Annotated in this window: 229 protein-coding genes, 3 tRNA genes, 2 pseudogenes and 1 riboswitch (1 of these 235 cut by a window edge); of the genes and pseudogenes, 139 read left to right on the top strand and 95 right to left on the bottom strand. The window is 68.5% G+C overall.

Features of this window, described 5'->3' with window-relative positions; all coding sequences use genetic code 11:
• The 6 genes from A37U_RS0104110 to A37U_RS54755 all read left to right on the top strand — a co-directional run.
• On the top strand, positions 1-37 hold the end of the coding sequence (locus A37U_RS0104110) for a transporter suffix domain-containing protein (RefSeq protein WP_020495343.1). The gene continues 254 nt to the left of window position 1, outside the view; 37 of the gene's 291 nt are visible here — the last part of the coding sequence; its start codon lies off the left edge, out of view; it ends in the stop codon at positions 35-37.
• 8 nt (positions 38-45) lie between these two features.
• Positions 46-492, top strand: coding sequence for a MarR family winged helix-turn-helix transcriptional regulator (locus tag A37U_RS0104105; protein WP_020495342.1), 447 nt, complete (start codon positions 46-48; stop codon positions 490-492).
• Positions 493-631: 139 nt separating this feature from the next.
• Positions 632-1,105, top strand: a complete 474-nt coding sequence (locus tag A37U_RS0104100) for a hypothetical protein (protein WP_020495341.1) — start codon at positions 632-634, stop codon at positions 1,103-1,105.
• Between the two features lie 299 nt (positions 1,106-1,404).
• Positions 1,405-1,743 carry a hypothetical protein gene (locus A37U_RS51270; RefSeq protein WP_157182602.1) on the top strand — a complete coding sequence of 113 codons (339 nt, stop codon included), beginning with the start codon at positions 1,405-1,407 and terminating at the stop codon, positions 1,741-1,743.
• Between the two features lie 73 nt (positions 1,744-1,816).
• Entirely contained in the window at positions 1,817-2,386 is a 570-nt protein-coding gene (locus A37U_RS49290; protein ID WP_157182601.1) for a DUF3558 family protein, read from the top strand.
• Between the two features lie 65 nt (positions 2,387-2,451).
• A complete protein-coding gene (locus A37U_RS54755; protein WP_086010767.1) occupies positions 2,452-3,306 on the top strand; it encodes a tyrosine-type recombinase/integrase in 855 nt (284 codons plus the stop codon).
• 14 nt (positions 3,307-3,320) lie between these two features.
• On the opposite strand, the gene A37U_RS0104080 is transcribed toward A37U_RS54755, so the two are convergent.
• Positions 3,321-3,397: transfer RNA gene (locus A37U_RS0104080), tRNA-Ile, on the bottom strand.
• A 149-nt stretch (positions 3,398-3,546) separates the two neighbouring features.
• On the opposite strand from A37U_RS0104080, the gene A37U_RS0104075 reads away from it, so the two are divergent.
• Entirely contained in the window at positions 3,547-4,206 is a 660-nt protein-coding gene (locus tag A37U_RS0104075; protein WP_020495338.1) for a cysteine hydrolase family protein, read from the top strand.
• Here the strand turns inward: A37U_RS0104075 and A37U_RS0104070 are convergent.
• Complete coding sequence (locus A37U_RS0104070; RefSeq protein WP_020495337.1) at positions 4,162-5,352, bottom strand: FAD-dependent monooxygenase; 1,191 nt, start codon at positions 5,350-5,352, stop codon at positions 4,162-4,164. The genes A37U_RS0104075 and A37U_RS0104070 overlap by 45 nt on opposite strands.
• 94 nt (positions 5,353-5,446) lie before the next feature.
• Between A37U_RS0104070 and A37U_RS0104065 the strand changes: the two genes are divergently transcribed.
• Complete coding sequence (locus A37U_RS0104065) at positions 5,447-6,142, top strand: TetR/AcrR family transcriptional regulator (RefSeq protein WP_020495336.1); 696 nt, start codon at positions 5,447-5,449, stop codon at positions 6,140-6,142.
• Here the strand turns inward: A37U_RS0104065 and A37U_RS0104060 are convergent, their stop codons facing one another.
• Positions 6,143-6,505, bottom strand: a complete 363-nt coding sequence (locus tag A37U_RS0104060; RefSeq protein ID WP_020495335.1) for a DUF4186 domain-containing protein — start codon at positions 6,503-6,505, stop codon at positions 6,143-6,145.
• A gap of 29 nt (positions 6,506-6,534) precedes the next feature.
• A tRNA-Asn gene (locus A37U_RS0104055) sits at positions 6,535-6,607 on the bottom strand.
• Positions 6,608-6,771: 164 nt separating this feature from the next.
• Here A37U_RS0104055 and A37U_RS0104050 point away from each other — a divergent pair.
• The 6 genes from A37U_RS0104050 (at position 6,772) to A37U_RS0104025 (ending at position 13,875) form a co-directional block, all read left to right on the top strand.
• On the top strand, positions 6,772-6,960 hold the full coding sequence (locus A37U_RS0104050; protein ID WP_026196858.1) for a hypothetical protein: 189 nt from the start codon (positions 6,772-6,774) through the stop codon (positions 6,958-6,960).
• A 39-nt stretch (positions 6,961-6,999) separates the two neighbouring features.
• On the top strand, positions 7,000-7,893 hold the full coding sequence (locus A37U_RS42200) for an alpha/beta hydrolase (protein WP_157182600.1): 894 nt from the start codon (positions 7,000-7,002) through the stop codon (positions 7,891-7,893).
• Positions 7,894-8,196: 303 nt separating this feature from the next.
• Entirely contained in the window at positions 8,197-9,216 is a 1,020-nt protein-coding gene (locus tag A37U_RS42195) for an alpha/beta hydrolase (protein WP_157182599.1), read from the top strand.
• Positions 9,217-9,252: 36 nt separating this feature from the next.
• The gene (lysX, locus tag A37U_RS0104035) at positions 9,253-12,552 is read left to right on the top strand and encodes a bifunctional lysylphosphatidylglycerol synthetase/lysine--tRNA ligase LysX (protein ID WP_020495331.1); all 3,300 of its coding nucleotides are present in this window, start codon (positions 9,253-9,255) and stop codon (positions 12,550-12,552) included.
• 68 nt (positions 12,553-12,620) lie between these two features.
• Positions 12,621-13,016, top strand: coding sequence for a nuclear transport factor 2 family protein (locus A37U_RS0104030; RefSeq protein WP_026196856.1), 396 nt, complete (start codon positions 12,621-12,623; stop codon positions 13,014-13,016).
• Positions 13,009-13,875 carry a proline iminopeptidase-family hydrolase gene (locus A37U_RS0104025; RefSeq protein ID WP_020495329.1) on the top strand — a complete coding sequence of 289 codons (867 nt, stop codon included), beginning with the start codon at positions 13,009-13,011 and terminating at the stop codon, positions 13,873-13,875. The genes A37U_RS0104030 and A37U_RS0104025 overlap by 8 nt, the downstream gene beginning before the upstream one ends.
• Here the strand turns inward: A37U_RS0104025 and A37U_RS42190 are convergent.
• On the bottom strand, positions 13,845-15,005 hold the full coding sequence (locus A37U_RS42190) for an FAD-dependent monooxygenase (protein WP_020495328.1): 1,161 nt from the start codon (positions 15,003-15,005) through the stop codon (positions 13,845-13,847). The genes A37U_RS0104025 and A37U_RS42190 overlap by 31 nt on opposite strands.
• Positions 15,002-16,627 (bottom strand): FAD-binding dehydrogenase, encoded by a 1,626-nt coding sequence (locus A37U_RS0104015; protein ID WP_020495327.1) that lies wholly within the window; start codon positions 16,625-16,627, stop codon positions 15,002-15,004. The genes A37U_RS42190 and A37U_RS0104015 overlap by 4 nt, the downstream gene beginning before the upstream one ends.
• Positions 16,628-16,646: 19 nt before the next feature.
• On the opposite strand from A37U_RS0104015, the gene A37U_RS0104010 reads away from it, so the two are divergent.
• A complete protein-coding gene (locus tag A37U_RS0104010; RefSeq protein WP_020495326.1) occupies positions 16,647-18,194 on the top strand; it encodes an acetolactate synthase large subunit in 1,548 nt (515 codons plus the stop codon).
• On the opposite strand, the gene A37U_RS0104005 is transcribed toward A37U_RS0104010, so the two are convergent.
• A complete protein-coding gene (locus A37U_RS0104005) occupies positions 18,181-18,672 on the bottom strand; it encodes a monooxygenase family protein (protein ID WP_020495325.1) in 492 nt (163 codons plus the stop codon). The genes A37U_RS0104010 and A37U_RS0104005 overlap by 14 nt on opposite strands.
• 57 nt (positions 18,673-18,729) lie before the next feature.
• Between A37U_RS0104005 and A37U_RS0104000 the strand changes: the two genes are divergently transcribed.
• Together A37U_RS0104000 and A37U_RS0103995 are read left to right on the top strand one after the other, a co-directional pair.
• A complete protein-coding gene (locus A37U_RS0104000) occupies positions 18,730-19,320 on the top strand; it encodes a TetR/AcrR family transcriptional regulator (RefSeq protein WP_020495324.1) in 591 nt (196 codons plus the stop codon).
• A gap of 39 nt (positions 19,321-19,359) precedes the next feature.
• Positions 19,360-20,223 (top strand): oxygenase MpaB family protein, encoded by an 864-nt coding sequence (locus tag A37U_RS0103995; protein WP_020495323.1) that lies wholly within the window; start codon positions 19,360-19,362, stop codon positions 20,221-20,223.
• 45 nt (positions 20,224-20,268) lie between these two features.
• Here the strand turns inward: A37U_RS0103995 and A37U_RS42185 are convergent, their stop codons facing one another.
• Positions 20,269-21,534 carry a hypothetical protein gene (locus A37U_RS42185; RefSeq protein WP_020495322.1) on the bottom strand — a complete coding sequence of 422 codons (1,266 nt, stop codon included), beginning with the start codon at positions 21,532-21,534 and terminating at the stop codon, positions 20,269-20,271.
• Positions 21,535-21,725: 191 nt separating this feature from the next.
• Here A37U_RS42185 and A37U_RS0103985 point away from each other — a divergent pair, with 191 nt between their 5' ends.
• Together A37U_RS0103985 and A37U_RS0103980 are read left to right on the top strand one after the other, a co-directional pair.
• Positions 21,726-22,229 carry a DUF3145 domain-containing protein gene (locus tag A37U_RS0103985; protein ID WP_026196854.1) on the top strand — a complete coding sequence of 168 codons (504 nt, stop codon included), beginning with the start codon at positions 21,726-21,728 and terminating at the stop codon, positions 22,227-22,229.
• Positions 22,230-22,251: 22 nt separating this feature from the next.
• Positions 22,252-22,851 carry a hypothetical protein gene (locus A37U_RS0103980; RefSeq protein ID WP_157182598.1) on the top strand — a complete coding sequence of 200 codons (600 nt, stop codon included), beginning with the start codon at positions 22,252-22,254 and terminating at the stop codon, positions 22,849-22,851.
• An 88-nt stretch (positions 22,852-22,939) separates the two neighbouring features.
• On the opposite strand, the gene A37U_RS0103975 is transcribed toward A37U_RS0103980, so the two are convergent.
• From A37U_RS0103975 to A37U_RS0103945, 7 genes are all read right to left on the bottom strand, one after another.
• A complete protein-coding gene (locus tag A37U_RS0103975; protein ID WP_020495318.1) occupies positions 22,940-24,184 on the bottom strand; it encodes a beta-ketoacyl-[acyl-carrier-protein] synthase family protein in 1,245 nt (414 codons plus the stop codon).
• The gene (locus A37U_RS0103970; RefSeq protein WP_020495317.1) at positions 24,181-24,423 is read right to left on the bottom strand and encodes an acyl carrier protein; all 243 of its coding nucleotides are present in this window, start codon (positions 24,421-24,423) and stop codon (positions 24,181-24,183) included. Before A37U_RS0103970 ends, A37U_RS0103975 begins: the two co-directional genes overlap by 4 nt.
• A gap of 94 nt (positions 24,424-24,517) precedes the next feature.
• The gene (locus A37U_RS0103965; RefSeq protein ID WP_020495316.1) at positions 24,518-25,489 is read right to left on the bottom strand and encodes a beta-ketoacyl-ACP synthase III; all 972 of its coding nucleotides are present in this window, start codon (positions 25,487-25,489) and stop codon (positions 24,518-24,520) included.
• Positions 25,486-26,394: an ACP S-malonyltransferase gene (locus tag A37U_RS0103960; RefSeq protein ID WP_083933211.1), complete on the bottom strand. Its 909-nt coding sequence runs from the start codon at positions 26,392-26,394 to the stop codon at positions 25,486-25,488. Before A37U_RS0103960 ends, A37U_RS0103965 begins: the two co-directional genes overlap by 4 nt.
• Before the next feature lie 263 nt (positions 26,395-26,657).
• Complete coding sequence (locus tag A37U_RS0103955; protein WP_020495314.1) at positions 26,658-27,584, bottom strand: SRPBCC family protein; 927 nt, start codon at positions 27,582-27,584, stop codon at positions 26,658-26,660.
• Complete coding sequence (locus tag A37U_RS0103950; RefSeq protein ID WP_026196851.1) at positions 27,581-27,892, bottom strand: ArsR/SmtB family transcription factor; 312 nt, start codon at positions 27,890-27,892, stop codon at positions 27,581-27,583. The genes A37U_RS0103955 and A37U_RS0103950 overlap by 4 nt, the downstream gene beginning before the upstream one ends.
• 35 nt (positions 27,893-27,927) lie before the next feature.
• A complete protein-coding gene (locus A37U_RS0103945) occupies positions 27,928-29,127 on the bottom strand; it encodes a PucR family transcriptional regulator (RefSeq protein ID WP_020495312.1) in 1,200 nt (399 codons plus the stop codon).
• 120 nt (positions 29,128-29,247) lie between these two features.
• Positions 29,248-29,397: riboswitch (FMN riboswitch) on the top strand.
• A 71-nt stretch (positions 29,398-29,468) separates the two neighbouring features.
• Here A37U_RS0103945 and pnuC point away from each other — a divergent pair.
• The 3 genes from pnuC to A37U_RS0103925 all read left to right on the top strand — a co-directional run bounded on the left by pnuC (position 29,469) and on the right by A37U_RS0103925 (position 32,167).
• Positions 29,469-30,101, top strand: coding sequence for a nicotinamide riboside transporter PnuC (gene pnuC, locus A37U_RS0103935; protein ID WP_020495310.1), 633 nt, complete (start codon positions 29,469-29,471; stop codon positions 30,099-30,101).
• A 159-nt stretch (positions 30,102-30,260) separates the two neighbouring features.
• Positions 30,261-31,142 carry an SRPBCC family protein gene (locus A37U_RS0103930; RefSeq protein WP_020495309.1) on the top strand — a complete coding sequence of 294 codons (882 nt, stop codon included), beginning with the start codon at positions 30,261-30,263 and terminating at the stop codon, positions 31,140-31,142.
• Positions 31,143-31,222: 80 nt separating this feature from the next.
• A complete protein-coding gene (locus A37U_RS0103925; RefSeq protein WP_157182596.1) occupies positions 31,223-32,167 on the top strand; it encodes an SRPBCC family protein in 945 nt (314 codons plus the stop codon).
• Here A37U_RS0103925 and A37U_RS0103920 read toward each other — a convergent pair.
• Together A37U_RS0103920 and A37U_RS0103915 are read right to left on the bottom strand one after the other, a co-directional pair.
• Complete coding sequence (locus tag A37U_RS0103920) at positions 32,140-32,778, bottom strand: TetR/AcrR family transcriptional regulator (RefSeq protein WP_020495307.1); 639 nt, start codon at positions 32,776-32,778, stop codon at positions 32,140-32,142. The two genes, A37U_RS0103925 and A37U_RS0103920, sit on opposite strands and share 28 nt — an antisense overlap.
• 10 nt (positions 32,779-32,788) lie before the next feature.
• On the bottom strand, positions 32,789-33,379 hold the full coding sequence (locus A37U_RS0103915) for an NADPH-dependent FMN reductase (RefSeq protein WP_020495306.1): 591 nt from the start codon (positions 33,377-33,379) through the stop codon (positions 32,789-32,791).
• 93 nt (positions 33,380-33,472) lie between these two features.
• Between A37U_RS0103915 and A37U_RS0103910 the strand changes: the two genes are divergently transcribed.
• Positions 33,473-34,672 (top strand): MFS transporter, encoded by a 1,200-nt coding sequence (locus A37U_RS0103910; RefSeq protein ID WP_026196850.1) that lies wholly within the window; start codon positions 33,473-33,475, stop codon positions 34,670-34,672.
• Here A37U_RS0103910 and aceE read toward each other — a convergent pair.
• Complete coding sequence (gene aceE, locus A37U_RS0103905) at positions 34,669-37,467, bottom strand: pyruvate dehydrogenase (acetyl-transferring), homodimeric type (protein ID WP_083933161.1); 2,799 nt, start codon at positions 37,465-37,467, stop codon at positions 34,669-34,671. The two genes, A37U_RS0103910 and aceE, sit on opposite strands and share 4 nt — an antisense overlap.
• A 256-nt stretch (positions 37,468-37,723) precedes the next feature.
• Between aceE and A37U_RS0103900 the strand changes: the two genes are divergently transcribed.
• From A37U_RS0103900 to A37U_RS0103885, 4 genes are all read left to right on the top strand, one after another.
• The gene (locus A37U_RS0103900) at positions 37,724-38,155 is read left to right on the top strand and encodes a DUF3052 domain-containing protein (RefSeq protein WP_026196849.1); all 432 of its coding nucleotides are present in this window, start codon (positions 37,724-37,726) and stop codon (positions 38,153-38,155) included.
• Between the two features lie 61 nt (positions 38,156-38,216).
• The gene (locus A37U_RS0103895) at positions 38,217-38,675 is read left to right on the top strand and encodes a peroxiredoxin (RefSeq protein WP_020495302.1); all 459 of its coding nucleotides are present in this window, start codon (positions 38,217-38,219) and stop codon (positions 38,673-38,675) included.
• Between the two features lie 46 nt (positions 38,676-38,721).
• Positions 38,722-38,793, top strand: a tRNA-Val gene (locus A37U_RS0103890).
• Between the two features lie 253 nt (positions 38,794-39,046).
• Positions 39,047-40,231 (top strand): glycoside hydrolase family 3 N-terminal domain-containing protein, encoded by a 1,185-nt coding sequence (locus tag A37U_RS0103885; protein ID WP_083933159.1) that lies wholly within the window; start codon positions 39,047-39,049, stop codon positions 40,229-40,231.
• Between the two features lie 18 nt (positions 40,232-40,249).
• Here the strand turns inward: A37U_RS0103885 and A37U_RS0103880 are convergent, their stop codons facing one another.
• Positions 40,250-40,804, bottom strand: coding sequence for a GNAT family N-acetyltransferase (locus A37U_RS0103880; protein WP_020495300.1), 555 nt, complete (start codon positions 40,802-40,804; stop codon positions 40,250-40,252).
• 40 nt (positions 40,805-40,844) lie between these two features.
• The gene (locus tag A37U_RS0103875; protein WP_020495299.1) at positions 40,845-42,008 is read right to left on the bottom strand and encodes a citrate synthase; all 1,164 of its coding nucleotides are present in this window, start codon (positions 42,006-42,008) and stop codon (positions 40,845-40,847) included.
• A gap of 82 nt (positions 42,009-42,090) precedes the next feature.
• Here A37U_RS0103875 and A37U_RS0103870 point away from each other — a divergent pair, with 82 nt between their 5' ends.
• Both A37U_RS0103870 and A37U_RS42180 read left to right on the top strand, forming a co-directional pair.
• A complete protein-coding gene (locus tag A37U_RS0103870) occupies positions 42,091-43,257 on the top strand; it encodes a citrate synthase (RefSeq protein ID WP_020495298.1) in 1,167 nt (388 codons plus the stop codon).
• 260 nt (positions 43,258-43,517) lie between these two features.
• The gene (locus A37U_RS42180; protein ID WP_157182594.1) at positions 43,518-43,847 is read left to right on the top strand and encodes a DUF4190 domain-containing protein; all 330 of its coding nucleotides are present in this window, start codon (positions 43,518-43,520) and stop codon (positions 43,845-43,847) included.
• Positions 43,848-43,896: 49 nt separating this feature from the next.
• Here the strand turns inward: A37U_RS42180 and A37U_RS0103860 are convergent, their stop codons facing one another.
• Positions 43,897-44,103, bottom strand: coding sequence for a DUF397 domain-containing protein (locus A37U_RS0103860; protein ID WP_020495296.1), 207 nt, complete (start codon positions 44,101-44,103; stop codon positions 43,897-43,899).
• Positions 44,104-44,109: 6 nt separating this feature from the next.
• Positions 44,110-44,955, bottom strand: a complete 846-nt coding sequence (locus A37U_RS0103855) for a helix-turn-helix domain-containing protein (protein WP_026196848.1) — start codon at positions 44,953-44,955, stop codon at positions 44,110-44,112.
• Between the two features lie 330 nt (positions 44,956-45,285).
• Here A37U_RS0103855 and A37U_RS51265 point away from each other — a divergent pair, with 330 nt between their 5' ends.
• The 6 genes from A37U_RS51265 to A37U_RS49280 all read left to right on the top strand — a co-directional run bounded on the left by A37U_RS51265 (position 45,286) and on the right by A37U_RS49280 (position 49,035).
• The gene (locus A37U_RS51265; RefSeq protein ID WP_157182593.1) at positions 45,286-45,546 is read left to right on the top strand and encodes a hypothetical protein; all 261 of its coding nucleotides are present in this window, start codon (positions 45,286-45,288) and stop codon (positions 45,544-45,546) included.
• 407 nt (positions 45,547-45,953) lie between these two features.
• On the top strand, positions 45,954-46,238 hold the full coding sequence (locus A37U_RS42175; protein ID WP_020495294.1) for an SAV_915 family protein: 285 nt from the start codon (positions 45,954-45,956) through the stop codon (positions 46,236-46,238).
• A gap of 121 nt (positions 46,239-46,359) precedes the next feature.
• Positions 46,360-46,515 carry a hypothetical protein gene (locus A37U_RS51260; protein ID WP_020495293.1) on the top strand — a complete coding sequence of 52 codons (156 nt, stop codon included), beginning with the start codon at positions 46,360-46,362 and terminating at the stop codon, positions 46,513-46,515.
• 12 nt (positions 46,516-46,527) lie between these two features.
• Complete coding sequence (locus A37U_RS0103840; protein WP_020495292.1) at positions 46,528-47,709, top strand: WXG100-like domain-containing protein; 1,182 nt, start codon at positions 46,528-46,530, stop codon at positions 47,707-47,709.
• A 236-nt stretch (positions 47,710-47,945) separates the two neighbouring features.
• Positions 47,946-48,341, top strand: coding sequence for a hypothetical protein (locus tag A37U_RS42170; protein ID WP_020495291.1), 396 nt, complete (start codon positions 47,946-47,948; stop codon positions 48,339-48,341).
• Positions 48,342-48,543: 202 nt separating this feature from the next.
• Complete coding sequence (locus A37U_RS49280) at positions 48,544-49,035, top strand: MmpS family transport accessory protein (protein ID WP_020495290.1); 492 nt, start codon at positions 48,544-48,546, stop codon at positions 49,033-49,035.
• A gap of 59 nt (positions 49,036-49,094) precedes the next feature.
• Here A37U_RS49280 and A37U_RS0103825 read toward each other — a convergent pair whose 3' ends face one another.
• The 8 genes and pseudogenes from A37U_RS0103825 to A37U_RS0103790 form a co-directional block, all read right to left on the bottom strand.
• Positions 49,095-49,403 (bottom strand): hypothetical protein, encoded by a 309-nt coding sequence (locus tag A37U_RS0103825; protein WP_020495289.1) that lies wholly within the window; start codon positions 49,401-49,403, stop codon positions 49,095-49,097.
• 4 nt (positions 49,404-49,407) lie between these two features.
• A complete protein-coding gene (locus A37U_RS0103820) occupies positions 49,408-50,250 on the bottom strand; it encodes a glycoside hydrolase family 25 protein (RefSeq protein ID WP_020495288.1) in 843 nt (280 codons plus the stop codon).
• Positions 50,251-50,252: 2 nt separating this feature from the next.
• Positions 50,253-50,393 (bottom strand): hypothetical protein, encoded by a 141-nt coding sequence (locus A37U_RS51255; protein WP_157182591.1) that lies wholly within the window; start codon positions 50,391-50,393, stop codon positions 50,253-50,255.
• A gap of 115 nt (positions 50,394-50,508) precedes the next feature.
• Entirely contained in the window at positions 50,509-50,766 is a 258-nt protein-coding gene (locus tag A37U_RS0103810) for a hypothetical protein (protein ID WP_020495286.1), read from the bottom strand.
• Positions 50,767-50,774: 8 nt separating this feature from the next.
• The gene (locus A37U_RS0103805) at positions 50,775-51,371 is read right to left on the bottom strand and encodes a hypothetical protein (RefSeq protein ID WP_157182590.1); all 597 of its coding nucleotides are present in this window, start codon (positions 51,369-51,371) and stop codon (positions 50,775-50,777) included.
• Between the two features lie 30 nt (positions 51,372-51,401).
• Complete coding sequence (locus tag A37U_RS0103800; protein ID WP_020495284.1) at positions 51,402-53,867, bottom strand: hypothetical protein; 2,466 nt, start codon at positions 53,865-53,867, stop codon at positions 51,402-51,404.
• Complete coding sequence (locus A37U_RS0103795; protein ID WP_157182589.1) at positions 53,868-54,683, bottom strand: hypothetical protein; 816 nt, start codon at positions 54,681-54,683, stop codon at positions 53,868-53,870.
• A 7-nt stretch (positions 54,684-54,690) separates the two neighbouring features.
• A pseudogene (locus A37U_RS0103790) lies at positions 54,691-56,472 on the bottom strand (phage tail protein); the annotation flags it as partial.
• A 29-nt stretch (positions 56,473-56,501) separates the two neighbouring features.
• Between A37U_RS0103790 and A37U_RS42165 the strand changes: the two are divergent.
• From A37U_RS42165 to A37U_RS0103760, 8 genes are all read left to right on the top strand, one after another.
• Complete coding sequence (locus tag A37U_RS42165) at positions 56,502-58,118, top strand: DNA polymerase (RefSeq protein WP_020495281.1); 1,617 nt, start codon at positions 56,502-56,504, stop codon at positions 58,116-58,118.
• A gap of 344 nt (positions 58,119-58,462) precedes the next feature.
• Positions 58,463-58,633 carry a hypothetical protein gene (locus A37U_RS51250; RefSeq protein ID WP_020495280.1) on the top strand — a complete coding sequence of 57 codons (171 nt, stop codon included), beginning with the start codon at positions 58,463-58,465 and terminating at the stop codon, positions 58,631-58,633.
• On the top strand, positions 58,630-58,851 hold the full coding sequence (locus A37U_RS51245; protein WP_157182588.1) for a hypothetical protein: 222 nt from the start codon (positions 58,630-58,632) through the stop codon (positions 58,849-58,851). The genes A37U_RS51250 and A37U_RS51245 overlap by 4 nt, the downstream gene beginning before the upstream one ends.
• Entirely contained in the window at positions 58,838-59,896 is a 1,059-nt protein-coding gene (locus A37U_RS0103775) for an RNA ligase (protein ID WP_020495279.1), read from the top strand. Before A37U_RS51245 ends, A37U_RS0103775 begins: the two co-directional genes overlap by 14 nt.
• Complete coding sequence (locus A37U_RS0103770) at positions 59,893-60,783, top strand: phosphatase domain-containing protein (protein ID WP_026196846.1); 891 nt, start codon at positions 59,893-59,895, stop codon at positions 60,781-60,783. The genes A37U_RS0103775 and A37U_RS0103770 overlap by 4 nt, the downstream gene beginning before the upstream one ends.
• An 87-nt stretch (positions 60,784-60,870) precedes the next feature.
• Positions 60,871-61,047, top strand: a complete 177-nt coding sequence (locus tag A37U_RS54750) for a helix-turn-helix domain-containing protein (RefSeq protein ID WP_420806214.1) — start codon at positions 60,871-60,873, stop codon at positions 61,045-61,047.
• Positions 61,048-61,581: 534 nt separating this feature from the next.
• Positions 61,582-62,214 carry a tyrosine-type recombinase/integrase gene (locus A37U_RS51240; protein ID WP_020495277.1) on the top strand — a complete coding sequence of 211 codons (633 nt, stop codon included), beginning with the start codon at positions 61,582-61,584 and terminating at the stop codon, positions 62,212-62,214.
• A gap of 72 nt (positions 62,215-62,286) precedes the next feature.
• The gene (locus tag A37U_RS0103760; protein WP_020495276.1) at positions 62,287-63,324 is read left to right on the top strand and encodes a saccharopine dehydrogenase family protein; all 1,038 of its coding nucleotides are present in this window, start codon (positions 62,287-62,289) and stop codon (positions 63,322-63,324) included.
• 56 nt (positions 63,325-63,380) lie between these two features.
• On the opposite strand, the gene lipA is transcribed toward A37U_RS0103760, so the two are convergent.
• The 3 genes from lipA to A37U_RS42160 all read right to left on the bottom strand — a co-directional run bounded on the left by lipA (position 63,381) and on the right by A37U_RS42160 (position 66,144).
• A complete protein-coding gene (gene lipA, locus A37U_RS0103755; RefSeq protein WP_020495275.1) occupies positions 63,381-64,382 on the bottom strand; it encodes a lipoyl synthase in 1,002 nt (333 codons plus the stop codon).
• A gap of 240 nt (positions 64,383-64,622) precedes the next feature.
• A complete protein-coding gene (locus tag A37U_RS0103750; RefSeq protein ID WP_026196844.1) occupies positions 64,623-65,546 on the bottom strand; it encodes an oxidoreductase in 924 nt (307 codons plus the stop codon).
• 76 nt (positions 65,547-65,622) lie between these two features.
• A complete protein-coding gene (locus A37U_RS42160) occupies positions 65,623-66,144 on the bottom strand; it encodes a hypothetical protein (RefSeq protein ID WP_040586669.1) in 522 nt (173 codons plus the stop codon).
• A gap of 133 nt (positions 66,145-66,277) precedes the next feature.
• Here A37U_RS42160 and A37U_RS0103740 point away from each other — a divergent pair, with 133 nt between their 5' ends.
• The gene (locus A37U_RS0103740; RefSeq protein WP_020495272.1) at positions 66,278-66,913 is read left to right on the top strand and encodes a TetR/AcrR family transcriptional regulator; all 636 of its coding nucleotides are present in this window, start codon (positions 66,278-66,280) and stop codon (positions 66,911-66,913) included.
• Between the two features lie 9 nt (positions 66,914-66,922).
• The gene (locus A37U_RS0103735; RefSeq protein ID WP_020495271.1) at positions 66,923-67,846 is read left to right on the top strand and encodes an LLM class F420-dependent oxidoreductase; all 924 of its coding nucleotides are present in this window, start codon (positions 66,923-66,925) and stop codon (positions 67,844-67,846) included.
• Here A37U_RS0103735 and A37U_RS42155 read toward each other — a convergent pair.
• From A37U_RS42155 to lpdA, 4 genes are all read right to left on the bottom strand, one after another.
• A complete protein-coding gene (locus tag A37U_RS42155) occupies positions 67,843-68,400 on the bottom strand; it encodes an RNA polymerase sigma factor (RefSeq protein ID WP_020495270.1) in 558 nt (185 codons plus the stop codon). The two genes, A37U_RS0103735 and A37U_RS42155, sit on opposite strands and share 4 nt — an antisense overlap.
• A gap of 98 nt (positions 68,401-68,498) precedes the next feature.
• Positions 68,499-69,230, bottom strand: coding sequence for a lipoyl(octanoyl) transferase LipB (lipB, locus tag A37U_RS0103725; RefSeq protein ID WP_020495269.1), 732 nt, complete (start codon positions 69,228-69,230; stop codon positions 68,499-68,501).
• Positions 69,231-69,257: 27 nt separating this feature from the next.
• Positions 69,258-71,000 carry a 2-oxoglutarate dehydrogenase, E2 component, dihydrolipoamide succinyltransferase gene (gene sucB, locus A37U_RS0103720; protein WP_020495268.1) on the bottom strand — a complete coding sequence of 581 codons (1,743 nt, stop codon included), beginning with the start codon at positions 70,998-71,000 and terminating at the stop codon, positions 69,258-69,260.
• Between the two features lie 57 nt (positions 71,001-71,057).
• Complete coding sequence (gene lpdA / locus A37U_RS0103715; protein WP_020495267.1) at positions 71,058-72,425, bottom strand: dihydrolipoyl dehydrogenase; 1,368 nt, start codon at positions 72,423-72,425, stop codon at positions 71,058-71,060.
• 142 nt (positions 72,426-72,567) lie between these two features.
• Here lpdA and A37U_RS0103710 point away from each other — a divergent pair, with 142 nt between their 5' ends.
• Positions 72,568-72,909 carry a hypothetical protein gene (locus A37U_RS0103710; RefSeq protein ID WP_020495266.1) on the top strand — a complete coding sequence of 114 codons (342 nt, stop codon included), beginning with the start codon at positions 72,568-72,570 and terminating at the stop codon, positions 72,907-72,909.
• On the opposite strand, the gene A37U_RS0103705 is transcribed toward A37U_RS0103710, so the two are convergent.
• Entirely contained in the window at positions 72,885-74,822 is a 1,938-nt protein-coding gene (locus A37U_RS0103705) for an ABC1 kinase family protein (protein WP_020495265.1), read from the bottom strand. The genes A37U_RS0103710 and A37U_RS0103705 overlap by 25 nt on opposite strands.
• A gap of 39 nt (positions 74,823-74,861) precedes the next feature.
• On the bottom strand, positions 74,862-76,337 hold the full coding sequence (locus tag A37U_RS0103700) for a leucyl aminopeptidase (protein ID WP_020495264.1): 1,476 nt from the start codon (positions 76,335-76,337) through the stop codon (positions 74,862-74,864).
• Positions 76,338-76,437: 100 nt separating this feature from the next.
• On the opposite strand from A37U_RS0103700, the gene A37U_RS0103695 reads away from it, so the two are divergent.
• On the top strand, positions 76,438-77,295 hold the full coding sequence (locus A37U_RS0103695) for a hypothetical protein (protein WP_020495263.1): 858 nt from the start codon (positions 76,438-76,440) through the stop codon (positions 77,293-77,295).
• A 5-nt stretch (positions 77,296-77,300) separates the two neighbouring features.
• Complete coding sequence (locus A37U_RS0103690) at positions 77,301-78,398, top strand: branched-chain amino acid aminotransferase (RefSeq protein ID WP_020495262.1); 1,098 nt, start codon at positions 77,301-77,303, stop codon at positions 78,396-78,398.
• Here A37U_RS0103690 and A37U_RS0103685 read toward each other — a convergent pair.
• Positions 78,382-78,651 carry a hypothetical protein gene (locus tag A37U_RS0103685; RefSeq protein WP_020495261.1) on the bottom strand — a complete coding sequence of 90 codons (270 nt, stop codon included), beginning with the start codon at positions 78,649-78,651 and terminating at the stop codon, positions 78,382-78,384. The two genes, A37U_RS0103690 and A37U_RS0103685, sit on opposite strands and share 17 nt — an antisense overlap.
• A complete protein-coding gene (locus A37U_RS42150) occupies positions 78,614-80,038 on the bottom strand; it encodes an MFS transporter (protein WP_020495260.1) in 1,425 nt (474 codons plus the stop codon). Before A37U_RS42150 ends, A37U_RS0103685 begins: the two co-directional genes overlap by 38 nt.
• A gap of 43 nt (positions 80,039-80,081) precedes the next feature.
• Here A37U_RS42150 and A37U_RS53355 point away from each other — a divergent pair.
• Positions 80,082-80,303 (top strand): annotated as a pseudogene (locus A37U_RS53355) (TetR family transcriptional regulator); the annotation flags it as partial.
• A gap of 396 nt (positions 80,304-80,699) precedes the next feature.
• On the opposite strand, the gene A37U_RS0103675 reads toward A37U_RS53355, so the two are convergent.
• Genes A37U_RS0103675 through A37U_RS0103665 form a run of 3 tightly spaced genes read right to left on the bottom strand, consistent with a single transcriptional unit; the run spans position 80,700 to position 83,052 of the window.
• Positions 80,700-81,440 (bottom strand): adenosylcobinamide-GDP ribazoletransferase, encoded by a 741-nt coding sequence (locus tag A37U_RS0103675; RefSeq protein WP_020495259.1) that lies wholly within the window; start codon positions 81,438-81,440, stop codon positions 80,700-80,702.
• Positions 81,437-82,486, bottom strand: a complete 1,050-nt coding sequence (gene cobT / locus A37U_RS0103670; protein WP_020495258.1) for a nicotinate-nucleotide--dimethylbenzimidazole phosphoribosyltransferase — start codon at positions 82,484-82,486, stop codon at positions 81,437-81,439. The genes A37U_RS0103675 and cobT overlap by 4 nt, the downstream gene beginning before the upstream one ends.
• Before the next feature lie 35 nt (positions 82,487-82,521).
• A complete protein-coding gene (locus tag A37U_RS0103665) occupies positions 82,522-83,052 on the bottom strand; it encodes a bifunctional adenosylcobinamide kinase/adenosylcobinamide-phosphate guanylyltransferase (protein ID WP_026196842.1) in 531 nt (176 codons plus the stop codon).
• Positions 83,053-83,077: 25 nt separating this feature from the next.
• Here A37U_RS0103665 and A37U_RS0103660 point away from each other — a divergent pair, with 25 nt between their 5' ends.
• Positions 83,078-83,278, top strand: coding sequence for a hypothetical protein (locus A37U_RS0103660; RefSeq protein ID WP_020495256.1), 201 nt, complete (start codon positions 83,078-83,080; stop codon positions 83,276-83,278).
• A 164-nt stretch (positions 83,279-83,442) separates the two neighbouring features.
• Here A37U_RS0103660 and A37U_RS0103655 read toward each other — a convergent pair whose 3' ends face one another.
• Positions 83,443-84,432: an aldo/keto reductase family protein gene (locus tag A37U_RS0103655; protein WP_020495255.1), complete on the bottom strand. Its 990-nt coding sequence runs from the start codon at positions 84,430-84,432 to the stop codon at positions 83,443-83,445.
• Between the two features lie 116 nt (positions 84,433-84,548).
• The gene (locus tag A37U_RS0103650) at positions 84,549-85,199 is read right to left on the bottom strand and encodes a DUF3043 domain-containing protein (RefSeq protein ID WP_020495254.1); all 651 of its coding nucleotides are present in this window, start codon (positions 85,197-85,199) and stop codon (positions 84,549-84,551) included.
• 186 nt (positions 85,200-85,385) lie between these two features.
• Here A37U_RS0103650 and A37U_RS0103645 point away from each other — a divergent pair, with 186 nt between their 5' ends.
• Together A37U_RS0103645 and A37U_RS0103640 are read left to right on the top strand one after the other, a co-directional pair.
• Positions 85,386-85,748: a HesB/IscA family protein gene (locus tag A37U_RS0103645; RefSeq protein ID WP_020495253.1), complete on the top strand. Its 363-nt coding sequence runs from the start codon at positions 85,386-85,388 to the stop codon at positions 85,746-85,748.
• Positions 85,749-86,062: 314 nt separating this feature from the next.
• Complete coding sequence (locus tag A37U_RS0103640) at positions 86,063-86,998, top strand: carbohydrate kinase family protein (RefSeq protein ID WP_051111572.1); 936 nt, start codon at positions 86,063-86,065, stop codon at positions 86,996-86,998.
• Positions 86,999-87,064: 66 nt separating this feature from the next.
• Here the strand turns inward: A37U_RS0103640 and asnB are convergent, their stop codons facing one another.
• Positions 87,065-88,993 (bottom strand): asparagine synthase (glutamine-hydrolyzing), encoded by a 1,929-nt coding sequence (asnB, locus tag A37U_RS0103635; RefSeq protein WP_026196841.1) that lies wholly within the window; start codon positions 88,991-88,993, stop codon positions 87,065-87,067.
• 171 nt (positions 88,994-89,164) lie between these two features.
• On the opposite strand from asnB, the gene ctaC reads away from it, so the two are divergent.
• Both ctaC and A37U_RS0103625 read left to right on the top strand, forming a co-directional pair.
• A complete protein-coding gene (gene ctaC, locus A37U_RS0103630) occupies positions 89,165-90,082 on the top strand; it encodes an aa3-type cytochrome oxidase subunit II (RefSeq protein WP_420806213.1) in 918 nt (305 codons plus the stop codon).
• A 71-nt stretch (positions 90,083-90,153) separates the two neighbouring features.
• Entirely contained in the window at positions 90,154-90,573 is a 420-nt protein-coding gene (locus tag A37U_RS0103625; protein ID WP_026196840.1) for a cytochrome c oxidase subunit 4, read from the top strand.
• Positions 90,574-90,658: 85 nt separating this feature from the next.
• On the opposite strand, the gene trpD is transcribed toward A37U_RS0103625, so the two are convergent.
• Positions 90,659-91,696 (bottom strand): anthranilate phosphoribosyltransferase, encoded by a 1,038-nt coding sequence (trpD, locus tag A37U_RS0103620; protein ID WP_020495248.1) that lies wholly within the window; start codon positions 91,694-91,696, stop codon positions 90,659-90,661.
• A gap of 26 nt (positions 91,697-91,722) precedes the next feature.
• A complete protein-coding gene (locus tag A37U_RS0103615) occupies positions 91,723-92,130 on the bottom strand; it encodes a response regulator transcription factor (protein WP_020495247.1) in 408 nt (135 codons plus the stop codon).
• Between the two features lie 171 nt (positions 92,131-92,301).
• On the opposite strand from A37U_RS0103615, the gene ctaE reads away from it, so the two are divergent.
• Genes ctaE through qcrB form a run of 4 tightly spaced genes read left to right on the top strand, consistent with a single transcriptional unit; the run spans position 92,302 to position 96,715 of the window.
• The gene (gene ctaE, locus A37U_RS0103610) at positions 92,302-92,904 is read left to right on the top strand and encodes an aa3-type cytochrome oxidase subunit III (RefSeq protein ID WP_476707418.1); all 603 of its coding nucleotides are present in this window, start codon (positions 92,302-92,304) and stop codon (positions 92,902-92,904) included.
• A 60-nt stretch (positions 92,905-92,964) separates the two neighbouring features.
• Entirely contained in the window at positions 92,965-93,807 is an 843-nt protein-coding gene (gene qcrC / locus A37U_RS0103605) for a cytochrome bc1 complex diheme cytochrome c subunit (protein ID WP_020495245.1), read from the top strand.
• Positions 93,804-95,045 carry a cytochrome bc1 complex Rieske iron-sulfur subunit gene (qcrA, locus tag A37U_RS0103600; RefSeq protein WP_020495244.1) on the top strand — a complete coding sequence of 414 codons (1,242 nt, stop codon included), beginning with the start codon at positions 93,804-93,806 and terminating at the stop codon, positions 95,043-95,045. The genes qcrC and qcrA overlap by 4 nt, the downstream gene beginning before the upstream one ends.
• Positions 95,042-96,715, top strand: coding sequence for a cytochrome bc1 complex cytochrome b subunit (gene qcrB, locus A37U_RS0103595; protein ID WP_020495243.1), 1,674 nt, complete (start codon positions 95,042-95,044; stop codon positions 96,713-96,715). Before qcrA ends, qcrB begins: the two co-directional genes overlap by 4 nt.
• 48 nt (positions 96,716-96,763) lie before the next feature.
• On the opposite strand, the gene A37U_RS0103590 is transcribed toward qcrB, so the two are convergent.
• Positions 96,764-97,051 carry an Lrp/AsnC family transcriptional regulator gene (locus tag A37U_RS0103590; RefSeq protein ID WP_020495242.1) on the bottom strand — a complete coding sequence of 96 codons (288 nt, stop codon included), beginning with the start codon at positions 97,049-97,051 and terminating at the stop codon, positions 96,764-96,766.
• A complete protein-coding gene (locus A37U_RS42145; RefSeq protein WP_157182586.1) occupies positions 97,048-97,665 on the bottom strand; it encodes a TetR/AcrR family transcriptional regulator in 618 nt (205 codons plus the stop codon). Before A37U_RS42145 ends, A37U_RS0103590 begins: the two co-directional genes overlap by 4 nt.
• 99 nt (positions 97,666-97,764) lie before the next feature.
• Here A37U_RS42145 and A37U_RS0103580 point away from each other — a divergent pair, with 99 nt between their 5' ends.
• Positions 97,765-99,105, top strand: coding sequence for an MFS transporter (locus tag A37U_RS0103580; RefSeq protein ID WP_020495240.1), 1,341 nt, complete (start codon positions 97,765-97,767; stop codon positions 99,103-99,105).
• Here the strand turns inward: A37U_RS0103580 and A37U_RS0103575 are convergent.
• On the bottom strand, positions 99,080-100,756 hold the full coding sequence (locus A37U_RS0103575) for a DEDD exonuclease domain-containing protein (RefSeq protein ID WP_026196838.1): 1,677 nt from the start codon (positions 100,754-100,756) through the stop codon (positions 99,080-99,082). The two genes, A37U_RS0103580 and A37U_RS0103575, sit on opposite strands and share 26 nt — an antisense overlap.
• A 76-nt stretch (positions 100,757-100,832) precedes the next feature.
• Between A37U_RS0103575 and A37U_RS0103570 the strand changes: the two genes are divergently transcribed.
• The 6 genes from A37U_RS0103570 to A37U_RS42135 all read left to right on the top strand — a co-directional run bounded on the left by A37U_RS0103570 (position 100,833) and on the right by A37U_RS42135 (position 107,419).
• Positions 100,833-102,119, top strand: a complete 1,287-nt coding sequence (locus A37U_RS0103570; protein ID WP_020495238.1) for an NYN domain-containing protein — start codon at positions 100,833-100,835, stop codon at positions 102,117-102,119.
• Between the two features lie 95 nt (positions 102,120-102,214).
• A complete protein-coding gene (locus tag A37U_RS0103565) occupies positions 102,215-102,493 on the top strand; it encodes a hypothetical protein (RefSeq protein WP_020495237.1) in 279 nt (92 codons plus the stop codon).
• Between the two features lie 295 nt (positions 102,494-102,788).
• Positions 102,789-103,832: an NlpC/P60 family protein gene (locus A37U_RS0103560; protein WP_020495236.1), complete on the top strand. Its 1,044-nt coding sequence runs from the start codon at positions 102,789-102,791 to the stop codon at positions 103,830-103,832.
• A 62-nt stretch (positions 103,833-103,894) separates the two neighbouring features.
• On the top strand, positions 103,895-105,265 hold the full coding sequence (locus A37U_RS42140; RefSeq protein WP_157182585.1) for a gluzincin family metallopeptidase: 1,371 nt from the start codon (positions 103,895-103,897) through the stop codon (positions 105,263-105,265).
• A gap of 8 nt (positions 105,266-105,273) precedes the next feature.
• The gene (locus A37U_RS0103550; protein ID WP_040586660.1) at positions 105,274-106,386 is read left to right on the top strand and encodes a glycosyltransferase family 4 protein; all 1,113 of its coding nucleotides are present in this window, start codon (positions 105,274-105,276) and stop codon (positions 106,384-106,386) included.
• Between the two features lie 100 nt (positions 106,387-106,486).
• On the top strand, positions 106,487-107,419 hold the full coding sequence (locus tag A37U_RS42135; RefSeq protein ID WP_020495233.1) for a cation diffusion facilitator family transporter: 933 nt from the start codon (positions 106,487-106,489) through the stop codon (positions 107,417-107,419).
• Between the two features lie 33 nt (positions 107,420-107,452).
• Here the strand turns inward: A37U_RS42135 and A37U_RS0103540 are convergent, their stop codons facing one another.
• Together A37U_RS0103540 and A37U_RS42130 are read right to left on the bottom strand one after the other, a co-directional pair.
• The gene (locus A37U_RS0103540) at positions 107,453-108,277 is read right to left on the bottom strand and encodes an ABC transporter permease (protein ID WP_020495232.1); all 825 of its coding nucleotides are present in this window, start codon (positions 108,275-108,277) and stop codon (positions 107,453-107,455) included.
• Entirely contained in the window at positions 108,274-109,278 is a 1,005-nt protein-coding gene (locus A37U_RS42130) for an ATP-binding cassette domain-containing protein (protein ID WP_240437476.1), read from the bottom strand. The genes A37U_RS0103540 and A37U_RS42130 overlap by 4 nt, the downstream gene beginning before the upstream one ends.
• Before the next feature lie 133 nt (positions 109,279-109,411).
• Here A37U_RS42130 and A37U_RS0103530 point away from each other — a divergent pair, with 133 nt between their 5' ends.
• Positions 109,412-110,143 carry a TetR/AcrR family transcriptional regulator gene (locus A37U_RS0103530; RefSeq protein ID WP_020495230.1) on the top strand — a complete coding sequence of 244 codons (732 nt, stop codon included), beginning with the start codon at positions 109,412-109,414 and terminating at the stop codon, positions 110,141-110,143.
• Here A37U_RS0103530 and A37U_RS0103525 read toward each other — a convergent pair.
• The gene (locus tag A37U_RS0103525) at positions 110,140-111,933 is read right to left on the bottom strand and encodes an AMP-dependent synthetase/ligase (RefSeq protein ID WP_020495229.1); all 1,794 of its coding nucleotides are present in this window, start codon (positions 111,931-111,933) and stop codon (positions 110,140-110,142) included. The two genes, A37U_RS0103530 and A37U_RS0103525, sit on opposite strands and share 4 nt — an antisense overlap.
• 115 nt (positions 111,934-112,048) lie before the next feature.
• Here A37U_RS0103525 and A37U_RS0103520 point away from each other — a divergent pair, with 115 nt between their 5' ends.
• From A37U_RS0103520 to A37U_RS0103495, 6 genes are read left to right on the top strand one after another with little or no spacing between them, the layout of a single operon-like run.
• Complete coding sequence (locus A37U_RS0103520; protein ID WP_026196835.1) at positions 112,049-112,432, top strand: hypothetical protein; 384 nt, start codon at positions 112,049-112,051, stop codon at positions 112,430-112,432.
• Positions 112,433-112,454: 22 nt separating this feature from the next.
• Complete coding sequence (locus tag A37U_RS0103515) at positions 112,455-113,243, top strand: metallophosphoesterase family protein (protein ID WP_020495227.1); 789 nt, start codon at positions 112,455-112,457, stop codon at positions 113,241-113,243.
• A gap of 27 nt (positions 113,244-113,270) precedes the next feature.
• Entirely contained in the window at positions 113,271-113,717 is a 447-nt protein-coding gene (locus tag A37U_RS0103510) for an SRPBCC family protein (RefSeq protein WP_020495226.1), read from the top strand.
• A gap of 32 nt (positions 113,718-113,749) precedes the next feature.
• On the top strand, positions 113,750-114,931 hold the full coding sequence (locus A37U_RS0103505; RefSeq protein WP_020495225.1) for an ArsA family ATPase: 1,182 nt from the start codon (positions 113,750-113,752) through the stop codon (positions 114,929-114,931).
• A complete protein-coding gene (locus A37U_RS48055) occupies positions 114,928-115,518 on the top strand; it encodes a hypothetical protein (RefSeq protein ID WP_020495224.1) in 591 nt (196 codons plus the stop codon). The genes A37U_RS0103505 and A37U_RS48055 overlap by 4 nt, the downstream gene beginning before the upstream one ends.
• A complete protein-coding gene (locus A37U_RS0103495) occupies positions 115,518-116,477 on the top strand; it encodes an ROK family protein (RefSeq protein WP_020495223.1) in 960 nt (319 codons plus the stop codon). The genes A37U_RS48055 and A37U_RS0103495 overlap by 1 nt, the downstream gene beginning before the upstream one ends.
• Before the next feature lie 76 nt (positions 116,478-116,553).
• Here the strand turns inward: A37U_RS0103495 and A37U_RS0103490 are convergent, their stop codons facing one another.
• Positions 116,554-117,066 (bottom strand): hypothetical protein, encoded by a 513-nt coding sequence (locus tag A37U_RS0103490; protein WP_026196834.1) that lies wholly within the window; start codon positions 117,064-117,066, stop codon positions 116,554-116,556.
• Positions 117,063-117,842, bottom strand: coding sequence for an alpha/beta hydrolase (locus A37U_RS0103485; RefSeq protein WP_026196833.1), 780 nt, complete (start codon positions 117,840-117,842; stop codon positions 117,063-117,065). The genes A37U_RS0103490 and A37U_RS0103485 overlap by 4 nt, the downstream gene beginning before the upstream one ends.
• A gap of 181 nt (positions 117,843-118,023) precedes the next feature.
• Between A37U_RS0103485 and A37U_RS0103480 the strand changes: the two genes are divergently transcribed.
• From A37U_RS0103480 to A37U_RS0103470, 3 genes are read left to right on the top strand one after another with little or no spacing between them, the layout of a single operon-like run.
• Entirely contained in the window at positions 118,024-118,782 is a 759-nt protein-coding gene (locus tag A37U_RS0103480) for a lysophospholipid acyltransferase family protein (RefSeq protein ID WP_020495220.1), read from the top strand.
• 40 nt (positions 118,783-118,822) lie between these two features.
• Positions 118,823-119,020, top strand: coding sequence for a hypothetical protein (locus A37U_RS0103475; protein ID WP_020495219.1), 198 nt, complete (start codon positions 118,823-118,825; stop codon positions 119,018-119,020).
• Positions 119,021-119,407 carry a type II toxin-antitoxin system death-on-curing family toxin gene (locus A37U_RS0103470; RefSeq protein WP_020495218.1) on the top strand — a complete coding sequence of 129 codons (387 nt, stop codon included), beginning with the start codon at positions 119,021-119,023 and terminating at the stop codon, positions 119,405-119,407. It begins immediately after the preceding gene.
• Between the two features lie 2 nt (positions 119,408-119,409).
• Here A37U_RS0103470 and A37U_RS0103465 read toward each other — a convergent pair whose 3' ends face one another.
• Together A37U_RS0103465 and A37U_RS0103460 are read right to left on the bottom strand one after the other, a co-directional pair.
• Positions 119,410-119,886, bottom strand: coding sequence for a (2Fe-2S)-binding protein (locus A37U_RS0103465; protein ID WP_020495217.1), 477 nt, complete (start codon positions 119,884-119,886; stop codon positions 119,410-119,412).
• 9 nt (positions 119,887-119,895) lie between these two features.
• The gene (locus A37U_RS0103460; protein WP_020495216.1) at positions 119,896-122,178 is read right to left on the bottom strand and encodes a molybdopterin cofactor-binding domain-containing protein; all 2,283 of its coding nucleotides are present in this window, start codon (positions 122,176-122,178) and stop codon (positions 119,896-119,898) included.
• A gap of 115 nt (positions 122,179-122,293) precedes the next feature.
• Between A37U_RS0103460 and A37U_RS0103455 the strand changes: the two genes are divergently transcribed.
• Together A37U_RS0103455 and A37U_RS0103450 are read left to right on the top strand one after the other, a co-directional pair.
• The gene (locus tag A37U_RS0103455; protein WP_020495215.1) at positions 122,294-122,797 is read left to right on the top strand and encodes a polyadenylate-specific 3'-exoribonuclease AS; all 504 of its coding nucleotides are present in this window, start codon (positions 122,294-122,296) and stop codon (positions 122,795-122,797) included.
• Between the two features lie 88 nt (positions 122,798-122,885).
• Positions 122,886-123,911: a 6-phosphofructokinase gene (locus A37U_RS0103450; RefSeq protein WP_020495214.1), complete on the top strand. Its 1,026-nt coding sequence runs from the start codon at positions 122,886-122,888 to the stop codon at positions 123,909-123,911.
• 109 nt (positions 123,912-124,020) lie between these two features.
• On the opposite strand, the gene A37U_RS0103445 is transcribed toward A37U_RS0103450, so the two are convergent.
• Together A37U_RS0103445 and A37U_RS0103440 are read right to left on the bottom strand one after the other, a co-directional pair.
• Positions 124,021-124,890, bottom strand: a complete 870-nt coding sequence (locus A37U_RS0103445) for an alpha/beta fold hydrolase (protein WP_020495213.1) — start codon at positions 124,888-124,890, stop codon at positions 124,021-124,023.
• Between the two features lie 164 nt (positions 124,891-125,054).
• Positions 125,055-125,945, bottom strand: a complete 891-nt coding sequence (locus tag A37U_RS0103440; RefSeq protein WP_026196832.1) for a helix-turn-helix transcriptional regulator — start codon at positions 125,943-125,945, stop codon at positions 125,055-125,057.
• Between the two features lie 454 nt (positions 125,946-126,399).
• On the opposite strand from A37U_RS0103440, the gene A37U_RS0103435 reads away from it, so the two are divergent.
• Complete coding sequence (locus tag A37U_RS0103435) at positions 126,400-127,203, top strand: SDR family oxidoreductase (RefSeq protein WP_020495211.1); 804 nt, start codon at positions 126,400-126,402, stop codon at positions 127,201-127,203.
• A 233-nt stretch (positions 127,204-127,436) separates the two neighbouring features.
• Here the strand turns inward: A37U_RS0103435 and A37U_RS0103425 are convergent, their stop codons facing one another.
• On the bottom strand, positions 127,437-127,664 hold the full coding sequence (locus tag A37U_RS0103425) for a hypothetical protein (protein WP_020495210.1): 228 nt from the start codon (positions 127,662-127,664) through the stop codon (positions 127,437-127,439).
• 166 nt (positions 127,665-127,830) lie between these two features.
• Here A37U_RS0103425 and coaE point away from each other — a divergent pair, with 166 nt between their 5' ends.
• Positions 127,831-129,030: a dephospho-CoA kinase gene (gene coaE, locus A37U_RS0103420; RefSeq protein ID WP_020495209.1), complete on the top strand. Its 1,200-nt coding sequence runs from the start codon at positions 127,831-127,833 to the stop codon at positions 129,028-129,030.
• On the opposite strand, the gene A37U_RS48050 is transcribed toward coaE, so the two are convergent.
• Both A37U_RS48050 and A37U_RS0103410 read right to left on the bottom strand, forming a co-directional pair.
• Positions 129,027-130,058, bottom strand: a complete 1,032-nt coding sequence (locus A37U_RS48050) for a CE1 family esterase (protein ID WP_020495208.1) — start codon at positions 130,056-130,058, stop codon at positions 129,027-129,029. The two genes, coaE and A37U_RS48050, sit on opposite strands and share 4 nt — an antisense overlap.
• Before the next feature lie 10 nt (positions 130,059-130,068).
• The gene (locus A37U_RS0103410; RefSeq protein WP_051111569.1) at positions 130,069-130,548 is read right to left on the bottom strand and encodes a ribonuclease FAU-1 family protein; all 480 of its coding nucleotides are present in this window, start codon (positions 130,546-130,548) and stop codon (positions 130,069-130,071) included.
• A gap of 102 nt (positions 130,549-130,650) precedes the next feature.
• Here A37U_RS0103410 and uvrB point away from each other — a divergent pair, with 102 nt between their 5' ends.
• Positions 130,651-132,819: an excinuclease ABC subunit UvrB gene (uvrB, locus tag A37U_RS0103405; RefSeq protein WP_020495206.1), complete on the top strand. Its 2,169-nt coding sequence runs from the start codon at positions 130,651-130,653 to the stop codon at positions 132,817-132,819.
• An 82-nt stretch (positions 132,820-132,901) separates the two neighbouring features.
• Here the strand turns inward: uvrB and A37U_RS0103400 are convergent, their stop codons facing one another.
• On the bottom strand, positions 132,902-134,323 hold the full coding sequence (locus A37U_RS0103400; RefSeq protein WP_026196830.1) for a S28 family serine protease: 1,422 nt from the start codon (positions 134,321-134,323) through the stop codon (positions 132,902-132,904).
• Between the two features lie 304 nt (positions 134,324-134,627).
• Here A37U_RS0103400 and A37U_RS0103395 point away from each other — a divergent pair, with 304 nt between their 5' ends.
• The gene (locus A37U_RS0103395; protein ID WP_020495204.1) at positions 134,628-135,617 is read left to right on the top strand and encodes a TerC family protein; all 990 of its coding nucleotides are present in this window, start codon (positions 134,628-134,630) and stop codon (positions 135,615-135,617) included.
• Here A37U_RS0103395 and A37U_RS0103390 read toward each other — a convergent pair.
• The 3 genes from A37U_RS0103390 to A37U_RS0103380 all read right to left on the bottom strand — a co-directional run bounded on the left by A37U_RS0103390 (position 135,599) and on the right by A37U_RS0103380 (position 138,201).
• Positions 135,599-136,252 (bottom strand): RES family NAD+ phosphorylase, encoded by a 654-nt coding sequence (locus A37U_RS0103390; RefSeq protein WP_020495203.1) that lies wholly within the window; start codon positions 136,250-136,252, stop codon positions 135,599-135,601. The genes A37U_RS0103395 and A37U_RS0103390 overlap by 19 nt on opposite strands.
• Positions 136,253-136,308: 56 nt before the next feature.
• Positions 136,309-136,893: a hypothetical protein gene (locus tag A37U_RS0103385; protein ID WP_020495202.1), complete on the bottom strand. Its 585-nt coding sequence runs from the start codon at positions 136,891-136,893 to the stop codon at positions 136,309-136,311.
• A 285-nt stretch (positions 136,894-137,178) separates the two neighbouring features.
• Positions 137,179-138,201: a bile acid:sodium symporter family protein gene (locus A37U_RS0103380; RefSeq protein WP_420806220.1), complete on the bottom strand. Its 1,023-nt coding sequence runs from the start codon at positions 138,199-138,201 to the stop codon at positions 137,179-137,181.
• A gap of 93 nt (positions 138,202-138,294) precedes the next feature.
• Here A37U_RS0103380 and A37U_RS0103375 point away from each other — a divergent pair, with 93 nt between their 5' ends.
• The gene (locus A37U_RS0103375; protein ID WP_020495200.1) at positions 138,295-139,140 is read left to right on the top strand and encodes a LysR family transcriptional regulator; all 846 of its coding nucleotides are present in this window, start codon (positions 138,295-138,297) and stop codon (positions 139,138-139,140) included.
• Positions 139,141-139,303: 163 nt separating this feature from the next.
• Here A37U_RS0103375 and ftsY read toward each other — a convergent pair whose 3' ends face one another.
• Positions 139,304-140,737, bottom strand: a complete 1,434-nt coding sequence (ftsY, locus tag A37U_RS0103370) for a signal recognition particle-docking protein FtsY (protein WP_020495199.1) — start codon at positions 140,735-140,737, stop codon at positions 139,304-139,306.
• Between the two features lie 52 nt (positions 140,738-140,789).
• On the opposite strand from ftsY, the gene A37U_RS0103365 reads away from it, so the two are divergent.
• Both A37U_RS0103365 and A37U_RS0103360 read left to right on the top strand, forming a co-directional pair.
• Positions 140,790-141,965: an anhydro-N-acetylmuramic acid kinase gene (locus A37U_RS0103365; protein ID WP_026196828.1), complete on the top strand. Its 1,176-nt coding sequence runs from the start codon at positions 140,790-140,792 to the stop codon at positions 141,963-141,965.
• A 2-nt stretch (positions 141,966-141,967) separates the two neighbouring features.
• The gene (locus A37U_RS0103360) at positions 141,968-143,518 is read left to right on the top strand and encodes a sodium:solute symporter (protein ID WP_020495197.1); all 1,551 of its coding nucleotides are present in this window, start codon (positions 141,968-141,970) and stop codon (positions 143,516-143,518) included.
• Here A37U_RS0103360 and A37U_RS0103355 read toward each other — a convergent pair.
• The 3 genes from A37U_RS0103355 to A37U_RS0103345 are packed head-to-tail and all read right to left on the bottom strand — an operon-like array spanning position 143,502 to position 145,842.
• Complete coding sequence (locus A37U_RS0103355; RefSeq protein WP_020495196.1) at positions 143,502-144,089, bottom strand: isochorismatase family protein; 588 nt, start codon at positions 144,087-144,089, stop codon at positions 143,502-143,504. The two genes, A37U_RS0103360 and A37U_RS0103355, sit on opposite strands and share 17 nt — an antisense overlap.
• A complete protein-coding gene (locus A37U_RS0103350; RefSeq protein ID WP_020495195.1) occupies positions 144,086-144,559 on the bottom strand; it encodes a CoA-binding protein in 474 nt (157 codons plus the stop codon). Before A37U_RS0103350 ends, A37U_RS0103355 begins: the two co-directional genes overlap by 4 nt.
• On the bottom strand, positions 144,556-145,842 hold the full coding sequence (locus tag A37U_RS0103345; protein WP_026196826.1) for an O-acetylhomoserine aminocarboxypropyltransferase/cysteine synthase family protein: 1,287 nt from the start codon (positions 145,840-145,842) through the stop codon (positions 144,556-144,558). Before A37U_RS0103345 ends, A37U_RS0103350 begins: the two co-directional genes overlap by 4 nt.
• A 94-nt stretch (positions 145,843-145,936) precedes the next feature.
• On the opposite strand from A37U_RS0103345, the gene ssuE reads away from it, so the two are divergent.
• Positions 145,937-146,488, top strand: a complete 552-nt coding sequence (ssuE, locus tag A37U_RS0103340) for an NADPH-dependent FMN reductase (protein WP_040586453.1) — start codon at positions 145,937-145,939, stop codon at positions 146,486-146,488.
• Between the two features lie 70 nt (positions 146,489-146,558).
• Positions 146,559-147,590, top strand: a complete 1,032-nt coding sequence (locus tag A37U_RS0103335) for a trypsin-like serine peptidase (protein WP_020495192.1) — start codon at positions 146,559-146,561, stop codon at positions 147,588-147,590.
• Here the strand turns inward: A37U_RS0103335 and A37U_RS0103330 are convergent, their stop codons facing one another.
• The gene (locus tag A37U_RS0103330) at positions 147,591-148,358 is read right to left on the bottom strand and encodes a crotonase/enoyl-CoA hydratase family protein (protein WP_020495191.1); all 768 of its coding nucleotides are present in this window, start codon (positions 148,356-148,358) and stop codon (positions 147,591-147,593) included. It abuts the gene before it with no gap.
• 22 nt (positions 148,359-148,380) lie between these two features.
• On the bottom strand, positions 148,381-148,734 hold the full coding sequence (locus A37U_RS0103325) for a DoxX family protein (protein ID WP_020495190.1): 354 nt from the start codon (positions 148,732-148,734) through the stop codon (positions 148,381-148,383).
• 134 nt (positions 148,735-148,868) lie between these two features.
• Between A37U_RS0103325 and A37U_RS0103320 the strand changes: the two genes are divergently transcribed.
• The 20 genes from A37U_RS0103320 to A37U_RS0103225 all read left to right on the top strand — a co-directional run bounded on the left by A37U_RS0103320 (position 148,869) and on the right by A37U_RS0103225 (position 167,717).
• The gene (locus A37U_RS0103320; RefSeq protein WP_020495189.1) at positions 148,869-150,215 is read left to right on the top strand and encodes an ammonium transporter; all 1,347 of its coding nucleotides are present in this window, start codon (positions 148,869-148,871) and stop codon (positions 150,213-150,215) included.
• On the top strand, positions 150,212-150,550 hold the full coding sequence (locus A37U_RS0103315; RefSeq protein WP_020495188.1) for a P-II family nitrogen regulator: 339 nt from the start codon (positions 150,212-150,214) through the stop codon (positions 150,548-150,550). Before A37U_RS0103320 ends, A37U_RS0103315 begins: the two co-directional genes overlap by 4 nt.
• 214 nt (positions 150,551-150,764) lie before the next feature.
• Positions 150,765-153,095, top strand: a complete 2,331-nt coding sequence (locus A37U_RS0103310) for a [protein-PII] uridylyltransferase (RefSeq protein ID WP_051111537.1) — start codon at positions 150,765-150,767, stop codon at positions 153,093-153,095.
• A 291-nt stretch (positions 153,096-153,386) separates the two neighbouring features.
• Complete coding sequence (ffh, locus tag A37U_RS0103305; RefSeq protein WP_020495186.1) at positions 153,387-154,955, top strand: signal recognition particle protein; 1,569 nt, start codon at positions 153,387-153,389, stop codon at positions 154,953-154,955.
• Positions 154,956-154,967: 12 nt separating this feature from the next.
• Positions 154,968-156,032 (top strand): amidohydrolase family protein, encoded by a 1,065-nt coding sequence (locus A37U_RS0103300; protein ID WP_020495185.1) that lies wholly within the window; start codon positions 154,968-154,970, stop codon positions 156,030-156,032.
• A 60-nt stretch (positions 156,033-156,092) separates the two neighbouring features.
• Entirely contained in the window at positions 156,093-156,857 is a 765-nt protein-coding gene (locus A37U_RS0103295) for a CPBP family intramembrane glutamic endopeptidase (RefSeq protein ID WP_020495184.1), read from the top strand.
• 82 nt (positions 156,858-156,939) lie between these two features.
• Complete coding sequence (locus A37U_RS0103290; protein WP_020495183.1) at positions 156,940-157,722, top strand: LamB/YcsF family protein; 783 nt, start codon at positions 156,940-156,942, stop codon at positions 157,720-157,722.
• A 147-nt stretch (positions 157,723-157,869) separates the two neighbouring features.
• On the top strand, positions 157,870-158,337 hold the full coding sequence (gene rpsP, locus A37U_RS0103285) for a 30S ribosomal protein S16 (protein ID WP_020495182.1): 468 nt from the start codon (positions 157,870-157,872) through the stop codon (positions 158,335-158,337).
• A complete protein-coding gene (locus A37U_RS0103280; protein ID WP_020495181.1) occupies positions 158,334-158,573 on the top strand; it encodes an RNA-binding protein in 240 nt (79 codons plus the stop codon). Before rpsP ends, A37U_RS0103280 begins: the two co-directional genes overlap by 4 nt.
• 6 nt (positions 158,574-158,579) lie before the next feature.
• Positions 158,580-159,095 carry a ribosome maturation factor RimM gene (rimM, locus tag A37U_RS0103275; RefSeq protein WP_026196824.1) on the top strand — a complete coding sequence of 172 codons (516 nt, stop codon included), beginning with the start codon at positions 158,580-158,582 and terminating at the stop codon, positions 159,093-159,095.
• 3 nt (positions 159,096-159,098) lie between these two features.
• Positions 159,099-159,833: a tRNA (guanosine(37)-N1)-methyltransferase TrmD gene (gene trmD, locus A37U_RS0103270; RefSeq protein ID WP_020495179.1), complete on the top strand. Its 735-nt coding sequence runs from the start codon at positions 159,099-159,101 to the stop codon at positions 159,831-159,833.
• 152 nt (positions 159,834-159,985) lie between these two features.
• Positions 159,986-160,342, top strand: a complete 357-nt coding sequence (rplS, locus tag A37U_RS0103265) for a 50S ribosomal protein L19 (RefSeq protein ID WP_020495178.1) — start codon at positions 159,986-159,988, stop codon at positions 160,340-160,342.
• A 44-nt stretch (positions 160,343-160,386) separates the two neighbouring features.
• A complete protein-coding gene (gene lepB, locus A37U_RS42110) occupies positions 160,387-161,394 on the top strand; it encodes a signal peptidase I (RefSeq protein ID WP_020495177.1) in 1,008 nt (335 codons plus the stop codon).
• On the top strand, positions 161,391-162,152 hold the full coding sequence (locus A37U_RS0103255) for a ribonuclease HII (protein WP_020495176.1): 762 nt from the start codon (positions 161,391-161,393) through the stop codon (positions 162,150-162,152). The genes lepB and A37U_RS0103255 overlap by 4 nt, the downstream gene beginning before the upstream one ends.
• A gap of 92 nt (positions 162,153-162,244) precedes the next feature.
• On the top strand, positions 162,245-162,565 hold the full coding sequence (locus tag A37U_RS0103250) for a DUF2469 domain-containing protein (RefSeq protein ID WP_020495175.1): 321 nt from the start codon (positions 162,245-162,247) through the stop codon (positions 162,563-162,565).
• A 192-nt stretch (positions 162,566-162,757) separates the two neighbouring features.
• The gene (locus tag A37U_RS0103245) at positions 162,758-163,138 is read left to right on the top strand and encodes a YraN family protein (protein ID WP_020495174.1); all 381 of its coding nucleotides are present in this window, start codon (positions 162,758-162,760) and stop codon (positions 163,136-163,138) included.
• The gene (locus A37U_RS0103240) at positions 163,138-164,643 is read left to right on the top strand and encodes a YifB family Mg chelatase-like AAA ATPase (RefSeq protein ID WP_020495173.1); all 1,506 of its coding nucleotides are present in this window, start codon (positions 163,138-163,140) and stop codon (positions 164,641-164,643) included. Before A37U_RS0103245 ends, A37U_RS0103240 begins: the two co-directional genes overlap by 1 nt.
• Entirely contained in the window at positions 164,640-165,815 is a 1,176-nt protein-coding gene (gene dprA / locus A37U_RS0103235) for a DNA-processing protein DprA (protein WP_020495172.1), read from the top strand. The genes A37U_RS0103240 and dprA overlap by 4 nt, the downstream gene beginning before the upstream one ends.
• Positions 165,816-165,847: 32 nt before the next feature.
• Entirely contained in the window at positions 165,848-166,840 is a 993-nt protein-coding gene (locus tag A37U_RS0103230; protein ID WP_020495171.1) for a tyrosine recombinase XerC, read from the top strand.
• Positions 166,812-167,717: a FliA/WhiG family RNA polymerase sigma factor gene (locus A37U_RS0103225; protein WP_020495170.1), complete on the top strand. Its 906-nt coding sequence runs from the start codon at positions 166,812-166,814 to the stop codon at positions 167,715-167,717. The genes A37U_RS0103230 and A37U_RS0103225 overlap by 29 nt, the downstream gene beginning before the upstream one ends.
• A gap of 32 nt (positions 167,718-167,749) precedes the next feature.
• On the opposite strand, the gene A37U_RS0103220 is transcribed toward A37U_RS0103225, so the two are convergent.
• On the bottom strand, positions 167,750-168,322 hold the full coding sequence (locus A37U_RS0103220; RefSeq protein ID WP_020495169.1) for a murein hydrolase activator EnvC family protein: 573 nt from the start codon (positions 168,320-168,322) through the stop codon (positions 167,750-167,752).
• 375 nt (positions 168,323-168,697) lie between these two features.
• Here A37U_RS0103220 and rpsB point away from each other — a divergent pair, with 375 nt between their 5' ends.
• From rpsB to frr, 4 genes are all read left to right on the top strand, one after another.
• Complete coding sequence (gene rpsB, locus A37U_RS0103215; protein ID WP_020495168.1) at positions 168,698-169,534, top strand: 30S ribosomal protein S2; 837 nt, start codon at positions 168,698-168,700, stop codon at positions 169,532-169,534.
• 89 nt (positions 169,535-169,623) lie between these two features.
• Complete coding sequence (gene tsf, locus A37U_RS0103210) at positions 169,624-170,439, top strand: translation elongation factor Ts (RefSeq protein WP_020495167.1); 816 nt, start codon at positions 169,624-169,626, stop codon at positions 170,437-170,439.
• A gap of 107 nt (positions 170,440-170,546) precedes the next feature.
• The gene (gene pyrH, locus A37U_RS0103205; RefSeq protein WP_020495166.1) at positions 170,547-171,257 is read left to right on the top strand and encodes a UMP kinase; all 711 of its coding nucleotides are present in this window, start codon (positions 170,547-170,549) and stop codon (positions 171,255-171,257) included.
• A 34-nt stretch (positions 171,258-171,291) separates the two neighbouring features.
• A complete protein-coding gene (gene frr / locus A37U_RS42105; protein ID WP_020495165.1) occupies positions 171,292-171,849 on the top strand; it encodes a ribosome recycling factor in 558 nt (185 codons plus the stop codon).
• Here frr and A37U_RS0103195 read toward each other — a convergent pair.
• Positions 171,846-172,262: a PaaI family thioesterase gene (locus A37U_RS0103195; protein ID WP_020495164.1), complete on the bottom strand. Its 417-nt coding sequence runs from the start codon at positions 172,260-172,262 to the stop codon at positions 171,846-171,848. The genes frr and A37U_RS0103195 overlap by 4 nt on opposite strands.
• A 47-nt stretch (positions 172,263-172,309) precedes the next feature.
• On the opposite strand from A37U_RS0103195, the gene polA reads away from it, so the two are divergent.
• The 3 genes from polA to A37U_RS0103180 are packed head-to-tail and all read left to right on the top strand — an operon-like array spanning position 172,310 to position 175,939.
• Positions 172,310-175,006, top strand: a complete 2,697-nt coding sequence (polA, locus tag A37U_RS0103190) for a DNA polymerase I (protein WP_040586447.1) — start codon at positions 172,310-172,312, stop codon at positions 175,004-175,006.
• A gap of 11 nt (positions 175,007-175,017) precedes the next feature.
• Positions 175,018-175,446: a helix-turn-helix domain-containing protein gene (locus A37U_RS0103185; protein ID WP_020495162.1), complete on the top strand. Its 429-nt coding sequence runs from the start codon at positions 175,018-175,020 to the stop codon at positions 175,444-175,446.
• 10 nt (positions 175,447-175,456) lie between these two features.
• Positions 175,457-175,939: a VOC family protein gene (locus tag A37U_RS0103180; protein ID WP_020495161.1), complete on the top strand. Its 483-nt coding sequence runs from the start codon at positions 175,457-175,459 to the stop codon at positions 175,937-175,939.
• Here the strand turns inward: A37U_RS0103180 and A37U_RS0103175 are convergent.
• Positions 175,936-176,334 (bottom strand): TIGR03668 family PPOX class F420-dependent oxidoreductase, encoded by a 399-nt coding sequence (locus A37U_RS0103175; RefSeq protein WP_020495160.1) that lies wholly within the window; start codon positions 176,332-176,334, stop codon positions 175,936-175,938. The genes A37U_RS0103180 and A37U_RS0103175 overlap by 4 nt on opposite strands.
• A gap of 52 nt (positions 176,335-176,386) precedes the next feature.
• On the opposite strand from A37U_RS0103175, the gene A37U_RS42100 reads away from it, so the two are divergent.
• Complete coding sequence (locus A37U_RS42100; RefSeq protein WP_063712739.1) at positions 176,387-176,959, top strand: Rossmann-fold NAD(P)-binding domain-containing protein; 573 nt, start codon at positions 176,387-176,389, stop codon at positions 176,957-176,959.
• Between the two features lie 9 nt (positions 176,960-176,968).
• Here A37U_RS42100 and A37U_RS0103165 read toward each other — a convergent pair whose 3' ends face one another.
• From A37U_RS0103165 to A37U_RS0103150, 4 genes are all read right to left on the bottom strand, one after another.
• Positions 176,969-178,912 carry a YhgE/Pip family protein gene (locus tag A37U_RS0103165; RefSeq protein ID WP_020495158.1) on the bottom strand — a complete coding sequence of 648 codons (1,944 nt, stop codon included), beginning with the start codon at positions 178,910-178,912 and terminating at the stop codon, positions 176,969-176,971.
• Complete coding sequence (locus A37U_RS48045) at positions 178,909-180,033, bottom strand: sugar ABC transporter ATP-binding protein (protein WP_020495157.1); 1,125 nt, start codon at positions 180,031-180,033, stop codon at positions 178,909-178,911. Before A37U_RS48045 ends, A37U_RS0103165 begins: the two co-directional genes overlap by 4 nt.
• 184 nt (positions 180,034-180,217) lie before the next feature.
• Positions 180,218-181,135 carry a GNAT family N-acetyltransferase gene (locus A37U_RS0103155; RefSeq protein WP_020495156.1) on the bottom strand — a complete coding sequence of 306 codons (918 nt, stop codon included), beginning with the start codon at positions 181,133-181,135 and terminating at the stop codon, positions 180,218-180,220.
• Positions 181,132-181,953 (bottom strand): class I SAM-dependent methyltransferase, encoded by an 822-nt coding sequence (locus tag A37U_RS0103150; RefSeq protein ID WP_051111565.1) that lies wholly within the window; start codon positions 181,951-181,953, stop codon positions 181,132-181,134. The genes A37U_RS0103155 and A37U_RS0103150 overlap by 4 nt, the downstream gene beginning before the upstream one ends.
• 263 nt (positions 181,954-182,216) lie before the next feature.
• Between A37U_RS0103150 and rpsA the strand changes: the two genes are divergently transcribed.
• The gene (rpsA, locus tag A37U_RS0103145; RefSeq protein ID WP_020495154.1) at positions 182,217-183,704 is read left to right on the top strand and encodes a 30S ribosomal protein S1; all 1,488 of its coding nucleotides are present in this window, start codon (positions 182,217-182,219) and stop codon (positions 183,702-183,704) included.
• A 143-nt stretch (positions 183,705-183,847) separates the two neighbouring features.
• Positions 183,848-185,242 carry a class II 3-deoxy-7-phosphoheptulonate synthase gene (locus A37U_RS0103140; protein WP_020495153.1) on the top strand — a complete coding sequence of 465 codons (1,395 nt, stop codon included), beginning with the start codon at positions 183,848-183,850 and terminating at the stop codon, positions 185,240-185,242.
• Positions 185,243-185,297: 55 nt separating this feature from the next.
• Here A37U_RS0103140 and pknB read toward each other — a convergent pair whose 3' ends face one another.
• Positions 185,298-187,250 carry a Stk1 family PASTA domain-containing Ser/Thr kinase gene (gene pknB / locus A37U_RS0103135; protein WP_026196821.1) on the bottom strand — a complete coding sequence of 651 codons (1,953 nt, stop codon included), beginning with the start codon at positions 187,248-187,250 and terminating at the stop codon, positions 185,298-185,300.
• 71 nt (positions 187,251-187,321) lie between these two features.
• Here pknB and A37U_RS0103130 point away from each other — a divergent pair, with 71 nt between their 5' ends.
• Positions 187,322-187,687 (top strand): Rv2175c family DNA-binding protein, encoded by a 366-nt coding sequence (locus A37U_RS0103130; RefSeq protein ID WP_020495151.1) that lies wholly within the window; start codon positions 187,322-187,324, stop codon positions 187,685-187,687.
• A gap of 7 nt (positions 187,688-187,694) precedes the next feature.
• On the opposite strand, the gene mptB is transcribed toward A37U_RS0103130, so the two are convergent.
• Complete coding sequence (mptB, locus tag A37U_RS0103125) at positions 187,695-189,284, bottom strand: polyprenol phosphomannose-dependent alpha 1,6 mannosyltransferase MptB (RefSeq protein WP_020495150.1); 1,590 nt, start codon at positions 189,282-189,284, stop codon at positions 187,695-187,697.
• 151 nt (positions 189,285-189,435) lie between these two features.
• Here mptB and A37U_RS0103120 point away from each other — a divergent pair, with 151 nt between their 5' ends.
• Together A37U_RS0103120 and A37U_RS0103115 are read left to right on the top strand one after the other, a co-directional pair.
• Positions 189,436-190,323: a methylenetetrahydrofolate reductase gene (locus A37U_RS0103120; protein WP_026196820.1), complete on the top strand. Its 888-nt coding sequence runs from the start codon at positions 189,436-189,438 to the stop codon at positions 190,321-190,323.
• Positions 190,324-190,334: 11 nt separating this feature from the next.
• A complete protein-coding gene (locus A37U_RS0103115) occupies positions 190,335-192,002 on the top strand; it encodes a DUF885 domain-containing protein (protein ID WP_020495148.1) in 1,668 nt (555 codons plus the stop codon).
• On the opposite strand, the gene A37U_RS0103110 is transcribed toward A37U_RS0103115, so the two are convergent.
• The gene (locus A37U_RS0103110; RefSeq protein ID WP_020495147.1) at positions 191,997-192,560 is read right to left on the bottom strand and encodes a GNAT family N-acetyltransferase; all 564 of its coding nucleotides are present in this window, start codon (positions 192,558-192,560) and stop codon (positions 191,997-191,999) included. The genes A37U_RS0103115 and A37U_RS0103110 overlap by 6 nt on opposite strands.
• Before the next feature lie 11 nt (positions 192,561-192,571).
• Entirely contained in the window at positions 192,572-193,078 is a 507-nt protein-coding gene (locus tag A37U_RS0103105; RefSeq protein WP_020495146.1) for a YbaK/EbsC family protein, read from the bottom strand.
• Positions 193,079-193,319: 241 nt separating this feature from the next.
• Between A37U_RS0103105 and A37U_RS0103100 the strand changes: the two genes are divergently transcribed.
• The 3 genes from A37U_RS0103100 (at position 193,320) to coaA (ending at position 195,802) form a co-directional block, all read left to right on the top strand.
• Complete coding sequence (locus A37U_RS0103100; protein WP_169526802.1) at positions 193,320-193,772, top strand: SAV_6107 family HEPN domain-containing protein; 453 nt, start codon at positions 193,320-193,322, stop codon at positions 193,770-193,772.
• 65 nt (positions 193,773-193,837) lie between these two features.
• Positions 193,838-194,728, top strand: a complete 891-nt coding sequence (locus tag A37U_RS0103095; RefSeq protein WP_240437475.1) for a maleylpyruvate isomerase family mycothiol-dependent enzyme — start codon at positions 193,838-193,840, stop codon at positions 194,726-194,728.
• Between the two features lie 147 nt (positions 194,729-194,875).
• Positions 194,876-195,802, top strand: a complete 927-nt coding sequence (gene coaA, locus A37U_RS0103090) for a type I pantothenate kinase (RefSeq protein ID WP_026196819.1) — start codon at positions 194,876-194,878, stop codon at positions 195,800-195,802.
• 153 nt (positions 195,803-195,955) lie between these two features.
• Here coaA and A37U_RS0103085 read toward each other — a convergent pair whose 3' ends face one another.
• Entirely contained in the window at positions 195,956-200,602 is a 4,647-nt protein-coding gene (locus A37U_RS0103085; RefSeq protein WP_020495142.1) for an ATP-dependent helicase, read from the bottom strand.
• 110 nt (positions 200,603-200,712) lie between these two features.
• Here A37U_RS0103085 and A37U_RS0103080 point away from each other — a divergent pair, with 110 nt between their 5' ends.
• Positions 200,713-202,500, top strand: a complete 1,788-nt coding sequence (locus A37U_RS0103080; RefSeq protein ID WP_020495141.1) for an Hsp70 family protein — start codon at positions 200,713-200,715, stop codon at positions 202,498-202,500.
• 10 nt (positions 202,501-202,510) lie between these two features.
• Positions 202,511-202,705, top strand: coding sequence for a DUF3046 domain-containing protein (locus A37U_RS0103075; protein ID WP_026196818.1), 195 nt, complete (start codon positions 202,511-202,513; stop codon positions 202,703-202,705).
• Here the strand turns inward: A37U_RS0103075 and A37U_RS0103070 are convergent.
• Both A37U_RS0103070 and A37U_RS55290 read right to left on the bottom strand, forming a co-directional pair.
• Positions 202,702-203,451, bottom strand: coding sequence for a GNAT family N-acetyltransferase (locus A37U_RS0103070; protein ID WP_020495139.1), 750 nt, complete (start codon positions 203,449-203,451; stop codon positions 202,702-202,704). The genes A37U_RS0103075 and A37U_RS0103070 overlap by 4 nt on opposite strands.
• A 48-nt stretch (positions 203,452-203,499) precedes the next feature.
• Positions 203,500-204,075 (bottom strand): pyridoxamine 5'-phosphate oxidase family protein, encoded by a 576-nt coding sequence (locus tag A37U_RS55290; protein WP_476707417.1) that lies wholly within the window; start codon positions 204,073-204,075, stop codon positions 203,500-203,502.
• A gap of 241 nt (positions 204,076-204,316) precedes the next feature.
• Here A37U_RS55290 and recA point away from each other — a divergent pair, with 241 nt between their 5' ends.
• The 6 genes from recA (at position 204,317) to A37U_RS0103035 (ending at position 210,028) form a co-directional block, all read left to right on the top strand.
• Positions 204,317-205,360 (top strand): recombinase RecA, encoded by a 1,044-nt coding sequence (recA, locus tag A37U_RS0103060; RefSeq protein ID WP_020495136.1) that lies wholly within the window; start codon positions 204,317-204,319, stop codon positions 205,358-205,360.
• A 3-nt stretch (positions 205,361-205,363) separates the two neighbouring features.
• Complete coding sequence (locus A37U_RS0103055) at positions 205,364-205,897, top strand: regulatory protein RecX (protein WP_020495135.1); 534 nt, start codon at positions 205,364-205,366, stop codon at positions 205,895-205,897.
• Positions 205,898-206,077: 180 nt separating this feature from the next.
• Positions 206,078-206,356, top strand: a complete 279-nt coding sequence (locus A37U_RS0103050) for a hypothetical protein (RefSeq protein ID WP_020495134.1) — start codon at positions 206,078-206,080, stop codon at positions 206,354-206,356.
• Positions 206,357-206,494: 138 nt separating this feature from the next.
• Positions 206,495-207,328 carry a hypothetical protein gene (locus tag A37U_RS0103045; protein ID WP_020495133.1) on the top strand — a complete coding sequence of 278 codons (834 nt, stop codon included), beginning with the start codon at positions 206,495-206,497 and terminating at the stop codon, positions 207,326-207,328.
• A 38-nt stretch (positions 207,329-207,366) separates the two neighbouring features.
• Positions 207,367-209,271 (top strand): fumarate reductase/succinate dehydrogenase flavoprotein subunit, encoded by a 1,905-nt coding sequence (locus A37U_RS0103040; protein WP_020495132.1) that lies wholly within the window; start codon positions 207,367-207,369, stop codon positions 209,269-209,271.
• A gap of 1 nt (position 209,272) precedes the next feature.
• A complete protein-coding gene (locus A37U_RS0103035; RefSeq protein ID WP_020495131.1) occupies positions 209,273-210,028 on the top strand; it encodes a succinate dehydrogenase/fumarate reductase iron-sulfur subunit in 756 nt (251 codons plus the stop codon).
• Positions 210,029-210,067: 39 nt separating this feature from the next.
• Here the strand turns inward: A37U_RS0103035 and A37U_RS0103030 are convergent, their stop codons facing one another.
• From A37U_RS0103030 to A37U_RS0103015, 4 genes are all read right to left on the bottom strand, one after another.
• Entirely contained in the window at positions 210,068-210,970 is a 903-nt protein-coding gene (locus tag A37U_RS0103030; protein WP_020495130.1) for an amino acid ABC transporter permease, read from the bottom strand.
• A 70-nt stretch (positions 210,971-211,040) separates the two neighbouring features.
• Positions 211,041-211,688: an amino acid ABC transporter permease gene (locus tag A37U_RS0103025; RefSeq protein ID WP_020495129.1), complete on the bottom strand. Its 648-nt coding sequence runs from the start codon at positions 211,686-211,688 to the stop codon at positions 211,041-211,043.
• A gap of 10 nt (positions 211,689-211,698) precedes the next feature.
• Positions 211,699-212,604, bottom strand: coding sequence for a glutamate ABC transporter substrate-binding protein (locus A37U_RS0103020; protein ID WP_020495128.1), 906 nt, complete (start codon positions 212,602-212,604; stop codon positions 211,699-211,701).
• 47 nt (positions 212,605-212,651) lie between these two features.
• Positions 212,652-213,380, bottom strand: coding sequence for an amino acid ABC transporter ATP-binding protein (locus A37U_RS0103015; protein ID WP_020495127.1), 729 nt, complete (start codon positions 213,378-213,380; stop codon positions 212,652-212,654).
• Between the two features lie 300 nt (positions 213,381-213,680).
• On the opposite strand from A37U_RS0103015, the gene A37U_RS0103010 reads away from it, so the two are divergent.
• Positions 213,681-214,364: a response regulator transcription factor gene (locus tag A37U_RS0103010; RefSeq protein ID WP_020495126.1), complete on the top strand. Its 684-nt coding sequence runs from the start codon at positions 213,681-213,683 to the stop codon at positions 214,362-214,364.
• A gap of 2 nt (positions 214,365-214,366) precedes the next feature.
• Positions 214,367-215,779: a sensor histidine kinase gene (locus A37U_RS0103005; RefSeq protein ID WP_020495125.1), complete on the top strand. Its 1,413-nt coding sequence runs from the start codon at positions 214,367-214,369 to the stop codon at positions 215,777-215,779.
• Here A37U_RS0103005 and A37U_RS0103000 read toward each other — a convergent pair.
• Positions 215,758-216,714, bottom strand: coding sequence for a TAXI family TRAP transporter solute-binding subunit (locus A37U_RS0103000; RefSeq protein ID WP_020495124.1), 957 nt, complete (start codon positions 216,712-216,714; stop codon positions 215,758-215,760). The two genes, A37U_RS0103005 and A37U_RS0103000, sit on opposite strands and share 22 nt — an antisense overlap.
• A gap of 81 nt (positions 216,715-216,795) precedes the next feature.
• Between A37U_RS0103000 and miaB the strand changes: the two genes are divergently transcribed.
• Together miaB and A37U_RS42085 are read left to right on the top strand one after the other, a co-directional pair.
• Entirely contained in the window at positions 216,796-218,250 is a 1,455-nt protein-coding gene (miaB, locus tag A37U_RS0102995; RefSeq protein WP_020495123.1) for a tRNA (N6-isopentenyl adenosine(37)-C2)-methylthiotransferase MiaB, read from the top strand.
• A 70-nt stretch (positions 218,251-218,320) separates the two neighbouring features.
• Positions 218,321-218,833, top strand: coding sequence for an Rv2732c family membrane protein (locus tag A37U_RS42085; protein ID WP_020495122.1), 513 nt, complete (start codon positions 218,321-218,323; stop codon positions 218,831-218,833).
• On the opposite strand, the gene A37U_RS0102985 is transcribed toward A37U_RS42085, so the two are convergent.
• Positions 218,830-220,227, bottom strand: coding sequence for a DUF349 domain-containing protein (locus A37U_RS0102985; RefSeq protein WP_020495121.1), 1,398 nt, complete (start codon positions 220,225-220,227; stop codon positions 218,830-218,832). The genes A37U_RS42085 and A37U_RS0102985 overlap by 4 nt on opposite strands.
• 160 nt (positions 220,228-220,387) lie before the next feature.
• Between A37U_RS0102985 and miaA the strand changes: the two genes are divergently transcribed.
• From miaA to hflX, 3 genes are all read left to right on the top strand, one after another.
• The gene (gene miaA, locus A37U_RS0102980; RefSeq protein ID WP_026196815.1) at positions 220,388-221,299 is read left to right on the top strand and encodes a tRNA (adenosine(37)-N6)-dimethylallyltransferase MiaA; all 912 of its coding nucleotides are present in this window, start codon (positions 220,388-220,390) and stop codon (positions 221,297-221,299) included.
• Positions 221,296-222,129 (top strand): diaminopimelate epimerase, encoded by an 834-nt coding sequence (dapF, locus tag A37U_RS0102975; protein ID WP_020495119.1) that lies wholly within the window; start codon positions 221,296-221,298, stop codon positions 222,127-222,129. The genes miaA and dapF overlap by 4 nt, the downstream gene beginning before the upstream one ends.
• Before the next feature lie 143 nt (positions 222,130-222,272).
• The gene (hflX, locus tag A37U_RS0102970; protein WP_020495118.1) at positions 222,273-223,748 is read left to right on the top strand and encodes a GTPase HflX; all 1,476 of its coding nucleotides are present in this window, start codon (positions 222,273-222,275) and stop codon (positions 223,746-223,748) included.
• Between the two features lie 101 nt (positions 223,749-223,849).
• On the opposite strand, the gene lexA is transcribed toward hflX, so the two are convergent.
• Entirely contained in the window at positions 223,850-224,602 is a 753-nt protein-coding gene (lexA, locus tag A37U_RS0102965) for a transcriptional repressor LexA (protein ID WP_020495117.1), read from the bottom strand.
• Between the two features lie 260 nt (positions 224,603-224,862).
• On the opposite strand from lexA, the gene A37U_RS51235 reads away from it, so the two are divergent.
• Positions 224,863-225,480 carry a LysM peptidoglycan-binding domain-containing protein gene (locus A37U_RS51235; RefSeq protein WP_157182581.1) on the top strand — a complete coding sequence of 206 codons (618 nt, stop codon included), beginning with the start codon at positions 224,863-224,865 and terminating at the stop codon, positions 225,478-225,480.
• Positions 225,481-225,703: 223 nt separating this feature from the next.
• Entirely contained in the window at positions 225,704-226,270 is a 567-nt protein-coding gene (nrdR, locus tag A37U_RS42080) for a transcriptional regulator NrdR (protein WP_051111536.1), read from the top strand.
• Positions 226,271-226,293: the final 23 nt, after the last annotated feature.

Below are 226,293 nucleotides of genomic sequence, written 5' to 3'. Positions count from 1 at the left end.
TGACCGGGTGGACGGGCGGGCGCCGGTCGCGAAATGATGCGTCCGATGGCTGCTGAGGAGAAGACGGATAGGCGTGCCCTGGCGGCGCGAATCAATCAGCTCTTCGTGGACTTGTGGGTCGAGTCCGAGCGGCGCGGTCCGCGTTACGACGACTTCGGGCTGACCGTTCAGCAGCAACTCGTGCTCGGGAAAATCGTCGACGACCCGAACATCACGTCCAAGGAACTGGCCGAGGGACTGGGCGTCTCGCAGGGCGCCATCAGCCAGCACCTGGCGCGGTTGGAGAAGGACGAGTACATCTCCAGGCAGCGAAGCCCACATGACGGGCGAGTCCACGTGTTCCGGCTCGAAAAGCGCGGCACGGCGTTCCGGCGGGTTTTGCGCCGGTACGACCAGAAGCTCTTCGAGGCGTATGCCGCCAAGCTCTCGGTGTCGGACATGGCGGAGATCGAATCCGCGCTCGAGAAGCTGAAGCGGGTCTTCGAGGGCTGAACCGTCCTCGAAGACCGCTACGTTTCCATGAGCGAGGACTGTCGCGGGGCGAGACCGCGAACAGGGCGAAGAAACCGGTACCGGGGGCGCGTCGCGGTATCATTGCCCACGATCGCCGTGGCGTATCGAGGACGGGGACATGATGATCGGCGCACTGCGACGAGGTCTTGGCCGACTGCGGTCGTGGATCGTGACCGGCTACACCGTGGCCGGGATGCACCTCAGCAGGATCATCCTGATGTCCGTGGCCAGTGCGGGCACGGTGATCGGACTCGACATGCTCGGTATCCTTACCGCCCTCGCCCCCGAAGTAGCCCCGCTGATCGTCCTCGGAGGCCTTGCGTTGGGCTTCGTTCGGCGTGAATGGGCGCGCGCTCGCGGTGACCGGGTCCTGACTCGATTCCGAGGGTGGCTGGTCACCGGTTCCAGGCAGACGTGGGCGCACCTCGGCAGCCTCGTCCTGCTCGCCGCGCTGAACGCGGGAATGACGCTCGGGTATGACACTGCGGGGGTTCTCGTTGCGTTCGTGCCCGAACTGCTTCCCCTGCTGCTGGTCAGCGCGGCGGTCGTGACATTGATCCGCCGCGGACGCACCCGTCTTGGTCATGGGTAGTCGACTCACGAGGAAAAGCACGACTCCGACCCCACAGTCCTATTGCCGGTCGCTGCGAGTCGGGCTTTTCTCCTTGCTTCACCCGTGCTGATGAGCCCAGTGAGCAACGCGCAGCGCGCCGGGGAACCGGCATCGCCGAGTTTCGTCATACCACACACGTGGTGACGTCACATCGCTACGATGGGCTGCGGTTCGCGATGCGGCGGGAGCAGGAGAGCGCAGGCATGACCACGCCGGGGGAAGGCCAGCAGGGACTGCTACCGCTACCGGGCACGGCGGGGTCGACCCCGTTGACGCCGATGAGCGAGCAGATCGAGACGGTCAAGCACGGCCAGCTGCCGAGCGATCCTGGTGGCTACGATCCGAACAACCCCGGTAATGGGGAAGAGCAGATCCAGCGCGCCGCCTACCTGCACCAGTCCGGCCAGCCGCAGGACCCCGAACCCGATCACGGTGGCAAGGGCTACGAGTTCGACCCCGAGACGCTGCCCGTGCGGCATCGCCGCCTGCCTCTGACAAGAAAAGCATGGAGTACGTCGAGGCATATCGCGCGTCCCTTCAAAAGGTGGCGAACCAAGCCGGGGCGCGTCGATATACCTCCACGATCTGGTGAAGAGCATGAAGAGAGCGTTGGCTGACTATCAGCAGGACGAAGAGCACAACGCGCAGGACTTGCGGAGGAATAAGGCGTGAAACGGGCAACCTTGGCTGTTGAGCTATCCGCTGCTGCCGCGGCAGGGCTTTCCGGATGCGGCCGGTGCCCCTGCACAGCCGGGCAGCCTTGACAAACCGTCTAGCGCTCCACCGTCCGGAGGTGCCCCGAAGGTCACGACGCCAGTCGACGTTTCGCAATACGTCAATGACCCGTGCGGTCTGACGCCCAAGGCCACGATTTCGAGACTGGGAATGTCTACGCGGCCGAAGGTTACGGATAGTGGGCACCGTAACGATGGAAAACCAAATAGGTTGTGCCAGTGGGGTGCATCGGGAACGCAGCACGGCGTGACCGTGAGCTTGCTGGGCATGGGACTTGATGCTCAGTACCGGAAACAGAAGCTGGCGCATTACTACGAGACTTTCGGGCCGGTGACTGTTGATGGTTATCCTGCGGTAAAAACGACCGAAAGGCGCGGCGAAAGACGGTCGATCCGGACTATCGGTCTGAATGACCGCGAGTCGGCGAACATTCAGGTCACAGCGGATAGCCCGACTGCGGCGAAGAAGACTACGGATGCGACGGCATCGGCAACCATGGACACGGTGAGATCGGGAGGGAAGTAGTCGTGGGGTACAGCGGGGAGGAGATCTACCAGAAGCTGGTCGAGCAGAAGCTTGGGACTGAGGGCATGTTCCAGTCCAAGGACCAGGTTTTCGGGCTGCCGCAGCGGTTCAACGAGATCTCGGATCGGATCAAGCAGACGGCGGGCAAGCTCGAGGACCGTTGGAAGGGCGACGCTGCCGGTGCGGCGAAGCGTGGGGCCGGTCCCGCTGGTGTGGCACCACCGAGAGATACCTTGTCGACAACGACTACACCGTCGAAGACGAAGCCCGCGCCACCGTCCTCGAACTGGTCAAGGTACCCAACCAGGATGGTGGTGAGTTCCTGGTGCAGACCCGCGACCAGGGCGGACTCAACGGAGCCAGACCACCCTCGACTATGTTCTCGGACCCCACGGCGCCTGGCTCAACCGGCTCGAAATCGACGGCCACGGCGACGACTACCTGGTCTGCGCCCCTGCCACCGACCAGGCCATCACCGAACGACTCGAATACCTACGCCGCCAGCTGAGCTAGCGGCAGCGGCCACGCCCCACGATATGCGGCACACTTACGCGAGTTTGCTGTTTCAGGACGGCATTCGGTTCGATGCGTTTTCGGCGTTGCACGGCCACAAGGACATCAGGACCACGCAGCGGTACGCGCATCTCGCCGATAGCCATTGGGAGGAGGTGCGTTCGGTTCTTGACGAGGGCGAGCAGCGGGAGCCCGGCGAGGACCAGGCTTCCGATGGGCTTGCGGTGGGTCAGCAGATAGCGAGGCTTGCGGAGGAGAAACCGGCGCAGCGGGCGGCAATCACGCAGGCTCTGGAGGACCCGTCGGCTATGGGCGGTGAGGGGCAAACGTTGCCACCTATTTGCCACCCCGCGACGAGGAGGTGCCCGTCGCCGCGGTGCTCGGCATGGACCGTTTCCGCACGTTAAGGGAGGGATGAAAGTGGTGGGGCAGGCCGGACTTGAACCGGCGGCCAAGGGATTATGAGTCCCCTGCTCTGACCAACTGAGCTACTGCCCCGTGGTGTCTCCGGCGAGCCAGGTTACACGGCTGTGCCGGATCGGGGCAGGATGGCCTTGGTAGGCAGACCGAAGATGGCTTGTGGTTGACGGTCGTCACATTGGCAACATAAACTTCCGGCGAAACGGGCAACGGGGCTTGGTGAGGCGATGGGCTACCGGATTGACGGTATCGATCCGCGGTGTGCGGCGCTGTTGGTGATCGATATGCAGAATGATTTCCTGCTGGAGGGTGCTCCGCTGGAGGTGGCGCAGGGCCGGGCGATGATGCCGGTGGTGAATGGCGCGATCGCGGCGGCCCGTGGCTCCGGGATGCCGGTGTTGTTCACCCGGCATGCGCACAACCCGGACGGCACGGACATGGGAATGTTCGCCCGGATCTATCCGGCGGTGGCGGAACGTACGGCGCTGATCGATGGCACTGCGGGAACGGAGCTGTACGCGGGCCTGGACCGGGACGCGGCGGAACCGGTGCTGGCGAAGACGCGATACAGCGCGTTCCATGGCACGGATCTGCGGGACCGGCTCGCCGGGGTGCGCACGCTGGTGCTGTGCGGGGTGACGACGGAGGACTGTGTGCAGGCGACGGCGCGGGATGCGATGTTCCTCGACTACGAGGTGCTCGTGCTCTCGGATGCGACGGCGACCTACGATCATCCGGACGCCGGTCAGGGTGGCATGACCGCGGACGAGGTGCATGCGGCGACGCTGGTGGTGCTCGCTCAGTCGACCGCGGATGTGCGCACGACCGGCGAGTTCGCCCGGCTATGCGGCGGGGTAGTCGGGGAGTCCGTCGTCCTTGGCGAGTGAGCCGCTGCCGCTGACCATCATCCGCTGTATGAGGGAGCGCTTGAACAGGGTGTCGCGCAGCCAGAGCCCGGATGCGCTCGCGGGGGCGAGGAACCGGCCCGGGCTGGCGGCCCGTTGCCAGCGTCCGGCGAACCGTCGCATTCGCCGTTCGTAGGCGCTGAACGCGGTGCGGTGGTCTCCGCGGGCGGTGGCGAGTTCACCGGCGAGCACGTAACCGCCGATGATTCCGGTTCCCACACCCATGCCCCCGAGGGTGACGCCCCAGGCGGAATCGCCGAGGAGCGCGACGCGTCCCTTGGTCAGGTGCGGAATCGTGACCCTGCTGATCGAATCGAAGTACAGCTCGGGCGCGTCCTGGAGCGTGTCGAGCAGTTCGGGTACATGCCAGCGCATTCCGGTGAATGCGGTACGCACGAAGGATTTCTGCCGCTCGATATCGCGGAGGTCGTAGTCCAGGGCCGGAGCGGCGAAGGCGAACATGGCGCCCGCCCGTTTGGTGTCGCGGCGATCCGCGCCGACGCTCGCCAGCCGTCCGGGAGTGTTGTACATCCGCGGGGTCGTGTCGAATCCGTCGTCGTTGGGCAGGCTCCAGCTGGCGAGGTAGTAACCGAGGTGGCGCACGAAGTTCGTCTCCTTCCCGAATACGAGACGACGAACAGCGGAGTGGATGCCGTCCGCGCCGATCACGAGATCGAAGGTGCGTGCGGGTGCCGATTCGAATTCCACCCGGACCCCCGCGGCATCCTGATGCAGCTCGGTGATCGTCTCGCCGAAGAGGTACTCGGTGTTGTCCGCGCTGCGCTCGTGAAGGATGCGGGACAGATCGCCGCGGTGCACCTCGAGGTCACCACCGGCGAACTCGAGGGGCAGCCGGTAGCGCTCGTGGTCGTGCTCATCGACGTAGATCATGGCGCCGCCACCGGTGCGTACCGCGTGCAACTCGTCGAGTACGCCCATTCGCTCGAGCACCGAGAAATGGGTCGGTCCCCGGAAGTCGACGACGAACCCGCTCCTGCGCAGCGCCGGTGCGAGCTCGACCACGGTCGTCTGTGCGCCGTGCACCCCGAGCCAGTGGGCGAGCGCGGGGCCGGCCACGCCCGCCCCGGAGACGAGTACCCGGAGATGACTCAACGCGGAAGTGCTCATACCGCTCCGATCAAAACTGTTTCCTTGCGACACAGTGTACGATAGATGCAGTTTCACCGGTTGGCAAGGACGATCGAACGAGCAGGGAGTGCGCATGGGAACCGAGGAGGCCACGGCCTTGTTGTGGGAGGGCCTCGCCGCCCCGAAGCGCGGGCCCCGGCCGACCCTTCGGCTGGACGCGATCGCCGGGGAAGGGATCGCGCTCGCCGATGCCGAGGGGATCGACTCGGTCACCATGCAGCGAGTGGCCGCCGCGCTCGGGGTGACCAAGATGGCGCTCTACCGCTATGTGCCGGGCAAGAACGAACTGGTCGCGCTGATGACCGATATCGCGATCGGGGAACCGCCCAGGCTCGCGGACCTCGAGGGTGGCTGGCGGCCACGGCTGTACGCCTGGGCTCTGCGCATGAGCGAGCGGTTCTGGCGGCATCCGTGGACCCTGCAGACGACCGTGGGACGGCGTGCCTTCGGGCCGAACGAGCTCGACTGGCTGGAGGAGTCGGTGGCCGCGCTGGACGGGATCGGGCTGGAGGGCGGGGAGAAGCTGGACGTGGCCGCGACGCTGTCCGGGCATGTGCGTTCGCTGGTCCAGCAGGGAGTAGCGCGGGTGTCCGAGGACGGCATCGAGGGCCGGTTCACTGCCCTGGTGCGCGGTCGCGAGGAGCGGTTTCCGGCCCTGCTGGCGGCCATGAAGTCGGCCGAGGCGCACGACAGCCAGAACAAGGCATTCGAGTTCGGGCTCGAGCGGATCCTCGACGGTGTGGGGTCCCTGCTTGAGCAGCGGGCCTGATCAGGCCCGGAGTTCCCGTTCGATCCACCGGCACAGCACGTCGACGACGTACTCCCGCTCGGTGCGGTCGAGTGCCCGGCCCTTCGGGATGCGGTGCCAGCTGCGCAGGCAGTTCCGGCAGCAGGTCGCCGTCGCGTGCTGGGCCACGAACACCGGGTGCCCGCGGTAGGGCGTCTGCTTGCCGTCCTTGCGCGGTTCGGCGGGGGCGAGCCGCTGCGCGATGAGGTCGTGCGCGTGCATGCGGATCGTGGCCGCGGCGGTGAGTTCGGCCTTGGCGCGATCCGGGCCGCGCAGATGGAACTTGGCGCGGAACGGCTGCCGCGCCAGGCGGCTCAGCAACTCATCGAGGGATTCGCTGGACATGAGAACTGTCCTTCGAACAAAGAGTGGAGCTCCCCGGACTGGACTCGAACCAGTAACCCTTCGGTTAACAGCCGAATGCTCTGCCAATTGAGCTACCGGGGATTGCTCTTCCGTCACGGCTCGCCGTGACGAGTAGTAACTGTAGCGCATGTCCGATCGGTGCCTCGAGAGGACCCCCGCCCGCGCGGGGCGTACCGGGACAGCAGCGAGCTGACATGGGAGAATGGTGGTCCAGCTGTGGTGAGTCGGATGAGGGTGTGTTGGTGATGCGCGTGTTCGTGCTCGGGATCGCGGTCGGTTATGTGCTCGGTTCGCGGGCGGGGAGAGAGCGCTACGAGCAGCTGGTGCGCGCCTACCGCAGGGTCGCGGATCATCCGATGGTGCAAGGTGCGGCCGGGGTGGTCCGGGCGAAGCTGGGGGAGCGGTTCGGTGGGGACCGGCAGCAAGGCGGCTGAACAGACGCGTTTTTCACGCCGGGCGGCTACGGTGTGCCCGTGTGGTCGAGGCGCATGCTCGCGCGGCTGATCTTGGCGGTGGCCGGGGCGGGGCTGCTGGTGTGCTTCGGGGTGGCAGGTGTCGGGCCCGATCCGGATCCCCGGCTACGCGGTTCGATCGGTCAGGTGCGCGCGCTCGAGATTCCCGGTGTGGTGTCGAAGTTCGCCGCCCGCCCGGCGCGGGTGTACTTCCCGCCCGCCTACGATCACCGTCCCGCGCAACGGTTCCCGGTGCTGGAGATGCTGCACGGCGAACCGGGCGATCCGGGGCAGTGGCTGGCCAGTGGTGGGCTCGAGCATGTGCTGAACGCTTTCGCCGAACGGCACGGCGGGGTGGCCCCGATCGTGGTCATGCCGGACGACACGGGACCCGATGACGAGACCGGCATGCTGTGCATGGATTCCCGGCTCGGCAAGGTGGAGAGCTACCTTGCGGTGGATGTGCCGGACTGGCTGCGCGCGCATTTCCGGGTGAACCCGAACATGGCGGTCGGCGGGCTCTCCTACGGGGGCAGTTGCGCACTGCAACTGGGGGTCCGTGATGCCACGCGATTCCCCACCTTCCTCGACCTTTCCGGTGAGGCTCCGCAGACGCTCGGCACGGTCACGGGCGCGATCAGGGCGGGGTTCGGCGGCGACGTGCGGGCTTTCCGTGCGGCGAATCCGCTGGACATTCTTGCGCGGCAGCGATTCCCGCGCAGCGCGGGGTGGTTCGTGGCCGGTGCGCAGGACGCCGAGTACGGCCCCGAGGTGCGCCGCGCGGCCGCCGCCTGCAGACGCGCGGGAATGGCGGTGCGGTCCGAGGCGCCCCAGGGCGGCCATGATTGGAATGTGTGGAATCGTGGATTCTCGGACGCGCTAGAATGGCTCACCGCCCGATTGGGCATCGTTTGATCCCGGACCAACCTTTCGGTGGTTCACGCGTCCTGCTCTTGCGGAATCTTGCGGGAAATCGTGTCGGCGAGGAGAGAAATGACGGACGGTCGAGGGGCCCGTGGGTTCGATCCGGGCCCTGCGCTGCCCGCGGACGTGGTGGAACACGCCAGGACGGCGGGTTCGCTCGACGGAGAGTGGATCTGGATCGTACTGACGGTATTTGCGATCGCTTGTCTCGTCTTTTGGTTTTGGCTTCGTCAACGTAAGGTAAAGAAAAGCATTCTTCTTGTCGGTGTCGTGGTATTTGCGTTACTCGCCGGAATGACCGGCTTGAATAGTTATGTCGGATATATTCGCACCCCGCACGATCTGGGAATGGTGCTCGCCCGCGGCCCCTCGTTCATCGCCCCGCTCGGCCGGATGGTCGTGGACGATACGAACGGCGGTGATCAGGACGATCCGGGTGCGCGCGGGGCCAAGGCGCTGAAGTTCGCCCGCAGCGCGCGGGCGGGCGGGGATCAGCCGCGGCTGGTGCGGATCCCGCTGCCTGATGCGAAGCTGAGTCCGGGCGGCGGATCGACGAACGTGTTGCTGCCACCGGGCTACGACGATCCGGCGAACGCGAACCGGCGTTATCCGGTGGTGTATCTGATCCACGGTTATCCGGGTGGGACCTCGGACGACTGGTTCACCGCGGGCGATGCGGTCGGCACCATGAACCAGCTCTACAGTCATCACCTGGTGCGCCCGATGATCCTGGTCGGGGCGGACATGACGGCGGGCGATACGGGGACCGATTGGGAATGCCTGAACGTTCCGCACGGTCCGCAGCTGGAGAGTTACCTGACCGAGCACGTCGTCGGGCAGATCGACCACCGGTTCCGCACCCTCCCTGGTCGGGGTGACCGGGCGATCGGCGGGATGTCCGGCGGTGGGTTCTGCGCGCTGAACGTGGGCCTGCGCCATCTCCCGGAGTTCGCCACGATGCTGATCACCCTTCCCTACGACACCCTCGGAACGGATGCCGCGCTGCTCGGCGGGGACAAGGCGCTGGCGGCCGCGAACGATCCGCGTGCCTACATCCCGCGGATGCGGTTCACCCAGCCGATCGCGGCGATGATCGATGCCGGAATGGGGTCCCGGGTGGATGTACAGGTCGCCAAGCGGCTCGCCCGCTCGCTGCTCGCCAGGGGACAACGGGTGGCACTGCGTGAAGAACCGGGCATGAACCACACCTGGAACACTGCGCGCGCCGCGCTGCCGTTCCTGATCGCCTTCGCGGACCGGCAGTTCCCCAGAACCACGGACGTGCAGCAGGTCGGAGTACCCGGTCGCCATTAGGATCCCACCGTGACGAGCACAACACCTCCCGCATGGATGAACAGGGCGGCGGCGTTCCTCGCGACGCTGACCGAGATCATGGCGCTGTGCAGCTTCGTGCTCGCCGTGTTCCCCGGTCATGTGCGCTGGCTCTGGCTGCCGGTCAACATCCTGACCGGTATCTTCTTCGTCCCGGCCGATGCGAGCCTGTTCATGGCGCTCGCGCTCGCCCTGCTCGGGGTCGCGCTGCGCAGGCGCAAACGGGCCGCGCTGTGGGTACTACTGTTGTTGCAGGGCTTCTGGTCGATCCTCGCGGTGACCTTCCTCGTCACGCTCGTCCTGCGCGGTTCCCAGGTGTACGCGGACCTCGAGGTCCGGAAACCGCCGATGATCATGCAGTACGTACTCCCGGTGATGTTCGCCCTGGTGCTCGTAGTGTTCGTGGCGGAGATCCTGCTGCGCCCGGCTTTCCCGGCCCGGCGTGCGAAGGGGGCGCTGCGCCGCGCGCTCGCGCTGTTCGTCGGCGGGCTCGTGGCGGTCACCCTGTTCGGCTGGGGGCTCACCGAACTGTTCCCCGGGAAACTGGAGAACACCTGGGACCGGTTCGCCTGGGCGGCCAACCAGACGGTCGGCCGGTTGATCACCTTGCACTTCTTCGGTATCCACGGGATCGGCCCGCGCTGGGTGAGCCTGGTCATCGGGTTCGCCGCGGCCCTCGTGCTGTTCGCCGCGGTCGTGGTGTTCTTCGCCGCGGTGCGCTCCCGGCGGCTGGTGAACCCCGGCGATGAACTGCGCATCCGGGAGCTGCTCGCCGAACACGGGGACCGGGACTCGCTCGGCTACTTCGCCACCCGAAGGGACAAGAGCGTGGTGTTCGCCCCGGGTGGCGCGGCCGCGGTGACCTATCGGGTGCTCGGCGGCTGCAGCCTGGCCAGCGGTGATCCGATCGGTGATCCGAGCGCCTGGTCGATGGCCGTCGAGGCGTGGATCGAGGAGGCACGCCAGTACGGCTGGATACCCTGCGCGCTCGGCGCGAGCGAACGCGGGGCGCGAGCGTACCGGCGCGGCGGGCTCAAGGCACGCGAGATCGGGGACGAGGCGGTGATCGAGGCGGACCGGTTCAGCCTCTCCGGGCGCGGGCGGAAGTCCCTGCGCCAGGCCGTGTCCCGGGTGCGCCGCTCCGGATACACCACGCGCATCCGGCGGCACGAGGACATTCCGGCCGAGGGGATGACCGAACTGCTCGCCCGCGCGGACGCGTGGCGCGGCGAGGAGACCGAGCGCGGGTTCTCCATGGCGCTCGGCCGGCTCGGGGATCTCGCGGACAGCCGCTGTGTGATGGCCGAAGCCTATGACGCACAAGGCGAATTGCGTGGGCTGCTGTCCTTCGTGCCCTGGGGACGCGGCGGGCTCTCGCTCGATGTGATGCGCCGGGACCGCGCCGGGGTGAACGGGATCATCGAGTTCCTGGTCACCGAGGTCGTGGCCGCCGCGGGTGGGCTCGGGGTGCGCCGGATCTCGCTCAACTTCGCCATGTTCCGCGCCGTTTTCGCCGAGGGGGAACGGATCGGTGCGGGACCGGTGCTGCGCGCCTGGCGCGCGATACTGCGCTTCTTCTCCCGGTACTTCCAGCTCGAATCGCTGTACCGGTCGAGCGCCAAGTACGCCCCGACCTGGATTCCCCGGTTCCTGTGCTACCAGAAGAGCCGCCAGCTCGCCCGGGTCTCACTCGTGGCCGGGATGGCCGAGGGATTCGTGCCGACTCGCAGACGGTCCCTGCTCGCCCAGCCGGGCAACACCGATCCCGCGTTCCTCGAGCGGGTGCGCGAGATCGAGTCCAGTGCGAACGCCGTCGCCCCCGAACGGCAGCTCGGTGAGCAGGTCCGGGTGCGGATGGCCAAGCTCAGCGCGCTGGAGAGCGAGGGCATCGACGCCTACCCGCCCGCGGAGGTGTCCCCGCGGCGGCTGGCCGGGCTGCACGAGGAATTCGCCCTGCTCGGCCCCGATGACCACAGTGGACAGACGGTCACCGTGGCCGGGCGGGTGGTGGCGAAACGGGATTTCGGCGGACTGTGCTTCATCGTGCTGCGCGACGGGAGCGGGGAACTGCAGGCGATGCTCACCGCGGACCGGCTCGGCCGCGCCGAACTGCGCGCGGTGCGCCGCGGCCTGGACATCGGCGACCAGCTCGCGGTCACCGGTGAGGTGATCACCTCGCGCACCGGCGAGCTCTCCGTGGCCGTGCGCGAGACGAAGTTGACCGCGAAGTGCCTGCATCCTTTGCCGGACAAGCGAAAGGGGCTCGTGGACGCAGAGTCCCGGGTGCGCTACCGCTACCTGGACCTGCTCACCGGGGCGAGCGCCGGTGAGGTGCTCCGGCTGCGTGGCACGGTGCTGCGCACGGTGCGGGAGATGTTGCAGGGCAAGGAATTCCTCGAGGTCGAGACCCCGATCCTGCAGCGGGTGCACGGCGGGGCGAACGCACGCCCGTTCACCACCCACCTCAACGCCTACGACGCGCGGATGTATCTGCGCATCGCGCCCGAGTTGTACCTGAAGCGGTTGTGCGTCGCCGGGGTGGAGCGGGTGTTCGAACTGGGCAGGAACTTCCGGAACGAGGGCGCGGACGCCACGCACAATCCGGAGTTCACCATGCTCGAGGCGTATCAGGCCTACGCCGACTACGCGGAGATGGCCGGACTCGCCCGCACCCTCATCCAGCAGGTGGCGCGCGCGGTCCACGGGAAACCGGTGGTGCGCAGGCGATCCGCGGACGGTGTGGTGTCCGAAGTGGACATCGCGGGGGACTGGCCGGTGATTCCGGTGTATCGCGCCGTCTCCGAGGCGCTCGGCAGCACGGTCACCCCGGGTACGGACAGCGCGAGCCTGCGCCAGGCCTGCCTCGGCGCGGGACTCGAGGTCACCGGTCAGCAGGAGAACGCCGAACTCGTGCAGCTGGCCTACGACAAACTGGTCGAGCCCGGTACCGAATCGCCGACCTTCTACACGGACTTTCCCGCCGCGGTCTCCCCGCTGACCCGCCCGCACCGGGCCGATGAACGGCTCGCCGAACGCTGGGACCTGGTCGCCTTCGGCGGAGAGATCGGCACCGGCTACACCGAGCTCACCAATCCGCGCATCCAGCGCGAGCGGCTCACCGCCCAATCGCTGCGTGCGGCCAGCGGAGATCCCGAGGCGATGGAACTGGACGAGGACTTCCTGCACGCGCTCGAGTACGGCATGGCGCCGACCGGTGGGCTCGGCCTCGGCATCGACCGGCTGGTCATGCTGCTCACCGGCGCGCCGATCCGGCAGGTGATCACGTTCCCCTTCGTGCGCAAGGACATCGGCGTCTGAGCTCGGTACTGCCGGACGCGGCGGAATTTATCAGGTCTTATGTTCTCCGCGTTCCTGCGTATGCTTGGATGACCATGGAGATTGGTGAACGAGCGATACGGAGCCTGCGATTTCTGGAGTCGGGTGATCTCGCCGGTATGCGGGCGTTGTGCTCGGACAGCGCCACGGTATGGCACAACGACGGCGCGGGGGAGCGGACACTCGACGAGCAGCTGAGCCGGTTCACCTCGCTGGCCAGGACGGTGGACTCGGTGCGCTTCGAGATCCTGCGCCAGTTCGCGAAGGCGAACGAGGTACTGCAACAACAGGTGTTGCGTTTCGAACGGGCAAACGGGCAGCGCGGCGAGGTGCACGCCACGATGTATTTCCGGTTCACCGGCGGCCGCATCGAACGCATCGAGGAGTACGCCTACGAGGTGCCCGCGGACCGGGGCGCCGCGCACGAAGGGGATCGGCGTGCGTGAGGGCCGGATCGCCGTGCCGGGCGGCAGCGTGTGGTATCGCCGGATGGGCAGCGGTGGGGTGCCGCTGCTACTCGTGCACGGCGGCCCGGGTTACCCGAGTGATCCGCTGTTCGCGGCCTTCGCGCCGCTGGCGGCGGAACGTGAGGTGATCTGGTACGACCAGCTCGGTGTAGGCCGTTCGGACCCGATCGAGGACGAGGCTTTGCTGACCGTGGAACGGTTTCTCGACGAACTCGGCGTGGTGCTCGACGGCCTCGGCCTGCGCGCGCCGCATGTCTACGGGCATTCCTGGGGCGCCATGCTCGGCATGCAGTACGCCGCCGAGCGCGATCCCGGGTGGACCAGTCTGATCAGTGCCAACGGCCCGGCGAGCGTGCCACGGTTCACCCGCGAACTCCGGGAACTGCTCGCCGCCCTTCCCGGCCGGGTGCTCGATCGCACCTATGGCCGGGAATTGCGCGGGCAGACCGATGATCCCGACTATCCGCGCGCCCTACAGGAGTACCTGCGGGCCTGTGTCCTGCGCACCGCGCCCGCCCGGCTCGATTCGGGCCGGGCCTGCCCGCGCACTTTCCGGACGCTGATCGGCGCGGCCGACTATCACGTGACCGGAACCCTGCGGGACTGGGACATCTTCGACCGGCTCGACCGCATCCGGGTGCCGACGCTGGTACTCGGCGGCGAGTTCGACGAGTGCGTGCCCGCGCATCTCGCCGCCATCGCCGAGCGCATCCCGGACGCCGAACACGTGACCCAACCCGATGCCGCACACCTGGGATTTCTGGAACGGGAACCACTCCGCTCGGAGTACATCCGGCTGATCCGCGACTACCTGGCGCGGGTCGAGGCCCGTTCCTGATCCGGCGGCCACCAGTCCAGCGCCGCGCCCATTCCGCGCAACACGAGCGAGTCGGGGAGCCGATTGCTGGCCCGCACGAGCGCGTTCCGTGCGGCGACCGCGAACGGGGACCGCAGTCCGGCGATCCGGGACACCCGCGCGGAGTTCGCGGCGATCGCCCTGGTGCGCGGCACCCGCAGCGCGGAGTACCGCTCCAGTGCCTCGGTGAGCGGACGGTTCCCGCTCAGCAGGGCGGCCAGGGTGGCCGCGTCCTCGATGGCCTGGCAGCCGCCCTGGCCGAGGTTCGGCAGCATCGCGTGCGCGGCATCCCCGAGCAGCACGGTGGTTCCGTGATGGAACCGTGCGGGCGGTGGATCGAGCCGGAGCAGTTCGTGGCAGAGTAGGTCCTCGCCCGCCGCGGCGATGAGTTCGGGGATCGGCTCGTGCCAGGAACCGAACCGTGCCGCGAGTTCGGTGCGCGGATCCCAGGAACCACGCGGTTTCGGCGCCGAGGCGAAGCAGTAGGTCGCATCGGCCGCGAGCGGCACGATGCCGAAGGAGCGGCCCGCGCCCCAGGTCTCGCTTCCCGAACACCGCGGCCCACCGGCGGGCAGGACGAACCGCCAGACGATCATCCCGTTCGGGCGCGGCGCGCCGTACCACGGGAAGAGTGTTCCGCGCACCGCCGAGTGGATGCCGTCCGCCCCGACGACCAGGTCCCCGGAGAACTCGCCGCGATCGGTGTGCACCACGTTCCGGTACACACCGGTGACCCGGATTCCGTTGTGCAGCACCGAATCCGGCAGGGCTTCGAGCAGCACGCGGGCCAGGGCGCCACGGCGGGCGATCACGAACGGCTCGCCGAAGTAGTCGTTGATCATGCCCGGATCGCGGCGGGTCAGCCAGCGCCCGTCCGGGCTGCGGATCCCGCCGCGGCCCCCGGCGATGCCGAACTCCCGGAACTTCTCCCCGATACCGATTCCGTCCAGCGCGCGCAGGGCGTTGGGGGCCAGGGCGATGCAGGTGCCGAACGGTTCCGGGGAGGGGGCCCGATCGAGCACCGTCACCCGCCAGCCTGCGCGATGCAACCCGACGGCGGCGCACAGACCACCGATGCCCGCGCCGGCGATGACCGCGTGCCGGGTGGTCACAGCGCACCCGCGATGGCACGTCCCGCGCTACGTCCGGAGAACAGGCAGCCACCGAGGAAGGTGCCCTCGAGCGCGCGGTAGCCGTGCACCCCGCCGCCGCCGAATCCGGCCGCTTCACCGGCCGCGTACAAGCCCGGAAGGGGCTCGCCCGAGCCGTCGAGGACCTGCCCGGACAGATTCGTCTCGAACCCGCCGAGTGTCTTGCGGCTGATCAGGTTCAGCCGCACCGCGATGAGCGGGCCCGCCTTCGGGTCGCGCAACCGGTGCGGGCTCGCCACCCGGATCAGCTTGTCCCCCGGATACCGCCGTGCCCCGTTGATCGCGGTCACCTGGAGGTCCTTCGAGTATTTGTTGTCGATCTGCAGATCCCTGGTGCGCAGTTCCGCCTCCAGTGCCGAAGCGTCGATCAGGGATTCCCCGGTGACCTTGTTCATTCCCTCGGCGAGTTCGCGCGCCGAATTCGCGGTCACGAAATCGGCACCCTTGCGCAGGAAGGCACCGACCGGTCCCGGCGGGCCGGGAAGCTTGCGCGCCAAGGTCTTCGCGATGCTCTTCCCGGTCAGATCGGGATTCTGCTCTGATCCGGAGAGCGCGAATTCGCGTTCGATGATTTTCTCGGTGAGCACGAACCAGGAATAGTCGTATCCCGTTCCGCGCAGATGCTCGAGAGTGGTGAGGGTGTCGAAACCCGGATAGTTCGGCGGGGGAAGCCGGTTGCCCTCCGCGTCGAGCCACAGCGAGGACGGACCGGGCAGGATACGGATTCCGTGGCCGGGCCAGATGGGCGCGTAGTTCGTGATTCCTTCGACGTAGTGCCACATCCGGTCGGAGTTGATCAGGTTCGCCCCGGCGGCCGCGCCGATCCCGAGCATCCGCCCGTCCACGTGCGCGGGCACCCCGGTGAGCATGTTCGCCGGCGGGGTGCCGAGCCGGGCGGGCCAATTCGCCCGGATCAGTTCGTGGTTGGCGCCGATCCCGCCGGAACTGATCAGCACGGCCTCGGCGTGCAGTTCGAAGGAACCGGTCTCGGTGCGCGAACTGCGTTCCCCGCGGGCCACCCGGCTCGGTTCGAGCACCGCACCGCGCACCCCGTCCACCGCGCCCGAGGTGGTGCTCAGTTCGTCCACCTGGTGCCGGAACCGGAACTCGAGCAGCCCGGACCGCTGCGCCTCCCGGGCCCGCCGTACGAACGGGGCGAGCACCCCGGGACCGGTTCCCCAGGTGATGTGGAACCGGGGGACCGAATTGCCCGCCCGCTCCGCCCAGCCGACGACCGGGAAGAACCGCATCCCCATCCCGTGCAGCCAGGAACGCTTCTCCCCGGCGGCGAACTCGACATAGGCGCGGGCCCATTCCCGCGGCCAGCGGTCCTCCTCGCGGTCGAATCCGGCGAAGCCGAACCAGTCGTCGATGGCGAGCTCGACCGAGTCCCGCACGCCGAGGCGGCGCTGCTCCGGGGAATCGACGAGGAACAGGCCGCCGAGCGACCAGTACGCCTGGCCGCCGAGGGAGGCCTCCGGCTCCTGATCGAGCACCAGCACCCGCCGCCCCGCGCCGGTGAGCTCGGTCGCCGCGACGAGTCCGGCGAGTCCGGCACCGACGATGATCACGTCCGCGTCCATGCGCGTTACGGTACCCGGTATGAACGGTGCGCACGCGTTGCTCGGTGCCTTGGTGGACGCCGGGGTCGAGGTCTGTTTCGCGAACCCGGGAACCTCGGAGATGCATTTCGTCGCCGCGCTCGACGAGGTCGAAGGGATGCGCGCGGTGCTGGGGCTCTACGAGGGTGTGGTCACCGGTGCCGCGGACGGTTACGCGCGGATGGCCGGGAAACCCGCGGCCACGCTGCTGCATCTCGGCCCGGGAATGGCCAACGGCTGGGCGAACCTGCACAACGCCCGGCGCGCGCATTCCCCGATGATCACCATCGTGGGGGACCACGCCACCCATCACCGGCACCTGGACGCCCCGCTCACCTCGGACATCGCCGCGCTCGCCGGGGCGGTCTCGGTGTGGACGAGGGAATGCACGTGCACCGAGGACCTCGTGGTGGATGTTGCCGAGGCGGTCGGGGAGGCGAACGGGGCACCGCACGGCATCGCCACGCTGATCCTGCCCGCCGACGTGTCCTGGTCCGAGGGCGGCACCGGACCGGTCGAGGTGCCGGAGACCGGACTGGAGACGGTGCCCGGACAGACCGTCACCGAGCTCGCCGCGCTGCTGCGCGCCGAGGGCGAACGGGCCTGTCTGTTGCTCGGCGGCGAAACCCTCGGCGAGCAGGGATTGCGTGCCGCGGACCGGATCGCCGCGAACACCGGGGCGCGTGTGTTCGCCGAACACTTCCCGGCCCGGATGACCAGGGGACGGGGGTTGCCGCAGACCGAGCTACTCGGTTACCTGGCCGAACACGTCCAGCATCAGCTCACCGGATTCGAGCACCTGGTGCTCGCCGGGACGCCCGCCCCGGTCTCGTTCTTCGCCTACCCGGGCAGACCGAGCGAGCTCACCCCGGAGGGCGCGCGGGTGCACACCCTGGCCACGGTCGCCCAGCACGGCACGGCGGCACTGACCGCGCTCGCCGAGCTCACCGGGGACAGGGCGCCGGAGCCACCGATCGCCCCGGTCCCCGAACTCCCCGATGGCGCGCTCACCCCGACCGCGTTCACCGATGTGATCGGTGCTTTGCTGCCACCGGACACGATCCTGGTCGACGAGTCGAACACCTCCGGGGTGACGTTGCCCGCCAGCACCCTCGGTTCACCGCGGCACGATCTGCTCACCCTCACCGGCGGGGCGATCGGCCAGGCCATGGCGGTCGCGACCGGGGCGGCCATCGCCTGTCCGGACCGGCCGGTGCTGTGCCTGGAAGCCGATGGCAGCGCCATGTACGGACCGGCAGCACTGTGGACCATGGCACGCGAACGGCAGGACGTCACCACGGTGTTCGTGAACAACCGTTCCTATGCGGTGCTGCGGATGGAGCTGGCCAGGGTCGGTGCGCGCGAGGGAGAGCAGGCGCGGCGGCTGCTTTCGCTCACCGAGCCCGAGCTCGATTTCGTCGCCCTCGCCACGGGAATGGGCGTGCCCGCCCGGCGCGCGGACACGTGCGAGGAGTTCGCCACGGCACTGCGGGAATCCTTCGCCGAGCCGGGCCCGCACGTGATCGAGGCCGTCATCACGCCGTGGTGACCGTGCGTGCGTTGCGCCTGGCCCGTTTGCGCGCCGTGGTCGTCGTGCCGTCCACGCGGGCATGCCCGAACGCTTTGCCGAGCCCGAACCGGGGCATGTTGACGTAGACGCAGTCGAAGCCGTCGATCGGGTGGGTCTCGTGCCAGACGCCGATCGCCCCGGACTTGTAGGCCTTGGCGAAGTACTTGCGCCACGCGGGAAGGTGCGGCGCCGCGGGATCCTCGGCGAACCGGACCACGTGCTCCAGGCTGCGCCAGTATCCGATCTGCATGGTGGTGCGGCCGAACCTGTTGCCCGCGGTGAGCATCCCCGCTTCGGGGTGCTTGCGCAGATAGACCAGCATCCGGCCCATCGCGAAGCCGGTCCAGGCGATCAGGTCCAGCCGCCACCATTTGTTGACCCGCATCCCGATCAGGAACAGCACCGGTTGCTCGTCCTGGGTGACCCGTGCGGTCCAGCGTCCCTCATGAATGTTCATTGCACCCTCCCAGATTCGTAACACTGTTATGAAACAGCGTTACGGTACTCTTGTCAAGTGCCACGACCACGGACTCACGATCAGGCGCTGCGCGCGAACCTGCTCGAGGAGGCGGGGCGGACCCTCGTCGAGCAGGGCCCGGCCGCGCTGAGCCTGCGCAAACTCGCCGAGCGCACCGGAACCTCGACCACGGCGGTCTACTCGCTGTTCGGCGGCAAACCCGAACTGCTGCGCGCGCTGTTCATCGAGGGGGCGCGGCGATTCACGGTGGCGATGGCCGCGGTGGAGCCGGGGCGGAACCCGCTGGAGACCATCGAACGGCTCGGCGTCGCCTACCGGGAGTACGGCATCGCGAACCCGCACCTGTACCAGGTGGTGTTCGGCGGCGCCGTTCCGGAACTCGAACCGGACGATGAGGCCCGCGAGGAGGCTGCCCGGGCCATCGCCCCACTGCTGGACGCCGTGCGGGCGGCGCGCGAACAAGGCCTGTTCGGCGAGTACCCCATCGAGGCTATCGCGCTTGCGTTGTGGTCGGGAGTGCACGGTCTGGTCACCCTGGAACTGAACAAGAGTGTCCCGGCCACGCTCGACATCAAGGCGAACCATCGGACCGTGGTAGCCGCCGCCATCCGCGCCTGGCTGGCGTAACCTGAGACAGTCCGAGGTGACTTGTCTTGGGAGCGGGGCATGACCGAAACGCTCGAACAGGCCGACGCCGGGCTGGTGGGACCGCACAGCGTCACCTGGCAGGTGCATGCGGACCCGGCCATGTGGGTCGGCGGTATCCGCAGCCTCTTTCTGCAGGCACTGCATCCGAGGGCGGTCGCAGGGGTCGTGCAGAACTCCGACTACCGCACTGATCCGCTCGGGCGGCTGCGGCGCACCGGCCAGTACGTCGACGTCACCACCTACGGAACCACCGGACAGGCGCACGCGGCGGGCGCGCGGGTGCGGGCGATCCACGAGCGGCTGCGCGCGACCGATCCGGTAACCGGAGAGCAGTTCCGGATCGATGAACCGGAACTGCTGTGCTGGGTGCACTGCGCCGAGGTGGTCTCGTTCGTCGATATGGTCCGTCTTGCGGGGATGCGGCTGACCGGGCCGCAGCTCGACCGCTACTTCCGCGAGCAGCGCGCCGTCGCCGCGCTCGTCGGCCTGGACGAGGAGGGCGTGCCGGGTTCGGTCGCCGGCATCCGCCGGTACTTCGCGCGGCTGCGTCCCGAACTCGCGGCGACCCCGGACGCGCTGGAGATCTACGAGTTCCTGCACCGGCCCCCGCTCGACGGGGCGCTGCGCCTCGGCCTCGGTGTCTACGAGCGGCTGCTCGGGCACCTGGCCTATTCGCTGCTTCCCGGCTGGGCGATCCGGCTCTACGGATTCCAGCCGTATCCACGCCCGGCCGCGCTCGCCCTGCTGCGCGCACTGCGCGGACTGGCGCTGCTCGCGCCCTCGCGCACTCCGTTCCTCGGGCACGGTCCCGGAATTCTCGCCGCGCTGCGCAGGCTCGGCGCCGAGGCCGAGCCCTCACCCCGGCTGCTGCCCGCGGACTAGCCGGAACATGGGTGATGGAAGCGGCTCCGCCGATGGGATACGGACTCAGCCGGGCAGGTGCAGTGCATCGGTGGCCAGCTTGGTCAGCGCGGGATCGTCCGGATCGGATTTCCCCACGGTGTACACGGCCTGTCCGATGCGCACCCGGGCGCCGTCGCGCAGGGTGGTGAAGGCGGCATCGTCGAAGGAACGCGGCGCCCCCGCCCAGTGTCGTCCCTCGGCGACCAGGTCGGTGATCCCGCCCGCCCCGGGTTTTGCCGCCGTCTCGTGGAACCGCCGCGCCGCGTCCGGTTCCCCGAAGGTCACCGTGGCCAGTGCGACGGAGGCGGCGCGTTCCCCGGCTTTGCTCGCGTACACCGCGCGCGCCAGGCGGGTGCACGGTGCCTGCTGCAGGGCCGGTTGCGAATCGCCGTAGGCGTGCGCGGCGCAGTCGGGTGTGGTGTCCGCGCTCACCCGGTGATAGGTGCTGCCGTCCACGGTCACCGGGGGAGGGCCGCCGGTCGCCGAGGCCGGTGTGGATGTGCCGCCGCCCGCGAGCAGGATCAGGCCGGGCGCGCCGACCGCGAGCACTCCGCCGAGCGCGAACGGCAGCCAGCTCGGTTTGCGCCGCCACCAGGGCCGTTCCTGCTCCGGCCGGTGCATCGTGGTGACCAGCTGGGCCTGCTGCGGGGGAGCCTCCCGGACGGGCGCGGGCGGGCCGGGCCGGTGCTCGACGAAACCCTCCTCGTGCAGCGCGGCATCGGAGAGCACGGGTTCCTGCGGGGCGAGCGTGGCGAGCATCCTGCGCACCTGCTCGTAGGTGAACACCTCGCCACCGAGCTGATCGGCGGCCTCGCGCAGGCTGCCCGGCTCCGGGAACAGCACCCGGATCCCGCGCGCCAGATCGGCGGGCGGGGTGATGACCTCGCCCGCGTACGGGCCGACCGCGAGCACCGCGCAGGAGGTCAGGGGTTCGCCGAGCAGTGCGCCGAGGGAACGCACCGCGGCGCTGGCCGTGTTCAGGGCCTTGTGGGCGGGATTGACCGCGCCCGCGGCGTTGTCGTCGATCAGCGGCCAGCCGTCGGCGAGCCACGGACCGTCGACCGGTGCCTCGAGCCGCTTCGCCGGATCGGGCAGATCGACCCCGACGACCACGAGCATCCCGCGTGGCAGCACCAGCACCGCGTCCGCCATGCGCTTGCATCCCGGTGGTTTCGTACCGATCAGCGCGATGCCGCCGCGGACCTGCTCGCCCCGGCGCCAGGAAACGAGTGCGGCGTGCACATTCTGGCTGGCCTTCGTCTCGGGCGTGCCGATTCGCAGGATACGCACCTGTCCACCTCCGCGAGCATCCTATCCGCCGTACGGGTGAGCCGGGAGTGCACGCGCCGGTAGCGTGGGTACTTCAACTGGCGCAACAGGGGGAACAGGAGGCACAATAGGCACACGTGTTCGCGCGCGCCCGTCGTGAGCCGGCCAGGGAGTAGGGGAAGACGTCCCTCGTCGAGCAGCGGAGGTCAACCGTGAGCACACGGAAAACAACCGGTGGAGTCGTGTACGTCCACTCCTCGCCGTCCGCGGTCTGTCCGCACGTCGAGTGGGCGATCGGCGGCACCATCGGCGTACGCGCGAACCTGCAGTGGTCGGCACAGCCGGCCGCCGCGGGTCAGTTGCGCGCGCACTGCGCCTGGTCCGGTGAAGCGGGGACCGCGGCGCGGATCGTCGCTGCCCTCAAGGCGTGGCCGATGACCCGGTTCGAGGTCACCGAGGACCCCAGCCCCGGAGTGGACGGCATCCGCTACTGCCACGTGCCCGGACTCGGCCTCTGGCACGGGGCCACCTCGGCGAACGGTGACATCGTCGCCGGTGAGGATCAGCTGCGCGCCCTCGCGGTGGCCGCGAGCTCCGGTGCGGCCTTCGCGCACAAGGTCGACGAACTGCTCGGCGCGGCGTGGGACGAGGCGCTCGAGCCCTATCGGAGGGCGGGCGACGGCCAGCCGGTCACCTGGCTGCACCGAGTGGGCTGACCACCTCGGTACGCTCGGGACCGTGCCAGGATCGAGTGGAAACCGTGCGCGCGGCACCAGTCAGCCGTGGTTGTTCGCCGCCGTGTTGTTCGCGGTGGTCGTCGCGCTCGCGGCGGGGCTGCTGACCAGGGGGTGGTATGTACTGCCGACCCGGGTGGCCACGCCGATCACCCCGAGTGAGCCGAGCCCGTCGAAGAACGGCGCGGCTCCGGGATCGCCCGTGGTGAGCATGTCCACCGATGCCGCGGCCCATCCGGACGGGGCACGGGTGCGGGACGCGCTGCAGACCTACTTCAACTCGATCAACGAGGGGTCCTATACCGACTGGTTGCGCGCGGTGACCACGGACCGGGCCGAGGACAAGACCCGCGCGCAGTGGAAGCAGGAGTACCGCAGCACCAAGGACGGCAGTATCACCGTCTACCGCATCGAGCGCGTGGGGCCGGGGTCACTGCGGGTGCTGCTGAGTTTCACTTCGGCGCAGAATCCGCGGGATGCACCGGCGGATTTCCCGCACCAGTGCATCCGCTGGCGGGTGGTGTATCCCTTCGCGCTCGAGCGCGGGGAGTGGAAACTCGACTCCGGGCAGGCGGGCGCCTCGCCGCAGCACGACCAGTGCTGAACGACCGACGCTGACCGGCCGGTACTGATCGCGCGGGGCGTGGCGACCGTGGTCGACGGGGCCGCCACCACCCCCGCGCGTCGTGGCCTCAGTCCTTGGTGAACAGCAGGGCGACGTTGTGCCCGCCGAACCCGAACGAGTTGTTGATCGCTGCGGTCACATCGGTCTTGCGTGCCTCGCCGGAGACGACATCCAGCTCGATCTTCGGGTCGAGCTCGACCAGGTTCCTGGTCGGGGGGATGATCCCGTCCCGCAGCGAGAGCAGCGTGGCGATGCTCTCCACCGCGCCCGCCCCGCCGACGAGGTGACCGAGCGAGCCCTTGGGCGCGGTGACCACCGGGTGGTCGCCGACCGCTTTGCTGATGGCCCGTGCTTCGCCGACATCGCCGACCACCGTGGAGGTGGCGTGCGCGTTGACGTGTCCCACGTCGTTCGCGGTGAGCCCCGCGGAGTGGATCGCCTGCTGCATGGCGCCGATCTGGCCGATGCCGTCCGGGTGGTTACCGGTGATGTGGTACGCGTCCGAGGTGATGCCGTACCCGCGCAGCTGTCCGTAGATCCGGGCGCCCCGGGCACGTGCGTGCTCGGCGCGTTCGAGGATCACGATGCCCGCCCCCTCGCCGAGCACGAACCCGTCCCGGGAGGTGTCGAACGGGCGCGAGGCGGCCTCCGGGTCCTCGTTCGAGGACAGGGTGCGCGCCTGCACGAATCCCGCGACGGTGATCGGGTGGATGCACGCTTCGGTACCGCCCGCGACGACCACATCGGCCCGCCCGGACTCGATCATCATCGCCGCGGTGGCGATGCCCTCCGCACCGGAGGCACAGGCCGAGGCGGGGGAGTGCACACCGGCCCGCGCGCCGATCTCGATCGAGACCTGAGCGGCCGAGGCGTTCGCCATCAGCATCGGGACGGTGAGCGGGGAGACCTTGCGCAGCCCGTTCTGCTCGAGCAGATCGTCCTGGGCGAGCAGGGTGTGCGGGCCGCCGATGCCGGTGCCGATCACCACGCCGAGCCGCTCGGGCTCCACGTCGTGGTGTTCCTCGCTCGGCGTGTCGTAACCCGCGTCCGTCCACGCCTGGCGTGCGGCGATGATCGCGGTCTGGGCCGCCCGGTCGAGCCGCCTGGCCTGCACCCGCGGCAGGATGTCGGTCGGCTCGACGGCGAGCGGGGCCGCGATCTTGGTCGGCAGGTCGTACTGCTCGACCCAGCCGTCGGTGACCCTGCGGACGCCGGTGCGCGCCGAAACCAATCCGTCCCACGTGGTCTGGACGTCGTCACCGAGCGGGGTCATGGCCCCCAGCCCGGTGACGACGATTTCAGTGTTTGTCATGAGTTCTTGGCGACGTAGGACACCGCGTCGCCCACGGTCTTCAGGTTGGCCAGTTCATCGTCCGGAATCTTCACCCCGAACTTGTCCTCGGCCTGCACGGCGATCTCCACCATGGACAGCGAGTCGATGTCCAGGTCGTCCACGAAGGACTTCTCCTCGGTGACCTCATCGGCGGAGACGCCGGCGACCTCCTCGACGATCTCGCCGAGTCCGGACAGGATTTCCTCGTTGCTCGCCACGGTTTGGTTCCCTTCTCGCGTGTTTCTCTTCAGATCCGGCCGGATGGCCGATTCGCTTGCCGGTCGATCATCTCGTATCCGGGTTTCCCGGTTTTCACGGGCAGATCACCACCTGTCCCGCATAGGAGAGCCCCGCACCGAAACCGACGAGCAGCATGGTGTCCCCGGAGCGGATCTTCCCATCGGCGCGCATCCGGTCGATCGCCAGCGGGATCGAAGCCGAGGAGGTGTTCCCCGAGGTCACGATGTCCTCGGCGACGACCATGTCCTGGCGCGCCCCCTTGGCCCGCAGCTTCTTGGCGATCGCCTCGACGATGCGCAGGTTCGCCTGGTGCGGGACGAGTACGTCGATGTCCGCCGGGGTGATCCCCGCCGCCTCGATCGCCTGCAGGCCGATCGGGGCGATCGCGGTGGTGGCCCAGCGGAACACGGACTGCCCCTCCTGGAAGAGGTAGCGGTCCTCGCGCATGTAGATCAGGTCCACGAGCTCGCCCGCGCTGCCCCAGACCACCGGGCCGATTCCGGGTTCCTCGGCCGGACCGATCACCGCGGCGGCCGAACCGTCCGCGAAGATGATCGCGTTCGCCCGGTCGTAGGGGTCCACGGAATCGGTGAGCTTCTCCGCGCCGATCACCAGCACGTGCCGCGCGGTGCCCGCACGGACCAGATCCGAGGCCGTGCCGATGCTGTAGCAGAAGCCGGCACAGGCCGCGTTGAGGTCGAAGGCGCCCTTGTTCTCGATGCCGATGCGGCTGGACACCTGGGCGGCCGCGTTCGGGATCCCGCACGGCATGGTGCAGGTCGCCACGATCACGGTGTCGATGTCCGATGGCTTCAGCCCGGCATCGGCCAGTGCGCGGTTCCCGGCGATCACCGCGAGATCGGGCACCGTCTGGTCCTTGTCCGCGAACCGGCGCTCGACGATCCCGACCCTGGTGCGGATCCACTCGTCGTTGGTGTCCATGATCGCCGAGAGGTCGTCGTTGGTGACCACTCGCTCGGGACGGTAGCTGCCGAAGCCGAGGATCCGCGTGGCGTCCACCCGCGGTGTCTGGTTGAGTTTCACGCGTTCACCCGCACGAATTCGGCGATCCCTTCGGCGTCCGGCTGTTTCATCTGGAACCGCGCGACCTCCTTGAGGGTGCGCTTGATCAGGCCGGTGAGCGGCCCGGCGGGCGGGAACTCGATTGCCGCGCTGATCCCTTGCGCGCCAAGGGTTTCCATGCACAGATCCCAGCGAACGGGCGCGGTGATCTGCTCGATGAGACGGCGGCGGAACTCGTCCCCGGAGCTGACCACGGTGCCGTCCAGGTTGGACAGCAGCGGGCGCACCGGATCGCGCACCTCGACCTGTTCGGCGTGCGCGGCGAACGCTTCCTGGGCCGGGGCCATGTACTTGGTGTGGAACGCGCCCGCGACCTGGAGCTGCTTCACCCGGACCCCGCCGGGGCGCTGCTCGGCGAGCTGTTCGAGCTTGTCCAGCGCACCGGCGACCACGAGCTGGCCAGCGCCGTTCTGGTTGGCGGCGATGAGGTCGAGTCCAGGGAGCGCGTCGAGCAGTTCGGCCTGTTCGCCGCCCATGACCGCGGCCATTCCGGTCGGTTCGAGCGCGCACGCGGCGGCCATCTCCCTGCCGCGCGCCGCGGCGAGTGCGACGGCGTCCTCTTCGCCGATCACCCCGGCGATGGCCGCGGCGGCGAGTTCACCGACCGAGTGTCCCGCGGTGGGTCCGTCGGCGGGCAGTTGACCCGAGTGCTCGTAGCCGAGCAGGGTCGCGGTGACGATCAGCGGCTGCGCGATGGCGGTATCGGTGATCTCCTCGGCCTCCGCGGCCGTGCCGAGCCTGGCGAGATCCAGTCCGCTCGCCGCGGAATACCGTTCGATCCGCGCCGCCACCCCGTCGAGTTCGAGCCACGAGGTGAGCATGCCCGGCGCCTGGGAGCCCTGTCCTGGGGCAAGCAATGCGATCACATACCCACCCAACACCCGGTGGCGCGGTGCACGGGATGCCGACAGTCACCAAGTCCGGCTCCCGACATTGTGGGGATCCTCTAAGAGTGCATCCGGGGACACTCGCCCGTTGCGAGCGGGAGCCGGCGTGGCGGCACCCTGCGGGGCACCCGCGCCCGAGATCGGCAAGGCAGACTCTCGGCAGCAGCGCCGCGCTGGCATGCGGAGGAACCTCGCCGACGGCGCAGTGTGGCAGGACAAGTGTTCCCGGGCATGCTCCGTACCTACGAGAGTGTCCGGGCGTACCGTTCACGCAGTTGTTCGGTGCGCTCGCTGGGCCACGGGCAGCGGATGTCGCCGTGCAGTGCGGCCACCAACAGCTCCAGGTGAGTCTGCCAGGCGGCGAGTGCTGCCGCCCGGTCCTCGGGAGCGGTCTGGGTGAGCACCAGCCGGCAGCCGATCGGTTCCTGATCCCGCAGTTCGAAGCGCACCCGGCCGGTGCCGCAGGTGTATTCGAGCACCCGGCGCGGTTCCGCCTCGGTGACCGGACCGGGGGTGAGGTAACCGTGCGTTGCGGGCAGCGGTGGCTGGTCACCCGGTTCCGGATCGGTTCCCTCGGTGAGGCTCGCCCAGACCTTCTCGTGCCCGTGCATCAGGTCGCGCTCGAACCGGATCCCGGTCGCGGTGCCCGTCCCCTCGGCGAGGCCGAACCGTTCCACATAGCGTTCGATGAGCGGGAGGTCGAAGTCCTCGCGCGGTTGCGGGGCGGATGCGCCGTCGAGCCGGGCGAGCAACGCATCGAGGCATTCGTGCCAGCCCGGTGCGGTGCGGGCGACCGAGGGGAAATCGCAGGTGGTGTCGGTGCCCGGCAGCGTGGTGCTGAACACGAGCACGCAGCCGGAATCGTGCGGGATGAGCTCGATGCGGAAGGTCTCGTGCGCCCAGCGGAACGCGTACACCTTCGGCGGGTCGTATTCGAGGACCTTGCCCTCGCCGAACCGTTCGCCGAGGTCGAAGTGTCCGTCGAAGGCGAACCGCATGGCCGCGCCGGCGCGCAGTTCCGTGCGCACCTGCGCGGGGAACCAGTGCGCCATCTCGGCGGGTTCGGTCACGGCGCGCCAGACCTTCTCGACCGGATGGCGCAGTGTGCGCTCGAAGCGCAGCACATAGGCATCGCCTTGGGAATGCAGGGTTCCGAGGTCCTCGCTCATGGGTTCTCCATCGTGTCCAGGTGGTTTTCCAGGTCGTCCAGCCGGTCGGCCCAGAACCGGCGGTAGGGGGTGAGCCAGGAATCGATCTCGGCGAGCGGTCCGGGGCGCAGCCGGTAGAGGCGGCGCTGGGCCGCGGCGCGGACCTCGACGAGCCCGGCCTCGCGGAGTACCCGCAGGTGCTTGGAGACCGCGGGCTGGGTCAGCTCGAGGTGGTCCACGAGGTCACCGACCTGGCGTTCGCCTTCGCGCAGCAGATCGAGGATCTCCCGGCGGCGAGGCTCGGCCAGCACTTCAAATGTACTTGCCATGTCAGTAATATAACCAACTCGGCATATAGGGTCAACTAGGAATGGCCGAGCCTGCCGACGGTGAGCGCGATCCGCAGCACGTGTGCGTCGCGCGCGTCGAGCGGATTGCGTCCGGTCAGCTCCGTGGTGCGCTTGAGCCGGTAGCGCACGGTGTTCGGGTGCACGTAGAGCTGGCGGGCGCAGCTCTCCAGCACCCCGCCCGCCTCGAGGTAGGTCTGCACGGTCTCGAGCAGTGCCCCGCCGGAGTCCTCGAGCGGGCGCGCGATCTGTTCCACCAGCTGCGCTTGCGCGTCGCCGTCCCCGTCGAGTGCCCGCTCAGGAAGCAGGTCCACGGCGCGCACCGGCCGCGGCGCCGAGGGCCACCCGGCGACCGCGCGCAGTCCGGAGAGCGCCTCCGCCGCGCTGCGGTGCGCTTCCGCGAGCCGGGGCACGGTCGGCCCGGCGATCACCGGTCCCTCGGCGAACACCTCCGCCATCCGGTTCAGGTCCTCGAGTTCGGTCGGCCGCTCGATCGGGCCGCCGAGCACCACGACGAGCCGTTCACCCTGCACCCCGATCAGCACCGGGCGCCCGGTGCGCGCGGCCCGGTTGCGCACCTCGTAGAGCATGGTCGGCTGGTCCTCCGATGGCGAGCCGCCGACGATCACGGTCGCCGGCGCTCCGGGTGCCCAGCCGAGCGCGGCCGCCCTGGACAACAGGGTCTCCTCGGCGTCACCGCGCACGATCCCGTCCACCACGAGCGCTTCGAGCCGGGCGTCCCAGGCACCACGGGACTCGGCGGCCGCGGCGTAGGAGGTGGCGGCGGCGAAAGCGACCTCGCGCCCGTAGCGCAGCACCGCCTCGGTGAGCCGGTCGCGTTCGGCGTCATCCCGTGCGAGGGAGGGAATGTGCTCCTCGTAGACCTCGATCGCCACCCGCACCAGTTCGACCGTCTGGCGCAGGCTCACCCAGCGGGAGAGGTCGCGTGGTGCGCCGCGGAAGGTCAGCACCGTCATGCGCAGCGCGCTGCGCGGATCGTGGAACCACTCGACGAAGCCCGCGGCCCCGGTCTGCACCACCAGCTTGACGCTCGCCCGCTGGTCCGCCGTCATCTTGGTGAACCAGGGGAGGCGGCGTTGCATCTCCTCGACCGCGCTGGTGGCGAATTCCCCGGAAGCGCGTTCGATGGCCCGCAGTGTCGTCGCGGAGAGCCCGCCGCGCGGCTGGTCGGATTTCCGCGCCTCCCGTGCTGCCATGCGCCAAGCCTCGCACGGCTGTGCCGGAGGTTCGCGCGTGCGGTCTGTGGTAGGGCACACAGCATGCGCTGCGTTCGGAGGGACCGGGAATACAGGCGCTGGTGCATGATGTTTGCCGAGGGTGTGTTCCGGGGCTCGGTGAAAATCCGAACCGGCGGTGACGGGGTGACCAACCCGAAGCCCGCGAACCGGTCGGCGAGCAGGTGCCGGCCGGCCGATCCGGTGTGATTCCGGAGCCGACGGTGAAAGTCCGGATGGGAGGAACGCAGGCGACCCCAGGTGGGTGCGGTGTGCGCCCGCTGCCGTCGTGCTGCTTCCCGGGCACCGGGAAGGAGAGCGACGTGTCGGCCATCGCGCAGTACGGTTTCCAGGCCTTCGGGGAACGGGTCTCCTATGCCGAGCTGATCGGGCAGCTCGCCGCGCTCGCCGTGGTGTTCCTCGCCCAGCGGCGGATGATGCTGACCTGGCCGGTGCAGATCCTCGCCTGTGTGCTGCTGTTCTCCGTCTACCTCTCCGCCGATCTCGGCGGGCTCGCGATCCGCCAGGTGATCGTGTTCGTGATCGCCGTGTACGGGCTCATCGCCTGGCTGCGCCGCCGCGATCCGGTGCACGGCGTCGTGGTGCGCGTGGCCACCTGGAAACAGCGCGGGCTGCTCGCCGCGCTGCTCGTACTCGGCACCATCGGCACCGCGCTGCTGCTCGACGCGCTGGATGCCTCCTGGGCACCGTGGCCGGACGCGGCGATCCTCGTCGGAACCGCCGTTGCCTATCTCGCACAGGGACTGCGGATGATCGAGTTCTGGCTGCTGTGGCTGCTCGTGGACGCGATCGGGGTCCCGCTGCAGCTGGCGACCGGGCTGTATTTCTCGGCCATCGTGTACATCGCGTTCGCCGCACTGGTGATCTACGGCTGGCTGACGTGGGTGCGCAGCCGCAGGCAGGTGCTCGCGGCCCGGGAGGCCGTCGCGGTCTGAGGCCGGGTTTTCCACCGCTCGGGTTTTCCACTGAAGGGCCGGATACGGCCCCCGGTGTGGACTAGACTTCGGTGCGTGCGACGAACACCGCGAAAGCGTGGACAGGGTGTCCGGAGGTGGTTCCGGCACGATACGGATCTCGGGGGCTACGTACTCTCGGTGGCACGGCCGTTCGAGGACTCCGCGGAGGCGATCGAGCAGGCCCTCACCGACCCGGCGTGCCGCGCGCGGTGGCTTTCCCCGCCGGCGACCCCGGACTCGATCCCGCTCGGCGATCCGGAACCCCTGTCGATCGAGGACACCCTGTGGGCCTATCGCATGGATTTCGGGTCCGACGAGGTCCGGCTGCGGTTCGCGCACGGGCTGCTGCGGGTGGATCAGGTCTTCGGCGGGCGTGAACCGTGGAATGCCGGGCTCGCCGCGGGCCGGTGCGCGGCCGGGTGGGAAACCTGCTTCGGCAGGCTGCGCACGGTGCTCGCCGGTGGTGCGCCGCGGGCGAGCACGCTCGCGGTCGCCAGGGCCATGGACGCCACCAAGTGGATGGGCCAGGACTCGGGCGCGCCCCGGCTGACCGTCGACGGGGACCTGCTGCGCTTCGATCGCGATCTGCTCGGCCTCGATCCGCAGCGGCTGTGGGCGATGCTGTACGCGGACGGTGCCCCGGCCGAGGTGGCCGTCGCGTGCGGGCTCACCGCGGCCGGGATCACCGAGGCCACCCCGGGCTCGGTGCTCGAGTTCGACGTGCGCCATGGCGTGCCCGCCGGTTCGGTGCGCTGGGAGCTGCACGAGGACCCGCAGTACGGGCGGTGGGTGCGGATGGATCACCTGGTCGACGAGGACGCGGTGAGCGAGCTGTACATGTTCCTCGCCTCCTGGCAGCTGCACATCGAGGCGCTGCTGCGCAGGGCACACGGGTTGTCGCTGGGCACCCTCGACCCGAACGACGAGTACACGATCGAGATGCTCGCCGAGCACCTCGTCGACAAGTATCCCGACGTGTTCGCCGATCCCGGGGACATCGAGGATTTCGACGATTACTGAGCCGGATCCGGCTCAGCGGCGGTGAGCCGCCGAAATCGGGTGTGGTGAATCTCATTCACCCGGCGCTACCATGCGTGCGCATGCGAGGTAGGCACAGGCCGCGAAGCCGGGTGTGCTTCCGGCACGATGAACAGCTCGGCGGATACGCGGTCGGCGTCGAAGGGCGGTTCGCAGGGCACAGCCCGGCCGCGCTCGAACGTGCGATCACCGACGAGCGGATGCGTGCTCGCTGGCTACAGCTCCCGGTCTCCGCCGAACCCGCGGAACCCGTCGAACCGAGCCAGCCGGTGCCCGCCCACGGCGGGGAGTACGCGATGCGTCTCGGCTCCGACGAGGTGCGCATCCGGCTCGATCCAGGCGCCCGCGAACTCGGGCTGCACCACGTCTTCCACGGCGCGGAACCGTGGCGCAACGGGCTGGCCGCCGCCCGGTGCGCCGCGGCCTGGGAGGCCTGTTACGGGAGGCTGGCCACCCTGCTCGACGGCGGCAGCCCGCGCCGTCCCCGGTTGCCGGTGTCCCGCGCGCTCGCCATGACGAGCGGGTTCGCCCAGCACCGCGGCACCCCGCACCTGACCCTGGCCGGGGAGCTGATCCGCTTCGACCGCGATCTGCTCGGCCTGTCCAGGGAGTACGTCTGGTCGGTGCTGCACGACGGCGTCGCCCCGACCGCGAACGCCGCCGGGTTCCCGTTCCGCGCCGGGACGGTCACCGAACTCGTCGAGGGGCGGGTGCTGGAGTTCGAGGCAGCGCACGACCGCGGGCCGGCCGGTTCGGTGCGCTGGGAACTGCACGAGACACCCGGCTACGGGGCCTGGATCCGGCTCGATCACCTGGTCGATGTCCGCTCGCGCCCGGCGGCGTTCGCCTTCATGGCCGCCTGGCATCTGCACCTGCTCGTGCTGATGCGCCGGATGCACGGGCTCGCACCCGGGGCCGGGCCGGTCGAGGGAACGGAGCTGACCGCGCTCACCGAGCGGTACCAGCAGTGGTTTCCCGATCATTTCGCGGAGTTCTGGACTCCGTAGAGGCGGAGGAAGGCGCGCACCCCGTCGGTGACGATCTCCCGGGCCGCGGACTCGGCGAGCGGGAGGGCGCCGTAGTAGGTGCGCTGCAGTACATCGGTGACGGTGAGCAGGTTGAAGTGGTTCGCGGCCTTGTTCGCGTCCTCGAAGGCGAGCAGTCCGCGGTCGGCGATCGCCTGGAGATACGGGGCCAGCCGTTGATGCGCGGTCGCCGGTCCGGCCGCGGTCCAGGCCTCGAGCGTCTGCTCGGGCAACCGGGTGACCTCGGCTTGCAGGGCGCGCACGAGCGCGTAGTGCTCGGGAAACTCGTAGATCGCCCGGACCCGGTCCACGCCGAACGCGATCAGGTCCTCCTGGAGGTCGAGAATCTTGCGCAGATGCCGTTCCATCAGCGTGTTGATGGTCTCGGTGACCTCGTCGGCGCCCTCGATCGTCACCGCGCGGAAGAGCTCTTCCTTGTCGGCGAAGTGGTTGTAGATAGTGCGCTTCGAGACACCGGCCTCGGTGGCGATCGCGTCCACGCTCGCCCGGGTGTAGCCCTCGCGGCCGAACACCACCCGCGCCGCGGCCGCGATCGCGCGCCGCTTCTCCGGCATACCGTGCGAGCCGGTCATACCTCTCCCTTCACGCGCTCTGTGCCCGCTGCAGCGTAGCGGCAGGCCGATCGGCGCGGATCCGCGCGAGCAGTGCGGTGATCAGTTCGGTCAGCAGCCGGACGGTGAACTCGTCGGTGAGCGTGCCGTCCTCGGCGATGCGCTCGTGCGCGCGGAAGACCGTGATCTCGGGTTTGGTGAGTACCTCGGCACCGAGGGAGGCGAGAATCTGGCGCAGCGCCAACTGGGCACGCGCCGTACCGAGGGCGCCGGGGGAAGCGCCGAGGATCGCGACCGGCTTGCCGTGCAGCTCCGCGAGCGGGGTGGTGCTCGCCCAGTCGATCAGGTTCTTCAGCGCGGCCGGGATCGAGGCGTTGTGCTCCGGGGTCGCGATGAGCAGCCCGTCGGCCGCGGCGAACCGGGCCCGCAGCCCGGCGACCGTACGCGGCGGCCGTTCGGTGTCCAGATCGGCGTTGTACATCGGGAGCAGGCCGAGCGAGTCGTCCCATTCGAGGTCGGACCCGGCCGGTACGAGCGCCCCGGCGGCGCGCACCAGGGCGGAGTTGTGCGATCCGGTGCGCAGGCTTCCGGAGATGGCGAGGATGCGTGGTTTCCGCTGCATGCCGATCAATGTAAACCAAGTAGTGCATCACTAAAACTAAGTAGTGTAGTTTAATGGATGCACTATTTGGTGTACCCGGCTTGAGGAGGGCGAATGTCTTCGATGACATCGGTGCGGGCGGCCGAACGGACGGCCACGGTGCCCGCGGTGTTTCTCGTACTGCTCGCCGCGCCGCTCTCGTTCGGCACGACGACCCCGACGCTGCTGCTCGGCGATATCGCGGCCGGGTTCGGGGCGACGGCGGGCGCCACGGCCTGGATCGGGACGGTCTTCGGGATGGCGATCGCGATCGGTACCCCGGTGCTCGCGGGGCTGATCCGGCTGCGCGGCCTGCGTTACGCCCTGCTGCTCAGCACCGCACTCGTGCTCGCCGGAGCGGCGGCCGCGGTATTCGCACCGACGCTGGCGGTGCTGCTGATCGCCCGGATCGCGCAGGGGATCGGGGGTGCGGGGCTGGTCGTGATCGCGATGAACCTGGCCGGATCCCCGCTGCGGATGGGCCTGGTCACCTCGGGGATCAGCATGTGCGGCGCGATCGGCCCGTTGCTCGGTGCCTGGATCGCGCGCCTCGCGGGCTGGCCGCTCGCGCTCGCTCTTCCGGTGCTCGGCCTCGTCGCGGTGCCCGCCGTGCTGCGGGGACTACCGCACCCCGCCCGCCGGTCGGGGCTGCGGTTCGACGGGATCGGCGCGCTGCTGCTCGCGGTCCTCGCGGTCGCGCTGGTCAACCTGACCCGGTTCCCGGTTCCGGCGCTGTCCGGGGCGGTGCTCGCCGGGACGCTGCTCGTGCTCCACATCCACAGGACGCCCGAGGGGTTCGTGCCCCGCGCGGTGGTGGCCCGGCCGCTGTTCGGCCTGCTCAGCGCATTCGGACTGGTACTCGCGAGCTCGTACTTCGCGCTGCTCTACATCGTTCCCGCGCTGCTGGCCCGCGACGACTGGGCGACCGGGGAGATCGGCACCGCGCAGCTGTTCGCCCTGCTCGGGGGAGCCGGGCTGGCCTGGCTGCTCGCCACCTTCGGCGGGCGGCTTCGGATGCGTCTGCTCGCCTGCCTGCTGCTGAGCAGCGGTGCGGCGGCACCGCTGCTCGTCCTGCTCGGCGGCAGCGCGGTGTTCCCGCTCGCGATCGGTCTCGCGGCCTGCGCGGCCTCCTCGGGCCAGGCCACTCTCGGGCTGCGGGCAGCACAGAGCGCGGCCGACCAGTACCGGTCGACCGCGCTCGGCCTGTTCAATCTCTGTTATCAGCTCGGCAGCGCCTTCGGTCCCGCGCTCGCCGCGGCGCTGGTGTTCGCCTAGGCGGCACCGGAGTCGCTGGTCTGCGGACCGGCGGCCTGCACATCCTCGAGCTGGTACTTGCGGGTCGCCTCGATGACTTTCGTCTGCTCGATCTCACCGCGCCGGGCCAGCATCGTGAGCACTCCGGCGACCACCGATTCGGCATCGATGAGGAAGTGCCGCCGCGCCGCGGGCCTCGTGTCGGAGAATCCGAAACCGTCCGCGCCGAGAGTGAGCATGTCGCTCGGCACCCACGGACGGATCAGGTCCGGAACCGCGCGCATCCAGTCGGAGACCGCGACGACCGGCCCGGCCGCCTCGGAGAGCGCCGAGGTCACGTGCGGGGTACCCGCCTCCTGCTCGGGGTGCAGCAGGCTCTGCCGGTCGATCTCCTCCGCGTCCCTGCGCAGCTGCGCCCAGGAGGTGGCCGACCACACGTCCGCGGCGACCCCCCACTGCTCGGCCAGCAGCTGCTGGGCCCGCAGCGCCTCGGGCATGAGTACCCCGGAGACCAGGATCTGCGCGCGCGGGCCGGTGACGCCCTCCGGAGCGAGCTGGTACCGGTACAGGCCCTTGAGCAGCCCGTCCACGTCCAGGTTCTCCGGTTCCGGGGCCTGCACGTACGGCTCGTTGTAGACGGTCAGGTAGTAGTACACGTGCTCGGCATTCTCGCCGTACATCCGGCGCAGCCCGTCCTTGACGATGTGCGCGATCTCGAACGACCACGAGGGGTCGTAGGCGACCACGGCCGGGTTGGTCGCGGCGAGCAGCAGCGAGTGCCCGTCCGCGTGCTGCAGGCCCTCACCGGTCAGCGTGGTGCGCCCGGCGGTCGCGCCCAGCACGAAACCGCGCGCCATCTGATCGGCGGCCGCCCAGAGCCCGTCACCGGAGCGCTGGAACCCGAACATCGAGTAGAAGATGTAGATCGGGATCATCGGCTCGCTGTGGGTGGCGTACGAGGTGCCGACCGCGGTGAACGAGGCGGTGGACCCGGCCTCGTTGATGCCCTCGTGCAGGATCTGTCCGTGCGTGGACTCCTTGTAGGACAGCATCAGGTCCGCGTCCACGGAGGTGTAGGTCTGCCCGTGCGGGTTGTAGATCTGCTGGGTCGGGAACATCGAGTCCATCCCGAAGGTGCGCGCCTCGTCCGGGATGATCGGCACGATCCGCGGGCCGAGCTCCTTGTCCTTGGCCAGATCACGCACCAGCCGCACGAAGGCCATCGTGGTGGCCACTTCCTGCTTGCCCGAGCCCTTGCGGATCACGTCGTAGACCTTGTCGCCGGGCAGCACGAGCGGCTTGGCCTTCTCCGTGCGGTGCGGGACGAAACCGCCGAGCTGGCGGCGGCGTTCCAGCAGGTACTTGATCGCCGGGTCCTCGTTTCCGGGGTGGTAGTACGGCGGAAGATAGGGGTCCCGTTCCAGGTCGGCGTCCGAGATCGGGATGCGCAGCTCGTCCCGGAAGAGCTTGAGGTCGTCCAGGGTCATCTTCTTCATCTGGTGGGTCGCGTTCCGTCCGGCGAAGTGCGGGCCGAGGCCGTACCCCTTGATGGTCTTGGCCAGGATGACCGTCGGCTGCCCGTGGTGCTCGGTCGCGGCCTTGTAGGCGGCATACACCTTGCGGTAGTCGTGCCCGCCGCGCTTGAGGTTCCACACCTCGGCATCGGACATGTCGTTGACCAGTTCCTTGGTGCGCGGATCCCGGCCGAAGAAGTGCTCGCGCACGTAGGCGCCGTCATTGGCCTTGTAGGTCTGGTAGTCCCCGTCCGGGGTGACATTCATCAGATTGACCAGCGCGCCGTCCTTGTCGGCGTGCAGCAGCGAGTCCCACTCCCGGCCCCAGATCACCTTGATGACGTTCCAGCCGGCGCCGTGGAAGAAGCCCTCCAGCTCCTGGATGATCTTGCCGTTCCCACGCACCGGCCCGTCCAAGCGCTGCAAGTTGCAGTTGATCACGAAGGTCAGATTGTCCAGGCCCTCGTTCGCGGCGACGTGCACCAGACCGCGCGACTCCGCCTCGTCCATCTCGCCGTCGCCGAGGAAGGCCCAGACCCGCGAATCGCTGGTGTCCTTGATGCCCCGGTCGTGCAGGTAGCGGTTGAACCGTGCCTGGTAGATCGCGTTCATCGGGCCGAGCCCCATGGACACCGTGGGGAACTCCCAGAAGTCCTGCATCAGCCTCGGGTGCGGGTAGGACGGCAGCCCGCCGCCCGCTCCGGCGTGCGAGTACTCCTGACGGAACCCGTCCAGCTGCTCGGCGGAGAGCCTGCCCTCGAGGAAGGCGCGCGCGTACACGCCAGGGGAGGCGTGTCCCTGCACGTAGACCTGGTCCCCACCGCTGGGGTGGTCCTTACCGCGGAAGAAGTGGTTGAACCCGACCTCGTAGAGGCTCGCCGAGGACGCGTAGGTGGAGATGTGCCCGCCGACGCCCACCCCGGGCCGCTGCGCACGGTGCACGGTCATCGCCGCGTTCCACCGGATCCACGCACGGTAACGGCGCTCGGCCTCCTCGTCACCGGGGAACCACGGCTCCCGCTCGGTGGGGATGGAGTTCACATAATCGGTGGTGGTCAGCGCGGGGATACCGACGCCTTCCGCACGCGCCCGCTCCAGCATCCGCAGCATGAGGTAACGCGCACGCTGTTTGCCCGCGTTCGCCATCATCCCGTCGAAGGAATCCAGCCATTCGCCGGTTTCCTCCGGGTCGATGTCCGGCAGGTACGCCGCGACCCCGTCACGGATGACCCGGACGCGCTCTCCACCCTGTGAAGTCAAGGGATCTCCTTGCCATATCGCTGTTGTGTGACTGTGCGTCATCGTGTGCTCGACGGACGAGCGACCGCCTGCGGCATGCCGGAATGGGGGACGAACCCCCGAACTACGGCGTGTCGTTCCCCGGAAGCGGTTGCGCAGGTGGGTGCTGTCAGTGTTCGCTGTCCTCAATCGGCCGTGAACGGCCGATACCGGACAACCGCGTCCGGCCGGTGGCGCTTCGAGTCTACTCGCGGCGTTAGCACCCAAAACGGCAGCGGGTGTCGGTGAAACGAGACGGATGGAAGTGGAGGAGAACACAGTGGTCGCCGCTGGAGACGCCGGCAAGTCCGGGGTCGCCGAAACGCTCGGTATCGAGCAAGGCATGGTCGTTCAGGAGTTCGGCTGGGACGAGGATGCCGATGAGGTGGTGCGCGAGGCCGTCGAGGAGGTCTCCGGCGCGGAGATGCTCGACGAGGACGCCGATGAGGTCGTAGACGTCGTGCTGTTGTGGTGGCGCGAGGACGACGGCGACCTGGTGGACGCGCTGGTCGACGCGACCACGCCGCTCGCCGAACACGGGTGCATCTGGCTGCTCACTCCCAAGACCGGGAGGGACGGGCACGTCGAACCCGCGGACATCGCGGAGTCGGTCCCGACCGCGGGCCTCGCCCAGACCTCGAACATCAGCATCGGCTCCGACTGGTCGGGTACTCGCCTGGCCCTGCCGAAGGCCGCGAAGGGGAACCGCTGAACCGCGGGCGCGGTCGGTAGGCTGCGAACGTAGGACTCACGGCAGGAAGGAAAGCCTCGACATGGCCATCGAAGTCGGCGCCAAGGCACCGGATTTCACGCTCAACGACTACAACCGGCAGCCGGTCTCGCTCGCCGATTACCGCGATAAGAAGAACGTGCTCGTGGTGTTCTACCCGTTCGCGTTCTCCGGTATCTGCACCGGCGAACTCTGCGGCGTCCGCGACTCCATCGACACCTTCTCCAACGACAAGGTCGAGATCATCGGCGTCTCCGTGGACACCACCTTCAGCCTCAAGGTCTGGTCCGCGCAGGAGGGCTACACCTTCCCGCTGCTCTCGGATTTCTGGCCGCACGGCGAGGTGGCGAAGGCGTTCGGCGTGTTCAACGAAGCCGCCGGCATGGCCAACCGGGGCACCTTCCTCATCGACACCGAGGGAGTCGTGCGCTTCGCCGAGGTCAACGAGCCCGGCGAGGCCCGCGACCAGGAGGCGTGGAAGAAGGCCATCGCCGCACTGTAGGCTTGTCCACCGTTGCCCGCGAGCCCGGACGGACTCGCGGGCATCAGGGCGCGTAGCTCAGCGGGAGAGCACTCGGTTTACACCCGAGCGGTCGTAGGTTCGATCCCTACCGCGCCCACGAGGCGGGTCATGCTGTTCGCGACTCCTGCGGAGTCGCTCCCGGTGCCCGCCGTATCTACCCGAGGGATCGAATCCCCCGGACCCCCTACGGTGCGAGCTTCTGCCGAACCAGCGTGATCTAGCTGGGTGTTGACCAGCGTGGCTTTGGGTGGGTGGGGCGGTCGGGTGGTTGTGGCTCGGCTTGTCTCGGTCACGTTGTCCGCACCCCGTGTCACACTTGGCGAAACGTCGACGAGGGTGAGGGGTCATCGATGCTGGGAAGAAGGGCCGTCGTCGCGACGGTGGGCGTACTCGCGCTGTGTGCCACCGGCTGTTCGGGCGGAACGCCGCAAGCCGGTGCCCCCAGCAGCACGCCCAGCTCGAGTCCCGCCCCGGCCAGCTCCTCGGCGCCACCGAACACCGCGACCCAGGCGAGCCAGGAACAGCGACTGACACCCGCACAACAGGCGGGGCAGCGGGTCATCTATTCGTACCCGGGAAAGACGGTGCCCGCCAGCCTGCTCGCACACGTCAAGGCGGGCGAGGTCGCCGGGGTGATCTTCTTCAAGGAGAACATTCCCAGCCGCGCTCAGCTCACCGCCGCGATCGACAAGCTCAACGCGGCCAACGCGCAGAGCCCGGTGAAGCAGCCGCTGCTGTTGCTCACCGATCAGGAAGGCGGCCAGATCCGCAGGCTGCCGGGCGCCCCCGAATCCTCGGCGAAGGAGGACGGCGCCGCCGCCGACCCGGTCGCCGCGGCCCGGCGCTCCGGCACCGAGGCCGCGCAGAACCTGGCCGGTGCCGGCATGAACGCCAACGCGGCACCGGTACTCGACGTGTACCGCAAACCGGGGGACTTCGCCGACCGCACGGAACGCTCCTACTCCCGCGACCCGCGCGCCGTGGCCGCGGACGCCGGTGCCTTCGCCGATGCCCAGCAAGCGGGCGGGGTCGCCGCGACCGCCAAACACTTCCCCGGACTCGGGTCCGCCACGGCCACGGCCAACACCGATGAGGAGCCTGTGACCCTCGATGTTCCGCTGGAGACGCTGCGCTCGGTCGACGAGGCGCCTTATCCGAGCCTGATCAAGGCCGGGGTGCGGATGGTCATGTCCTCCTGGGCGATCTACCCGGCACTCGACCCGAAACGCCCGGCCGGACTGTCCCCGGCCGTGGTGCGCAAGGAACTGCGCGAACGGCTCGGCTTCGGTGGCGTCACCATCACCGACGCCCTCGAAGCCAAGTCGCTGCGCCAGTTCGGCGACTCGGGCAGCCGTGGACTGCTCGCCGCACAAGCGGGGCAGGACCTGATCCTCGCCTCGGGGCGCAGCGTCTCACAGGGCGAACAGGTGGCCACCGCGCTCAAGAACGGACTCACGAGCGGCGACCTCGACAGCGCCGACAACGCCGCGGCACTCGACCGGATCACCGGCCTGCGGTCCGGTCTCGGTCACTGATCCACCCCGCCACCGAGGTCAGGGCAGCGTCGCCCGGTCGATCTCGGGGGCCGGATCGGAGCGCAGCCGGCTGTACAACAGGCCGTCCCGCCACTGGCCGTCGCGGAACTCGCAGCAGCGGACCGTGCCCTCGAACCGGAATCCGGCCTTGCGCAGCGCATGCTGCTCGGCGCTGTTCTCCGGATGGGTCCCCGCCTGGATCCGCTGCACCGGAGTGTGCCGGAACAGGTATTCGCACAGCATCGTCTGGGCACGCCACCCGATGCCGTTGCCCCGGTGCTCCGGGAACAGGACGATGCCGATCTCCCAGTACTTCGCCAGCTCCGCCAAGCCCGCGGCATAGGAACCGATACGCCAGCTGACGAACCCGGCGGTCCGCCCGTCCGCGTCCACCGCGAGCCGCCCACCGTCGGCACGCAGGAAACCGTGCTCCTCGAACTGGCGGACCGGTTCGCGTGCATCGCGGAAGCCGGACCAGTCGAGTCCGGTCAGATACGGCTCGGTGAGCAGCCGTTGGAACAGCGGAAGATCGGCCTCGGTGCACGGGCGCAGCCCGATTTTCTGGGTACTCACCGCACCAAGCCTAGGCATGCTTGCCGGAAGCCGGTTCCGTTCAGGCCCGGACCGGTGGCGGGCCGATGTACCGCGCGGCCGGGCGGATGATCGCGCGTTCCCGGGACTGCTCGAGAATGTTCGCGCACCAGCCGACGACCCGGCTCACCGCGAAGGTGGGGGTGAACATGGTGCGCGGGATTCCGCAGCGGTCCATCACCACGCCCGCGTAGAACTCGACGTTCGTGTGCACCTCGCGCCCCGGTTTGAGTTCGGCGAGCGCCGCGACCACCTGCGCCTCGACCTCGACCGCGAAGTCCACGGTCTCCCCGCCGAGCTCCTTGGCGATCTCGCGCAGCATCACCGCGCGCGGGTCCTCGGTGCGGTAGACCGGGTGGCCGAAGCCCATGATCCGCCGTCCCGCGCCGACCTGTTCTCGCACCCATTCTCTGATCCGCTCCGGCTTGTCGATCTCAGCGCCGATCTCAGCGCCGATCTCGTCGAGGCTCGCCAGCGCGCGATCCGGTGCGCCCCCATGCCGGGGACCGGAGAAGGTGCTGATCGCCGCGACCACACCGGCGGCCACATCCGCCCCGGCCGAGGCCACGACGCGCGCGGTGAACGTCGAGGCGTTGAACCCATGGTCGATGGTCGCCACGAGATAGGCCTCGATCGCCTCGACGTGCCGCTGCTGTGGTTCGGCGCCGTCGAGCATGTACAGCCAGTTCGCCGCGGTGTCCAGATCCGAGCGCGGTTCGACGGGTTCCCGGCCGTTCCCGAGGCGATGCAGTGCGGCCAGGATCGTCGGGGTCACCGCGCAGATGAGCATCGCGTCGGCCGTGCGCTGCTCCTGGTCGATATCGAGCACCGGCCGTATACCGAGCGCTGGGGCGAGCATGGAAAGCGCCGTGCGCAGACCGGCGAGCGGGTTCACCGCAGCCGCGGCGATCGCCGGGAGCGCATCGCGCACCTGTCCGGGGAGCACCCGCAGTTCGGCGAGCTCGGCGGCGAACCGCTGCTTCTCGGCCTCCTCGGGCAGCCTGCCCGTGAAGAACAGGAACCAGACGTCCTCGAAGCTCGTGCTCCTGGCGAGCTCGATCGCCGGGTACTGCCGGTAGTGATAGAAGCCCTCGGCGCCACGAACATCGCCGAGCTCGGTTTCGGTGACGATGACATTGCGCAACCCGGCCGGTGCCTCGATCGGGCCATCAATTGTGGTCGACATGGATGCCCTCCTTTACGCTCTCAACAATCGATTAGTCGATCGATGTGTGTCAATGTCGATCGAGTCGAGATAAGGTGGGGCGATGACCGAAGAGCGATACCTGACCACGGCCGAGGTCGCACGGCGGCTCGATGTGAAACCCGAGACGGTCTACACCTATGTCAGCCGTGGCCTGCTCACCAATACGAGCACCGGTCGCAAGCGGGGGAGCCTGTTCGCGCTCAGCGAGGTCGACCGGCTCGCGCAGCGGGGAAGGGAGGCGCACGAGCCCTCGGGTGCGGTCGAGCGGATCCGCACCGGGATCACCCTGATCGACAAGGACGAGCTGTACTATCGGGGCCATCGGGTGCGTGATCTCGCCGGAAGCTGGCCGGTCGAGGCGGTGGCGGAACTGCTGTGGGGCGGGGAACTCGGCCAGCGACCGCCGTTCTCCGGCCCGGAGCGGATGCTCGCCGCGGCGAAGGCGGCGAGTGCGGCCCTTCCCGAACAGGCCCGGCTCACCGACCGGATCCGGGTGGCCGTCGCGGCCGCGGGCGCGGTCGATCCGCTGCGGTTCGACCTCGCGCCGCGTGCGGTCACCCGGTCCGCCGGACTGCTGCTCGGCACCCTCGTCGACCTGTTCGCCGACGGAACGGCGCACGGCAGCGTCGGTGAGCGCCTGTGGCCGGGATTGTCCAGTGCACCCGCCCGGCCGGAGCTGCTCGACACCGCGCTCGTGCTGCTCGCCGATCACGGGCTCGCCGTCTCCACCGTCGCCGCGCGGGTCGCCGCGAGCGCGAGGGCGAACGTGTACGCGGTGATCTCGGCGGGTCTCGGCGCGATCGACGGTCCCTACCACGGCGCCGCCAGTGCCCTCGCCTACCGTTTCCTTGCCGAGGCCAAGGAGGATCCGGTCACCGCGATCGCCGACCGGATGCGCTCCGGCCAGCCCATCCCCGGTTTCGGGCACGTGCTGTATCAATGCGTCGATCCGCGTGCCGAGGTGCTGCTCGACCTGCTGCGCGACCAGCCGATCCAGGACACCGTGGACGTACTGCGGATCACCCTCGGCGACCGCGAGGACCTGTTCCCGAACATCGACCTCGCGCTCGCCGCGCTCATGCACGCCTACGACATGCCGCACGACGCCGGGGAAACGCTGTTCGCGCTCGCCCGCGTGGTCGGCTGGGTCGCGCACGCTATCGAGGAATACGCCGAACCCGGGCTGCGCTATCGAGCGCTGGGTATCTACACGGGTGCGGATCCGTGACATACTCCCGGTATGTTCTGTGAATCCTTAGCATAAGCGGCAAATGGCCGTCAAACTTGCAGGTCAGGGAGTTGGGGTATCCCGCTGATAGCTGTGAGTTCCCGGCGTTGACTGCTCTCGTGCTGACTTGGTGCTGACTTCGGAGACATAGAGAAGCCCCCTTGTCGAGTAAGATGAGGGGGCTTCCGTGTACCTCCGTTTGGAGTACGTAACACCCGCGTTCACCACCCGATATAGGGATGCAGCGAAAGGGTGACCAGATGACCTATCCGAACGGCCAGCACCCGGTTCAGCAGCCTCCCGGCTACTACCAGTACCCATACCCGGTGTACGTGAAGCCGATGACGAACGGGGTTGCCACGGCCGCGATGATCCTGAGCCTGTGCGGTCTGGTGTCCTTCGGGACGCTGAGCGTCGTAGGCTTCATCATGGGCCTGGTGGGTCTCCAGAAGTCCAAGGAGCTCGGAGGCATCGGCCGTAGCGAAGCGTTGACGGCTATCTGGGTGGGCGTAGGTGTGGTGTTCGCCGGGGCACTGCTGTTCTACCTGATCTTCTATGGAGCTCTAGCGGCGTCCGTGGCGAACGCCTAGCAAACGAGAAAGCCCCCGCTTCGGTGGGGGCTTTCTGTCGTTCTAGGGGTTAGGCTAGGTCGTCAAACTCGCCCGCCTTGACGCCTGCGACGAATGCGGCCATCTCTTCGCGTGTGAACCGCTTGGGGGCTGCGTCGAGGTCGGCACTGTGGTTGATGAGCACGTTGTCACCGTCGGGCTTCACCGCAACGCAGTTGCCTCCCTGGTTGCCGCTGCGAGCGGACTTGCTCCACCCGTGGCCCAGCTTGATACGCATGGTGGGTTACTCCTGCCGGAAGTCATCACGTAGTTGTTGAAGCAGTCTAACGGTCTCGGGAGGTCCGAGCGCTGATGCCTGTATGCGCTCGAATGCCAGACGGTACGTGTCCACGTGTCGGGAACCGTCGAGGTAGTCGGCCGAGGTCAGCCCTTCGATGTAGACGGTGGACATGTCCAGGTCGCGCAGCTCCAGCAGCACGAAGTTCACTCCGATCGCCGCGTGCGCGCCCGCGCTGTACGGGAGCACCTGAACGAGTACGTTCGGCCGCTCGGCAAGGTCGAGCAGCCTGGATAGCTGTTCGGACATGATGGCGGGGCTGCCGATGACACGGCGCAGCACAGCCTCGGAGAGCACTGCATAGAGAACGGGCGGGCTGTCGCGCTCCATGGTCTTTTGCCGTCGAATCCGGTCATCAACCATGGTGTCGATCGTGGCCTGGTCGGTGAACCAGCTTTCGAACACGGCCCGCGTGTACTCGGGTGTCTGCATCAGGCCGGGGACAAGCTCGGCCTCGTAGGTCCTGATGTGGTTCGCATGGGCTTCCCACTCCACGTAGGTACGCGCCCAGTCGGGAGTACGGCCATAGCTCGCCGTCTTGCGAGCTTCCGCACCCATGGTGCGTAGGCGCTCGGTCGCCTGCGCGTCGAGCTGGAACAGCCGGGCCAGTACGTCCACTTCGGCAGGCGCTAATCGTCCTTGGCCGTTCTCAATTCGGCTCACCTTGGATGCGGATTCCCACTGCAACGCGTCCATGACCTGTTCCACCGTGGTCCCGGTTTGACCTCGGAGTCGTTGTAGCTCCAGCCCGAGAACTACGCGCGGGACGGTGCGGGCCGCTGATCCTGCCATGCGGCGCATTCAACCACAGTCGGCAAACCATCTTTCACTCATTCAGGCCATATGTGCATACCTGCATTGCAGGTATGGTTCTCAGTTATCACGTTGTGGATAGGTGGGTTAGAAGATGCAACAGGAATGCCTGGTCCGGGAGGTAGCCCGTGAAGTCCATCGGGTGCGTACCGAGTACCCGAACACATGGCACAGCTACGCGTTCAAGCGCATCGAGGCATGGGAAGTTGCCGCGCAGCGGGACACCGACCCGCAAATGCGCGAAATACACCTTGAGCGAGCGAGTGCGTGGCGTAAGGCGGTTGGGCAAGTAGCGGTCAGGGCGTAGTCATGGACGCGGAGGGGCAGGGTTGGTTCGAATGGCGCACGGTCGACACGCACGCGGAAGCGATATTCGGCGCGCGGGGCGAGAACGAAGGCAAAAAGACGGCACACCGGATGGCCGCGAACGCGCGGGCGCGCTCTCGGGTCTCGGTAGGACAGGGAAAACGCCGTTTAGAACTACGCGCCCAGCGCTGGCAGGAGTACGCGGACGGGAAGGTAACTCCCTTTTCGGAGACTGGTACTCCGAACGTACCCGGCGAGCAGTGAACACAGCCTGCCTCAAGAATGGACTGCGCCCGCCGTTCATGCGTGTGCACCAGTACTTGACGGTGCGCTTGTAGCCGCAGTGGGGCAGGGCTTGAGTCGCAGCGCCGTGCTCGCCTTGCCTCGCTGTCACACCGAGATTGGAGCAGAACTGATCGATTAGACCTGCACGGCGGGGTGGGGTGCGCGCTCCGACCCCCGACTCATCCTGCCCTGCCGTGCTTCCTGAATATGGGGTTAGGCCAACCGGAGGAACGGTTGGCCATTTGTGCTGCCTTTCTTGACGTCCTGCTCGCTTCGGGTTAGTTTCCGTACTCGGAGCGCAGTCGCGCGCGCGCGGGGGCGCGCGCAGTTAAGAGGGGGCAAGATTGGTGGCGTCTGCTGGCGGTAGATCGGACGAAGTCGTCTACGTGGCATCTCGCCGTCCGACCTCCCCCGATGACGAGGTTGTCTTAGAGCTGCGCCGCATCGATCAAGGCCGGTTGGCCGTGATGGCTTATTCGTCGCTTGACGCGCTTGTTGAGTGTTGCGGGGGTCAGCAACCGTGGGTCGCGACCACTCCTGCCGAGCTTGACGACTGGGTGCGCCGTTCCGAAGCGGACGGGTTCTTGTGGGACGCAGAGATCCCGGAGGAACATCAGCACGGCCCGTTCGGTGATGATGTGATCAGCAGGAAGGACGACGAGGATGCCTGATACAGATGCTTCGGCCTCGGCCCTGCAGAGTGTCGCGGGTCGTCTCAAAGGTGCTAGTTCGACAGCGCAAGGGCTACCGACCCCGCCGCCCGCGCCGAATCTTGGCCCGGTTACCGGTTCGGTGGCCGCTGTGCTGAGCGCCTACACGAACGCGTACGCGTCGATAGTCGACGGCTTGGAGAAGGCGGCGAACAAGGTCCGGACTAGTCATGAGTCGTACATCACCGTGGAACAGGTGAACTATCACGACCTGGCGAGTCAGGACGAGGGCAAGTGATGGGGGTTCGTTGTGCCGCTTGATATTCGCTTCGAGGAAGACATTCAGGGTTTGCGGGATGCTGCCGATTATATTCGGCAGATGTCCAAGTTTGCCCATGGAGCGGGAACCGATGCCATCGCGGCGAACGTGGAATCCGAAAGCGGATGGGGCGGGCAGTCAGGGACTGCGTTTCGGGAGTACATCAACGCCTTCGGTGGCGATACCGACAAGGTCAGCGAAGGGTCCGGCAAACTCGCCCAAGGGTTCGATCAGGCGGCGGACGGCTACAACCACGTCAAGATGCGTTTCGAGCAGGCCCGTGAAGTCGCAGCGGCAGCGGGCCTGCGGACAACAGATACGCAGATCTTCGAGCCAGGCCCCGCACCCGCTGCACCGGGGCCGATGCCCCAGAATCCGACACCCGAGCAGACACAGGCCAATCAGCAGGCAACCCAAGCGCAAGCGGCTCATCAGGCTCAGCTTAAGGCGTTCCAGGAAGCGCAGCAGACTGTTAAACAAGCTTCTCAGGCTAAGCAGGAAACGCAAGGCTTTCTGCTTGATTTGATCGGCGGGAATGAGGTTGCTTCCGGGCTCAAGATCATCGGCACCTCAGCGAGTCTGGGTGGTCTCGCGCTATCCGCGTCGAAGCCGTACCGGGACGCTGCCCTTAAGCTTTGGCGGAATGTCGAGGATTGGCGCAGCATTCTCTCGAACCCGAAGGCAACACCCGAGATGAGACTGCGTGCGGCTGTGTCCAAGGACAAGGCCCTTACCGAAGCCATGTCTAGTGACGCGAAAGCAGGCGCCACCGTTCTACAACGTGCCATGAATAAGCTTCCTCCATGGGCTAGGGTTGCCCTTAACGGGGTGGAAGAGGCAGGTGTGGAGGTCGGAGAAAACACTGGTGCAATCGGTAGGGTCGCAATTCCGGTCGCGAAGCGGATACCTGTCCTAGGTACGCTCGTCGCCGCTGCGGGGGTCGGTTACGACATCTACCACGGCGCGAATCCAACGAAGTCGATCGTCTCCGGTGCGGGCGGCTTGGCGGCCGGGGTTGGTGTCGGTGAGCTCGTAGGCGGTCCTATCGGGCTCGCCGTTGGCGCCGTGGCCGGTGCCGGGGTAAGTTACGCGGTTGATCATCATGAGGCTCTTGAGCAACCGGCCGCCGATGTGGCTTTCGGTGTCACTCGGGGAATTAACAAAGTCTTCTGACTATGCATCCGACACTACCGCCTAAACCGGACCCCAGAACCGGCCTTCCGCGCCCCCCGGATGCCCCTGTGGAAGGACAGAGCAATAAAGGTGCAGCGCCCGAGCGCGGTAAACACAAGGCGAATCATCTACCCCCTCCCGCCGGAATGGGGCGGACCCTTGAAGGATACCGGGTAGCGACAAGCGCGGCCTTCGGGTCTAGCTGCGTCTTTGCTGGTGTAATTATCGTATTCCTGGTGATACTTTCTTGGTCGGAAAGTGGCGACCCGCTCGATTGGACCGGTGCCTGGTATCTCTGGGTCATCATCGGAATAGGGTTTGCGTATCCGTTGCTGATGATGCGTGGAAAGACGGTCACCTGCGGTGTGGACTGGCTGATGTACAATCGTAAGTCCTGGGTCAACACGTACGAGCTGAACGAAGTCAAAGTCACGAAGTATGCGGGCGGTTACCACATAACGTTGAAAGACACGAGCGGTCGGGGGATTATGCTCAACCTTCGGACTGTTCAAGAACTGCCGTATTTGTGGGATTATGTGTATCTCGGAATTATGCATTCCGTGGTTTACGGTGGCGCGAGGACTAACAACGAGGCTGTTAGACGACTCAAGCTCCCAAGGCCGGTAACATAGCCGACCGTGTGAGACTCGCGCGGCGGGGCGGAACGCATCCATCCCCCAGTCCGCCCCGTCGTGCTACCCCAACCGGAGTAGTGGTCACCACCGTTCAGCCGTACCCCGCCAGTCGGCGGGGTTTCTTTATGTCCTCGTGACCTCGCGGGGCTAACGCACTCTGGCCGTATAGCGATACGGCGATGGAAGAGAGGAGACAAGAGTGTCTGAGACACCCGAGAGCGGGAACAACGCGGAACCACCGAGACCGGCGAAGAAGCGCCGAAAGTGGCCGTGGATCGTTGGTGCGATAGTTGTCATTGCGGCCATTGGTGGGGGTATCGGTGGTGCTGCTGGGGGCGGTAGTGCTGACGCGGACGACACGAGCGGTAAGCCGACTACGGCGCAGGATCAGCCGCGGCCCGCGCAGACCGAGAAGGACGAGAAGCCACAGGTTACGTACAAGATCACCACTTCGGACGGGACCGCTGCGGACGTTACGTGGATGAACGGCGGTAGCCAGTCGCAGGACAACGGTGCGAAAACGCCGTGGTCTAAGACGGTTCCGGTTGAGTCGTTCGATATGTACAGCTTGACCGCGCAGAACAAGGGAAGCGGCAAGATCGCGTGCTCGGTGGAGAAGGACGGCAAGGTGCTTAAGCAGGCCGAGTCATCCGGACAGTACGCCATGGTGTCGTGCGTGGCGAGCGGATAGAAACCCTGTAGACGCAAGGAAACCCCCTTACCCGATTTGGGTAAGGGGGTTTGTTGTGTTCACTGCTTGGTGTCGTGCACCCCGAGACCGGGCGGTGGAGTCGGTTCGGCCGGTTTCGGCTTCTCGCTTTCCTTGTCGGCCGGTTCGTCCGTGAACGACTCGTACTGTCCCTCGGTGATGATGTGCTCGCGCTTGAGCCATCCGGCCGCGAGCGTCAGCGCGCCGAGGATGGCGGCGCCGACGACGGGTTCCCAGCCGTCCAGTTCGACGCCGAGCTTCCGACCGGCGTACAGGACCAGGAATCCGGCGACGGCCGATGCGAGCGACGCAGCGGTAACCTTCGGGTTCGTCTTAGCCTTAGCGCTCATTCGTTCAGCTCCCATCCACGCGGCGCGGTTCATCCCCGATGAGCGCCTTGCTTTTCCTGTCCAGTTCCCGGAACGTGTACGGCAACATCCAGTCCAAGATCTTCTTGCCGTCGTGCACGTCCTTTAGCAGTGCGTCAACCTCACCGCCGTTGCCGTACGCGGTGAGCACTCCGCCCGAGTACAGGCCATAGGTGATCAGTTCGGGGTTGTCGTCGTTCAACCCCTGGCATGCCACATACATGTCGTCATCCCCGTTGACTGGTTTCGGTTCCTCGGCGACGGTTCGCGTGTTGAGCGGAACCGCGCCCTTGTTCATGTCCACCCCGGATGCGGAGACACCGGGCACGCGCCCGGTGCTCGACCACTGCCACACGTGGTGTTCTACCGTCGGGTCGGCCCCGTAGCGGGCGACCCACACGACGGTTTCAGGCACGGCCGCGACGACCGGGCCGCGCACCACGGACAGCATGCTGTTGTTGCCGTAAAGGGCCGGTCGGTGCCCGCGCGCCCGAACCTGCCGGACGAACCGCACAGCGAACTGTGCAGCCGTAGGGCCAGGTGTGAACGGGTCTTCCAGGTCCAGCGCCGGAGCGAGATCGGTAGCGCCGAGCTGTTCTATCCGATCGCACAGGAGGTTTGCCTGTCGGATCGGGTCGCCGGGCTGCGCGTAGTGGTAGCCACCAACCCGAATGGTGGCGGCCTTGGCCTTCGCGCCGTAGCCCTTGTCTCGGCGTTTCCGCGTGCCGTCGCTGACCTTGATCCAGCAGAACTCTACGCCTGCTGATCGTACCGCGTGCCAGTTCGTGACCCGCTGATAGCGGGTGTACACGTCGATTCCGCGTGCCACGGTCAGCCCCCGATTTTCTGTACTACGAACGTTGCGAGTGGGCCGACCACGAGGGAGACCACGGCGGCGATACCGGCCGCCTTGCCGCGCCACATCTCCAGGGTTCGGATTCGGTGCTCGTGGTCCTTGACCTGTTCGGGCATAGCCTCGAATCTGGTGGCCAACTGTTGTAGTCGGTCATCGACACGGCACAACGTTTCGTACATCTCTCGTGTGGAGATAACGACGTTTCCATTTTCTTCGCTCAATGCATGCCGCCTAACCGGCCTCGGAGTAGTTCCCCTTGAACTCGTCGGCGGTGACGACACACGATGCCGTCAGGCTCGCCCCACTGTCCGGCACGATCAGCCACGAACCCTTTTCGACAGTGACCGCGAACGAATCCTGTAGCACTACGAGGTCATCGCCACTCTTGACCGCGGTTACGTCCGGCAGGTTGTCGGTGAACTCGGACTCCTTCGCCCCGTCCCACTGAATCGCCTTGTACTGCGGGGGATTTTCGGTAACTTTCTTCATCTATCCGCCTAACTATCGAACACAGTCACGGTCATGCCCGCGTGCGGGAAGTTCACGCTTACAGTTCCTTCACCGGAATCCCGAGCGCCGAACAGTTCAAGCGTGTGGTCGCCTCTTACGACAGGTACTTCCCAGAACTGCGAAGCGGTCGCCCGGAACGAGCTACCGGGCGAACCAAATATGATCTGTTTCCCCTGGTCTTGCCCATTAACCCTCAACACGAAATAGAATACTGAACCAGCCTTAGCGTTCCCCATGTCTAACGCCCCGGTGACAAGCGCTCGTGCTTTGTGGCCGGACGTGGAAACCTTGACCTTAGTGCCTTTGATCGCTTCTAGCTTGTGGTTGTCCGAGCCTGCCGGAATCCTCTGCACCGTCGTAGCGTCCGAGGTCGGGACCGAAAACATACTGACGGTTGCGCCGCTATCGGCATCCTCAAGTATGGACATGCGGTCGTCTAGGTCGTTGATCTCGTCTTGGTGCTCGTTCAGCAGGTCTGAGTGTTCACTGACCTTCGGTTCGACCACGATAAGACGATTGTCGTTGTCGAGAATGTTTTTCCGCAGTGGTTCTAGATCGTCGTCGTGGACGGTCATGCCGTCCACGAACTTGTGCATATCAACCTGAGACAACTTCTACAACCTCGTTGATTGACCGAAAATCGACCGTGAACTATCGCCAAGAATCCATTCGTACTGCTGCTGAAGGAACTTCACCGTCAGCTTGTCCACGTACCCCTTGTCGGTGGACCATTCCGCGTCGATACCCGAAATCGCCACTTCCAGGGTCGAACCCGACTGCGAATCTTCCAGGGTGATCGCGTCTCCGAGCTCAAGCCGGGGATCGTGCGGGATCTCTATGGAGTCCGTGACCGGGGTCGGTTCCTTGAGCGCGTCGAGCAGATACCCGGCGATGTAGTCCGCGCTCGCGCGGGACTGGAGCCAGTCGCCGCCCTCCATCTTGAGCGTGCGAGCCCGGTACTTGTCGATCGAACCCCGGTCTTGTTTGCGCCCGTCGTAGGCGCGGGCCGACGCGTCGAACCACGTGAGTCCCATGAGCGACAAGGCCGGTTGCGGCGGGGTGTCGTCCGGTTTGCTCGCGCCTTCCCCGTCGTGTTCCTGTTTCGGGAACGCGAACACGTTCGCGCTCGGTGCCTCGTTCACGACATAGAACCGCATCGTGCGTTGGTTCGCGTCCTGCCCGACGATCATGTTCACATTGGTTTGCCGCTCGGTGAAACTATCGACGTCCACATTGCAGAACGCGCCCCACGTTTCCGGCAACTGCGTTTCGCCGTGCGACAAGAAAACCGAGCCGTGCCCGGCACGGGTCATGTACACCGCGTCGTCACCGAGCGGTTCATCCGTCCACTGCTTGGTGTCTCCGGTCGGGGTGTAGTAGCGGAACGGGTCATCTGATTTGAACGCCACACGCCAATCTGAGAGTTTCGCCCGCACCTGGTAGGTGATGTCGTTCCGCACACTGTCCACATCAGTGGTGATCGGGATATTGTCGAACACGTCCCCGGTGATCGTGCGAACCGACTTCGGTCGGGTGTTGTGCGTCTTGCCGTACAGCTCGTTCAGATCCGCCCTGTTGCGGAACCGCAGCACACCCTCGGTGGTGGTGTAGATGATGCCGTACTCGGCATTACACACGCCCTTGATCACGTCCCAACCGGGGGTGTTCACCGTCTCCGGCAGGTGCGTGCACATCAGCAGGCTTTCGGACAGGTCCGGGAACGGGGTGTCCCCGTCCGGTTCCTTCGGCAACACGCAGTCCTCGGCCTTGCCTTCTTGGCCCCACACGCTGACGTGTTGCATCGGGGCCGCGAGGATCACCCGCGCGTGCCCCGGTTCAATGTAGTCCACCCGGTTCGCGTACTGCGGCACCGACCCCATAGAAGCGTTACCAGTAAAGGAATCGTCCACGTAGGCGTGCACGGTGGTGTTGCCGGTGAACTCGACCATTCCGGCCACGTAATGCCATTCGCCATCGCGGGGAAGTTCGAACGGCACCCGCACGTTTTTTCCGGTCACTTCGTCGGTGAACACGACGTGCATGTCCTCGGCCGCGTTCGGGGAACCGGTCACGAACAGGGTTACGGCGTAGTTCTCGTTCACCAGGTCGGTACGGTCGGAGTCCTTGAGGCCCCAGCCGGTACCGACACCGGTTTCCTCCCCAATGTCGTCATCACCGCAGCGGATCCAGAATGAGATCCCGTGTGTGAAGTCCGAGCCGTTGATACTCGGCATGTACGGCACACCATCGGTGTCAGCCTCCAGCAGTAGTGGGGTGCGCGGCTTGTTCGCCGCGAGACCGTACTTCCCGTCCGTCCATTTGTCCTCGATGTCGTCCCACGCGTTACCGGTGTCCTGCCCGTCTCCCCGGAAGTAGAACTGCATGCCGCCGTTGGCGGGCATGCGCCCGACGTTGTACAGATACCCACCCGCAAGGCTCCAGTACGCGTAGGTGCGCCGGGTGCCCTCGGTCCACACGGGCGGGCCGATCGTAAACCCGCACTGCCGCATGGTCTCGCCGATCACCCACGAGCCCGAGACCATGCAGGCGTGCCAGTTGTAGGCGTCCCGATCACGCGCCATCAGCGCCGCCCGGGGCAACGTCACCACCGCTTGCAGCCATTGCGGCACGTCCCACAGTTCGATCTCTACGGTGTTGTCAGCGGGGTCAATGTCGATGGTGCGAATCAGTCCGGTGAACTCGCGGCACTCCCGATCCCCGTCCCCGGTCGGGACGATTGAGTCCACGATCACGGGCACGTCGAGCACGCGATACCCGTACAAGGGGCTGTCGCCCCGGTACGGGTTGAGTGTTTGCGCGACGGTGAGCCGGTCGCCCTCCCGCTGCCCGCCGAGCTTGAGCTTTCCGGTACCAATGGAAGCGCCCTGCACGATCTGCGCCGAATCCGGCAGAGACGTATCGAGGGAACGGCTCGTCGTGAAGCTCGTGACGTACTCGGACACGTCCGAGTATGGGCCGTCGAAATCGTCGTCTTTCCAGCCGATCCGCACCCGCAGCCGGTCGTAGCGGACATGGGACTCGATCGCGTCGGCCAGCGGTTTGTCATCAGCGAAACGCACTTACACCTCTTGGATAGTCATGGAAGCGGTCACCAGCGGATAGCGGGGTGTCTTGGACTTCAGTTCGGACACGTAGACCTCCGGCGAACCGGTGCCGGGCACCCAGTCGGCGCCCTCGTGTTTCGTGAGCTGCCATCCGGTCGTGTACGCGTCGTCGGCGTCGCCCTGGACGGTCAGCCGCACCACGGCGTACGCGGCCTTCTCCGGCACGTCCAGCGCCACAGACACGCGCTCCCACTCGTCGCCGCCTGCCGCGTCTCCCTCGGCGTCGGTGACCTGTTGGTCGTCCGCGTCGAGCAGAACGAGCGACGGGGCGGCCTTGCCCTTCACGTACGCGGAGAACTTCAGCCGCTCACCCGGCACGACCGGGTTCGGCACAGTGCCCTCTACGGTGGTTCCGTCCTGCGGCTTGTGCAGGCGGATCGACCGGCCGAGTGGTAGATCCTCGGGCACCTCACCCGAGGTTTCGAGCTGTCCCGCCGATACCTTCGCTGTGGGAGCACTGGAGCGTTCCGCGCTCCCGGTGGACAGCCACCGGTCTAGCCGGTTCCACCGCAACGGGTCCACCAGGTACAGGCGCTCAGCGTGCAGGTTCATGTAGCACGCTTCCAGGTAGGCGAGCTGGTCCGGCAGCAACAGGGGAAAGTCGATCTCCCACGAGCGGCGGAACGCGAGCACGAACCGGGTTTTGCGCCCGGTCATGGCCGTGTGCTCGCCACCTACGGTTTCCTGATCCTCGGACCAATCCACATCGGGTGATGGCAAGGCGCGTAGCGCGCCGAGCGGCCCGAGATACAGCCACGGAATATCAGTCATTGAGTCCTCACAGCGTCGGGGCCATGCGCCGGTTACCGTCACGGGCCAGACGCGCCACCCCGCGCGAATCCATCTCGACACGCCAACCGGACAGGGCACGCTCGATCCGGTCGGTCAGGCTCGCGTCTACGTCCTCGGTGCGGCTGGCCAAATCGACGCGCACACGGTCCATGCGTCCCGCGAGCTTGCCCGCGTTGCGGCTGGTTTCCTGCGTCCGTTCACGCACGATCGTTCCCCCGTTGCTGCGTAGCTTGTGGTTCGGCACGACGTAGCCGGACACCTTCGGGACGAACAGTTCCGGTCCCTTCTCGCCGACCAGGTGCATACGGCCACCCTGTGCGCGCCCACCCTTTTCAAGCTTCGGGATTTGCGGAATCGCCGGGACACCAACAATTCCGGTCACCTTATTGATACCGGTCGTGATGCCGTTGATGACCGAGATGACCGCGTTCACCGCACCCTTAAGGAACCCGATGATGCCGTTCCAGATACCGACGAAAAAGTCCTTGATGCCCTGCCACACCTTGTGCCAGTCTCCGGAAATCAAGCCGGTCACAATCTCGATGATGCCCTTGATGGCCTGGAGTGCTCCGGACACCACGGACTTGATCGCCGTCCAGGCACCACCGATCACACCGCCGATCGCGGACATGACGCCCTTGATGACACCGAAGATTGCGCCGAACACCGTCTTCACAATGCCGTAGACCATTTTCAAAACGGCTTGTGTGGCCTTGCCGATGCTGGAATTCCAGAACGCGGACCAGAACTGTGCGAACTGGTTCGCGATTGCCTTAAGCTGGTTCCACAGGTTCACGAAGAACGGCACCACGCTTGCTTGAAACCAGTCAATGACCGGCTGCACAATCGCCTTGATACCGTTCCACAGGCCGATCCAGAAGTTACGGAAACCTTCGGACTGGTTCCACAAGGTGATGAACGCGCCGACCAGCAAACCGATCAGGGTCACGATACGAATGATCGGGTTCGCACTCATCACGACATTCAGAGCGCGGAACGCCGCTGTGAACGGTGTCAGCACCGACTGGAGGCCGCGCGCGGCGACACCCGCCGCGACCAGACCACCGGCCACGATGCCGATGATCCGAAATACCTCTTGCCCTGCCGGTGACAGGTTGCGGAACTGCTCGGCAATCCAGTTCAGCGCGGGCGCGACCACTTCGTTGATAGTCGTCCCGAGTAGGCCGAACGCCCCGACGATGCCTTCTCCGAATCCCTGGCGCAGCTCGGACAGCGCCGGGGCCGCCGCCGACCACAGGTTCTTGAACGCCTGTATCGCCGGTTGCAGAAACGTCTTGATCGCACCGATAGCGGCCGGAACCTTCGCCAAGCCCGCCGCGATCATGTCGCCAAGGCCAGTGACCGAGGGGCCGAACTTGTCGAGCAGCGGAAGAATCATGTCCGAGAACGCGCGGACTACGTTGTCCTTAGCCAGCTTGGTGCGATTCTCGAAAGAACCCATCACCTTGCCGTAGCCCGCGATCAGACCGCCGAACGTGTCTCCCGATCCCTTTTGGATCGCGTCGAGCATGTCCTCCATGCTGACCTTGCCATCCGAAACGGCGGCGTGCATTTCTTCCGGGGTTTTCTTCATCGCCGTAGCCAGAGACTCCCATGCAGGAACACCCGCAGCGGAAATCCGGTTCACGTTGTCCGCAGTGGCCTTGCCCTGGTTCTGCATGTCCAGCAGCGCCGAAGTGACCTGTCCCATGGCCTCCGACCCGTGCCCGGAAGCGACAACGGCCTTGTTCAGGTTCTTGATGACACCCTCGGCCTTGTCAGATCCGCGCGGCCCGCATGGTCATCGGGCACAACATCAACGCGTTTGATCTGGTCGCAGTGTTCGGCACCGACTCGAACGAACCGCTACAGCTCGCCCACGAGGGCCGGGTGTACGACACGTTCACACACGCTGGACTCGTGCACCCGGCACCAAGCCGGTACAGCAACCGGTTTGGACGGCCCCGCACGGTCGAGAAGCCCGACGACCTACTGGTGTGGTTCGGCCTGGACGAGCAGGCGTACCAACTCGGTGTCTCGGGCAAGACCGACGACCTCAGTACGCTGGCTGACGAGTTCGGCGGGTACGGCCGAATCCCGGTAGATGACCCCCGCTATGTGGCCTACCTACGAGGGGACGTGGAAGCGTCCGAACAGGTAGCCCGCGCACTGCTCAAACTCGGCGAGCTCGACTCGTACGCGCTCCGCGAGCAAAAGATCGCCGCACGCGCCGCGATCATCTCCGCGAACGGTGTACGCCTCGATGAGGCCCGAGCACGGGCGCGCCGTCACGAGCTCAAGGAACGCCGCGAACAGGTCATGGACCGACTCGTACGTGACTACAACTTCCCGACTATGGGCAAGTCACCGTGGGCCAACAATGAGGGCAAGCGTGTCACGTTCGAAATACTGGCCGAGCACGGCATCACGCCCGAGAACCGCCCGGACTGGCCGGTCACCAAGACCGGCAACCCGTCGCTAGGTGGGGATGCTCTGGTGGAGCTCACCGAGGGCACGCCGATCGAGGACGTAGGCCAGGCACTGGCCGAGCTCAAGGGACAGCGCACGCTATCGCAACTCGCCTTGGACTCGGTACACACGGACGGGTTCGTGCATCCGAGCATCAGCATGCTTCAGCGCTCCGGACGGTGGTCCACCACCAAACCGGGCCTGACCGTGTGGACCTCGCGGGGTGACGGCGCGGTCGAAAAGGCGTACTTCGTTCCCGACACGGACGACGAGGTGCTTCTAGAGATCGACCTGTCCAACGCGGACGCACGGATAGTCGCTGCGCTGTCCGGGGACCGGAAGTACGCCGAGCGGTTCGAACCGGGCGCGGACGGGCACACGATCAACGCTATCGCCGCGTGGGGCGAGGCAGTCGTCAACACCAACCCGAGCTACTACCGGGATCGTTGTAAACCGCTCGGGCACGGATGGTCGTACCGAGGTCAGCCCAAGGCCCTTGCCAAGGCGGCCGGGGTGCCCTTGGCAGAGGCAACCACGTTCAAGACCAGCATGGACGAGGAATTCAACCGGGTTGTCGCGTGGCAGAACGCCTGCACCGCCGAGGCACGGCGCAATGGTTACGTCATGTCCGAATGGGGCCGCAAGATGTGGGTAGAGCGTGGCCGCGAGTACACCCAAGCACCCGCGCTCAAAGGCCAGAACGGCACACGCGAAATCGTCTGCGACATTCTGCTCGACCTACCCGTCTGGGCGCTGCGCCGGTTGAAGTTGCAGGTGCACGACGCTCTCGTGTTCTCGGTGCCACGCGCCACGTTCGAACAGTGGCGCGACTACCTCACCGAGCTAATGACTCGCTCATTCAAACCAGCTCGGGGCGGACAGCGCATCGAATTCCCGGTTGATGCCGGTCCACCGGGCCGGAACTGGCAGGAAGCATCGCACTAGGAGAGACCGATTTTCTACGAAGACTATTTAGAGCGAGAAGGGTTCTTCGATTCGGCGCGCGAGACAGCGTGCCTCTTCTCGCGAACCGAACCGGAAGACTTTATTGAAGACGAGGTGTTCGACTGTGAATAAGGCAGCACAGGTGCTCTACGGAATCGGCGGGGCAATGGTAGTTCTCAGCCTTGCGGCGCTTGCAGCACTGCTGCTTGCCCTCTGTCTCGCTGGGCTAACCGGATCGTCCGTATACGGTTGGATCCCCCCGACGTTCTTTATCACAACTCCCGCCGCTCTTATCGGCATCGGCCTTCTTTGGCTCGGTGCCTGGCTGGAATTTAGGAAGTGAAATGACGCACTGGCATGCCGAGTTCGTCCGGGACGCGTACAAGGATTCCGTTCTCGACGTGATCACACTGTCCGAAGATTCCTTACTCGTCCGGTTCGATGACGACACGGCGGTACGCATCGACTTCAGTATGGCTGGAAAGTGGAGTGAACTAGTGGGAGACAACGCGTGAGCGGCAGCGCGAGCGACGGGCGAGGAACCGTATTTCTCGCCCACGCCTGGTGCCCCGTCGACTACAAGCCCCTGATGGTCGGCCCGTGGCACTGGTGGAACGTCTACCAGTCCGAGGAATCCGCAACCATGCAAGCCGTGCGGACAGCCAAGGGCTGGAAGCAGTACGGCCGTTGGGAAGTACGCCGAATCGAAGGACCCGACTATGACCCAGCTTGACGAACTACTCAACACGCGAGTACTCGCCGAGGAAATCGAAAATAAGTTCGTCCGCGCGCAGTACCACCCGATCTTGCCGTACGTGATTTACAGCTATACCGAGAAGGCACAGGCTAATGCGGCGTGGACCGAAGTCACCCGGCAGTGCCGGGGACTCGTGGCCGACTTCGAGGGGCGAGTCATCGCCCGTCCGTTCCCGAAGTTCTTTAACTACGGCGAACAGAAGCGGCTACAGCACTGGACCTCCGACGAACCGGTGACCGTCACCGACAAGGTAGACGGATCGCTCGGCATCGTCTACACCGACAGGGACGGATTGCCGCAGGTAGCTACGCGCGGATCGTTCACCAGCGAACAGGCGGCACACGCAACACACACGCTGCGAGCCAAATACCCCGATTGGCGTCCGCCCACGGGGTTCACGGTTCTTGTGGAGATCGTGTACCCCGAAAACCGCATCGTGGTGGACTACGGCGCTACCGATGATCTCGTGTTGCTCGGATGCGTCGATATCCACAACGGCTGCACGCACGGCCCTGGTTGGCTCACAGACTGGCCGGGACCGCGCGCCGAGGTGTTCCCTTACCGGTCGCTTCCCGGCGCGCTTGCAGCCAAGGACAGGCCCGGCCGTGAGGGCATGGTGGTCCACTTCCTCGTCTCCGACGACCGCGTGAAGATCAAGCAAGACAATTACGTTGCACTGCACCGGATCGTGACCGGTTTGAACGAGCAAGTCGTGTGGGAACACCTCACCGAGCACGGCAATGTGGACGAGCTCGTGAAGGGGCTGCCGGAAGAGTTCGAACCATGGGTACGCGATGTTGCCGACCGGCTCGCTACTGAATTCGAACAGATGGAAACCGTAGCGGCACAGCGGTTCCGGGCCGAACGCAAGCGGTTCGCGTTCGAAATCAAGGACGAACCCGACTGGTTGAAAGCCTGCCTGTTCAAACAACTCGACGCCAAAGACTACGCCGAACTGATTTGGAAACAGCTTAAGCCGAAGGCGGACACCCCGCCGCACAAGCAGAAAGAGAACGCGTGACACAGCAACTCGTCATCACTCGCGGTCTACCAGGAAGCGGCAAGACCACCCTTGCCCGAACCACGCTCCACGAGTACACGCGGGTCAACCGTGACGATCTCCGCACCATGCTGTACGGCCACTGGACCGGTGAACACGCGGACGAAGAACTAGTGACCTCGGTGCAGCATCACGCCGTAGCGTCCGCGCTCCGTGACGGGCGAAACGTGATCGTGGACGACACGAACCTACGGCAGCGCTACGTACGGCGGTTCGCCGAAATGGCGAAGCGACACGGTGCTGAGTTCCACGTCATCGACTTAACTTCCATGTCGGTAGACACGTGCATCGAACGGGACGCGAGGCGGGAAAACCCAGTCGGTGAACAGGTCATCCGCGACATGCACCGCAAGTTCATCGCAGGCAAACCGCACCCGCTACCGGTACCCGAGATCCCGGACACCGCGACCGGGGAACCGTACACACCGACGTTCGGCAGACCGCAAGCCGTCATTGTCGATGTTGACGGAACCGTAGCGCTCTCCGCGCACCGCGACCCGTACGACGCTGCTCGCGCCCACCTGGACACCCCGAACCACGTCGTGATCACCGTGGTGCGCCGCATGGAAAACGCAGGCTACCGCCTCGTGTTCTGCTCGGGCCGAGACGAGCAGTACCGTTCGATCACCGAGCAGTGGCTACACCGCTACGTCTCGGACGATTTCGAACTGTACATGCGCCCGCACGGCGACAAGCGCCGCGATGACACAGTGAAGCTCGAACTGTTCGACACCCACATTCGGCACTTCTACAACGTGGCTGGCGTGTTCGATGACCGGCAACGTGTCGTGGACGCGTGGCGGTCGATTGGGCTGACCGTGTTCCAGGTAGCGGAAGGTGACTTTTAGGAATCATGAAACGACGAGCGGTAAACGCTGACGAGGAAGACGCTCGCTAATGATGTACAGAGGTCCTTCAGCGGTGTTGAGGTTACGGTGAATCTATTGACAGTGGAACAGGTTGCTGCCTTCCTTTGTGTGGCGGACAAAACTGTTTATCAGAACTGGCGGACATGGGGACTCAAAGGTGTTAGAATCGGAGGCGGATCGAATGGTCCGATCCGGTTCCGTCCGAAGGACGTTGAACGTCTCGCATCCTCATGGGAAGAGTGATTCATGGCACCGCCATTTCAGAAGTGTAAGAAAGACAAGCGTAGTCCGCTGTATCCGTGCGAGAAGAAGCGATGCGGGCATTCGTGGACCGTGCGTTATCGAGCTCCAGGAGGGAGAACTGGGAGCCAACTTGAAAAATCGTTCGACCGTTGGAAAGACGCAAGCGACTTCAACATTAAGGTCGAGAACGACAAGCGAGAAGGTGTATATTCCGACCCGAAACTAGGGAAAGTTTCTTTTATTCCGTACGCTAAGGAATGCATCGATTCCCCGGCGCGTGGCGAGGGAACCAAATCTTACCAAATCGGGTTTCTGTACAATTGGGTGAAGCCTGTTTGCGGGAATCGAACGGTAGCCAGTGTCGAGAAAGGCGATCTACAACAGATAGCCAATAATATGGTTAAGGAGGGATTAGCGGCGTCCACTATCGGAACGCATTACAAGTCGCTCCGCTCGATCTTCAACAAGGCGGTAAGTGAAGGGCGGAGACGAACGAACCCGTGCGATGGCGTTGAGCTTCCCTGGGGTGCGTCCATGGCGGTGGACGAGGACGCGATACCCAACAGCTCGCAAGTCTCGCAGCTCGCATCCTTGATGCGTGAAGACAACAAGCTGGCCGTGTGGCTGATGGCTGGTCTCGGTCTCCGCGTGAGCGAAGCTCTGGGATTCTCGATCGAGAGCGTCCGGGGCAGCATCGTCAGGTTGCGACACCAGCTCTACCGGTACGCCTCGCGTGAGGACTACGGAAAGTACCTCGTCAAGCTCAAGCACCGGAAGGAGGGGGAGTACCGGGACATACCACTTCCGAACCGGGTGGCTAACCAGATCGATCAGCACGTGGACAAGTTCGGGTCGATCGAGGTTGAAGGGCAACACCTGTTGTTCTCTGGCGCGGCTAGCTCGGCTGCGCCGGTTCTCACCCTTGCGGGTATGACTGAGCGGTGGAAATCGCGGGTTCGAGCGGTGGGTATGGACTTCACACCGCATGATCTGCGTCACTACTATGCGTCGCAGCAGTTGGCCGGTGGTGCGAATATCCACGAGGTGTCGCGGTGGCTTGGACACAAGTCCATCCAGGTGACGGTAGACGTGTACGGCCACCTGACAGAGGATGCAGGCGAGCGCGGCCGAGCGATCATGGATGCTGTATTGCCCGTGACGTGCTGACTTGGTGCTGACTTCTGAGACCATTTCCGCCCTCGTTGCAGGTAGCGGCGGTGACCACTACTTTCTCCCGGTATGTCAGTGCTGATATACGGGGCGACCGGGCACACGGGGCAACTCGTCGCGCGGCGGGCGGTGCGGGACGGGCTGCGGCCGATACTCGCCGGGCGCAGTGCGCCGAAGGTGGTGGAACTGGCCGGTGAGCTGGGCCTGGACTACCGGGTGGCCGATCTCGCGGACCCGAAGGGACTGCGCGCGGCGCTGGAGGATGTCGAGGTGGTCGTGCACTGCGCGGGCCCGTTCTCGGCGACCTGGCGCCCGATGGTCGACGCCTGTCTGGAGACCCGGACGCACTACATCGACATCACCGGTGAGATCGACGTGTTCGAAGCGATCTATGCTCGCTCGGCCGAGGCGGAGGCCGCCGGTGTGGTGTTGTTGCCCGGTGGCGGTTTCGATGTGGTGCCCACGGACTGCCTTGCGGCGATGGTGCACGAGGCGATGCCGGACGCCGTGGAGCTGGACATCGCGTTCGCAGCCCAGATGAGCATCGGGCCGGGAACGGTGAAGACGGCGGTGGAGGGCGCGGGTACCGGTGGGCGTGCCCGGGTGGACGGGGTGGTCCGTTCGGTGCCGATGGCGCACAAGCAGATCACCGCGCTGTTCCCGGCCGGCCCGAAGACGGTGTCCGCGATCCCGTGGGGTGATGTGGCCAGCGCGTACCGGACCACGGGGATCCCGAACATCAGGACTTACACGATCGTGCCCGGTGCGCGGCTGCTGTCGACCGGGCAGCGTTATTTCGCGCCCGTATTGCGCAGCGCCCCGGTGCAGAAGGCGGGCAAGGCGCTGATCGACCGGTTCTTCCGGCCGGAGACCGAGGTGACCGGCGGGCGCAGCCAGGCGTGGGCCTGCGCGCGGGATGCCGAGGGGACGAGCGTGTCCGCGAGCCTGACCGGTCCCGGTCCGCTGCCGCTCACGGCGGACGCGGTGCTGCGCATCGCGGGCCGCCTCGCCGCCGGTGAGGTCCGGCCCGGTTCGCACACTCCGGCGACCGCGTTCGGCCCGGGGCTCGTCGCGGAACTCGACGAGGTGCGGGTGGAGCGCCCCTGAGTGGTCGACCGCGGGGCGATCCGGTGGCGGGCCGGTCCCACCACCGGATCGGTGAGTCACCGGGCGAGCAGAGCACTCGCTTCCTGGCGCGCGGTGCCCGCCGTGGCGAGGTGCGTGAGGTTCTCCGGCAGTTCCTCACCACGGTGGCGCACGGTCTGCGCGTAGAGTCGGCCGGCCCGGTACGAGGAGCGCACCAGCGGCCCGGCCATGACCCCGGCGTAGCCCATTTCCTCGGCCGCGCGGGAGTGCTCGATGAACTCCTCGGGCTTGACCCAGCGGTCGACCGGGTGGTGGCGCACGCTCGGCCGCAGGTACTGGGTGATGGTGAGGATCTCGCAGCCCGCCTCGTAGAGGTCACGCATCGCGGGTTCGACCTCCTCGGGGGTCTCGCCCATCCCGAGGATCAAGTTCGACTTGGTGACCAGGCCTGCGTCCCGTGCCTCGCTGATCACCTTCAGCGAGCGGTCGTAGCGGAAGGCGGGACGCATGCGCTTGAACACCCGGGGCACGGTCTCGAGATTGTGCGCGAGCACCTCCGGCCGGGAAGCGAACACCTCGGCGAGCTGGTCCGGCTCGGCGTTGAAGTCCGGGATCAGCAGTTCCACACCGGTGCCCGGGTTGAGCTGGTGGATCTGGCGCACCGTCTCGGCGTAGAGCCAGGCACCGCCGTCCGGGAGATCGTCGCGGGCCACACCGGTGACCGTGGAGTAGCGCAGCCCCATCGCCTGGACCGACTCGGCGACACGTCGCGGTTCGTCGGTGTCCAGCTCGGCCGGCTTACCGGTGTCGATCTGGCAGAAATCGCAACGGCGGGTGCACTGCTCACCGCCGATGAGGAAGGTGGCCTCGCGGTCCTCCCAGCACTCGTAGATGTTCGGGCAGCCGGCCTCCTCGCACACGGTGTGCAGACCTTCGCGCTTCACGAGTCCTTTGAGCTCCGAATACTCCGGACCCATCCGCGCCTTGGTCTTGATCCAGGACGGCTTCTTCTCGATCGGCGTCTCGCTGTTGCGGACCTCGAGCCGCAGCAGTTTCCGCCCTTCCGGCGCAACAGTCACAGGCGCCAGCCTACCTGTGTTTCACGAGTGCGCTTGGGGGCTCTCGTCCGTCGCGAGCGGGACTGTGTCCCTGCGGGACACCCGCGCCTGAGGCAGTGGACGAGATGGCGTGGCGGACGACGACAGCGCAGCGGCGCTGCGGCGGGAAGAGGACAACGCCACCGTGCCAGACGGCACTGAAGGCCGTTCCGGCGCCCCGCGGGCCCCGCGTAGCAGGACAGGGAACCCTCAAGCGTGCTCTCAGACCGGGTCGGGGGAGACGCCGGTGAGCTCGGCGGTGAGATTCCACAATCGCTCGCGGGTGCGCTCCTGGCCCTTGGCGCGCCGGACCGAGACCTTCTTCGGGTGCCCGAGCAGCTCCATGAAACGCCCCGGTCCGATGTAGTCGCCGCCGCCGGCCTCGGGAGCGGTGGCCGCGTAGAGTTCCGGGAGAACCCCGATCCTGGCCGGCTGGGCGCTGATCCCGTTGACGAATTTGGCGCCCTGTTCGAGCAGGCCGCTTCCCCGGGACCGGGCCATGTTCGCCTGCAGCTCGGTGGCGCTGTAGCCCGGGTGCGCGGCGAGGCTGGCCACCGGTTCGTCCGCGGCGCGCAGCCGCTTGTCCAGTTCGAGCGCGAACAGCAGGTTGGCCATCTTCGCCTGGCAGTAGGAGAACGAGGGCAGATAGCGGCGGCCGGTGAAGTTCGGGTCCTTGATGTCCACCCAGCCGAACTGCGCCATGAAGCTGGAGAGGGTGACCACGCGGGCACCCGTTCCGTTGCGCAGCGCCGGCATCAGCAGCCAGGTCAGCGCGGCGTGCCCGAGGTGGTTGGTGCCGAACTGCAGCTCGAAGCCGTCCGCGGTGTGCCGCTTCGGGGTCATCATCACGCCGGCGTTGTTGATCAGCACGTCCAGCCGGTCACCGGTGCGCTCGCGGATCTCCTTGGCCGCGGCCGCGACGGAGGACAGGTCGGCGAGGTCGAGCCGGACGAGTTCCGCGTCCGGCGAGTCGACCTGGGCGAGTGCTTGCTCGCCGCGTTCGGGGGAGCGGCAGGCCAGCAGCACCCGCGCGCCCGCCTTCCCCAGTGCCTTCGCCGCGTGCAGGCCGAGCCCGGAGTTGGCCCCGGTGACCACGATCGTGCGCCCCTGCTGGTCGGGGATGTCCGCTTCGGTCCAGTTCGCCATGTCCATCACCTACCTTCAAGTAGGTATCAGACTACCGGTATCCGAGTGACCGGCAACTCGCGACTGACCAGTGTGTTCAGGCGCTGACCGCGTCGGCGAGCTTGCGCAGCAGTGCGGTGCCCCGTCGCGGTGAGTTTCCTGCCTTGTCGTTCCCGGCGCGCACCAGGGCGAGGAAGGTGCCCCCGAGATGGGTGGCCTCCTCCTCGCTGTCACCCGCGCTGGTGAGTCCGGCGAGGTGCGCGAGCTTGCGGCGTTCGTTCGCGATACGCCCGCTGATCGCCGGGTGGTGTTCGTTGGCGTCGAGAACCGCGCGCAGCACGGGTTCGCGTTTGGTGGCGGCGAGCCACGCGTCCCGGACCACGTCGAAGCGGTCGATGCGCGGGTCGTCGTCGGCCTCGGCGATCGCCACGTCGATCTGGCCGGTCAGGGTCTGCTGCCACTTGTACTGCAGCGTGGTCAGCAGCTCCTCCCTCGTGCCGAAGACCTCGCGCACGGCGGGCAGCTCGTCATAGGGGAGGGCGCCATTGCCCCGTCGCGCAGCGGTGGCGAGCACGGTGTTCACCGCGTCGCGCCGCCGGTAGAAGTCGTCCCAGCTCATCGCTGTGTCCCTCCTCTCGGTGATCTGGTTCATACCGCAGGTTTGTGGCGTACCATCGGTATGTAACCCTTACTGAGAAGATACCAGCGGTACGTTGCCGAATCGTGTCGTAGAGTCTGTGACTGTGGTGACAATGCGTTCGCGGCGGCTCGAATATTCCGAGTCCACCAGAAAAGCGCTGGTGGACAGCGCCATCGAGCTGATAACCAAACGTGGCTACGCGGGTACCTCACTCGATGAGATCGCCAAGCGCGCGCGGGTGACCAAGGGCGCGCTCTACCACCACTTCAGCGGCAAGCAGGCGCTGTTCGAGGCCGCGTTCGACGCGGTGGAGCGCGACGTCATGGCGCGGGTGGCGAAGATCCTCGAGGACGCGGGGGACCGCTGGGAGGTGGCGATGAGCGGGGTGCGCGCGTATCTGCGCACCTGCCTGGAACCCACCTATCAGCGGATCGTGCTCAACGAGGGGCCGGTCGTGATGGGCTGGGAGCGCTGGCGCGAGGCGGAGGACCAGTTCAGCTTCGGGTTGTTCCGCAACAGCGTCGAGTCGCTGATCAACGCCGGGATCGTGGCCTCGGTGGCGCCGGTGGAGGCCACCGCGCGGCTGCTGTTCGGCGCGGTCTCGGCCGGTGCGCAGTACATCGTCGGCGCCGCGGACCAGAAACAGACCTACAACGAGGTGGCCACCGCGATCGAGCGGCTGTTCGGGATGCTGCGCACCGCGGCGGCGGTGGAACGCGGCGAGGAACCCGAGCAACCGAAGAGATAGCGTTGCCTCGTGGAATTGCGAGTGTTCACCGAACCCCAGCAAGGCGCGAGCTACAGCGATCTGCTGCGCATCGCCCGATGCGCCGAGGACGCGGGCTACGGCGCGTTCTTCCGCTCGGATCACTACCAGCACATGGGCGGTGCGGATCCGCGGCCCGGTCCGAGCGACGCGTGGATCACCCTCGCCGGTCTGGCGCGGGAGACCACGAGCATTCGGCTCGGCACCCTGGTCACCGCGGCGAGCTTCCGGTACCCGGGCCCGCTGGCGATCAGCGTGGCGAACGTGGACCAGATGTCCGGCGGCCGGGTCGAGTTCGGCCTCGGGACCGGGTGGTACGAGACCGAGCACACCAGCTACGGCCTGCCCTTCCCGCCGCTCGGTGAGCGTTTCGACCGGTACGCCGAGCAGCTGGAGATCATCACCGGACTGTGGGCGGCCGAGGGGAACTACTCCTTCCAGGGCGAGCACTATACGATCACCGATTCGCCCGCCCTGCCCAAACCCGCGCAGTCGCCGCGGCCGCCGGTGATCATCGGCGGTGGCGGGCGCAAGCGCACCCCGGCGCTGGCCGCGCGCTTCGCCGATGAGTTCAACATGCCGTTCTCCCCGCTCGCGGACGCGAAGGCGCAGTACGCCCGGGTCGCGCAGGCGTGCTCGGACGCCGGTCGTGCACCCGCCGAACTGGCCTACTCCGCCGCGCTCGTGGCCTGTGTCGGCAAGGACGAGGCCGAGGTGACCAGGCGCGCGGGCGCGATCGGCCGGGAGATCAGCGATCTGCGGGAGAACGGCGTCGCGGGCACCGTGGACGAGGCCGTGCAGACCCTCGGTGCCTGGGCGGAGGCCGGGGCGCAGCGGGTCTACCTGCAGATGCTCGACCACACCGACCTCGACCACGTGGAACTGATCGCCGCCGAGGTCGCTCGCCAGCTCTAGGGGCTCGCCAGATCCTCGAGGTGTTCGGCGAGCCGGGCGCGCAGCCGGTCCAGGCAGCGGCGCCGGGTGGGCCCGATGCTGCCCTCGGCGAGCGCGAGCGCGCCGCCGATCTCGGCGTAACCGATGTGGGACAGGTCGAGGGTGAGCAGGCGGCGGCACCGCTGTGGCAGCGTGGCGAAGGCGGTGCGGACGAGGTGCGCCCGGTCCGCGCGGACGGCGAGCTGTTCGGGACCGGGGCGCTCGTCCGCGAGCGGCAGCTCGGCGAGATCGGCGCACAGTTCGGTGCGATGCTGGCGGGTGAGTCGTACGCACAGCCGGTGCGCGGTGGTGCGGATCCACCCGGGGAGGGCCTCCGGGGTGCGGATGGTGCGGTGTTCGGCGAGCAGGGCCAGCCACACCGACTGGATGAGGTCGTCCAGATCGGCTCGCCGGATCCGGTGCTTGACCGCCGCGCCGACGATGATCCGCTCATAGCGGCCGACCAGTTCGCGGGCCGCCGCGTTGTCCGCGAGCGCGAGCCGGTCCAGCAGTTCACGTTCCGACCAGTGCTGCATGTGTCCACACCCTCCGTGTCCGGAATTCGGTCACGGATCGGACGGGACGGGACCGGAGCGCGGTTCCCCGCTGTGCTCAGATGCGCCACATCGGGTGATCAGGTGGACAGTTCGAGTCGCAGTCCCGGTGCTTCGGCCCCGGCACGGACGATGTCCCGCTCGGTCACCTCGAGCGTGCCGTCGAGCGCGTCCAGTACGGCGTCCCTGGCCAGCGGGAGCACTTCCTCGACGGGGACGGTCCTGCCGAGTTCACGGGACAGTGAGGTGGTTCCCGCATCGGTGATGCCGCACGGGATGATCGTGTCGAAACCGCCGAGCGGGTTGTCACAGTTGATCGAGAAGCCATGCAGGGTCACTCCGCGCGCGACCCGGACTCCGATGGCGGCGATCTTGCGTTCCGGGAGCCCGTTCTCCGCGGGCAGCCACACACCGGTGCGCCCGTCCACCCTTCCGGTGCCGGGCAGCTCGAGCCGGTCGCACACCGCGATGATGGCCTGCTCCACCCGGCGCACGTATTCGAGCACGTCGATGGGGTCGGCGAGCCCGATGATCGGGTACCCGACGAGCTGGCCCGGTTCGTGATAGGTGATCTTGCCGCCGCGGTCCACATCGATGACCGGGGTCCCGTCGGCCGGCTTCTCCGCTTCGCGGGTGCGCTTCCCCGCGGTGTAGACGGGCGGATGCTGCAACAGCAGCAGGGTGTCCTCGCCGGTGCCGTCGGCGCGCGCCCCGGCCAGTTCACGCTGGGTCTGCCAGGTCGGCAGGTACTCGACCAGACCCAGTTCGCGAACGGTGACCGGGGTGCGCGCGCTACGACAGGTTGAGCTCATGCCTGCGAGATTACTCCCGCCGGTGGACTAGAGCCCGAGCTCGGCGGTGAAGTTGGCCTCTTCGAGACGCTTCTTCACCGTGGTGAGGAAGCGGCCCGCGTCCGCACCGTCCACGAGCCGGTGATCGTAGGTCAGCGGCAGGTAGCACATCGACCGCACGGCGATGGCGTCCGTGCCGTCCGGGCCGGTGACCACGACGGGCCGCTTCACGATCGCCCCGGTGCCGAGCATGCCCGCCTGCGGGGGCACCAGGATCGGGGTGTCGAACAGCGCGCCCTGGCTGCCGATGTTCGTGATGGTGAACGTGCCACCGGCGAGCTCATCTGGCTTGAGGCCGTTGCTGCGTGCCCGGGACGCGATGTCCGAGATCGTCCGTGCGAGGCCACCGAGGGAGAGATCGCCCGCGTTGTGGATCACCGGCGAGATCAGGCCCTGGTCGGTGTCCACCGCGATGCCGAGGTGCTCGGCGCCGTGGTAGGTGATCTCCTTGGTGTCCTCGTTGTACGAGGCGTTCACGTTCGGGTGCGACTTGAGCGCCTCGACGACCGCCTTCGCGATGAACGGGAGGAAGGTCAGGTTGACGCCCTCGCGTTCGGCGAACGAGGCCTTGGCCGAGGCCCGCAGCTTCGCGATCCCGGTCATGTCGACCTCGAATGTCTGCGTCAGCTGCGCGGTGGTCTGCAGCGATTCCTTGGTTTTCTGCGCGGTGATCTGCCGGATGCGGTTGGCCTTCTTCGTGGTCCCGCGCAGCGCGGCGAGTTCCGGCCGGACCTCCTTGCCCGCGCTCGCCGGAGCGGCCGCGGCGGGAGCGGCCGCGGGTGCACTGGCCGCGGGCTGGCTCTTCGCCTCGATGGCCGCCTGCACATCCTGTTTGCGGATGCGCCCGCCGACCCCACTGCCGGTGATCGTGGCCAGCTCGATGCCGTTCTCGTTGGCGAGCTTGCGCACCAGCGGGGTGACGTACGGGCTTTCGCCGCTCGAAGGCTGCTCGGGCTGCGCGTGCCGGGGTGCCGCCGGAGCAGCCGGTGCAGCAGGCGCCGGGGCCGCCGCCGCGGGTTCCGGCGTCGGCACCGGTTCCGGTTCGGGCGCGGGTTCCGGTTCCGGTTCGGGCGTCGGCGAGGGGGCCGCTGCCGCGGGCGTACCGCTGCCGATCACCGCGAGCTGGCCGCCGACCTCGACGGTGTCGTCCTCGTTCGCACTGATCTCCAGCAGTGTCCCGGCGGCTGGGGAGGGGATCTCGGTGTCGACCTTGTCGGTGGAGACCTCCAGCAACGGCTCGTCCACCTCGACGGAGTCACCGATCTGCTTGAGCCAGCGGGTGATGGTGCCTTCGGTGACCGACTCACCGAGCGCGGGCATCGGCACCGGGGTGCCCGCTCCCGCGGACGGTGCGGGTGCCGCAGATTCTGCCGCGGGAGCAGATTCCGCCGCGGGAGCAGATTCCGCCGCCGGAGCGGATTCCGTCGCGGCGGCCGGTTCCGGGGCCGGTTCGGGCTCGGCCTGCGCGGCGGGTGCCGCGGGTGCCCCACCGGAACCGTCGTCGATCAGCGCGAGTTCGCCGCCGACGTCGATGGTGTCGTCCTCGTTCGCGATGATCCGCGAGAGCGTCCCCGCCGCGGGCGAGGGGATCTCGGTGTCGACCTTGTCGGTGGAGACCTCGAGCAGTGGCTCGTCGACCTCGACCGTGTCGCCCTCCTGCTTCAACCAGCGGGTGACGGTGCCCTCGGTGACGGACTCACCGAGAGCGGGCATCTGGACGGAGAATGCCATGGCGTGCTGACTCCTGACTCCTCGGAACTTCCTGTGACTCCCCGGGCGAGGTGTTCCTCAGCCGTGGACGTGTAGTGGCTTGCCCGCGAGCGCGAGGTGTGCCTCGCCGAGCGCCTCGGTCTGCGTCGGGTGCGCGTGCACCAGCGGTGCGACGTCCTCGGGGAACGCCTCCCAGTTCACGATCAGCTGGGCCTCGCCGACCAGTTCGCCGACCCGCTCGCCGACCATGTGCACGCCGACGATCGGCCCGTCCGGTGCCTTGATCAGCTTGACCGCGCCCTTGGTCTTGAGGATCTGGCTCTTGCCGTTACCCGCGAGGTCGTAGGTGAAGGTGCTCACCTCGGCACCGTAGCGTTCCTTGGCCTCGGCCTCGGTGAGCCCGACGGAGGCGACCTCGGGCTTGCAGTAGGTGACCCGCGGGATGCCGGACTCCTCGATCGGGCGCGGGTTCAGCCCGGCGATCTCCTCGGCGACGAAGATGCCCTGCGCGAAGCCGCGGTGCGCGAGCTGCAGCCCGGGCACGATGTCCCCGACCGCGTACACGTTGGCGAGGTTGGTGCGCAGCCGGTCGTCGGTGCGCACGAAGCCGCGTTCCATGGTCAGGCCGGCCTCTTCGTAGCCCATGCCCGCGGTGTTGGGGCCCCGGCCGACGGCGACGAGCAGCAGGTCGGCGGTGAGGGTCTCGCCGTTCTCCAGGGTCACCGAGACGCTGTTGGCGTCCTGGGAGGCCCCGGTGAACTTCACGCCGGTCTTCGCGGTGATCTTGCGGCGGCGGAAGGCGCGCTCGAGCTGCTTGGAGGAGTGCTCGTCCTCGTTCGGCACCAGCCGCGGCAGTGCTTCGACGATGGTGACCTCGGAACCGAAGGAGCTCCACACGCTGGCGAACTCGACGCCGATGACCCCGCCGCCGAGCACGATCGCCTTCTCCGGGACGTAGTCCAGGTTGAGCGCCTGCTCGCTGGCGATGATCCGGCCGCCGAGCTCGAGGCCGGGCAGCGTCTTGGAGTAGGAGCCGGAGGCGAGCACCACGTTCTTGCCGGTGATGCGCTGGCCGTTGACCTCGACCGAGTTCGGCCCGACGAACCGGCCCTCGCCCTCGACGACGTTGACCTTGTTCGCCTTCGCCAGCCCCTGCAGGCCCTTGAACAGGCCGGAGACGATGCCGTCCTTGTAGGAGTTGACCCCGCTCATGTCGATGCCCTCGAAGGAGGACTTGACACCGAACTGGTCGCCCTCGCGGGCGGCGTCGGCTACCTCGGCGGCGTGCAGCAGGGCTTTGGTCGGGATGCAGCCGCGGTGCAGGCAGGTGCCCCCGAACTTGTCCTTCTCCACGAGGGTCACGGAAAGGCCCAGCTCGGCAGCGCGGAACGCGCACGCGTAGCCGCCGGAGCCGCCACCAAGGATCACGAGGTCGGCGTCGGTCACAATCGCTCCTAGATCAGGCGAGATTCTGTTCTAACCAGCGTCGCGGGTACCGAACGGCCGCCCGCGGCCATACGCCATCTTTCCACCAAGGCGTGCATTCTTGTGATGCGGGGACGGACGGCAACGAGGTGGAGGTTCGCCTATGGGGATCCGTACCAGGCTCCGGCACGGTAAACGCGCGGGCAGCAAGCGGGGAGAAACTCGCGAGAACACGGCCTACCTGCGGGAATGGGCCGGTGCCCGGCGTGGTGTCGAGGGTTATGTCGAACCGAGGACCACGGTCACCGAGACGACCGTGATGCTCGTCGCGCATGATGGAGAGTGGACGCGCCGCCGGGTTTCCGGGCCGCGCGCGGCGCATTCACTCGGTGACTCGCTCGGTATCCCGGTCTACGATGCCGGAGTGGTCGGCTACCCGCAGCGCATGCGCGCCTACAACCGGCGCAGGAAAGAGGACGGTCAGGGTTCCCCGCGCCCGCGCTGATTGCGGAACGCCAGATACAGCAGGCGCACCCCGATGAGCGCGCTGATCATCAGCAGGTTGTACCCGATCAGGTCCTTGAGCGTGATCCCCGGGACGATCGGCGGCCCGCCACCCGAGGACAGCAGCAGCGCGGCCATGATCCCGGCCGTCGCGCCGAGCACGGCCAGCAGCACCTCGTGCAGCGCGCCGAACAGCACCCTGCGGTCCCGCGGATCGGCGAGCAGCCGCACGTTCACCGAGAGCCTGCCTTCCTCGAGCGATCCGGTGATCCGGTCCAGCCTGCGCGGCAGTTTGCGCAGCACCGGGAGCGTGGTCACCAGTTCCCGCATGGCCAGCTCGCGCACCGATTCCGGATGCACCGCCGCGCGCACCTGTTCTCCCGCGTACGTCCGGGCACCGGCGAGGATGTCGAAGCCCGGGCACAGCGTGGTCAGGGTGCCCTCGAGCGTGGCGAGCGCGCGGAAGACCGCCGCGATCTCCGGGGGAACCGCGAGCCCGTGCGCGCCGATCAGGGAGAACAGCTCGGCGAACAGGGCGGAGTTCGGGCGTGCGTCCCCGCCGAGGTGCTTGGCGGAGATCCGGCCGAGTTCGCGTTCGAGCGCGGCACCATCGATCCGCTCCGGACGGTCGAGGATGTCGAGCAGGGCGTCGCGCATCGCGGCCGCGTCGCCGGAGTCCACGCCGAGCAGGAAGGCGCGCAGTCCTTCGCGCAGGGCCCCGTCGATGCGCCCGACCGAACCGAAATCGAGCAGGGCCAGCCTGCCGTCCTCGAGGACGAGCACATTGCCCGGATGCGGATCGGCGTGGAACACCCCGTGCCGCATGACCTGCCCGAGCATGGTGGTGAGCAGGGCATTCGCCGCTGCCTCCCGGTCGGCGAGCTCCGTATCGGCACTCAGTGGTGTGCCGCGCAGCCGTTCGGTGATCAGGACGCTCTCGCTGGCCTCGTAGACCCGGGGAAGCACGATTCGCCCGTCCGGATCGGCGGCGCGCACCGCCTCGAGATTGCGCGCCTCGATGGTGAAATCGAGTTCCTCGGTCAGCGCACGGGCGAATCCGTGCGCCAGTTCGACCAGACCGAGCCTGCGTGCCCAGCTCGCGCGGGCTTCGAGGGTGGCGGCGACCTTGGCGAGGATGTCCAGGTCCCGCTCGACGGTCTCGCGGATCCCCGGCCTGCGCACCTTCACCGCGACCTCGGTGCCGTCGGCGCGCCGTCCCGGATACACCTGCGCGATGGAGGCGGCCGCGAGCGGCTGGCCGGACAGCTCGGCGAGATCGGCTTCGGGGAGTTCGGCGCGCAGCACTGCCAGTGTCGCCGCATCGTCCGAACCGCCCGCCTGGTGCTGAAGTTTGGCGAGCTCCGTGGTGAATTCTCTGGGCAGTAGTTCGGTTCTGGTGGCGAGCACCTGGCCGAGCTTGACGAAGGTGACCCCGCCCTCCTCGAGCGCGGTGCGCAGGGAGCGGGCCAGCCGGATGCGCCGCGCCGGTGCCTGATCCCCGCGCCCACCCCGGCCACCGAGGTAGCCGCCGAGCCCGTGGCGTGCCGCGATCCGCAGAATCCGCCCGTATCGCCTGCTGCGCCGCCACCATCGCACCAGGGCCCCCGGCCAGCCGCGCACGTTCCACGGTTGCCCGCTGGGATGGACGAACTCCGCGGCCAGCAACAGGATCAGCACCACGATCAGCGCCGCCCCGACGATGGGGACGAGCAGCCCGACCGCCTTGCCCGCACTGTGCACCGGGGGAAAGGACTGCACGATCGCGCCAGCCACGGTCCAGCCGATGACCGCGGTGACCGCTCCGCGCAGGAATCCGATGCGAACTCCCAGCACCCGCCGTGCCACGCCGATCATGGCGAGCACGAGCAGGAACCAGGTCACCGAACCCAGGACCGTCAGCAGCCACTGCGTCATCGGCTCACCGTAACGTGCCCGGTGATCGGGCCCTTCCGCTCAGCCGTGCTCGGCGATATCGGTGAGCACCGCGGCCATGGTGCGTACCGGGACCCCGGTGCCGCCCTTGCCGGTGTAGCCCCACGGCGATCCGGTGTTGTAGGCCGGGCCCGCGATGTCGATGTGCGCCCAGTCGACCCCTTCGGCGACGAACTCCCCGAGGAACACCCCGGCCAGCAGCATCCCGGCGACCTTGGCCCCGTTCGAGACGTTGGTCAGGTCCGCGAGGTTCGAGTCGAGGTCGGCGCGCAGTTCCTCGGGCAGCGGCATGGCCCACGCGGCCTCGCCGACCTCGCGTCCCTGTCCGGCGACCCGGTCCCGGAACTCCGGGCTGCCCATCACACCGCTGGTGCGGGTGCCGAGCGCGGTCAGCTGCGCCCCGGTGAGCGTGGCGGCCTCGATGAGGTAGTCGGGCTTGTCCTCGCAGGCACGCACGATCGCGTCGGCGAGCACGAGGCGGCCCTCGGCGTCGGTGTTGAGCACCTCGACGGTCTTGCCGCCGTACATGGTGAGCACGTCACCGGGGCGGTACGCGGTGCCCGAGGGCATGTTCTCGGCCATCGGGACGGTCGCGGTGACCTCGATGGGGAGCTTGAGCCGTGTGGCGAGCGCGGCCACGGCGATCGCCGCGGCGGCACCGCTCATGTCCGAGGTCATGTCGTCCATCTTCGCCGGCGGCTTGAGCGAGATCCCGCCGGTGTCGAAGGTGATGCCCTTGCCGACCACGGCGACCTTGGCCTTCGGCTTGCCCGGGCGGTAGCGCATCCGGACAAGGCGCGGCGGCCGCGAGGAGCCGTCGCCGACTCCGAGGATTCCGCCGAATCCTTTGCGGCGCAACGCTTTTTCGTCGAGCACCTCCACCGTCATACCGGCGTCCTCGCCGAGCTGCTTGGCGCGGACGGCGAAGGACTGCGGGTACAGCTCGTTCGGCGGGGTGTTGATCAGGTCGCGTGCCTGGCACACCGCCTCGGCGATCGCGGTCGCGGTGCGCAGCTCGGCCCGCTGCCCGGTTCCGCCCCCGGCGGCGAAGGCCACGCTCCCCAGCGCCTCGCCGTTCGGCTTCACGCTCGGCCGGTACGCGCCGAGGATCGTGCCCTCGACCGCGGCGTGGGTGTCCATAGTGGACAGCGTGCTCGCGGCCTTCCTGGTTCCGGCGAGCGCCCGGGCGGCGACCCCGGACGCGCGGCGCACCTGCTCGGCGCTCGGCGCGTCCTCGACCTCACCGAGTCCCGCGGCGAGCACCACCGGAGCGGTGATCGTGCCGAGGGTGGCCAGCTTCACGGCCTCGCCCGCGGCGCCCTTCGCGCCGAGATCGGTGAGGATCCCGGTGAGCCTGCCGCCGAAGGCCGCGTCGATCGCCTCGGCGCCGGGCGCGAGCGCGATCCCGTCCGTACCGGCAATCGTGCCGATCACGACGGCGTCGACGGCGATCGTCTCCAGCCCGGTTTTCGTGATGCTCAGTTTCGGCGTGGCCACGGAGCGCTCCCTGCTTTCGTGTGCTGTTTTCCCAGATCCGCGACGCATCGTAACCAGTGCTGGCGGGTGCTGCTCCGGCTCGGTCTGCGACGGTGTGCGCATGCAGCGAACCAGCAGCCTCGCCCTCGCTGGTCTCGGCGTGCTCGCGATCGGGCCGCTGGCCCTGATCGCCGGCCGGTACGCGCCGCTGGCCGGGGTGCCCGCGGTGCTGCTCGCCCTCGCCGCGCGGCTGGTGCCCGCCCCGGAGACGGCTGGCCGGACCGGGCGGGCGCTGGACGGCTTGTGCGCGTGCGCCACCGCCGGGGTGCTCGCCAGGGGGATCGGCGACTACCTGGTCCCCGGCTACCCGCGGCTGGCCGGAGTGGTGGTGCTCGTCCTGCTGGGGCTGCTGGTGTTCGCGCGCACCGCGATCCCGGATGTGCTCGCCTGGTTCGGCATCGGGCTCGGCGCGCTGGCCGCGGTGCTGTTCACCGGGGCGGGTCTCGGCATCGCCCCGCCGTCACACGCACCGGAGGCGGTGCACCCCGCGCTGCTCGTGCCCGCCGCCGTGCTGCTGCTCGGTGCGGCGGCGGGGGTGCCGCGCGGGCCCGGTCGCGGATTCCCGTGGTGGCTCGCCGGTGCCGCGCTCGGCTTCGGCGCTCTCGCCTGGGTGGCCCAGTATCAGCTCGGGGCCGCGCGCACCGGATTCTCCCCGGCCCCGCTCACCGATGCGCTCGAGGTGGCGAACGCGGGGGAGCTGACGCCGGTGCTCGTGGTGGCGCTGGTGCTCGCGCTCGCGATCGGCGCGCACGGTCAGCTCGATCTGGCCGCCGAACGGTTCCCCGCCTGGTCGCCCGCGCTCGGCGGGATCGCGGTGGTGTTCGCCGGGCAGCTCGGCGGGCTCGTGGTGTGCGCCGTGCTCGTGCTCACGCGTTTCGCCTACCTCGGTTGGTCAGCGATTCGCGGCGAGCTACCGTGAACACTATGACGTCCGACCAATTCTCGTCCGAGTTCACTGTGACCCGTCATCCGAATCCGGCCTCCGCGGAGCGCGTGGCCGAGGTACTCGCCGACCCCGGTTTCGGCAAGTACATGACCGATCACATGGTGAGTATTGGTTACGCCGACGGCGGCTGGGGTGAACCGCAGGTACGGCCCTATCAGCCGCTCTCGCTCGACCCGGCGACCACGGTGCTGCACTACGGGCAGGCGATCTTCGAGGGGCTCAAGGCCTACCGCCAGACGGACGGTTCGATCGCCACCTTCCGCCCGCACAGCAACGCGTCCCGGTTTCAGGCCTCCGCGCGCCGGCTGGCCATGCCCGAGCTTCCCGAGGACCTGTTCGTGGAGTCGCTGCGCCAGCTGGTGGCGGTCGACGAGCGCTGGGTGCCCGCCGCGGGCGGCGAGGACTCGCTCTACCTGCGCCCGTTCATGATCTCCACCGAGGTGTTCCTCGGTGTCCGCCCGGCGACCGAATACCTGTACATGCTGATCGCCTCCCCGGCGGGCTCATACTTCTCCGGCGGGATCAAGCCGGTGAGCGTGTGGCTGTCCACCGAGTACGTGCGTGCGGCCCCGGGCGGCACGGGTGCGGCGAAGTTCGCCGGGAACTACGCCGCTTCGCTCGCCGCGCAGGCCCAGGCCGCCGAGCAGGGCTGCGACCAGGTGGTGTGGCTGGACGCGGTGGAGCGGCGCTATGTCGAAGAGATGGGCGGGATGAACCTGTTCTTCGTGCTCGGCGACCGCATCGTCACCCCAGAGCTCTCCGGTTCGCTGCTCGCCGGGGTCACCCGCGACTCGCTGCTCACTCTCGCCGCCGAGCACGGTTACGAGGTGGAGGAGCGCAAGTTCTCCACCGAGGAATGGGAGAAGAAGGCCGCGAGCGGGGAACTCACCGAGGTGTTCGCCTGCGGCACGGCCGCGGTGATCACCCCGGTCGGCCAGGTCAAGCACGCGGGCGGGGAATTCACCATCGCCGACGGTCAGGCGGGTCCGGCCACCACGAAGCTGCGTGCCGCGCTGACCGACATCCAGACCGGGGCGGCCGAGGACACCCACGGCTGGCTCACCACGCTGGGCTGACTTCGGCGAAGAACCGGGCCACCACGCGCGCGCCGAGTGCGCAGAACGGGCCGTCGGTGGCCAGCACATCCGGGTACAGGTGCCCGGATGTGCGGCCGTGCACTGTCCCCGTGCCCGCGCGGATCCGGTGCCTGTCCGCGAATCCGCAGAAACCGTGCACCAACACCAGGGGCCGTCCCTCGCCGGGTTTCCGGTAGGCGAGCCTGGCGCCGTCCTCACCCGTGGTGTACCGGATCCACCCGTTCCCCTTCATGGGAGTCCGCCCCGGCCCGCCCGGGAAGCAGCGGCGCGAGCAGCAGCGCGACGAGGAGTAGTCCGGCGGCCACCAGGAACGCGGTGATCGTGGCCGAGGCGTTCGCGCCACCGGCGAAGAACACCGTACCGAGCAGGGCGATCCCCGAGGTCGGACCCAGCTGCATCGCGGTGTTCACCACTCCGGACGCGGATCCCGCTTCCTCGGCGGGAACCCCGGCGAGTATCACGGTGAGCACCGAGCTCATCACGGTTCCCAGCCCGTAACCGAGCAGCACCGCACCGGGAATGAGCTCCCAGGAGTGCAGCTGCTCGCCCGTGCTGGAGAGGACGAAGCAGAGTGCCGCGGTGCCGAGGAGCCCGGCGATCAGGCCGACCGGGATCAGGTTCTTGCCGAGCTTCCTGATCAACGCGGCCGAGCTGCCGTTGCCCGCGACGATGCCGAGGGTGATCGGCAGGAAGGTCAGCGCGGTCTGCAGTGGGGAGTAGTGCAGGCCGTTCTGCAGGTGCATGGTCAGCACCACGAAGGTGCCCATGCTCGCGGTGAACAGGATCGCGATGGGGAGCCCGGCGGACATCTCCCGCCTGCGCAGCATGCCGAGCCCGATGAGCGGGTCGGTGCGCCGCTTCGACTGCTGGTAGACGAAAAGCCCCGCGAGCGGGATCGCGGCGAGCATCAGCAGGATCGTCCAGATCGGCCAGCCGATGCTCCAGCCTTCCACGAGCGGGTAGAGCACGGCGAACAACGGCAGCGCGAGCAACACGACACCGAGCCGGTCGATGCGTACGCCCGGCTGTCCGGCCCTCCTGGGCAGGAACGCGGCGGAGCAACCGAGGGCGATCAGCCCGATCGGCAGGTTCACCAGGAAGATCGAGCGCCACCCGAGCCCGGCGATGTCCGCCTGGGTGAGCAGCCCGCCGAGCAGTGGGCCGGCCGCCCCGCCGAGCGGGAACGTCGCCCCGAACATGGCGAAGGCCTTGCCACGCTCCTCGTGCGGGAATTCGGTCTGGATCACCGCGAGCACCTGCGGGACCATCAGCCCGGCGAAGACCCCCTGCACGATGCGGGCCCCGATCAGCACCCCGACCGCCGGGGAGAGTCCGGCGAGCAGCGAGGCGAGGGTGAACCCGAGCGTGCCGTAGAGGAAGACCGCGCGGGTGCTGTACCGGTCGCCGAGGCGGCCGCCGGTGATCAGCAGCAGCGCATAGGCGAGCGTGTAACCGGAGGCGATCCACTCCAGTGCCGATCCGCTCGCCTGTTGCTCGTGCTGGATCGAGGGCAGTGCGACGGCGACGATCTGGTTGTCGAGCATGTCCATGAAAACCGCGAGCAGCAGCGGGAACAGTGCCGCCCAGCGATGCGGATGCCAAGTCGTATTCTCTGTCACGTGGACATAATCAACCAATTGGATAATTGTGTCAACTGCAAGGATGACTAAGTTGACTGCTAGGGTGACTGCCGTGGCGAGGCGGACACCGGAACCCGGGGAGCGACAGCGTGATGCGGAGCGCACCAAGCGGTCGATCTTGGAGGCCGCGGCCGAGGAGTTCGCCGCATCGGGATTCGCCGGAGCCCGGGTCGCGGGCATCGCGGCCCGCGCCGGGGTGAACAAGCAGCTGATCTCGTACTACTTCGGCGGCAAGGAAGGTCTCTACCGCGCGATCGGGGAGCGCTGGCGGGAGTACGAGGACGAGAACCTGACCGCCGAACGGTTACCGGAGGCGTTGCGCGGATACGCGCTGGTGCCGTTGCAGGACCCTGCCGGGCCGAAACTGCTCGCCTGGGAGGGGCTGAACTACGAGGGGGCAGCCGCGGCCGAGCCCGGTCGCGCCGAACGGCTGCGCGCCAACTTCGGCCGGCTGGTCGCCACGCACGAGGGGGAACTGGATCCGGGCTTCGATCCGGACATGCTCGGGCTGATGTTGTTCGCCGCGGCGAGCATGCCCTCGGTGTATCCGCAACTGGTGCGCGAGGTGTGCGGGAAGGACGCGGGCTCGCCGGAGTTCCTGCGCGCGTACGCCGATCAGCTGGCCCTGCTCGCCGAGCGGTTAGTGGGCGGCGAGTACCGCACCGACCGCGGTGAGCAGCACGGCGAGCTCGCAGCAGGCGCCGAGCACATCCCCGGTGATCCCGCCGAAGCGGCGCACGCAGTGCCGGACGAGGCCGAGCACGGCGCAGCCGGTGACCAGCAGGGTGACCCCGAGCCACGGTGACCACACCGCGCCCGCCGCGGCGAGCACGAGCCACCACAGCACCGGGACCACGGGGTGCTGGCCGCCCGCGACCAGGGATCCGAGCCCGTCCGCGCGAGCCGCGGGAATCCCGCGCGCGCACGCGATGGTGAAGGCCGCGCGTCCCGCGGTGACCGCGGCGAGGATGCCCGGCCAGTCGTGCACCGTGGCCAGGGCACCGAAGCACACGGCCTGGGCGCCGATATCGACCACGAGGGCCACCACGGCGAACGGGCCGGTGCTGCCGTCGCGCATCACCTCGAGCGCGCGCTCCGGTCCGCCGTAACAGCCGAGCCCGTCGGTGGCGTCCGCGAGCCCGTCGATGTGCATGCCGCGGGTACCGAGCACACCGAGTGCCACCGCCAGCAAGCCGGCGAGCGCTTCCGGTGCGCCGAGCAGCCGGAGCCCGAACGCGGCCCCCGCCAGGATCGCCCCGAGCAGCAGCCCGACCAGCGGGGCGAGTGCGATCGCGGCCCGCCCGGCCGCGCGATCCACGCTGCGCGCCCGGACCGGGAGCACGGTCAGCATGGAAAGCGCGAGCGCGGACCCCCGGATCACCGGTCCTGCACGCCCGCTTCGTCGAAGGTGGCCATTCCGGACAGCAGCCGCACCGAGGCGGCGACAAGGGGCAGCGCGGAGAGCGCGCCGGTGCCCTCGCCGAGTCGCATGTTCAGCTCCAGGACCGGGGTCAGGTCGAGCTGTTCGAGCGCGGCCTTGTGTGCGGGTTCGGGGGAGCGGTGCGCGGCGATCCACCAGTGCCGGGCGCCGGGGGCGAGCGCGTCCGCGACGAGCGCGGCCGCCGTGGAGACCACGCCGTCCAGGATCACCGGGGTGCGCCGGACCGCGGCCTGGGCGAGGAACGCGGCCATCGCGGTGATGTCCGCACCGGCGGTGGTGCGCAACAGCTCCACCGGATCACCGAGCACCGCGACGGCCCGCCGCCGCGCGTCCCGGATCGCCGAGGCCTTGCGCATCCAGGTGAGGTCGTCGATGCCGGTTCCCCTGCCGACCATGGTCACCGGTTCCGCCCCGGTCAGCGCGGAGACGAGCACCGCGGCCGGGGTGGTGTTGCCGATCCCGAGGTCCCCGGGAATGAGCAGATCGGCCCCCGAATCGACCTCCTCGTCCGCGATCGCCTTGCCCGCGGCGATCGCCTGGCGCGCCTGTTCCGGGGTCAGCGATTCCTGCCGGTCGATGGCCGCCGAACCCTCGCGCACCTTGTACCCGCGAACCGATTCCGGCGTCGGCGCGTTCACGCCCATGTCCACCACGCGCACCGTGGCCCCGGATGCCTCGGCGAGCACATTGGCCGCGGCGCCCCCGGCGAGCAGGTTCGCCACCATCTGACCGGTGACCTCGGGCGGATAGGCGGAGACCCCGCGTGCGGCGATGCCGTGGTCCCCGGCGAACACCACCACCCGCGGGCGGTGCAGCGGATGCGGCGGGCAGCTGCCCTGGCAGGCGGCTATCCAGTTGCCGAGGTGTTCGAGCCTGCCGAGCGAGCCCTCCGGTTTGGTCAGCCTCGCCTGGCGGGCCTCGGCCTGCGCGCGCACCTGCTCATCGGGCGCGGTCACCTCGTCGAATGAACTGTCCGCTGTGGACATTCGGACGGTACCTCCTCGTAGCTCATAACGAACTCTCAGCGAAGCCGCAGGGGAATCCCCGCGATCAACAGCTTGACCTCCGTGCTCACCTCGGCGACCGCGGCGTTGAGCGCGCCGAGCTCATCGCGGAAAAGCCTGCCAGAAGCGGTGGCGGGCACGATCCCGAGTCCGGTCTCCGCGGACACGAGCACGACATCGCAGGCGCAGTTCTCGAGTGCGCGCACCGTGTCCGCGATGCGCCCGTGCACGCGCTCCAGTTCACCGGACTCCCAGGCGCCCGCCTCGTCGAGCAGCGCGGTCAGCCAGGTCGCGAGATCGTCGACCAGCAGCGGCGGATCAGCGTGCCCGGCCGAGGCGAACAGTTCCCGCAGGTCCGCCGTCTCGACCGTGGACCAGCGAGCGGGCCTGCGGGCGATGTGCCGGGCGATCCGCGCAGCGAACTCCCGGTCGGCCGGATCGCGGCGGGCGGTCGCCACATAGGTCGCGGGCCGGGTGCCGTCGAGCAATCCCTCGGCGTGCGCCGACTTCCCCGAGCGCGCCCCACCGAGGACAAGCGTTACCGTCACGGTGGCGACCCTACGGGAGGCAATCATGGAGTACCGCTGGCGCTACGAGGACTCGGCGGGTGCCGAGCAGCAAGGCCCTGCGCAGACCTTCGAGGACCAGCAGGAGGCGGAGCTCTGGCTCGCCGATTCCTGGGTCGAGCTGCTCGATTCCGGGATCGAACAGGTCACCCTGCTCGAGGGCGAGCAGCCGGTGTACGGACCGATGAGCCTGCACTCGCCCGAGTAGTAAGAGCACCTCCGGGAACCCCATGTCCTGCTCCGCGGGGCCGGCGCGGCGATCCGTGGAGTTGTCGTCAATCGCCGCAGAAACCCGCTGCGGCTCATTCCTCCGCCTTGCGGCTCATCCACGCTGACTCCCGCACGCGACGGACGAGGGGCCCCAGAGGCGCTCTACGGCGAGCGGGTCAGCCCGGGGTTGGTCTCCACCACGCCGTCGAGCACCTCGTCGATCTTGGTCAGCAGGGCGGGATCGAGCGCGACCCCGGCCGCGGCGACGTTGTCGGTGATCTGCTCGGGCCGGGAAGCGCCGATGATCGCGGAGGCCACATTGGTGTTCTGCAGCACCCAGGCCACCGCGAGCGCGGCCATGGACAGCCCCGCCTCCTCGGCGATCGGCCGCAGCCGGGCCACCCGTTCGAGCACCTCGTCACGCAGCCAGTGGGCGATCATGTCCGACCCACCCGCGGTGTCGGTGGCCCGCGAACCCTCCGGAGGCTTGGCCCCCTGCTGGTACTTCCCGGTGAGCACGCCCTGCGCGATCGGGGACCAGACGATCTGGGACAACCCCTCGCGTTCGGCGGCGGGCACCACCTGCTCCTCGATGACCCGCCACAGCATCGAGTACTGCGGCTGATTGGACACCAGCGGGATGCGCAGCTCCCGCGCGAGTGCCGCGCCCCTGCTGATCTGCTCGGCGGTCCACTCGGAGACACCGATGTAGTTGACCTTCCCGGCGTGCACCAGATCCGCGAAGGCCGACATGGTCTCCTCCAGCGGGGTGCGCCGGTCGAAGCGGTGCGCCTGATAGAGGTCGATGTGATCGGTCTGCAGCCTGCGCAGCGAGGCGTGTGCCGACTCCAGGATGTGTTTGCGGCCGAGCCCGGAATCGTTCGGTCCACCGGGCCCGGTCGGGAAGAACACCTTGGTGCACAGCTCGAGCGACTCGCGCCGCTGCCCGTGCAGTGCTTTGCCGAGCACTGTCTCGGCGGCGGTGTTCGCGTACACGTCCGCGGTGTCGAAGGTGGTGATCCCCGCGTCGAGGGCGGCGCGCACGCAGGCGAGCGCGCGTTCCTCCTCGACCTGGGAGCCGTGGGTCAGCCAGTTGCCGTAGGAGATCTCACTGACGAAGAGGCCGCTGCGGCCGAGGCGACGATGTTCCATACCGCCACCCTAGGAACTGTTCCGGTGCTTTGCATGGCGGGTCCGGTAACGGAACCCGTCGCGATGCCGGCTGCTTGGGTGGTAAAGCGGCTACGCCGCTTTGAAACACCCCCGGCTCAGTCGACCTTCTGCCCGGCCTTGATGCGCGGTTTCGGCATGCGCAACTTACGGATCTGGGTGCTTCGGACGAAGGCGTACCAACCGAGCGAAAGGCCCTTGTCGGTGGCGTCCGGGAACTTCGCGCGCACCCGCTTGGTGATGTTGCGGCCGTTGATCACACCCTCGATCACCATCAGCGCCAGGATCACGGTGCACACCAGCACGGCGATCTGCTGCACCTGCGGGGTCGGGGTGAACAGGCTGATGAAGATCAGCCCGGCCATGGGCATGAACAGCCCGGCGAAGTTGCGTTTGGAGTCGACGACATCGCGCACGTACCGGCGCACCGGACCACGGTCGCGCGGCATCACGTAGCGGTCGTCGCCCGCCTCCATCTTCTTGCGGCGCTCCGCGGCCTGCGTGCGCCGGTCCTCCTTGGACCCGCGCAGCTTCTTGGCCCGCTTCGCCGCCTCGCGCTGGGTGGTCGGCGGGGGCAGCATCGGTCCGCGCTGACCACCCGAGGCCTCCTTGCGCGAGGGTGTCGGCCGTCCCTTCGGGGCCGTGTACCCGCGCGGGGCCGATTCGTCCTTGTCCTCGATCGACTCGGCGGCCTCGGCGGTCGAGGCATCGGCCGTCTGCTCGTCACGCGCGCGGTTGAACAACTTCACCCCCCGAGTCTAGCGGGCCGCCCCCGCGCCGAGGACCGCAGCTCGCGTCGAGGATACCGGCCACGCTGTCCGCGGTGGCCGAGCGATCGATACCGCCCGGTGAATGTGTCACCATGGAAGGGAACAAACCATCCTCGGCGAGCTGTTGTAGGGGTGGAGAGGCGCAGACCGCACAAGGGAGAGTCAATGACTGTCGATGCCAACGCGGCGACCGAAGAGAAGACCCACGGCGTGCAGCTTTCCGATGGCGCTGCCGCGAAGGCCAAGGCACTGCTCGACCAAGAGGGCCGCGACGACATGCACCTGCGCATCGCGGTGCAGCCGGGTGGCTGCGCCGGCCTGCGCTACCAGCTGTTCTTCGACGAGCGCACCCTCGACGGCGACCTGTTCAAGGACTTCGGCGGGCTCTCGGTCGCGGTGGACCGGATGAGCGCGCCGTACGTGGAGGGCGCGACCATCGACTTCGTGGACACGATCGAGAAGCAGGGCTTCACGATCGAGAACCCGAACGCCACCGGATCCTGCGCCTGCGGCGATTCCTTCAACTGATTCCCGGGGCCAGGTGCACCGTGGACGGCGTCGGTGCCCCCGGGTGCCGAACCCGCGTACGCCGCGTCGGCCGCGACCTTGGTAGCCGCACACCTGACTCCCGGGATTCGGAGTTTCCGATCGACCCAGGGTGACCACTCGGCACCCTGGGTCGTTTGTGTGGGGCGTAATTGTCACACTGGTATTGCGGAATCGGGATCTATTGTCGGTAGAGTCGAACGGCGCTGGAGTTTTCCGGCGCCGTCCATGCTGTCGATTCGAAGGGTTCTGACGTGCCCGTTGCCGTCTCCGGAAGTATCGCGACCGACCATTTGATGCGGTTTCCAGGGAAGTTTTCGGAGCAGCTTCTCGCCGATCAGCTGCACAAGATTTCGCTGAGCTTCCTGGTCGACGATCTGGAAATCCACCGAGGTGGGATCGGAGCGAATATCGCCTACGCGATGGGTCTACTGGGTAGTGACCCGGTGCTCGTCGGCGCGGTCGGCGAGGATTTCGCGGAGTACCGCCAGTGGCTCGAGCGTCACGGAGTGAACTGTGCCGGGATCTACACCTCGCAGGCCAAACACACCGCACGGTTCGTGTCGACGACCGACGAGGAGATGAACCAGATCTCCTCGTTCTACGCCGGTGCGATGGCCGAGACCGGTCAGATCGATCTCGCCGCGATCGCGCAGAACATCGGCGGGCTCGACCTGGTGCTGATCTCGCCGAGCGATCCGGACGCGATGCTCAGCCAGGCCAAGGTGTGCCGGGACCGGGGATTCCCGTTCGCGGCGGATCCCTCCCAGCAGCTGGCCCGCTTCGACGGGCAGCAGGTGATCTCCTTCGTCGAGGGTGCCAAGTACCTGTTCACCAACGACTACGAGTGGGAACTGCTGCTGAACAAGACCGGCTGGTCGGAGCAGCAGGTGCTGGACCACGTCGAGTACCGGGTGACCACGCTCGGCCCGGACGGGGTGCGGGTGGTCGGTAAGGACGGCACCGACTTCACGGTGGCCGCCGTCCCGGAGCGGAAGAAGGAGAACCCGACCGGTGTCGGGGACGCCTTCCGTGCGGGCTTCCTGCGCGGGGTCTACGCGGGGCTGAGCCTCGAACGGTCCGCGCAGCTCGGCTCGCTCGTCGCGGTGCACGTGCTCGAGACGGTCGGCCCGCAGGAATGGAGCCTGGACCGCGCCGATGCGCTCGAGCGGGTCAAGGGCGCCTTCGGTGCCGAGGCGGCGGACGAGCTCGGCCGGATCCTGCCCGCCTGACCGCCGGACGGTATTCAGCCCCCGTACGGCGCACCGTGCGGGGGCTGACTGCTCTTCCGGGTCGGCTCAGAGCTGCACCGGGTACTGCGGCTCGGGGATCTCGGGGTGGATGCGGTCCTCGATGAAGATGCCGTGCCAGAGCATGAACACCAGCAGCGCCCACAGCCGTCGCGAGTGATCGAGACCGCCCGCCCGGTGCTCCTCGAGCAGGCGCAGGATCGCGGCCTTGTCCAGCAGCGCGTCCGTCCCCGATTCGGTGATGATCCCGCGTGCCCAGTCGTACATCTCATCGCGCAGCCACAGCCGGATCGGCACCGGGAAGCCGAGCTTGCGGCGGTTGAGCACGTGCGGGGGAACGACCTCGGCGAGCGCGCGGCGCAGCGCGTGCTTCGTGGTCTCTTTGGTGATCTTCTCCTCGAGCGGGATGTGCGATGCGACCCGGAACACCTCGTTGTCCAGGAACGGCACCCGCAGCTCGAGCGAGTTCGCCATGGTCACCTTGTCCGCCTTGACCAGAATGTCGCCGCGCAGCCAGGTGAACAGGTCGATGTGCTGCATGCGCGCGACCGGGTCCCAGCCCGCCGAGGTGCCGTAGTGCGCGGCGGTCACATCGGTGTGCCCGACGCCCTCGCGGTAGTCGCGCAGCACCGCGCGCAGCTGGTCGTCGCGGAACAGGCGGGCGTTGCCGTAGTAGCGCTGTTCGAGGGGGAGCGCGCCACGGCGCAGCAGGTCCTTGCCGCGCATCCCGTCCGGCAGCTTCGCCGAGGCGAACCCGAGCAGGCGGCGGATCGCGCCGGGCACCTTCTCGAACGGGGCGAGGGAGAGCGGTTCGCGGTAGATGGTGTACCCGCCGAACAGTTCGTCCGAGCCCTCCCCGGAGAGCACCACCTTCACGTGCTGGCGCGCCTCGCGGGCGATGAACCACAGCGGGACGAGCGCGGGATCGGCGACCGGATCGTCCAGGTACCACACGATCAACGGAACCGCGTCCATCATCTCCTGCGCGGAGACGGTGCGCACCACGTGCTTGACCCCGATCGCGGCTGCCGATTCCGCGGCCACGTCTACCTCGGAGTAGCCCTCGGTCTCGAATCCGGTGGTGAAGGTGATCAGATTCGGATTGTGCTCCTTGGCCAGCGCGGCGATCGCGGTGGAGTCGATCCCGCCGGACAGGAAGGAGCCGACCGTGACATCCGCGCGCATGTGCTTGGCCACCGAGTCACGCAGGACATCGGTGATCTCCCCGTAGAGCCGCTGCGATGCGGACGGCGAGCCGGTCGGGACGGGGGAGAAGCGCGGCTCGAAGTAGCGCGTGGTGCTGAACGCCCCTTCCGGGGTGACCGTGAAGGAGGTGCCGGACTCGATCCGGCGCACGGTGCCGTGCAGGGTCTCCGGTTCCGGGACGTACTGCAGGGTCAGGTAGTGCTGCAGCGCGGTGCGGTCGAGCGCGAGCTCGATCCCGAGCACCCCGGCAAGTTCGAGCAGGGACTTCTTCTCGCTGGAGAACCCGATCCCGCCGGGCCCCTGCGCGTAGAACAACGGCTTGATGCCGAACGGATCGCGCGCACCGAAGGTGATCCCGGTCTCGGTGTCGGTCAGCACGAAGGCGAACATCCCGCGCAGCTTGGCCACCGCGGCCGCGCCGAGGTAGTGGTACGCGGCCACGATCGCCTCGCCGTCGCCGGAGGTGTTGAACCGCGCGCCGTGCTCGGTGGTCAGCTGTTCGCGCAGCTCGAGGTAGTTGTAAATCTCACCGTTGAAATTCAGCGTGTACCGCTCCGGGCTCTCCTTCGGTCCCCACACCAACGGCTGATGCGAGTGCTCGAGGTCGATGATCGAGAGCCGGTTGAATCCGAAGACCGTGTTCGCGCAGGTCAGCGTGCCCGTCTCATCCGGGCCGCGGTGCCGCTGGCAGTGCATCGCCGCCGCCACGTCCCCCCGCGCGCGCTCGACGTCGGTTTCCTTGCCGCACACCAGTCCAAGCAGGCCACACACGTGTTCGGTACACCTTTCGAAGGATCGCCGGGCTGTCCTTGGCAGCCAGTATGGCCGCCGCGCCGAAGTGATCACCCCGCGACCCCGTGCGGGCACTGGCTGGGCTACGCTCCGCTTGCCGCAACGATAAGGCGTTGCGCGGGTTTTACAGGTGTAGGGAGGCGGCACGAAGTGAGCCGAAACCGAGGCACGCGGGCGGGAAGGGCGACCAAGCTCGCCGTCGCCATGGGTGTTGCCGCGCTTGCGGCAACCGGGTGCTCGGGCCAGGAAGCGCTGCGGTTCGGTTGGCCGGAAGGCGTGACCCCGCAGTCGGACTCCATGGTCACGTTGTGGACGTGGTCGGTCATCGCCGCGCTGATCGTCGGCGTGATCGTGTGGGCGCTGATGCTCTGGCCGGTCATCGCGCACCGGCGCAAGGGGGACACGATCCCGCGCCAGTTCCAGTACAATCATTCGCTCGAGGCGTTCTACATCATCGTGCCGCTGATCATGGTGGCCGTGCTGTTCTACTTCACCGTGGATGTGCAGAACAAGGTGGAGAAGAAGGTCCCGAACCCGGATGTGAAGGTCAACGTCGTCGGGTTCCAGTGGAACTGGCAGTTCGAGTACCCGGACTACAAGACCCCGGACGGGCGCACGGTGACCACGACGGGCACCTCGCAGGAGATCCCGCTGCTGGTGCTGCCCTCGAACAAGACCGTGAACTACGACCTGCGCTCGAACGACGTGATCCACTCGTTCTTCGTCCCGCAGTTCCACTTCAAGCGGGACGTCTTCCCGCAGCCGGAGAAGAACAACCAGGACCACTCGTTCCAGAACAGCATCGACCGGCCGGGTTCCTTCGTCGGGCGCTGCGCCGAGCTGTGCGGCACTTACCACTCGATGATGAACTTCGAGGTGCGCGCGCTGCCGGACAACGAGTTCAAGCAGTACATGGACCTGCGCACGAAGACCAATCCGGCGACGAACAAGCCGTACACCGCGGCCGAAGCGCTCACCACGATGAACTGCGGCGAGCTCTGTGTCCCGCACGCGGTCACGACGAAGCCGTTCGACACCGACAGGACGGTGCGCCAGGAGTCCGGCTAGTGACCGGGTACGGCGTACGTTGGCAGTAGCGATCCCAGGCTTGTGTTTGCAGTGTTAGTGAGGACAGCGCAGTGAAAATCGAGGGCAGGATATTCCACTTCGTGGCCGGGTTCTGCTTCATCATGACCGTCGTGTACGGCGTGTGCACCGGCTTGTGGGCGACCGACGGGATCGAACCGGTCGGCCTGGTCGCGCTGCTGCTCACCGGCGGGCTGTGCCTCATCGCGGGCACCTATCTGAGCTTCGTGGCGCGCCGGGTCACCAAGCGTCCCGAGGACAACGACGACGCCGAGGTCTCCGACGGTGCCGGTGAGCTCGGTTTCTTCTCCCCGGGCAGCTACTGGCCGGTGACCCTGGCCTTCGCCGCCGCGATGGGCGGGCTGGCCATGGCGCTGTGGTACACGTGGACGATCGTGCTCGCCGCCGTCCTGCTGCTGATCTCGGTCGGCGGGTTCGTCTTCGAGTACTACCTGCGCCCGAACAAGGAGTGAGCGGGGAACAGTCGTAACGAGAACGGGGCGCCACGATCACCGTGGCGCCCCGTTCCGCTGTCCCCGGGTACTCGGTCCACCGGCCTCAGTCCGCCAGTCGTTTGGTCAGGCTCGTCCACTGTTCCAGCAGGCGATGCGCCGCGCCGGAGTCGATGGCCTCGGCCGCGGTGGCCATGCGGGACTCGATCAGTTCCTCGAGTTCGCCGTCCAGCGGGTCCGCGTGCGCCGCGATCGCGCCCGCGGCGTTGAGCAGCACGGCATCGCGCACCGGCCCCTTCCTGCCGTCCAGGAGCTCGCGCACGACCCGGGCGTTGTGGCTCGCGTCCCCGCCGTGCAGCGCCGACACGTCGACCCGCGGCACGCCGATGCGGACCGGATCGAAACCGACCGTCCGGGTGCTTCCGTCCGCCACGATCCGCACCGTGGAGGTCGCCGTCGTGGTCAGCTCGTCCAGTCCGTCGTCTCCGCGCACCACGAGTGCCCTGGTGCCGCGGGTGGCGAACACCTCGGCCATGACCGGGGCGAACCGCTCGTTCGCGCAGCCGAACAGGCCCGCTCCCGGCTGGGCCGGGTTGGTCAGCGGGCCGAGCACGTTGAACGCGGTGGGCACGCCGAGCTCCCGCCGTGGGCCGATGGCGTGCCGCAGCGCGGGGTGAAAGGCGGGTGCGAAGCAGAACCCGATGCCCACCTCGGTCACACAGCGGCGCACCGCATCCGCGGTCAGCTCGATGACCACGCCGAGGGCCTCGAGCACGTCGGCGGTGCCCGATTTGGAGCTCGCCGCCCGGCCGCCGTGCTTGACGACGGGAGTCCCCGCAGCGGCGGCGACGAGGGCGGACATCGTGGAGATGTTCACCGTCCCCGCCTGGTCGCCCCCGGTACCCACTATGTCGATGCAGGCGCGGTCGGTCCGGAGCCGTTTCGCGTGGCCGAGCATCGCCGAGGCCATCCCGCCGATCTCGGCCGCGGTCTCACCCTTGGCCCGCAGCGCGATGGCGAACCCGGCGATCTGGGCGGCCGTCGCGCTCCCGGTCATCACCTGGTCCATCGCCCACGCGGTGTCCTCGCCCGCCAGATCCTCACCGGCGACGAGCGCACCGAGCAGTCTGGACCAGGTGTTCACGAATCCTCCTTCAGCCGAAGCGGCACTCAACCGGAAGTGGCCGGTGCCCGGTCGCCGCGCAGTACCTCCGCGACCGTCTCCGCCGCGGTGAGCGGGTCGAACGGCTGCACGAGCACCGCGTCCGCCCGGGACCAGGTGGCCAGCCAGCGGTCGTCGGCGCGGCGCACCGCCACCACGATCGGCGGACACTCGGTCAGCTCGTTCTTCAGCTGCCGGCACACGCCCATCCCGCCGGTCGGCTGCGCCTCCCCGTCGAGGATCGCCAGATCGATCCGGCCGTTGTCCGCGTAGTAGATGACGTCGGCCACCGTATCGGCTTCCAGGTAGGTCACCTTCCCCACATCCGGGGCAGGTCGTCGCCCGATCGCGGTGATGATCGTCTCGCGCACCTGCGCCCGATGGCTGAACACAAGGATGGTCCGGGTCGCGCCCAAGGCTCCTCCAGAGGCCGAATCGTGTTGCTCGTCACGTTCACTCTAGCCGTTCGCCCAGGTGCGAGCCCATCCTCGCCTCGTGGGGTCCCCGTGAAGGTGATCTTGAACGGTTCCCGACACACGGGCGGACCCGCTGCTGGGTACGGGTGAGCCTGGGGCCATAATGCGTGCGTGACAACGGCATCACCCAACATCGCGCAGCGGGTGCACTCGCTGAACAGGCCGAACATGGTCAGTGTCGGCACGATCGTGTGGCTCTCCAGTGAGCTGATGTTCTTCGCAGGCATGTTCGCCATCTTCTTCACGGTGAAGGCGCAGAACGTCGGACCATGGCCACCGCCGCCGACCGAACTCGACGTGCCGCTGTCCTCGGTGTGGACGATCATCCTCGTGGCGTCCTCGTTCACCTGTCAGCTCGGCGTGTTCTGTGCGGAGCGTGGCGACGTGATCGGGTTGCGGCGCTGGTATGTGATCACCCTGATCATGGGCTTGATCTTCCTCGGCGGGCAGGCCAACGAGTACTACACGCTCGTCACCGAACACGCCACGACGATCACCTCCTCCGCGTGGGGGACCGCGTTCTTCATGTCGACCGGGTTCCACGGTCTGCACGTCGCGGGCGGGCTCGTCGCCTTCGTGTTCCTGCTGGCGCGCACCAAGATGAGCAAGTTCACGCCGGCGCAGGCCACCTCGGCGATCGTCGTGTCGTACTACTGGCACTTCGTCGACATCGTCTGGATCGGGCTGTTCGCCTGCGTGGAGTTGTTGCCATAGCCTCCTGACCGAGACGTTTCTTCGACCACCCGAACCTGACTCCCCGAGGAAGCTCGCGAGATGACCACCAACTCCAGCCGCACCGCGCAGGCGCAGGAGCCTACGGTTGCCAAACGTGCGGCCAAGCGTTCGAAGTTCCGCCGGAAAGTGGCGGGTTTGCTGGCGCTCGCCGTGGCGCTGATCGCCGTTGGCGCGCTGTACTCTGCCCTCTCCCCGAACGCGCAGACCGCGCACGCCGCCGGTGATCCCGCGACCGTGCGTAAGGGCGAGGAGGTCTACAACAAGACCTGTATCTCCTGCCACGGTGGCAACCTCGACGGTGTCAAGGACAAGGGACCGACGCTGATCGGGGTCGGTTCCGCCGCGGTGTACTTCCAGACCTCCAGCGGCCGGATGCCGATGATGCGTCAGGAAGCGCAGGCCTCGCGCAAGCCGGCGGCGCTCAAGCCGGACGAGATCGACGCGCTGATGGCCTACATCGAGACCAAGGGTGGCGGTCCGGAGAAGCCGAAGACCTCCGGCGCGGCGCTGCGCGGCGGTGATCCGTCCCGCGGTGGTGAGCTGTTCCGGCTCAACTGCGCCTCCTGCCACAACTTCACCGGCAGGGGAGGGTCGCTGTCCTCCGGGAAGTTCGCGCCCGAGTTGGAGAACGTCTCGGAATCGCAGATCTACACCGCGATGCAGTCGGGTCCGCAGAACATGCCGAAGTTCTCCGACCGGCAGCTGACCCCGACGGAGAAGAAAGACATCATCGGATACATCAAGTCGGTCTCGGACGGGAACAACAACCCCGGCGGCGCGGCGCTCGGTGGGTTCGGTCCGGTGTCCGAAGGGTTGATCGTCTGGATCGTCGGGATCGGCGCGCTGGTCGGCGTGACCCTGTGGATCGGAGCTAAGGCATGAGTGGGAACGAAGAAGAACCCAGGGTCCCTTCCGAAGAAGAACTGGCCGAGATGAGCCGGGACGAGCTCGTCGAACTCGGTGCCAAGCTCGACGGGGTCGAGCTGGTCGACTACAACGATCCCTGGCCGGTCAAGGGCACTCGCGCGGAGAAGCGTTCGGAGCGCCTCGTGACCCTGTGGTTCGGGATCGGCGCGCTCGCCGCCGTACTGTTCTTCGTGGTGTTCCTCTGGTGGCCGTGGCAGTACGCCGACCCGGGCCACCAGTTCCTGTACGGCCTCTACACCCCGCTTGTCGGTCTGACGCTGGGCATCGCGGTGCTCTCGCTCGGTATCGGCGCACTCGTCTACACCAAGCGGTTCATCCCGCACGAGCTCGCGGTGCAGCAGCGGCACGACGGCCGCTCGGACGAGGTGGATCGGCAGACGGTCCTCGCCGAGCTCGCGGACGCGGGCAACCGGAGCACGATCGCGCGCCGCTCGCTGGTCAAGACTGCGGGCGGTACCGCGGTGGGCATCCTGGGCATCGGTGCGCTGATCCTGCCCCTCGGTGGGCTCATCAAGAACCCCTGGGCGAAGTCGCAGACCGACCCGAAGGACACGCTGCGCTGGACCGGATGGCGGGAAGACAGCAAGGCCAAGACCGTGTTCCTGCGCAAGGACAACGGCAAGGCCGACCAGATCGAGCTGGTCCGTCCCGGTGACATGGACGCGGGCGGCATGCAGACGGTGTACCCGCTGCACGTGCCGAACGAGCTCAAGCAGAAGGTGCTCGAGGCGCAGAACGATCCCGAGAAGCTGCGCTCGGTGCTGATGCGCGAGGACTCCACGGATCAGCGGGTGCGCGAGGAGGCGGAGCAGCTCTGGGAGGAGAACAAGGAGGAGCTGCGCCGCGTCGACACCCCGGTCATGCTGATCCGGCTGCGCAGTTCGGACGCCCACAAGGTGATCAAGCGCAAGGGCCAGGAGACCTTCAACTACGGCGACTTCTACGCGTACACCAAGATCTGCAGCCACCTCGGTTGTCCGACCTCGCTGTACGAGCAGCAGACGAACCGTATTCTCTGCCCGTGCCACCAGTCGCAGTTCAACGCGCTGGAGTACGCGAAACCGATCTTCGGCCCAGCGGCCCGCGCGCTGGCGCAATTGCCCATCGACGTCGACCCGGAGACCGGTTACCTGTACGCGAAGGGTGACTTCATCGAACCGGTCGGCCCGGCATACTGGGAGCGGAGGCCATGAGCTCACTGACCACCCCGACGAAGACGGCTGGGGTCGCGCTGAAGCAGGCGGGTAAGGCCGCCGACGAGCTGGACAGCAGGCTGACCCTGGCCAAGGGAATGCGCCGCCAGCTGAACAAGGTCTTCCCGACGCACTGGTCGTTCATGCTCGGCGAAGTGGCGCTGTACTCCTTCATCATCCTGCTGCTCTCCGGGACCTACCTGGCGCTGTTCTTCGACCCCTCGATGCAGGAGGTCACCTACAACGGCTCGTTCACGGGCCTGCGTGGCGTGGACATGTCGCGGGCCTACGAGTCCACCCTGAACATCAGCTTCGACGTGCGCGGCGGCCTGTTCGTGCGGCAGCTGCACCACTGGGCGGCGCTGCTGTTCGTGGCCTCGATGGTGGCGCATCTGTGCCGGATCTTCTTCACCGGCGCGTTCCGCCGCCCGCGTGAGACGAACTGGTTCGTGGGTGCGCTGCTGCTGGTCATCGGCATGTTCGAGGGCTTCACCGGGTACTCCCTGCCGGACGACCTGCTCTCCGGTATCGGTGTGCGCGCCGCGGTCTCCGGCGGCATCCTGAGTGTTCCGCTGATCGGCACCTGGCTGCACTGGCTGATCTTCGGCGGCGAGTTCCCCGGCCAGGACTTCATTCCGCGCTTCTACACGATCCACATCCTGGTCTTCCCTGGCATCCTGCTCGGCCTGATCGCGGTCCACCTGGCGCTGGTCTGGTACCAGAAGCACACCCAGTTCCCCGGGGTGCGCCGCAAGGAGAACAACGTGGTCGGCGTGCGCATCATGCCGGTCTTCGCGGCCAAGGGCGGTTCGTTCTTCGCGGTCGTGCTCGGCGTGCTGGCCATCATGAGCGGGATCTTCCAGATCAACCCGGTCTGGAACATCGGCCCGTACTCGACCGGCAAGGTGTCCGCGGGTTCGCAGCCCGACTGGTACATGGCCTGGTTCGACGGCCTGCTGCGCATCTGGCCGGACTGGGAGATCTACCTCGGGAACTACACGATTCCCGCGGTGTTCCCCGCGCTGCTCGTGATCGGCATCGTGATCGGGCTGACGGTCATGTATCCGGTCATCGAACGCAAGCTGTCCAAGGACAACGCGCACCACAACCTGTTGCAGCGGCCGAGGGACGCGCCGGTACGGACCGCGCTCGGGGCACTGGCCATCACCTTCTACGCGGTGATGTTCATTTCCTGCGCGAACGACATCATCGCCTACAAGTTCGACATCTCGCTGAACGCGATGACCTGGGGCGGGCGCATCCTGTTGCTCATCGGGCCGCCGATCGCCTACTACGTGACCTACCGGATCTGCATCGGTCTGCAGCGCTCCGACCGGGCAGTGCTCGAGCACGGGATCGAGACCGGGATCATCAAGCGGCTGCCGCACGGTGAATTCATCGAGGTGCACCAGCCGCTCGGCGGAACCGATGACCACGGCCACGCGATCCCGCTCGAATACCAGGGCGCCTCGGTTCCCAAGAAGATGAACGAGCTGGGTTACACCGGCAAGGGCATCTCCGGGATCTGGCGGGCCGCGGACCTGCCGGAGGATACGGCCGCTCTCGAGCGGGCCCGTGCCGAACAGCACGAGCACACCGAGAACGGCCACTCCGGGAACGGGAAGTCCGAGTCCGAGTCGGAACAACTCTCCAGCCGGTCCACCGAATAACCGGAGAGCAATACCGAATAGCAGACCGAATCGGCCTCGGGTCGGGTGTCAGACGCCCGATTCGAGGCCGATTTCGAAACTGGACTCCTCATCGGAGTTCGAGTACGAGCGGAACGCGATGTGCGTGTCGGTGTCGAGCACCCCGTGCACCTTGCTGATCTTGCCCGGCACGAGCGCGGCCAGCTGCTCGTGTTCGGCGACCTTGACGATCGCGATCAGGTCGACCGCACCCGCGCACGAGTACACCTCGTAGACCCCGTCGATATCGGCGATCGCTTGCGCCGCTTCCGGAAGCACATCGGCCTCGGTGTTGATGAGCACGAACGCGGTGATCACTGTTTCCTCCTCGCCTCGGGCGGTGCCCGGTCCGGATTCCTGCCGTCCCGGATCCTCCCCTGCTGATCCGTATCGCAGCCTAGCGGCTCGGTGCCGCGCAGCAGCACGTCGACGAGCACGTCGAAATCCGGCGCCGGGCTCGGCCGATAGTGCGCGTTCTGTTCCGCGGCGACCCAGCCGATGATGGCCGAGCTGTACACGTGCCAGTACTGCTCGGCGCGTTCCTCGGGCACCCCGCCGAGCCGGAAGGCCTCGACCACGGCCGCCTGTACCTCGGGTGGACCGGTGTGCCGATGCGGGCCTTCCAGCAGCCGTATCGCGAAGCCGGGAATCTCGCGCAAGCCTTCGCGCATCCGGTAGGCGTATTCCACCAGCCAGTCGCGCCAGTCCTCCGCGCTCGGCATGGTGTCGGCGCGCATCCTGCGGCCGAGCTCCGCCGCGACCAGGTCGAGCAGCTGCTCCCGGTCGCGCACCCAGCGATACAGCGCTGAGGGAGCCACATCCAGTTCGGCGGCGACGGCCTGCATCGTGAGCTGGTCCGGGTGTTTCGGGATGGCGACCGCGAGGATCCGCTCCATGCTCAACCGCGCCGGGCGTCCACGTCTCGTCACCACGTCAGCACTGTAGTCGCCGGGGCCCCGGCATATTAGTGAAAGAGCATCACTAAATATGTTAGGTTAGGTTCACCTAATTCAGAGCGGAGGTAGAGTGGCGTGGACCGGCACGAGAAACGCGTGGTCACGCTGGCCTGTCTGATCGCCTTCGTGGTGATCCTCGACGCGACCATCGTCGCGGTCGCGCTGCCGCGGATCCGCGCGGAACTGGGGTTCGGTGCGACCGGAATCGCCTGGGTGGTGAACGCCTACACGCTGGTGTTCGCCGGATTCCAGCTGTTCGGCGGGCGCTGTGTGGATGTGTTCGGGGTGCGCCGGATGCTCGGCTGGGGGCTGGGTCTGTTCGCGCTGGGCAGCGTGTCGGCCGGGCTGGCCCCGAGCGCCTGGCTGCTGCTGACGGCCCGCGCCGTGCAGGGGCTCGGTGGCGCGCTGCTGATCCCCGCCTCGGTCGCGGCGATCACGCGGGCGCTCCCGGACGGCCCGCGCAGATCCTCGGCGCTGGCCATGTGGAGCATGATCGGCGCGCTCGGCAGTGCCTCCGGAACCGTGCTCGGCGGGGTGCTCACCGAGGCGGCGGGCTGGCGGTTGGTGTTCCTGATCAACGTGCCGTTCGTGGTGTTCGCCGCGCTGCTCACGCCCGCGGCCGCGGGGCGCGCACCGGGCGGCAGGCGGCCGAGCCTGGACCTGCCCGCGGCCGTGCTCGTGACCGCGGGGCTGAGCCTCGTGGTGGACGCGATCATCGCCGCCGACTGGCTGCCCGGAGTGCTCGGGGTGCTCGCGCTGCTGGCGTTCCTGGGCTACGAATGGCGCCTGGCGCGCGAACCGATGCTGCCGCTCGGCCTGCTGCGGGTGCGCACCGTGGCCGGGGCGAACCTGACGATGTTCGCGATCGGGCTCGGTTTCTTCGCCACCCCGGTGCTGCTCTCGCTCTACCTGCAGGGCGTGCTCGGCTATCCGCCGCTACAGGCCGGGCTTGCCTTCGTGCCCTCCGCAGTGGCCACGGTGCTCGGCGGCCGGATCGCGGGCACGGCGACCTCCCGGTTCGGTGCCCGGCCCACCGCGGTCGCAGGGCTCGCCGTCGCCGTGCTCGGGTTCGCCGCGCTCGCCCTGTTCGCCACCGCCTCCACGTCCTATGCGCTCGGGATCGCGCTGCCGGTGGTGCTGCTCGGCTTCGGGATCGGTCTCTCGTTCACCCCGCTGACCGTAGTGGCCACCCGCGGGGTCGGCGAGGAACGCGGCGGGATCGCGGCCGGGCTGCTCAACACGACACGGCAGTGCAGCGGGGCGGCCGGGATCGCCATCCTGACCGCGGTGAGCACCGGGCCCGGATATCCGAGTGCGTTCGCGCTCACCGCCTGCGCCGCCCTGGCCGCGCTGCTGCTCGCGGTGACCCTGCTGCCACGGGAACAGCGGCTCAGTGCGCGGCCCGTGCCTTCGTGACGAACCCGCGCCAGCTGCCCGCCGCCCCGGATGGCGAACACCACGGACGGCTCGTGCGCACCAGCCGCACCCCGTCGGATTCGAGCCAGCCGAGCAGCGCCAGCGCCTCCTCCCGGGGTGCCCCGTGCAGCGGATCCGCCCCGGCGAGCACGGTCTCCGCGGAGGCGAGCAATGCCTCGACGACCGGCATCGGGGCGACCCCGCGCGGTGCGGTGCCCGCATTGGCCAGCCTGCCGTGCCTGATCACCGCGAACTCCCAGCCACCTGAACCGTCCGGGGCCGCGGCCACCAGTTCCTCGATGGCGGTGAGCGCGACGAGTCGCTGGGCACTGTCCAGCGCGGCGAGCACCGAGGCGAGCCGGTCCCTGCGGGTGGCCGCTTCCTCGAACCGCCGCGCTTCGGCGAGCTCACCGAGCCGCGCGGCGAGCGGGCCGAGTGCGCTGCTGTCCGCCCCGCGCAGAACCGCACGGCAGGCGAGATGGTGCTCCCGGTAGCGCTCGGTCGATTCGTGCCCCGCACAGGGCGCCGCGCAGCGGCCGAGCTCGAAGGCGGCACACGGGGAGCCGTGCGCGCCGCGGGCCGGGATGCGGGTGGTGCAGGTGCGCAGTCCGGTCGCCTCGGCCAGTACTGTGGCCGCCGTCTCGGCCTTGGCGCGGGAGGGGAAGGGGCCGAAGGAGTCCGCGCGTGGCCTGCGCACCACCGAGAGCCGTGGGAACGCCTCCTCGGTGAAGGTCAGCCACCACGCGCCGTGCTGGTTGCGGGAACGGCGGTTGTAGGCGGGCTTGTGCGCGGTGATCAGGCGCAGTTCCCGGACCCGTGCCTCGAGCGGATGCGCGCACTCCACCCAGTCCACCCGCTTGGCGAGCGCGACCATTTCCCGCAGCCGGGCCCGCGTCTCGCTAGCGGTGAAGTACTGCCGGACCCGGTTGCGCAGATCCCGCGCGGTGCCGACGTAGAGCACCTCCTCACCGGGCCCGCGGAACAGGTAGACCCCGGGAGCGTGCGGCAGATCCCTGGCCAGGGTCCGTTTCCGCCGCTGCTTCTCGGTCACCTTCGGCAGGTAGCCGAGCAGCTCCTCCAACGACTGCACACCGAGGTTGCCGACCCGTTCGAGCAGGCCGTGCAGTACATCGACGGTGGCCCGGGCATCGGAGAGGGCACGGTGGTCCGGTTCGGTCGCCGCGCCGAACAGGCTGGCCAGCGCGGACAGTTTGCAGCTCGGCGCCTCGGCGGGGGACAGCACCCGGCGGGCCAGCCGCACCGTGCACAGGCTCGCCGGTTTCGGCCACGGATACTCCTGGGCGGCGCAACAGGCACGCAGGAAACCGAGGTCGAACTGGGCGTTGTGCGCCACGAGCACGCTGCCCTCGGCGAACTCGAGGAAGGCAGGCAGCACCACGTCGATGCGCGGCGCCTGGCAGACCATCGCGTCGGTGATCCCGGTGAGCGCGACCACCTGTGGCGGAATCCCACGTCCTGGATCGACCAGGGTGGCGAATTCCCCGAGCACCTCGCCGCCGCGCACCTTGACCGCGCCGATCTCGGTGATCGCGTCCGTGCCCGCCGCGCCACCCGTTGTTTCCAGGTCGAACACGCAGAATGTGGTTTCCCGTAGCGGCGTGCCCAACTCGTCAAAACTCAGTTGCCCCATCGCCGCAGCACCCTAGACACGGGCACCGACAACAATCGGCGAGCACGACCGGGCGCATAGCGATTACCCTGGATGGGTGGACACGCAGCAGGAGCAGCCGAACGGGGCCGTCGATGTGACGGCCCTCGCCGCGCCGCTGCGTGCCCGGCTCGCCGTGATCTGTGCCGATGCGCTCGCCGTGATCCCGCGCGGGGAGCTGTCCACCCAGGTGCGCACCGTCGCCGGATTCGCCCCGGCCAAGCGGGCGAGCGCGGGGGAATCGGTGCTGCTCACCGCGCTCGGCGACGGCGACCGGTTCCGCGAGCTCGTGCAGGAGTGGGCGCAGGAGAACCGCCCGGACGCGCTGGAGGTCGCCGCGGCGGACCCGGTACACGCCGCGGCCGCCGCGGTGCTCACCGCCGATCCGGCCGCCGTGCATCTGGCCGCCTTCGTGGCGATGCGCGCCGCCGATTCGAGCATGCGCGCCGAACGGGACGGGGCGCTGGCCAAACTCGAACGACTCTCCGGTGAACTGACCGAGCTGCGGGCCGCCAAGACCGAGCGTGGTGACGGCAACGCCGAGGCCGACAAGCTGCGTTCCCGGCTGCGCGAGAAGGGCACCCAGCTGCGTGCCGCGCGCGACGAGGCGGATGCCGCGAGCGCCGCGCTGGCCGAGGTCCGTGCGGAGACCGAGCTCGAGGTCAAACGGATCGCCGCGGAACGGGACGCCGAGCGCGCGCGTGCCGAGGCCGAACGGGAACGCGCCGAGACCGCACGGCAGGAGGTGCGGGCCGCGCGCCTGGCCGCCCGCCAGGCGCGGGAGGCCGACGAGACCAGGCTCGCCCTGCTCGTCGAGACGATCGAGGGCGCCGCTGCCGGGCTGCGCGGTGAGCTCGGTGTCGGGGAACTCGGGATGCGGCCCGCCGACCTGGTCGAGGGTGCGGGCGTCGCGTACGGCCGCAGCACCCAGGTGCGGGATGTCAGCGCGCTGGACTCGCTGCTGCGAATGCCCGCGGCGCATCTGATCGTGGACGGCTACAACGTCACCAAGACCGGGTACCCCGAACTGTCCCTCGCCGATCAGCGGGACCGGATCGCACGCCAGCTCGCCGCGCTGGCCGCGCGTACCGGGGCGGAGATCACCCTCGCGTTCGACGGGGCCGGGGTCACCGCGCACAAGGTGTGGCCGCGCGGGGTGCGGGTGCTGTTCTCCGATCCCGGGGTGCTCGCCGACGATGTGATCAAGAACCTGGTCGCGGCGGAACCGGGCGGGCGCCCGCTCGTCGTGGCGACCTCGGACAAGGACGTGGTCCGTGCGGTGCGGGGCAGGGGCGCGCACGCCGTGTCCTCCGCGGTGCTCGTCTCCCGGCTCTCTCGCGTCTGAGCGGTTCTCCGCGCGGTCTCCGAGCGCTCCCTGCGCAGTCTCTGAGCAGCGGGTTCCGGGTGAGGAACCCGGAACTGTCGGTGGTCACTCCTATCGTGACGGCGGAAACACCACAAGGCCGGAACGAGGAGGACGAGATGATCATCGACTGCGAGCGGTGCCCGGTCCGCGGCAAGGCGTGCGAGGACTGCGTGGTGAGCGTGCTGTTCGGCGGGCCGCCCGCCGCGGAGCCGGAGACCCCGTTCGGCGCGGGACTCGACGCGGAGCACCGGCGCGCGATCGAGGTGCTCGCCGAGGCGGGCATGGTCTCGAAAGTACGCGCCCTTCCACTGACGGTGATCGACGAATCGGGACACCGGCAGCGGGCCGGATAGCGTACGCGCGTTCGTCGCGTGGGACTGCCCGTTCGGCGCAAGATCGCGACATAACCCACCCCGATGTGGACGCTGCGAGGGTTGTTTCGTAACCTGTTCGAGACCTCGCGGAGGACGGTCGTCACAACGGCGGCGACGCGAGTTCACCGCCGTTCGGTTGTCGGGGACCGGGTAGGCATCGGGCGCGTTCACGGCGCACCAGTCGGGCACGTTTTGTTCGTGTGTGGGACGGTGCTGGCCTCGAGCGGGTCTCGGTGTCCGCAGGCGGTCGGATAGCCGAAGGAGTATTCCGCACGTGGCGCAGCAACGACTCCAGCGCACCACTCGTGGCGCACTGGCCGCCACCGCCGTCGCTGCGGCGGTCGGCATGGTCGGACTACCGGCGTCGGCACAGCCGAACGACACGTCGACCCCGGACAATCCCGCCGACGCGCTCAAGCAGTACAAGCAGCTCACCACCGAGGCCGAGAAGGTTCAGCAGTCCTACCTGAAGGCCAAGGACGACCTCGACGCGCGCAAGGCCGAGCTCGACAAGGCCAAGGCGGACGAGGCCAAGGCCGAGCAGGCGGTGCAGGACGCGCAGAAGCAGGAAGGCCAATTCCGCGGACAGGTCGACAAGCTGTCCAACGCGACCTATCAGGGCGCGCGGTTCTCCAAGCTCTCCGTGCTGATGACCGGAGCATCCCCGAGGGATTTCCTCGACCGGGCCTCGGCGATCCAGGTCATCTCCTCCGACAACGATGAATCGCTGCAGCGGCTCGCCGGTGCCACCAAGCGTGCGCAGCAGGCGAAGGGCGCCACCCTCGACGCGCAGAAGCGTGCCGAGGACGCCAAGAACTCGGCGGCACAGCTGATCTCGGACATCAAGGAGAAGCACGAATCGGTGCAGCGCCAGATCAGCACCGTCAAGGAGGCGCTCGACAAGCTCAGCCCCGGTGCGCAGAGCTCGATGAAGCAGGGCAGCGGGGACAACGGCGTGTACATCCCGGGTTCCGGGATCGGTGGTAAGGCGATGCAGGCCGCGCTCGGGCAGATCGGTGTCCCGTACGTGTGGGGTGGCACCAGCCCGTCCGGTTTCGACTGCTCCGGGCTGACTTCCTGGGCGTTCAAACAGGCCGGATACTCGCTCCCGCGTTCCTCGCAGGCGCAGGAAGGTGTCGGCAAGGCCGTTTCGCGCAGCGAACTGCAGCCGGGTGACCTGGTGTTCTTCGGCAGTCCCGTGCACCATGTGGGCATCTACGTCGGCGACGGGAAGATGGTCAACGCCCCGAACTTCGGCGAGAACGTGCAAGTGGAGCCGCTGCAGAGTGACTACTCCGGCGCGCGCCGCGTCGGCTGACCGAGCCGGCAGAGCAACCATAGAGCCCCGTGGTCGATGACCGCGGGGCTACTATGTCGCGCGTGAGCACGCCCCGGCCATCGAACAAGGTGGCGATCCGACGCGGCCTGATCGGCGCCGTGATCCTCGTCGTGCTCCTCGCCGCGATCTTCGTGCTGCTCGGCTACGTCCGGCAGGCGCAACCGAGCGCCGCACCGCCGAATCCGCGGCCCGCCTCGATGGCGGCGCAGCCGAGCAGCAAGCCGAGCGAGGCGGCGCGGCCGGCTCCGCGCATCCGCGAGGTGCGCGAACTGCTGCGCGGCCGGGCCCAGGCGGTGCGCACCGGGGATCGCGCGGCCTTCCTGGCCGGGATCGACCCCGCGGCACCCGAAGCCTTCCGTGCGGCCCAGTCCAGGCTCTTCGACAACCTGCGCGGGGTGCCGCTGGCCACCTGGTACTACGAACTCGATCCCCGGTTCGCCACCGATCCGGCCGGGCTGGCGCCGCAGCCAGGTGACCCGGACGAACTCTGGGCGCCGAAGGTCGAGCTGGGTTACGCGCTCGCCGGTATCGATGAGCGCCCGACCACCCGGCCGATGGGATACCTGTTCGCCCGCAAGGGAAACCACTGGTACCTGAGCTCGGACACCGCGCTCGGCCCCGGCAAGACCTGGCGCGGTCCCTGGGACTACGGGCCGTGCCAGACCCTGCGCACCCAGTCCGGACTGGTGCTGTACCACCAGTCGGGCAAGGCGAGCGCCCAGGCGGTCGGCGCGCAACTGGACGCCGCGGTGCGCGCGGTCACCGCGGTCTGGGGCAACGGCTGGTCGCGCAAGGTCGCCGTGTTCGTCCCCGGGGGCGCCGAGGAACTGCGCTCGCTCGTCGGGCCGGAATTCGCGGCGAACACGATCGCCGCGGTCGCGGTCGCCGATTCGGTGAACGCCCGGGAACATGTTGCCACGGGCCAGCGCGTGGTGCTCAATCCGGACGGGGCGGCGCAGCTGTCCCCGCAGGCGCTGTCGATCGTGCTGCGCCACGAGATCACCCACATCGCGGCACGCAAGGACACCGTGGACGGTGCGCCGATGTGGTTGACCGAGGGCTTCGCCGACTACGTCGGGTACGTCTCGAGCTGGATCCCGGTCGCCAAGGCCGCGCCCGATCTGGCCGCCGAGGTGCGCGATGGGGATGTGCCGGAGAAACTGCCCGCGGACGCGGATTTCCAGGCCGATGCGAACACCCTCGACCTCGCCTACCAACAGGGCTGGACCCTGTGCGCCTCGATCAGCGCGCGATACGGGCAGCCGAGACTGGTGCGGTTCTTCCTGGATGTGTCCCGCCTCGGCAAGATCGACGAGGCGCGGCTCGGCCGGATCACCCAGCGCGATCTCGGCGTGGACCTGGACGGGCTGGTGCGCAACTGGCAGGGATATCTGCATTCCGTGCTGCGATGAACCGGACCATGACCACCAGAACACTGCTCATCACGAACGACTTCCCGCCCGCACTGGGTGGCATTCAGTCCTATGTGGACGAATTGGCGCGGAGGCTGGATCCCGCCTCGCTTGTGGTGCTCGGCCCGCACACGGAAGGCGCCGCCGAACACGATGCCCGCCTGCCGTTCCCGGTCGTCCGGCACACCGGGATGCTGCTGCCGACGCGGCCGGTGCTGAACACCGCGCGGCGGCTGCTCGCCGAATACGGCTGCCGCAGTGTCTGGTTCGGCGCGGCGGCCCCGCTCGGTCTGCTGGCGGCCCCGCTGCGGCGGGCGGGGGCGCGCCGGGTGCTGGCGAGTACGCACGGCCACGAGGTGGGCTGGTCGATGCTGCCGGGTGCCCGTTCGGTGCTGCGACGCATCGGGGAGCACACCGATGTGCTCACCTTCGTCAGCCGCTACACCCGGTCCAGGGTCGCTTCGGCGTTCGGGCCGCATGCCGGATTCGAGTACCTTCCGCCCGCCGTCGACGGTGCCTGGTTTCGCCCCGATCCCTTGGCGGGCAAGCGAATCCGACTTCAACTCGGGCTCGGTGAGCGGCGCGTGGTGCTGTGCCTTTCCCGCCTGGTGCCGCGTAAGGGAATCGACACCCTGCTCGCCGCGCTGCCCCGAATCCTCGCAGTCGCACCGGATGCCGTGCTGCTCGTCGCCGGAACCGGGCGCGATACCCCGCGGCTGCGCGGCATCGCCGAACGCGCCGGGCTCGGTGATCGGGTCGTCTTCGCGGGCGCGGTGCCCCAGGGTGAGCTCGCCGACTGGTACAACGCCGCCGATGTGTTCGCGATGCCGTGCCGCACCAGGGGATTCGGGCTCGACGTGGAAGGTTTCGGGATGGTCTTCCTGGAGGCGGCCGCCTGCGGGCTCCCCGTGGTGGCCGGAAATTCCGGTGGCGCACCGGAAAGTGTGCGAGCGGGGGAGACCGGATACACCGTGGACGGACGGGACACCGGCGTGGTGACCAGGGCCGTGCTGCGCGCGCTTGAGGCACGCGGGATGGGTGCGGCGGGCCGGGAACGGGTACTCGAACACTGGAGCTGGGAGCAGCGGGCGCACCGGCTCGCCGAACTGCTCGACGGCTGAACCCGCCACGCGGGAGCGGGGCGTTCCCCGGTTCACAGTTGCATACATAGCGATACATGCATATGATGGCGATGGCGAGACGATGAAGGGGGTGACCCGGATGGGCGCTGGACACGGACATGGGCATGCGAGCGGGGAGTCGGACAAGCGGTGGCTGGCCGGCGCCCTGGCGGTGATCGGCGTCTTCATGCTCGGCGAGGTTGTCGCCGGCTTGCTCGCCGGGTCCCTCGCGCTGCTCTCCGATGCCGCGCACATGCTCACCGATGCCGCATCGATCGCGCTGGCGCTGTGGGCGATCCGGCTCGCCGCGCGCCCCGCATCGGGCCGGATGACCTACGGGTGGAAGCGCGCGGAAATCCTTTCGGCGCAGGCGAACGGGATCACCCTGCTGGTGCTCGGCGCCTGGCTGACCTATGAGGCGATCACCCGGCTGATCGATCCGCCGGAGGTCACCGGTTCGCTGGTGCTGATCGTGGCGCTGCTCGGGGTCGTGGTGAACCTGATCGCCACCTGGATGATCAGCAAGGCCAACCGGTCCAGCCTCAACGTGGAAGGCGCGTTCCAGCACATCCTCAACGACCTGTTCGCGTTCATCGCCACCGCGGTCGCCGGACTGGTCATGCTGCTGACCGGGTTCGCCCGCGCCGACGCGATCGCCTCACTGGTCGTGGTCGTCCTGATGGTCAAGGCCGGGATCGGACTGGTCCGCGATTCGAGCCGGATCTTCCTGGAGGCGGCGCCCGCCGGTCTGGACCCGGACACGATCGGCGGGCTGCTCGCCGACCGTCCGCATGTCGCCGAGGTGCACGACCTGCACATCTGGGAGATCACCTCGGGATTGCCCGCGCTGTCCGCGCATGTGCTGATCACTCCGGGCGAGGACTGCCATGCCGTGCGGGCGGATCTGGCGCGACTGCTTGCCGCCGAACACGCCATCGAGCACGCCACGTTGCAGGTGGATCACGTCCAACCGGGCGAAGCCGGCCCGGTGCACTGCGAGGAACCGCACGGCGCCGTGTACCGAGGTGTTTGATCGGCGGAGCGCCTGAGCGGCGAGCCGTTCCGCTCAGAGGTTCATCTTCTGGAAGCGGCGCACCGAGAGCGGGGCGAACACGGCGATGAGCGCGATCGACCACAACAGGATCGTGGCCACCGGATGCTGCATCGACCAGGCCGTGCTCGAACTCAGCCCGGGGTTGCCGAACAACGCCCGGCAGGATTCCACGAGCGCACTCACCGGATTCCAGTCCGCGATCGCGCGCAACCAGGCGGGCATGTTCCCGGTCGGCACGAAAGTATTCGAAATCATCGTCAGCGGCATGAAAAGCGGGGCGAGCCGTTCGGCGGTGGTGACGTTGCGGACCAGCGAGCCGAGGAAGATGCCGAGCCAGATCATCCCGAACGCGAAGAGCAGGATGACGCCGAATCCCGCCGCCACGCTCCAGAACCCGGTGTGCGCCGTCCATCCGGTCGCCCAGCCGCACAGCGCCGTGACCACGAGCCCGAGGGTGTAGTTGATCAGCTCCGCGCCGCTGGTGCCGACCGGGACCGCGGAACGCGAGGCGGGCATCGAACGAAACCGGTCCATGACACCGAGCTGATTGTCGTTCGCCATTTTCTGCATGATTCCGGCGAACGAGGCCGCGGCGCCCATGGCGAACAGTCCCGGCATCAGGAATTCGCGGTAGTTCCCGCCTCCCGGAATAGGAATCGCGCTGCCGAATATGTAGCCGAAGATCAGGATCATCGCCAGCGGGAACATGATGGTGCCGATGATCTCGCCGGGGGAGTGCTTGAACCGCAACAGGTTCCGCAGGATCATGGTCGCGCTGTCGGCGAGAAGGTCATAGAGCGCACCGCGTTCACGGCGCGGGCCGGCGATGCTCGTCATGTCCTGTCCTCTGTCATCTCGATTTCGTTGTGTGCCAAGGGTTTCTGTTCACCGGTCAGGCGCAGGAACACCTCGTCGAGCGTGGGGTGGCGCAGTGCGAGGTCGCTGATCGCCACCCCGCTCTCGTGCAGCATGAGGGTGACCTTGGGCAGTGGCACCGTTTTCGTGTCCAGCACGGAGGTGACCCTGCGTTCGTCCGCGACGACCTCCGGCTCGGCACCGGTGAGCGTGCGCAGTTCCCGTGCCACCGTGGCGAGCTGGTCGACGTGTTCGACGGTGACATCCAGATGCGCGCCGATGGTGGCCTTGAGGTTGCCCGGGGTGTCGTCCGCGACCGCGGTACCGGTGTCGATCACCACGATGTTGTTCGCGAGCTGATCGGCCTCGTCGAGGTACTGGGTGGTGAGCAGCACCGTGGTGCCATCGGTGACCAGTCCGCGCACGGCTTCCCAGACCTCGTTGCGGCTACGCGGATCCAGCCCGGTCGTCGGCTCGTCGAGGAAGAGCACATCCGGGGCCACGATCAGGCTCGCGATCAGGTCGAGGCGCCTGCGCATCCCGCCGGAGTACCCCTTGACCTGGCGGTCGCCCGCCGTGGCCAGATCGAACCGCTCGAGCAGTTCGTCCGCCCTGGCCCGCGCCGACCGGGCGGAGAGGTGATACAGCCTGCCGAAGATGCGCAGGTTCTCCCGTCCGGTAAGGGTTTCGTCCAGTGCGGCGTGCTGCCCGGCGAGCCCGATCCGCTTGCGCACCGCCATCGGATCGCGGACCACGTCGTGCCCGGCGATCAGTGCGGTGCCCGAATCGGGCCGCAGCAGGGTGGCGAGCACCCGCACCGCGGTCGTCTTGCCCGCCCCGTTCGGCCCGAGTAGTCCGCACACCGTGCCGGGCGCGACGTCGAACCGCAGGTCTCGGAGGGCTTGGGTGCTGCCGAAGTGCTTGTTCAGCCCCTCGACGCGCACGATCGGTTCGGTCATTTCTTCCCCAAGGTCGGAGTGCATCCGAGAACTCCATGTCCTGCTTGCGCCGGACGAGAGCTCGCAGACACACTCTGGGATTTGCGCGCTATAGGTGAGTACTGCGTACGCTATCAATAAGCTAGCTTAGTGGGTACAACGTACGCAAGGAGGTTTCGTGTCGGGGTCCGAGGACGAGGTCATCTGGCTGCGGCCGGAGAAACCCACGCGTGGCAAGACCCCCGCGTACAACCGGGCCGACATCGCCGCGGCCGGGGTGCGGATCGCCGATGCCGTGGGGCTCGACGGGCTCTCCATGCGCAAGGTGGCCGCGGAGCTCGGCGCGGGAACCATGTCGCTGTACCGCTATGTGCGCAGCAAGGACGAACTGCTCGCGCTGATGGTGGACTCGATTCTGGGGGATCCGGAGAGCTGGCCGGGCGACTACCGGGACTGGGCGGGCGTGCTGCGGCTGTGCGCGCACGGCAGCAGATCGGCGGTGCTGGAGCATCCGTGGTTCCCGGTCGCCTCGGTGTACGCCAATCCGCCGGGACCGAACATGCTGCGGGCGATGGAACACATGATGGCCGCGCTGGACCGCCCGGGACTGCGGATCGACGAGCTGTTCCAGATCGTCACCACGGTGATGACCTTCGCGCAGGGCTACGCGCAGAACGAACTCGCCGAACGCGCGGCGGGGCTCGGCACCGGACCGGTCGAGGAGACCACCACCGAGGCCGAGAAGCGCTACATGGTGCGCATGGCCGAGTCCGGGGAATACCCGTACCTTTCCCGGCTCATCGCCGAGGCCCGGACCCCGCACCAGGACGCCGATGCCCAGTTCGACGCGATGCTCGACTGGGTGATCGAAGGCATCCTGGCGCGAGTGCGCGCCTACGTCGATCTCTAGGAGTAGATCGCCTTGATGTCCTCGGCGCGAATGTCCGAGACCACCCCGCGGCGCAGTTTCAGCGAGGGGGTCAGCTCACCTGAGTCGATGGTGAAATCGTTGGGCAGCACGCGGAATTTCTTGATCGACTCGGCGTGCGAGACCGCCGTATTGGCCTGGTCCACGGCCTCCTGCAGCTCCTTGTTCAGCTCGGGATCCTCGATCAGGTCACCGACCTTCGCGTTGGGATCCTTGCCGTGCCTGGATTTCCAGCCGGTGAGGAACTCCTCGTCGATCGTGATCAGCGCGGCGATGAACGGCTGCTTGTCCCCGACGACCATGCACTGGGAGATGAGCGGGTGCGCGCGCAGGCCGTCCTCGAGCACGGCGGGGGAGACGTTCTTGCCGCCCGCGGTGACGATGAGTTCCTTCTTGCGCCCGGTGATACGCAGGAAGCCCTCGGAATCGATGCTGCCCAGATCCCCGGTGTGGAACCAGCGATCGGTCAGCGCGGTCGCGCTCGCTTCCTCGTTGCGCCAGTAACCGCGGAACACCACATCGCTTTTCACCAGCACCTCGCCGTCCTCGGCGATGCGCACCGAGGTACCGGCGATCGGGCGCCCCACGGTGCCGACCTTGCTGTGCTGCTCGGTGTTCACCGCGGCGGCCGCGGAGGTCTCGGTGAGCCCGTAGCCTTCGTAGACCGGGAGACCGATGCCGCGGAAGAAGTGCGCGAGCCGTTCGCCGAGCGGCGCACCGCCGGACACGGTGCCGGTGCACCGGCCACCGAGCGCGGCACGCAGCTTGGCGTACACCAACCGGTCGAACACCGCGTGCTTGACCCGCAGCGTCAGGCTCGGCCCGCCGCTCTCCTTCGCCTTCGAGTACTCCACGGCGACCGCCTCGGCGGCGTCGAAGATCGAGCCCTTCCCACCGTCGTGCGCCTGCTGCCGCGCGGAGTTGTACACCTTCTCGAACACCCGGGGCACGGCGACGATGAAGGTGGGCCGGAAACCGCGGAGATCGTCGAGCAGATTGCTGACATCCGGGGTGTGTCCCATGGTCAGCCTGGTATAGATGCCGGTCAGCGCGATCGCACGGGCCAGGACATGGGCCAGCGGCAGGAAGATCAGCTGGGAGTTGCCCGACTGCATCAGCCGGGGGAAGGAGTTCGCGTTCGCCCGGACCTCGGCGAGCAGATTGCGGTGGGTGAGCTCACATCCCTTGGGCCGCCCCGTGGTGCCCGAGGTGTAGACCAGGGTGGCCAGGTCGTCGGCGCCGATGCCGCGCCTGCGTTCGCGCACCGTGTCCCCGCCGACCTCGGCACCCGCGCTGGTGAGCTCGGCGACCGCGCCCGGTTCCCCCTCGATCTGCCACACGCGGTCGACGCCCTCGACCCTGCCGAGTACCCCGTCCACCACGCTGTGGTGCGCATCGGTCTCCACGAACACCGCACGGGCCCCGGAGTCGGCGAGGATCCACTCGATCTGGTCGGCCGAGGAGGTGTCGTAGATCGGCACGGTGACCGCGCCCGCGGTCCAGATCGCGAAATCGATCAGGGTCCACTCGTACCGGGTCTTGGCGAGCAGCCCGATCCGGTCACCGGTCTCGATCCCGGCCGCGATCAGACCCTTGGCCACCCCGGTCACCTCGGCGGCGAACTGCGCGGCCGTGACGTCCACCCAGGAATGGCCGACCCGCCTGCGGAAGGCGATCGTGCCTGCGAACCGTTCCGCGTTGGCGAAGATCATGTCGGTGAGGTTCTCCCGCTCGTCGACCTCACCGATGCTCGCCGCCGTGTACTCCTGCATCGTCGCAACCTCCCGGACGTGACTGTGTCCTCACCACCGCAACTTACCGTCGGTATGTGAACCGGTACCACCGTGGTGTCCGAGATCGCTCCGAGCGGGCGGGGATACTGGGCACATGCCAACGGTGGACATCGTCGACGAGACCTTCCTGCTCGTGCCGCCGGCCGTGCTCGCGGCCACCTATGCCGACCCGGATGTGTGGCGCGAATGCTGGCCCGACCTGCGGCTCGAGGTCTACGCCGACCGGGGCGAGGAGGGGCTGCGGTGGACGGTGACCGGCGCGCTGGTCGGCACCCAGGAGGTGTGGCTCGAGCCGATGCTGGACGGCACCCTGGCGCACTACTTCCTGCGCGCGGACCCGCCGCCGGACCGGAACTGGAGCCCGTCGATGCTGCGCCGGGTGATCACCGCGCGCCAGGTCGCGGCGAAGACGGTGTCCCTGCGGCTCAAGCGAACCCTGGAGGCAGGACGGCGCCCCGGTTGCCCGCCGCTGGAGTGAACCCTTCGGTAACCTCGCGGGTGTGCGGGTACACGTTGTCTCCGATGTGCACGGGAACGTCGATGCGCTCAGCCGGGCCGGGGAAGGGGCCGATGTGCTGCTCGTGCTCGGCGATCTGCTCGACTTCGTCGACTATCACGACCACTCGGCGGGGATTCTCGGTGTGATCTTCGGCGCGGAAGCGGTCGGCCGTTTCGCCGAACTGCGCCGCCGTAGCGATCCCACCGAGGCCGGGGCGTACGCCCGTTCGCTGTGGGCGAGCCTCGAGGATCCGGGGCGGGTGGTCACCGAGGCCATCCACGACCAGTACGCGAAGCTGTTCGCCGCGCTGACCGCGCCCACCTACGCGATCCCGGGCAACGTGGACGCGCCCGAACTGTGGCCCGATCATCTGCACGACGGGGTAACCCTCGCCGACGGGCGAGTGCTCGAGATCGGCGGTGTGCGGTTCGGGTTCGCCGGCGGAACGGTGCTGCCGAAGGGGAGGGCCCGCCGCTCCGGTGGGGTGTGGAAGCCCTATATCCGCACCGCGGAGGACTACGACGCCGACGTGGCCGCGCTGCACGGGGTGGATGTGCTGTGCACTCACTGCCCGCCCGCGCTGCCTGAGCTGACCTATGATGTGGTCGCCCGGCGCGCCGAGCTCGGCTCCACGGCGCTGGTGGACCTGCTCGACCGGGAGTCGCCGCGGTACGCGCTGTTCGGGCACGTGCACCAGCCGCTGGCGCCCCGCCTGCGCTACCGGCGCACCGAGTGCGTCAACGTCGGGCATTTCCAGCGCACCGAAACGCCGTACGTGCTCGAGCTCTGAGCACACCTGCCCGGTAACCTGCGGTCCATGTCCACGCCCGACCGGTCGACCCAGTCCATCGTGATCGACGCGCCCCCGGAACGCATCATGGCGGTGATCGCCGACTTCGACGCGTACCCGGAGTGGACCGATGCGTTCAAATCGGCGGAGGTGCTGGAGACCGGGGCGGACGGCCGCGCCCGCCAGGTGCGGATGACCATCGAGCAGGGCCCGGTCAAGGACACCTACACCCTCGAATACGAGTGGGCGCCGGACGGCCGCTCGGTACGCTGGCACCTGGTCAAGGGTGCGATGCAGAAGGCCCAGGACGGCAGTTACACGCTCGTCCCCTCCGGTGGCGGCACCGAGGTCACCTACAGTCTCTCCGTGCAGCTGGCGATCCCGATGATCGGCCAGCTGCGCCGCAAGGCCGAAAAAGTGATCATGGACACCGCACTCAAGGAGCTCAAGCGCAGGGTCGAGGAGGAGTCATGACCGAGCGGCACCCGGCGCGGGAGCGCTAGCCGGTGCGTGTCACGTTGTTCACCGGCAAGGGCGGAGTCGGCAAGACGACGATCGCCGCCGCCACCGCCGCGCGGCTGGCCAGGAGCGGTCGCCGGGTACTCGTCGTGTCCACCGATCCCGCGCACTCGCTCGGGGACGCGTTCGGCACCGAGCTCGGCGCGGAACCGCTCGAGGTGGAGTCCGGCCTGCACGCCGGGCACATCGACGCGCGCGGACTGGTCGACCAGTCCTGGGCCCAGTTGCGCACCCACCTGCGCGGGATGCTCGCCGGGGCCGGGGTGGACGAGGTGGACGCCGAGGAACTGACCGTGCTGCCCGGGGTGGACGAGCTGCTCTCGCTGGTCGAGGTGCACCGGCTCGTCGAGCAGGGCGCGGCGGACGGGCGCTGGGAAGCGGTGCTCGTGGACTGCGGGCCGACCGCGGAGACCCTGCGGCTGCTCGCTCTTCCGGAAGCGTTCTCCGGCTATCTCGGTAAGTTCTTCCCCTCCGGCAAGGGCGCCGGGTTGCTGCGCGCCGGGCTGCTCGGCGGGGACCAGTGGGCGGCGACCAGGCAGGCGCTGGGCACCCTCGGCGGCCAGCTCGCCGCGCTGCGCGGTCTGCTCACCGACCGCGCGCGGACCTCGGTCCGGCTGGTGCTCACCCCGGAACGGGTGGTCATCGCCGAGACCCGGCGCACCCTGACCGCGCTTGCCCTGCAGGGGATCCGGGTCGACGGGGTGATCGCGAACCGGCTGGTGCCCAAGGCGGGGCTCGGCTTCGGCCCGGCGGCGAACTGGATGCGCACCCGGCGCGCGGAGCAGGACGCCGTGCTGCGCGAGGTGCGCACCCACACCGAGCTCGAGGTGCGCACCGTGGAGCACCGGGCGAACGAGCCGGTCGGCGCGGACGCGCTCGCCACACTGGCGACCGACCTCTACGGGCGTGCCGATCCGCTCGCCGAACACGAGGAACTGGATCCGCCGCTGCTCTCGGTACACGGCGGCGGCACCGAGTACCGCTTGCACATCGCGATCCCGCTCGCCGAGGACGCCCGGCTCGAGCTCGCGCGGATCGGTGACGATCTCGCGGTCACCGTGGACGGCAGGCGGCGGCTGATCAGCCTGCCCTCCGTGCTGCGGCGCACCGAGGTGCGCACCGCCGAGGTGGACACCGAAGGCATCGTCGTCCGGATGCGTGCGCTATGAACGGGCCCGGGAAGGTGGATACCGAGGAACACCTGCACTCGCACGGGGCGGACCCGCGCCTGGTCGCCGAGCTGCGCGGACTGCTGAGCGCCTTCGCCGATCGCGCGGAGCCCTTGCTGCGCAAGGCATCCCAATCCACCGGGGAGCTCCCGGCCACCTGCAACTGGTGCCCGCTGTGCGCCGCGCTCGCCGTGGTGCGCGGGCAGCGCCCGGAACTGGCGGCGCGCGCGGCCGGGCACGGGGTCGCGCTGGTGGATCTGCTGCGCGCGGTGCTCGGCGAACCCGGTCCCGGGAACCGCCCGGGAACCGGCAGCTGGACCACATCCGGGCACCTGCGTGAGGAAGACGTCGTCGACGACCTCGCCACCACGATGCCTCAACCACCGGTACGGATGCGGGTGCAGCACATCGAGGTGCGCAGGGCGCAGACGCCGCGGCAGCGGGCCTGGCCGTCCGAGGACGCCGACCTGGCCGAACCGAAACCCGAACCCGAATCCGAGCAGAGCGAACCGGAGGACGGCCCCGAACAGGACGGGCGGGTCCAGCGGATCGCGGTGCACCGCAAGCGAGGTGGTGAGCGGAACTGATGCGCGCCATCGGGGTGGATATCGGCGGTACCAGTGTGCGTGCCGCGGTGGTCGACGAGCACGGCTCGATCCTGGACACCGCGCGCACCGCGACCCCGAGCGGGGAGCGATCGCTGGAGGACGCGATCGTCTCGGTGGTGCACGAGCTGACCAGGCGGCACCGGGTCGGCGGGGTCGGCCTCGCGATCGCCGGGTTCATCAGTGCCGACCGCAGCAGGGTGATGTTCGCCCCGCACCTGGCCTGGCGGGACACCGACATCGCCGAACGCCTCGGCGGCAGGCTCGGTCTCCCGGTGCTCGTGGAGCACGACACGAACTCCGCCGCGGTCGCCGAGCACCGGTTCGGCGCGGCCAGTGGCAGCCAGGTCGCCGTGCACATCGCGCTCGGCACCGGAATCGGCGCGGCCCTGGTGATCGACGGGGAGCTGTTCCGCGGCGCGCACGGGGTGGCCCCCGAGCTCGGGCACCTTCGCCTCGTTCCGGACGGGCGGCCCTGTCCGTGCGGCAAGTCCGGGTGCTTCGAGCGCTACTGCAGCGGTACCGCGCTCTCGGCGACCGCGGTCGAGCTGCTCGCCGAACATCCGGGCACCTCGACCGAACTGCGCAGGCACGCCTCCGACGACGCGCGCCGACTCACCGGACGACAGGTCGCCGCCGCCGCGCGGGACGGCGACCCGATCGCCCAGCGGGCGCTCGCCGAACTGGCCCGCTGGCTCGGCGAGGGCATCGCGCTCGTCGCGGACGTCTACGATCCCGAGCTCGTGGTCATCGGCGGCGGGGTCTCCGAATCCGCGCCGCTGTTCCTCGACGAGGCCCGGGAACACTACGCGCGCGCCCAGACCGGCAGCGGTTACCGCCCGCTCGCCCGGATCCGCACCGCGCAGCTCGGCGACGACGGGGGCATGGTCGGCGCCGCCGTACTCGCCGCGGAGTCACTGGGAACGCAGGCCGCGCGCTGACGGCGGGGCCGCTTTCCCCACCCGAGCAACTGGCCCCGCTGCCCGCGCCGCTACGCAGGCCAAGCGAAGATACCGGTCAAAGCCGGGCGCCGTCGTCGTCCGAGCCCGGGGTGCCCGGCGGCGGCCCGCTGCGCAGCCGGAACAGCAGCAGGCCTGCCGCGCCGACGGCGGCGACCGCGCCGAGCGGGATGGCCGCCGAGGAGGAGATGCCGAGCAGGTTCGGGGCGGCGAACAGCAGGATCGCGATCGCGATCAGGACGAGGGCGACGATCGTGGCGGCGTGCGGGCGGGGGACCGGTGGTGGCTCGGGTGGCTCGTAGTGTTCGGTGTCCGAATCGATGTCGAGGTCCGCGTCCGGGTCCCATTCCCGTTCCGCGGTGCGCCATTCGCTGGCGTGGGGGCGTGGCTCGGGTTCGGGGCGCGGCCGCTGTTCCTCGGCGACCCCGGGCCCGGTGGTTTCGGGCTCGGACGGTTCGGGCTCGGACGGTTCGGCGGTGAGGTTCTCGCCGACGCCCTCGCGCTCGAGATCGGCGACGATCTCGGCGAACGCGGCGTCCACGTCTTCTGGACCGTCCGAGCGTCTTGTCATGTTGGCTCTCCAGCGAGCTGTGGTGTTTCCTCGGTCAGTCGCGCCACGAATTCGCTCCCGAGCCGGAAGATGGTCGACGCGTCATAGTCAAGGGTGGCTACGTGGAAGCTGTCCGGCAAGACCACCGTGGTGAAATCCTCGCTGCGGACACCGTTCGCCACGATGTTCGCATTGATCGGCTCCACAACGTGATCGACGCTCGAGCGGAACAGCAGTACCGGCATGCTGATCCGGCCGAGGTCCGCACGCACCAGCCGCCACAGTGCGCGCAGGCTGTTCAGCGCGCGCAGCGGGGTGGTGCGGTAGCTCAGTTCGGGAATGCCGGGCCTGGCGATGTCCCCGCCGATCCCGGGTTTGCTCGGGACCACCTTCGACAGCACCGGGAGCAGCGCGGCGAGCTTGTTCTCGGTCGTCACCGAGGGGTTGACGAGCACGATCCCGCTGATGTCCGCGCCGCGTCGCTCGGCGAGCCGCAGGGTGAGCGTTCCGCCCATGGACAGGCCGAAGACGAACACCCGCTCGCAGCGTTCGAGCAGCTCGTCGAGCGCACCCTCCACGCAGCCGTACCAGTCCGGCCAGCGGGTGCGGTTGCATTCGCGCGCGGTCGTGCCGTGCCCGGGCAGCCGAGGACAGCGCACCGTGTAGCCCTGCGCGGCCAGGTGTTCGCCCCAGGGGCGCATGGTCTGCGGTGAGCCGGTGAACCCGTGACAGAGCAGGACTCCCGTCCGGGTCGAGCCGTCGTGGGCGAACGGTTCCGCACCGGGAAGTACGGGCACGGTCTCCTCCTTCGGGTCCGACAGGGGTGTGCTTTCCATAGTAGTTCGCCGCCGAAGCGGACATACCGTGCAGTATGTGCAGGTACAGGTGTCCCACCTCATTGTGCGCACCGGCACATGCTCCGTACGCTGGTGTTTCCGAAATGGTGTCGGTGGAGTGTGCGGGAGGCCGGGAGACGCGGTGTTCTATTACGTCCTGAAGTACCTGTTGCTCGGTCCGGTGCTCCGGCTGTTCTTCCGTCCGGAGATCGAGGGGCTGGAGAACATCCCCCGCGAGGGTGGGGCGCTGATGGCCTCGAACCACCTCGCGGTGCTCGACTCGTTCCTGTTCCCGTTGATGGTCCCGAGAAGGATCACCTTCCCCGCCAAGCGCGAGTACTTCACCGAGCCGGGGCTCAAGGGCCGGTTCAAGAAGACGTTCTTCACCGCGGCCGGTCAGGTGCCGATCGACCGCAGCAGCGCGAACGCCGCCCAGGCAGCGCTGGATACCTGCGTGCGGCTGTTGCGCGACGGGAACCTGGTCGGCATCTATCCCGAGGGCACCCGTTCCCCGGACGGCAAGCTCTACAAGGGCAAGACCGGGATGGCGCGGATCGCGCTGCAGGCCGAGGCCCCGATCATCCCGGTCGCCATGTTCGGCACCGACAAGGCCAACCCCATCGGTTCCCGGCTGCCGAAACCGGCCAAGGTCCGGATCAAGATCGGCAAGCCGCTCGAGTTCTCCCGCTACGCCGGGCTCGACGGGGACCGGTTCGTGGAGCGCTCCATCACCGACGAGGTGATGTACGAGCTGATGGAACTGTCCGGGCAGACCTACGTCGACGTGTACGCGCAGAAGGTCAAGGACGATCTCGCCGCGAAGCAGGCGGGCGCGGTCGCGCTGCCCGCGCAGCGCGAGGAGCGAAGCGGCGACCGGGTACCGGGAACCAAGGCGGGTTAAGCCGGTACCGAATCAGGTACCGTTTTGCTATTCTGTCTTCATGACAGCCTTGAACGTGCAGTTCACCGAGGAGGAGATGGCCGACCTGCGGGCAGCTGCCGAACGCGAAGGCAAGTCGTTGAAGACCGTGGCACACGACGCGGTCGTCTCTGCCGTGTCCTCGCGTAAGTATCGGGTCGCCGAGGCGGCTGCGCGAGTCGCGGGGATCAGCGCCGAGCTCAATGAACGGCTCGCCTGAGTGCCCGGGCCGTACTTTCTCGATATCGAGGACGTTCTTACCGCGACCGGGCACGCGATGGGGGTGTCACCAGAGGTCGGCGACTTCGGCTTGCTCGCTGCCGCGGTCGCCCGGCCGCAGACCACGGTGTTCGGCCAGGACGCCTACCCGGATCTGTTCACGAAAGCGGCCGCACTGTTGCATTCCCTGGTGCGCAATCACGCGTTGATCGATGGGAACAAGCGTGCCGCTTGGGCCGGTGCCGCCGTTTTTCTCGAAGTCAACGATGTGCCGTTGCGGGACTCGCTGGACGTCGACGCCGCGGAGACGATGGTCCTCGAAGCGGCACGCGGTGAAATCGACGTGCCCGAGATCGCGGAGCGGCTGCGCCAGTTCTTCGAAGGCTGATGTCACATGTTCTTCGCGCCGGTATGGATCGCCTCGCGGATGCGGGTGTAGGTGCCGCAGCGGCAGATGTTGCGCAGCTTGTCCAGCTCGGCGTCGTCGAGTTCGGTACCGGCGGCGCGTGCCTTGCGCACCAGGGCGACCGCGGCCATGATCTGCCCCGGCTGGCAGTAGCCGCACTGGGCGACGTCGTGTTCGAGCCAGGCCTCCTGCATGGGGTGCAGTTTCCCGCTCCGCTGATCCGCGAGGCCCTCGATGGTGGTGATCTCGTCGCTGGGTTTGATCGCGGAGATGGGCACCGAGCAGGGATTGAACGCCTTGCCGTTGATGTGGCAGGTGCACGCCTTGCAGACGTTGATCCCGCAGCCGTATTTCGGCCCGGTGACCCCGAGCAGATCGCGCAGCACCCATAGCACGCGGACGTTGTCCTCGGTGTCCACGCTGACCCGGTTTCCGTTGAGGATAAAACTGTGTTCGGGCACCGTGACTCCTTAGAAGGTGTGTTCGAGGCCGTCGGTGGGGGACTGGGGAATCGGCGGGACGCGGGGGAGCGGTTCGAAGCTCAGCGTGCCGTGGTTGATCGGGAACGAGGTGGGCATCGTCCCGGTGGCCCGGCCGTAGGCGCAGGCGACCGCGCCGACGGTGGCGGCGACCCCGAGTTCGCCCGCCCCACCGGGTTCCTCGGTCGTCTTCGGCATGACGAACACCCGCACATCCAGCGGGGTGTTCCACTGCCGGGTGTAGAAGAAGTTGTCCCAGCTGCCTTCCAAGGGCAGGCCCCGGTCCATGTGCAGGCTTTCGGTGAGCACCAGGCCGATTCCGTCGTTGACGCAGCCGAGCATCTGCGCCTCGAGTCCGCGCGGATTCACCGGAACACCCACGTCGACGGCCACCGTGGCCCGCATGACGCGGGGCCCGGTCACCCCTTCCTCCTCGACCGGCCGGTGCACCGTCTCCGGGCGGCAGTCGATTTCCACGAGCACCGCGCAACAGCTCTTGTATTCGACGTGGATGCCGATTCCCTGAGCCGTTCCGGGTGGCATTTCCTTTCCCCATTCACCGAGTTCGGCCACCTTGTCGAGAATCGCGCGGACGCGCTCCTCCTTGGCGAACGACCGGCGCAGTTCCAGTGAATCCTTGCCGAGCTTTTTCGCGAGCATTTCCACCGCGATCTCGCGTGCGCCGGTGACATTCGGCGAATACACGTTGCGCATGCTGCTGGTGTGGAATTTCAGCGGCACCTCGTGCAGGGTCTGGTTCGTGATCCCGAAGTCGTACGGCATCGCCTGCGTGGTGAGGAAAAAAACCTGATTGAACGTGAGATCGGCGACCGGGAGTTTGTCGAGCATCGAGGTGATCGCATCACCGAATCCGTGGCCGAGATCCAATTGCGTCGCCATATGCCGCTGCTCGTAACTGAGCACGTTCTCGCCGGAATGGTTCAGCCGGATCTTGGAGGTGGACATCGGGTGCACCCTGCCGTGCCGGAAATCATCGGTGCGGTGCCACATCAGTTTGACCGGTTTGCCCATCGCCTTGGAGGCCTCGGTCGCCTCGAGCGCGGCGTCGTGGAACAGTTTGCGGCCGAAGGAACCGCCGCCCTGGACCACGTGCACCCGCACCGCGGTCGGCAACAGGCCCGCCTTGGCCGCGATCTCGTTGTGCGCCGGGATCGGTGCCTTGAGCGCGGCCCAGATCTCGGCGCGATCGGGGCGCACGTCGGCGATCGCGCAGTTCGTCTCGAGTGCGCTGTTGCTGGCGAAGGCGAAGTCCACCTCGAGGTCGATGGTCTCGGCGCCCGGCATCGGTGGCGGCATGGGCGGGGTGATGGCGCGCAGTTCGGCGCGCACGCTCGCGTCGGTTTCCCCGTCGACCGTCCCGCCCCGCCAATCCACCCGCAGCGCGCGCACCGCGTCGATGCAGTGCGTCGTGGTGTTCGCCCGGACCGCGACCCCGGTGGAGATCACCGCGATATCGGTGACCCCGGGCATCGCGCGGACCTCGGCCAGATTGCGCACCGAGCCCACGCCTGCGTTGATGTGCGGTCCACGGCAGACCATGGTGGGCAGCGCGCCGGGCACCCGCAGATCCATCGTGAACTGTTTGCGCCCGGTGACCGCGTCATGGGCGTCGATCCGGCTCTGCGGGGTGCCGATCAGGCTCGGCCGCTTCTTCGGTTCCGCGCTCAGCTGCTTGGTGCGGGTGCCCGCGGCCGCCTTCGCGAACGAGCCCAGTGGTGCGCTCCGGCCGCCGGGACCGGAGATGACCCCTTCGGTGATGGTGAGCCGGGAAGCGTCGGTTCCCCATTGCCCGGCCGCTGCGTCGAGCAGGGCGAGGCGGGCGATCGCCGCGGCGGCGCGCACCGGATGGTAGATCGAGTGCATGCTGTTGGATCCGCCGGTGAGCTGGTTGCACAGCAGCTCGGGGCGCGCGTCGGCGAGGGTGACCCGGACCTTGTCCATGCCGATGTCGAGTTCCTCGGCGATCAGCATGGTGACCGCGGTGGTGATGCCCTGACCGACCTCGGCGCGCGGCAGTGCGAAAGAGACGGTGCCGTCGGCCTGCACCCCGACCGCGACCAGTCCGGAGGTCGGTGCCGCGGCCAGATTGAGCAGATCGGAGAGATCGAGGAGATCGGCGATCTCCGGATTCGAGGGAAGTGCCGCCGAGGCTTCGCCGGGCATGGCGAATTCCTCTCCGACCGGCACGGCGACCGCGAGGGTGGGGGCAGCGAGCAGGTATCCGAGAAAGCGGCGTCGGCTGTGACCAGCCATTTCCGGTCATCCTCTCGACTTCATCGGCGAGAGTGGGAGCCTCGCATACCGGACATGTGTCAGCAAGTGGAACGCAGCAGAATCCCCGCGCACCGGGATACGTACTCTCTCTGGGGTGCGATATTTCTACGACTGCGAGTTCATCGAGGACGGGGAGACCATCGAACTCGTCTCGGTCGGAGCCGTCGACGAGAACGGGAGAGAGTTCTACGCGGTTTCCACCGAGTTCGATCCGGACCGCGCCGGATCCTGGGTGCGGGCCAATGTCCTCGGCAAGCTGCCGTCGCCGGGGGACAAGGCGTGGCGTTCCCGGGAACGGATCCGTGCGGACTTCCACGCCTATCTGACCGAGCCGGGGGAACCGGTCGAACTGTGGGCCTGGATCGCCGCCTACGATCACGTCGCGATCGCCCAGTTGTGGGGCGCGATGCCCGCCCTTCCGCGCGAGATTCCGCGGTTCACCAGGGAACTGCGGCAGCGCTGGGAGGATGTGGGGCGCCCGAAACTGCCGTACCCGCCCGCGGACGCGCACGACGCGCTCGCCGACGCGCGGCACAACCTCGCCCGGTGGAAGGTCATCGAGCAGCGCCGTGCCGAACTCGGCTATCCGGTCCGCTGAGTCGGCTCGGCGCGCTCACCCTCCTCGGCGCGCCGTGCCGAACCGATACAGTGAGCGGTGTCATAGCGGCGAAGCGCGAGGAGCGAATATGCGGATCGGTGTGCTCACCGGTGGCGGCGACTGCCCCGGCCTGAATGCGGTGATCAGGGCGGTCGTCCGGAAAGGGATCGAGGGACACGGCTGGGACATCCTCGGATTCCGGACCGGCTGGCAGGGCCCGATGGACGGTCTGACCAAACCACTCGGCCTGGACGAGGTCGAGGACATCCTGGCCAGGGGTGGCACGATCCTCGGTTCGAGCCGTACGAATCCCTATTCGGTCGAGGGCGGTGTGGACCGGATCCGCGCGGTCGTCGCCGAACACGGGGTGGACGCGCTGATCGCGGTCGGCGGGGAGGACACGCTCGGGGTGGCCAAGCGGCTCACCGATGACGGGATCCCGGTGGTCGGGGTGCCCAAGACGATCGACAACGACCTCGCCGCGACCGACTACACCTTCGGTTTCGACACCGCGGTGCACATCGCCACCGAGGCCATCGACCGGCTGCGCACCACCGCCGAATCACACCACCGGGCCCTCGTGGTCGAGGTGATGGGCAGGCACGCCGGATGGATCGCGCTGCACTCCGGGCTGGCCGGTGGGGCGAACGTCATCCTCGTCCCGGAGCGGCCGTTCTCCATCGAGCAGGTGACCGAGTGGGTACAGCGCAGGTTCGAGCGCCAGTTCGCCCCGATCATCGTGGTCGCCGAGGGAGCGGTGCCCGACGGCGGCGCCGAGGTGCTGCAGACCGGGGACCGCGACGCTTTCGGGCACGTGCGCCTCGGCGGGGTCGGCAACTGGCTCGCCGAGGAACTCGCCGAGCGGACCGGCAAGGAATCCCGCGCGGTGGTGCTCGGGCACGTGCAGCGCGGCGGCACACCGACCGCCTACGACCGGGTGCTCGCCACCCGGTTCGGGCTGAACGCGGTGGATGCCGTCGCGGAAGGGGACTTCGGGGTGATGGTCGCGCTGCGCGGCACCGAGATCACCAGGGTTCGGCTCGCCGAGGCCACCGCCTCGCTCAAGACGGTGCCACTGGAGCGTTATCGGGAAGCCGAGGTCTTCTTCGGCTGATCGTCTGGAATTGTCGCCGAAACCGCGCGGAATCACAGTTGATGCCAGGGAATCGGCGGCCGCCAGGTCGATGCGATCGGGTCCTGAGACGGCAGGCCGGTGGCGGCGGTCAGCAGGTGTCGTCGAGAACCTTTCGCAGGGTGTGGGCGAAGGCCTCTGGTCGGCCGGCGTAGCCAGGCTCTCCGTCGAGGAAGCCTCCGTGGTGGCTGGGGAATACCGTCGCCTGTCGGCCGAGCAGTTCGGCAGTCGCGATCGCGGTGCGTCCCGTGACGGTGTTCAGGGATTCCTCGCCCACCGCGATCACGACCCGGGTCGGCGCAGCGGCCAGCGCGTCGACGTCGGGGTGGTAGCTGGTGATCGCCCGGGATCGGTCGGAGAGTAGCGGGTCTGCGCGGGAGCCGTCGTCTTCGGTCGGCAGCCCGAACGCGGCGGGATCCGGCGCGGGCTGGGCAACGTAGTCGTCAGTGAACTGGCCCTGCCACGTCGTCATGGCGATGAAGGTCGCCATACCGGCGCCCCAGCCCCGGGAGACGTAGGTGTCCCGATAGTGGGCTCGAGCGCGCTCGGCGGCCGTGGCGTCGGGGAGTACCGGGAGTAATGGTGGCTCGTGAGCCACCAGGATGGTCACGTCGCCGGGGTACCTCGCCACGAGGGCGAGCGCGGTCACCGCGCCGCCACTGCTCGCGAACATGTCGACTCGTCCTGCGCCGAGCACGTCGATGAGGGCGTGCACGTCGGCGGCCTGCACCTCGGGCGCATGATCGACCCGTCCGTCTTTACGGGTGCTGCGGCCGAGACCGCGCGGGTCATAGGTGACCACGGTGCGGTCGCGGAAGTGCGACGCAAGCGTGGTGAAGCCGCTGGCTTCCATGGGTTGGCCGATCATGACCAGTGGTGGACGACCGTCGGCGGGTGGCAGCGAGCCGTGGACGTCGTAGGCGAGGTCGACTTCGGGGGTCTCGAGCACGTGGGTCGTCATGGCCGTCTTGACCTCTTCCGTGTGGGGAATTCATCGGTGCCCTCAACCACTGGGTGTGTCGCTGCGGGTCCGTCGGCGCCGGTGAAGAGCCGACCGTGGGTCGACGCGGCGGCGGCCGGACGATCGTTCAACGTTGACTCAGATGGACTGAAAAGGTCGGCATATCAGCCGAGTGCTTGAATCTCGGTCGCCAGCTTCTCCTGGCTGGCCGCCCACGACGCCAATAGGGCCAGACCGTCCGCGGTCGCCGTGCCAGTGGGCGCGGTGTAGACGTTCAGGCGCAGGCCGGGGTCGGCAGGCAGCTCCATCGACTCGACGTCCAGGTCGAGCTGGCCGACGACCGGATGGTGCACACGCTTGCGTCCGGACCGGTGGAGCCGGACGTCCTGAGATGCCCACCGCTGCCGGAACAGTTCACTGCTTGTCGCTAATTCACCGACCAGGGCGATCAGGTTTTTATCGTGCGGATTGCGGCCGGCCTCCATGCGTAACTTCGCGGCCACATCGCAGGCGATTCGGTCATAGTCGACGAAAAACGTACTAGCCGCTTCGGGATCCAGATATACGAACCGCGCGGTGTTCGCCGGCCGTCGCGTGTCCGCCAGCATCGGTGAATACAGTGCGCGGGCGAGTCGATTCATGGCCAGCACGTCATAACGGCCGTTGCAGATCCAGGCCGGCGCATCGGCGATGGCGTCGAGCATCTGCTGAAGCGCCGGACGCACCGTCACGGCGGGTCGCCGGCGGCGTGGACCGCTGGGCGCCCTGGACTGCCGCGCAAGGTGGAACAGGTGATCGCGTTCGGCCTCGTCAAGTTGCAGGGCAGAGGCCAACGCGTCGAGCACCCCGTCGGAGGCGCCGGTGAGGCTGCCGCGCTCCATACGCACGTAGTAGTCGACCGATACCCCTGCCAGTAGAGCTACCTCTTCGCGACGCAGACCTTTGACCCGGCGGTTGCCGCCATAAGCGGCCAGTCCGGCCCGCTCCGGCGTGATCCGCGCGCGACGCGAGCTCAGGAATTCCTTGATCTCGGTGCGCAGATCGATCGTGGCCACCCCTTCACCGTAGGCCATGTCTGCAGGCAAAGGGAGGTTCTGCTGGTACCCCGACAGCTACGCCCCCTCACCTGCGGCATGCGCCCAACCCACAGGACAAGGGGGCATCGGCAGCACCGGTACAAGGAGGTCCTCCCCGCCGCCCGCGAGGCGGTTCTAACCTGCGGTGACCGGTTCCGGCCGAACAGTGGGAGCAACGGGCCGGATGACCTGTATTGAAGGAGCATCTCCAGCGCGGAAACGAAAACTTGGGCAGCACCTCGAAGGTTCAGCCCCGGGACTCGGTTGCCTGGGCATGGGTTTCATCCACGGTGCGCCCCCGGAGCCAGCCGAGGGCGAGGCTGCCCGGGAACCCGCCCCAGGCGCCCTGAACGAAAGCGCCGGCGACACTTCAGCCGTACCGGACTCGCGACCGTGTCAGCACATGCTTCCACGACAGAAGGGACGAAGACCCATGGCGGACAACCAGTTCACCACGCACGCCGACCTTTTCGATCTGAGTGGGAAGTACGCACTTGTCACCGGCGGCACCAAGGGCATCGGGATGATGATCGCGCGCGGCCTCCTGCAGGCGGGCGCCCGCGTCATCATCAGCTCACGCAAGGCGGACACGTGCGCGGAGGCACAGCATCTACTGTCCGAATTCGGCGACGTTCACGCAATCCCCGCCGACCTGTCCAGGCACGACGAGTGTCAGCGCCTCGCTGATCTCGTCAAGGTCGACTCGGAACGCCTGGACATCCTCGTCAACAACGCGGGAGCGATGTGGCGCGAGCCGCTGGAGGCGTTCCCGGACGAGGCCTGGGACGCAGTGATCGACCTCAACCTCAAGTCGCCGTTCTGGCTGGTGCAGGCGCTGCTGCCCGCACTTCGCAAGGCGGGCACCGCCGGTGATCCCGCGCGGATCATCAACATCGGCAGCATCGCCGCCATCCACGTTGCCGAGTCGCCCAACTACTCGTACGCCGGCAGCAAAGCGGCACTCCATCAACTCACCAGAGTGCTTGCCAGAGAACTGGGCCCACAGCACGTCACGGTGAACGCGGTAGCCCCGGGACCGTTCCCCTCGCAGATGATGGCGTCCACGCTCGATGCCGTCGGCGACACGATCGCGGCGAAGGCCCCGCTGCGCCGGCTCGGCCGCGACGACGACATGGCAGGTACCGCCGTGTTCCTTGCCAGCCGGGCCGGCTCCTACCTCACGGGCACCATCATCCCGGTCGACGGCGGCATCGCCACGACCGCATCAGGTACCTAGGCCGTCGGCGCGAGGCTTTTCCAGCGGCCGACGGGCCTTCGTGAACACCGCCGAGCCGGGTCTCAACGCCAGTCGTCGGAGCCTCCCCTGGATCCGGCCTCGGACCTCGGGGTGTGTCGTTACGGGGCTTCAGGAGCCGAGCAAGAGCGAATCGCTGTTCATGGCGGGGTACCGGCAGCAGCGCCCGGTCGATGATCGGTTGTGGGAGCTGCTCCGCCGCTGGGGAAGATCTGTTACCCGGCCGCCTGCGCGCGCGTCGGAGCCCAGGCGTTCTCGATCGCCGCGCGGGCGGCACGCTTGCGCAGCCCGGCGAGGCTGTGCTTGGCGGGAACCAGGATCGCGGTGAACCAGCTCCGGCGGAATTCGGCGAGCGCCTCGGCGACCTCGTGGTGCCGCACGCAGTGCACCAGGCCCGGTTCGCCGAGCCGGTGCCGCCCGCCGTTGTGGCCGTTGCCCTTCATCAGCCTCTCCCGTCGGTTACGCAGTTCGTGCGAACCCTACGGAACCGGGGTGCCGATACCGTGGACCTTCGCGGCGTGTCCCCGAAATTGGTATTGCGTACGCCTGGCTCATGCGGTACAGCCCGGGATCCGGGCGAATCCACGCGGCGGGTGAAAGACTGGGCCCATGTTGCGGGTTGGGTTGACCGGGGGAATCGGTGCGGGCAAATCGACGGTATCGGCGCGGCTCGCCGAACACGGTGCGGTGCTGATCGACGCCGATGCGATCGCGCGGGAGGTCGTGGCAAGGGGGACCGAGGGGCTCGATGAGGTGGTCGCCGAGTTCGGCACCCGGATACTGACCGAACAGGGGGATCTGGACCGCCCGAAACTCGCCGCGACCGTTTTCTCCGATGCCACCGCGCGGGCCAGGCTCAACGGGATCGTGCATCCGCGGGTGGGCGCGCGCACGGCGGAACTGATCGAGGGGGCCGCCGAGGACGCGATCGTGGTGCACGATGTGCCACTGCTCGTGGAGAACGGCCTCGCTCCCGCCTATCACCTGGTGATCGTGGTCGACGCGCCGGTGCCGCTGCGCATCGAGAGGCTGCTGGCGAGCCGGGACATGACCGAACAGCAGGCCAGGGAGCGGATCGAGGCGCAGGCGAGCGAGGCACAGCGGCGCGCGGTCGCCGATGTCTGGCTGGACAATGCGGGCAGCGCCGACGAAACACTGCGCGCGGTCGATGAATTGTGGGCCGACCGCCTGGTGCCCTTCGAGGCGAACCAGCGGCTCGGCAGGTGCGCCGAACCCGAGACGCCGCGCATCGTGGACTACGACCGGCGCTGGCCGGAGATCGCCGAACGGTTGCGGGCACGGATCACCTCGGCGGTCGGGGACTACCCGGTCCAGCACATCGGCTCGACCTCGGTGCCCGGACTCGGTGCCAAGGACGTCATCGACATGCAGCTGCTCGTCCCCGATCTGGACACCGCCGACCGGCTGGCGGGCGCGCTCGCCGGAATCGGCCTGCCCGCGCGCGAGGGGCAGTGGTGGGACAACACGAAACCCGGATGGGACGACGCGAACCCGGCGGGCGGGAAGGTGCTCAAACGCTTCCATGGCAGCGCGGATCCCGGCCGGTTCACCCACCTGCACGTGCGGGTCGCGGACGGCCCGGCCGCCGAGTGCGCGCTGTTGTTCCGGGACTGGCTGCGCGCCGACCAGGAGGAGACGGCGGCGTACCTCGTCCGGAAACGCGAGCTCGCCGACCGGCACGCGAGCACGGGGGAGTACGCGCAGGCCAAGGAACCCTGGTTCGATCGGGCCTATGAACGGGCCCGGGCCTGGGCGCGCCGTACCGGCTGGGTACCCCCGGAGAGCTAGCGGCGCACCTGGCTCAGCGAGAGCCACATCAGATCGTTCACGTTCAGCTCCGGGTCGACCTTGGCCGTCCGCAGCGGCCACTGGTGCTTGCCGCCGTCGAGGCGCAGCAGTTGCACCCGGGTCTGGCGCGCGCAGTTCTCTGCGGTGAGCAGGCTCGCCTTCGAGGTGAGCGGGATCGGGGGCAGCCGGGTGCCGCAGCGGTCCAGTCGCGCCCATTCGTTGAACGCGCTGAGCACCCCGTAGCCCCAGTATTTCTGTCCGCCGCCGTGGTACGGATTGGTGTGGTCACCGGTTCCGTCGACGGCGAACACGCTCACCGGTTCGCGGGGCAGGCAGCTGGCCGGCCTGGGCAGTCCGTGTGCTCCGGGAAGTCCGGCGCGCAGTCCGCTGATCGGCGCGATCGCGGCGATCCGGTCCGCCTCCGCGCAGGCATAGGCCGAGGCCATCCGTGCACCGCCGGAGAATCCGCTGAGATAGACGCGTTTCGGATCGGCGCAGCTGCTGCCGATCATGGTGTCGATGACCCGGGACAGGTAGCCGATGTCGTTCTGTGCGCTGCGCGCCGGCCAGTGCCCGCCGACCAGCGGCACTCCCGGAACGTTCCACGCATGACCCTTGCGGAACTTGATGGCGCCGTCCGGTGCGGCGATGGTGAACCCGAACCGGTCCGCGGTCGAGGTCAGTCTGCTCGTCTCGATCTGCCGCTTGCCGCTGCCTCCGGTGCCGTGCAACAGCACCATGGTCGGCACCCGGCCATGGCCGACCGCCTTGGCCGGTACGTACATCGTCGTCGGGCGCCCGCCGACATTCACCGTCGCCATTCCCGACCTACGCAGGGTGCACGGCATCAGCGGTGCCGCGGCTGGCCGGGCGGGAGCCGCCTGGAAATAGGACGCCTCGGTGATCGGCGCGGCCTGGGTACCGAGCACGGTGAGCCCGCCGACGGCGAGCGCGAGCGCGGCACCGAGCGCGATGCCGCGCACCGTGGCGCCGTGCGCAGGACGGCGCTCACCCCCGGACGAATTCATGTTTTTCAGTCTAGCGACCAGGCTGCGGCCACCGTCGCCAACTCAGCGTGATGTTCAGCGCGGCGAGCCAGGTCTCCAGATCATAGCCGTTCGCGGCGATTCCCTGGACTGTGGCGAACCCTGTACGCAGCACGGATTCCGCCTTTTCGGCGCTGATATGGCCAGCGGGAACGGCCGCGAGCAGCTCGTCGACATCCAGTACTTCGATCCGGTCGTGGTGATAGAGAGTGAGGTCCAGGTAAAGATCGGTCGAGCGCCACACCGCCCCGGAGCGTTCGATGTCCACCACGTCGAGATAGAAGTCCTGGAACTCGTGTCCCGGGTTGAAGTGGAAGTCGGTGATACGCAGATTCAGCTCGGGCAGCAGCCAGGACTCGATGTAGTGAAACTGCGGCCGCCCCGGTGTCGGGCGGGCGAGATACAGCCCGGACCGGGTCTCCTCGTAGCGGTCCACATCCCGGATGTGCCCTTTCGGATCGGTGTTGGTCATGGCCTCGGTGTCGAAGGACTCCACCTTCGGAGCATGGATCACGGCGTGAGGGTAGCGAGCACAACACTGAGCCGTCGAAAACTGTCGGTGGGGGCTCGTAGCATGGACGACGTGGCATTCGCGACAGAACATCCGGTCCTCGCCGTCTCCGAGTTCCGCCCCGTCGAGGAGGTGGAACGTACCCCTGGGACGTTCAGGGTGGTCAGCGACTACGAACCGGCGGGTGACCAGCCGCAGGCGATCGAGGAGCTCACCCGGCGGCTCGAGGCGGCCGAGCGGGACATCGTGCTGCTCGGCGCGACCGGGACCGGGAAGTCGGCGACCACGGCCTGGCTCGTGGAGCGGGTGCAGCGGCCTACCCTGGTGCTCGCGCCGAACAAGACCCTCGCGGCGCAGCTGGCCAACGAGCTGCGCGGGTTCTTCCCGGACAACGCGGTCGAGTACTTCGTCTCGTACTACGACTACTACCAGCCCGAGGCCTACATCGCGCAGACCGATACCTACATCGAGAAGGACTCCTCGATCAACGACGACGTGGAGCGGCTGCGCCATTCGGCCACGATGAGCCTGCTCTCCCGCCGGGATGTGATCGTGGTGGCGAGCGTGTCCTGCATCTACGGCCTCGGCACCCCGCAGTCCTATCTCGACCGCTCGATCCCGTTGCGGGTCGGCGGGGAGCTCGACCGTGACCACTTCCTGCGCGCCCTGGTGGATGTGCAGTACACCCGCAACGACATGGCCTTCGCGCGCGGGACCTTCCGGGTGCGCGGGGACACCGTGGAGATCATCCCGGCCTACGAGGAGCTGGCGATCCGGGTCGAGCTGTTCGGCGACGAGATCGACCGGCTCTACTACCTGCACCCGCTCACCGGGGAGGTGGTCAACGAGGTGGAGGAGCTGCGCATCTTCCCGGCCACCCATTACGTGGCCGGTCCGGAGCGCATGGAGAAGGCGATCGCCGGTATCGAGGCCGAGCTGGAGCAGCGGCTCGCCGAACTGGAGAAGCAGGGCAAGCTGCTGGAGGCGCAGCGCCTGCGGATGCGCACCAGCTACGACATCGAGATGATGCGCCAGGTCGGGTTCTGTTCCGGGATCGAGAACTACTCGCGGCACATCGACGGCCGCGAGGCCGGGTCCGCCCCGGCGACGCTGCTCGACTACTTCCCCGAGGACTTCCTGCTGGTCATCGACGAGTCGCACAACACGGTGCCCCAGGTCGGCGGGATGTACGAGGGCGACATGTCCCGTAAGCGCAACCTGGTCGAGCACGGTTTCCGGCTCCCGTCCGCGGTGGACAACCGGCCGCTGACCTGGGAGGAGTTCGTCGACCGTATCGGCCAGACGGTGTACCTGTCCGCGACCCCTGGCGATTACGAACTCGGTCAGGCCGGCGGCGAGTTCGTCGAACAGGTGATCCGCCCGACCGGTCTGATCGATCCGGAGATCGTTGTCAAACCGACGGAGGGGCAGATCGACGACCTGGTCGGCGAGATCCGGGACCGCGCCGACCAGGACGAGCGTGTCCTGGTGACCACGCTGACCAAGAAGATGGCCGAGGACCTCACCGATTACCTGCTCGAGCTCGGCATCCGGGTGCGTTACCTGCACTCCGAGGTGGACACCCTGCGCCGGGTGGAGCTGCTGCGTGAGCTGCGGCTCGGCGAGTACGACGTGCTGATCGGCATCAACCTGCTGCGTGAGGGGCTCGACCTGCCCGAGGTCTCGCTGGTCTCGATCCTGGACGCGGACAAGGAAGGGTTCCTTCGCTCGTCCCGTTCGCTGATCCAGACCATCGGCCGTGCCGCCCGCAACGTGTCCGGTCAGGTGCACATGTACGCCGACCAGATCACCGACTCCATGCGGTACGCCATCGACGAGACGAACCGGCGCCGCGAGAAGCAGATGGCCTACAACAAGGAGAAGGGCCTCGATCCGCAGCCGCTGCGCAAGAAGATCAACGACATCCTCGACCGCGTCTACACCGAGAACGAGGAGGAGGCCGAGGAGGTCGCCGTCGGCGGTTCCGGGCGCAATGCCTCGCGGGGCAAGCGCGCCGCGGGAGAACCCGGTGGCCGCAGCTCCGGGGTGTACGTGGCCGAGGACGTCAAGCACATGCCGCGCGCCGAGCTCGCCGACCTCATCGCCCAGCTCAACGAGCAGATGATGAACGCGGCGCGCGATCTGCAGTTCGAGCTCGCCGCCCGGCTGCGCGACGAGATCGGCGACCTGAAGAAGGAGCTGCGCGGTATGGACGCGGCGGGCGTGGAATAGCGGTCACCGGTCGCGCCCCGGCCCAGCGCCCGGTTGATCGCAGCCCGGTTGATCAGAGCCCGGTTGATCAGAGCCCGGTTGATCAGAGCCCGGGGCGCTTCGCCCGGAGCTCGTCGACCTCGAAGGCGGGGTCGATGCGCGGCGCGTGCCCGGCGGACCTGGCCGCGGTATCTACCCCGGCCCATGCGCGGACCAGCGACTCGGCCTTCGTGCGCTGCGCGGTGGGCAGCTGCGAGATGCTGGATCCGTGGTTCCCGCCGGGCACGTAGTAACGGTGGCAGTCGCGGGCCGCCCCGCCGAGGCCACAGTCGAACGGCTCGGCGCTCCACGGGTCGTACCCGCCGTAGACGTACAGCATCCGCTGCGACTGGGTGCGCACCCACAAGTCGATATCGGGCATGGCGAAGGGATCGAACCGCTTCGGGCGGACCTGCTTCGGCAGGAAGTTCTTGGGCTGGTCGAGCCCCGGATAGCGCAGCAGATCGCGCAGATAATCGTCGTAGGCCTCGGGAGAACCGAGCTGATACGCGGCCTGATAGTAGTACGGCACGAAGGACTGCAGTTCCTGATCGGAATAGGACAGCAGCGAACCGACCTTGTCGTAGAAGCCGTACATGGCCTCGGCGGGCGCGCCCTTCGGGGGAATCGCGCCGCATTCCTTCTTCGGATCCTGGTACTGCCAGAAACCGAAGTACGTATCGATCACCTGGGTCTCGAACGCTTTGTCGAGCGAGCCGATATTGCCGAAGGTTTCGTGTTTCTTCTCGGCTTCCGCGCGCATGAGGCTTTCGAGCTCGTCGCGGCGCTGCAGGGATTCCCGTTGGAACCTCTGCAGATCCGCCCGGCACTGCGCGTATTTCCGGCCGCCGACCTTCGCGAGGAACGGTTTGTAGGAATCGATCGAGTCGATCACGTCGTTCGGCGCGACATAGGGCACCGTTCCGGAGACATCACCCGGGAAGAACCGCCGGTGAAAGGTCGCCGTCATGCCGCCTTTCGAACCGCCTGTGGTGATCCAGTTCTTCGCGTAGACTTTTTTGAACGCCTTGATGATCTCGTGCTGATCGGCGGCGGCCTGCCAGATCGTGAGCTGTTTCGTCCAGTCCGGTTTCGCGGGAATGGACGGTGCGAAATACCGGTATTCCATGCTCAGCTGGTTTCCGTCGACCAGCGCGGTCGGTTCGGCGCGCGCCGGTTTCTCCGAGACCGCGTAGCCGCTGGTGTACATGACCATGGGCCGCGAGGTGTCCCGGTGCAGCAGGGTGAGCCGTTGCTGGAAGGTGCCTGCGGAGGGATCACGGTGATCGGCGGGCTGGGTGAACGTCAGGTGGAAGAACCGGTAGCCCTGGGGTGCCTTGGCCTCGTCGACCACGGTGAGCCCTGGGATGTGCTCGAGCTGTTCGCGGATGTCGGTGCCGCCCGCGCGTGCGGTCGCCGGGAGTGAGAGCGAGCCGAGCAACAACAAGGCGGCGAGGGTGAGAGCCACTCTGGCGAGCACGCGCATCGACACTCCCGGATACGGCGACGGATTGCGAGGAAGTATCACAGCAGCGGAGAGGTTCGCACAAGATTCACTTTCAACGCGGAGCGGCAGGTGATTTCGGTCGCCCTATGCCCGGTTTGCCCACCCCTCGGTGGCGGCCCGTGTCGGGATAGTTCACAATTGGTCGCAATGGAGGGGAGTACTCCCACAGCGGTGTTGTCGTCAGCACGGGGCCCGAGGATGGGCCCCCGGTAACGCCGGTCGCGGAATCCGCGGCGGAGGAGACCTCCGGTTATCGGTGCACGACCGTAGCCGGAGGTCTGACGTGGACGTACCCGTTTGGGTTTGGCTGGCCACCATCGGTGGCCTGATCGTGCTGTTTGCGGTCGATTTCTTCATCGTCGACCACAATCCGCACAAGGTGACGGCCCGCGAGGCCACCCGCTGGGTACTGTTCTACGTCGGCTGCGCGATCCTTTTCGGGCTCGGCGTACTGTATTTTTCCGGTTCGGATCCGGCGATCGAATTCTTCACCGGGTACATCACCGAGTACTCGCTCTCGGTGGACAATCTGTTCATCTTCATGGTGATCATGACGAGTTTCGCAGTGCCCTCGATTCATCAGCACCGGGTGCTGCTGATCGGGATCATCATCGCGCTGGTGCTGCGCGGCCTGTTCATCGCGGTCGGCGCGCAGCTGATCAATAACTTCGTCTGGGTGTTCTTCGTGTTCGGCGCGTTCCTCATCTGGACCGCGGTCGGCATGGTGCGCAAGAAGGATGAGGACGCGAACCCGGAGAACTTCGCGGTGCGGTTCGTGCGCAAGCTGTTCCCGGTCACCGAGGACTTCCACGGGCACCACTCGTTCGTCCGGATGCGCGGCAAGCGCTACATCACGCCGATGTTCGTGGTGATCATCGCGATCGGTTCGGCGGATGTGCTGTTCGCGGTGGACTCCATTCCCGCGATCTTCGGCATCACCCAGGAGGCCTACCTGGTGTTCGCGGCGAACGCCTTCGCGCTGATGGGTCTGCGCCAGCTGTACTTCCTGCTCGGCAGGCTGGTCGACCGGCTGGTCTACCTGTCCTACGGGCTCGCGGTGATCCTCGGCTTCATCGGGCTCAAGCTCGTCGTGCACGCGCTGCACGAGTACCACGCGGCCCCGGGCTGGCTGGACATCAACAACTGGGTCTCGCTCGGCGTCATCGTCGGCGTGCTCGGCGTCACCACGGTGCTCTCGCTGCGTAAATCGCGCGCCGACGAGGCGGCCGCGGAGCGGGACGGCAGCGAGGACGATCAGGTGAGCAGCACGTAGCCGAGCTGCTCGCAGATCCGGCCGAGCGGCACATCGAGACCGGGGTGGTTGAGCGGGGCGAGGAAGTCCGGCTGCCCGGGCAGCGTGTCCGCGGCCTGGGGTGCCCACAGGCACAGCGCGGGCTCCCCGGAGTCCATCGAGGACCGATACCAGAGCCCGTCGAGATCGGGGTAGGCCGAGCGGATGGCCCGTGCCCAGAGATGAGTGGTGGACTTCGGCCCGGTCGAGATGCCCTGGGAAGCGCCCGCGCGGGTCGGCCAGAGTCCGGTCAGGTCGAGCAGGCGCAGCGGGCGCTGCGGGCGCAGCACCACCAGGTGCGGTCCCTTGGTCACCCGGTCGACGGTCGAGGTGGTCTGGAAGACCTCGGCCACACTGGTGCGCACGCTGAGACCGAAGTAGAGGACCCCGACGTTCGGGTTGGTGCTCGGGCCGCCGTCCGGACCGGGCTCGTGCGGATCGAACCGGGCGTGCGGCAGCGGACCGAAGGTGCGGAACGCATTCCAGAACTGGGAATGCGTGCTGCGCGCGGTGAAGATCCGGGAGATCCGGGTCGTGTCGGACACCACGATCACGTCCTCGCCGCGCAGCAACTGGCGCAGGGTCGCGTGATCGGGTGGCAGGGGGAGCCTTGCCATCGCTTCAGGGAATCCTCGGGTCGAGCCTTACTCGGTCCTTGCTGACGCTTCCGTGATCAAATCGCGGTACCGAGCGTAGTGGCGAGGGCCGCGACCCGGTTCGGGTCACCCCCGGCGAGTAACCAGGCGCGGGGAGTACTCTGCTCGTTCTCGATCAACAGGTCCGGTTGGCTCGTGGACATGAACGTCGCGACCGCGAGCGGCGGCTGGTCCAGTGGGATGGCGGGGAGGACGACCTCGAGCCCGGGGAGCACGCCGCGTTCGGTGAACTGCCACGCGGGCAGCCGCCACACGCCCCCGTCCTTCCAGCCGGCGAGCATGCCGTCCATCAGGCGGTGCCGGATACGGCTGCCGTCCACTCCGATGCGTGCCGCCGCATCGGTCACGCTCAGCGCGCCGTCGCGCAGCACCGTGTGCGCGGCCACCGAACGGGCTCGCGGGTCCACGTCCTGATCGGCCGAGGGGGAGAGGTCGAGTCCGGCCTCGGTGAGGGCGGCGCGCTGCTCCGGGGTGAAGTACAGAGTCGGATCCGGGTGCGGCGGGATCAGCTTCTTCGCCGCGTCCACGAGTAGCGTCTCGAACCGCGCGGCCTCGACCCTCAGTCCGGCCTTCGCGAGCACCGTCTCCAACGCGATTGTCATATGCACAGCCTAACGCGATTGTGCGGGTTCGTGCGAACTTGTGCGACGATTCATAGGAAGTAGTACCGAACGCACGCGGTTCAACACCCTCGGTGGGGACTCGAGTACTGTAACTCGCGAACTTCTATGAAGAAAGCGCTGTCTGTTTCCGGAGCGGTTCAGCACACACCTCATGGGTGAGCGGAAATGCTACCCACGGTATTTCAATTATTGCAGGCTTGCGCGTGACGCACGGGAAGAAGCGCCGGTTTTTTCGTCTTTCCGCACCGAATGTGACGCGGTCGGCTAACCGGACCGGGTGGCCGCAATCCGTGCGATGCCGGGACTTTGGTCCTCGGCCCGCCTGCCGAACCGACCGGCGAGCCAGGCGCAGGTCATGAGTTGAATCTGATGGAACAACATCAATGGGAGCACGATGAGACCGACCTGATGTCCGCCGAATAGTACGGTGGCCATCGGGAGACCGCTGGCGAGACTTTTTTTCGAACCGCAGAACAGCGCGGTTATTTGATCACCGCGATTGAATTTCGCAAGCCGCCCGGCGAGCGTGGTGAGTCCGAGCATGATCGCGAGCAGAACCACGCATACCCCGATGAGGATGAACAACCTGTCAACCGAGAGCTTGCTCCAGACTCCCTGGGTTACCCCTTCGCTGAAGGCGGTGTACACGACGAGCAGGATCGAGCCGCGGTCGACGAGTTTGAGTGGTGCCGCGTGCGCGGTGATCCAGCCGCCGATCCAGCGGCGGGCGAGCTGGCCGGCCACGAACGGCACGAGCAACTGCAGCACGATGCCGAGGATCGAGCCGAGATCGAACGCGGCCCCGCCGCCGGACATGAGCAGCGCGATCAGCAGCGGGGAGAGTACGACCCCGAGCATGTTGGAGACCGAGGCGCTGCACACCGCCGCGGGCACATTGCCCTTGGCGATGGAGGTGAACGCGATCGAGGACTGCACCGTGGACGGCAGCACGCACAGGAACACGATGCCCAGATAGAGCTCGTTACTCAGCGCCCAGGGCACGAGAACGATCGAGGCCAGTCCGAGCAGCGGGAACAGTACATAGGTCGCCCCGAACACGGTCAGGTGCAGCCGCCAGTGCGCGAGCCCGCGGATCGCGTCCCTGGTGGAAAGCCGTGCCCCGTAGAGGAAGAACAGCAGCCCGACCGCGATGGTCGTGGCGACGGAGAACCCCTCCGCCGTGTGGCCGGAGGCGGGCAGCAGGGTCGCGATGCCCACCGTCGCCAGGATGGCGAGGATGAACCCGTCGATGCGCGTCTTGGTCAACAGGGTGCGACCGAACCTCAAAACCTGCACGTCACCATTGTCCGCGTATGTCTGGTGATTGGGAAGTATGATCACGACTCTAACTGCTATCGCGCAGTGCGATAAACTGGCCGTATGCTCGATCCACTGCTCTGCCGCACCTTCCTCGCCGTAGCCGAACACCGCAGCTTCACCGCGGCCGCCGGGCAGCTCGGTTGCCGCCAGTCCACGGTCAGCCAGCACGTGCGCAAGCTCGAGGCCGCGGTGGGCGCGACGTTGTTCGAACGGGACACCCATTCGGTCGTGCCGACGGTGGACGGCGAGGCGATGGTGGGTTTCGCGCGCTCGGTCGTGGAGACGGGGGAGCGGGCGCTGCGCCATTTCGCGGGCGCCCAGTTGCGCGGCAAGGTGCGGTTCGGCGCTTCGGAGGACCTGGTGTTCACCGCGCTGCCGGAGATTCTGCGCCGGTTCCGGGCGCACAATCCGCTCGTAGAGGTGGAGCTGACCGTCGAGCTCTCCGATGTGCTCACCGAGCGGATGCGGGCCGGGCGGCTCGACCTCGCGATCGGCAAACGGCTCCGTGACGCCGGCTACGGCAGGCTGCTCTGGCGCGACCGGCTGGCCTGGGTCGGCTCGGCGGCCACGGTGCTGGAGCCGGGCCAGTCGGTGCCGCTCGTGCAGTACCCGAAGCCGAGCGTCACCCGGCAGCTCGCGCTCGAGGCCCTGGAACGCGAGGGGATGTCCTGGCGTTCGGTGTGCCGCACGAGCAGCCTGATCGGCCTGCGCGCCGCGGCGCTGGCCGGGCTGGGCGTGATGCTGCACGCGAGCTCGCTCATCCCGGACGGGCTGGTGGAGCTGCCCGGCTCGATGGGGCTGCCCGCGCCGGACGAGATCGAGTTCGTGCTGCTGTCCAAGGACGCCGAACCCGAGGGACCGGCCGCGGCGCTCGCCGAGGCGATCGGCGAGCGGCTCGGCCGGTAGTAGAGCATGTCTGGGGACTCCATGTCCTGCTGCGCGGGTTCAATCGGTGCCTCGCGGCGTTGTCGTCAGTCGCCATAGAACCCCGCTATGGCTCCTTCCTCCGCCTTGCGATGCATCCGATCTGACTCCCGCTCGCGACGGACGAGAGCCCCCAGACACACTCTCAGTTCGCCAGCAGCGCGTCGACGAAAGCGGCTGGTTCGAAGGGGGCGAGGTCGTCGGCGCCCTCACCGAGGCCGACCAGCTTGACCGGGACCCCGAGTTCGCGCTGCACCTGGAACACGATGCCGCCCTTGGCGGTGCCGTCCAGCTTGGTGAGCACGATCCCGGTGATGTCCACGACCTCGGCGAACACCCGAGCCTGGGTGAGCCCGTTCTGCCCGGTGGTCGCGTCGAGCACGAGCAGCACCTCGTCGATCTTGGACTGCTTCTCCACGACGCGCTTGACCTTGCCGAGCTCGTCCATCAGTCCGGTCTTGGTGTGCAGCCGTCCCGCGGTGTCGATCAGCACGGTGTCCACTCCGGACTCGCCGCCCCTGCGCACCGCGTCGAAGGCCACCGAGGCCGGGTCGGCGCCTTCCTTGCCGCGCACGGTCTCCGCGCCGACCCGCTGCCCCCAGGTCTCCAGCTGATCGGCGGCCGCGGCACGGAAGGTGTCCGCCGCGCCGAGCAGCACCGACCGTCCCTGTGCGACGAGCACCCGGGCCAGTTTGCCGGTGGTCGTGGTCTTGCCGGTGCCGTTCACCCCGGCGACGAGCACGACTCCGGGCCCGCCCGCGTGCGGGAGCGCGCGCACGGCCCGGTCCGCCTCGGTGTCCAGCGCGGTGACCAGTACCTCGCGCAGCGCCGTGCGTGCCTCGGCCGCGCTGCGCACGCCGCGCGTGCTGATCGCGGTGCGCAGTTTCTCGACCACCTCCATGGTGGTCGCGGAGCCGAGGTCGGCCAACAGCAGCGTGTCCTCGATCTCGGTCCACGAATCCTCGTCGAGATCCCCGGCGCCGAGCAGGCCGAGCAGTCCCTGACCGAGCGTGGACTGGGAGCGGGAGAGGCGCCCGCGCAACCGTTCGAGGCGGCCCTCGCTCGGCGCGATCTCCTCGCGCGGCGCCGCTTCCGGCTCCGCTTCCGGCGCGGGCTCCGCCTCCGATTCCGCCTCCGGTTCCGGTTCCGGCGCTGGTTCCGGCTCCGGCTCGGGTTCGGGGGCGGTTTCGGGTTCCGGAGCTTGTTCGGGAAGACCGACGTCCACGATCCCGCGCTGCTCGGAGTCGCGCGGCACGGCGGCGTCGTCACCGACCGTGGGCTGACCGTCGACCTCGGTGCGCTCGGCGACCGGGTGCTCCTCGGCCGGTTCCGCGGCGGCCGGGTGCTCCTCGGCGACCGGCGGTTCCGCGGTCGCGGTCGAACCGGAGGCGAGGTTGAACCCGGAGCTGGCCGTGTAGCCCCCGCTCTTCTGCTGCGGTGTCTCGGTGAGCTGCTGGTCATCACGGATGCTGATGCGCCGCTTGCGCGCGAGGACGAGGCCGAGCACGACGGCGAGCGCCAGCACGACGACGACCACCGCGATGATCACGATCAGGGTTGTAGTGGACACGCCGCCCATCTTGTCATCCTCTTCTGCGACGGCCCTCGCACCTGGTGTAGAAAGCTCATTCGTGCGTGTTCTCGGAATGCAGTCGGGTACCTCGATGGACGGCGTGGACGCCGCGGTGCTCGAGATCGAACCGGTGGCCGAAGGGATCGAGCTGCGCCTCGGTGCGAGCCGGACGGTGCCCTATCCGGACTGGCTGCGTGCCGAACTGGGTTCGGCGGTGGCCGGTGCCGCGCTCGACGCGCGAACCCTGTGCCTGCTCGACACCGAGCTCGGCAAGGTGTTCGGCTCGATCGCGGCGGAGTTCGACCGGGTCGATCTGGTCGCCTCGATGGGCCAGACGCTCTATCATCTCGTCGAGGACGGCAAGACCAGGGGAACGCTGCAGCTCGGCCAGCCCGCCTGGATCGCCGAGCGCGCCGGGGTTCCGGTGGTCGCCGATTTCCGGCCGCGGGATGTGGCCGCGGGTGGCCAGGGTGCCCCGCTGGTCCCGGTGCTCGACGAGCTGCTGCTGCGCGGGTTCGGCGGATCCGTCCCGATGGCGTGCGTGAACATCGGCGGGATCGCCAACATCACCGTGGTCGCGCCGGGTGGACCGACCTTCGGTTACGACACCGGGCCGGGCAACGCGCTGCTCGACATCGCCTGGGAACAGGGCGGGGACCAGGGGAGTCCGTACGACGTGGACGCGGCGCTGGCCCGGACCGGTGCGGTGCACGAGCCGATGCTGCGCGCCCTGCTCGAGGATCCCTACTACGCGCGGCGCCCGCCGAAGTCCACCGGCAAGGAGTACTTCGACGCGCGGATGATCGGGCCGTACCGGGAGCTTCCGCTCGCCGATCTGCTCGCCACGCTGACCGAGCTCACCGCGATCCCGATCGCGCGGGCCTGCGCCGAGCACCGGGTGGCCGAGGTGCTGCTCTCCGGAGGCGGGGCGGCGAATCCGCTGCTGTGCGCGCGGATCGGGGAACACCTTCGGGGGAAAACCGTGGTGCGCACCAGCGCGGAGGCCGGGCTGCCGGTGGACGCGAAGGAGGCGGTACTCGCCGGTTTGCTCGGTTGGCTGACGTGGCACGGGGTTGCGGGTAATGTGCCGTCCGCGACCGGGGCGGATGCACCGAGAGTGCTCGGCTCGATCACGCCCGCGGGAACGGGTGCGCGGCTCGGTGAGCCACGCCCGGGACCGCCGGAGTGGCTGCGGGTCGTAGCAACCAGCGAAGGGGAAGGCACAGGGAGGTAGCCGTGAATCCCATCGATATCGCCATCATCGTGGTGTACCTGCTGGCGATGCCGCTGATCGGCATGTTCTTCGGCAGGAAACAGAAATCCTCGACCGACTACTTCATCGGGGAACGAAATCTGCCCTGGGGCGCGGTGATGCTGTCCATCGTCGCGACCGAGACATCCACGCTGACGGTGATCTCCACCCCAGGTCTGGTGTGGACGGCGATGGGGTACAACGGACTGACCTATCTGCAGCTGCCGTTCGGGTACATCATCGGGCGCATGCTCTCGGCGTTCATTCTGCTTCCCCGGTTCTTCTCCGGGAACCTGCAGACCTCGTACGCGTTCCTCGGCAAGCGGTTCGGCCCCGGGATGCAGGGCGTGTCCTCGGTGGTCTTCGTGGTCACCCGGCTGCTGGCCGAGGGTCTCCGGCTGTTCGCGGGTGCGATCCCGATCAACCTGATCTTCAAGACCTACGGCGTGCACATCAGCTACTGGCAGATCGTCGCCGTGCTCACCGCGCTGACCCTGGTGTACGTGCTCGTCGGCGGAATCCGTGCCGTGGTCTGGGTGGACACCATCCAGATGATCATCTACCTCGGCGGCGCGCTCGTCGCGATCGGTGTGCTCGCCACGAAGCTGCCAAGCGGCTGGTGGGGCGCGGCCTCCCAGCAGGGGCTGTTCAAGGTGTTCGACTTCGACTCGGGCATCGTGCACATCCTCACCAGCCCGTACGCGTTCGTCACCGCGGTCGTCGGTGGCGCGTTCTTCGCGATGGCCTCGCACGGCGCGGACCAGCTGATCACCCAGCGCGTGATGGCCTGCCGGACCCTCAAGGACGGCCAGAAGGCGCTGATCGGCAGCGGGTTCGCGGTCACCATCCAGTTCTTCGTGTTCCTGATGGTCGGCGTGATGCTGTGGGCGCATTTCGGCCAGCACAAGCTCGCCGAACTCAAGCAGCTGATTCCGGGGATCAGCAGCAGCGACGACATCTTCCCGAAGTTCATCGTCAGCGAGCTGCCGGTCGGGGTCTCCGGCCTGCTGATCGCGGGCATCCTGGCCTCCACGATGGGCGCGCTCGCCTCGGCGATCAACTCCCTGGCCAACTCCACGGTCATCGACATCTTCAAGAGTTTCACCAAGCACGAGCCGAGCGAGTCGAGCCTGCTGCGCCGCGGTCGCATGTGGACGATCGTGTGGGGCGTGGTGTTCTTCTGCTTCTCGCTGCCGTTCAGCTCGGACAAGGATCCGGTGATCCAGAAGGCGCTGAGTATCGCGGGATTCACCTACGGCGCACTGCTCGGCGCGTTCCTGCTCGGGATCTTCGTGAAGAAGGCGCGCCAGCTCGACGCGATCATCGCGTTCATCACCACGGTCGTGGTGGTCGCCGTGCTCGCGCTCGCGGTCACAGTGGACGGGAAGGCTATCCAGTTCCCGCTGTTCGTGCTGTTCGGGGTGATCATCACGCTGGTGGTCGGCGGGCTGCTTTCGTTGCGGCACAGCGGACCCGATCCGCGCACCCTGGCCGAACCGGAGCCCGAGCCGGAACCGGTCAGCGCGGGCGAGTGAACCGGACCTGTCCGGCGGCGGCCAGGATCTCGACCTGGTCGCCGAGGGACCATTCGGCCGTGCGCGCGGCCAGGACGGCGGGCACCGGATCGGTGTCCCCGGGCGCGGGCGGAATGTCGTAGGTGGCGTGCGCGTCGTGCGGGAGCACCACGCCATAATCCTGGTCGAGTGCTTCCTCCACGGTGGCGCGCACGCACATCTCGGAGAGCACCCCGCACACCGCGATGCGCTCGACTCCCTTGGCCTGCAACAGGTCCCCGAGTTCGGTCTGGTAGAAGCCGTCGTCGGTGGTCTTGCGTACCACCGGTTCGCCCTCCACCGGAGGGAAATACAGCCGCCGGCCGGGCGCTCCCGGTTCGTCCGGTTCGCCCGCGGTGCCGTCGTTCTGCAACTGCACCACGAAGGCTCCCGAGCTGCGCGCCCGGTCCAGCAGCGCGGAAACGGTGCGCAGCAAGGGAACCGCCGCGGGCACGGCGCCGTCCCCGGTGACGAAGGCCCGTTGGAGATCGACCAGCAGCAGCGCGGCGACCGGCTCGACCGTGTCTCGTGATTCGCTCGCGGGCTCGCTCACGAAGGACGGCGCGAGTCGATCACGCCGGTGTCGAACCCGGCCAGGTGCAGCCCGCCGTGGAACCGGGCGTGCTCGATCTTCACGCAGCGGTCCATGACCACGTCGAGGCCCGCGGCGCTGGCCCGCTCGGCGACCTCCTCGTGCCAGAGCCCGAGCTGCAGCCACAGGGTGCGCGCTCCGGCCGCGATGACCTCCTCGGCCACGGCGGGCAGATCCTCGTGCCTGCGGAACACCGAAACGAGATCGGCCTGCCCGGGAACCTCGGCGAGGCTCGGATAGACCGGTTTGCCGAGCAGTTCGGTCAGGGTCGGGTTGACGAACGAGACCTCGTAGTCGCTCGAGGCGAGCAGATAACTGGCCACGAAGTGACTCGGCCGGGCCGGATTGGCCGAGGCTCCGATGATCGTCACCGCGCGGGTCCGGTTCAGGATCCGTTGCCGGGCAAGGGCTCCCGGTGCCTGCCAAGTCATACTACGACCGCCTGTTCCAGTGCCTGATCGATATCCGCCAGGATATCCTCCACATCCTCGATGCCGACCGAGATGCGGATCAGGTCGGGCTCCACCCCGCCGGAACGCAGCTGTTCGTCGGAAAGCTGCTGGTGTGTCGTGGAAGCGGGGTGGATCACCAGCGTGCGGGCATCGCCGACATTGGCCAGATGGCTGGCCAGCCGTACCGATTCGATGAACTTCCGGCCCGCCTCGCGTCCGCCGCGCACTCCGAAGGCGAACACGGCGCCCGGGCCTTCGGGCAGATAGTGCGCCGCCCGTTCATGATGCGGGTGCTCGGGAAGTCCCGCGTAGCGCACCCAGGCGACCCGTGGGTCGGCGGCGAGTTCACGGGCCACCCGGTCCGCGTTCGCCACGTGCTCGGTCATCCGCTGCGGCAGCGTCTCGATCCCTTGCAGCAGAAGGAAAGCCGAATGCGGGGAGAGCGCGGGGCCGATATCGCGCAGCTGTTCGGCACGTAGCCGGGTGCAGAACGCGTACTCCCCGAAGTTCTCCCAGTACTTCAATCCGCCGTAGGAATCCACGGTCTCGGTCATCGCGGGGAATTTTCCGTTGCCCCAGTTGAATTTCCCGGCCTCCACGACGACCCCGCCGAGCGTGGTGCCGTGCCCGCCGAGGAATTTCGTCGCCGAGTGCAGCACGATGTCCGCGCCGTGCTCGATCGGGCGGCACAGGAAGGGAGTGGCCAGGGTCGCGTCCACCACGAGCGGAATATCGTTGGCATGCGCCAGATCCGCGAGGGCTTCGAGGTCGGCGATGTCCCCGCTCGGATTGCCGACCAGTTCGGTGAACAACAGTTTCGTGCGCTCGGTGATCGCCTCGGCGAACGTGTCGGCCTCACCGCCGACGAAGCTCGTCTCGACCCCGAACCGGCGCAGCGTCCCGTCCAGCTGGGTGACCGTCCCGCCGTAGAGCCCGTTCGAGGCCACGATGTGATCCCCGGAACCGGCGAGCGCGGCGAAGGTGAGGAATTCGGCGGACTGTCCGGAAGCCGTGGCCACCGCGCCGATCCCGCCTTCGAGGCTGGCCAGCCGTTCCTCGACCGCGGCCACGGTCGGATTCCCGATGCGCGAGTAGACATTGCCGTACTTCTGCAACGCGAACAGCGTTGCCGCGTCCTCGGTGTCGGAGAACACGAAACTGGTGCTCTGGTAGATCGGCACCGCGCGTGCCCCGGTACTCGCATCCGGGCGCCCACCGGCGTGCAAGGCGCGCGTGCGGAAGCCCCACTGTCGATCACTCACGCTGCATACTTGTCACCGGAAAGCCTGTTCGTCAACCCGACCAGCCACTGAGATCGGAGTCCGACACGATCGGATTCCGGTTAGCGTGACGAACATGCCTACCGTGTTGGCGCTTTCCTCGAGTCCCTCTCGGTCCTCGCGTTCGGCGGCGGTCGCGGAATATGCCGTCACCGCACTGCGCTCCGGCGGGGTCGACGCGAATCACCTGCGGTTACGGGAGCTGGATCCGAGCCCGTTGCTTGCCGCGGACACCACGCATCCCGAGATCGAATCGGCGGTGCGCGCGGTCGCCGAGGCCGACGGGATCCTGCTCGCCACCCCCACCTACAAGGCCGCGTATTCCGGACTGCTCAAGGTGTTCCTGGACCTGCTGTCCCAATTCGCGTTCGCGGGCAAGGCGGTGCTGCCGATCGCGACCGGCGGCAGCCCGGCGCACGTGCTCTCGCTCGACTACGGACTGCGCCCCGTTGTGCACTCGCTCGGCGCATGGCACGTGCTGCAGAGTCTGTTCGTGCTGGACAGCCAGCTGGACGAGGCGCTGCGCCCGGGAGAACAACTGCGCAGCACCCTGGAAGGCGTGCTCGGGGACTTCACCCATGCACTCCAGGCGCCCAGCCGCACCGCCACCATCGCCCGTTCGGCCTAGGGATCGCCTCGAATCGGTTTGGGTGGCGCGCTTCACCGATGCTTGACCTGACACCGCTAACTTGTGGCCTGTGCAACGAACGCGAGCGGTCTCGGCCCGGATTTCCCTGACTCTCACCGCCGCGGCGTGTACCGCGGGGCTGGCCGCGCCGGTGTTCGCCGGGACCGCGGACAGTGTGGCGGCGAAGACCCTGGCCGGGGACTCGGCGGCACAGCAGAAGGTGCTCGACTACTGGACACCGGAACGCATCGCCGCCCTCACCCAGCCGCCCTCGGACAATCCGCCGAAAAGCGGTCCCGATGGTGCACCGTGGACAGGGCACGACGAGATTCCCGCGACGGTCGGCCGGTTGTTCTACACCGACCACGGCGAGGACGCCTCATGCACGGCGACCATCGTGCACAGCGCCAATCGCAGCACCGTGGTCACCGCGGGGCACTGCGTGAACAACACCGACCTGATCGGCGAGAACAATCAGTGGAACGCCAACCTGATGTTCGTTCCCGGCTATCGCGACGGTAAGGCCCCGTACGGGAAATTCGTCGCGCGGTTCGGTTTCGCGGACAAGACCTGGCTGCGCAACGACCAGCAGCACCAGCGATTCGACGCCTACGATCAGGGATTCCTCGCGCTCGGCGGGAACGAGCGCGGGCAGTCGGTGCAGGACGCGACCGGAGCAGCGCAGGACATCGGCTTCGACAAACCGGGTACCGCGCCCGTCGCCCAGTTCGGCTATCCACGCGCGGCATCGGACCCGGACCGGGAGGGCCTTCCGGAATTCCGCGGTGACCGGCTCGCCTACTGCCACGGCGATCCCAGGGAATACCCGGGTACGGCCGACCGCCCGGAACCGAAGGGGTTGTGGGGCACCGACTGCGTGATGGGCGGCGGATCGAGCGGGGGACCGCGGATCGCGGAACTCGACCCGAAGACCGGTCGCGGTGTGGTGGTCGGCGACAACGAGAAGGCCGGATTCTTCGACGAGGCGGGGAAGGTCTGCCCGACCGGAAAGACCGAGCACTGCCGCCGCTATCTTCTCGGACCGCAGTTCGGCACCGCGATCACCGAACCGCTTTTCGAACGCGCCCAGCACGCGTCCTGATCAGGGCGCCGAAAAGTCTCCGTGCCGTCCCGCGCCCTCGGCGAACCGGCTCGCCCCGGCGAGGCTGTCCGCGGCGAACGAGACCATGCCGTGCGCGAACTCGCCGGTCAGGGCGGTTTGTTCGTCCAGTCCCTCCTGCTCGAGCGCGGAGAGCCGGTCCTGGCGCAGGCAGGTCTGCGGGAAGGCAGCGAGACTCGCGGCCAGTTCCATCGCCGCGGAGTACGCCTGGCCCTGCGGCACCACCCGGTTGGCGAGGCCGATCCGCCCGGCCTCCTCGGCGCCGACCGGGCGGCCGGTCAGGATCATGTCCATGGCCACGCTGGCACCGATGAGCCTGGGCAACCGCACGGTTCCGCCGTCGATGAGCGGGACACCCCAGCGGCGGCAGAACACACCGAACACCGCGGTCTCGTCGGCCACCCGCAGATCCGCCCACAGCGCGAGTTCGAGCCCGCCCGCGACCGCGTGCCCGGACACCGCGGCGACCACGGGTTTGCCCAGCCGCATCCGGGAAACCCCGAGTGGGGCGTCGCCGTCCGGGGCCACCCGGTTACCCGATCCGTTCGCGACCGCCTTGAGGTCGGCGCCCGCGCAGAAGGCCTCGCCGTGGCCGTAGAGCACGGCGACGGCGGCCTCGGGATCGGCGTCGAAGGCGCGGAACGCCTCGGCGAGTTCCTCGGCGGTCGCCCGATCGACGGCATTGCGTACTTGGGGGCGGTCGATGCCGATCGCGGTGACCGCCCCATGCTGATCCACGGTGATGTTCATCGAGCCGGGTCCTCCTCGGTGCTCAGGTGACGAGTTGACTGATCAGGCAGGCGAGCGCCAGTACCCCGGAACCGGCGGCCGGGGCGAGCGCGGGCAGGTCGTCCTTGGCGCGCAGGTGGAAGGCGAGCGCGCCGAGCATGAGCAGGACCAGCCCGGTCGCCGCGAGCACGCCGATGGTGCTCCAGATCAGCCAGCCGAGCAGCACACCGGCCGCGCCGGCCAATTCGCAGCCGCCGATGAGCCGGTACACCCGCGGCGGAAGGCCGAACCGCTCCGCATCGGCGATCGAGCGTGGATTCCCGGACACCTTGGCGCTGCCGGTGAACAGGAACAGACCGGCGGCCGCCATGGACAGCACCGCGTCGATGGTGGACACCCCTCGAGCGTAGCGCGGATGTAACCCCGGAAACGGGTCCGTTCACCTGTCCGCAACATCGGGCGCCCGTTCGTGAAACAGCGGGCGCTCACGCTGTCTGGCAACGAACGTCCGATGACGACAGAGGTGGTTCGGTGAACAGTGGCGATACGGCCTGGGTGCTGGTCTCGGCCGCACTCGTGCTGCTGATGACGCCCGGGGTCGCGTTCTTCTACGGCGGCATGGTGCGCACGAAGAGCGTGCTGAACATGATCATGATGTCGGTCGGCGCGATGGGGGTCGTCGGCGTGCTCTGGGTGCTGTTCGGGTACTCCATGGCCTTCGGCAACGATGTGGGTGCCGGGCTGCTCGGCGACCCGGGGGAGTTCCTGGGGCTCGCCGGGCTGCTCGACCCGAAATCGCTGCACGGTACCATTCCCTCGCTGGTGTTCGTCGCGTTCCAGGCGATGTTCGCGATCATCACCGTGGCGCTGATCTCCGGCGCGATCGCCGACCGTGCGCGGTTCGGACCGTGGCTGCTGTTCGCCGGGCTCTGGGCGACGATCGTGTATTTCCCGGTCGCGCACTGGGTTTTCGCCTTCGACACCGGGGACGGCAAGACGGTCGGCGGCTGGATCGCCAATCAGCTCAAGGCGATCGACTTCGCGGGCGGTACCGCGGTGCACATCAACGCGGGCGCCGCGGGCCTCGCGCTGGCCCTGGTGCTCGGCAAACGTCTGGGCTGGCCGCGCGAACCGATGAAACCGCACAACCTCACGCTGGTCATGCTCGGTGCCGCGCTGCTGTGGTTCGGCTGGTTCGGGTTCAACTCCGGTTCGGCGCTCGCCGCGGACTCGGCTGCCGCGGTCACCATGGTGAACACGCTCGTGGCCACCTGCGCGGCGATGCTCGCCTGGCTGGTCGTGGAACGCATGCGGGACGGGAAACCCACCACGCTCGGTGCCGCGTCCGGGATCGTGGCCGGGCTGGTCGCGATCACCCCCGCGTGCAATGCGGTCACCCCGATCGGCGCGCTCGCCATCGGTGCCATCACCGGGGTGCTGTGCGCGCTCGCGATCGGGCTCAAGTACCGGTTCGGTTTCGACGATTCGCTCGACGTGGTGGGCGTGCACCTGGTCGGTGGTTTCTCGGGCACCGTGCTCATCGGGTTCTTCGCCTCCGCTGCCGCACCCGCCGGGGTGGACGGCCTGTTCTACGGCGGGGGAGCCGATCAGCTGTGGCGCCAGGCGGTCGGTGCGCTCGCGGTCTTGGCGTTCTCCTTCGTGCTCAGTACGGTGATCGGACTGGCGATCAGCAAGACGATCGGGTTCCGCGCGGACCGCGAGCACGAGGCGGGCGGCATCGACGAGGCCGAGCACGCCGAGAGCGCGTACCAGTTCGGCGGAATCGGCACCGGACGCAGCGGGTTCGCCCGCAGGACCGCACCGGGGCCGCCGGAGAGGGCCGGTTCCGCGAAGGTCACCGAGGGGAGCAGCTCATGAAACTGGTCACCGCGATCGTCAAGCCGTTCACGCTGGACGACGTCAAGGAAGCACTCGAACGGCTCGGCATCCTCGGGATGACGGTCTCCGAGGTGCAGGGCTACGGACGGCAGAAAGGGCACACCGAGGTCTACCGGGGCGCGGAGTACTCCGTCGACTTCGTGCCGAAGGTGCGGGTCGAGGTCGTCGTGGAGGACGAACAGGTCGACAAGGTGATCGAGGTCGTCGTGGACGCGGCGCGCACCGGCAAGATCGGGGACGGCAAGGTCTGGTCCACCCCGGTCGAGCAGATCGTGCGGGTACGCACCGGGGAGCGCGGCGCCGACGCGCTCTGAGAGTGCGTCCGGGAGCTCTCGTCCGTCGCGAGCGGGTGTCCGGCGTGGATCCGGTGTCCTGCGGGACGCCCGCACCCGAGGCAGTGGACGTTTCCGCGGTGATCGAGGGCAAGGCATGCCGTGCCCGCCAACGTTGTTTCGCGAAGGTACTTCGCCGACGTCTCGCGAAGGTACTTCGCCGACGTCGCAGCGCGGCAGGACAGGGATTTCTCAGATGTGCTCCAAGGAAACGGGGGCGGGCGTGGACCGTGCCGATTCGGCGCACGATGTGGTCCGGGTGCGGGAGAAACTGATCGGTCAGCTCGGCGGCGCCGAACTGCGCGCCGCGCTCACCGAACTGTTCGAACTGTGGCTGGCCGGACACGCGCGCGGCTGCGGGGTGGACCGGGACGGGCTGGCCCTGGTCGCGGTCGGTGCGCTCGGCCGCCGCGCGATGCACCCCTACTCCGATCTGGACCTGCTGCTGGTGCACGAGGGCCGGGGATCGCGGGTGGAACGGATCGCCGAGGCCCTGTGGTACCCGATGTGGGACGCGGGGATCGGGCTCGATCACGCGGTGCGGACGGTACGCCAGGCGTGCCGGATCGCGGCGGGTGATCTGCGGACCGCGTTCGGGCTGCTCGAAGCGCGCCCGCTCGCCGGGGACGGTGCGTTGGCCGAACGGCTGCGCACCGAGGCGCGGGCGCAGTGGCGTGCCTCCGCGCGCACCCGGGTCGGTGAGCTCGCCGAGGCCAATGCGGCGCGCTGGGCCCGCGCGGGCGAGCTGGCGCAGCGGGCCGAGCCCGACCTCAAACATGGCAGGGGCGGGCTCCGCGATGTGCAGATCCTGCGCGCACTCTCCCTCGCCCAGTTGGTGGACCGGCCGTCCGGGGAGGTACTCGCCGCCCGGGACCTGCTCGCCGAGGTGCGCACCGAACTGCACCGGGTGACCCGCAAGCCACGGGATGTGCTGCGCGCCCAGGACAGCGCCGAGGTGGCCGCCGCGCTGCGGATGGGGGACCGGTTCGAGCTGGCGCGGGCGATCTCCGGCGCGGGCCGCACGATCGCGTACTCCCTGCAGGTCGCGATGCGGGCCGCCGGACCGGGCCCGGGCAAGGCGGTCCGGCGCACCCCGCTGGAGGACGGGGTGGTGCTGCACGGCGGGGAGGTCGCGCTGGCCAAGGGTGCCGCCCCGGGTACCGATCCCGCCCTGCTGCTGCGCGTGGCCACCGCGTCGAGCACGGCGAACGCGCCCATTTCCGCGGGAACCCTGGCCACGCTCGCTCAGCGGGCCCCGGAACCCGCCGGCCCCTGGCCCGCCGCGGTGCTGCGCGGATTGCTGTCCCTGCTCGGCTCGGGCAACGGGCTCGTCGAGGTGGTGGAAGCGCTCGATCGCACCGGACTGTGGGGCAGGCTCTTTCCGGAATGGGGCGCGGTCCGGGATCTGCCCCCGCGCGAACCGCCGCACCGCTACACCGTGGACCGGCACCTCGTACAGACCTGTGTGCAGGCGGCCTCGCTGGTCACCACGGTCGCCCGGCCGGACCTGCTGCTGCTCGGCGCGCTGGTGCACGACATCGGCAAGGGGCGCTGCGGGGACCATTCGGTACTCGGCGCGCGGCTGGCCGCCCAGATCGGTGCACGTCTCGGGCTCGCCGCGGTCGATGTGCACCGGCTCGAACTGATGGTGCGCCATCACCTGCTGCTGCCGCACACCGCCACCCGCCGCAACGTCGCCGATCCGGTCACCGTGGCCCGGGTGGCCGAGGCGGTCGGCGGGGATGTGGTGCTCCTCGAGCTGCTGCGGGCGCTCACCGAGGCCGATTCGCTGGCCACCGGGCCGGGCATGTGGAGCGAGTGGAAACGGGCACTGGTCGCCGAACTCGTCGACGGGGTGCGCGCGGCCATCGCGGGCACGATGCCCTCGGCGCGGCGGAGCCGGACCGGGACCGAGGACGCCGTGTTGCGCAGGGCGCGCGAGCACCGCGGTATCGAGCTCGTACTGGAACCGGGTGCCGCGGACGCGGAACTCACCATCGCCGCACCCGACCGGCCGGGGTTGCTGTCCAAGGTCGCCGGGGCGCTGGTGGTGCACGGGGTGCGGATGCACGCGGCGACGGTCGGCACCGAGGACCGGTTCGCCGTGCAGTCCTTCACCGTCGGGCCACGATTCGGTTCCCTGCCCGACCCCGCGGCGCTGCGCGAGACCCTGCGGCTGGCAGTCACCGGAACCCTCTGGCTCGCGGACAAGGTCGCGGCCAAGGAGCGGGATTATCCGCGGCCACGGCAGGAGTCCGCCCCCGCGCACGTGCTCTGGTTCGACGACGAGGCGAGTGACGCCACCGTGCTCGAACTGCGCGCGATCGATTCGGTCGGCCTGCTCTACCACGCCACCACCGCCCTCGAGCAGCACGAACTCGATGTGCGCTGGGCACGGGCGAGCACGCTCGGCCCGACCGCGTTCCTCGCGGTGTGCCTGGTCGATGTGGCGGGCGTGCGCCCGGGACCGGGGTTGCGCGCCCGGGTGGAGGCCGCGGTGCTCACCGCGGTCCGGGAATCCGCCTAGCGGTCACTGAGTAGAACTACTCAGCCGATTCGAGTGCCATCACGGTATTGCGGGGTGCTCGCGGACGGCAGAGTAATGGACGCGGGCACGGCAGGGCACGTGAAACGGCGCGGGGGACGGCGGCGAGAGGGGACGGCGGCCGGCACAAGGGAGAGGTGTCCTGCGGTGCTCGCCCATCGCGGTGGAGCGGGGCAGACGAGGGGTGTCCCGCTCCGCCGTGCACCCACCCGCCCGGGTCTCGGCTACCCTCGTGGACAGCAGTCAACCGATGCGACCTGGAGTGGCTCACCCGTGTTCGACACACTGTCCGACCGGCTCACCGGCGTCCTGTCCAATCTGCGCGGCAAGGGCAAGCTGACCGACGCCGATATCGACGCGACCGCGCGGGAGATCCGGATCGCGCTGCTCGAGGCCGATGTCGCGCTGCCCGTGGTGCGCTCCTTCATCTCCGGGATCAAGGAGCGCGCCAAGGGCAAGGAGGTCCATGCCGCGCTGAATCCCGCCCAGCAGGTCGTCAAGATCGTCAACGAGGAACTCGTCGGCATCCTCGGCGGGGAGACCCGGCGGATCAACCTCGCCAAGACCCCGCCGACCGTGATCATGCTCGCCGGTCTGCAGGGTTCCGGTAAGACCACGCTCGCGGGCAAGCTCGGCCGCTGGCTCAAGGGCCAGGGGCACGCGCCCATGCTGGTGGCCTGCGATCTGCAGCGGCCGAACGCGGTCACCCAGCTGCAGGTGGTCGGGGAACGGGCCGAGGTCAGCGTGTTCGCCCCGGAACCGGGCAACGGTGTCGGCGATCCGGTCGACGTGGCCCGCCGGGGTATCGAGGAGGCGAAGCGCGCCCAGCACGACGTGGTCGTGGTGGACACCGCGGGACGGCTCGGTATCGACGAGGAACTGATGCGCCAGGCGGCCGACATCCGTGCGGCGGTGAGTCCGGACGAGGTGCTGTTCGTCGTCGACGCGATGATCGGTCAGGATGCGGTGACCACCGCGGAGGCCTTCCGCGACGGGGTCGGGTTCAGCGGGGTGGTGCTCACCAAGCTCGACGGTGACGCCCGGGGTGGTGCCGCGCTTTCCGTGCGCGAGGTGACCGGCCAGCCCATCCTGTTCGCTTCGAACGGGGAGAAGCTCGAGGACTTCGATGTCTTCCACCCCGACCGGATGGCCAGCCGCATCCTCGGCATGGGCGATGTGCTCACCCTCATCGAACAGGCCGAACAGGTCTTCGACGCACAGCAGGCCGAGGCAGCAGCGGCCAAGATCGGCACCGGGGAGCTCACCCTCGAGGACTTCCTGGAGCAGATGCAGGCCATCCGCAAGATGGGCCCGATCGGCAACCTGCTCGGCATGCTGCCGGGCGCGGGCCAGATCAAGGATCAGCTCGCCGCGGTCGACGACAAGCAGCTGGACCGGGTTCAGGCGATCATCCGCGGTATGACCCCGACCGAGCGCGCCGATCCCAAGATCATCAACGGTTCCCGGCGCGCCCGCATCGCGCGCGGTTCCGGTGTCGAGGTGCGTGAGATCAACGAGCTGGTCACCCGGTTCTTCGACGCCAAGAAGATGATGTCGCAGATGGGCGGCCAGTTCGGGCTGCCAGGGGGCGGGCGCAAGGCCACCAAGTCGAACAAGAACACCCGCAAGGGCAAGAAAGGCAAGAAGGGCAACAACAAGGGACGCGGTCCCGCCCAGCCCGGCGCGCTGCCCGCGGGGCTCGGCGGTATGGGCGGCGGCATGCCCGACCTGTCGAACATGCCCAAGGGACTCGACCAGCTGCCCCCCGGCCTTTCCGGGCTCGACCAGCTGCCGCCCGGCTTCGACCCGTCCAAGCTCGACTTCGGCAACAAGAAGAACTGAGCGATGTCCGGAATGCGATTCGCGGGCACCGTGCTGCCCGATGGTGAGCAGCGCGAGGTGTTCGTCGTCAACGGGCGGATCACCACCACCCCGGTCCCCGGCGCGCCGACCGTGGCCGACGGCGGGTACCTGCTCCCCGGGCTCGTGGACGCGCACTGCCACATCGGCATCGGTCCGGACGGCGGTGTCGACCTCGAGGAGGCGCAGCGGCAGGCGCGGACCGAGCGCGAGGCGGGCGTGCTGCTCGTGCGCGACTGCGGGGTTCCCATCGACACCACACCGCTGCAGCGCAAGCTCGAGCTGCCGCGCATCGTGCGCTCCGGGCGGCACATCGTGCGCCCGCGCCGCTACATCCGGGGACTGGGCACCGAACTCGAAGATCCGGCCCAGCTGCCCGGCGCCGTCGCCGAACAGGCCCAGTCCGGTGATGGCTGGGTCAAACTGGTCGGGGACTGGATCGACCGGGATGCCGGTGACCTGGCGCCGCTGTGGCCCGACGAGGTACTCGCCGAGGCCATCGCGGTCGCGCACGAACACGGGGCCCGGGTCACCGCGCACGTGTTCGGCGAGGACGCCCTGCCTGGACTGATCGCCGCGGGTATCGATTGCATCGAGCACGGCACCGGGCTGACCGCGCCGACCATCGAGGAGATGGCCGCGCGGGGCACCGCCCTGGTGCCCACCCTGATCAACATCGAGAACTTCCCGGACATCGCCGATTCGGCGAGCCGGTATCCGGTCTACGCCGCGCACATGCGGGACCTGCACGCGCGGGTGGACCAGACCATCGGGGCGGCCATCGAGGCCGGGATCCCGGTGTACACCGGCACCGATGCGGGTGGCGGGATCGAACACGGCCGCATCGTGGACGAGATCGAGGCACTGCACCGGTGCGGGATGAGCACGCACGCCGCGATCGGGGCGGGAAGCTGGGCGGCCCGCGACTGGCTCGGATACCTGGGGATCGCCGACTACGCGGCCGCCGATCTGCTCGTCTACGACACCGATCCCCGCGAGGATCTCGGTGCGCTGCGCAAACCCCGGCACATCGTCCTGCGTGGCCGGCTGATTCGCTGACATGGCCCAGACGCGCTCGTGGCCTAGGGTGTCCGGGGAGCGTGGTCAGAGGAGGGATACGTGGATGGAAAGGCATCCGCCCGATTGCCGTACCGGTTCCACAGCTGGGCAGAACGGGTCCGTGCGATCGCTCGTCCACTCCCCGAACACCGCTGGGGGCTCGGCGCGTTCCTGATCGTGCTGGCGATCTACATTCTTTCCGCCGTGGTCATCTCCGCGGCACTCGCGCCACGCAACCGGCCCGCCTCGGCCACGGTCGCGCTGATCGCCACCATCGCGCCGACTCTGCTCGCCGCCGCCACCGCGCTCGGGTTCGCCGCCCGGCGCGGAAACGGACCGCGGATCGACTTCGCGCTCCGGCTGCGTCCCGGGGAGCTGCGCACCGGACTGCGCTACGGCGGGCTCGGCATCCTCGTCACGGTCGCCGCGGTGCTCGTCTGGCAGCAGATCGTGGGGGAGAACGCCACATCCGCGGTCGGGGTGCTCGTGGTCAAGGGCGATTTCTCGGTGCCGCAGGCCGTGGTGCTCTTCCTCTACACCTTCCTGCTCGGACCGGTCTGCGAGGAGATCATCTTCCGTGGCCTGTGCTGGGGAGCGCTCGCCAGATGGGGGCCGATCACCGCCTGTGTGCTCTCCACCGCGATCTTCGCGGCCAGCCATCTGGAACCGGCGCGCACCCTGCTACTGCTGGCGATCGGGGTGCCCATCGGACTGGCGCGGCTGGTCACCGGTTCGACCGGGGCCAGCATGGTCGCCCATCAGGTGAGCAATTTCCTGCCCGCCTTGGCGTTGCTGTTGCTGTCCACGAGAGTATTGTCGGCATGACCGCTGTGCTGTCCCGATCGAGCCTTCCTTGCGCTCCTCGCTCGCTGGGGCTCGCTGCGATGCTCGGGAAGGACTCGCTCTCATGACCGGGGACCCGGACGAGAACACCATCGACCTCAACGCCGACCTCGGCGAGGGCTTCGGCAGCTGGTCGCTCACCGACGACGCCGCGCTGCTCGACGTGGTCACCAGTGCCAACGTCGCCTGCGGTTTCCACGCGGGCGATCCCTCGATCATGCGCGAGGTGTGCGCGACGGCCGCGGAACGCGGGGTGGCGATCGGCGCCCAGGTGTCCTACCGCGACCTCGCCGGCTTCGGGCGCCGGTTCATCGATGTGGACCCGGCGACGCTCGCCGACGAGGTCAGCTACCAGCTCGCCGCGCTGTCCGGGTTCGCCCGCGCCGCGGGGGCCGAGGTCACCTACGTCAAACCGCACGGGGCGCTGTACAACGCCTGCGTGCACCACGCCGGACAGGCCCGTGCCGTGATCGAAGGGGTGCGGCGGATCGCCCGGCTGCCGATCCTCGGCCTTCCCGGGTCCGAACTGCTCGCCGCGGCCGCGGCCGCCGGATGCGACCCGATCAGCGAGGCGTTCGCGGACCGTGGGTACACCCCGGAGGGCACCCTGGTGCCGAGGCGGGAGCCGAACGCGCTGCTCGAGGGCACCGAACCGGTCGTGCAGCGGGCCATCGGGCTCGCCGTGCGCGGAGAGATCACCGCCGTCGACGGCACCCTGCTGCACAGCCGGGCGCATTCGCTGTGCCTGCACGGGGACAGCGCGGAGGCGGTGGACCGGGCGATCGCGGTGCGTGCGGCACTCACCAGTGCAGGGGTGCGATTGGCCCCGTTCGCACCTCTGGCATAATGAGAGGCTGTCCGTGCAGGGTGGCCCTCTCATCCATCCCCGTACGGCCTGAGTACTTGCCACACGTCCCCGCATTCCCCACGCGGTGCGCACGTGTGCAACACGCCAAGCACTGAAAATGCAGGAATCGAAGGGATCAACGCACCCGTGGCCGTCAAGATCAAGTTGCAGCGGCTCGGCAAGGTTCGCCAGCCGTACTACCGCATCATCGTCGCCGACGCGCGCACTCGGCGCAGCGGTAGGGCCATCGAGACGATTGGCAAGTACCACCCCAAGCAGGAGCCGAGCTTCATCGAGGTCGACGGAGAGCGCGCCCAGTACTGGCTGGGAGTCGGCGCCCAGCCGACCGAGCCGGTGCAGCGCCTCCTGGAGATCACCGGGGACTGGCAGCGCTTCCGTGGCGAGCCGGTTCCGGAAGGCAAGATGAAGGTCGCCGAACCGCGCAAGAGCAAGCAGGAGCTGTTCAACGAGGCGCTCGCCGCCGCGGGCTCCGATGCCAGTGCCGAGGCGACGACGCAGAAGAAGAAGGGCGGCGACAAGCGCCCGGCGGAGGCCAAGAAGGCCGAGAAGTCGGGTGAGGAGTCCGCCGAGACCGCGCCGGAAGCCGACGCATGAGCTTCCTCGCGGACGCGCTCGAGCATCTCGTCCGCGGCATCGTCGAGAACCCGGACGACGTGCGGGTGAATCTCGTGACCACCCGGCGCGGCCGCATCCTCGAGGTGCACGTCAACCCCGATGACCTGGGCAAGGTCATCGGGCGCGGCGGGCGCACCGCGACCGCGTTGCGCACTGTGATGTCCGGCGTCGGTGGCCGTGGCGTCCGTGTCGATGTGGTCGACACCGACGCGTAGGCGAACGTGGAAGTAGCCGTAGGCCGTATCGCCAAGGCACACGGGGTGCGCGGGGAACTGGCGGTTGATCTGTCGACCGACTCGCCGGAAGTGCGGTTCGCCTCGGGCACGAGGCTGACCGCACGGCGCAGGCGGGAGGCTCCGCGCACCCTCACCGTGTCCGCTGCCCGTACCCACGGCACCCGCCTGCTCGTCATGTTCGACGAGGTGCGCGGGCGGGATCAGGCCGAGGAACTCCGCGGCTGCCTGCTGCTCGCGGACACCGGGGATCTGCCACCCAACCAGGACCCGGACGAGTTCTACGACCACGAACTCGAAGGGCTCACCGTGGTGACCGTGGACGGCGAGGAGATCGGGACGGTCATCGAGGTGGTGCACGGTGCGGGCGGGGAACTGCTTGCGGTGGATGCCGGTGACCGGGAAGTGCTCGTGCCGTTCGTCAAGCAGATCGTGCCCGCGGTCGACCTCGAACAGGCGAGGGTGACCATCGATCCGCCGGACGGCCTGCTCGAGGTGGAGTGAGCCATGCGCATCGACGTGGTCACCATCTTCCCGGAATACCTCGCCCCGCTGCGCCAGGCGCTGCTCGGGCGGGCCATCGAGCGGGGACTCATCGAGATCGGCGTGCACGACCTGCGCGACTGGACCCACGATGTGCACCGTGCGGTGGATGACGCTCCCTACGGGGGCGGTCCCGGGATGGTGATGAAGCCCGAGATCTGGGGCCCGGCCCTGGACGATGTGCTCGGCGAGGAGCCCGCGACGCTCGTGGTGCCCACTCCGGCGGGTCGCCGGTTCGACCAGGTGTGCGCACACCGTTACGCGGAGTCCTCCCGGCTGGTGTTCGCCTGTGGCCGCTACGAGGGCATCGACCAGCGGGTACTCGACGATGCCGCGCGTCGGCACACCGTCGAGGAGGTCTCCATCGGGGACTACGTGCTGGTCGGCGGTGAGGTCGCGGTACTGGCCATGGTGGAGGCGGTCGTGCGGCTGCTTCCCGGGGTGCTCGGCAACCCGGCCTCCGCGCGCGAGGACTCGTTCTCCGATGGACTGCTCGAGGGGCCGTGCTACACCAGGCCCGAGCAGTGGCGCGGGCTCACGGTCCCCGAGGTGCTCCGGTCCGGCAACCACGCCGCGATCGAGCGCTGGCGCCGCGACATGGCTCTCGAACGCACCTACCAGCGCCGTCCCGAGCTGCTCGAGGCGATGGAACTGAACGAGGCCGACGAGCGCGTGCTCGACCGGCTTCGGCACAATTGAACGCGATGGGCGCGCCCCACCCTCAACCGCGCGAAAGCGATCTGGCACACTGGACCAGTTGCTGCGCGGCGTGAGCGGCCGCGCGCGCCACATCGAAGACCTTTCAGCATGGGCACGGACGTGCCCATGCCCGTGAACGAAGGAACGGACCGATGAACACCCTTGACTCGATCGACGCACAGTCGCTGCGCTCGGACATCCCGGTTTTCCGCGCCGGTGACACGCTGAATGTGCACGTACGCGTCATCGAAGGCTCGCGGGAACGTGTGCAGGTCTTCAAGGGCGCCGTGATCCGCCGCCAGGGCGGCGGCATCCGCGAGACCTTCACCGTCCGCAAGGTCTCCTTCGGTGTCGGCGTCGAGCGCACCTTCCCGGTGCACTCCCCGAACATCGCCAAGATCGAGGTCGTCACCCGCGGTGATGTGCGGCGCGCGAAGCTCTACTACCTGCGCGACCTGCGCGGCAAGGCCGCCAAGATCAAGGAGAAGCGGGAAACTCCGGCTTCCTGACCCAGGGCCTTAGGTACGCAGCACATCCCGGAGGCGGCAAGCGCGTGACGCGATCCCACGACGGTGAAGGCCAGCACGTACGCCAGGGACCGGACGAAGCCGCGGCCGAAGAGACGGCGGTGCTCGGTTCGGTCGACGGTTCTGGTGGGCGACATGCCAGGCCTGATGCCGAAGCCGAATCGCGATCCACGCGCGACCGTACGGACAAAAAGGGCAAGCCGAAGAAGAAGGGTTCGTTCTGGAAGGAACTGCCCATTCTGATTGTGGTCGCCCTGGTGCTGACCTTCCTGATCCAGACGTTCGTGGCGCGGGTGTTCTCCATTCCCTCCGGGTCGATGGAGCAGACTTTGCACGGCTGTCCGGGGTGCACGCCGGATCGGATTCTGGTGGACCGGATCACTTATGACTTCACCGATCCGTCCCCGGGGGATGTGGTCGTGTTCCGTGCGCCGGATGGCTGGGATCAGAGCGAGTTCAAGGTGGATCCCGCCTCGAATGTGTTCATGAACTGGCTGCGGCAGTTCGGTTCCTCGATCGGTATCGGTGATCCGCCGGAGTACGATCTGGTCAAGCGGGTGATCGCGGTCGGCGGTCAGACCGTCTCCTGCTGCGATGCGCAGAACCGGGTGCTGGTGGACGGTAAACCGCTGAACGAGCCGTACATCTATTACCAGCAGGGCCTGGGGAACAAGCAGGCCCCGTTCAAGCCGGTGAGGATTCCGCAGGGGCAGTTGTGGGTGATGGGGGACAACCGCAACAACTCCTACGATTCGCGGTACCAGAACGGCGCGCAGGCCGACCCGGTGCGCGGCACGGTTCCGGTGGACAACGTGATCGGTAAGGCGCGGTTGATCATCTGGCCGCCCTCGCGCTGGCAGGGCGTGCGCACCGATGATCCGCACGCGATGTCGATGCCCGCACCGCCGATCGAGCACTCGACCGTCCCGCCGGGCGCGCCGCTCGGGGCCGGTTTCGTGCTCGCGGTCCCGGCCGTGTGGACCGGACGAAAGGTGCGCGCGCTCGTGCGTGACAAACGTGGCAGGCGGCGGTGACCACACTCGCGCCCGCGCTCCTCAGGCCGCCGCGCGCGGTGCTGCGCGGGTGGCCGGGTAGCTGGACACTGCAGTCCGCACTCGAACGGCGTGGGCTCGGCCCGGTCGCGGGAGTGGACGAGGCGGGACGAGGTGCCTGCGCCGGTCCGCTCGTGGTCGCGGCGGCGACACTGCGTCCCGGCGACGCGGGCAGGCTCGCCGAGCTCACCGACTCGAAGCTGCTCACCGCGGCCGCGCGGGAGCGGATGTACGAGCTGCTGCTCCGGCGCTGCGCGCAGACCTCGATCGTGGTCATCGACGTCACCGAGGTCGACGCGACCGGGGTGCACTTCGCGAACATCGAGGGCATGCGCCGTGCGGTGGCGCGCCTCGAGACCCATCCCGGGTACGTGCTCACCGATGGGTTCCGGGTTCCCGGGCTGACCGCGCCGAGCATGGGTGTGATCAAGGGGGACCGGGTCGCCGCCTGTGTGGCGGCGGCCTCCGTGCTCGCCAAGGTCACCAGGGACCGGATCATGGCCGGGCTGCACGAGCAGTACCCGCGGTACGGCTTCGAGGAGCACAAGGGGTATTCGACCGCGAGCCATAAGGCGGCGCTGCGCGAACACGGTCCCAGCGAGGTGCACCGCTGGTCGTTCGTCAACGTCACCGCCTACGCGGCCGAGCACAACATCACCCCGCCGAGGCGGGTGCAACGCAGCGCCGCGGCGGGGCGCATGGTTCACAATGAGGGTGGTGGCGATGAAGATGGCGGGTAATCGCAGCGGAGGAGTTCGATGAGCGAGCTTGCGAGCGAATTGACGGCACGGCGCCAGAGCGAAGCGCCGAGCTCCCGCAGGGAGGGAGAGCGATGAGCGCGGAAGACCTCGAGAAGTACGAGACCGATATGGAGCTGTCGCTCTACAAGGAGTACCGCGACATAGTCGGCCAGTTCACCTATGTGGTCGAGACCGAACGACGGTTCTATCTCGCCAACGCCGTGGATGTCGCGGTGCGTAACGGTGACGGCGAGGTGTACTTCGAGGTACGGATGTCGGATGCATGGGTCTGGGACATGTACCGCCCGGCCCGATTCGTCAAGCAGGTCAGGGTGATCACCTTCAAGGACGTCAACGTCGAGGAGCTGGAGAAGCCCGACCTGCGCCTCGATGACGGGCCGTTCAACGGCTAGCACAGGCTTCGACGCCAAACGGCACCGGTGATCTCACCGGTGCCGTTTTCGTTCGTGCCGCGCCGTTTGTATGCCGGACCATCCACAGCGAGCCCGGCCATCCACAGATTTGCCGCGGCGTCTTGCCGGGGCGTGAATCGCGGGCAGACTCGGTTCCCAGGAGATGATCGATGCGACTGGGGGTCGAGGGGCATGCCGGTACGGAAACCACCGCGGAGAGCGGGCGGGCAACGGCTCGGACAGGCGGGCGAGGACCACGCCGTGGAGTACCTCCGGGGAAAGCACTGCGTGATCCTGCACCGGAACTGGCGATGTCCGCGGGGTGAGCTGGACATCGTGGCCACCGACGGGATCCGGCTGATCGTGGCCGAGGTGAAAACCCGTTCGGGAACCGGTTTCGGCGCTCCCGCCGAGGCCGTGCCACCGGCGAAGGCGGAGCGGATCCGGGAACTCACCCGCGCCTGGCTCGCCGAGTATCCCCTGCCGCTGCGGGAGATCCGCTTCGATGTCCTCGCCGTGCTGTGGCCGCCGGGGCGTCCTCCGGAGGTGGAACACATCGAGGGGGCGTTCTGATGGTGCTGGCGCGCGTGTGGTCGGTTGCCATGCACGGCGTGGACGGGACCATGGTGGAGATCGAGGCCGATCTCGGACCGGGGGTGCCCGGTGTGCACCTGATGGGCCTCCCGGACGCCGCGTTGCGCGAGGCGAAGGAACGCGTCAGATCCGCGGTGCGCAACAGCGGAGTGGTCTGGCCGCAACGGCAGGTACGCCTCGCGCTGTCCCCGGCCGATCTGCCGAAGGCAGGTGCGGCCTACGACCTCGCCCTCGCCTGCGGCCTGCTCGCCGCGGCCGAGGTGGTCTCCCCGGACTCGTTCACCGGTGTCGCGTTGCTCGGAGAACTCGCCCTCGACGGTCGCACCCGCGCCGTGCGCGGTGTACTTCCCGCACTGCTCGCCGCGCACAAGGCGGGTTTCGACACCGCGATCGTGCCCGCCGCGAACCTGGCCGAGGCCGGGCTGGCCGAGGGGATACGAGTGCTCGGCGCCGAGCAACTGAGCGAGGTACTCGACTGGCTGCGCGGCGAGCCGCACGGTCTGCGCGAACCGGATCCGGTCACCGGCGTCCCCGCTGTCGACGGCCCCGACCTCGCCGACGTGGTCGGCCAGTCCGAGGCACGCTGGGCGCTCGAGGTCGCCGCGGCGGGCGGACATCACCTCTTGCTCACCGGTCCGCCAGGAACGGGCAAGACGATGCTGGCGAGCAGGCTTCCCGGGCTGCTGCCGCCGCTGTCCCCGGCGCAAGCCATCGAACTGGCCGCGGTGTGCTCGCTCGCCGGAACCCTGCCATCCGAGGGCGGGCTACTGGACCGCCCGCCGTTCGTCGACCCGCACCATTCGATCTCGGTCGCCGCACTCGTCGGCGGGGGCAGCGGAATAGCGCGGCCCGGCGCCGTGTCCCGCGCCCACAACGGGGTGCTTTTCCTGGACGAGGCCGCCGAGTTCGGGCCACAGCGGCTCAACGCCCTGCGCACCGCGCTCGAGGACGGCGAGGTGCGGCACGCGCGCCGGGAGGGTGTTGCCCGCTATCCGGCCCGGTTTCAGCTGGTGCTCGCGACCAATCCGTGTCCGTGTGCTCCGGCCCGCGATATCGACTGCACCTGTCTGCCCCGAGTGCGCAAGCAGTATCTGGGGCGGCTTTCCGGGCCGCTGCTGGACCGGGTGGATCTCCGGGTGCGGATGCGCCCGATCACCGCGATCGCCGGTGGTGCCGGTGAATCGAGCGCCGTGGTCCGCGAACGGGTCACGGTGGCAAGGGAACGCGCCACACACCGCTGGTCCGGGTACGGTCTGCACGCGAACTCCGAGGTCCCCGGACCGGTGCTGCGCGGCGAGCACGCCCTGTCCACGGCGGCGACCGGCCTCCTGGACCGCGGCCTGCGTTCCGGCGCGGTGAGCGCGCGCGGCGCGGATCGCTGTCTGCGGGTCGCGTGGACCCTCAGCGATCTGGCCGGTACCCCGCGGCCCACCTCGGATCATGTCGCCACCGCGCTCGGCTTCCGGGAACGGAGCGCCGCATGACCGGCTCGGACCCGCGCTCCGCCCGCGCCTATCTGCTCCGGGTCGCCGAACCGCCCTCGATCGCGCTGCGGGCTTTCGTCGCCCGGCACGGTCCGGAGCAGGCCGCCGAACTCGTGCGTGCCGGAGAGGTCTCGGTCGCCGTGGACAAGGAGACCTCGGCGCGCAGGCACCTCGACCGGGCCGCGCGCGATCTCGAACGCGCGGCCAATGCGGGAGCCCGCCTCGTCACCCCGGAGGACGAAGAGTGGCCGAGCTGGCGGTTCCTCGCGCTCGAACTCGCCGCGCGCCGGGGTGTCCGGTACTCCGGCGAACCCATCGGGCTCTGGGTGCGCGGACGACCGCTCACCGACCACGGCGATCGAACGCTCGCCGTGGTCGGCGCCCGGGCGGCCACCCCGTACGGCGAACACGTGGCCACCGATCTCGCCTACGGTCTCGCGCAGGAAGATGTGGGCGTGGTCTCGGGTGCGGCCTACGGGATCGACGGCGCGGCACACAAGGGCGCGCTCGCCGCCGACGGAGTCACGGTCGCCGTCCTCGCCTGCGGAATCGATGTGCCCTACCCGGCAGGGCATGCGCGGCTGCTCGAGCACATCGCCGAACACGGCAGCCTGATCAGCGAGTATCCGCCGGGCACTCAACCGGCCAGGTACCGCTTCCTCGCTCGCAACCGGCTCATCGCCGCGCTCGGGGACGGGACACTCGTCGTGGAGGCGGGCAGGCGAAGCGGTGCCCGCAACACCGCGGCGACAGCGCACGCGATCGGGCGCCCCGTGCTCGCCGTGCCCGGCCCGATCACCTCGGCCATGTCGCTTGGCTGCCACCAGCTACTACGAGACGGGGATGCCGTGCTCGCCGGAGATCTCGCGGATGTGCGGGCGGCCATCGGGCCGTTCGACGCGAGCGCGGGAGCCGGGCCGCGGATGGGCGAACCCGATCCGGTCGACGAACTCGACCAGGAGGCCAAACGGGTACTCGAAACACTCGGCCGGTCCGCGGCACGTGATCCGGAGCAGGTCGCGGCCGCGACGGGGATCGAACTGGCTTCCGTGCGCGCGAACCTGACCAGGCTCGAACTGTCCGGACTGGCGCGCCACGGGGAGCTCGGCTGGCAGCGAACGGTGGCCCTGTCGGCCGCCGATGCCGAACGGCACACCGCGCACGGTACTTGACCAAAAGTAGACGATGGCGCACTGTTCCTTGCGTGTCCTCGCAAACTCGTCCTACCGCTGGGCGGTCGAACCCGCGCGAGCGGCGTGCGGGTCTGCCGGTCTGGCAGCAGCGGCTTCTCGATGAGTACGAGCAACACCTGCGGCTCGAGCGGGATCTCTCGGCGCACACCGTGCGCGCCTACCTCGGCGACGTGGTGAGCCTGCTCGCCGAACTCGAGGACGGGGACGAACACCGTGCGGCGCCCGGGAACGGCTGTCTCGACGGGATCGATCTCGCCGGACTGCGTTCCTGGCTCGCCAGGCAGCGCGAGGCGGGGGCGAGCCGGACGAGCATGGCGCGGCGGGCCGCTGCCGCGCGCGGTTTCACCGCATGGACCTCCGGCCGGGGCTATCTGACAAGTGATCCGGGCCAGCGGCTCGCCGCACCACGCGCCCACCGCGCACTGCCCTCCGTGCTGCGGGCCGATCAGGCCGAGGAGGCCATGCACGCGGCCGCGCTGGGTGCCGAGCAGGGTGATCCGGTCGCCCTGCGGGACAAGGCGATGCTGGAGCTGCTGTACGCCACCGGGGTCCGGGTCTCCGAACTGTGCGGGCTCGACCTCGGGGACATCGACGAGCAGCGCAAGGTGATCACCGTGCTCGGTAAGGGACGCAAACAGCGCACTGTGCCCTACGGGGAACCGGCGCTCGCGGCCCTGCGGGACTGGCTCGGCGCCCGGCAGACGCTGGTCAACGAGCGCAGCGGGGCGGCACTGTTCCTCGGCAGCCGGGGCGGGCGCGTCGACCAGCGCGCCGTGCGCCGGGTGGTGCACGATGCCGTCGGCGCGGTGTCCTCGGCTGCGGACATGGGACCGCACGGGCTACGCCACAGCGCGGCCACTCATTTGCTGGAAGGCGGTGCGGATCTGCGCGTGGTCCAAGAACTTCTCGGGCACGCTACCCTTGCTACGACCCAGCTTTACACGCACGTGACAGTCGAACGGCTGAAGGCCATCCATGACCGAGCGCATCCACGATCCCGCTGACCGCCCGAGGCCGGCGACGCGACTTCGGCTCGTCGATTCACCGCCCGAGCAACGCACCGGGGCTTACGGCCCCGGGCAGCCGGACGGCGTACTCGACGGCGACCGGCGCAGCGCGGACGATGTCGAAGCGGGCATCGTCGCGCTGTGGCAGTGGTTCGCGCGCGAGCGCGACCGTGCCACCCGGGACCGCCTCGTCCTGCACTACGCCCCGCTCGTGAAGTACGTCGCCGGCCGGGTCGGTGTCGGGCTTCCCGCGCACGTGGACATCGCCGATCTCGTGCAGTCGGGCATCTTCGGACTCGTCGACGCGATCGAGAAGTTCGAACCCGAACGCGGGCTCAAGTTCGAGACCTACGCGATGCAGCGCATCCGCGGCGCCATCCTCGACGATCTGCGCGCCCAGGACTGGGTGCCGCGTTCGGTGCGTGGCAAGGCGCGCGATCTGGAGCGAGTGCTCGAATCCCTCGGCGCTCGGCTGCAGCGCACCCCGACCGATTCCGAGCTCGCCGCCGAACTGGGGATCGGGGTGACCGAACTGCGCGAGCTCTACGGTCAGCTCCAGCTCACCAGCGTCATGGCACTGGACGAACTGATCGCGGGGGAGCGCACGACCGCGCTGGCCGACACCCTGCGCGACCATGCCGCGATCGATCCGGTGGCCAGCCTGGTCGACCGGGACACCCGTAAGCAGCTGGCCGACGCCATCGCGAAGCTCGCCGAGCGCGACCGGGTCGTGGTCACCCTCTATTACTTCGAGAACCTCACGCTCGCGGAGATCGGCAAGGTGCTCGGGGTGACCGAGTCCCGGGTCTGCCAGCTGCACACCCGGGCAGTACTGCGGCTGCGCAACACGATGCAGGCGCAGTCCAGCGAGTAGCGCCCGCCGGACCCGGGATCAGCGGCGCTCGATCAGGGGCGGTACCAGGGCAGCAGCCGCACGTGCCCGCCCGCGAGCAGGCCGAGGGGATCGCGGTAGTCGGTCTCCCCGTGCCGGGCGCCCCAGTGCAGGCAGGCGGCCACACGCGCGGCTCCGCAGTCGTGCCCGCTCCGCAGGGTGCCGATCGGCTGGCCACCGTGCACCTGGTCACCCTTGGCGACCGTGGCGGTGACCGGTTCGTAGGTGGTGCGCATGCCGTCCGCGTGCTGGATGGAGACCACACCGTGCCCGGCGACCGGTCCCGCGAACGTCACCACCCCGCCCGCGGCCGCGCTGACCCGGGAGCTTTCCGCGGCACCGAGGTCCACGCCGCGGTGCCCGGGGCCGTAAGGGTTCACCGGTGCGTCGAATCCGCGCACGACCGGGTGCGGGGGCGCGATCGGCCAGCCGTAGCCGGCCGCGGCCGTCGCGGCGTGCGCGGAGGCGGTGACGAGCTTGCCCGGACCGGCGAGCGCGAGCCCGAGCAGCGGCACGAAGAGCACGACGGCGAACAGCTTGGCTATCGCCGCGTGCACCCGCGTCGGTGGGCTGGACCGGATCGGCATGCGACAAGGGTGCATGCTCGGAACTCGGATGGGAAGTGCGCGGCCCCGTGTTGTGGACCGTTCACGGGTAATCCACAGAAACGGCAACCATCCCGCATACCCATCGATACTGCGATGACGTGCGAATCGGGCCTGGTTTACACTGGTCGAGCGCCACGTATCCGTACGTGGTGACTTCGCGTGCCGATTCTTCCCGCAGGGAAGGCATCGCGATCCGACGGTCCCCGGACGTTCCGGGGTTCGGATCGCCGATCGGCACCAGGGCCAGGCGGCCACCCGGCCGCCCGGCGAAGAACCGAACCAGCGTGCTCCGACCGCTTCGATGCTGTCGGCCCGGCGGGGTGCGCGCGAGCAAAGACAGAGGTGTATCCGGCAATGGCCGTCGTCACCATGAAGGAGCTGCTGGACTCCGGTGTCCATTTCGGGCATCAGACCCGCCGCTGGAACCCGAAGATGAAGCGCTACATCTTCACCGAGCGCAACGGCATCTACATCATCGACCTGCAGCAGACGCTGTCCTACATCGACCGCGCCTACGAGTTCGTCAAGCAGACGGTCGCGCACGGCGGCTCGATCCTGTTCGTCGGCACGAAGAAGCAGGCCCAGGAAGCGATCGCGCGCGAGGCGCAGCGGGTCGGCATGCCGTTCGTCAACCAGCGCTGGCTCGGCGGGATGCTGACCAACTTCCAGACCGTGCACAGGCGCCTGCAGCGGCTCAAGGAACTCGAGTCGATGGAACAGACCGGTGGCTTCGCCGGGCTGACCAAGCGCGAGATTCTGACCCTGACCAGGGAGAAGAACAAGCTCGACCGCACCCTCGGCGGTATCCGCGACATGGCGAAGGTGCCGAGCGCGGTGTGGATCGTGGACACCAAGAAGGAGCACATCGCGGTCGGTGAGGCGCGCAAGCTCAATGTGCCCATCGTCGCGATCCTCGATACGAACTGCGATCCGGACGAGGTCGACTACCCGATCCCGGGCAACGACGACGCGATCCGCTCCGCCGCGCTGCTGACCAAGGTGGTCGCCGAGGCCGCGGCCGCGGGGCTGATGGCCCGTGCCGGTGCGCGCAACGGCTCCGCCGGGGACGAGAAGCCCGAGCCGGGTGTAGCCAGCGACGAGCCGCTCGCCGAGTGGGAGCAGGAGCTGCTCACCAACCCGGAGACCGCCGAGGCGACCGTCGCGGCCGGCTCCGAGGGCGACCAGGCATAACGCACTCGAACCAGAGACGAGCCGTGCGGGTGGGTGTGCGCACCCACCCGCACGGCTGAGCAGGCACTAACCGTAAGGAACGAGATTTCATGGCGAACTACTCAGCGGCGGACGTCAAGCGTCTGCGCGAGGCGACCGGGTCCGGCATGATGGACTGCAAGAAGGCGCTCGAGGAAGCCGAGGGCGACTTCGACAAGGCCGTCGAGATCCTGCGTGTCAAGGGCGCGAAGGATGTCGGCAAGCGGGCCGAGCGCACCACCGCGCAGGGCCTGATCGCGGTGGCCGGCCCGGCGATGGTCGAGCTCAACAGCGAGACCGACTTCGTGGCCAAGAACCCCGAATTCGTCGCGCTCGCGGACAGGATCGTCGCCACCGCGCGGGACAACAGGATCGGCGAGCTGGACGCCCTGCTCGCGGCCGAGCTCGACGGTGCCCCGGTCTCCGAGGCCATCGCCGCGCTGTCCGCGAAGATCGGCGAGAAGCTCGAGCTGCGCCGGATCACCCTTTTCGACGGCAACGTCACCAGCTACCTGCACCGGCGCTCCGCCGACCTGCCCCCGGCCGTCGGCGTGCTGGTCGAGTACACCGGTAGCGATGAGGAAGCCGCCCGCGGCGCGGCCATGCAGGTCGCCGCGCTCAACGCGCGCTACACCAACCGCGAGGACGTGCCGGAGGAGACCGTCGCGAACGAGCGGCGCATCGCCGAGCAGACCGCCCGCGAGGAGGGCAAGCCCGAGCAGGCCATGCCCAAGATCGTCGAGGGCAAGGTCAACGCCTACTACAAGGACTTCGTGCTCAACGAGCAGCCTTCGGTCACCGACAACAAGAAGACCGTCAAGGCCGTGCTCGACGAGGCCGGTGTCAGTGTCGTGCGCTTCGCGCGCTTCGAGGTCGGCGTCGCCTGACCTGCAGGCACGGTGTGCCACCCTTCGCGTGCGAGAGCGGAGGACCCGAGTACCGTGTGCCCCGCCTTCTTCACGAGGGCGGGGCACACGCATGTGAGGAGGGCCGAATGGGCTACAAGCGAGTACTGCTGAAACTCGGTGGCGAGATGTTCGGTGGCGGCGCCGTCGGAGTCGATCCCGATGTGGTGCACACCGTGGCGCGGCAGATCGCCGACGTGGTGCGTACCGGCGCTCAGCTCGCCGTGGTCATCGGTGGCGGCAACTACTTCCGGGGCGCCGAGCTGTCCCAGCGTGGCATGGACCGGGACCGCGCCGACTACATGGCGATGCTCGGCACCGTGATGAACAGCCTCGCCCTGCAGGACTTCCTGGAGAAGGAGGGCGTGCCGACCAGGGTGCAGACCGCGATCAGCATGGGGCAGGTCGCCGAACCCTATGTCCCGCGCCGCGCGGAACGGCACCTGGACAAGGGCCGCGTGGTGATCTTCGCGGCCGGGACGGGCATGCCCTACTTCTCCACCGATACCGGGGCCGCCCAGCGCGCGCTCGAGATCGGCTGCGAGGCGGTCCTGATGGCCAAGGCCGTGGACGGGGTGTACACCGCGGACCCGAAACTGGACCCCGAGGCCACCATGTTCGACACCATCACGCACCACGAGGTGATCGAGCGTGGTCTCAAGGTGGCCGACGCGACGGCGTTCTCGCTGTGCATGGACAACAACATGCCGATACTGGTGTTCAATCTGCTTACCGAGGGCAATATCGCCCGGGCTGTTCGCGGTGAGAAGATCGGGACACTGGTCAGTACTCCCGCATAGGCACGAGCAGGCTGCACGCACGAAGGAGAAAGCAGTGATCGACGATACGCTCCTCGACGCCGAGGAAAAGATGGAGAAAGCCGTCTCGGTCGCCAAGGACGACCTCGCGTCGGTGCGTACCGGGCGGGCCACTCCCGCGATGTTCTCCAGGATCCACGTCGAGGCATACGGCGTGCCGACCCCGCTGAACGAGGTCGCGAGCGTGAGCATCCCGGAGGCACGGATGGTCGTGATCAAGCCCTACGACCCGAGCCAGCTGCGCGCCATCGAGAAGGCCATCCAGGAATCGGACCTCGGGGTGAACCCCTCCGATGACGGGCAGATCATCCGCATCAACGTTCCGCAGCTGTCCGAGGAGCGCCGTCGCGAGATGGTCAAGGTCGCCAAGGCCAAGGGCGAGGACGCGCGGGTCACCATCCGCAACATCCGCCGTAAGGGCAAGGACGAGCTGGACAAGCTGGTCAAGGACGGCGAGGTGGGCGAGGACGAGGGCGCCCGCGCCGAGAAGGAACTACAGAACCTCACCGACCAGTACATCCACCAGGTGGAGGAACTGGTCAAGCACAAGGAATCCGAGCTGCTCGAGGTCTAGGCAGGCTTGTTCAGGGTGACGCAGGTCAGCCGTGCCGTGCAGGTACGGCGACCCTGCTCATCGGTGATCGTGATCTCGATGGTGCTCGTCGACCGCCCGGTGTGCACCGGCACCGCGACCGCGGTGACCTTTCCGTCCTTGACCCCACGGTGATGCGTGCAGGACAGCTCGAGCCCGACGACCGGGTGACCGGGCGCCGCGTTGAGCGCCGCCGCCTGCGAACCCACCGATTCGGCGAGTGAGGCGTTCGCCCCGCCGTGCATCAGCCCGTACGGCTGCCGGTTGCCGTCCACCGGCATGGTCGCCACCACGCGCTCCGGGCTCGCTTCGACGACCTCGATGCCGAGTTTGGCATCGAGCAACTGCCCGGCTGGCTGCGCCGGGAACGGATTGAGCTGCTGCTGTTCGGACACGGGACGGGGCCTCCAAACTTGTCGGTGCTTCACCATAGACTTCATCCGTGAGCGCGAAGACCGATACCGGAAGTGACCAACCTCGCTTGTTGCTGCTCGACGGCCATTCGCTGGCCTACCGGGCGTTCTTCGCCTTGCCCGCGGAGAACTTCAGCACCACGACGGGACAGACCACGAACGCCGTGTACGGGTTCACCTCGATGCTGATCAACCTGCTCCGGGACGAACAACCGACACATCTGGCCGTGGCCTTCGACGTCTCCCGCAAGACCTTCCGCAGCGAGGCCTACGCCGAGTACAAGTCCAACCGCTCGAGCACCCCGGACGAGTTCCGTGGCCAGGTCTCGCTGATCGAGGACGTACTCGCCACGCTGCGCGTGCCGACCCTGCGCAAGGAGGGGTACGAGGCCGACGACCTGATCGCCACGCTGACCACCGAGGCCGTGGCGGACGGGATGCGGGTGTCCATCTGCACTGGGGACCGGGACGCGCTGCAGCTGGTCGACGACGCGGTGACGGTGCTCTACCCGCGCAAGGGTGTCTCCGATCTGGTCCGGTTCACCCCGGAGGCCGTCGAGGAGAAGTACACCCTCACACCGAAGCAGTACCCCGATTTCGCCGCGCTGCGCGGTGACCCCTCGGACAACCTGCCGGGGATCCCCGGGGTCGGGGAGAAGACCGCGGCGAAGTGGATCAGGCAGTTCGGCTCACTCGCCGATCTGGTCGACCGGGTGGACGAGGTGAAAGGCAAGGTCGGCGAGGCGCTGCGCGCGCACCTCGATTCGGTGCTGCTCAACCGCCAGCTCACCGAACTGGTCCGGAACGTCGAACTGGACAAGCACGCGGGCGAGCTCGAGCTCCAGCCCTGGGACCGGGACGCGGTGCACCGGCTGTTCGACGACCTCGAGTTCCGGGTGCTGCGCGACCGGTTGTTCGAGACCCTGTCCTCCGCCGAACCCGAGGCCGAGTCCGGACTGGACATCGAGGGCGGGCGGATCGAGACCGGGGCGCTGCGGGACTGGCTCGCCGAGCACGCCTCGGGGCGCCGGATCGGCCTCGCCGTGCGCGGGAACTTCGCGATGGGCGGCGGTGACGTCTACTCGGTGAGCCTCGCCGCGGGCGGGGTCGGCGGCTATGTGGAACTCGCCGCGATGGACGAGGCCGATGAGCGGGCGCTCGCCGCGTGGCTCGCCGATCCGGAAGCACCGAAGGCCGGGCACGACGTGAAGGGCGCGATCAACGCGTTCGCCGCGCGCGGCTGGGAGTTCGGCGGGCTCACCTCGGACACCGCGCTCGCCGCCTACCTGGTGCGCCCCGGACAGCGCTCCTTCGCGCTCGACGACCTGGTGCTGCGCTATCTGCAGCGGGAGCTGCGCGCCGAGGCCGGGGAAACCCAGCTGTCCCTGCTGGACGGCGCGGACGGCGAGGACACCGCGCTGATCAACGCGGAACTGCTGCGCGCGGTCGCGATCGCCGAGCTCGCCGACGCACTGGACGCCGAGCTCGCCAAGATCGAGGCCACCGGGCTGCTGCGCGATCTCGAGCTGCCGCTGCTGCGAGTGCTCGCGCGGATGGAACAGATCGGGATCGCCGTGGATGTCGAGGCGCTCACCGCCCTGGAGGCGCACTTCGCCGCGCGGGTGAAGAACGCCGCGCAGGAGGCGTACGCGGTGATCGGCAAGGAGATCAACCTCGGCTCGCCGAAACAGCTGCAGGTGGTGCTGTTCGAAGACCTCGAGATGCCGAAGACCAAGCGCACCAAGACCGGGTACACCACGGACGCGGACGCGCTGCAGACCCTGTTCGAGCAGACCGAACACCCCTTCCTCGCGCACCTGCTCGAACACCGGGACGCCACCCGGCTCAAGACGACCGCCGAGGGGTTGCTCAAGACCGTCGCCGACGACGAGCGCATCCACACCACCTACAACCAGACGATCGCGGCGACCGGCAGGCTCTCCTCGACCGATCCGAACCTGCAGAACATCCCGATCCGCACCGAGGAGGGCCGACGGATCCGTGAGGGCTTCGTGGTCGGGCCGGGCTTCGCCGAACTGATGACCGCGGACTACTCGCAGATCGAGATGCGCATCATGGCGCACCTTTCCGAGGACGCCGAGCTCATCCAGGCCTTTCAGTCGGGGACCGACTTCCACGCCGAGACCGCGGCCCGGGTGTTCGGGGTGGACGCCGGGGAGGTCTCCACCGAACAGCGCGCCAAGATCAAGGCGATGAACTACGGGCTCGCCTACGGGCTCTCCGCCTACGGACTCTCCGGGCAGCTGCGCATCGGTGTGGACGAGGCCCGCGGCCTGATGGACGACTACTTCGCCCTGTTCGGCGGGGTGCGTGACTATCTGCGCGAGCTGGTCGATGCCGCCCGCAAGGACGGGTACACCTCCACGATCCTCGGCCGCCGCCGCTATCTGCCCGACCTCAACTCGGACAACCGGCAGCGCCGCGAGATGGCCGAGCGGATGGCGCTCAACGCCCCCATCCAGGGCTCGGCGGCGGACATCATCAAGGTCGCCATGCTCGGGGTCGGCAGGGCACTCGACGAGGCCGGGGTGCGCTCCAGGATGCTGCTGCAGGTGCACGACGAACTCGTGCTCGAGGTGGTCGACGGCGAGCACGACCGGATCGAGTCGATCGTGCGCGCGCAGATGGGTTCGGCCCACGAACTCCAGGTACCGCTGGAAGTTTCGGTCGGTGTCGGCCGCTCCTGGCACGAGGCGGCACACTAGGAGGGGTCCGGTTGGCCCGGGTCGAACCGCTCACGCACCTGCGCCGGGCGCGGGACGTGATCGACGCGCGGTTCGCCGATCCGCTGACCGTGCCCGAACTGGCGGGCATCGCCTGCTGTTCGCGGGAACACTTCATCCGGGCGTTCCGTAAGGCCTACGGGCAGACCCCGGCCGCCTATCTGACGAGGCGGCGCGTCGAACGGGCCGCGGACCTGCTGCGTTCGGCGAACCTGACGGTCACCGAGATCTGCCGGTGCGTCGGGTTCGGCTCGCTCGGCACCTTCTCCCGCCGGTTCAAGGACTTCTACGGTGAATCCCCGGCCGCCTACCGGGAACGGAACGCTCACGGTCCGCACATTCCCGGTTGTTTCGTGCTGATGGCGACCGCGCCCCGGGATCGGTCACTCTCGGATAAGCCGGATTCCGCGGCGGCGGGCTAGCGTCGCAGGCATGATCCGTGCGATTTCGATAATCAACCTGTACGTGCTCGACCAGGACTCCGCGAAGGAGTTCTATGTGACCAAGCTCGGCTTCGAGCTGCGCTCCGACGACCGGGTCGGAGATTTCCGCTGGCTCGTGGTCGGGCCGCCGGGCGCGGATTACGGTTACGCGCTCATGGAACCCGGCGCGCCACAACACGACGCGGCCACCGAACGAACGCTGCGGGAACTGATCGCCAAAGGCACCTTCTCCGGTGGGGTTCTGGTCACCGACGACTGCCGCCGGGAGTACGCCGAGCTCTCCGCGAAGGGCGTGGAGTTCCTCGCCGAACCCGCCGAGCGCCCCTACGGCATCGAGGCGCTGTTCCGCGATGATTCCGGGAACTGGTTCTCCCTCGGCCAGCCGAACGCGGAACTCGACGCCGACAAACCCTGGGACGACTGCGTCTCCGAACAGGCGGGCGAGGACCGGCACGCCCCGGTGCAGCGCTAACCGTTCGCCGACCAGCTCGCCACCCGGGTCACCCGCACGGCGATGACCGAGCTGCCCAGGTCCACTTCGCCGTACTGCGGGTACTTCGCCCGCAGCAGCGTGTGCGCCTCGGCGGTCACCGCATCGCCGGAGTGCGCCGTTGCCTCGCCGTCCACGCGCACCCACCACAGCAGCGACCAGTCCTCGGCGTAGCCGTCGGCAAGCAGGCCGACCCGCGGCTCGTGCGCGATGTTCGCCAGGCGCAGCAAGGGTTTCCCGCTCTTGGGTTTGCCGTCGACCGGGGTGTACACGAATTCCGCGGAGCAGGCGAACACGACCGGGACCAGATGCGGGCGACCGTCGGCGCGCACGGTGGCCAGGCTCGCGGTGCGCGCCTCGGTGAACCGGGAGTCCATGCGCCCAGTCAACACCGTTCCGCGCTTGCCTTGTTCCCGTATCCTGTTGTCGATGTCACACGATCGGAGACAGCGGGCGCTGGTGATCGGTGGCGGCGGAATGCTCAGTGACTGTGTGGAGCAACTGCTCGCGCAGGGTTGGCATGTCGTGCTGCCGAGCAAGCGGTACCGCCCGCTCGGCAAGTGCCCGAAACTCGACGGCTCGGGTGGAACGGCGCGCTGGGTGCGCGCCGACTGGTCCGCGCCCGCCGTTCTCGCCCGCGATGTGGCCCGTGAACTCGCTCGCCCCGCCGATCTGCTCGTGGCCTGGCTGCCGGAAAACCACCGGGTGCCGGTACTGCGCACGGTCGGCGGATCGCTCGCCGAAGGGGCCAGGGTGGTCGAGGTCTACTCCTGCACGGAACTCCCCGGCGGGCTTCCCGAACCCGCGCTTCCCGAGCACGTCACCCAGCGAGTGGCGCTCGGCTACATTCCCCTGCGCCGGGGCAGGCGGCACGCCAACCACGCCGAGGCGAGCGCGGCCATCACGGCGGCCGTGACGCGGGCACTGCAGGACGCGCCGCCCGAGGCGGACCAGATCGGGGAACCCGATATCTGGCCGCACCTCGCGCAGCTGCGTTCCTGAAATCCGAAGCTAGAGGACCAGTTCCGGGCGTACCCGGTTCGCGGTCCACACCCGCTTGTGGCGGGCGGCGACCATACCGAGCGCCAGTCCGAGGATGCCCCACAGCACGAGTACCCCGGCATCGATCGCGGTCGCGGTGAGCGTGCCGCCGTAGCAGAGCTGGCGTATCCCATCGGTCGCGTATCCCATCGGCAGCACGGTGTTCAGCCCCTGCAGCACCCCGGGCAGGGTCTGCGCGGGATAGGCGCCGCCACTGGTGAACAGCTGCAGCACCAGCAGCGCGAGGCCGATGATCCTGCCGACCGAGCCGAACAGCGCGCCGAGACCGTGCAGCAGCGCGGTGAAGCTGAGTCCCACGACGATCAGGAAAACCGCGGCGAGGATCGGCTGCGAGGGTTTGATGCCGATCGCGAACACCACGGTCACGTACACGACGATGGCCTGCACGACCGCGAACGCCGCGGCGGGCAGCCAGCCGCCGACCGCGGTGCGCCACACCGAGGCGCGGGCGGCCAGCGCGCGGGAGGACAGTGGGCGCAGCAGCAGGAACAGCGCGAACGCGCCGACCCACATGGCGAGGGCCAGGAAGAACGGGGCGAGGCCCGCGGTGTAGCTGCTCGCCTTGGCCACCCCGTCGGAGGAGACGTTGACCGGATCGGCGGGGTTCTTGCCCGCCTCGCCGACCGGGCTCGTGGTCAGCTGCTGCTGGATCTGGCTCGCGGATCCGGCCAGCGATCCGGCGTCGTTGCGCAGCTGGGTGGAGCTGCCGACCAGTTTCGAGGTCGCGTCCGCCGCTCCCTTGGCGCTGTCCCTCGCCTGGCCCGCCGGGCCGACGAGCCGCCCGGCGCTGGTGGCCCCGTCGGAGACCGGTTTGGCGATGCCCGGGGCGGCCGCGGAGAGCTCGGTGGCCTCACTCGAGGCCTGCTTCGCGCTGTTCACCGCGGTGGTGAGCTGGCTGCTCGTGTCGTGCACCTTGGTGTTCGCATCGGCGAGCTTTCCCTTGGCGTCGTTGACGATGCCGAGCACCTTGTTCAGCTCGGCGGGGGAGACCTTGCCCTCGAGTTCGTCGCGGATGTCCCCGCTCATCCCGTCGATCTGGCCGGTGAACCCGCTGGCCGCCTCGACGAACTGGGAGCCGGCCGAGGAGAACGAGGAACCGGAATCGGCGGCCTTCTTGGTGTCGTCGGCGATCTTGCCCGCCTGCTGCGGAAGCTGATTGGCCTTGTCCCGCGCGGCGTTGAGACCGTTGGTCATATCGGTCATGCCGTCGCCGACCTGCTTGCTCTGCTGGGAGATCTGCTGCTGGGTGGCGTTGAGCTTGCCGATCGCGTCCGAGACACCGACCGCGCCGTCCCGGGTCTTGCTCGCCCCGTCGGCGAGTTGCTTCGCGGTCTCTCCGGCGTTGGCCAGCTGTCCGCCCGCCGGCGAGAAACCGATGAGCAGCCGGTTCGCCGCGTCCGGGCCGACCTCCTGGGAGACGGCGTCGCGCACCGATTTGGAGACCGACTCCGCGATCGGCGCCGCGAGATAGTTCTGCGCGTTGCTGGTGGTCAGCCGCAGCAGGCCCTTCTGGTCCCCGCTGCGCTGGGGCGCGGTGAGCGCGGCCGAGAACTCCGGCGGGAGGGTCAGCGAGAAGGTGTACTTCCCGGACTTCAGGCCGTTCGCTGCGTCCTCCGGGTTGGTGCGTGTCCAGTCGAAACCGCGCGCGCTCTGCAGTGCCGTCGCGACATCCTGGCCGACGTTGACCGCGTTGCCGCCGGACTGCGCGCCTGTGTCCGAGACGACGAGCGCTGCGGGCAGCTTGTTCAGCTTCTTGCCCGGGTCGTCGTTCGTGACCAGGTACATCGAGCCGTAGACGAGCGGGACGAGGATGAGCGCGATGGTCACGAGCAAGGGCATCCTGCCCGCGGTCACCCTGCGCAGCTCCCCAAGGGCAAGGCGGATGGTGGTCACGAATCCTCCCGGTCGACAACGTGGTGCAGGGTGGTGGTCTCTTCGGGGTCGCCGCCGTGCGCGGGCGGCTGTGCCTCGCCGGTGTCGTCGCCGGCGAGGCGGGCACTGATCCCGCTGAGCGAGTCCCAGCGCCGCGTCGGTTCGGACGGCTGCTCGGCGGGCGCGGCGGGTTCCTCGAAGTCCGCGTCGCTGTAGTGGTGCTCGCTGTACTGGTGGTCGCCGAGCCGCGGTTCGTCCTCGAGGGCCGGTGGCTCGTCCTCGAGGCCCCGATCATCTTCAAGGAAAATGGGCTGCATCGTGGTCTTCTCGGCGTCGGTCTCCTCGGGAACCTGCTCGGGCGCCCGGTCCCCCCAGAACTCCTCGTAGGAGTGCTCGCCGCTGATGTACCCCTCTTCGGGGTGTTCCTCGCCGGGGTACACATCGCCGTACTGGGTGCCGAAGCTGGGATCGGTCGGCGGGACGTCGGCGAACTGCACCCCGTCCGGGCCGATCGTGATCGGTGGCGGCTGCTGCATCTGGCCGACCTTCGCGGTCTCCGGGTGCAGTCCGCGCGCGGTGCCGTCGGCGCAGAGCACGACGACCCCGAGGCCGCGCTGGGCCTGGCGCAGTGCGACCGACCACCAGGTCTGCGCATCGCCGGTGTGCCGGTCCGGGGTGTCCAGGATCAGGATCCGGACCTGTTCGTCCGCGAGGGCGAGTTCCACGAGCAGCCGGGTGCGCAGTGGCGCGGGCAGGGTCTCGAAGCGGTACTTCGCGTACTGCTCGGCGTGCTGTTCGACGAGCCAGTCCTCGACGGTCGCGCGGCCTGCGGGCTGACGGGCGAGCGCGAGCGATTCGGCGACGACCGCGGCGAGGGTGCGGGAGGGCTCCGGTTCGGTGACCCGCGGCGCGTCGACGATGGCGACATGCTCACGCAGTGCCGCCGCATTCCCCTCGCCCTCGAGCAGTACCGCGCCGTCGTCCGGTTCGATCCGCCCGGAAAGCGCGAGCGCCAGCGTCGTCGCTTCGTCGCCGAGACAGCGCACGACGGTGAGCTGGCCTTCGGCCACCAGCAGCGAAGTCGGCGGCAACAGCTGCTGGTAACGGCCGTTGACGGCTATGTGGCGAGCATGGATGTCCAACGGGGTTCCCTCTATCGAACGGTATCGAGTTTTTCGCCGGTGAGATGCACAGGCAACCTACCGTGTGGGATACACACGGTGACACACCTGTCGACTAAGCAGAGATACCGCGCATCGGCGGGCCGGCGCGGGGTTTCACGCTCGAACCCCCCGAACGGGTGGTGCTTGCCTGAAACGGGTGGTTCTACTGCAGCGCGCGAGCCGGGCGCACCTCCCAGACGGTCCACAATGGACGGTAACCCTGCCGCGGCCAGAACACCGAGGAAAGCGGATTTGCCGGATTGTAATAGAGATAGTCCCCCATACGGTCGGCAGGCAGTTCCGCGTGCGCCCGTGCCATGAGCGCCCTGCCGACCCCGGAGGCGCGCCATCGCTGGTGCACGGAAAGGCAGTTCACGTAGCCCCACAGCCCGTCGGGGAGCAGCCGGGGCCTGCTGTCCTCGTCGAGCAGGGCCGCGCGGAACTGCACCGTGCCCGCCGCCTCGCCGTCCCGTTCGGCGAGCAGCATCGGGAAGCGGTCGTCCAGCCAGTCGCGCAGCGCCGTGGCCTTGAGCCGTTCGGCGTCCTCGCGGACCACGGCGGAACCGACCCGTGCGGCGAACTGCAGTTCGGCCATGGCCAGCTCGAGCAGGTCCGGGAGGTCATCCTCGCCCGCCCGCCGGACGGGTGTGCCGTCCTCCCACGGTTCCCCGGCCGGGGAACCGGCGCGCACGGCGAGCACCGTCAGCGGGACGAAACCGTGCCGCAGCAGCACCTGGGTCGCCTCGATGTCCCGGCTCGGCCAGGTGAGCAGGCAGGCGGAGTCGACGCCCGGATCGCGGCGGTCGTCGAGCAGTTCCCGCCAGCGCCGCAGCAGCGGATCCAGCTCGGTGCCCGAGGCGACCAGCGGATACAGCTGCTGGCACACTCGCGCCGACCACAGGCTCGATGCGGTCCCCGGCGGATGCGACTCCTCGCGGAGCAGCGCGAGCAGCGGTTTGCGGTCCTCGTTCAGCGCACCGAGGGGTTCCCCGCCGTGCGGTAGCACGGGAGTGGGCAGCAGCGGATCGAGCGCCGCGAAGTGCGCCGCCTGTGCCCGGACGAAGGACTCCGGCGCGGTCACGAGAGCCGGTCCGGTGGCTTGTGCGTACAGAAGATCGCGGTCCCGGGGAACAGCGCGCCGCGCAGCGGGGTCCACTGGCCCCATTCCCGGGTGAATCCCGGTGGCCACTCCGGTTCGACCAGCCGGTGCAGTACGAGCCCCGCCGCGGCGATCGCCCCGACGAAGTCCCCGAGGGTGCGGTGGTGCTCCACATAGGTGGCGTGGCCGTCCGCGTCCACCTCCACATAGGGGGTCCGGTCGAAATAGGACTGGGTCACCGTCAGGCCCGCCGTTCCGCCGACATCGGGAAAAGCCCAGCGCATCGGGTGGCTCACCGCGAACACCCAGCGGCCCCCCGGTTTCAGCACCCTGGCGACCTCGGTGAACACCGCGGCGACCGAGGCGGCGAAGGGGACCGCCCCGAACGCCGAGCAGGCGTGGGCGAAGGATCCGGGGGCGAAGGGCAGGTGTTCCGCATCGGCCTGGACCAGCGCCAGCGCGCCCGAGGCGGACCGGGCGTAGCCGAGCATCGCCTCCGAGACGTCCAGCCCGACCGGATGGGCGCCCTGTTCGGCGAGCCAGCGCGAACAGGGCGCCGATCCGCAACCGAGCTCGAGGATCCGCCGCCCGCTCAGGTCACCGGGTTCGCCGAGCAGCCGGGCGTCCTGCTCGCGCAGCCCCTCCGGGCACCACACGAAGTCGGCTGCACCACTCGCGCCGAGGAACTCGCCGTGCGTCCGATGGTAGTCCTCGGCATCGGCGTTCCACCAGGCGCGGTTGGCGCGCGCGGACTCCGCGGAATCGGCCTCGCGGGCCTCGATTCCCACCGTGCCAAGCATTTCCTCGGCCCGTGCGTGCCGGTTCTCGGTCACCGGAGTACCCTTCTTCCCTGTTCATCCGACCCTGGTTTGCTGCTGCGCAAGCCCGCCGCGTACCATACTTTTGCGCAGTGGGCAGATGCTGTCTGCGATAGTCACCTCTGGCGTCAGACGCTGTTTCTCGTGGGGTCTTCGCGTTCGATTCGCCTCAGCGTAGGCCCGCGGCGCGCGCACATTGTCCAAAGCACATACCTACGATCATCCGTACCGGAGCCACCTACCACATGTCCATCGACACCACCGCCGCCCCGACGACCACACAGGTCGCGATCAACGACATCGGGTCGGAGGAAGACTTCCTCGCCGCCATCGACAAGACGATCAAGTACTTCAACGATGGCGACATCGTCGAGGGCACCATCGTCAAGGTCGACCGCGACGAAGTGCTGCTCGACATCGGTTACAAGACCGAGGGCGTGATCCCGTCACGCGAACTGTCCATCAAGCACGATGTCGACCCGAACGAGGTCGTCACCGTCGGCGATGAGGTCGAGGCCCTCGTCCTCCAGAAAGAGGACAAGGAAGGCAGGCTGATCCTGTCCAAGAAGCGCGCCCAGTACGAGCGCGCCTGGGGCACGATCGAAGAGCTCAAGGAGAAGGACGAGCCGGTGCGCGGCACCGTCATCGAGGTCGTCAAGGGCGGCCTCATCCTGGACATCGGGCTCCGCGGCTTCCTTCCCGCTTCGCTGGTGGAGATGCGCCGGGTTCGCGACCTGCAGCCCTACGTGCACAAGGAGCTCGAGGCCAAGATCATCGAGCTGGACAAGAACCGCAACAACGTGGTGCTCTCCCGCCGTGCCTGGCTGGAGCAGACCCAGTCCGAGGTGCGCAGCGAGTTCCTCAACGCGCTGGCCAAGGGTCAGGTCCGCAAGGGCGTCGTGTCCTCCATCGTCAACTTCGGTGCGTTCGTGGACCTCGGCGGCGTCGACGGTCTCGTGCACGTCTCCGAGCTGTCCTGGAAGCACATCGACCACCCGAGCGAGGTCGTCGAGGTCGGCCAGGAAGTCACCGTCGAGGTGCTCGACGTGGACATGGACCGCGAGCGCGTCTCCCTCTCGCTCAAGGCGACCCAGGAAGACCCGTGGCGCCAGTTCGCCCGCACCCACGCGATCGGCCAGATCGTGCCGGGCAAGGTCACCAAGCTCGTCCCGTTCGGCGCGTTCGTGCGCGTCCAGGACGGCATCGAGGGCCTGGTGCACATCTCCGAGCTCGCCGAGCGGCACGTGGAACTGCCCGAGCAGGTCGTGCAGGTCGGCGGCGAGGTCATGGTCAAGGTCATCGACATCGACCTGGAGCGCAGGCGCATCTCGCTCTCGCTCAAGCAGGCCAACGAGGGCTTCACCCCGGACTCGGAGTTCGACCCGACGCAGTACGGCATGACCGCCGACTACGACAACGAGGGCAACTACATCTACCCCGAGGGCTTCGACCCGGAGACCCAGGAGTGGCAGGAAGGCTTCGACAAGCAGCGCGAGGAGTGGGAGCGGCAGTACGCCGAGGCCCACCGCCGCTACGAGCAGCACATGGCGCAGGTCGCCCGTGCGGCTCAGCTCGACGCCGAGGCCGGTGCCGAGGGTGGCGAGGACACCACCGGTGCCGCCGCGACCGACGGCGGATACTCCTCCGCTCCGGCCGCGCCGTCCACCAACGGTGGCACCCTCGCCTCCGACGAGCAGCTCGCCGCACTGCGCGAGAAGCTCTCCGGTAACTGAGCGATAGTTCCCGAAGCAGTAACTTTCACCAGAAGCGGCCCCGCACGTTCGTGTGGGGCCGTTTCTCGTGTCCGGTGGTGTGCCCCGGCACAGTGAACCACCCAGGTCATGAGCCGATCGTGGGGCGGCATTAGTCTGGTCTCGTGACATCTTGGACCGTCGACATTCCGGTTGACACCCTTCCGGAACTACCGCCCCTTCCGCCGCACCTGCGTACCAACCTCGACGAAGCGCTCGCCCGCCCCGCGGCACAACAGCCGCAGTGGCCGGATGCCGAGCAGACCCGGCAGGTGCGCACCGTGCTGGAGAGCGTGCCGCCGGTGACGCTGCCGAACGAGGTGGCCCGCCTGCAGGAGCGGCTCGCCGAGGTGGCGCGCGGGGAAGCCTTCCTGCTGCAGGGCGGGGACTGCGCGGAGACGTTCGAGACCAACACCGAGCCGCACATTCGCGGCAACATCCGCACGCTGCTGCAGATGGCGGTGGTGCTGACCTACGCGGCCTCTACCCCGGTGGTGAAGGTGGCGCGGATCGCGGGCCAGTACGGCAAGCCGCGGTCCAACGAACTGGACGCTTTCGGGCTCCCGGTGTACCGGGGCGACATCGTGAACTCGCTGCACACCAGCGAGCAGGCCCGGATTCCCGACCCCTCGCGGATGATCCGCGCCTACGCGAACGCGAGCGCGGCGATGAACCTGGTGCGCGCCCTGACCTCGGAGGGCATGGCCGACCTGCACCGGGTGCACGACTGGAACAAGGACTTCGTGCGCACCTCGCCCGCGGGGGCCCGGTACGAGGCGCTCGCCGGGGAGATCGACCGCGGGCTGCGGTTCATGAACGCCTGCGGGGTCACCGACCATTCGCTGCACGGCACCGAGATCTTCGCCAGCCACGAGGCGCTGCTGATCGACTACGAGCGTGCCCTGCTGCGCATGGACACCTCGGACCCGGCCGATCCGAAGCTGTACGACCTGTCCTCGCACTTCCTCTGGATCGGGGAGCGCACCAGAGAGCTCGACGGGGCGCACATCGCGCTCGCCGAGCTGCTGGCCAACCCGGTCGGGGTCAAGATCGGCCCGAAGACCACCCCGGAGCAGGCGCTCGAATACGTGCACCGGCTCGACCCGCACAACGTGCCCGGCAGGCTGACCCTGGTCTCCCGGATGGGGAACACGAAGGTACGCGAGGTGCTCCCGGCGATCATCGAGAAGGTAGAGGCCAGCGGGCACAAGGTGATCTGGCAGTGCGACCCGATGCACGGCAACACCTACGAGTCCTCCACCGGTTACAAGACCCGGCACTTCGACCGGGTCGTGGACGAGGTGCACGGCTTCTTCGAGGTGCACAACTCGCTGGGCAGCCACCCCGGCGGTATGCACGTCGAGCTGACCGGTGAGGACGTCACCGAATGTATCGGCGGTGCCCAGGACATCTCCGACACCGATCTGTCCGGGCGCTACGAGACCGCGATGGACCCGAGGCTGAACACCCAGCAGTCCCTCGAGCTCGCCTTCCTGGTCGCCGAGATGCTGCGCGGCTGAGCGACCGAACCCGAGGACCCGGCCACCGAGACCAGGTGGCCGGGTTTTTCGTGTTCTATGGCAGCGCGTTCAGGGTGATCTCGGTGCCCGGTGCCACCGTGGTCTCCGGCGGGGTGGACTGGGTGAGCACCTGTGAGTCGTCGCTCTGCAGGAACTGGTGCACCTGCACCTTCAGCCCGAGCCCTTCCAGGGTGGAGCGCGCCTCACCGACCTTCTTGCCGGTCACATCGGGCAGCTGCACCCCGGTGGAGACCACGACCCCGACGCGGCGGTCGGCGTCCGCGGGCACGCTGGCCCCCGCCGAGGGATTGGTCTGCAGCACGGTGCCCGGTTTGCCGGAGCCGGTGAACTGCCCCGGCAGGTCGTAGGGGCTCAGCCCGGCCCTGCGCAGTGCCTGGAACGCGTCGTCGTGCGCGGAACCGGTGACATCCGGGACCTTGATCGGCGCGACCCCCTTGGACAGCAGCAGGGTCACCTCGGCGTTCCCGGGCAGCGGGGTGCCGGGGGAGGGGGTCACGGCGAGTACCGCACCCTTGGCCACCGAGGGGCTGTAGCGGTCCCCGGATGACTCGTGCGCCGGCCGCAGCCCCGCGCTCCGGATCGCCTGCTCGGCCTCCTGCCTGCTGGTGCCCGGTTCGATCTTGGGGACCTTCGGTTTCCCGGTGGACACCACGAGCTCGACCTGGCTGCCGCGCAGCGCGTCCGCCCCGGCCGCCGGATGGGAACTGATCACGGTGCCCGCGGGCACCGTGTTGTTCTGCCGCATGGTCAGCCGCGTGGTCAGATCGGCCTGTTCCGCGTTGTGCTGGGCCTGGGTCTTGCTCATCCCGGACAGCGCGGGCACCGCGGTCCACCGCCCGGAACCGAACCACCAGGCGCCCACCCCGATGAGCGCGGCGAGCAGCAGCACGAGTACCAGGACCACGGCCAGCCAGCGCCTGCTCCGGCGCCGGTCCTTGCGGTACCCGGCGCTCGGATCCGGTCCGGCGGGCTCGGCCTGGGGCTCGGTGGCCGGTTCCGGTTCGAGCACCTCGGCGGCCGAGCGGGTGAACATCCTGGTCCCGGATGGGCCGCCGTGGTCGACGGGTCCGGTCGCCGCCTCGAGGTCGGTGAGCATGGGCGGTGCGGCCACCGGGACGGGCACCTTCGGCAGCCCGAGACCGCCGCGCACCCGTTCGATGGCGAGCGCCAGATCGGCCGCGTTCTGCTGGCGCGCCGCCGGATCCCGCCGGGTGGCCTGCAGCACGAGGTTGTCCAGCGCGGGGGGCAGATCCGGGCGCAGTTCGCCGGGAGCGGGCACATCCTCGTGCACGTGCCGGTAGGCGACCGAGAGCGCGGTGTCCCCGTTGTACGGCGGGCGGCCGGTGAGCATCTCGAACAGCAGGATCCCGAGCGCGTACACGTCGCTGCGCGGATCGGCGTCCCCGGTGGCGACCTGTTCGGGAGACAGGTAGGCGACCGTGCCGAGGATGACGTTCCCGGTGGAGAGGCTGGACCCGCTCAGCGCGCGCACCAGTCCGAAATCGGCCACCTTGACCGCGCCCCCGCTGTGCTCCTGCCAGCCGATGAGCACGTTCTCCGGCTTGATGTCGCGGTGCACGAGCCCGGCCCGGTGCGCGGCGGTGAGCGCGGAGGCGACCGGTTCGGCGATGGCGAGGGTGAGCGCGGGCTCCAGTGGCCCGCGCTCCTCGAGCAAATCGCGCAGGGTTCCCCCGGAGACGAGCTCCATGACCAGGTAGACGGCCGTCTCGTCGATGCCCTGGTCGTACACGGCGACGATGTTCGGGTGATGCAGCTTCGCCGCGGCGCGTGCCTCCAGCTCGAAGCGGCGCAGGAAGGTGGGATTGTCCGCGAGCTTGCGGTCCATCACCTTGATCGCGACCGGACGCTCGAGCCGCAGGTCAAGGCCTGCGTACACGGTCGACATACCACCTGTGGCGAGCAGCGAGTCCACCCGGTACCTGCCCTCGAGCACCGTGCCTGCCATGTCCGCGACTCCACTCGTCACAGCTGTTGATCGTACTGGTGCCCGCCGAAACCCCGTGCTTGCCGGCCGCCGCGTGTGGCACAGTAGTCGCCGTGAGTTCGATTCCCCTCGCCGAGGACGTGCTTGACGCGGATTCGGCCGTCATCCCGATCTCCGAGCTCGCCGGCCAGGTCGGCGTTCCCGTGTCCAAGCTGCAGCAAATGGTGCGCGACGGGCAGCTCATCGCGCTCCGGAGGGACCGCGAGGTGTGCGTGCCCGCGGACTTCGTCGACGAGTCCGGCGTGGTCAAGGGCCTCACCGGCACGATGACGGTGCTCTCCGACGCCGGGTTCACCCGGTCCGAGTCGCTGCGCTGGCTGTTCACCGCCGACGAGTCCCTTCCCGGGCGCCCGATCGACGCGCTGCGCGGGAACCGGGGCACCGAGGTCAAGCGCCGCGCCCAGGCGATGGCTTTCTAGGGGCCTGTCAGGCGGACCGCTGCGGCGATCCCGTTCCGGCGGTACTGTCCCGCGCGAGCAGGAAATCCGGCTCACGCGCGGACAGCCGCAGCGGGTCCGGGCGCACCAGCGCGAGGGCGGCGAGCACCGCGACGGCGGCACAGCAGGCCACGTAGAGCCAGTTGTACAGCGCGGTGTCCCCGGACGGATAGGTCACGAGTACCAGCCACACCGAGGCGCCCGTGATCGCGACCAGTCCCGTCCCGGAGTAGACGAAGACCGCACCGAGGGTGATCGGCCAGCTGAAGTACCAGGGCAGGCAGGCCGGGCCGAGCAGGGCCAGCGCGAGCAGGGCGATGTTCGCGCGGCGCACCGCCTCCGGTCCGCCGACCCGGGCGCGCCACCACTGCCAGATGACCAGCACGGCGAGTACGGCTTCCCCGATCAGCCGCATGCTCTCGATGAACAGGCCACCGGGCAGCCGGGTGAACCAGCCGCCGACCATGTCCAGGAACTGGCCGATCGCGCTCGGGATGGAAAGCCAGTTCACGATCGCGCTCGAGGAGGACAGCGCGGGGATCCAGCCGAGGTCCACCCCGGCGAGCAGGGTGATCCCGCCGAACACGACCGCGACCACGGCGATCCCGCCCGCGGCCGCGATGGTGAACCGCCGCCAGGCCGGACCGCGCAGCTTGCCCGCCCACACCCACACCAGGAAGGGCAGCACCAGGGCGGCACTGGCCTTGATCGCGATCGCCACGGTCACCATGGCGAATCCGCTCACCGGTTTGCGGTCCAGCACCAGCACGATGCCGAGCAGCATGAACCCGACCATCGGCAGATCGTTGTGCCCGCCGCCGATGAGGTGCACCAGGATCAGCGGGTTCGCCGCGCCGAACCAGAGCGCGAGCTCGGGGCGCCCGCCGAAATGCCTGGCCAGCCTCGGGATGGCCCACACGATCAGCGCGAAACCGGGGAGCATGAGCAGCCGGATCAGGATCACCCCGGGGATGATCTGCTGTCCGGTCACCGCGACCGTGGCCTTGGCGACCAGTACGAAAAGCGGCCCGTACGGCGCCGGGGTGTTCTGCCATACCCAGCTCACGTTCTCCGCGAGCGCGCCGGACAGCACCGAGGGGCCGACCTGGTAGGGGTCGAAGCCGTGCAGCGCGATATCGCCCTGTGCCAGGTAGGAGTAGATGTCCTTGGAGAACAGCGGCGGGGCGAACATCAGCGGGAGCGTCCATGCCGTGATCGCGTACAGCACGCAGCGTTTGCCGAGCCTGCGCGCCCGCACCGCGCGGCCGAGCCGGATCCACGCCCAGATCAGCATGGCGAGCCCGGCGTAGAGGGCCGCCGTGGCCAGCTGGCGGCCGTGCCCGTAGCGGATCCAGGCCAGCGGCCCGGTGGAGAGCAGTGGATCGTGGGCGAGCGTGGCACCGGCGCCGACCGCGGCCAGCGCCATCACGCAGGAGCCGAGGAAACCGAGCAGGAGCAGGGCTTTCGGCAGCTGTCCCACGCGTTCGGACTCCGGGGACACGGGGCTCTGCCCGGCATGACCGGTCGGCGTCGAACCTTGTTCGGCGCTGCTGATCGAGAGTGAACGAGTCGTGGCCATCGCGGCACGTATGGTCGCACAACGGCATTCGGGGGAATTCGCGTGTCCCCATATCAGGGACTGGGAAATCGGTCGATGACCCGCACGAATCGGGCTTACCTTGTCACACAGCACTCTACGGGGCCGCGGAAAGTGACTAAGGTTGTTCGTTATGACCTCGGTAGTACAACGACTGGAAACTGGCCAGCCAACGTTCTCCGTGGAGTTCTTCCCTCCTCGTGACGCGGAGGACGAGCAGATCCTCTGGCGGGCCATCCGCAATCTGGAAGTGCTCGATCCGGCCTATGTCTCGGTCACCTATGGCGCGGGAGGACACAACAGGGACCGCACCATCCGGACCACGGGCAGGATCGCGAGCGAAACCACCCTGGTGCCGATGGCGCACCTGACCGCGGTCGACCACTCGGTCACCGAGCTGCGCAATGTGCTCGGCTGGTACGCGGCCGTCGGCGTGCAGAACGTGCTCGCGATCCGTGGTGATCCGCCAGGGGACGTGGACGGGGAGTGGATCCCGCACCCCGAGGGGCTGCGCTATGCCGAAGAACTCGTGGAGCTCGTGCGCGAGCTGGGCGACTTCTGCGTCGGGGTCGCCGCCTCGCCGTACGGACACCCCCGTTCCACCGACCTGGAAAGCGACACCAAGTACCTGATACGCAAGCTCAACGCGGGCGCGGACTTCGCGATCGCGCAGCTGTTCTTCGCCCCGGAGGACTTCCTCCGGCTGCGGGACCGGATCGCGGCCGCCGGCTGCGAGAAGCGGATGATCCCCGGGATCCTCCCGCTGACCACGAAGAAGACCCTCACCAAGACCGCGGAGCTTTCCGGGGCGCCGATCCCGGACTGGCTCGCGCGCACGCTCGACCCCTACGCAGACGACCCCAAGGGGTTCCGGGCCGCGGGCATGGATGTGATCACCGAGAACTGCCGCAGGCTGCTCGACGAGGGCGTGGACAATCTGCACTTCTACACCTTCAACCGGTCCAAGGCGACCAGTGAGCTGGTCGAACGTCTCGGCCTGGTGCCCGCGCGCACCGGGTAACGTGCTCGGGCATGCGAGACGACAGCGTGCATGCCCGGGTGGATGAGTACGTTCGCGACTATGTCGGGCTCGACCCGGTCACCGCGACCGTGATCGGTGAGCAGGGCAGTGATGCCCTGCTCACCGATTTCTCTCCGGAGGCGGTGACCGAGCGGGCCGAACTCGGCAAGCGGGCGCTGGCCGAGGTGCGGCGCATCGAACCGGCCGATGATGCCGAACGGATCGCCAAGGCCGTGTTCACCGAACGCATGGAGATCGCGGGGGAACTGTTCGACGCCGGCGAGGAAATCGGTGCGCTCAACGTCATCGAGAGTCCCGTGCACTCGCTGCGCGAGGTGTTCGACCTCATGCCGGCCGAAACCGAACAGCAGTGGGCCACCCTGGCCGCGCGCATGCGTGCCCTGCCACGTGCCCTCGAACAGGTGCGCGCGGGACTCGAGCAGGCGGCCCGCGCCGGGCACACCGCCGCGGTGCGCCAGGTGGACAAGGTCGCCACGCAGTGCGCGCGCTGGTCGGGGGACGGTGGCCGGTCCTATTTTCACGGGCTGCTGGACGACGCCCCCGAGGCGCTCGCCGATGAGCTCGGGGCGGCCGCGAACACGGCGGCGGGCGCGTATGCGGGGATGAGCGAGTACCTGCGCGAACAGCTGGCCCCGAAGGCACCGCGCGCGGACGCGGTCGGCGCGGACCGGTACCGGCTGCACTCCCGGCAGTTCACCGGGGCGGCGCTGGATCTGGACGAGGCCTATCAGTGGGCCTGGGAGGAGTTCGCCCGGATCGAGGCCGAGATGGTCGAGGTCGCCGGGCGCATCGAACCGGGCGCGAGCCCCGCGCGGGCCGCCGAGCTGCTGGACGCCGATCCGCGCCACCGGGTCACCGGCACCGACGGGCTCGCGGCGTGGCTGCAACAGGTCTCCGACGAGGCGCTGAGCTCCCTGCGGGACACGCACTTCACGCTCCCCGATGAACTCATGCGGCTGGACTGCAAGATCGCCCCGCCCGGTGGGGTGCTCGGCGCGTACTACATCGGGCCGACCGATGATTTCGGCAGGCCGGGCAGCATGTGGTGGTCGGTGGACCACGAGCAGCCGAGCTTCCCGGTCTGGCGGGATGCGACCACCGTGTACCACGAGGGGGTTCCCGGGCATCACCTCCAGGTCGCGACCGCCGTCTACCACGCCGACCGGCTCAACCGGTTCCAGCGCCAGCTGTGCTTCATCTCCGGACACGGCGAGGGCTGGGCGCTCTACGCCGAGCAGCTGATGCGCGAGCTCGGCCACCTCGGTACGGATCACGCTCTGCTCGGTCTGCTCGACGCACAGATCTTCCGCACAGCGCGGGTGCTCGTGGACATCGGCATGCACCTCGAACTGTCCATCCCGGCGGGCACCGGGTTTCACGAGGGGCAGCGGTGGTCGCCCGAACTCGGCCTGGAGTTCATGACCACGCGCACCCTCGGCGCGCACGACTACCTCGCCGACGAGGTGGACCGCTACCTCGGCTGGCCAGGGCAGGCGCCCTCGTACAAACTGGGCGAACGCGCCTGGCTGGCCGCGCGGGAGCAGGCCCGGTCCCGGGCGGGGGAGTCGTTCGACAGCAAGGCTTTCCACGGGCGCGCGCTCGAATTGGGCCCGATCGGGCTCGACGCGCTCGGTGCCGAGCTGGCGCGGTCGCTATAGCGGCAGGGTGCGGCCGAGCACAGCGAACGGTCGCGGATCGCCGACGAACTGGTGCCTGCGGAGCACATCCAGGAAACCGAGCCGGCGATAGAGCCGCCAGGCCCTGCTCTCGCCCTCCGGGGTGGACAGCAGCACGTGCCGGGAGCGCGCATCCCGGAGCAGTGAGCGCAGCAACCGCTCCCCGAGACCGGTGCCCTGCCGGTCCGGGCGCACGTGCAGCTCGGTCAGCTCGAAGTAGTCGCTCATCCAGGCCGATGCGGCCGCCTCGCCCCCGGTCTTGAGCAGCCCGCTGCGCACCTGTTCGTACCACCACTGGCCGCGCTGACCGGTGTAGCCGTACGCGATCCCGGAAAGCGAGTCGCCGTGCAGCGCCGCGACACAGCGCCAGCCGGGGCGGAGCATGTGCGCGAGCCACATCGGGGCCCGCGCGTCCACCGTCCCCTTCGGATAACCCATCGCCTCGACATAGATCGAGAGCGCTTCCCGCAGATGTGCCCGAAGATCCTCCACGGTGAACTCGAGGATCTGGGCGTCGTCTGGTTTCTGCTGCGGCGTCATGGCCGTTCCGGTCAGGCGACGATCGCTTCGGAGCCGCCGGTGAGTGCCACCAGATCGGCGAAGGTGGTCGGGTAGACCGTCTTGGGATGCCCGGCGGCGGCCCAGACCACCGGATGCTCGGCGAGCGCGCGGTCCACGAGGGTGCGGATCGGTTCCGGATGCCCGACCGGGGCGACCCCGCCGATCACCTGGCCGGTGTGCTCACCGACGAATGCCGCATCGGCCTTGCCGACCGTGTCCGCGCCGACGAGTCCGGCGAGTTTGCCGGTGTCCGCACGATGTGCCCCGGAGGTGAGCACCAGCAGCGGGCTCCGCCGGGTTCCGTGCACGGCGGCGAACACGAGGCTGTTCGCGATGGCGCCCGGTACGACGCCCAGTGCCGCTGCCGCGGCCGCCGCGGTGCGCACCTCGTCACCGAGGACGCGAATGCCCTCGGCCGCCTCCCGCTGGCCGGAGGCGAGCAGGGCGGCGCGCACTGTCGCCACCGAGCGGTGATCGGTCTCCGGCTGCGCGGTCATATCGCTCCTCACCTCGTCCCTGCCGTGGACAGGGGTTTATCAGATCACGCGGCGCCACCTCGGCGATACCGGGTTTGACCGCGCCGCGAGGGAAGGGGGGTTGAGCGGGGACGTCCGGCGAGCTACAGTGGTGTTCGAACATACGTTCGATAAACCTTCGGTGAGGTCCGGAGACGTCGGAGAAGGTCTCCGGTGCCTGTCTTCGGTGGTTGTCTTCGACGATGTCTTGGAGGAGGACGGAATGTCGGCGCTCATTGATTTCCCGGTCGGCGTGCGGCGTGGACCGGGGCGGGTCCTGGAGCGGAAGGTGGCGTTCGACCCGGCCTCGGCTGCCGTACCGCTGCTGCGCGAGGCCGACCGCGCCCTGCTCGAAGCGGAGTGGGAGGCGGAACCGACGGGCAAGTTCACCTCCGCCTATCTCGCCGCGCTGCGTGGTGCGGCCGCGATGCTCGCGCTGCGCGGGCGGCCGCACCGGGGCAGGTCCAAGCCGACGAGCGCGTGGCTGCTGTTGTCGAAGGTGGCCCCGGAGCTCGGCGAGTGGGCGGAGATCTTCGCCGCGGTCTCCCCGGTCAACGCCGCGGTCAGTGCGGGGATCCACAAGCCGATGACGGCCGGGTTCGCCGAGGACATGGTGCGCAAGACCGGGCAGTTCCTCGCGGTCGTGGAACGCGCGATGCCCCAGCGGGAGCCGTGATCGTGCACGGAGCCACCGGTACCGCACCGAGGACGCCGAGGCAGTGGCGTTCCCGGGGGCCGGTGATGAGCGAACCTCCGGGGGCGGCGCGGTTCGTGAAGCGGGGGAGTGATCGGGGAAGGGAGACGGGGACGGTCATGGGTGAGCCGGGCATCGACTATGGGCGGATGCTCGAGGTGCTCGACCTCGAGGTGGAACTGCTCGCCGATGCCACCTACCGGGCGCCCGGCGACCGGGTGGTCACCGCTTGCCCCAGTTTCACGCTCAGCGAGACGGCCCGGCATGTCGGGGCCATCTACCGGATGCTGTTCACCTGGCTCAGCGACGGGGTGCGGCCCATGGAATGGCGACGTACCCCGAAGAAGGGGCAGCCGGTCGTGGACTATCTCCGCGAGGGCTACGCCTCCTTGCGGTCCCGGTTCGCCGTGCACGATCCCGCGGATCCGTGCGTCACCTGGTACCCACCCCAGCAGCACTACGGATTCTGGGTGCGCAGGATGCTGCACGAGACCACGGTGCACCGATGCGACGCGCAGATCACGGCGGGGATCGACCGGGACCCGGTCGCGCAGGAGATCGCCACCGACGGAGTGGACGAGGTGCTCTCGGTCTGGTTCGAGCACCGGCTCGCCGAGCTCGGGATCCGGGCGAACAAGACAGCGGGCGTGCTCGTGGAGACCGGGAGCAGGCGCTGGCTGGCCCGGATGAGCAGGCAGAACATCGAGGTGCACGAGGTCGAGGGGCAGGGCGAACGGCTCGGTGAGGACAACGGCAAGGTGCGGTACGTGGTGGATGCCGTGGTGCGCGGTTCCCCCCTCGAGGTCTACCTGTGGCTGTGGGGCCGGGTGCCGTTCGGCAGGGGGTTCGTCGAGGTGACCGGTTCCGCCGGGGAGGGGACCGAACACGAGGACGCTGTCGCCCAGATGTGGGCCTTGCTACGCCTGGCGACCCGGTGACTCGTACGGGCCGTCCGCGTAGCGCTCGCGGATCCGCAGGGCAAGGTGTTCTGCATTCCGGCGCCGCGTTGACAATGAGTTCGCCGTGTGATTGAGGCCATATCCTGCGAGGATGAATCCGGCGGGGTGCACGTGCAGACTGTGCGGGTGCCTCGCGTCCGCGAACTGAGCCCGTATGTCGAACTGAACCGTGACCAGTGGCGAGAGTTGCGGGCCACCACACCGCTTCGCCTCACCGATGTGGAACTGAACAGACTGCGCGGTATCGGCGAATCCATCGTGCTCGATGAAGTGGCCGATATCTACCTGCCGCTGTCCCGGTTGATCAACCTTCAGGTGGCGGCCCGGCAGCGGCTGCACGCCGCCACGACCACGTTCCTGGGGGAGCGTGCCGAGCGGGTGCCGTTCGTGATCGGGATCGCGGGCAGCGTCGCGGTCGGCAAGTCGACCACCGCGCGATTGCTGCGCGCGCTGCTCGCGCACTGGCCGGATCATCCGAGGGTGGATCTGGTGACCACGGACGGCTTCCTGCTCCCGACCGCGGAGCTGGAACGGCAGAACCTCATGCACCGCAAGGGTTTCCCGGAGAGCTATGACCGGCGTGCCCTGGTGCGGTTCGTCTCGGAGGTGAAGGCGGGCGCCGAGGAGGTGCACGCCCCGGTCTACTCCCACCTGAGCTACGACATCGTGCCCGGAGAATCTCAGGTGGTGCGCAAGCCGGACATTCTGATCGTGGAGGGGCTCAACGTCCTCCAGCCCGCCGCCCGGCTCGCGGTCTCCGACCTGTTCGACTTCTCGATCTACGTGGACGCGCACGTCGAGGACATCCGAAACTGGTACGTGAACCGTTTCCTGCGGCTGCGGGATACCGCCTTCGCCGACCCGCAGTCCTACTTCCACCACTACGCCGCGCTCACCGATGAGGAAGCACGGGCCACTGCGGCCGGGATCTGGACGAGCATCAACGAACCCAACCTGGTGCACAACATCCGCCCGAGCCGGGGCCGGGCCAAACTGGTGCTGCAGAAGGGGCCCGATCACTCGATCAACCGGGTGCGGCTGCGCAAGCTCTGAACGCCGCGGGTCTCGAAGTGCGTCTGATGGCTCTCGTCCGTCGCGAGCGGGAGTCAGCGTGGCGGGTGTCCCGCGGGACACCCGCGCCCGAGGTCCGCAGGGGTGGAGGAATGAGCCGCAGCGCAGCGGGACGCGGAGTCCTCGGATGTCCTCTCAGGCGCGCAGCCGCAGTCCGGACGGGGTGGAGCGGAACCCGGCCTCGGCGAGGACCCCGTGCAGCGCCGAGGTGAGCGCGGAAGCGCCATCGGCCTTGCGCACGGTGAGGGTGTCGAGCCTGCCGTCGTGCACCGCCTCGGCCAGTGCGCGGGCCGCGGCAGCGAGCAACGACTGGTCCTCGGTGAAGCTCAGCAGCGAGCGGCCGCCGCGTTCGAGGTAGAGCGACGGTGCCCCATCGGTGAGCACGACCACGGCCCCGGCCTTGCGCCCTGGCCGGTGCCGCGTCTCACCGAGCGCTTCCGGCCAGGCGAGCGCGGCCCCGTAGGGCTGTGCCGGATCGGTCGCGGCGAGCAGGAGTACCGAGCCCGGAGCGGTTTCCCCGTCGCGGCCGCCCGGTTCGCCGGGTCCCGCGAGTGCGCGCAACCGGTCGACGGCGCCGTGCGCGGCGAACTGCGCCGCCCCGAGCCCCTCGACCACGTAGCCACGCACCACCTGGCCGGATTCCTCCATCGCCCGCAGCACCCGGTACACGCCGGAGAATCCGCCGCTGACCCGTTCGGTCTCCAGCGCGCCCCTGGTGAGCACCCCGTGCCGTTCGAGGAACACCTCGGCGCGCGCGTGCGCCCGCCGGGTCGGCCCGGTGTCCCGTGCGGGAATCAGCGACCAGCGCCCGGCCACCGTGGGCGGGCCGGTGCGTGAGGGCATCGGGGCGCGGCCGTAGCTTCCGCGTACCCGGGCGTAGCGTCCGCGCGCGGGCGGGCGGCGCTGGCGGTGCGCCGTGCCCGATCCGGACAACAGCGCGCGCAGCGGGCTGAGCGTGTCGTTGGTGACCAGGCCGGCCCAGACCAGATCCCACAGCGCGGCGACCAGATCCGCGTCCGCCGGTACCTGTTCACCTTCGGCGGAAAGGGCGGCGCCCACCTTGTCGGCGAGCTGCCGGAAGAACAGTGCTCCGCCCTCGAGCGCGTCCCGCAGCCGGCGGTGCACCGCGGTGTCCGGCGGGTCCGGCTCCGCCTCGGGGAGCACGAGCTCGGCGATATCGGCCGGGGCGAGGCAGAGCCAGCCGTCGTTTCCGGCGAGTGTCCCGCATCCAGTCCACACCACCTCCCCGGCCGCGGTGAGCTCGTCGAGCAGCGCGGGGGAGTAGCCGGGCAGCCGGGAGCGGAACACGAGCGGTTCGAGCGCGGAGGCCGGCAACGGCACTCCGGCGAGCTGCTCGACCACGCCGAGCACGTCGTCCACGGTCGGCGCGGCGTTCAGCCGGGACCGCCTGCGTTCCGCCTCGTCGGCGGGTGGCGCCGCGATCCCGTGCCAGACCGGGAGGAACCGGCCGAGCGCGCGCTGCTCCACCGGTTCGACTTCTGCGCGCAGCCGGGCCAGCGAGGCGCGCCGCAACCTGCGCAGCACCTCGGCGTCGCAGTACTCGATGCCGCCGGTGCCCTCGGGATGCAGTTCGCCGCGCACCAGTCGCCCGGAACCGGCCATCCGCTCGAGTACCCCGGTGACCACCGAGACGCCGAGCCCGAACCGGGTGGCCGCCTCGCTCGCCGGGAACGGCCCACGGCAGCGGGCGTAGCGGATCAGCAGCTCGCCGAGTGGATCGGCGACCGGTTCGAGGAACGCCTCGGGGATCCCGACCGGAAGGGCGACCCCGAGCGCGTCCCGGAACCGGCCCGCGTCCTCGATCGGGATCCACCGCGGCGCGCCCGCGATGCGCACCTCGAGGACCCGCCGGTCCCGTTCGAGCTCGGCGAGCCAATCCGGTTCGATGCCCCGCTCGGCAGCCTCCTCGGTGCTCAGGTCGCCGAGAAAACGCAGCAGATCGGCGGCCTGTTCGACAGAGGTGGCCCGGCGATCCTCGGCGCGCCGCTGCAACTGCGCCTCGATCTCGGCGAGCACATCCGCGTCGAGCAGTTCCCGGATCGCCTCGGTGCCGAGCAGTTCCGCGAGCAGCGTGGAGTCCAGCGAGAGCGCCGCGGCCTTGCGCTCGGCCATCGGGATCTCGCCCTCGTAGAGGTACATCCCCACATAGCCGAACAGCAGGCTGCGCGCGAACGGGGACGGCGCCTGGGTGGTCACGTCCACCACCCGGATCTTGTGCGTGCGGATCTCGGTCAGCAGCGTGCGCAGCCCGGGAACGTCGTACACGTCCTGGATGCACTCCCGCATCGCCTCGGCGACCACGGGGAACTGTTCGAACCGTGCGGCGACCGAGAGCAGCTGCGCGGCGCGCTGGCGCTGCTGCCACAGCGGGGAACGCTTGCGCGGGTCGCGGCGCGGCAGCAGCAGTGAGCGCGCCGCGCATTCCCGGAACCGCGCGGCGAACAGCGCCGAGGAGCCGAGTTCCGCGGTGATCACCTGGGCGATCTCCTCGGGATCGAGCAGCACATCCTCGGCGAGGATCAGCGGATCCCGCTCGGTCTCGGTTTCCTCGAGCTGTTCGAAGGAGGTGGGCAGCCGCAGCACGATCCCGTCGTCGGAGTGCGCCAGCTGCACGTCGAGGCCGCGCCGCTCGCGCAGCCGCGCGCCGATCGCCAGCGCCCACGGGGCGTTCACCTGGGCGCCGAACGGGGAATGCACCACGACCCGCCAGTCGCCGAGCTCGTCCCGGAACCGCTCCACGAGCACCGTGCGATCACTGGGCACCTGCCGGGTCGCCGCACGCTGTTCGTCCACATAGGACAGCAGGTTCTGGGTCGCCCATTCGTCGAGACCCGCCGCGGCGCACCGGTTCCGCGCCGGGTCCGGGTCCGCGGAGGAGATCTCCCGCAGGAACGCGCCGACCGCCTTGCCCAGCTCGAGCGGGCGCGCAGGCGTCTCGCCCTTCCAGAACGGCATCCGCGCGGGTATCCCGGGAGCGGGGGTCACGACTACCCGGTCATGGGTGATGTCCTCGATCCGCCACACCGAGGTGCCGAGCAGGAAGGTGTCCCCGACCCTGGACTCGTAGACCATCTCCTCGTCCAGCTCACCGACCCGGCGGCCGGTGCGCGCGCCGTTCTCGTCCGGTGGCGTGGTCACCGTGTACAGGCCGCGGTCCGGGATGGTGCCCCCGGAGGTGGCCGCGAGCCGCTGCGCTCCCGGGCGCCCGCGCAGGGTTCCGGTGACCCGGTCCCAGGTGATCCGCGGGCGCAGTTCACCGAAGTCCTCGCTCGGATACCGCCCGGAGAGCATGTCGAGCACCGCGTGCAGCGCATGCTCGGGCAGCGCGGCGAACGGTGCCGCCCGGCGCACGAGCGCGGCGAGCCGGTCGAACTGCCAGTCCTGGACCGCGACCATGGACACCACGTGCTGGGCGAGCACATCCAATGGATTGCGCGGGTACCGCACCGCTTCGATCGCGCCCTCGGACATCCGTTCGCTCGTCACCGCCGCGGACACGAGGTCGCCGCGGAACTTGGGGAACAGCACGCCCGCCGAGGCCGCGCCGACGTGGTGGCCCGCCCTGCCGATGCGCTGCAGCCCGGATGCCACCGTCGGCGGGGCCTCGACCTGTACGACGAGGTCTACCGCGCCCATGTCGATGCCGAGCTCCAGCGAGGAGGTCGCGACCACACAGGGCAGGGTGCCCGATTTCAGCTCCTCCTCGGCGATGGTGCGCCGTTCGCGGGACATCGAGCCGTGATGGGCGCGTGCGATCGTCGGCGCCGCGCCGTAGGAGATCCCGGACTCACCGATCGCCTCGGCGGGGAACTCGGTCAGCTCGACCGATTCCGCGGCGAGCTCGTTGAGCCGGGTGGTCAGCCGTTCGGCCAGCCGCCGCGAGTTGGTGAACACGATCGTGGAGCGGTGCGCGATGACCAGTTCGTGGATCCGCCGTTCCACCGCGGGCCAGATCGAGGCCGAGGGCTGGCCCGCGGTGTCGGTGTCCTTGTCCTCGCCGAGCGTGCCCAGATCCGGAACCGGGACCTGCACCGAGATATCGATGGTCTTCGCGCTCGGCGGGCGAACCACGGTGACCGGGCGGCCCCCGGTGAGGAAATCGCCGACCTCTTCGACCGGGCGCACCGTCGCGGACAGGCCGATGCGCTGGGGCTGGACGCCGGTCAGCTCGTCCAGTCGTTCCAGGGATAGGGTCAGGTGCGCCCCCCGCTTCCCACCGGCGAGGGCGTGCACCTCGTCCAGGATCACCGTGCGCACGCCGCGCAGCGACTCGCGCGCCTGCGAGGTCAGCAGCAGGAACAGCGACTCCGGGGTGGTCACCAGGATGTCCGGCGGCTTGGTGTGGAACGCCCGCCGTTCACCGGCCGGGGTGTCCCCGGTACGCATGCCGACGGTGATCTCGTCCACTGGTTCACCGAGGCGGCGTGCCGCGCCCCGGATCCCGGCCAGCGGGGCTCGCAGGTTGCGTTCCACGTCGACCGCGAGTGCCTTGAGCGGGGACACGTAGAGCACCCGGCAGCGGTGCTCGCGCTGCTGCGGCGGATCCGCGCTGGCCAGCGAATCGATCGCGGAAAGGAAGGCGGACAGCGTCTTGCCCGAACCGGTCGGGGCGACGACGAGGGTGTGCTCTCCGCGCCCGATCGCCGTCCAGGCGCCCTCCTGGGCGGGCGTCGGTTCGGCGAACGCCTCGCCGAACCACAGCCGGGTCGCCGGGGAGAACCCGTCGAGCGCGGCGGTCTCGGTTCGGTCGTCGGGGCACATGCCACCAGTGTGCGGCAGGAGTACGACATTTTTCGGGCGCGTACCCCGCGCCCGGGCTTGACATGGCACGATCACGTCGAAACAGCTGGGTGTGCGAACGAGGGAGAGCTGTGCACGTCCTATCGGTTGACCTCGGTACGTCGAACACGGTCGCGGTACTCGCCGCGCACGGCAGGCAGCCGCGCGTGGTCGAGATCGACGGTTCGGCCACCATGCCGTCCGCGGTGTTCGCCGCCGAGGACGGTTCACTCGTGGTCGGCAAGGACGCCGAACGCAGAGCTCGGCTCGATCCCTCCCGGTTCGAACCGAACCCGAAGCGGCGCGTCGACGAGCAGCAGTTGCTGCTGGGTGACCGGGTGATCACCGTGATCGACGCGCTCGCCGCGGTGCTCTACCGGGTCGGTGAGGAGACCGTGCGCCAGCTCGGCGGGCAGCGCCCGGACGAGGTCCGGCTCACCCATCCCGCGCAGTGGGGCGAGCTGCGCCGGGCCGCGCTCGTGCGGGCTGCGCGCGCCGCGGGCCTCGGGCACAACCTGCTGCTGGTCCCCGAACCGGTCGCGGCCGCCGCGCACTTCGCCTCCTTCCCCGGTAAGGCGCTCGCTCCCGGCCAGGCACTCGCCGTCTACGACCTCGGCGCGGGAACCTTCGACTGCGCGGTGGTCGGCGCCACCCAGAACGGCTACTCCGTGCTCGCCGAGGCCGGGCTCCCCGATCTCGGCGGGCTGGACGTGGACCAGGCGCTGTTCGAACACGTCGGCAGGCAGATCTCGCAGCACGATCCGGCGCGCTGGCAGCGGTTGATCCGCCCGCGGGAAACCGCCGACCGGCGGGCCCAGCGCGCGCTGCGCGAGGACGTCAAGGCCGCGAAGGAGGCCCTTTCCCGGCACCCGCAAGCGGATGTGCCGATGCCCGAACCCTTCGAGGACGTGCTCGTCACCCGTCCCGAGCTGGAATCGCTGATCCGGCCGAGCATGCTGCGCAGTGTCGAACTGCTCGCCGGGACCGTACGCGGGGCGGGCTTCGACCCCAACCGGCTCGCCGGGATCTACCTCGTCGGCGGATCGAGCCGGATCCCGCTCGTGGCCACCCTGATCGGCGAATCGCTGCATGTGGTGGCCACCAGCCTGGACCAGCCGGAGACCGCGGTGGCGCTCGGCGCGCACCACGTCTCGCGCGAGGGGATCGCCGGCCGCACCCAGGACTATCCGCGCAGCGCCCCCGCGCCCTGGTCGGCCCCACAGCAGCCCGGACCACAGCAGCAGCCCGGTTTCCCGCCTGGACATCCCGGCAGGCCACCGCAGGCGTTCCCGCAGCCGAACCCCGGATACCAGCAGGCTCCCGCGGCGGCGCAGCCCGCGGCCAAGCGGCGTCCGGGCAACCGCACCCTGATCGGTGCCGGTGCCGCCCTCGTGGTCGTCGCCGCGCTCGTGGTCGGCGGACTGTTCCTGTTCGACGGCTCGGGCAAGACCGTCGACGCGGCCGAATGCGGAAACCTCAGCGCGCAGCGGGACAGCGAGGGATTCACCGACTGCCTGCGCCAGCTCGCCGGGGACATCGGCGGGCAGGACAGCTGCAACTCGGCGCAGGGTAAGAACCCTGCCCCGATCGCGGTGACCTGCCGGGTCGATTCCGGGGCCCACACGCTCAGCTACTACCAGGGCAACGACACCCCGAAAGTGCCGGACGGGCCGAGTGGGGACAACAAGGAGATCACCGCCAGGTGGCAGGGCAACGGGCTCACCGGTGACTACACCGCGGGCAACGACGAGTCGGGCAAGGCCGTGCTCGAATTCAGCGTCCAGGGCAGGCCGATCGCGGGCAAGGTCGTCGCGGGCGCGGACAAGGACCCGAACAAGCTCGCCGACTACTTCGAACAAGAGGTCATGCCGGGCAGCTAAGCTGTACCCGATGAGGATGACGGTCTTCCGGGGATTGATGGCAGGCGAATTCGGCACCGCGCGCGCGGAGCTGCTCGCCGATTCGCATGTGTTCGCCGAACTCGGTGGTCGCACCATCGATCAGGCGCTGGACAACGGCTACGACCCGAAGCAGGTGTGGCGCACGGTGTGCGAGACCTTCGCCATTCCCAAGGAACGCCGTTAGATCGTGAACGGGATCGTCGTGGCCAGCCGGGTGAACCCGGTGCGCGCCAGGATCGGTTCGGAATCCGGGGAACAGTCCGAGTACAGATAGCGGTAGCCACGGGCCGCGGCAAGGGCGGCCCGGTGCGCGACGAGGGCGCGATACACCCCGCGGCCGCGGAATCCCGGGAGCGTTCCGCCGCCCCACAGGCTCGCGAATCCGGTGCCCGCATGGAATTCGATGCGGCCACCGCACGCCGGTTCCCCGTCCACCAGCGCGAGCACCAGGACCAGGTTCCCCTCGCGTGCCCCGGCCAGCAACCGGTCACGTATCACGGCGTGGCGGGTGTGGCCGAACGCGCCCCGTTGCACGGAAAGCAGCCGTTCGTATCCGGTTTCCTCGGTGACGGCGCGGATTTCCACCCCGGCCGGGGTGTACGGCGCCAGCGGTTCGGTCTCGGCCAGCATGAAGGCCTCGGGCTCCCCGGCGCGCAGCCCGGCCGCGCGCAACCGCTCGGGCAGGTCCGCGGGCCGGTCGTGCGAGTAGTACTTCCACTCGCCGCCGTGTTCGGCAAGCCACCGCGCCTCCGCGGCGATCACCTCGCCGGGATCCCCGCCGCCGTCGTAGTGCAGCACCGTCGGCGGAGCTTGCGCGGGCAGACAGCGGACCGTGTGCGCGGTGCGCTCGACCCGGTCCCCGGGTTGTTCGAGCGCCGGATCGAGGCGCAACCGGGCATCGAACTCGGCGAGTACCGCAGCGGTGTCCATGGTTTCAGCGCAGCAGGAACCGGTCCGCGCGGCAATGGGTTTTCCCGCTCACCAGCGCCAGCGCGTGTGGCTCGCGATACCCCTGCCGAAGCCGTACGCGGTCTCCGCGCCGATCCGGTACACCTCGGCCACCCCATCGCCGGTGTGCCGGAACGTTCCCTCGTGCACCGTGAATCGCCAGTCCTCGCCGTATTTCGCCACGTAGTCCTCGGCGAGCGAGCACAGCAGCTTGTGCCCGGTCACCCGTTCCGCGGTGCCGTTCAGCATGACATCGAACCCGCTCTCGAAGTCCCCGCCGCCGACGGTGAGCACGCAGTGCGGGTCGGCGGCCAGATTGCGGGCCTTCTGTTCCCCGGCCCGGTCGCGAAATGCGCGGCCCCGTCCCGCAGCACGAACAGCACCGGGGTTACGTGCGGGCAGCCGTTCCCGCGTACGGTCGACAGCCAGGTCAGCGTGCTCCTGCGCAGGTGCTCGAGCGCGTCCGGCCAGCTCACCGCCGTACCGCCGGGATCGCTGTAGCGCCGGTCTAGTTCGGTGACCGGGGTGTTCGCGGGCATGGGGCCTCCGTCGTCCGTGGTGTTCGTTCCGGTACCCCGTTCGACTCCGCGGCGCGCGCAACCTCATCGCACTCGCTCCCTGCGGGAGCTCGGCGCTTCGCGGGCGTTGTGTCGATGATTCGCTCGCGAGCTCGCTCATCGGCGTGTCCTGTTCGCTTCGAACAGGTGTTCGTCTATTGTGTTGTCCACAGCGGTACCCGGTATCCACAGATTCTCGGGCCGCCCTTGGATTGTCGGTCCTTGGTCGTAGCTTGGGCACGACAGCACGAAACAGAACAGACCTCGGACAAGGCAGGTGGTGGCTCACCATGGCACCGGCAGCACCCGACAAGGGCAAAGCGCTCGACCTCGCGATGTCGCAGATCGAGAAGCAGTACGGCAAGGGCTCGGTCATGCGGCTCGGCGAGGGAAGCAAGGCCCCCGTCGAGGTCATCCCGACCGGAGCCATCGCGCTCGACGTGGCGCTCGGTATCGGCGGCCTCCCGCGCGGGCGGGTCGTCGAGGTCTATGGACCGGAATCCTCCGGTAAGACGACCGTCGCTCTGCATGCGGTGGCCAACGCGCAGGCCGCGGGCGGGATCGCAGCGTTCGTGGACGCCGAGCACGCGCTCGACCCGGAGTACGCCAAGAAACTCGGCGTGGACACCGATGCGCTGCTGGTCTCCCAGCCGGACACCGGGGAACAGGCGCTGGAGATCGCGGACATGCTGATCCGTTCCGGCGCGCTGGACATCCTGGTCATCGACTCGGTCGCCGCGCTCGTACCCCGCGCGGAGATCGAGGGCGAGATGGGGGACTCGCACGTCGGCCTGCAGGCACGGCTGATGAGCCAGGCGCTGCGCAAGATCACCGGTGCGCTGAGCAACTCGGGCACCACCGCGGTCTTCATCAACCAGCTGCGCGAGAAGGTCGGCGTCATGTTCGGCAGCCCGGAGACCACCACCGGTGGTAAGGCGCTGAAGTTCTACGCTTCGGTGCGGCTCGACGTGCGCCGGATCGAGACCCTCAAGGACGGCGGAGAGCCGGTCGGCAACCGCACCAGGGTCAAGGTGGTCAAGAACAAGGTGGCCCCGCCGTTCAAGCAGGCCGAGTTCGACATCCTCTACGGGCACGGCGTCTCCCGGGAGGGCTCGCTGATCGATATGGGGGTCGAGCAGGGCATCCTGCGCAAGTCCGGCGCCTGGTACACCTACGAGGGCGATCAGCTCGGGCAAGGCAAGGAGAACGCCCGCAAGTTCCTCAAGGAGAACCCGGACATCGCCGACGAGGTGGAGAAGAAAATCAAGGAAGCGCTCGGGATCGGCGCCCAGCTCGACGCCGACGAGACCGAGCCCGCTCCCGTCGACTTCTGACCCGTGGCGGGCAAGAAGGAGATCCTCGATCCCTACGCGGCCGCGCGGGACACCTGCTACCGCCTGCTCGCCACACGTCAGCGCAGCACCAAGGAACTCCGGGATGCCCTGCTGCGCAAGGGGATCGACGAGGACACGGTCACGGGTGTGCTCGCCAAGTTCGAGAAGGCCGGACTCGTCGACGATGCCGCCTTCGCGGAGAGCTGGGCGCGCTCCCGGCACGCCGGTTCCGGCCTGGCCCGTAGCGCCGTGCGCACCGAACTTCAGCAGCGCGGTATCGACGCCGAACTCGCGGCGGAGGCGGCCGGGCAGATCGGCGAGGACGAGGAGCAGCAGCGCGCGCGGGAGATCGTGCGCAAGAAGCTGCGCGGTTCCTCCGGGGGCCCCGCGACTCCGGAGGAGACGGTGAAACTGCAGCGCCGTCTCGTCGGTGTCCTCGCACGCAAGGGGTATCCGGCCGGAACCGCGTACCGCATCGTTCGCGAGGAGCTCGGTGACCGGGCCGCGAACCTGGCCGACGCCGAAGAGATCGACTAGGAGCACGTTCGGCGCAGCGGGAAACACTCACTTCGCACTCCCGCGGGTACTGTGATGGATAGCACAGTATTGATCTACGATGTGTTACTTGTCACAACAACGGTGGCAAGGCACAGTCACAGACACCAGCCGTCGGGCACGACGTGGTGGTCGGCGGTGGACCAGCGGGAGGAGTGGGTTATGTCGAGCACGGACATCACCAGACTGCACGAGACGATCGGGCAACTCCGGGCTTGTGTGGGCAGTTTGCGCAGTCAGCTCGGCGACTCACCTGGGGTGCGCAGGCTCTATAACGATCTCGAACGCCTCGACATCGACGCCAGTGAAGTGGCCGGACCACGTGGCCGGGCGCGCCCGGTTCCCGAACAGGAGCGGGTCCGTATCTCCGACACCCCGTACGACCCGGACCTCTGGGCCGACGCGGACGACGAGGGTGTCGGAGGCAGCAGGGTCAAGTAGCTTCGCGGGCGGCAACTGGGTATGGTTCGGTATCCCCCATCAAGGACGGTGGGGGATACTTAACCGATTGGTGCGTACAAGCATCGATAAAACCGGTGAAACGGGACGGAATTCAATGAAGAATTCAGTGGCGCCGCGATGACCGCAAACGTGTCGGAGACGCCGAGGGCACCGTTACCCGAATCCGCGGAACGTGCGGGGCGGGCCCAGCTACCCGGAAAGACACTGCGAACCGATCGATGGTGGCTGCAACCGACCCTGACCGTGGCCGGGCTCGCGGTGTTCGTGATCTATGCGGGCGTGCGCGCTTTCATGGGCGCGTATTACTGGGTTCCCGCCTATCACTACCTGACGCCGTTCTATTCGCCGTGCACCACGGCCTCGTGTGCACCCGGATCACAGCACCTCGGCGCCTGGTTCGGTGAATTCCCTGCCTGGCTGCCGTACGGAATCATCGCGCTTCCCTTCCTGCTCGTGTTCCGGCTGACCTGCTATTACTACCGCAAGGCGTATTACCGTTCGGTGTGGTTCTCCCCGCCGGCCTGTGCGGTCGCCGAGCCGCGGGCCAAGTACACCGGCGAGACCCGGTTCCCGCTGATCGTGCAGAACGTGCACCGCTACTTCTTCTACGTCGCGGCCCTGCTCGCCCTGTTGAACACCTACGACGCGATCATGGCCTTCCATTCCCCGAGCGGATTCGGATTCGGCCTCGGTAACCTGATTCTGCTGCTGAACGTCGTCATGTTGTGGGCGTACACGCTTTCCTGCCATTCCTGCAGGCATGCCACGGGCGGGCGATTGCGGCATTTCTCGAGACACCCGGTCCGGTATTGGATGTGGACCCAGGTTTCGAAGCTGAACACGCGGCATATGCAATTCGCCTGGATCACCATCGGAACCCTCATCCTGGCCGATTTGTACGTGATGCTCGTTTCCGCGGGCGCGTTTCCCGATCCCCGATTCGTCGGCTGAACGGACCGGATCCCGATTCCGGACGACAAGGAGTTCTTGTGGCAGAGGTCGAACGACTGCCCTACGACGTCGTCGTGATCGGCGCGGGCGGTGCTGGCCTGCGCGCGGTCATCGAGGCACGCCAGCGCGGGCACCGGGTCGCCGTGGTGTGCAAGTCGCTGTTCGGCAAGGCACACACCGTGATGGCCGAAGGTGGCTGCGCGGCCTCGATGGGCAACGTCAACGACAACGACAACTGGCAGGTGCACTTCCGGGACACCATGCGCGGCGGGAAGTTCCTGAACAACTGGCGGATGGCCGAGCTGCATGCCAAGGAGGCGCCGGACCGGGTGTGGGAGCTGGAAACCTACGGCGCGCTGTTCGATCGCACCGCCGACGGGCGGATCAGCCAGCGCAACTTCGGCGGGCACACCTACCCGCGGCTCGCGCACGTCGGTGACCGCACCGGGCTCGAGCTGATTCGCACGATGCAGCAGAAAGTCGTTTCGCTGCAGCAGGAAGACCACGCGGCCACCGGGGACTACGAGGCCAACATCAAGGTGTTCGCGGAATGCACGGTCACCGAGCTGTTCACCGAGGGGGACCGGGTGACCGGGGCGCTGGCGTACTGGCGCGAGTCCGGCCGCTTCGTGGTGTTCGAAGCGCCCTCGATCGTGCTCGCCACCGGCGGCATCGGCAAGTCCTTCCAGGTGACCTCGAATTCCTGGGAGTACACCGGGGACGGGCACGCGCTCGCCGCGCGGGCGGGTGCCTCGCTGATCAACATGGAGTTCGTGCAGTTCCACCCGACCGGCATGGTGTGGCCGCCCTCGGTGAAGGGAATCCTGGTCACCGAAGGGGTGCGCGGGGACGGCGGGGTGCTGCGCAACGCCGAGGGCAAGCGGTTCATGTTCGACTACGTGCCCGAGGTGTTCAAGGGGCAGTACGCGGAGAGCGAGGAAGAGGCGGATCGCTGGTACGCCGACCAGAACGCGAACCGCCGCACCCCGGATCTGCTCCCGCGCGACGAGGTGGCCCGCGCGATCAACGCCGAGGTGAAGGCCGGTCGGGGATCCCCGCACGGCGGGGTGTTCCTGGACATCGCGAGCCGGATGTCGGCCGAGGAGATCAAGCGGCGGCTGCCCTCGATGTACCACCAGTTCAAGGAACTCGCGGATGTGGACATCACCGCCGAACCGATGGAGGTCGGGCCGACCTGCCACTACGTGATGGGCGGGATCGAGGTGGATCCCGATTCCGGGGCGGCGGCCGGGGTCCGTGGCCTGTTCGCCGCGGGGGAGTGCTCCGGCGGGATGCACGGCTCGAACCGGCTCGGCGGCAACTCCCTTTCCGATCTGCTCGTGTTCGGCCGCAGGGCGGGTCTCGGCGCGGCGAACCACGTCGAATCCGGGGCCGGAGACACCGGGATCCCCCAGGCCGAGGTGGATGCGGCGATGGAGCGCGCGCTCGCCCCGGTGACCGCCGAACAGGGAGAGAACCCCTACACCGTGCACGCCGAGCTGCAGCAGACGATGAACGAGCTCGTCGGGATCATCCGCACCGAGGCCGAGATCGCCGATGCGATCGGGAAACTCGAGACCTTCAAGCAGCGCGTGGCGGGCGTTTCCGTGAACGGGGTGCGCGAATTCAACCCCGGCTGGCATCTGGCACTCGACCTGCGCAACATGCTGCTGGTCAGCGAATGCGTGGCGCGCGCGGCACTCGAACGCACCGAGAGCAGGGGAGGGCACACCCGGGAGGACTATCCGGGAATGCGCGCACCCTGGCGCAATCAGCTCATCCAGTGTCTCTACACCGGGGGCGGGGTACGGCTGCACACGGTCGATCAGGTACCGATGCGCACGGATCTGCTCGAGCTGTTCGAGTACGAGGAACTGCAGAAGTACTTCACCGAGGAAGAACTCACCGGGCTCGCTACCGGCGCGACGACCGGGAAGGAGTGACATGGCCTACGATGCGCGGTTCAAGGTCTGGCGCGGCGACGCGGAATCCGGTCAGCTGTGCGATTTCACCGTCGAGGTCAACGAGGGTGAGGTGGTGCTGGACATCATCCACCGGCTGCAGGCTACCCAGGCACCGGACCTCGCGGTGCGGTGGAACTGCAAGGCGGGCAAGTGCGGCTCGTGTTCGGCGGAGATCAACGGCCATCCCCGGTTGCTGTGCATGACCCGGATGTCCACCTTTGCCGAGGACGAGACCATCACCGTCACACCGATGCGGACCTTCCCGGTGATCCGCGATCTGGTCACCGATGTGTCGTTCAACTACGAGAAGGCCCGCGAGGTCCCCGCGTTCACCCCGCCGCAGGATGTGGCCGCGGGGGAGTACCGGATGGCGCAGGTCGATGTGCAACGCTCCCAGGAGTTCCGCAAGTGCATCGAATGTTTCCTGTGCCAGGACACCTGCCATGTGGTGCGTGATCACGAGGACAACAAACGTTCGTTCGCCGGGCCGCGGTTCCTGATGCGGGTCGCGGAACTGGAGATGCATCCGCTCGACGCGGCCGACCGGGTACCCGCGGCACAGGAGGAGCACGGGCTCGGCTACTGCAACATCACCAAGTGCTGCACCGAGGTGTGCCCCGAGGGCATCCACATCACCGACAACGCGCTCATTCCGATGAAAGAACGCGTCGCCGACCGCAAATACGATCCGGTCGTGTGGCTGGGCAACAAACTGTTCCGCCGGGACAAGCGCTGACTTCGCTGCCGCGCCCCGCTGGGCGCGGCAGCGAAACGGTCACTGATTCTTGTCGTGCTGGCCCCCGCCGCTGACCTCGGTGCCCGAGGCGAGGGCGATCTGCTCGACCTGTTCGGCCTCCGGGCCCTCCAGGACCACGCGCTTCTTGCTGCGCCGGTTGCGCTTCTCCAGGTAGGTCGCCAGCCAGGACAGCAGCAGGCAGATCACGATGTAGATCGCGGCGACCGAGATCGCCGAGGGCACCGCGGGGTTGCCGAAATCGGTCTGCCCGCCGATGCCCTGGCGGAAGTAGTAGAGCAGCTCCTGGAACAGGATGAGTGAACCGAGCGCGGTGTCCTTGAGCAGCACCACCAGTTGGCTCACGATCGTGGGCAGCATCGCGCGCAGCGCCTGCGGGAGCAGGATCAGCAGCATCACCCTGGTTTTGCGCATGCCCAGTGCGTACGCGGCCTCAGCCTGCCCGTGCGGCACCGCGAGGATGCCCGCGCGGAAGATCTCGGCCAGCACCGAACCGTTGTAGAGCATCAGGCTGAGCACGACCGCGAGGAACGAACTGATCCCGCCGATGCCGAAGAACAGCAGGAACATCAGCACGAGCAGCGGGATCGCCCGGAACAGCTCGACGACGAACCCGGCCGGGATACGCACCCACCGGTGATCGGAGAGCCGGCCCGCCGCGAGCAGCGCGCCGAACACGAGGGCGAGCACCGCTCCGACGGCGAACGCCTCGAGCGTGCGCAGCAGCGCGGACACGATGCTCAGCTGGATCTGCTGGTACTCGATCCAGCTCCACAACTCAGGGTTGAACTGACCGCTGTCGGCGAGCCGGTAGATGACGAAGGCGAGGATGCCGAGGATGATGATCGTGCCGATCACGCCGTACAGGGCATGCCGTGCCCGCGCCTTCGGGCCGGGCAGGTCGGTGAGCACACTGGAGCTCATCGCACTCCCTCCCTGCGGGAGCCCGGCGCAACGCGGCGGCGCTGTGTCGATGATTCGCTCGCGAGCTCGCTCATCGCGCAACCCTCCATCGTTTCTCCAGCATTCGCTGAGTGATCAGCAGCGGCGTGACCAGGATGATGAATGCCAGCGCCACCCAGCACAGCGCGATCAAGGTGCTGTACCCGCGCTCGTTGAGCGTGGTGTACACCAGGGCGAGCTCGCTGACCGAGAACCCGGCCGCGACCGTGGTGTTCTTCAGCAGCGCGTTGAGCTGGTTGATCAACGGCGGCACCACCGAGCGGATCGCCTGGGGCAGCACGATGTTCGCCAGCGACTGGCCGAAGGTGAGCCCGACCGCGCGGGCAGCCTCTGCCTGACCGAGATCGACGGTGTTGATCCCGGACCGGATCACCTCGCAGATGAACGGTGCCGTGTAGACGATCAGCGCGATCACCGCGGACACGAACGGATCGATATTGGCGATCTGCAGCACCGGCAGCCCGAACAGGAACAACAGGAACAGGACCGTGAGCGGCGTGTTGATCACGATGGTGACGAACACGGTCCCGAACCCGCGCAGTACGGGAACCGGCGAGACGCGCATGACCGCGAGGATTCCCCCGAGGATCAGCGCGCCGATCGCCGAGAACACGAACAGCAGCACGGTGTTGAGTAACGCACTGCCATAGACGTCGAGGTTATCGGTGAGAACATTCATCGACGACGAATCAGTACCGTTCGATGGTCGGCTTCTGCGGAGCGGGCGAGCCGGACTTGCCGAGGGTGCCGTCGTAGAACTTCTGCCAGTCCCCGTCGTCCAGCGCCTTCTGCAGGAAGTCGTCCAGCTTGTTCCGCAGCACCTTGTCGTCCTTGTTCAGGCCGACCCCGTAGGGCTCCTTGGTGAAGGTCTTGCCGACCACCTTGTAGAGGTCGGGCTTCTGCGCCGCGTAGCCCTTGAGGATCGCATCGTCCGTGGTGACCGCGTCCACCTGCTTGTTCTGCAGCATGCTCACGCAGTCGGAGTACTTGTCCTGCTCGCGGACTTCCTTGGCGTAGCCCTTCTCCTTGATGTTCTGCACCGGGGTGGAGCCCTTCGCCGAGCAGACCGTCTTGTCCTTCAGCGACTCCGGGCCCTTGATGCTGTTGTCGTCCTTGCGCACCAGCAAATCCTGGCCCGCCACGAAGTACGGCCCGGCGAACCCGACCTGCTGCTTGCGCTTGTCGTTGATGGTGTAGGTACCGACGTAGAAGTCGACGTCACCATTGCCGACCGCGGCTTCCCGGCCCGCGGACTGGACCTGCTTGTAGACGATCTTGTCCGGCCCGTAGCCGAGCTGGGCGGCCAGGTAGTTCGCGATGTCGATGTCGAAACCGGTGAACTTCTGACTGACCGAGTCCTTGTAACCGAGTCCCGGCTGGTCGTCCTTGACCCCGATGGTGATCTTGCCGTTCTGCTTGATCCGGTCGAAGGTCGGCGAGCCGGTGATGTTCACGTCCTTGGCGACTTGCATCTGCGGCGGCGGTTCGATTGTGTTCTTGCCCTGCTGTGCCGGGGTTCCGGTCTTACCGCAGGCGGCAAGTGAGAGGGCAAGCCCGCCGAGCAGGGTTGCCGTGGCGATATTGCGGATTCTCATGGGGTTGCTCCTTGTCGCTGGCCGGTTTACGGCCGATTCGGGGATCGCTAGTGGTGCAGGATTTTGCCGAGGAAGTCCTTGGCGCGGTCGGAGCTCGGCGCGGTGAAGAATTCCTCGGGGGAGGTGTCCTCGACGATCTCGCCGTCGGCCATGAACACCACGCGGTGTGCGGCCTTGCGCGCGAAGCCCATCTCGTGGGTGACGACGAGCATCGTCATGCCGTCCTCGGCGAGCCCGGTCATCACGTCGAGCACCTCGTTGACCATCTCCGGGTCGAGCGCGGAGGTCGGCTCGTCGAACATCATCACCTTCGGGCGCATGGCCAGCGCGCGGGCGATCGCGGCGCGCTGCTGCTGACCGCCGGAGAGCTGCGCGGGGTACTTCTCGGCCTGATTGGCGATGCCGACCCGGTCGAGCAGTTCCATCGCGGTCTTGCGGGCAGGCTCCGCGGCCGTCTTGCGCACCTTGACCGGCCCCAGGGTCACGTTCTCCACGATCGTCTTGTGCGCGAAGAGATTGAACGACTGGAACACCATGCCCACCTCGGAGCGCAGCGCGGCGAGCGCCTTGCCCTCTTCGGGAAGACGGTTCCCGTCGACCTCGATCAGGCCGGAGTCGATCGGCTCGAGCCGGTTCACCGTGCGACACAGCGTCGACTTCCCGGAGCCGGAGGGACCGATGACCACGACGACCTGACCGGACGGTATCTCGAGGTTGATGTCCTTGAGTACATGCAGGTCGCCGAAGTGCTTGTCAACACCGGCGAACTTGATCATTGGCGGCGCGTCGGGGGCAGCCGTCATCGAATCTCCTATTCGCTTGCTGGCACCGGCTCGTGTCGGAGCTGCCGTGTCGGGGGTGTGGCCAGGGAGGACCAGGGTTCTTCCCCTCTGTCCGGGGACGAAACCTAGCGGTCGCGTCCGGGTTCGTAAAGCGCAGCGGCGCGGGCCTCTGGTTGCAACTCGATCACACCACCGGGTGGCTAACGTACCGTAATCGATTGGATGCCGCAGGGTACTGGACACATCTGTGAGGATGAGACCAACCACGAGGAGTGACCCCGGGGGAGGTAACTGGTGCGGGTGCTCTTGGTCGAGGACGACGATCGGGTGGCGGACGCACTGATGCCGGTACTCACCAAACGGGGGTTCGAACTGGGCCGGCTCGATTCGGGGAAATGGGCCGCCAGCCTGGCCGCGCAGTTCGATGTGGTGCTGCTCGATCTGGGACTGCCCGATGTCGACGGTTTCGAACTGTGCCGCCGGATCCGGGCCCGGTCATCGGTGGTGATCATCGTGGTCTCCGCGCGTGCCGAGGTCGGCGACCGGATCAACGCGCTGCAGTCGGGCGCGGACGACTACCTGGTCAAGCCGTACGACGTCGGCGAGCTCGTGGCGCGCATCGAGGCGGTCTCCCGGCGCGCCGAACCGCGGGCCGCCACCACCGTGCCCGCGGCACTGGTGCGGTTCGCGGGCGGGGCGGTCGAGGTGGACGTGGAGCGGCACGAGGTGCGAGTGCACGGGAGACCGATCACCTTGTCCCGCAAGGAATTCCAGATCCTCGCGCTGATCGTGCGGGCTCAGGGTGCGGTGTGCTCGCGGGAGCGGATCCTCGCCCAGGTGTGGGGCCGGAGCTGGCCGGGCGCGCACCGAACGCTGGACGTGCACATCGCCACGCTGCGCACGAAACTGGATCTGCCGACTTTCATCCAGACGGTACGCGGTGTGGGGTACCGGTTGTCCGCAGAGTACCTTGAGTAGCCGTGCGAACCCGGTTGGTCGCCATCTTCATGCTGCTCGGCGGGCTGATCGTGATCGCGCTCGGCATACCGCTCGGCACGGTCGTGTCCTACTCGACAGGGCAGCGACTCTTCCTCGACCGGACCACCGACACCGAGCGGTTCGCCTCCGAGGCCGCGCGGGCGCTGTACGCGAACCGTCCCGCGCTGCTCCAGTCGAGCATGAACCGCTTCCGTGAGGTCTACGGGATCCGGGTCGCGCTCGTGGACATCGAGTACAAACCGGTCGCCTCCGGGGGCGGGATCCGCCTCGACCGTCCTGATGTGCGGATCGCATTCGACGAGGCGGTCGCCGGGAACACCCACCGGGACGACGAGCTGATCACGCCCTGGTCCCCGCGCACCTTCCGGACTTCGGAGCGGGTCCTGGTCGACGGCGAGCCCCGGGGCGCGGTGATCATGGAGTCGCCGACCTATCCGGCGCGTATGCACGTACTCCGCTACTGGCTGCTCATCCTGCTCGGCGGGCTGTTGTTCCTGGGTATCGCCGAGCTCGTCTCGATCCCGATCGCCCGGTGGTTCCTGCGCCCGGTCCGGCGCATGGACGCGGCGACCGTGGAGTACACCGCCGCCGTGCTGGCCGGGCGCCCGCTCTCGGACACCGAGATCGGCGGTGGTCCACCGGAACTGCGCCGGCTCGCCGACTCGGTGTTCACCATGGCCGAGGCACTCGCCAAGGCCATGCACGCGCAGCGCGAGTTCGTCGCCGATGCCTCGCACCAGCTGCGCAACCCGCTGACCGCGCTGCAGCTGCGGCTGGTCGCCATGCGTGAGGCGCTGCCCGAGGACGACCTGCCCGCGGCGGACGCGGCGGCCGCCGAGATCGAACGGCTGACCAGGACACTCGACGACCTGCTCGTGATGGCCCGCGCCGAGCAGGACTCCGGCACCCCGGAACCGGTCCTGGTCGGCGCCGTGCTCGAGGCCCGGCTCGCGGCCTGGCGCGCCGCGGCACAGGCGAGGTCGGTCACCCTGCGCGGTTCCTGCGCGACCGAGGCAGCCGTGCGGGTGCACCGGGACGGATTGGCCACCGCGCTGGATGCGCTGCTGGACAACGCGGTGAAGTTCACCGAACCGGGTACCGAGGTGGAACTCGCCGCATGGGACCAGTCCGGAGCGGACGCCGCGGTGGTGGCCATCGAGGTGCGCGACCACGGCCCCGGACTGCGGGCGGGGGAGCTCGAACGGGCCACCGACCGGTTCTGGCGCTCCCGCAGGGACCAGAACGTGGCCGGGTCCGGGCTCGGGCTCGCGATCGTGGAACGGCTGGTGCGCCGGTCCCAGGGCACCATCGAGGTACGCAACCGTGCCGAGGGCGGACTGGTGGTGCGGCTGACGCTGCCGGCTTCCGGGGATCAGCCCTTGGCCGAGCGGTAGTAGGACACCGCTCCCGGATGGAGCGGGACCGTCCCGGTGTCCACGGCGGTGGTCTTGTCCAGCGCGGCGGCCATCGGCATCTGGGTCGTGATGGCCGAACGCCCCTCGAAGAGCGCATCGAGCAGTGCGATGGCCAGTTCGTCCGGCATCCGCTTCGAGGCGAGCAGATAGTTCGGCACCTGGACCGACTCCACCCGGGGCTGTCCGGGCCCATAGGTCCCGGCGGGCACGGTGAACGGCTGGTACAGGCTGGGCCCGCTGAGCAGCCGTTCGGTGATGTCCCCGAGATCGAGAACGCGCAGCGGATGCCGCATGCCCGCCTGTTCGGCGGCGGGCAGCGGGAGCCCGTCCACGGCGCACAGCGCGTCGATCTCGCCGCTGAACAGCGCGTCGAGCACCTGCCGCAGCGGCAGCGAGACGGCGGTGAAGGACTCGCCGTCCACCAGGCCCGCCGCCGCGAGCGCCCGTGCGGTGACCGGGATGGGCCGCTGGTTCGGGATCGCGGTGCACACCCGCTTGCCGCGCAGATCCGTCAGCCGCCGGTACGGTGCCTCCGCGGGCACGAAGACCTGGGCCACATCGCTGTACATTCGACCGAGGGCCAGTGGCTGCTCGGCGAACCGGACCCGGTCCCGGCGCGCCTGTTCCAGCAGGTCCGAGCTCTGCATGGCCAGGTCGGTCCGGCCCGAGGCGAGCAGTCGCACCGACGGGTAGGCGCCGGGGGAGCGCAGCATCGCCGGGGCCGGCAGGTCGAGTCGCCGCCGCCACTGTTCGGCGAGCAGTGCGGCGAACCGGGCCCAGAGCCCGCCCTCGGGGCCGACGGCGAAGCGCAGCCGGGTGTCGGCGAACCGGGAGCCGCATCCGGCGGCCGCGCCGAGCATGGCCGCGGTCCCCAGCAGAAGGGCTCGCCGTCCGAGTGGGCCGCCACCGCTCACCTGATCGCCCCCTCCTGTCCTCGGTCGGCTGTCCGCGGGTTCTACCCTGGAGAGGGCAGGCACACGGGAAAAGGGAAACAGGTGCGTACCTACCAGATCAAGACGTACGGGTGCCAGATGAACGTGCACGACTCCGAGCGGCTCGCCGGGATGCTGGAGAGCGCGGGGTACGTGGCCAGTGACACGGACCCGGACGTCGTCGTGCTCAACACCTGCGCGGTACGGGAGAACGCGGACAACAAGCTCTACGGCAACCTCGGCCACCTCGCCCCGCACAAGCGGGAGCGCCCGGGCATGCAGATCGCCGTCGGCGGCTGCCTCGCGCAGAAGGACCGCGGCGAGATCGTGCGCCGCGCCCCGTGGGTGGACGTGGTGTTCGGCACGCACAACATCGGCTCGCTGCCCACCCTGCTCGAACGGGCGCGGCACAACGAGACCGCGCAGGTGGAGATCGCCGAATCGCTCGAGGTGTTCCCCTCCACGCTGCCGGCGAGGCGCGACTCGGCGTACTCGGGCTGGGTGTCCATCTCGGTCGGCTGCAACAACACCTGCACCTTCTGCATCGTGCCCTCGCTGCGCGGCAAGGAGGTGGACCGGCGGCCGGGGGAGATTCTCGCCGAGGTCGGCGCGCTCGTGGACGAGGGCGTGCTCGAGGTGACGCTGCTCGGGCAGAACGTGAACGCCTACGGGGTCGAGTTCGGGGACCGCTACGCGTTCGCCAAGCTGCTGCGCTCCTGCGGGGAGATCGACGGACTCGAACGGGTTCGGTTCACCTCGCCGCATCCGCGGGACTTCACCGACGACGTGATCGCCGCGATGGCCGAGACCCCGAACGTCTGCCACCAGCTGCACATGCCGCTGCAGTCCGGTTCGGACTCCGTGTTGCGCGCGATGCGCCGCTCCTACCGCTCCGCGCGGTACCTGTCCATCGTGGACAAGGTGCGGGACGCGATGCCGGATGCGGCCCTGACCACGGACATCATCGTCGGCTTCCCCGGTGAGACCGAGGAGGACTTCGAGGCCACCCTCGAGGTGGTGCGGCAGGCCCGGTTCGCCAAGGCGTTCACCTTCCAGTACTCGAAACGCCCCGGAACCCCGGCCGCGGAGCTGCCCGGCCAGGTGCCCCCGGAGGTCGTCGCGGAGCGCTACCAGCGGCTGACCGCGCTGCAGGACGAGATCTCGCTCGCGGAGAACCACAAGCTGGTCGGCAGCACGCTCGAGCTCCTGGTCGCCGACGGGGAGGGCCGCAAGGACGGCGAGACCCACCGGATGAGCGGCCGGGCGAGGGACGGGCGACTCGTGCACTTCAACCCGGACGGGGCGGCCGTGCGCGCGGGCGATGTGGTCGAGGTGCGGGTGGACAAGGCGGCGCCGCATCACCTGATTGCCGATCACGCGCCGCTCGGCCACCGGCGCACCAGGGCGGGGGACAACGGCGAACTCGGCAAGCGGCCGAAAACCGATGGCGTCAGTCTCGGCCTGCCCTCCTTCGGCAGGCCCGAACCGATGCCCCAGACCCAGGGATGCGGGCTATGAGCGAGCTTGGCAGCGTTTCATCGACACAGAGCGCCCGTGAAGCGCCGAGCTCCCGCAGGGAGGGAGTGCGATGAACGACGACCAGGCACTGGACCGGCTCGGCCAGGAGATCGACGAGGTCGGTGAACGGACCCGGCATCAGTTCGATCCGGGACCGCGGGCGCTGTTCATCGCGATCGCCGTGCTCGTGCTGCTCATCTCGGTCGCGCTGCCGTTCGTCTCCGGGCGCTACGGCTGGGAGGTGCTCTCCGGAGAGGACAGCGCCTTCGGCGCGGCGGGCATCGTGCCGACCGTGTTCCTGGTGCTCGCGCTCGTGTTCGGCGCGGGCGGTTCGCTGCTCGCGCTCGCCATGCGCCGCTACGGGGCGGCCTGGGTGACCTCGCTCGGCTGCGACCTCGCGGTGGTCGCCGGGGCACTGGCGGTGTGGTCCCAGCAGACCAGCGCCACCAAGGCGGCGGGCCCCGGACCGGGTCCCGGCCAGATCATCGCGCTCGTCGCGGTGATCGTGCTCGCCGTGCTGTGGGCGGGCATCACCTGGGCACGGCGCCCGGATGATCCCCGCCGCCGGGACGACACCGGTTAACGGTCGGCCACCGCGTTCTGCGCGGTGGTCAGCCACTCCCGCCACTGGGCGGCCTGCTCCTCGGCCTTGCGCGCGCGCCGCTCGTCACCGGCCGCGCGTGCCTTACGGGCCTGCTCCTCGAACTGGGCGACCCGTTCGGCGAACTGCTCGGCGCGCGCCTGCGCCTCTGGGTCGGTGCGCCGCCACGAGGCCTGCTCGGCCGAGCGAACCCGCTCCTCGACGGCCTTGAACCGGTTCTCCAGCTCGCGCATCCGGTCCCGTGGCACCTTGCCGATGGAGTCCCAGCGCTCCTGCAGCTTGCGCAGCGCCGCCTTGGCCGCGTCTAGCCCGTGCTGCGGGTCGATCGACTCGGCCTCGGTGAGCAGCTCATCCTTGTGTTTGGCGTTCTCCGCGAACTCCGCGTCCCGCTCGGAGAACGCTTGGCTGCGTGCGCCGAAAAAGGTGTCCTGTGCGGCGCGGAACCGCTTCCACAGCGCGTCCTCGGCGTTCTTGTGCGCCGCGCCCGCGGCCTTCCACTCGCTCATCAGCTCGCGGAACTTCGCCGCCGTTGCGCCCCAGTCGGTCGAGTCGGCGAGCGCCTCGGCCTCCTCGACCAGCTCGGCCTTGCGCTGTTTGGCGCTGCCCCGCTGCTTGTCGAGCTCGGCGAAATGCGCGCCGCGGCGCCGGTTGAACGACTCGCGCGCCTTGGCGAACCGCTTCCACAGCGCGTCATCCGTCTTGCGGTCGACGCCCTTGACGGTCTTCCACTCGTCGAGGATCGCGCGCAGCCGGTCCCCGTCGGCCTTCCACTGGGTGGAGTCGGCCCCGATCCGTTCCGCCTCGGTGAGCAGTTCCTCCTTGCGCGCGATGGCCTCGGTCCTGGCTACCTCGCGATGCCGTTTGGCCTCCTGCTGTTCGACCTCGGCGTGCGCGAGGACGGCGTCGATCCGGGCCCGCAGCGCGGCGATGTCCCCGACGACGGCGGCCTCGGCGAGCGAGTCGAGCAGGTGCCGGGCGCTCGTGGCCGCCTGCTTGGTGTCCCCGCTTCCCGAGGAGACCCGCGCGTGCAGCAGCTCGACCTCGGTACGCAGGTCATCGAACCGGCGGGCGAAGTGTGCGAGCCCTTCCTCCGGCGATCCCGCCTGCCAGGAACCGACCTCGTGCTCGCCCTCGGAGCCGAACACGTACACCACGCCCTCGGCGTCCACCCGTCCCCAGCGGGACGGTTGCGTGCTCGCCGTGGGCACCGGGGAATCCGGCTCGGCGTGCTCCTCGCCCGCGGGCTTGGCGACCGGCGGATGCGGCTTCCTGCCCAGTGCTGCCGGGGTCGGGATCCCGGGTTTCGGACCCGGCTTCGGTGGCTTGGGGAGCGCTGCGGCCTGGGTCTCGTTCTCGGTCGGGTCGTGCTCGGTCACTGCAGGCTCCTTCTCGTGCGCCAGCCTCGTGGCGGGCGGCCCCCGCGGGTTCGCGGGGACGTGCGGACCGGCTCGCTTTGGGTCCGCGTGGTTGTGTGCGTGTGCGTATTGAAACAGGTCAGCGCGTACGGAGAAAGTCAGAACGGTACCGTCGCCAGTCGTGACTACGCCAGCGCAGACACCGGTGGCGATCGTCGGGCCGACCGCGACGGGGAAATCGGATCTGGCGGTCGAGCTCGCCGCCCGGTTCGAGGGGGAGATCGTCAACGCCGACGCCATGCAGCTGTACCGGGGCATGGACATCGGCACCGCGAAGGTCCCCCCGGAGCAGCGCCGGGGAATCCGGCACCACCAGCTGGATGTGCTCGAGGTGCGCGAGACCGCCTCGGTGGCCGCCTACCAGCGGTATGCCCGCGCCGCGGTGGAGTCGGTGCTGGCCGCGGGACGGGTGCCGGTGATCGTGGGCGGCTCCGGCCTGTATGTGCGCGCGATCCTGGACGAGCTCGAGTTCCCCGGCACCGATCCGGTCATCCGGGAACGGCTGCACGCGCAAGCCGACCGGGAGGGCACGCCGGCGATGTACGAGCGACTGCGGATGCACGACCCGGTGGCCGCCGCCGAGATCCTGCCGAGCAACACCCGGCGGATCGTGCGGGCGCTCGAGGTCTTCGAACTGACCGGGCGCCCGTTCTCGGCGAGCATGCCGAAACCGGGGCCCGCGCGCTACGGGGCCACGCTCATCGGGCTGGACCGCGAGGTGGACGAGCTCGACGAACGGGTGGACGCGCGGGTCGAGCACATGTTCGCCGCCGGGCTCGTCGAAGAGACCGGGGAACTGTGCACGCACGGTCTGCGCGAGGGGCTCACCGCGTCCAGGGCGCTCGGCTACCGGCAGGTGCTGGAGTACTTCGACGGGACCCGGACCCTGGACGAGGCGCGGCAGGAGACCGCACGGGCCACCCGGCGGTTCGTGCGCAGGCAGCGCTCCTGGTTCCGCAGGGACAAGCGGTTGCGCTGGTTCGACGCGGGGCGTGCCGACCTGCTCGAGCGGGTTCTAGACTCGGTGGCGTGAGTGAGTTGAGCGTCCGATTCTGCAAGGGACACGGCACCGAGAACGACTTCGTGGTGCTGCCCGATCCCGCCGGTGAGCTCGCGCTGACCCCCTCGCTGGTGCGCGCGCTGTGCGACCGGAGGGCCGGGATCGGCGCGGACGGGGTGCTGCGCGTGGTGCGCTGCGCGGCGGCCGAGGACGGGCCGTCCGGGGTGGACGGATGGTTCATGGACTACCGCAACGCGGACGGTTCGATCGCCGAGATGTGCGGGAACGGGGCGCGGGTGTTCGCTCGCTACCTCGTGGAGAGCGGCTGGCAGCGGCGCGGGGCGTTCACCGTGCACACCCGCGCGGGCGCGCGCCCCGTGGAGGTGCACCAGGACGGCTCGGTCACCGTCGCCATGGGACCCGCGCGCGTCCACGACGAGTCCGCGGCCGCCGTGCACGGGGTGAAGTACCCGGGCAGCGCGGTCGACGTGGGCAACCCGCACCTGGTCTGCCTGACCGAGGTCCCGGTCGCCGAAATCGACCTGTGGGCCGCACCGGAGTTCGACGAAGTGCTGTTCCCGAACGGCGTGAACGTGGAGTTCGTGAACCGGCTCGCTCCCGACCGGCTGCGGATGCGGGTGTACGAGCGCGGTTCGGGGGAGACCCGCTCCTGTGGCACGGGCACCGTGGCGTCCGCGGCGGCCGCGCTGCACGCCGACGGCCTCGCCACGGGCACGGTCACCGTCGAGGTCCCCGGTGGCCGGGTCACGGTCGGGATCGGCGGGGACGACACCAGCCTCACCGGCCCCGCGGTGCTCGTCGGTTCTGGCGAACTCGATCCGCAGTGGTGGGCGGCACACTGACCTTGCTGGTGGATACCGATCCGACCTCCGGCAAGCCGACCCTCGTGCCTGCCGAGGGATTTCACCTGTCGAAGTCGGCTCACCTCCGGTCTCCTTGGTAAATCACTCGACAGTGCTGCTGGACGTGCCACACTGGAAACAACATGACAGAACCATTGCGTACCGACACCGACGAGGCCACCGACCTCGGCGGCGTCTACATCTCCGGAGACCCCATCGGCACGCCCGAGCAGGCGCCCTCGACCGGCGAGCTCGAGCTGGAGGAGCGTTCCTCGTTACGCCGGGTCGCGGGCCTGTCCACCGAGCTCACCGAGGGCTACGAGGTCGAGTACCGTCAGCTGCTGCTCGAACGGGTCGTGCTGGTGGGGGTGTGGACCCAGGGCAGCGCGGAGCACGCCGAGGCCTCGGTCGCCGAACTCGCCCGGCTCGCCGAGACCGCGGGTTCCCAGGTGCTCGAGGCGCTCGTGCAGCGCAGGCAGCGACCGGACCAGTCGACCTATATCGGCTCGGGCAAGGTGCGGGAGCTGCGCGACATCATCGTTTCGACCGGGGCGGACACGGTGATCTGCGACGGTGAGCTCTCCCCGGGCCAGCTGCGCAATCTCGAGGAGAAGCTGAAGGTCAAGACGATCGACCGGACGGCGCTGATCCTGGACATCTTCGCCCAGCACGCCCGCTCCAAGGAGGGCAAGGCGCAGGTCGAGCTCGCCCAGCTGAACTATCTGGTTCCCCGGTTGCGTGGGTGGGGGCAGACGTTGTCCCGGCAGGCGGGTGGCCGCGCGGGCGGCAGCGGCGGTGGTGTCGGGCTGCGTGGTCCCGGTGAGACCAAGCTGGAGACCGACCGGCGGCGGATCAACAAGCGGATCGCGAAGCTGCGCAGGGAACTCACCGAGATGCGCACCGTGCGGGAGACCAAGCGGGGCCGCCGGATCGCGAACGCCGTGCCCAGTGTCGCGATAGCCGGGTACACGAACGCCGGTAAGTCCTCGCTGCTCAACGCGGTGACCGGGGCGGGTGTGCTGGTGCAGGACGCGCTGTTCGCGACCCTGGATCCGACGACGCGGCGGACGAAGTCCCCGCAGGGCAGGACCTACACGCTCACCGACACGGTCGGGTTCGTCCGGCACCTGCCGCACCAGCTCGTGGAGGCTTTCCGGTCCACCCTCGAGGAAGTGGCCGAGGCGGATCTGCTCGTGCATGTGGTCGATGGCTCGGACACGATGCCGGAAACCCAGGTCATCGCGGTGCGGGAGGTGCTGGCGGACATCACCGCGGACACCGGGCGGGAGATGCCGCCGGAGCTGCTCGTGGTGAACAAGATCGACGACGCCGACCCGATCGTGCTCACCGAACTGCAGGGTGAACTGTCCGACGCGTTGTTCGTCTCCGCACACACCGGCGTCGGGATCGACAAGCTGCGCGCGGCGATCGGTGACCGGCTGCCCAAACCGGGGATCGAGATCGAGGCGCTCGTGCCGTACGCCCGGGGTGATCTGCTGGCGAAGGTGCACGAGCAGGGCGAGGTACTCGGCAGCGAGCACGGGGACGAGGGCACCAGGGTGCGCGCGCTCGTGTACGGCGACCTCGCCGCGGCACTGGAGCCCTACGCGCGGCACTGACCCCCTCCTGCAGGAGGCACTTGTGCCGCTCCGCGAGTTTCCCGGAGCCGGGCCACGAACCCGTGCGCTGTGGTGCTCCGGCGCACGGGTCGGTGACCGGATCAGAGCCGGCGTAGCACCGCGACGACCTTGCCGAGCACGCTCGCCTCGTCCCCGAGGATGGGCTCGTAGGCGGGGTTGTGCGGCATGAGCCAGATGTGCCCGTCCCGGCGCTTGAACGTCTTCACCGTCGCCTCGCCGTCGATCATGGCGGCCACGATGTCCCCGTTCTCCGCGTTCGGCTGCTGGCGCACCACGACCCAGTCGCCATCGGTGATGGCCGCGTCCACCATCGAATCGCCGACCACGTTGAGCAGGAACAGCGAACCCTCGCCGACGATCTCCTTGGGCAGCGGGAACACGTCCTCGACGGCTTCCTCGGCGAGGATCGGCCCACCGGCGGCGATCCGTCCGACCAGCGGCACATAGGAGGGGGTCGGATGCGTCGAGGACTCGGCCTCGGCGTCCTCGGGGACCGCGGCCGCGGTGAGCACCCCCACCGCGCGCGGCCGGTTCGGATCGCGGCGCAGGTAGCCCTTCTGCTCGAGCGCGCGCAACTGGTGGGCGACCGATGAGGTCGAGGTCAGTCCGACCGCGTCCCCGATCTCCCGCACGCTCGGCGGGTAGCCGCGTTCGCTGACCCAGGTCCGGATGACCTCGAGCACCTTGCGCTGGCGCACGGTCAGTACACCGAGCTCGTCGTCCTGTTCCGGAAACGGATGGACCTCGGCCTCGTGCTCGTTCGCGTCCGTTCCCCCGCCCCGGGGGGCCTCCCGCGCGCCGCTCCGGGCCGGTTTCCTTGGCTGGCCAGCCACGTGTGCCTCCTTGGTTCTCGCTCGTCCTCGTTCGCCGACTGTCGTCTCAGAGTCGTCTCAGCCGCGTCGGTTTGTCGCACGCCGTGTCGCTCACTGCGCAACCTCGCTGTTCAACCTAACCCCATTCGATTCGCGGATCAAACACGTGTTCGAGCGACACGCCGCTTGCTGTCGATTTTTGTCGGTGCTTGATGGTAGAACTTCGCACAGACATTCGATCGAACTCATGTTCGATCGGCCGTGAGATCGAGGAGGAAGTCATGACGGCGGTGATGAATTCGGCGGCGCGGACGGGCGGGGAGCGTCGCGGGCACGTGGCGCGGGTGCGGCGGTCGGCGACCCGGTCGCTGGCGCTCGTGAGCCCGGACGCGCTCGGTCGGGCGGTTGCTCCGGAGTGTTCCGAGGTGCCTGTCCAGATGGTGCCGCCGCGGGTGGGTCCGGCGCGGATGCCCGGGACTGCATCCGGGGAGCGCACCCTGCGCAGGTCTTCCGGTGCTGGTGTGCGCCCGCGTGGCAGGCGTTCCACGGCTCCGCTTGCGGTGGCCGGCGGTTCGGGCACGGCCGCGGCCTGTGCGCCGCGGTTCGCGTTCCGTCCCGTGCGCGTGCTCGTGGTCGCCGGCGTGTGCACCGCGCTCGCGATCGCGCTGCTCGCCGTGCTCTCCTCGGCGAGTTCCCCCCGGGTGCCGGAGCGCACGGCGATGGTGCAGGTGCACGAGGGGCAGACGCTGTCCACGATCGCCGAGGCCGCCGCGCCCGAGGTGGACGATTCGGCGATGCTGCGGCGCATCCAGGAACTCAATGGGCTCACCTCGACCGTGGTTCGGATCGGGCAGCCGATCGTCGTTCCCGTTTCGGAGGGCTCCCGGTTCGCTCGGTGATCACCGCAGCTCGCGCCCGGCATGTCGGAGCCGGGCGACACGTTGCCGGTGTCGGCTTGCGGTCTAGTGGCCGACCACTTAAGCTCACCCCTACATCTAGTAGTTACAGTGGTGTTGTTAGTCCACAGGTTGGGGTTGACGAGTCGGAGTTATCCACCGGCTGTCCACCGCCAGTCCACAGTGCGACCGACAGGATGTCCGTCGTCGAAGGGAGTGAGTCGTCGTGCGGTGCCCGTTCTGCAGGAGCACGGATTCGCGCGTTGTCGACTCCCGCGAGGTCGACGAGGGGCAGACGATTCGCCGGCGGAGGTCTTGCTCGGCATGTGACCGTCGATTCACGACAGTGGAACAGACGGTGCTCGCCGTGGTGAAACGCTCCGGGGTCACCGAGCCGTTCTCCAGGGAGAAGGTCGTCCGCGGTGTGCGGAGGGCCTGCCAGGGACGGCCGGTCGACGAGGACGCACTGCAGCAGCTCGCCCAGCAGGTCGAGGAGACCGTACGGGCGAGCGGATACTCCGAGGTGCCCACCGGTGAGGTCGGGCTCGCGATCCTCGGGCCGCTGCGGGCGCTGGACGAGGTCGCCTACCTCCGTTTCGCGAGCGTGTACCGCTCGTTCGAGTCGGTCGAGGACTTCGAGAAGGAGATCGCCGAGCTGCGCCTGGCGATCGCCGCGAAGTCCGGGGCCGCCGCGAAGGGCGAGACGGGGACGCGGACCGAGGCCAAGGCGAAGGACGGCACTGCCAAGGACGAGAAGGCGGGCGGCAGGCGAAAGGCTGAAGGCCAGACCTGACGGGTGTTCCGGTGCGGTAGGGC

The organism is Sciscionella marina DSM 45152, from assembly GCF_000379465.1.
Taxonomy (GTDB): Bacteria; Actinomycetota; Actinomycetes; order Mycobacteriales; family Pseudonocardiaceae; genus Sciscionella; species Sciscionella marina.
The sequence above is the reverse complement of the archived record's forward strand: the minus strand, read 5'-3'. Positions and strand labels throughout refer to the sequence as shown.

Coding starts and splice junctions, on each gene's coding strand:
- A37U_RS0103825 (WP_020495289.1), bottom strand. CDS start 49,403: ATGAGCGCTAAGGCTAAGACGAACCCGAAGGTTACCGCTGCGTCGCTC.
- A37U_RS0103250 (WP_020495175.1), top strand. CDS start 162,245: ATGAGCGCGGAAGACCTCGAGAAGTACGAGACCGATATGGAGCTGTCG.
- A37U_RS42160 (WP_040586669.1), bottom strand. CDS start 66,144: ATGAGCTGGGACGACTTCTACCGGCGGCGCGACGCGGTGAACACCGTG.
- A37U_RS0103150 (WP_051111565.1), bottom strand. CDS start 181,953: ATGCTTGGCACGGTGGGAATCGAGGCCCGCGAGGCCGATTCCGCGGAG.
- A37U_RS0103100 (WP_169526802.1), top strand. CDS start 193,320: ATGTCGGCGCTCATTGATTTCCCGGTCGGCGTGCGGCGTGGACCGGGG.
- A37U_RS0103240 (WP_020495173.1), top strand. CDS start 163,138: ATGGTGCTGGCGCGCGTGTGGTCGGTTGCCATGCACGGCGTGGACGGG.
- A37U_RS0103740 (WP_020495272.1), top strand. CDS start 66,278: ATGCGTTCGCGGCGGCTCGAATATTCCGAGTCCACCAGAAAAGCGCTG.
- A37U_RS0104060 (WP_020495335.1), bottom strand. CDS start 6,505: ATGTCCAGCGAATCCCTCGATGAGTTGCTGAGCCGCCTGGCGCGGCAG.
- cobT (WP_020495258.1), bottom strand. CDS start 82,486: ATGTCCACAGCGGACAGTTCATTCGACGAGGTGACCGCGCCCGATGAG.
- A37U_RS48055 (WP_020495224.1), top strand. CDS start 114,928: ATGAACGGGCCCGGGAAGGTGGATACCGAGGAACACCTGCACTCGCAC.
- uvrB (WP_020495206.1), top strand. CDS start 130,651: ATGGACGACGTGGCATTCGCGACAGAACATCCGGTCCTCGCCGTCTCC.
- A37U_RS0103490 (WP_026196834.1), bottom strand. CDS start 117,066: ATGACAAGACGCTCGGACGGTCCAGAAGACGTGGACGCCGCGTTCGCC.
- A37U_RS0103945 (WP_020495312.1), bottom strand. CDS start 29,127: ATGGCAGCACGGGAGGCGCGGAAATCCGACCAGCCGCGCGGCGGGCTC.
- rpsB (WP_020495168.1), top strand. CDS start 168,698: ATGGCCGTCGTCACCATGAAGGAGCTGCTGGACTCCGGTGTCCATTTC.
- A37U_RS0103750 (WP_026196844.1), bottom strand. CDS start 65,546: ATGGCGAACTGGACCGAAGCGGACATCCCCGACCAGCAGGGGCGCACG.
- A37U_RS0104030 (WP_026196856.1), top strand. CDS start 12,621: ATGACCATGGAGATTGGTGAACGAGCGATACGGAGCCTGCGATTTCTG.
- A37U_RS42085 (WP_020495122.1), top strand. CDS start 218,321: ATGAACGACGACCAGGCACTGGACCGGCTCGGCCAGGAGATCGACGAG.
- A37U_RS51255 (WP_157182591.1), bottom strand. CDS start 50,393: ATGCCCGAACAGGTCAAGGACCACGAGCACCGAATCCGAACCCTGGAG.
- A37U_RS0103435 (WP_020495211.1), top strand. CDS start 126,400: ATGGCGGACAACCAGTTCACCACGCACGCCGACCTTTTCGATCTGAGT.
- A37U_RS0103330 (WP_020495191.1), bottom strand. CDS start 148,358: ATGAACATCACCGTGGATCAGCATGGGGCGGTCACCGCGATCGGCATC.
- A37U_RS0103760 (WP_020495276.1), top strand. CDS start 62,287: ATGTCAGTGCTGATATACGGGGCGACCGGGCACACGGGGCAACTCGTC.
- ftsY (WP_020495199.1), bottom strand. CDS start 140,737: ATGGGCGGCGTGTCCACTACAACCCTGATCGTGATCATCGCGGTGGTC.
- A37U_RS51265 (WP_157182593.1), top strand. CDS start 45,286: ATGGACGCGGAGGGGCAGGGTTGGTTCGAATGGCGCACGGTCGACACG.
- A37U_RS0103115 (WP_020495148.1), top strand. CDS start 190,335: ATGCGAGACGACAGCGTGCATGCCCGGGTGGATGAGTACGTTCGCGAC.
- A37U_RS0103180 (WP_020495161.1), top strand. CDS start 175,457: ATGATCCGTGCGATTTCGATAATCAACCTGTACGTGCTCGACCAGGAC.
- A37U_RS0103020 (WP_020495128.1), bottom strand. CDS start 212,604: ATGAGAATCCGCAATATCGCCACGGCAACCCTGCTCGGCGGGCTTGCC.
- A37U_RS0103855 (WP_026196848.1), bottom strand. CDS start 44,955: ATGGCAGGATCAGCGGCCCGCACCGTCCCGCGCGTAGTTCTCGGGCTG.
- A37U_RS0103510 (WP_020495226.1), top strand. CDS start 113,271: ATGTCCACGCCCGACCGGTCGACCCAGTCCATCGTGATCGACGCGCCC.
- A37U_RS0103640 (WP_051111572.1), top strand. CDS start 86,063: ATGCGGTTTCCAGGGAAGTTTTCGGAGCAGCTTCTCGCCGATCAGCTG.
- A37U_RS0103290 (WP_020495183.1), top strand. CDS start 156,940: ATGACCGGGGACCCGGACGAGAACACCATCGACCTCAACGCCGACCTC.
- A37U_RS0104005 (WP_020495325.1), bottom strand. CDS start 18,672: ATGAACATTCATGAGGGACGCTGGACCGCACGGGTCACCCAGGACGAG.
- A37U_RS0103070 (WP_020495139.1), bottom strand. CDS start 203,451: ATGGACACCGCTGCGGTACTCGCCGAGTTCGATGCCCGGTTGCGCCTC.
- A37U_RS0103655 (WP_020495255.1), bottom strand. CDS start 84,432: ATGGAACATCGTCGCCTCGGCCGCAGCGGCCTCTTCGTCAGTGAGATC.
- dprA (WP_020495172.1), top strand. CDS start 164,640: ATGACCGGCTCGGACCCGCGCTCCGCCCGCGCCTATCTGCTCCGGGTC.
- A37U_RS0103920 (WP_020495307.1), bottom strand. CDS start 32,778: ATGACCGGCTCGCACGGTATGCCGGAGAAGCGGCGCGCGATCGCGGCC.
- A37U_RS0103350 (WP_020495195.1), bottom strand. CDS start 144,559: ATGACTTGGCAGGCACCGGGAGCCCTTGCCCGGCAACGGATCCTGAAC.
- A37U_RS0103400 (WP_026196830.1), bottom strand. CDS start 134,323: ATGCGCGTGCTCGCCAGAGTGGCTCTCACCCTCGCCGCCTTGTTGTTG.
- A37U_RS0103705 (WP_020495265.1), bottom strand. CDS start 74,822: ATGACGCAGTGGCTGCTGACGGTCCTGGGTTCGGTGACCTGGTTCCTG.
- A37U_RS0103425 (WP_020495210.1), bottom strand. CDS start 127,664: ATGAAGGGCAACGGCCACAACGGCGGGCGGCACCGGCTCGGCGAACCG.
- tsf (WP_020495167.1), top strand. CDS start 169,624: ATGGCGAACTACTCAGCGGCGGACGTCAAGCGTCTGCGCGAGGCGACC.
- A37U_RS0104100 (WP_020495341.1), top strand. CDS start 632: ATGATGATCGGCGCACTGCGACGAGGTCTTGGCCGACTGCGGTCGTGG.
- lipB (WP_020495269.1), bottom strand. CDS start 69,230: ATGAGCTCAACCTGTCGTAGCGCGCGCACCCCGGTCACCGTTCGCGAA.
- A37U_RS42135 (WP_020495233.1), top strand. CDS start 106,487: ATGGGCGCTGGACACGGACATGGGCATGCGAGCGGGGAGTCGGACAAG.
- A37U_RS0104065 (WP_020495336.1), top strand. CDS start 5,447: ATGGGAACCGAGGAGGCCACGGCCTTGTTGTGGGAGGGCCTCGCCGCC.
- A37U_RS0103695 (WP_020495263.1), top strand. CDS start 76,438: ATGCAGCGAACCAGCAGCCTCGCCCTCGCTGGTCTCGGCGTGCTCGCG.
- A37U_RS0103035 (WP_020495131.1), top strand. CDS start 209,273: ATGGCCTACGATGCGCGGTTCAAGGTCTGGCGCGGCGACGCGGAATCC.
- qcrB (WP_020495243.1), top strand. CDS start 95,042: ATGAGCTCACTGACCACCCCGACGAAGACGGCTGGGGTCGCGCTGAAG.
- A37U_RS0103220 (WP_020495169.1), bottom strand. CDS start 168,322: ATGCCGATCCGGTCCAGCCCACCGACGCGGGTGCACGCGGCGATAGCC.
- A37U_RS0103710 (WP_020495266.1), top strand. CDS start 72,568: ATGGGGATCCGTACCAGGCTCCGGCACGGTAAACGCGCGGGCAGCAAG.
- A37U_RS0103645 (WP_020495253.1), top strand. CDS start 85,386: ATGACTGTCGATGCCAACGCGGCGACCGAAGAGAAGACCCACGGCGTG.
- A37U_RS0103795 (WP_157182589.1), bottom strand. CDS start 54,683: ATGACTGATATTCCGTGGCTGTATCTCGGGCCGCTCGGCGCGCTACGC.
- A37U_RS0103550 (WP_040586660.1), top strand. CDS start 105,274: ATGACCACCAGAACACTGCTCATCACGAACGACTTCCCGCCCGCACTG.
- A37U_RS0103175 (WP_020495160.1), bottom strand. CDS start 176,334: ATGGACTCCCGGTTCACCGAGGCGCGCACCGCGAGCCTGGCCACCGTG.
- A37U_RS0103925 (WP_157182596.1), top strand. CDS start 31,223: ATGCGAGGTAGGCACAGGCCGCGAAGCCGGGTGTGCTTCCGGCACGAT.
- A37U_RS0103375 (WP_020495200.1), top strand. CDS start 138,295: ATGCTCGATCCACTGCTCTGCCGCACCTTCCTCGCCGTAGCCGAACAC.
- A37U_RS0103955 (WP_020495314.1), bottom strand. CDS start 27,584: ATGAGCGAGGACCTCGGAACCCTGCATTCCCAAGGCGATGCCTATGTG.
- A37U_RS0103995 (WP_020495323.1), top strand. CDS start 19,360: ATGACCGAAACGCTCGAACAGGCCGACGCCGGGCTGGTGGGACCGCAC.
- A37U_RS0103860 (WP_020495296.1), bottom strand. CDS start 44,103: ATGCGTATCAAGCTGGGCCACGGGTGGAGCAAGTCCGCTCGCAGCGGC.
- A37U_RS0103390 (WP_020495203.1), bottom strand. CDS start 136,252: ATGGCAAGGCTCCCCCTGCCACCCGATCACGCGACCCTGCGCCAGTTG.
- pyrH (WP_020495166.1), top strand. CDS start 170,547: ATGGGCTACAAGCGAGTACTGCTGAAACTCGGTGGCGAGATGTTCGGT.
- A37U_RS0103095 (WP_240437475.1), top strand. CDS start 193,838: ATGAGCGAACCTCCGGGGGCGGCGCGGTTCGTGAAGCGGGGGAGTGAT.
- A37U_RS0103915 (WP_020495306.1), bottom strand. CDS start 33,379: ATGCAGCGGAAACCACGCATCCTCGCCATCTCCGGAAGCCTGCGCACC.
- hflX (WP_020495118.1), top strand. CDS start 222,273: ATGACAGAACCATTGCGTACCGACACCGACGAGGCCACCGACCTCGGC.
- A37U_RS0103045 (WP_020495133.1), top strand. CDS start 206,495: ATGACCGCAAACGTGTCGGAGACGCCGAGGGCACCGTTACCCGAATCC.
- A37U_RS0103540 (WP_020495232.1), bottom strand. CDS start 108,277: ATGACGAGCATCGCCGGCCCGCGCCGTGAACGCGGTGCGCTCTATGAC.
- A37U_RS0103225 (WP_020495170.1), top strand. CDS start 166,812: ATGACCGAGCGCATCCACGATCCCGCTGACCGCCCGAGGCCGGCGACG.
- A37U_RS0103660 (WP_020495256.1), top strand. CDS start 83,078: ATGGAGTACCGCTGGCGCTACGAGGACTCGGCGGGTGCCGAGCAGCAA.
- A37U_RS0103690 (WP_020495262.1), top strand. CDS start 77,301: ATGACGTCCGACCAATTCTCGTCCGAGTTCACTGTGACCCGTCATCCG.
- A37U_RS0103085 (WP_020495142.1), bottom strand. CDS start 200,602: ATGTGCCCCGACGACCGAACCGAGACCGCCGCGCTCGACGGGTTCTCC.
- sucB (WP_020495268.1), bottom strand. CDS start 71,000: ATGGCATTCTCCGTCCAGATGCCCGCTCTCGGTGAGTCCGTCACCGAG.
- A37U_RS0103310 (WP_051111537.1), top strand. CDS start 150,765: ATGTGCTCCAAGGAAACGGGGGCGGGCGTGGACCGTGCCGATTCGGCG.
- A37U_RS0103015 (WP_020495127.1), bottom strand. CDS start 213,380: ATGATCAAGTTCGCCGGTGTTGACAAGCACTTCGGCGACCTGCATGTA.
- A37U_RS0104070 (WP_020495337.1), bottom strand. CDS start 5,352: ATGAGCACTTCCGCGTTGAGTCATCTCCGGGTACTCGTCTCCGGGGCG.
- A37U_RS0103385 (WP_020495202.1), bottom strand. CDS start 136,893: ATGACAATCGCGTTGGAGACGGTGCTCGCGAAGGCCGGACTGAGGGTC.
- qcrA (WP_020495244.1), top strand. CDS start 93,804: ATGAGTGGGAACGAAGAAGAACCCAGGGTCCCTTCCGAAGAAGAACTG.
- A37U_RS0103025 (WP_020495129.1), bottom strand. CDS start 211,688: ATGAATGTTCTCACCGATAACCTCGACGTCTATGGCAGTGCGTTACTC.
- A37U_RS42130 (WP_240437476.1), bottom strand. CDS start 109,278: ATGCACTCCGACCTTGGGGAAGAAATGACCGAACCGATCGTGCGCGTC.
- A37U_RS0103300 (WP_020495185.1), top strand. CDS start 154,968: ATGCGATTCGCGGGCACCGTGCTGCCCGATGGTGAGCAGCGCGAGGTG.
- A37U_RS42180 (WP_157182594.1), top strand. CDS start 43,518: ATGACCTATCCGAACGGCCAGCACCCGGTTCAGCAGCCTCCCGGCTAC.
- A37U_RS0103870 (WP_020495298.1), top strand. CDS start 42,091: ATGACCGAAGAGCGATACCTGACCACGGCCGAGGTCGCACGGCGGCTC.
- A37U_RS0103775 (WP_020495279.1), top strand. CDS start 58,838: ATGACCCAGCTTGACGAACTACTCAACACGCGAGTACTCGCCGAGGAA.
- A37U_RS51240 (WP_020495277.1), top strand. CDS start 61,582: ATGGCGGTGGACGAGGACGCGATACCCAACAGCTCGCAAGTCTCGCAG.
- rplS (WP_020495178.1), top strand. CDS start 159,986: ATGAACACCCTTGACTCGATCGACGCACAGTCGCTGCGCTCGGACATC.
- A37U_RS0103685 (WP_020495261.1), bottom strand. CDS start 78,651: ATGAAGGGGAACGGGTGGATCCGGTACACCACGGGTGAGGACGGCGCC.
- A37U_RS51235 (WP_157182581.1), top strand. CDS start 224,863: ATGACGGCGGTGATGAATTCGGCGGCGCGGACGGGCGGGGAGCGTCGC.
- A37U_RS0103280 (WP_020495181.1), top strand. CDS start 158,334: ATGAGCTTCCTCGCGGACGCGCTCGAGCATCTCGTCCGCGGCATCGTC.
- A37U_RS0103105 (WP_020495146.1), bottom strand. CDS start 193,078: ATGACCGCGCAGCCGGAGACCGATCACCGCTCGGTGGCGACAGTGCGC.
- A37U_RS0103525 (WP_020495229.1), bottom strand. CDS start 111,933: ATGCAGGAGTACACGGCGGCGAGCATCGGTGAGGTCGACGAGCGGGAG.
- recA (WP_020495136.1), top strand. CDS start 204,317: ATGGCACCGGCAGCACCCGACAAGGGCAAAGCGCTCGACCTCGCGATG.
- A37U_RS0104105 (WP_020495342.1), top strand. CDS start 46: ATGGCTGCTGAGGAGAAGACGGATAGGCGTGCCCTGGCGGCGCGAATC.
- A37U_RS0103410 (WP_051111569.1), bottom strand. CDS start 130,548: ATGACCAACACCGATCCGAAAGGGCACATCCGGGATGTGGACCGCTAC.
- A37U_RS48050 (WP_020495208.1), bottom strand. CDS start 130,058: ATGAATTCGTCCGGGGGTGAGCGCCGTCCTGCGCACGGCGCCACGGTG.
- A37U_RS0103050 (WP_020495134.1), top strand. CDS start 206,078: ATGTCGAGCACGGACATCACCAGACTGCACGAGACGATCGGGCAACTC.
- A37U_RS0103810 (WP_020495286.1), bottom strand. CDS start 50,766: ATGAAGAAAGTTACCGAAAATCCCCCGCAGTACAAGGCGATTCAGTGG.
- A37U_RS0103110 (WP_020495147.1), bottom strand. CDS start 192,560: ATGACGCCGCAGCAGAAACCAGACGACGCCCAGATCCTCGAGTTCACC.
- qcrC (WP_020495245.1), top strand. CDS start 92,965: ATGACCACCAACTCCAGCCGCACCGCGCAGGCGCAGGAGCCTACGGTT.
- A37U_RS0103030 (WP_020495130.1), bottom strand. CDS start 210,970: ATGAGCTCCAGTGTGCTCACCGACCTGCCCGGCCCGAAGGCGCGGGCA.
- A37U_RS0103495 (WP_020495223.1), top strand. CDS start 115,518: ATGCGCGCCATCGGGGTGGATATCGGCGGTACCAGTGTGCGTGCCGCG.
- trmD (WP_020495179.1), top strand. CDS start 159,099: ATGCGCATCGACGTGGTCACCATCTTCCCGGAATACCTCGCCCCGCTG.
- A37U_RS0103875 (WP_020495299.1), bottom strand. CDS start 42,008: ATGTCGACCACAATTGATGGCCCGATCGAGGCACCGGCCGGGTTGCGC.
- A37U_RS0103245 (WP_020495174.1), top strand. CDS start 162,758: ATGCCGGTACGGAAACCACCGCGGAGAGCGGGCGGGCAACGGCTCGGA.
- A37U_RS0103895 (WP_020495302.1), top strand. CDS start 38,217: ATGGCCATCGAAGTCGGCGCCAAGGCACCGGATTTCACGCTCAACGAC.
- A37U_RS42165 (WP_020495281.1), top strand. CDS start 56,502: ATGGTCATCGGGCACAACATCAACGCGTTTGATCTGGTCGCAGTGTTC.
- A37U_RS51250 (WP_020495280.1), top strand. CDS start 58,463: ATGACGCACTGGCATGCCGAGTTCGTCCGGGACGCGTACAAGGATTCC.
- A37U_RS0104010 (WP_020495326.1), top strand. CDS start 16,647: ATGAACGGTGCGCACGCGTTGCTCGGTGCCTTGGTGGACGCCGGGGTC.
- A37U_RS0103120 (WP_026196820.1), top strand. CDS start 189,436: ATGACCTCGGTAGTACAACGACTGGAAACTGGCCAGCCAACGTTCTCC.
- A37U_RS0104015 (WP_020495327.1), bottom strand. CDS start 16,627: ATGGACGCGGACGTGATCATCGTCGGTGCCGGACTCGCCGGACTCGTC.
- A37U_RS0103445 (WP_020495213.1), bottom strand. CDS start 124,890: ATGACGACCCACGTGCTCGAGACCCCCGAAGTCGACCTCGCCTACGAC.
- aceE (WP_083933161.1), bottom strand. CDS start 37,467: ATGACGCACAGTCACACAACAGCGATATGGCAAGGAGATCCCTTGACT.
- lysX (WP_020495331.1), top strand. CDS start 9,253: ATGAACAGGGCGGCGGCGTTCCTCGCGACGCTGACCGAGATCATGGCG.
- A37U_RS0104050 (WP_026196858.1), top strand. CDS start 6,772: ATGCGCGTGTTCGTGCTCGGGATCGCGGTCGGTTATGTGCTCGGTTCG.
- A37U_RS0103520 (WP_026196835.1), top strand. CDS start 112,049: ATGCCAACGGTGGACATCGTCGACGAGACCTTCCTGCTCGTGCCGCCG.
- A37U_RS42155 (WP_020495270.1), bottom strand. CDS start 68,400: ATGCAGCACTGGTCGGAACGTGAACTGCTGGACCGGCTCGCGCTCGCG.
- A37U_RS0103315 (WP_020495188.1), top strand. CDS start 150,212: ATGAAACTGGTCACCGCGATCGTCAAGCCGTTCACGCTGGACGACGTC.
- rpsA (WP_020495154.1), top strand. CDS start 182,217: ATGTCCATCGACACCACCGCCGCCCCGACGACCACACAGGTCGCGATC.
- mptB (WP_020495150.1), bottom strand. CDS start 189,284: ATGGCCACGACTCGTTCACTCTCGATCAGCAGCGCCGAACAAGGTTCG.
- A37U_RS42100 (WP_063712739.1), top strand. CDS start 176,387: ATGTCACACGATCGGAGACAGCGGGCGCTGGTGATCGGTGGCGGCGGA.
- A37U_RS42195 (WP_157182599.1), top strand. CDS start 8,197: ATGACCGGCTTGAATAGTTATGTCGGATATATTCGCACCCCGCACGAT.
- A37U_RS0103450 (WP_020495214.1), top strand. CDS start 122,886: ATGCGGATCGGTGTGCTCACCGGTGGCGGCGACTGCCCCGGCCTGAAT.
- A37U_RS0104075 (WP_020495338.1), top strand. CDS start 3,547: ATGGGCTACCGGATTGACGGTATCGATCCGCGGTGTGCGGCGCTGTTG.
- A37U_RS54755 (WP_086010767.1), top strand. CDS start 2,452: ATGTTCCAGTCCAAGGACCAGGTTTTCGGGCTGCCGCAGCGGTTCAAC.
- A37U_RS0103475 (WP_020495219.1), top strand. CDS start 118,823: ATGACAGCCTTGAACGTGCAGTTCACCGAGGAGGAGATGGCCGACCTG.
- ssuE (WP_040586453.1), top strand. CDS start 145,937: ATGCCTACCGTGTTGGCGCTTTCCTCGAGTCCCTCTCGGTCCTCGCGT.
- coaE (WP_020495209.1), top strand. CDS start 127,831: ATGTTGCGGGTTGGGTTGACCGGGGGAATCGGTGCGGGCAAATCGACG.
- A37U_RS0103910 (WP_026196850.1), top strand. CDS start 33,473: ATGTCTTCGATGACATCGGTGCGGGCGGCCGAACGGACGGCCACGGTG.
- A37U_RS0103075 (WP_026196818.1), top strand. CDS start 202,511: ATGAGGATGACGGTCTTCCGGGGATTGATGGCAGGCGAATTCGGCACC.
- A37U_RS0103975 (WP_020495318.1), bottom strand. CDS start 24,184: ATGACAAACACTGAAATCGTCGTCACCGGGCTGGGGGCCATGACCCCG.
- A37U_RS55290 (WP_476707417.1), bottom strand. CDS start 204,075: ATGAGGTTGCGCGCGCCGCGGAGTCGAACGGGGTACCGGAACGAACAC.
- A37U_RS0103885 (WP_083933159.1), top strand. CDS start 39,047: ATGCTGGGAAGAAGGGCCGTCGTCGCGACGGTGGGCGTACTCGCGCTG.
- A37U_RS0103950 (WP_026196851.1), bottom strand. CDS start 27,892: ATGGCAAGTACATTTGAAGTGCTGGCCGAGCCTCGCCGCCGGGAGATC.
- A37U_RS0103460 (WP_020495216.1), bottom strand. CDS start 122,178: ATGGCTGGTCACAGCCGACGCCGCTTTCTCGGATACCTGCTCGCTGCC.
- A37U_RS0103575 (WP_026196838.1), bottom strand. CDS start 100,756: ATGGGGCAACTGAGTTTTGACGAGTTGGGCACGCCGCTACGGGAAACC.
- A37U_RS51270 (WP_157182602.1), top strand. CDS start 1,405: ATGAGCGAGCAGATCGAGACGGTCAAGCACGGCCAGCTGCCGAGCGAT.